Below are 226,852 nucleotides of genomic sequence, written 5' to 3' on the forward strand. Positions count from 1 at the left end.
CGTAATCCATCGAAAAGGGGGCGGCGACCGGTGGAAAATCGGCGCCGATCTCGGTGCCCGAAAGACCCTCTTCCGAGATGAACGAGACGCGCATGAAGAACTTGCCGGTATCGAGATCGTCGAACTGTGAGCTGTCGATGATGTTGCAGCCCTTGTCGGCCAGATAACTCGAAATCGCCGCCACGATGCCGCGCGTCGACTTGCAGGATACGGTGAGTACGACGTTTTTCATGCTGTCTTTTCCTTCACGAGATCAGGTGCCGAGGATGCGATCACGCCGAGCTTGTCAGCCCGGCGTGTCGGCGGTCTTCGAAGACATCGGTCGGCCGCTCAGATGTCGAGCGTGCTGTCGCGTTCCCACTGGGTGAAATGCGAGCAGTAGGCATTCCATTCCCGATGCTTGAGCTTCAGGTAGGCGGAGGAAAATTCTGCCCCCATCGCCTGCTTCAGGCCCTCGTCGGCATCGTAGGCGCGTAGCGCATCGAGCAGGTTGAGGGGCAGGCGCGGCGCGTCCTTCACCAGATGCCCCTCGGCATACATGTCGATATCGTAGTGGCGGCCGGGGTCTGCCTGACTGCGGATGCCGTTAAGGCCGGCGGCGATGATGATCGCCTGCAGCAGGTAGGGATTAACAGCCCCGTCCGGCAGGCGCAGCTCGAAACGTCCCGGTCCCGGCACGCGCACCATGTGGGTGCGGTTGTTGCCGGTCCAGGTCACGGTGTTCGGCGACCAGGTGGCGCCCGATGTGGTGCGCGGCGCGTTGATGCGCTTGTAGGAATTGACCGTCGGATTGGTGACCGCGGCAAGCGCAGAGGCATGTTTCATGATGCCGCCGAGGAACGTCTTACCCTGAGCCGAGAGCCCAAAGGCCATTTCCTTGTCGGCGAAGGCGTTGACCTTGCCATCGATGTCCCAAACCGAGATGTGGGCGTGGCAGCCATTTCCGGTCAGGCCCTTGAAGGGCTTCGGCATGAAGGTGGCGCGAAGGCCATGCTTTTCGGCGACCGACTTGACCATGAACTTGAAGAAGGAGTGCTTGTCTGCGGTCTGAAGCGCGTCGTCATATTCCCAGTTCATCTCGAACTGGCCGTTGGCATCCTCGTGGTCGTTCTGATAGGGCTTCCAGCCGAGCTCGAGCATGTAGTCGCAGATCTCGGCGATCACATCGTAGCGACGCATCACGGCCTGCTGATCGTAGCAGGGCTTTTCGGCGGTATCGAACTGGTCCGAAATCACCGAACCATCCGCAGAGATCAGAAAGAACTCGGGCTCCACACCGGTTTTTACCCGCAGCCCTTCTTTCGCAGCCTCAGCAACCAGCCTTTTCAAGAGCACACGTGGTGCCTGTTCGACAGGCTGATCGTCCATCACGCAGTCGGCTGCGACCCATGCGACGTCTTTCTTCCATGGGAGCTGGATGACGGAGGACGCATCGGGAACCGCGAACAGGTCGGGATGGGCCGGCGTCAGATCGAGCCAGGTTGCAAAGCCCGCGAAGCCGGCGCCGTCTTTCTGCATATCGGCAATGGCTTGCGCCGGGACCAGCTTGGCGCGTTGGCCGCCGAACAGGTCGGTGTAGCTGATCATGAAATATTTGATGCCTTTTTCGGAGGCGTATTGCGAGAGGTCCAGTGTCACGTTTGTCCCCTTGTATTGATCTTAGACACTTGATGATGAAGCCGGTCGCATCCTCCCAAACGCGCCCGGCCGGTGTTTTTTAGAAACCGGTCTTGCCGGGGATCCAGTTGGTGCCGGCGAGCGGCACTTGCGCCATGGCCGATGCCTCGATCGTCAATGCAACGAGGTCTTCCGGCTCGAGGTTATGCAGGTGGTTCTTGCCGCAGGCACGCGCGATCGTCTGCGCCTCGAGCGTCATGACCTTGAGATAGTTGGCAAGGCGGCGACCGGCCGCAATCGGGTCGAGGCGTTTTGCGAGCTCCGGATCCTGGGTGGTGATGCCGGCCGGATCCTTCCCTTCATGCCAGTCGTCATAGGCGCCGGCCGTCGTGCCGAGCTTTTGATATTCCTCTTCCCAGTGCGGATCATTATCGCCGATGGCGACGAGTGCCGCCGTGCCGATGGCGACCGCGTCGGCGCCGAGCGCCAGCGCCTTGGCGACGTCGGCGCCGGAACGGATGCCGCCCGAAACGATCAGCTGCACCTTGCGATGCATGCCGAGATCCTGCAGCGCCTGGACGGCCGGACGAATACAGGCGAGTGTCGGCATGCCGACATTCTCGATGAAGACGTCCTGCGTCGCCGCCGTGCCGCCCTGCATACCGTCGAGCACGACGACGTCGGCACCCGCCTTCACGGCAAGGGCGGTGTCGTAATAGGGACGCGCGCCACCGACCTTGACGTAGATCGGCTTTTCCCAATCGGTGATTTCGCGCAGCTCCATGATCTTGATTTCCAGATCATCGGGGCCGGTCCAGTCGGGATGGCGGCAGGCCGAGCGCTGGTCGATGCCCTTCGGCAGGTTGCGCATATTGGCAACGCGGTCGGAGATCTTCTGGCCGAGCAACATGCCCCCGCCGCCGGGTTTGGCGCCCTGGCCGACTACGACTTCGATGGCATCGGCGCGGCGCAGGTCTTTCGGGTTCATACCGTAGCGGGAGGGCAGATATTGGTAGACCAGCGTCTGCGAATGGCCGCGTTCCTCATCGGTCATGCCACCGTCGCCTGTCGTGGTCGAGGTGCCGGCGATGGTCGCACCGCGACCGAGCGCTTCCTTGGCATTGCCGGACAGCGCGCCGAAGCTCATGCCCGCAATGGTGATCGGCGTCTTGAGCGTGATCGGCTTCTTAGCGAAACGTGAGCCGAGGACGACTGTCGTGTCGCACTTTTCCCGATAACCTTCGAGCGGATAGCGCGAGATCGAGGCGCCGAGAAACAGCAGATCGTCGAAATGCGGAACCTTGCGCTTGGTGCCGGCACCGCGAATGTCATAGATACCGGTCGCCGCCGCGCGGCGGATTTCTGCAAGCGTATAGTCATCGAACGTCGCGGACTTGCGTGGCGGGGTATAAGGATTGTGATAGCTCATGGGTGTCCCTCGCTTCAGTACGCGTCGGCGTTGTCGATGTTGAAATTGTAGAGCTTGCGAGCCGAGCCGTAGCGCTTGAACTCTTCGGGCCTGACGTCAGTCACGCCTGCTTTGTCGAGCAACTCGGCAAGCTTTTCCAGATGCTCCGGCCTCATCTCTTTCTCGATGCAGTCGGAGCCGAGGCTCTTGACCTCGCCGCGGACAAAAAGCTTGGCTTCGTAGAGCGAATCCCCCAGCGCATCGCCGGCGTCGCCGAGCACGACGAGATGGCCGGACTGTCCCATGAAGGCCGACATGTGGCCGATGCTGCCGTGAACGACGATGTCGATGCCCTTCATCGAAATGCCGCAGCGCGACGCCGCATTGCCCTTGATGACGAGCAGGCCGCCGCGGCCGGTGGCACCGGCATACTGGCTGGCGTCGCCCTCGATGACGACAGTGCCCGACATCATGTTTTCGGCAACGCCCGGACCGGCCGAGCCATGAACCGTGACCCTGCCGCCGTCATTCATGCCGGCGCAGTAATAGCCAACCGATCCCTTAACGGCGACCGTGACGGGGCTGTCGATACCAACGGCAACGGAATGACTGCCGCGCGGGTTGATGACTTCGAATTCAGTGTCGTTGGCACCCTTGGAAAGGGCGTGCAGCGCGCTGTTCAGTTCGCGAAGAGGGGTGTTGGAAAGATCGAATGTCGGCATTGCATCCTCGTTGGTCCGGGAGACGGTTTGAGCCGCTCCTGCATTCAGGCGCCCCTCAGGCGGCCTTGTCGTGATCCCAGAAGTAAACGGTGGCCGGCTCCGGCTCCCAGACACGGGCGTTCTCGATGCCGGGAAGGTTGACCAGCGCGCGGTATTCCGAGCCGAAGGCGACATACTGGTCGGTCTCGGCCATGACGGCGGGCTTGCAAGCGATCGGGTCGCGCACCACCCCGAAGCCGGACTTGGTGCCGACGACGAAGGTGAAGAAGCCGTCGAGATCATCGAGCGCGCCGGTCAATGCCTGGCCGAGATCCTTGCCTTTGGCCATTTCGGCCGTCAGATAGGCGGCGGCGACTTCGGAATCGTTCTGCGTCTCGAAGGTCATGCCTTCACGAACCAGTTCGCGGCGCAGGTTGTTGTGGTTGGACAGCGAGCCGTTGTGCACCAGGCACTGGTCGGCGCCGGTCGAGAACGGATGGGCGCCGAGCGTGGTGACCGCGGATTCCGTCGCCATGCGGGTATGGCCAATGCCGTGGGTGCCGCTCATGGCGCGGACATCGAACCGCTTCACGACATCTTTCGGAAGACCGATTTCCTTGTAAATCTCGACGCTTTCGCCCGATCCCATCAGACGGACCGTCGGGCGGATCTCTTCGAGCGCCTTGCGCACGGTTCCAAGCTTGGAGGCATCAAGCTCGATGACCGCATGTGTGCTCTTGATCGACAAGTCGGCTTTGATGCCGGCCTTCGCAAGGTCACCGGCGAGGCCTTCGAAGTCCACGCTGGGATTGGCGGACTGGATGGTAATTTTCGCTTTTCCCTCGGTCGAGCCGCCATAGATTGCGATGCCGGCTGAGTCCGGTCCGCGATCCGTCATGGTGATCAGCATATCCGAGAGCAGATTTCCCAGCTGAGGTTCAAGGCTCTTGTCCTTGAGGAACAATCCAACAATGCCGCACATAGCGTGTGCCTCCGTTCATGGTAAGAAAGGACTAGCAGGACTATTTGTCGACTTCAACTAGGAAGAATAAATTTTTCTTTTAAGGCAAGTCAGCTTCTGGAGTTCTGCTGTGGATAGCTGATGATCGAGAGGTATTTGCTCGGCAGTTCCACCAGTTGTTCCGGCCCATGCGGCGCATCGGCATCGAAGAACAGGCTGTCGCCCGGCTGCATCTGGAAAAGCTGATCGCCATGGCGGTAGATGACCTCGCCTTCGAGCATGTAGAGAAATTCCATGCCCTCGTGCTGGAAGGTTGGGAAGGTGTCGGAATCGGCCGTCAGGGTGATGAGATAGGGTTCGACGATGACGCCGCTGGTATTATTGTCGATATGGCCGAGCAGATTATATTGATGGCCGGCGCGCGTGCCGCGCCGTTCGAGCTCGATGCCCTGCCCCGCCTTGACGAAGACGGCATTGCGCGGTTCCTCAAAGCGGCGGAAAAAGGCGGTCATCGGCACGCCCAGCGCCCGCGACAGCGATTGCAGCGTCGTCAGCGACGGCGAGATGTTGCCGTTCTCGATCTTCGACAGCATGCCGAGCGAAATGCCGGTCGCGGCCGCCAGATCGGTGACCGTGATGCCGAGTTTCTTGCGGTAGGCGCGCACCTCATGGCCGATCGCCATTTCGAGGTTGTTTTCCTTCGGCTCGCGAACAGCGTGTGGATCCTGGGAAAAGGGAGCGCGTTCGCTCTGCGCCTGTTCCAGTTGCTTCGCCGCTTCAAGCTTGGATTTCATGCTGCCGCCTTCGCGTTGTTAAGAGGCAACCCTATCGCCCTAGTGAAATTTTCTCAACCGTGAAGAAAACCTATTCGCGCCGCGCCTCACGCGGCGCGATGCCGTAGACTGTGCGGAACATCCGGGAAAAGTGGCTAAGACTGGAAAAGCCGGTGGCGACAGCGATCTCCGAGACGGAAAGCGGGCTCTGCTTCAGCAGGCGATGGGCATGCTGCAGCCTGATCCTATGATACTGATCGAGGAAGCTGGTCTTAAGATGGGCGGAAAAGAGCCGGTCGAGATGGCGGACGGTGACGCCGGCGATGCGCGCCATGGCGGCGCGGTCGAGCGGCATCTCGATCGTCTCCTCCATCCGTTCGAGAACGCTGAGCAGACCGGGATGGTGGACGCCGTAGCGTTCGGCGAGCGACGCGCGCTGGGGGGCGGCGGGCTCGTTGACCTCTGTGTGAAGATACCAGTCGCTGACGCGGCGGGCAAAATCCGGTCCCATGCGCTCGGCGATCAGCACATGCATCATGTCGAGCGGCGCGATACCGCCGCCGCAGGTGATCCGGTTGCCGTCGATCATGAAGCGCGCCTGGCGCGGCGACAGATCGGGAAAAGCCTCGAGAAGGGCGGCCGCATGTTCCCAGTGGATGGTAAAATCGCGGCCGGCCAGCAGTCCGGCCGCGGCCATCAGATAGGGCCCGCCCGAAATGCCGCCGATCCTCACACCTTCGCGCGATAACTGCCGCAGACAGGCAAGCACGCCGGGATAACGCCAGTCGCGCGGCAAGCCGCCGGCGCAGACGAAGGCCGTGCCGAGGCCGGAACCCCTGGCCGGAAGCGGTTCTGCGGGCACGCTGACGCCCGAGGAGGAGCGCGCCGGCTCCCCGTCCGGCGAAAAGATCGACAGGCGATAGATTTCGCGCCCGGCCAGAAGGTTTGCCGCCCGCAACGGCTCGGTCGCCGAGGCATAGGACATCAGCGCGAATCCGGGGATCAGGATGAAGCCGATCTCCTGGACATTTTTACTATCGGTGGAGGACATGTCTCTTTTCTAACCATTCATGTCCTTATTGCGCAAGTCGATCGTGCTCTTTCTGGCATCATGCAGCGGTTCTTATCGGATTGACCCATGCGCTATTCCGCTCTTTCGATCTTTCTCAACGGCCTTCGCGGCAACAAAAGCTGGGCGCCCGCGTGGCGCGATCCGGCGCCGAAGCCGCATTACGACGTCATCATCGTCGGCGGCGGCGGTCACGGCCTTGCCACCGCCTATTATCTTGCCAAGGAATTCGGCATCACCAATGTCGCCGTCCTTGAAAAGGGGTATCTCGGCTCCGGCAACGTCGGCAGGAACACGACGATCATTCGCTCGAACTACCTGCTGCCCGGCAACAATCCCTTCTACGAACTGTCGATGAAGCTGTGGGAAGGCTTGGAGCAGGACTTCAACTTCAACGCCATGGTCTCGCAGCGCGGCGTCCTCAACCTCTTCCATTCCGACGCGCAGCGGGATGCCTATACGCGCCGCGGCAACGCCATGCGGCTGCACGGCGTCGATGCCGAGCTTCTCGACCGACAGGCGGTGCGCAAAAAACTGCCCTTCCTCGATTTCGACAATGCCCGTTTCCCCCTGATGGGCGCTTTGTACCAACCGCGCGGCGGCACGGTACGCCACGATGCGGTCGCCTGGGGTTATGCGCGCGGCGCCGACAGCCGCGGCGTCGATATTATCACCCAGTGCGAGGTGACCGGCATCCGCAGCGAAAACGGTAAGGTTACCGGCGTCGAGACCAGCAGGGGCTTCATCGGCTGCGGCAAGTTGGCGCTGGCGGCGGCCGGCAATTCCACCGTCGTCGCCGACATGGCCGGCCTTCGCCTGCCGATCGAAAGCCATGTGCTGCAGGCCTTCGTCTCCGAAGGGCTGAAACCCTTCATAGACAATGTCGTCACCTTCGGCGCCGGCCATTTCTACGTCTCCCAGTCGGACAAGGGCGGGCTCGTCTTCGGCGGCGATATCGACGGTTATAATTCCTATGCCCAGCGCGGCAATCTGGCCTCGGTCGAGCATGTCGCCGAAGCCGGGCTGGCGATGATCCCTTCCCTGTCGCGGGTGCGTTACCTGCGCTCATGGGGCGGGGTGATGGACATGAGCATGGATGGCTCGCCGATCATCGACCGCACCCATATCGACAATCTCTATCTCAATGCCGGCTGGTGTTACGGCGGCTTCAAGGCGACGCCCGCCTCCGGCTTCTGCTACGCCCATCTGATCGCCCGCAACACGCCGCATCAGACGGCCCGCGCCTTCCGGCTCGACCGGTTCGCCCGCGGCTATCCGATCGACGAAAAGGGCGTCGGCGCCCAGCCCAATCTGCACTGAGGACATTTGACGATGGCAAGCCTGATTTCATGTCCCCATTGCGGCGCCCGGCCCAAGGAGGAATTCTCGATCCGCGGCGATGCCGGCCTTATCAGACCGGCGCCGGATGCCGGCGTGGAGGCCTGGTTCGACTATGTCTATCTGCGCGACAATCCGCGTGGCAGCCACAGCGAATACTGGCACCATTCCTCTGGATGCCGCCGCTGGCTGATCGTCGAACGTGATACCGTCACCCATGTGGTTCATGGCGTCAGGGATGCCGCGCTTTCGAAGCTTGGCGGGGACCTGGCATGACGAGCTTCCGTCTTTCCTCCGGCGGGCGCATCGACCGCGCCACGACACTCGGCTTCACTTTCGACGGCAAGGCGCTCGCAGGCCATCCGGGTGATACGCTCGCCTCGGCGCTGCTTGCCAACGGCATCCAACTCGTCGGCCGCAGTTTCAAATACCACCGCCCGCGCGGTATCCTGACGGCCGGGGCTGCCGAACCGAACGCGCTGGTCACGACAGGCAGCGGCGGCCGAACCGAGCCCAATACGCGCGCGACGATGATCGAGCTTCACCAGGGGCTGGCGGCCAAGAGCCAGAACCGCTGGCCCTCGCTCGGTTTCGATGTCGGCGCCGTCAACGGGCTGCTCTCGCCCTTCCTCAGCGCCGGCTTCTACTACAAGACCTTCATGTGGCCGGCGGCGCTGTGGGAAAAGCTCTACGAGCCGGTGATCCGCAAAGCGGCGGGCCTCGGCAGAGCCTCCTATGAGGCCGATCCCGATGCCTACGAGAAATGCTGGGCGCATTGCGATCTGCTGGTGATCGGCGCCGGTGCTGCCGGCCTTGCCGCGGCACTCACCGCCGGCCGCGCCGGCGCCCGCGTCATCCTCGCCGACGAAGGGCCCGAACTCGGCGGCAGCCTGCTTTCCGATAGCGGCACGATCGAGGGCAAGCCGGCAGACATGCTTCTCGGCGAGCTGCTGGCAGAGCTGGAAGGGCTTTCGAATGTGCGCCGCCTGCCGCGCATGACCGTGTTCGGCTGGTACGACGATAATGTTTTCGGCGCCGTCGAACGGGTGCAGAAGCATGTGGCGATGCCCGATCCGGACCGTCCGGTCGAACGCTTGTGGCGCATCGTCGCCCGCCAGGCGATCCTGGCGACAGGCGCCGAGGAGCGGCCCCTGGTCTTCGGCGGCAACGATATTCCCGGCGTGATGATGGCCGGCGCCATGCGCAGCTATCTCAACCGGCAGGCAGTGGCCCCAGGCAAAAGCACGGTAATCTTCACCACCGACGATTCTGGTTACCGCACCGCCGCCGACCTTGAAGCCGCCGCCCTTCAGGTCGCGGCGATCGTCGACAGCCGCGCCGATGCGGGCAAGGGCTGGCAGGGCCGCGCCGAGGTGCTGAAGGGCGCCCGGGTGATCGACGCGTTTGGTGGCCAGCGCCTCAACGGCGTCAGCGTCGAAACCGCAAACGGCACCCGCCGCATCGACGCCGATGCGCTTGCCATGTCGGGCGGCTGGAGCCCGATCATCCATCTTGCCTGCCATCGCGGCGGCAAGCCGCAATGGTCGGACGAGACCGCGGCGTTTCTGGCGCCGGCCGGACAGGACGGTCTTGCCGTTGCCGGCTCGGCTGCCGGTCTTGCCGAAACCGCGGCCTGCCTCGGTGATGGCGCCGCAAAGGCAGCTGCCGCGTTGAAGGCGATTGGCTTCACAGCGGCGGAACCGGCCTTTGCCGTAGCTTCCGAGACGGTTGCCCCGGCAAAGCCGCTCTGGTCGGTCAAGGGTTCGAAGGGCAAGGCTTTCGTCGATTATCAGAACGACGTGCATCTCAAGGATCTCGGCCTTGCCGTGCGCGAAGGCTACGGCCATGTCGAGCTCGCCAAGCGTTATACGACGAGCGGCATGGCGACCGACCAGGGCAAGCTTTCCCACATCAACGCCATCGGCATCCTGGCCGAGGCGCGCGGCGTGTCGCCGGCCGAGGTGGGAACGACAACCTTCCGGCCCTTCTATACGCCGGTCTCCTTCGGTGCTTTGACCGGGACATCGCGCGGCAAACATTTCCAGCCGGGGCGCAAATCGCCGCTGCATGGCTGGGCTGAGAAGAACGGCGCGGTCTTCGTCGAAACCGGCCTCTGGTACCGTTCCTCCTGGTTCCCGCGCGCCGGCGAAACGACATGGCGCGACAGCGTCGATCGCGAAGTGCTGAACATCCGGAGGAATGCCGGCCTCTGCGACGTCTCGACCCTCGGCAAGATCGAAATCTTCGGCCGCGATGCCGCGGCCTTCCTCGACCGCATCTATTGCAACGGCTTCGCCAAGCTTGCTCTGGGCAAGGCGCGTTATGGCATCATGCTACGCGAGGACGGCTTCATCTATGACGACGGCACCACCAGCCGCTTCAGCGACGAGCATTTCTTCATGACGACGACGACGGCGCTTGCCGCCGGCGTGCTCACCCATCTCGAATTTTGCGCCCAGACGCTATGGCCGGAACTCGACGTCTGCTTCGCCTCGTCGACCGATCAATGGGCGCAGATGGCCGTTGCCGGGCCGAAGTCGCGCGCCATCCTTTCGGAGATCGTCGACGAGGATCTATCGGATGCGGCCTTCCCGTTCATGAGCGCCCGAAAGGTTTCGCTGTTCGGCGGCCGCCTCGAAGGCCGGCTCTTCCGCATCTCCTTCTCGGGCGAACTCGCCTACGAGCTTGCGGTGCCGGCCGGTTACGGCGAGGACGTTGCCGACGCGATCATGGCGGCGGGCGAGAAACACGGCATCTGCGCCTATGGCACCGAAGCGCTCGGCGTTCTGCGCATCGAGAAAGGCCATGTCACCCATGCCGAGATCAACGGCACGGTCACACCAGGCGATCTTGGCTTCGGCCGCATGGTGTCATCGACCAAGCCGGATTTCATCGGCAAGGCGATGCTCGCCCGCGAAGGCCTGCAGGACCCGGAACGGCCGCGCCTCGTCGGCGTCAAGCCGCTCAATCCGGCAAGCGGCTTTCGCACCGGCTCGCATATCCTTGTCGAGGCTGATGCAGCGACGCTCGAAAACGACCAGGGCTACGTCACATCAAGCGCATTCTCGCCGACGCTCGGCCATACGATCGGCCTGGCTCTGGTCAGGCGCGGGCCGGAGCGCATCGGTGAAAAGGTGACGGTCTGGAACGGCCTGCGCAACGAATATACCGATGCGGTGCTCTGCCATCCTGTCTTCGTCAATCCTGAAAACGAGAAGCTCCATGCTTGATCTTCCTCAGCACAGACCGGTTCTCGCCGGGGCAGCATATGCCGGTATCTCAGCGGCAGACATCCGGCTGGAAGCCTTGCCGGAAGGCCATCTGCTACACGTACTGGGCACGATCGAGCCGGCGGCACTTGCCGCCGAACTGGTCAAAGCCGGCTTTGCAAACAGTTCGATCCGCAAGGCCGGCTTCCGGCAATGGTTCGTCGCCGGCGACGAGCCGCTTACGCCCGCCGGTCTCGATACTCTTACGGCAGCGCTTGCCGGAAAAGCCTTCGTCATGGACCAAAGCCACGGACGTGTCCGCATCGGCGTTTCCGGCCGGTCTTCGCGGCTGCTTCTTGCAAAGGGCACCGCCGTCGATCTCGATCCTGCCATCTTCCCGGAAGGTCGTTCGGCGATGGCGATGGTCGGTCATCTCTCGGTGCAGATCGCCCGCACCGGCGATGACAGCTTCGAGCTGACGGTTCTGCGCAGCTTCGCCGAAAGTCTCTGGGACGAACTCACCCATATGGCGGCGAGTGCCGAAAAGGATGGCGGCGTATAAGGGCCGTCCTTCCCGCCAATACCGAGCGCATTGCATCTCTCTCCAGATGTCCGCGCAGCCCTGACCGCCGGCAGATTGACATGGCAATACCGGGTTCTTATGTTACATGTAACGCGGCAATGGAGTTCGTCATGGCAACGCCGGTCAACGAAAGAGTTCAAAAGCGCCGCGAGGCTTTGCGGGCCGCTGGACTGCGTCCCGTGCAAATATGGGTTCCGGATACCCGTCGCCCTGGTTTTGCCGACGAATGCCATCGTCAGTCCGTTCAGACAGCTCTTGCCGATGCAGGCGATCGCGATTTGCAGGATTTCCTCGATGCCGCTCTCGCCGACATGGACCATGATGGTGAAGCGTGAGGCGCGGTGACATCGTAACCGTTGCCATCACCGGCGATTTCGGCAAACCGCGTCCGGCGCTCATCATCCAGGCGGATCAGTTTGACGCAACCGGCACGGTTACCGTGCTGCCGATTTCCGGCACCCTCATCGACGCGCCGCTCATTCGGCCGACAATCGAGCCGACAGCGCTCAGCGGTTTGCGCAAAGCCTCGCAGGTGAAGGTGGACAAAAGCATGTCGGTGAAACGGGAACGAATTGGGCCGATAATCGGTCGCCTGGAAGACGATGCTCTCTTGGCAGTCACAAGATCGCTCGCCGTGTTTTTGGGTATCGCCTAACCGTAAATCCTAACTCGCTTTCCACCAGGCGGCGTCCGCCGATGGACTTCAAGCCGTTTCCCGCGCGGCGGCACCTATCCATTCGGGGCGTTCTGCGCCTTGCAGCTCTTCGATCGCATCGGCGGCAAAGCTCGGCACGACACCGGTCCACAGCAATGCGCCGTCGGGATTGGAATGGCCGTCGCCCTCGAGCTTGTAGATGCTCTCGACGATATATTGGCCGTCATTGTTCAGGCCCTTGATCTCGGAAATCTCGATCACCCGGCGTCTCCCGGTGCGCTTGAAACGGGCGATCTGCACGACGACGTCGACCGCCGAGGCGATCTGGGCGCGCAGCGGCCGGAGCGGCATGTCGATATCCGACATCAGCGCCAGCGTCTCCAGCCGGTGCAGGGAGTCGTAGGGCGTGTTCGCGTGAACCGTCGAAAGGCTGCCGCTATGGCCTGATGTCATCGCCTGGATCATATCCAGCGCCTCGCCGCCGCGGCACTCGCCGACGATGACGCGGTCGGGCCGCATGCGCAGCGATGAGCGGAACAGGTCGCGGATGCTGGCGCCGCCGCGGCCGAAACGGTCGGGCTTGGTGACTTCGAGATAGACGACGTGTTCCTTGCGGATCTGCAATTCGGACGTGTCTTCGATGACGATGATGCGCTCGTGGTCGGCAAAGGCCTCCGACAGCGCGTTCAGCATCGTCGTTTTGCCGGTGCCGGTGCCGCCGGAAATGATGACGTTCTTCTGCAGCCCGACGGCCGCCTGCAGCAGCGATAGCGACCCCTCGGTCAGGCTGCCCTGGGTGACGAGGTCGCGGATGCTGCGATGTTCTTTCAAAAAGCGGCGAATGGAGATGCAGAGCCCGGTGCGGGACGCGGGCGGCTGAATCATCTGCACGCGCGAGCCATCCGGCAAACGCGCTTCGACGCTCGGCTCCTCCGGCGTCAGTCGCTTGCCGGAGAATTGCGCGATGCTGCGCGCAGCCGATTCCAGGTCCTCGCGGCTGGCAAAACGCGTATCGGCGCGTTCGAGCTTGCCGCGCCTTTCGACGAAGATGTTGGATGTCCCATTGATCAGGATTTCGGAAACGCTCGGATCATCGAGCAGGAAGCGGATCGGGCCCAAGAGCTTGTCCAGTGCCCGGGTCAGGACCTGGAAGGTCGCCTGTTCGGCGGCGTCGTCGGAAACGGCCTTCATCAGAGCGGCATCCCCACAAGAACCGTGCTCATGCCGAACAATGTCGCCATCATCTGGACCGCGGTCGGAAAGAACATCATCAGTGGAATGAGGACCAATGCAAGTATCAAGATGCTGCTCATCGTTTCCATCGTTTTCTCTCCGGATCGACTAGCGGATCATACCCGCCATTGCAGGAAAGCTTAATCCAGATCGTCAAGCAACGCCATGGCCGCGTCGCGCTGAGACAGCCCAGATGACCCCTGCAGGCGCCTTCTTCTATCACCTTGAAAGAATTGACCAATTATGGAGCAGTAGACAAGTCGCCACAAGATCGTCGCAGACTTCCCTTCTTGAGGTAAAACTGCAGCGTATTCAATCGGTTAGTTGCGAAATCCCGGCGTCAACTCCGTTTTCCCACGCCATGCCTCCAAGGCAATTGGAACCCTTCGTTTCGTTTGCTTGACGGAGGGCTGGCCTTGGGCGCACTCTTGGGTCTTAATGGTGTTGCTCAACAAGCGTTGGCCGCCGGGGAAGAAAAGCTGAAGCAGAACATATCATTGGAACGAGCAACGTGCTCGTTCGGATCGATACCGTATGCTTGGTAATCTTCTCTCAGGTCTTCGATCCGAAACAACCCTAGGAACGAGGAATACGCAGATGTTTGGAAAACTCAAGACACTCGCAATTGCACTTCACCAGGACGAGCGCGGCGACATGGCCCAGATCGTTCTCGCCGTCGCCCTGATCGTCATTCCGCTGATGCTGATCCTGCTCGCATTCGGCAAACAGATCGGCGAATGGTTCAACGAAAAGAACACGGCGCTCTCGGATGCCGAGAGAATTCCCGAGCCGGGTCAATAAGTGGGCCGGGATCATGGATACGACCTATGATCTGACCCTGATGCCTGCGGCGGCGGCTCTTGCCGTCGCCTGCGCCACGACCGCGGCGGTGCTCGATCACCGCCAGGGTCACATCCCGAACGCCGTGACCTATCCCTGCTTGCTTGCCGGCTTCATGCTGGCGGCAGTCAGCGGCGGTCTGGCCGGGATCGGCCTTGCCTTCGCCGGCCTCATTGCGGCCGGCATGATCTTCATCATCGCCTTCGCAGCCGGAAGCTGCGGCGGCGGCGATGTCAAGCTGATGGCGGCGCTCGGCGCCATTCTCGGCCTCTGGCCGGCCATCGACGTGACGCTTGCATCGCTGATGGTCGGCGGCGTGATCGCCGTCTTCTCGATGGCGCGGCGTGTTCAGTGGAGCGTGCTGGCCAGGACCGTCGGATTGTTCGCCCTGCTTCTGCCTGCCGGTTTCCGCGATGCCGCTTCGGTGCTGAAGCCACGCGAGACACATCATACCGTCCGCTTCGGCGTTGCTGCCGCTCTCGGACTTCTCTGGTGCCTTTTCATGCCTGATTTCACCCCTCTTTCACTCGTGAGGTAACGGCAATGCGCGCTGAACTCGAACGCCCCATCTTCGACGGTGCCTTCTGGAGTTCGATCCTGCACTCACGGACCTTCTGGATCCCTGAGGATCACGGCGCGCTCTTCGGGACCTTTGCGATTGCGATGATTTTGCTTGCCTCGATGCTGCTGCTGCCGCGGCTTTCCGCCCGCCGGCGCCGGATATCGGAGCTGCACGGCGATATCTCCGGCAGCACGACGATGATGGATTTCGTGCTCGTCACCCCGGTCTTCGTCTTCTTCATGTTCGTGGTGTTCCAATTCGCGATCCTGGCCAAAAACCACCTCTTCACCCATTATGCCGCTTATGCGGCGGCCCGCAGTGCCCGGGTCTATTTCTGCCCGGCCCTGCCGATCACCCTCCGGAGCTTCATCGACGCCAAGACCTGCGATGACGACGCTGCCCCGGGGAAGGCCGATCTTGCCGCCCGCCTGGCATTGATCCCGGCCGCCCCCTACGACCAGCTGAAATGTGTCGGCGCCTGTCAGCCGCCGGAAGAGGCGCTGAAAAGCCTTGCCGATGCCTCCGGCCTTTCGAAGAACTGGCGCGCAATGCGCAACCAGGCTCGCTACATGTTCGACCCGCAGAACGTCACGGTGACCGTCGACCGCGCGCCTATGGCGCTCTATGCCGCCATCAACCGCTCGCCGCATGTGCCGGTGACCGCCAGGGTCGAAGCGCGCTTCCTGCTGCTCGAATATGCCGGCTGGGTCTTTGCCCGCGGCCAGAGGAAAGACGGCCGCTACTACACGATCTCGACGGCGGAGGTGAACCTGCTATGACGCCGACCCTGATCAAACGCCTGCACCGCGACGAACGCGGCTTCCTGTCGCCGATCATCCTCTACATGACGATCGCGCTCGCCCTGATGATCGTATGGATCCTGAATACGGGACAGTTGATCTACGACAAGCAGCGCACCCAGGACACGGCAGACGCTGCCGCTATGGTCCATGCCGACTGGGAAGCGCGCTATCTCAACATCATGGCGATGAACAACGTCGCCTCCTCGCAGGCAACCGTGGTCATGGCGACCTCGGTCGCCTTCCAGCTCACCTCGGCGGAACTGGCGCTGCGCTCGGGCGTCATTTTGGCGAAACTCGCCGAATACTCTTTCACGGACGGCTTCGGACCGGCGTCGCTTCTGCCGCCGCTTCCGCCGATGCCCTATTGCCCCGGCTGGGAAAAGGTCCCGATCGTCGGCGGCATCATCTACGGCGCTTGCCTGGCTTTCCAGGGGTTCCGGGCGACGGAGGCCAGTCTTGCGATTGCATACACGGTAAAAGCACAGATCGATTATGATCCCTGGGGCCTGATCGTGAAGTCTAGCGACATCATCGACGCGATGAACGACCTCAATGACTACCTGGTCGAGAGCTTTCCGCAGCGGGTCGGCAATGAGGCCCTGCATCTGGTGCGCCTGAACAAGTCGGATCATGTCGTCTTCCATCCGCCGTGCGTATCCTGCGACCAGGCCGGAGAAGGTGCGGGCGGTAACCTGCCGGTCGATCGCGATGGCATCAATCCCGCCTCGGCCTATGCTGAAATGTGCCTTGCGATGAGCAGGGGTACGGAGGGACAGGACCCGTTTCTGATGCGTGGCGAGTATGCCAACCGCGGCTTCCCCAACGGCAAGGGCCCGCTGACCGCGGGCGGAGTCGACGGCAGCCATATTCGCGACTTTGTCAACCACAAGAGTGGCATCGACAATGCACTGGTGAACTTCTACATCTTTTACGAAGCCTTCGGCCCGGCCTACCTGAGCAAGGTCCCGTTCAAGGCAATCGTCGAACAATTCGCCGGTGATCTCAGCTGGCTGGAAGAAGCAGCCCTCGATGTCAGCTTCTGGCTGGCGGACAAGGTCTTCGGTGTCGGGTTCGGCATCGTGAACCCCTTCCAGCTGCCGATCGACGTGCCGCCGCGCTATTCGGACTCACAGACAAAAGATGAGAACGATTTCACCCGCAAGTTCGACATGATCTGGAACCAGGTCTGCGGCCCGGCGGGTGGCGCGATCTCCGTGGCGGGTGTTGACCTGCCGGTCATCTCCTTCCCCAAGCCTTACTGGCTGAAGGGACGCATACCCTTCAACTTCACGCCGTTTGGCGGCGAACAACTCGACGACTACCAGACACTGGCGATCGTTTCACGCGCGCCGCGCGCCCGGCTGCAGATCCGCATCTTCAAGGACAAGACGGCATCCGCCTATGCCTTGGCGCAGAGCTGGGTCCACAACTATACGGCCTTCGATCTCTACACCCAAGACTGGCTGGCATCGCTTGCGCCTGCCACGCTTGCCGACGATACCGGCGAGGTTTCGAACACCATCAAGCAGAGCCCGGCCGCCGATAGTTTCACCGGCCTGACCCGCGTCTTCGACAAGGGAGGAGCCAATGCCTGGGCTGCCGTCAACACACACTGAACATGCCGGCGGCGCGCCGGCCGGCGGCCTGCTGATGCGGCTGCATCGCGACAGGCGCGGCCTGGCCTCGATCGAATTCGTGCTCGCAGCACCGGTCATCCTGCTGATCGTGATCTTCATGATCCACGCAAACCGGATTTCCACCAAGAAGGTGGGAACCATGCTTGCCATGCGCAACGCCGCTTTCGCCGAGGCGAATGGGCTGGACTGCACGTCGGATTTCTCCAACGTCTTTCCAATCCCGTCCCTGCCGGCGCTGCCCGGAAGTGACGCCATGAGCTGCTCGCGCACGCCCTCGCATGAAGGCGACGGCGACCCTCAGCGCACCTTTGTCTGGGACGACGTCCAGAACACGCTGAAGAGCGACGGTCGCGATTTCGGCGATATGGTCGGCGACCTCGCCAATGAGAAGCCGCAGCTGGTCACCGCGACGGCCGACCGGGTCTACAAGTTCAGGGATTCCGACGACCTCGATACGATCAGGAGCATCCGCTGGAAGGATGCGTTCACGGTGGACGACGCAACGCTGTTTGCCTCGCACAACAACAATACGACGCGCCGAGGCTATGACCCGACACTGCGCCGGGAAATCCGCGATGTGGCCGACGATTCCGGCGATCTCTTCGACGGCGTCTTTCCGGGAGCGAAATAGGATGAGACAGGGAGCGCGCATCTCCATCCGTTTCGCCGGCCATCTCACTGGTTTGGCGCTCGTCATCGGGCTCGCTGCCATGGTCGTGGCCAAACCAGGCCATGCGGAGGTCTACAAGGATTTCCGGGCGACGCTGAATTCGATGCTGGCCGGCATTCTCGGCGCACCGGAACGTTCGCCGCGCGATCTCGTCATCAACGGCCAGCCGCTCGAATTCACGCCCTATCAGAGCGATCGCAGCATTTCCGAAATCACCGACGAATGGCTGCGGGTGCTGGCCGTCAATACCCGGCCTGCCCTGCCGAAAAGCAACGACAGCCAAGAACTGACCGCGGTCATTGCCGCCAACATGCTGATCGTCCCGAAGACCAGCCGCATCCGAGACGATCTCGCCGTGGTGGTTCGGTTCTTCGACGGCGACGGCGAGGCAGCCCTCGATTATCTCAGACGGCAGGACCCGGCAAATCCCTCGGCGAGAGCACCGATCCCCGGCGTCTCGATCATGATCCGCCGGCCCGCCGATGCGCCGGTGACAGAGGTGCTGATGAGCCGCTTCGAGGACGTCGCTTCGTCCCTGCCGGCCTTCGCGGCTTCGGCCGATGTCAGCAAGCTGCCGCCGTCGCTGCGTCCGCCGGCCGGCGTCGAGGTGCTGAGCGATATCGGCGACCGCGACAAGGGCCACACGTCGCGCACGGTCGTGTCGAAAGGCCGGCTATCGGCCGTACGCTGGGCCGATGCGCGCGCCGAGCTGCTGGCCCGTGACGGCTTCACCATCGAGGCGCCGCCGGCTGAGCGCGGCGGGGTCACCGCCCTTTATGGCCGGCGCGGCAGCGTCGAGGCCAATGTTCTCTACACCAGCAGCAAGACCGACGGCCGGACCGTCGAGGTCATTCAAATCAGGCAACCCTTCCTCGAAGGAACAACACCATGAACTGGAAGCTCATCGCGGCTGTCATCGTCGGGCTCATCACCGGCGTTCTGCTCTACTTCTGGACCGAGAGCGTCAAGAACGAGCAGGTAGCCTATGCCTTCATGCGGCTCCAGCCCGACAGGAAGGTGACGCGAGGTCAAGCGATCACGCCCGACATGCTCGCCGAACCGGTCATGCTGCCGGAAAGCTTCGGGGCGCTCGCCAAGCTCGCGGTTCCCGCGGCCAGCGCTTACCAGGAATGGCTGAAGGACAGGACGGCCGCCGCCGACATTCCCGCCGGCTCGGTGCTGCTGTTCCAGTATTTCGACGATAATGACGGCGGACGCCTGACGACGATGATCGCGCCCGGCAAGCGGGCGCTCACCCTTCCCGTCAATGCGGCCGCAGCCGTCGGCCACTTCGTCGAGCCGGGCAGCTATGTCGATATCCTCGGCACGGTCGATGAACCGGTCGAACCCGTCGCACCTGCCGCTGCAGCCCAGCCGGGAACCCCCGGCCAGGCGCCTGCCGCGCCCGGACAAGCCCCGACTGTGGCCGGACAGCCGCAGGCTCCGGCCCAGCCGCAGTCGCCGGCCGAGCAGATGCTGAAGAACTATCTCAACCAATATCCAGGGGCCGACGAGAATGACGTCAACGCCTACCGCAAACAGGCGCAAGACTATAAACTCGGCATGAGCTCGCGCACCCGCGTCGTCACCCGCACCTTCCTGCAGAATGTCAAAGTGCTGGCCGTCGGCGCGGCGACGACGGCGGAAGGTGCCATTACCAAGGCCAACAGCACGTACAATAACGTGACCGTCGAAGTGACACCGTCGGAAGCCGAAATGCTGATTTTTGCCATGGGCCAGTCGAACGGCAGTCTGAACCTCGTGCTGCGCAATCCCGCCGACAATACCGTCGAGGAACTGCCGAGCATCAACTGGACGCGTATGTGACCGTCGCGGAGGAGTGAGCCATGCTGTTGAAGATTTCCTATGAGGATGGCAGCGGCCGGGAGGTGATCCCGCTTTCTTCGAATGAGACCTATTTCGTCGGCGAAAGCAGCACGCTGACGCTGCCGGCCGGCGCCGGGGTCGTGCGGCTGCGCGGCAGCCACGTCTCTTCGCCGCAATTCGTGCTGCGCAAGTCCGGTCAGGGCTGGTCGGTGCAGCATCACGGCCGCAATCCGACGCGTGTCGACGACCAGCCGCTTCGGGCCGGCACGCCGGTTGCGATCTCGGCCGGCATGTCGATCTGGGTGCCGAACGTCACGATCGAACTCGTCGAGCCGACCGCGGCCGCCGAAGTCGTGACGCAGTTTCCGGACCAGGAGCGGGTGCTGGCGCTGCAGATGGAAGTCCATGAGCGATTGCTAAAAGACACGCAATATGACCGGCTGGTGAAATCCTCCGATTTCGGCCGCGAGGACACGCGAAACCGCATCCGCGAACGGCTCGACATGTTCATCAAGGAGGCGCTCGACAGTGCGCCGCAGGATCTGGTCATCCTCGTCATCAAGAACGCCGTCTATCGGTGGCTGGCAAAACGCATTGCCCGCACCGGGCGGCGCGATGCTTCGTCGAATGCCGCAAGCCTATCGCGCGAGGAGCAGGACAATCGCCGGCTGTTCGACGTCGGCAAGGCGCTGATCTCGGCGCTGCAGCTGAAGCTGAATTTCGAATCCACCCGCGCCGACTTCGCCCAGCTCGACACGCGGTTCAGCGCCGCCTTCCAGTCCCGCCAGGCCCTCTTCAACGCCGGCGACCGCTACGAGATCGCCCATATGCATCTGCGCTCCAATATCGAGGAGCTGATGTACCGCTGGGGGACGATCTCGGAGCTGATGGATCTCGACGTCATCTCGGAAATCATGGTGACGCGTTATGACGAGATCTATGTCGAAAAATTCGGCCTGCTGGAACGGTATCCCTTCGCCTTTGCCAATGAGCGGCAGTTGATGAAGGTGATCGAGCGCATCGCCGTCGATTCCAACCGCTCGATCAACGAGAGCGAGGCGATGGCCGACTTCCGCATGCCGGATGGATCGCGCGTCAACGCCGTGATCCCGCCGCTGGCGGTCAAGGGCGCCTGCCTGACCATCCGCAAGTTCGGCGGCAAGTCGCGTCTCGATATCAGCAAGCTGGTTACCGCCGGCGCGCTCAGCGAGCCGATGCGCGCCTTTCTTGAGGCGGCCGTCCGCTCGCGCAAGAACATCGTCGTCTCCGGCGGCACCGGCTCCGGCAAGACGACGCTGTTGAACAGCCTGTCGCAGTTCATCCCGATCGGCGAACGCGTCGTTGCCGTCGAGGACACGTCGGAACTGCAGCTCGACGGCATCCATGTGGTCTATCTGCAATCGCGGCCGAAGACGGCGGAATCCGAAACCAGCGTTACCATCCGCGACCTGGTGCGCAACGCGCTGCGCATGCGCCCCGACCGCATCATCGTCGGCGAGTGCCGGGGTGCCGAGGCGATCGACATGCTGCAGGCGATGAACACCGGCCATGCCGGCTCGATGACGACGGCGCATGCCAATACGCCGCAGGACATGATGACCCGGCTTGAGGTGATGGTGCTGCAGGGTCAGAGCTCGCTGCCGGTCATGGCGATCCGCCAGCAGATCGTCGCCGCCGTCGAACTCGTCGTCCAGCTCAACCGTCTGGCGAATGGCCGGCGTGCGGTGACCGAGATTTCCGAGGTGATCGGCATCGATCCGGATACCGGTCTGGTCATCGTCGAGCCGATCTTCCATCTGGTCGGCCGCGCCGGCGGCCAGGCGGTGCATGCCTTTACAGGCTACCTGCCGAGCTTCGTCGCCGAACTCGTCGAGTTCGGGGAAGACGGCGAAATCGAAAAACTCGATATGTTCGTTTAGAGCGGTTCAGGTTTTGCGGAAGCGCAGAACCGCTCTAAGCTTTTGTTTTTACGCAATTCCCGGCAAAAGGGCTTTGCGGTTTGCCTGGGAAAACCGCTTCGCACTTTTCCTGGAATTGCTCTGAGGGGGAAGCAATGTATATCAGCATTCTGCAGATTTTTACGGTCGCCCTTGGCGCGGTGACGGCGGGGCTGCTCGTCTGGGGCGCGCCGGTGCACTGGCCGGCGCCGCTGCTGCGCGCCACCGAACGTGATATTGCGCTGGCCAGCGAGGCAGCACAGGTCTTTGGGCGTGATGCCGTTCCGCCGTATACGATGATCCTTGCCTACGCCATCACGGCGATCGTCGTCTTCATCGTCGTCTCGCTGATCTTCGGGCCGATCTTCGGCATCGTCGTTGCCATCCCGGTCGCCTTGTTCCTGCCTAAGGCGGTGATCCGCCACTTCCTGCACCGGCGCTGGCTGCAGATCGAATCGCAGCTTCCCTATGCCGTCGACCAGATCGTCTCGGCGGTGCGCACCGGCAAGCCGCTCGCCGTGGCCGTCAATGCGGTGGCCGATACCGGCCAGATGCCGGCCTCGCGCGAATTCGAGCGCATCGCCCGCGAACAGAAGCTCGGCATCGGCCTGGTCGAGGCGCTCGACCGCCACGCCCGCACCGTGCCGAGCCTGCACTTCAAGATGGTCGATGCGGCCCTCGGTCTGTTTGCCCGCCAAGGCGGCGATATTTCCGAGCCGCTGACCGAAATGTCGAAATCCTTCAAGGAAATCTGGAAGCTCGATCAGAAGATCACCACCTCGTCGTCGCAGGCGCGCATGAATTTCCGCGTCGTCAACGGCGGCGCGCTGTTCATGATCCTGATGATCTTCTTCGGGCAGCCTGAATTGATCGACAAGGTGTTCGGCAACGCCATCGGCATCGTCATCGCGATCGTCGGCGCCATTCTCTATGCCACCGGCTTCTTCTGGATGCGCTCGATGATGAAGGTGTCGGTCTGATGTCTCAAATTCCTCTCGCCCCGATTGCGGTGGTTTTTGCCGGCATTACCGCGGCCCTCTTCGTCTGGTGGATCGGCGATCTGCTCGGCAGCATCCAGGTGGTGCGCCGATCCCGCGGCGGCGATGGCCCGCCGCCGAATATCGTCGACAGCATCGGCATGCGCACGCCGGTCGAATTCGTGCTGCTGCACTTCGAGCCGCTGCTGGAAGATTACGGCGTCCAGCTCGAGCAGAAGCTGATCTATGGCGGCCGGCCGTTCGGCGGCGTCACCGGGCGGGAATATATCGCGCTTCTCGTTGTCCTCAGCCTCTTCGGCTTCGTCCTGCTCGGCGTGCTGTTCGGCATTGCCAGCGGCAGCATCATCGGCGGCCTGGTCGCCGGTCTGATCCTCGGGCTGATCCCCGCCATCTATTTCTGGGTGGTCGCCGACGACAAGATGCAGGATCGCAAGGAACGCATTTCGCGCGAATTTCCCTATTTCCTCGATCTCGTCGTCATGACGCAGCAGGCGCAGGCGACCCTGCCGGAAAGCCTGCGGCTTTATGCCGAGGCGGCACCCGGCACGGTGATGAGCGAAGAGATCGATCAGACGCTGAAGGACGTGGCGCTCGGCACCGGCATGGTCGAGGCGCTGCAGCGCCTGGAGCGGCGCATGACTGCCGAGGAGGTCATCCGCGTCATCCGTGCGGTGATCCAGGGCGAGGTCGAGGGCAGCAACCGCGTCGAGCTTCTGCGCGAACATGCGCGCGACCTGCGCTTCCGCCGCTGGGAAAAGGCCGACAGGGCCAGTGAAAAGCTGAAAGCCAAGATCGTCATGCCGGCGATGATGATCGTCGTGTCGATCCTGCTTCTGGTGCTGGCGCCGGCAATTGTCGAGATGATGTCGAGTGGGATGTTCTGATCATGGCCTTTTCCTTCTTTCGCGGAAACAAACCCAGCCTTCTGCAGACCGGACCCGGCGGCCAGAGCCGCAGCCATGTGCTCGACCGGCCTGAGATGTCGATCGGCCGGGCTTCGAATGCCGATATCGTCGTCGACGATCCGTTTCTGGCGCCGATCCATGCGCGCATCGAAAAACAGAACGACGGCGGCTTCATCATTCGCCGCATGGGGCTGAACCCGATTATGCTGCGCGGCGAAGCCCTCTTGCAGACTGCCTCGCTGAAGACAGGCGACAGCTTCCGCCTCGGCAAGGATGTCGAATTCCAGTTTCTGGAGAAGGCGCCGGCCAAGGAGGCGCCGAAGAAGGAGGCATCCAAGACTGGTGACGACAAGCCGAAGAAGCCGCTGCTCAAGCAGCCGGCTTTCCTCGCCGGCATGGGTGTCGTCTATCTCGCCATCGTCGGCATCATCGGCTACGTGATCCTGTCCGATAGCGGCAGCACCGAGGGCGGACCGACCGCCGAGCGTATCAACGCCGAGGCCGCCCGCATCCCGACCTGCATCAAGAACGCCCGGCGCATGCGCCAGGTCTCCGAACCAAGCTTCAACGGCGCCGTCGGCGGCCGTGTCGGCCGCGATGGCGATGCAACCTATGCTGCCCTTTCGCTGGCGGCCGAACCGTCGGACGACGCGGCGCTGGCAAAGGCCGCCGAGCCGATCGTCGAGGCCTACAAACGCACCGCAATTGCCGCCCTTGCCTCGGAAACCCGCGGCAACAAAACGCTGGCGCTGAGCCTCTACCAGCAGACCTATGATCTCGTGCCCGACATTAACTGCTCGGCGGCGCGTTTTGCGCTGCAGCGGCGAGCGGCCGTGAAGCCGCCTGCCAAGCGTTGATCGCAGGTCCGGAATTGCGTGAAAACAAAGAGATAGAACGCGAAACCGCTACGCATTTTTGCTGGAATTGCTCTTTGTTCGGGACGTTGGACGTAAGAGAGTTCAGGCTGACGCGACGAGGTCGGAAGCGAAGGCGCGATAGCTATGGAGCGGGCGTCCCAGCAGTTGAGTGAGACGCTCGACATCGCCCGCTTCCGGCACCATGCCGTCGCTGACATAGCGTTCGGCCATCAGCCTCATCTCGTAGGCCATCCATTTCGGCATGAAGGTGGCGAGATTCTGCTCGAACGCCGTGGGGTCGTCGCCGCCATAGATGACCGGGCGACCCAGGACCTCCGACCAGATGGCGGCGAGGTCCGAGCCGGTCAGCGTATTCGGGCCAACCAGGTTGATGGTCTCGACCGGCAGCTTGCCGGGTGCTCGATCCCGCCGGATCAGCTCGATCGCCGCGACCTCGGCGATGTCTCGGGTGTCGACCATGGCCACCCCCTTGCTGCCAATCGGCATCGGATAGACGCCATGATTGAAGATGACGTCTTTGATCATGAGCTCATTGTCGATGAAGTAGGCCGGACGCAAGATAGTGGCGCTAAAACCCATCGCTTCGATCATCCGTTCGGCACCCGACTTCACCGCGAAGTGGGGCACGTTCACGAACCGCTCGCTATGGATGACGGACAGGTAGACGACACGCTCGACGCCTGACTCGCGCGCAATGTTGAGAGCGATGAGCGCTTGCGTAAATTCGTCGCCCGCCACCGCGTTCAGAAGGAAGAGCGTTCTGATGCCGTCGAAGGCGGCGCGCAATGCGTCGATGTCGAGCATGTCGCCCTGCACGACCTCCACGTCGGCCGGGAGGTTGGCCTTTGAGGGATCGCGGACGAGAACGCGAACCGAGGCTTTGCGCTTGAGAAGTTGGCTGACAACCTGGCGGCCCACGCGGCCGGTTGCGCCTGTAACAAGGATAGTCATGTGATTTCTCCGGGGTAGTCATTGTTGACAACCCGAATATGGATGGCTCACAGATGATCCAATAGACGCTGAATCTGGACGCCGCGTCTCATGGATGGAACAGATGGATTTGCTTGCCCTCGCCGATTTCGTCACCGTCGCCCGCCACGGCGGCTTCGGCCGCGCCGCACGCGCTGCCGGCCGTCCCAAAGCCACGCTCTCGCGCCGGGTAGCGGAACTCGAAGCCAGCCTCGGGCTCCGGCTATTCGAGCGCGGTGCGCGTATGCTCAAGCTGACGGAGGAGGGGCGAGCGCTTCATGAGAGGGCTGGCGCGCTGCTGACGGAACTCGACGAAACGGCCGCAGCCATCGCATTCGGCGGCAACAGCCCGCGGGGCAGGTTGCGGATCAGTGCACCATTGCTGTTTTCCCAGACGGCGATGGGCAAACTGGCCGCGGGATTCGCCCTTAGATATCCGGAGGTCCGCCTGGAGATCACGACAGAGGACCGAGCCGTCGACATGGTGGAGGAAGGATACGACGTGGTGATCCGTGTCAATCCAGACCCGGATGAGAGCCTTGTCGGACGGGTTTTCCTGCGTGATGGACTGGTGATTGTAGCAAGCCCGAGCGTTCCGCACCCGGCGAAGGGGGCAGTGGTGCCCGTGGTCGTCCGCGGCTCGCTGGATCAAGGCGGGTCCTGGACGATGATGACGCCGACCGGGCAATCCAAGATTGTCGTTGATCCAGTTCTTTGCCTATCTTCGCTGACCATGGTCCGAGATGCCGTCCGGATGGGCATCGGCGCGGCGCGTCTTCCTGTATCCCTGGTCAGCCGTGATCTTGCTGCCGGCACACTGGTCCGTTGGGGAGATGTCGATGGGCCTGAAACGCGGCTCTGGGCTCTCTATCCATCGCGACGGCTACTCAGCGCGCGTGTGTCCGCCTTCCTCGACTATTTGAAAGTGGCCTTTCCCATGGGTACGGCGGAAGAGCTGGCAGCCTATGTCGAGGGATAGGTTCTGATCTCTCGAAGCGACCGAGTGCATGAAAAGGTTAGCTCTCTCTTGTGTGTGAGCAACATCATGACCATCGACCGCCCGAACGAGACATCGCACCCTTCGCGTCTCGTTGAAGGGGATGACGAGCCGATAGACGACGCGCTTTCGCAACGCCTCGGTCAGGATTGTCGTCATCCCCGCTCGGATCAGCCTGCAGCGTTCGGCACCGGCGTGTTGAGCAGTTGCTGTTCCCACAGGAATGCGATCCCGCTACCGCCGGCATGCTGGGTAATCACCTCGGTCAAGGCGGCGGCCTGGTCGGTCCGGGCCCAGTCGCGCTGCCATTCGGACGCCAGTGCCATCCACGTCATCATGTTTGCGCCAGCCGCGATCATGCGCTGGATGGCGACCTCATGGGCTTCGACCGATACAGCGCCGGACGCGTCGGTGATGACAGTCACATCCCAGCCTTCGCCGAGGGCCTGGATCGTCGGCATCGCGACGCAGACCTCGGTCCACAGACCGGCAATGATCAGCTGCTTGCGGCCGGTCGCCTTGACCGCGTCCACCACTTTGCGATCCTCCCAGGTATTGATGAACGTCCGGTCGATCACCTCCTGACCAGGAAACACATCCGTGATCTGGGGGAAGAGGAGACCGCCTCGCGCGGCGATCACCGTGGTCAGGATTGTCGGAACACCGAAGGCCTTGGCGGCCTTCGCCAGCCCCGTCGTATTGTTGATCACCATCTGCGGCTCGTGGCTGTTCACATTCGCGAGCTGGTAAGGCTGGTGATCGATCAGAACGAGGACCGAATCCTCGGGACGAAGAAGCGAAGCAAGGCCATTGCGAAAAGTCATGAATACATCCTCTGCTGCCGTTGTGTGGGAGGTTGGTATGCCGGGTGACACGCGCCAGCAGCGGCGCTGCCTCCGAAACGGACACTGTCATTCCCATTTGCGATACGGTAGTGCTCTCTCGTGCCAAGCTGTGTTGCGAAATGGGGAACGCCGAAGTGGATATTGAAGAGCTCAGGACATTCGTGGAAGTTGCGGATGCGGGTGGCGTTACATCAGCCGCGCGCCGGCTCGGCATCTCCAAGTCAATCGTCAGCCGGCGGCTCGTCCGGCTTGAAGCGGATCTCGGCGTCCAGCTTCTTGCACGAACCACCCGCGGCGCGGCGCTCACCGAGGCCGGGATCACGTTTCGGGACTATGCGGCCAGGGTCTGCGCCGAGATCGACGCGGCCAGGGAGACGATCCTGCCCGCCGGTGACCTTTGCGGCCGCCTGAGAGTTGCACTGCCGCTTTCCTTCGGCCCGACCCACTTCGCGCCCGTGCTCGCGGACATGGCGCGACGCCACCCCCAGCTTCACATCGACACCTCCTACAGCGATCGCTTCGTCGATCTCATTGCAGAGGGTTTCGATTGTGCGATCCGGGTTGGTTTCCTTCCGGACTCCAACCTGATCGCAAAGCGCGTCGGACCGATTTATGGCAAGCTCGTCGCGAGCCCGGACTATATCAAAGGCAATGGTTCACCTGCGAGGCCGGAGGACCTCGCCGCCCATCAGGCCCTCATGCAGGGAACGGAAACCTGGCAATTCATGGATGGCGACAGGATCGTCACGGTTCATCCGCGGGGGCGATTCAAGGCGGACAACGCCACGGCACTTGCCGCCGCCGCATTGGCAGGGCTCGGCATCGCCTGGATCCCCGACGGCATCACCCATCAATACGTGGCCTCCGGCGCGCTGGTTCCGGTCATGACACGCTATCCTCCGCCTCCGGCAGGCATCTACGTCATCCGCCCGCCGGGCCAGCATCCCGCCCGCAAGGTACGGGTCCTCTCCGAAATGCTGATCGAGTGTTTCGAACAGGCCCCGCAGCCAGCGGGCTTCGATCGCTAACCCCCGAAGGGCGCGGAGGCCGGGCACGGTCTCATCCGATGTCAGGGCTTGGCGAGGTTCGCCAGCGCCTCGGGCGAGTATGCGCGCAGCGATCCCTCAATGACCGCTTGTGTGACGGGTTTCGGATGCTGCCGGCCCGAAGCAGACCTGACGCGTGCCAAAGGGACGCTCCTCAGAATGCGTGGAATTTCTGGCATCCGCCCGCCGACCCTGCCATAAATTGATTTCATCGAGGGAGGCACCATGATGCAGAAGAAAGCGCCGGACTTCAGCCTTGAGGGCAAGGTGACTTTGGTGACGGGAGCGAGCCGTGGCATCGGTCGAGCTTGCGCGCTTGCCTGTGCCGCAGCAGGCTCCGATATTGTTTTGGGGGTCCGCGATGTCGCAGCGTCGGCAGGCCTGGTGGCCGAACTGGAGGGGACGGGACGAAAAGTCATCACTGTTGAACTGGACATTCCCAACAAGGCCCATATCGCACAAGCCGTCGATGCAGCGCTTGCTACATTCGGTCGGGTCGACGTGCTCATCAACAATGTCGGCGTGGCTCCCGGCAATCTCGCGGAACTCGTCGAGGAGAAGGACCTTGACGAGATCCTCGATGTCAACATTAAGGGCACCTTTCTGATGACGCAGGCAGTGGGGCGTCACATGATCAAGCGCAATGGGGGCCGGATCATCAACATCAGCTCACAGGCCGGCACCGTGGCGCTGCGCGGCGAGGCAATCTATTGCATGAGCAAGGCGGCAATCAATCACCTCACGCGCTGCCTTGCAGCCGAATGGGCAGCCTATAATGTCACCGTGAACACCGTATCGCCGACGTTCATCCACACGGATGGTACAGCAGCTTTTCTATCCGATGCCGACAATCGCAAAGCGACGCTCGGTCACATTCCACTCGGCCGGATCGGTGAAACCGATGATGTGGTGGGTGCCGTCGTCTTCCTGGCATCGCCGGCTTCGAGCCTGATCACCGGTGCCAACCTGCTGGTGGACGGTGGATGGTCCGTCGCATGAGGCCGAGGCTGCTGCACGCCTCGGACAATCTGACATAGAGGTGGCTCATCGCGTCCCGCTGGCCATGCTGACTAGGCTCCGGCTGGTACAAGAATCATCGATCGAACTTTTTCGAGTGGATGAAAAGCCGTTCGTCCACCCCATGAGATGAAGACGCCAGTCCTACCCTGAAAAGCCAGGGCGTTTGTGTAATAGCAGTCGTTGGTCAGGATGTCGTAGCGGGCCGTCGCGTAGCGAAATGCGAAGAATGTGCTGCCATAACCCACACCGATCGACATGATGATGCCGAGCGGCAAGGCGAGCAGCGGTAACCTGCGCTGCCGGACATCCGCCAGCCAGAGGCCCGCTGCCGCGAGAATACCTGGGATGACCGACATGGCGATGAAGACGAGGTCAGGTGAAGCGGGTGCTCCGAAGTCGTCGTCTACGTAAAGCGCCCGGCCAAACTCCATCACCACAGGCATGAAGCGCGCAAAGGCGATTGAGAGGATCAGAACACAGATAATGCGAACACGCACGGGTCCGCTCCCAAGCTAAACCGACCTTCGACAATTGCGGCAATCATACGATCAACTGGCTCCGCTGCCATGGGCTTGCACGCCTGAGTTAATTTCGAAGTTAATAATCCATCTATCGGGTTGTGGGGCTGTTAGGCGATATCCCGAAACTTAGCGACATCTCGCGCCGGCCAGCGCCGGTTGGAAGAAGGCGGATCGCCGAACTCTATCGCATGCCTAAACTCCTTCAGCGATAAGTTGTCTTTTAAGGAGTGTGCCTTACTGTCCTCGTATCGGAGGAGTGGATCATGACGATGATAGTTTCGGCTCTTATCGGGGTGGCATTAGGCATCGCCTTATTGGCAGCGGTTTTTCTCTTTGCTTTTCGTCGCAAGGTCACCAACAAGTCGACCACGAAATCGGCCGATAACTACGACGTGTTTGATAAGGACCCGAGCTTCTACAGCTCCTATGACGTATCCGATAAATAAACCGGGCGACTCCACGTGGCCTATTTTCGCGCCATTCTACTTCAAGAACAATTCAAGCAAAGTGGGACTGGAACACCGGTTACTGTAGACTGCGAGCGCGAGCTTATACGCGTCCGCTAAGTAGCGACCGTTGGCGTCCCGAGTGTCGCTAGCCAAACCGTTCCACCAGGAAATCGATCACCGTCCGCAACATCGCTGTCGGCCGGCGGTTCGGCGGATAGACGAGGGACATCGGAACGGGCTTGTAGGACCATTCCGGCAGCACCTGCTCAAGCCGTCCTTCGACGATATCAGCGGCGAGCAGCAGTTCCGGCTGAAGCACAATTCCCGCGCCGCTGAGCGCTGCCATGCGAAGTGCTGCCCCCTGGTTGGTGGAGAATTTTCCGGAAATCAACACGTCACGCATTTCGCCTCCCGGCCCGACCAGGTGCCAGCGATCCTGCATGCGCCAATAGGAGTGGCCGAGGCAGAGATGGTTCGTCAGAGCCTCAGGCGAGGCCGGCCGGCCATGGCGGGCGAGATAATCCGGCGCGGCAGCGAGAATCCGCCGGTAGGGCGTGAGCGGGCGGGCGACCAGGCTGTCGTCGGATAACGGTCCGATGTGGATGCCGAGCTCGAACCCCTCGCCGACGAGGTCATGGACATTGTTGTCGAGCGACAGCTCGATGCTGACGTCGGGATAGGCGTTCTGGTAATCGATCAGCGCCGGCACCAGGATCTGCGTCCCGAAGCTGACCGGTGCCACCAACCGAAGCCGGCCGCGCGGCGCCGATTGCAGCTCGCTCGCCGAAGCCTCGGCCAGCGCCACTTCGGAAAGCGCGCGTTTGCAGCGCTCGTAATAGAGCTGGCCAACCTCTGTGAGCTGATGGCGTCGGGTGGTGCGATGGATCAGCTTCGCCCCGAGCCGGGTCTCGATGGTCTTGATGTGCTTGGCGACCATGGCAGGCGACACTTGCGCGATCTCCGCGGCGGCCGCGAAACTGCCGTTGTCGATGACCCTGACAAACATCGCCATGCCGGCCAGCTTGTCCATGATTGCCTACCTGTTGGTTTCGAATGACGATACCGGCAGCTTATTTATCAACCTCAGCATTTGCAAGATAGTGGTCACGCCCGAGCCAAGGCGACTGATATAACCAACATGACCAAGGAGAAAACATGCCTATTCTTCATCTGCAGATGCATCCCGGCCGCACTGACGATCAGAAACGCGCCTTCGCCCGGGAAGCGACGAAGGCCGCCGTCGAGACGCTGGCATGCCCGCCGGAATCGGTGGAAATCCTCATAACGGAGATCGCCAAGGATTCCTGGGCGGTAGGCGGCAAGCTGAAATCCGAGGCCTGAGAGACGTCCCGCAGCATCGAAGGCTCGAGCTGCGGGACGCCGCCATGCTGTTGGACAGGGAGCCGGCACGCGGCTCCCGTGTTGACCGCGTCGAGCGACCGGTTGACTTACTGGCTGCTGCGAATCCACCGCCCGCAAGCTGGGGGCACCTGGCTTCGCCCGGACTTAGGCTTTCCGCGCATTTGAGCCATGGCGGAGTCTGCCTGAAAGCAGACATCGTCGACGAACACGCTGTAGGTCGCAGATGCACCAGAGAACTTGATCTCAGCCGAGATCGCCCTGGGCAGAAGTTCCCCTGTCTCTGTCTTCCTGCTATCGTGGAGATGGGGGACGGCTCTATGAGCGAGAATCGCAAGCTGGCCGCAATTCTGGCCGCGGACGTAGTTGGATACAGCCGGCTCGCCAGCGAGGACGAAGATCGCACCCTGGCAAGGTTGCGGGCACTGCGCAGCGACCTGATCGATCCAACCATCGCAGTGCACAACGGCCGTGTCATCAAGCGCACTGGTGACGGAGCGCTGGTCGAATTCCGCAGCGTTGTCGATGCCGTGCGCTGCGCCATCGAGGTGCAGAACGGCATGGTCGAGCGCAACGCCGGCGTTCAGCAGGATCGGCGCATCGAGTTCCGGATCGGCATCCATCTGGGGGACGTAGTAGAGGAATTCGATGGCGACCTGATGGGCGACGGCGTCAACATCGCCTCGCGTCTCGAGGGTATCGCGGCCCCCGGCGCTATTTGCCTGTCCGAGGACGCCTATCGCCAGGTCAGGGCGAGACTCGATCTCTCCGTCAGCGATCTCGGCAACACGCAACTCAAGAACATTGCCGAGCCGATCCGGATCTATTCGCTCCAGGTCGGCACCGCCGCGGAGGTAAAGCCAGGAGTGACCGCCGCCGTTGCTCCTGCGCCGGCCGCATTGCCGTTGGACCTCTCGATTGCCGTGCTGCCATTCGTCAACATGAGCGGCGATGCCGAGCAGGAGTACTTCGCTGACGGCATCTCCGAAGATATCATCACAGCTCTATCGAAGCTGTCGCAGCTGTTTGTCATCGCTCGCAACTCGTCGTTTACCTTCAAGGGCCGGAACGTGAACGTGCAGGAAGTGGGCGACAGCCTCAAGGTGCGCTACGTGCTGGAAGGAAGCGTCCGCAAATCAGGCAACAAGGTGAGGATCACCGCGCAGCTGATTGATGCCACTACCGGCGGGCATCAGTGGGCGGAGCGTTTCGATCGCGACCTGACCGATATCTTCGCAGTGCAGGATGACGTCACGCAGCAGATCGTCGGCGCTCTGGAACTCAAGCTGACGGCCGGGGACCAGCAGCGGCTCGCGACCGAGCAAACTCAAAATCTGGAAGCCTATGACTGCTTCCTGCGGGGCCGTGAACACATGTGGCGGCTGACGAGAGAGCAGAACATTCAGGGCCGGCAATTGCTGCAGCGCGCCGTCGATCTGGACCCGAAATTCGCCCCGGCGCACGCCTTCCTCGCCGTCACGCACGGGCTGGCCTACGTTAACCAGTGGAGCCGATCGCCGTCGAAATCGCTGGAACAGGCGACCGAGGCTGCGACGCTGGCGGTGGCGCTCGACGATCGGTATCCGTACGCACATTGGGCGCTGGCCGTCGTCAACTTGTACCTGCGACGACTTGACGTGGCCATCCGCGAGGCTGAACGCGCGATCGCGCTTGCTCCCAATCTTGTCGAGGGCCACGAGAGCCTCGGAAACGCGCTGCACTATGCGGGCAGATCCGACGAGGCCCTCGTCTGCTTCGAGCGGGCGATGGCCCTGAATCCATATTATCCAGACATTTTTCTGCACTTCCACGCGCAGGCGATGTTCCAGTTGGGCAGGTACGAGGAGGCCGTTGTCTTCCTGAAGCGACGACTAGTCCGCAATCCAGCCACCGACATCTCACGTGTGTTGCTGGCGGCGAGCTATGGTCACTTGGGCTGCTTGGCGGAGGCGCGGGGGCAGTGGGAGGAAGTGTTCCGGATCAATCCCGATTATTCCCTGGAGCACAGGCGCAAAGTGCTGCCCTACAAGAACCCTGCCGATTTCGAGCGCATTGTGGACGGACTGCGCAAAGCTGGCCTCACCGAGTGATTGCATTCCATCGCCGGCAGTCGTCCCACAGCTTCCGTACGGCTCTAGAGCACGCCGCCTTGTATCTGGTTCGCCTCAGATTGTGCGAACGAACATCGAGAAAACATGCATATTCTTCACCTGCAGATGCACCCCGGCCGAACCGACGATCAGAAACGCGCCTTCGCCCGCGAAGCGACCAAGGCCGCCGTCGAAACGCTGGCATGCCCGCCAGCGACACCAGAAAGTCGTCTCGAAAACAGGCTTGCGAATCAGATAAGTGTGTGCTTATGTGTTGGCATGATCGAGAATGACTTTTTCCGAGCTCTGGCAGACCCGACCCGCCGCGCGATTTTCGAGAAGCTGGCGGCGGGGAGCATGAACGCCAGCGCCTTGCGTGAAGGCATGGAGATCAGCCAGCCGGCAATGTCGCAACACCTTGCAGTTCTGCGGAGTGCAAAGCTCGTGAGGGAACAACGACAGGGGCGTTTCGTGAATTACGAAGTCGATCCCGATGGGTTGGCTCTCATCGCCCAGTGGCTCGCAAAATACCGCGCCTATTGGCCGGAGCGTATCGCAGCACTCAAAGTCTTGCTGAAGGACATGGATCAATGAACGAAGGGAAGACCAAGGAGCAGGATAGCAGCGTCGAGCAGGAATTTGACTTGAGCGATCCGCCGCAAAAGGTCTGGCGCGCTGTCACCGTTCCCGAATTTCGGGAAAGGTGGTTGCCAAAGGAGGCATTGGCCGATCCCGATGCGATCGCCGTCACCCCCGGCCAAGAAGTCCGCTACAAGCTGCGCGACGACAGCCCACCATTCCTTGAAAGCACCGTGACGTTCACGATCACACCGAACGCGACGGGCGGAACCTGCCTTCGGATCGTCCACGAACTGACGGATGCAAGATTCGACCGAATGGCGAGGACGGCCGTAAACAGCAACAGCCCGCCCCTCATGCTCGCCGCCTGACGCGGCGAGCCTCACCCTAAAACTCTGGAAGTTTGGAGGTCGCCGATGCGCGAAGCGATGCAGCTCGTCCCTATGGTCATAGAACAGTCCAGCCGGGGGGAACGATCATTCGATATTTATTCCCGGCTTCTTCGTGAGCGGATTATCTTTCTCAATGGCGAGGTGAACGACACCGTTTCGGCCCTCGTCTGCGCGCAGCTGCTGTTTCTGGAAGCAGAAAACCCCAAAAAGCCCATCAACCTCTATATCAATTCGCCGGGCGGCGTCGTGACCAGCGGCCTCGCCATGTATGACACCATGCGCTACATCCGCGCACCGGTTCACACGCTCTGCATGGGTACGGCCCGCTCTATGGGATCGTTTCTACTGATGGCGGGCGAGCCGGGCGAGCGGGCCACCCTACCAAATGCAAGCATCCTGATCCACCAGCCATCAGGCGGCTTTCAGGGGCAGGCGTCGGATATGCAAATTCACGCCGAGGAAATCCTGAAAACAAAGCAGCGTATGACACGGCTCTACGCGGAACATTGCGGGCGCTCCTATGAGGATTTTGAACGCGCCATGGACCGCGACCGCTTCATGACGCCGCAAGAAGCATTGGAATGGGGCTTGATCGACAAGATCATGCAGGTCCGCGAAGCCCCGGCCGATCAGTAAGGGATATGGCCCCGTTGTCGCAAAAATCCCGATTAACGCGACACTTGTTTTCCTGTCTTTTGCAACGCCGCAGAATAGACAGTTTCGCGATGCCAGCAATGATCGCTTGTGGCGCAAACCTGCGTCAGCTTCTCGAAATTGGGACTATCTTTGCGCCTTCGACGGCAGGTCCGGTCGTCGCGCTGCCACGCCCTGCGGGACGAGACAGAGAGCCGCGATGCCCGCCTCTTCGGCCGCACGCAGAAGCGCTTCCCGGAATTGTCCCGGGGCAATTTTCCCGCTGATTGCGTCGACGCAGGCTTTCACGGCAGCGACATATTCCTCGCCGTCATCGAAAGGCCAGTCGTTCATCAGGAGACGTGCCGCGTCACCCAGCGTCCATACGATCTTGCGAGACGCCGGACCCCGCAAAGCAAAACCGACCGGCGTGAATGCTGCTGATGTATTCCAGCACATTGTCCTCGACCCCTCAAGGCGGGGATACTGCAGTCCCCACCTCTAATATACGCACATTTTATGAAAGTTGGAATTGAAATTTGGTGAAGAGTACCGCTTGAGCGCGAGGCTGCCGAATGAAGAAAAAAGGCGCTCTGCGACCTATTTTCAAGCGCTGCGTCGACACGTGTTGCACCGATGGAGGCATGCGGGATTTTTTCCTTTTCGATCTCGACGCTCCGGTTCACTCACCGTAATTCCGCAGTCACCCTGAAAATGCCGCCGGCCGAAGCGTCCGAGCAGACGACGAAGGTCGAGCCCTCCTGCGCCATGAAGGCGACATTGCCGCCGGCCTCGCAGGGGGTGGCGCTCCATTGCAGGATGATGTCGCCATTGTCGGGCAGTTTTTCCGTCGCGAGCTTCGTCGCACTGGCCATCCACTCGGTTGCCGACGGCAGGTGAACGGGCGTGTTCAGCTGCTTCGACAACCAGGCAGTATAGGTCTGAGCCACGGCAAGCGGCACGTCGTCGGCCGGCTGCTGCGGATTGTCGCTGTATGCCTGCGCTGAGGCGGGATCGGAATTGGCGGTGTAATATGCCGCCATCTCGGCGCGAGTGACGGCCTTCGCCTGCATGCAGAAGGATTTTTCGACTTTGACGGCGCCATTGGCAACGCCGAGCATGCCGCCAAGCTCTTTCATCGAAGCGGTCATCAGCCGCACATTGTCGAGCGAATAGCTTCCCGCCGGCACAGTCTCGAAGGCCAGGGTCGGCGAAACCGGGCAGAAGCCGCGCGCCGACAGCGCCTCGAGATCGGCAAGGATCGGTTTGTAGGCGACCACCGCTATTTTATAGGCCTCGGCGCTATATCGGCCATCGGCCTCGCTGATCTTCGGCGCGAGTGATGCAAGCGTCGGATCGGCTGCACCGGCGCGCGTCGTGATCGAGGCGTTGAGATCGGCGACCTTTTGCTTTAGCGCCGTCGCCTCGTCCTTCGACGCCATGACGTCGGCGATGATGGCGGCAAGGAGTTTGGCGGCGTCGCCATAGCCTGATGTCGCCGCCGGCATCTGCCATTGTTCAGCCTTGGCCTTTGCCTCGGTCATCAACCCGCTCGCCTTGGCGACATCCGGACTATCGCCGGCGCCGATGCGATTGACCGTCTCGCGCTTCGCCGCCGCGTCTTTTTCGGCCGCCGTCAGCGCCGTGAGTGCCTTGGCGAGATCGTTAAAACCGGTCTTCGATGCGTCGTAGCCGTCGACGGCCGCATGCATTTGCTTGGCCGTAGCGCTGTCGGCAGCAGCCTTCATCTTGGCATCGGCGTCGGCAAAAGCCGGCGCCTTGTCGCCGCCGGCAGTCGAAGCGGCGGCTTTCGCCTTTTCGGCGTTCTCCTTTGAGATGGCGATCAGCGCATTGCCGAGATTGATCGCGGCAGACTGGTAGCCCGGAAGGGCCTTTTCGTAGTCTTCATCCTTCAGCAGGGCATCGGCAGAGGTCAGTGCCGAGGCGCCGGTGTCATAGGAGAGCTTCGCCTGGTCACTGGCCGGCCGCTCCGGCGCCTTGGCGGCGATCGCCTGCTGTTTGCGGCTTTCGGCCTCCTTCTTCCAGACGCCGACATCGGCAACGAGTTTCGGATCCGGGCGCAGCAGCTTCGGAATAGTGACGACGCCGACGCCGATGCAGATCAACAGCAGGGCTGCGATCATGGAGATTTTGACAGGCGTCCACTTTTTCGGTTTCGGCGCCTCCTGTTGCTGCTGCATGCCGCCGCGCGGATCCCACGACATCGGCTGGATGCCGGTCGTCACCCTTGTGTATTCGCCGAGCGCATCGGCGCCGGTGCGCGGCCGCTGGGCCGGGTCGCGGCTCAGCATCCGCTCGATCAGGCTTGCCAGACCCTCGGGAAAGCCGGGGATCAGCACGTCGAGGCGGGGAAAGATGTTGGAAGGATCGAGATGGATGTTCTTCCAACTCTGCTCGCGCTGGTGTTCGTCTTCCCAGACCATGACGCTATCGAAGACGCTGTTATAGGTCTGTCGCGGCAGGAAAAGCTTGTAGGCGATCATGCCCATTGCGTAGATGTCGAGAGCTGATGAGGCGGAGAAGGTGCCGCTGGCATAGATCTCCGGCGCGCCGAATTCGGGCACATAGGGCGGGATGATGTGCTCGCCGATCTTCGAGATCAGGTGCAGGTTGCCGATCCGGACCGACAGGCCGGAATAATCCTCCGAGACGTAGATGCACTGGTCCGTCAGCGCGTTGTGGGCATAACCGGCGCCGTGCAGCGTCGCCAGGCCTTCGAGGATGTGGCGGCCGATCTCGGCGGCGCGCTCGTAGGCCACCATTTCGGTTTCGTCGAGATATTGGTGCAGCGTCTTCGACGGCCGTTTCTCGACGATATAAAAATTGTCGTCTTCCGGCGACGGCGGGATGAGGTCCTCGATTTCGACGAAGCGGCGGGCGGTCAGCGATTTGGCCTCGTTGATGGAGGTCCAGACCCGCTCGAAACGCGCCTTGTCCAATTTTAACGCCACATCGGGGGCGACGATAAAGACCGCATGGTCCATCCGCTTGTCCTGGGCGGGATAGACGATGAACTCGTTCTCATAGACCGGCTCGCCGATCGTGTAGCGGGCGATCAGATCACTTCTCATGCACGTGTCCCCCTGCAATCATTGGCATTTCTATTCGCCGGCCATGCTCTGACTCTTTCATGCAGAACAGGATTCAGATTTCAGGCCAATCGGCCTTCAATCATCCTGTTCCAGAAGCGGATCGCCGATCAGGCCGGCGGCCAGCAGCAGGCCGCTTTTCGTATCGCGAAGTGCGAAGGCAAAACGGGCATCGGCGACGACGCGAACGAGCTTGGGATCGATGCTGCGTTCTGTGATCGCTGCCGTGGCTGCCGCCGCCTCCGTGCCGTTTTCGTCAACCTTGATCATCGTCTTCTGAAGAACGCGCGACAAGCGAATGTTTTCCTTGGTGAAACCCGGGAAGGTGGCATGCTTGGCCTTTTCGGGCGTCAGTCCCATCGCATTCAGTATCGGCATCAAATCACGCCCGTCGTTCAGGGAAAAGCGGGGCAGGAAGATTTCACCCTTGGCCGCTTCGAATTTTTCGCCCTGCAGCCAGGAGGTAAGCGCCTTCAGGTCGGCGCCGGCGACACCTTTGCCGGAGCGCGCCGCCACCACGACCATGCTGTAGCTTTCGCCGGCATAAGCAAGGTCGACGGCGGCAAATTTATCGTCGAAGCGGAATTTCTGCCCATCGCCGGCAAGATGCATCATCGGCACCGAAATCGTCGAACCGTCCGGCCGCTGAAAGGGGCTCGCCGGGCTTTCCCGCTCGAAAGAGGTCTTCCAACGCGCCTTGAAGGACAGCGCGCCGAGGCTGACGAAACCGCCGCCGGGCGGCGCGTCGAGCATGACGGGAATGGCGCCGCGCGTCGTCTCTTTGACCCAGAGGTTGATGTGCTCGACCGATGCCGGTCCGTCGAGATCCTCGATCGAGGGCTTGATGCGGTGGGTGGCGAGCATCGAGAGCGCGTCGGGGACGAGCACCAGCTTATCGTCGAAGACGATCGCAACAGCCGTCGCCAAAGACGCATCCGCGGCGGCCGGCTTCTCCTGTGACATCGCGTCAAGCACCGTCTCCGGCCCCTTCACCTCGCTGCCGAAGCCGAGGCCTTTGGCGATTGCGGCCTTGCCTTCGGCGGAGGCGCCGAGGCTGGCAAGGCCGAGGGCTGCTGCAAGGCTTGCCGGCGACACCATGATATTAGCCGCACCCTCCTTTGCCAGCGTGCGGTCGATCAGCTCGGCGGCGAGCCCGGCCTGGGCGGCGAGCATCGATTTGCCGTCGCCGGAGTTGTCGGCATGGGCGGCTGAGGCGAGCGTCAGCAGGGAAGCGGCAAGACCCGCCAGCAGCGTGGATTTCGGCATGCTTCCCTCCTCTTCAGCGGATGCGATAGAATTTGGAATCGAACGACCATTTGCCTTGGCCGCCAGTCTCGTCGTCGCCGACGATCCTCAGGCTGCGGGCGAGGTCGTAGACATAGTTGAAGGCGGCGCGCTGGCCGACCAGCGGGGTCGGCACATCCGGCAGGTCGAGCACTTCGATCGGCTTGTCGCTGAGGATGGCGACGACCATGCCGACGCCGGAAGGTCCCTCCACCACATATTCGAAGCCGGTATAGGGATTGCGCGCATCGGGCACGACGACCGGCCGGGCCGGATCGAGCCGGTTGTCGCCGCTCTTGGCTGATGGTTTCAGCCCCATCGAGCGCTTGTTCGGGTAAAGCTGCGTCAGCTTGCCGGAGGCATCGATATCGACCAGGATCAGATAGCCGGACTTCTTGGTCGACACCCGCATCGACACCTTGTCGCCGATGCCGACCGAGGTGCCAGGCAACACGTCGACGGCAACGCCGGCCTCATTGTCGCTTTTCAGCGTGTTCTCGACGGCGGCGAGCGGGGTTTTTGCCTCCTCGCCGGTGATGACATCGCGGCCGAGCGCATCCGGCTGGCCATAAAACTGTGGGACCGGCGTGAAGCGGCAATCGTCGGCATGGGTTCGGCAATATTCGTCGGATTTGCGCCGGACATAATCAAGCAGGGCGGCATTGCTGACATTCGGCTTGTCGGCGGCGCGCGCCACGCCATCCTCAACGCCTTCGATGAAGCGGCGGGTGAAGACGCCGCCCGGCGGCTTGGCCTCGCGGTCGACGAGCGCCCATTGGCCTGAATTGACCGCCGACCAGACCATGGCGTTTTCGCCGCCGAACGAGAATTTCGCTTCCGTGCCGGACTTGTTCGGCGGTTCGAGCGCAGCCAGCGCCGGACCGAGGCAACGGACGTTGCCGCCGCTTGGCGCCGCCACCGCGCTGCGGCTGCCCGGCCCGACATGGCAGGCATCGATCAGCAGCGTGACGCGGCGGTCCTTGAGGCTGTTCAGCCGTGCGGCGATTTCGGTTTCGCGGATCTGATTGGTGACCGTTACCTTGCCGGCCTCGCGCACCAGCTTGGCGTCGGCTGCAACAAGCGTCGGGCTGGTCGTCGCCTCGGCGCCCATTTCCTCGGAACCTTGCCCACTGAAATAAAGGAAGACCCGGCTTCCAGGTGTCGACTGGCGCACCAGCCAGTCGTCGATTTCGGCAAGGATCGCCTCGCGGCTGGCCTTGCGGTTGGTCAGCGTGTGGATCTGTTCCGGGCGGTAGGCGAGCGTCTTCACGAGGAAGAGCTGCATCGACTTCACATCGCTGGCAGAACCGGTCAGTTTCGCCTCGCGCATCTCATAATCGTCGATGCCGATCAGCAGCACGCGGTCGCCGGGAGAGCTTTCGATCGCGGGCGCCTGAGCAACGGGTGTTTGGGCAGCAGGCGTCTGGACCACAGGCGGCTGGACGGCGGGTGTCTGGACTGCAGGCGGCTGGGCGGCGGGTTCGCCGGTGGGGGCGTCTGGCGTTTCGGTCGTGGCGGCAGGCGCGCTATCGCCGGCGGGAGGGGTGGTGATGGCGAGGTTGGCGAGTTTCTGGCCGGACTGTCTCAGCTTCGTCCCAGCGCCGGCGCTGGTGGTGGTCGAGGCGACCTGATCGCCGGCGGCTGAAGCTTCGACATTCGGCACATCGCCCTCGGTCTTGGCGGCGATCCAGTCGCGGAAGGCGGCGACGCGGGTATAGACGCCGTAATGTTTAGCCTCGGCGCAGCCGGCACCCCAGCTGACGATGCCGAGCTGGATCCAGCTCTTGTCGGGGCGCTGCGCAACCAGCGGGCCGCCGCTGTCGCCCTGGCAGGCATCCTTGCCGCCTTCGGCATAACCGGCGCAGACATTGCGCTCGTCGATCGGGTTCATCCGCATCGAGCTGTCGCGATAGGCGGCGCGGCAATCCTCGCGCGGAACGATCGGCAGCTCGACTTCCTGCAGCTCGGTCGGCAGGTATTTGTCGTCCCAGCCGTGATCGGCCTTGGTATAACCCCAGCCTGTGACGACAGCCATGTGACCGGCGGCCTCGACCTCGTCATCCCCCGCCGAGGCGAGGACTGCAGGCCTGGAGACGGCGGGTTCGGCAAGCTTGATCAGGGCGATGTCGTTGGCAAAGACCTTGCGGTCGAAATCCTCATGGATGACCACGTCTTCGACGGCAAGGCCGGGTTTATCCGGTCCGTCGACGGATATGACCTTGTCGATCTTCGACTTGCCCTCGACGATCAACAGGTCGCGGGCGAACAGATCCTGCTTGCCGGAGCGGCCGCTGGTGACGCAATGGGCGGCGGTCAAGATCCAGCGCGGCGCAATCAGCGAGCCGCCGCAATGGCCGCCGAAGCGACCGCGCTGTTCGGGATCGGGCGCCAGGATCTTGACCTGCCAGGGCCATTCGCCCTTCTTCGCAGCCTGGCCGCCGATGACACGGCCGCCATCCTCGCCGGCGAAATCGGTATCCTGCTGGCCCAGCGCAGGCGCAGCCAGGAGCAGCATGACGGAGGCAATAGTCAGGACCTTGCTGATCGACGCGCTCATAGCTTGGCTCCGGCGGAGGTATAGAGGACCGTAAATCCGAGGCGGGCGCCCTCGGGCAGGAATTCGCCGAGCCGCCTGGCGATGTTGCCGGCGGTGCGGCGCCTGTCGTTCTGTTTCAGGAACTCGACGAGCTCGGGCATTGGCTTTTCCGAGGTGACGGCAACCAAGAGATCGGTGCCGAACGGGGCGACGACGGAAAGATCGAGATCGAAGCTCGCCGGCATCTGCGCATCGCCATCCTTCTCGCCGGGATAGAGGAACTGCACGGTGCCATCGCCGGTGACGTCGAAGAGCACCAGCTTGCGGCCCGCTAGATCGGAAATCGCGACGCCGACACGCTCGCCCTCGCGATGGACGGTGTCGGACGGGGTGACGCGCACGGTCTGCGGATTAACCTCCGACAGCCGCTTCAGCGTGTCGAGCGCGGCCATCCGGTCGACGACGAAAGGCATGTCGCCGGCACCGATGCCGGAGGCGACGACATCGCCGCCGGCAATCGCCTCGCGCTTTTCCGGATCGAAGACAATGTCGGCATTCGCACCCTCTGTCAGCTTGAACGGCGTGATGGCCGGTCCAATGCCCTGCAGCACCGGTGCGGCGCCGAGGGCGGCAACGCCGATCGGCGCGGGCTCGGCGGGCGGCGGAGTGCTTGATTTCGCTACTTCTGTCGTCGTTCCCGCCCCTTCGTAATGGTAGACCACCGCGCGGTCGAGATCGGTTCCCGGCGGGCTTTCGGTAAAAATGTTCTGTCGCTGATCGGTGAACTGATAGACCGACTGGCGCACATATTCGAAGAGTTCGCGGCGGCTGACGGCGCCGTCGCCGTTGCGGTCGGCCGCCCCTTCGAAGGCGCGGGCGGTGGCATAACTCAGCGCGCCGCGTTTCTGCGGAATGCCGGGAATGGATATCTCCGGCGATTTGGTGTTGTCGTCGACGGCGGCGAGGAAGGTCAGCCGTTTGAAATCGAAGCCGGTGGAAAGCGCATCCGCCGTCGTCGAGATCGGCGCGAGATCGTCCTCCTCGATCGTATAGGACGGCGCCTGGCGCCAGGTGATCGCGGCGCCGCGCGGATCGACATCGCGGGTCAGGCCGCCGGCATGGCAGGTATCGGCGATGAAGACGACATCGGCGCCCTTGGCCTCGAGGTTGCGGATCAGCACCTTGAATTCGTCGCCGAAGATGCGTTCGCGCGATCCCGGCAGCCGGGTATCGAAGCCGGCGAGCACATAGACCTCGTCGCGGCCGCTCGGCTTCGAGCCCTTGACGCGCTCCGGCTCGCTCGACCCGTGGCCGGCGATGCCGAGCACGACGAGATCGCCGGCCCCTGCCCGCTCGGTGACGGCTTCGATCGCATGGAAGATGCCCTCGCGGTCGGCCTCGCCGTTCTTCAGCAGCGTCATGTCCTCGACGCCGACCGAGCGCAGCGAAAGCGAAAGATCCTCGGCATCGGCGACGGCGCCATGCAGCGGTGGAACGTTGCGGTAGAGGTCGATGCCGATCAGCACGGCTCGGACGGCGCCGCGATCGGGCGCTTCGATCGTCCTTGCCAGGCTGTTGGTGGCCGCCAGGCTGAGGAGGGCAAATGCGGCGGCCATGGAAACGGATGCGGACATGGCCAAACTCCCCTCGCCCCGGCTATTCGCGGCGCCATTCGACGCGGCGGTTCAGCGCATCGACATCGTCTTCGGTGAGGTTTGCGGTTGCCGTCACATCCACCGGCTCGGAGGCGCCACGGCCTTCAGCGTCGATCGAAGCGTCGATGCCGTGGCTCTTGAGGAAATCGGCGACGGCTTGGGCACGGCGCTCGGACAGCTTCTGATTATAATCGTCACCGCCGCGCCGGTCGGTGTGGCCGATCAGGATGACGCGGCCGGGCTTCTGCTCCTTCAGGGCTTCGAGCAATTCCTGGGCGGCCTCGGTGCCGATCGAGGTGAAGCTCGACTTGTTGAAGTCGAAGGTGATCGGCACGGGAATGGAGACCGGCACGATGCCGCGGACATTCTCGGAATAGATGCCGCCGAGCACACCGCTGCGGTGATCCTTCTCGGCCGGCACGAAGCTGCCTTGGGGATTGTCGCTCGTCGGGTTGGCGGCAAGGATGCGGGCCTGGGCGGCACGCTGGATCAGATCGGAGATCGTGTCTGCCGGCGGCGCCTTCGGCGTGCGGGTCTCGTTCTTGATGATCTCGATCGCCTGCTGGTAATCGGCGGCGGCATCGGCGAAGCGGCGGGCGGAGAAATAGATCTCGCCGAGCGTGGCGGAGGCCTGCCAGAGCACCTGCGGGCTATCGGCGGCGACAAGCAGCGGTTCGTAATCGGTGACCGGCTGGTTGGCGGCCATCATTTCCTGGGCAGCGGCAAGCCTGAGGGCTGCAACGCGGCGCTGGGCATTCACCTGGAACTGGCCGCAATCGGCGCTGACGGCGATCGTATCGGCCTCAGTCGCGGCGGCTGTGATATCCTTGGCGGCAACGGCGGTGTTGAGCTTGTCGAGAAGCGCGGTGCAGGCAGGCGTATCGGCGTTCGCGACCTCGATCTCTTCGCCGGCCTGGCTGGGTTCGGCCGAGCGGCCGAGGTTCAGCTGCGGCATCTTGATGCTGAAACCGCCGGGAAGCTTGAACTGCGGCATCTTGAGCTGCGGCATCGGCAGTTTCGGCATCGTGGTCTGCGACGATTGGGCCGGCTGCTTATACTGCTTTGGCTGTGTGTATTGGGTCGGCCGGGTGGACGAGGTGGTGTCGGCGGGGCCGATCAATTGCAGCTCATCGGCGGCAAGCTCCTGGCCGGGCGCCAGATTGGTGACGATCTTGTATTTCTTCGGCGGCTGTTGTGCGGCCTGCTCGACCGGCTTCGGCGCCACAGGCTTTGGGGCAGCCTTCGGTTTTTCCACCACCGTTTCCGGCTTCTTGGCGACTTCCTGTTTGATCACCGGCTTCGGTTTCGGTGCAACGGGCGGCTTTGCCGCCTGTTCGACCGGTGCGGGTTTTGCTGCGGGGGCAGCTGCAACAGGTGGTGCGGCAGGGGTCGGCAGCGCCGCCGGGCTGTCGACCGTCGTCAGCATCAGCGTCTTGCTGCTGATCTTGGTGCCGAGGCTGCGGGCTTCTTCAAGGCTGCGCGAAACGGCATCCATGCCGCCGTCAACCGAGCGGAACATGCCGCTGCCGCTGCCGCCGAGATCGGCGAAGATGTTCAGCGGCTTGGAAGAATAGAAGACCTTGATCTGCTCCTGTCCCACAGGGCCGGACACCTGCAGCCGGGCGCCGCTGGCCGGATCCGGCACCTGCACGCGCTTGCCGGCCCCGACTAGGGCGTCGGTCTGATACTTGTTGGGAAAAAGCTTTACGACGGAGCCGTTCGGCGAGACGTTCAGCACCGTGACATAGCTATTCTCGGTCGATTGAATGAACAGGCCGACAACTTCGCCGATGGCGTATTTGGCCTCGGCGCGATCGAAGGTGATGCTGACAGGCCCGGTCTGTGCCGGCGCTTCGGTCAGTGTGCGTTCGTTCTGCGCCTCGACGGCGGGAACCACCGAAAAGAACGAAAGAAAGGTGGCGGCGGCCAGGATGGCTTTGCGGTTGAGCATTGGAAAACCTCCTCTTCGAACAATCTCACACTGTGTTGAAGATGAGAATAGCACCGACCGGCGAAATTGGGATGGCTTTGCCTGTCTTGCTTGAGGGAGGGTTACAAATTATTTGGAACCTGCAAGAAACCGTCCCGAAAAAGCCGTGAGCAAGACTCGGGATCGGCAATATTCGCCGTCCGATGTCGTCTTTTCCACTTCGGAATTGCGCTTAGTTCTTGGGTTTCTGTCCAGCTGATTTCAAAATCGAGATCAGGTCGCTCATGCCCTCGGGCGAGGAATTGTAGAGCCAGAGAATATCCGGATTGTCGACCGTCAATTCCTTGCCGGGCACCGAGCCCATGTCGCGCCCTGGCGAGGTCGCATCCGGCAGCTTGGTTTGACCGGGTGTCAGCCCCTTCTCGCGTTCGTGCTCGGCAATGATCGCGGTCGCCGCGGCAAAGGCCTTTCCGTCATGCTGGCGGAGTGCCGCAAGCGAAGGGTTGCGCGCCGCCAGCGCATCCTCGGCCGGGCCGGCATGGGCGAGTTCAGGCATCTGCAGCACTATGAGGAGGCCGATCGACAGGGTTATGAGCCGGAATTTCGTCATCGTCGTCACATCCGTCTTATGGGCGCCACTGCGCGCGACCAGTGCTTGGATAACTGGCATCCCGACAATAGGCAGAGGCCGGAAAGATGGCAACGGCGCTCAGTGCCAATCGATTGGGAGGGGTGAAATTGGCTGGCTAGAGGATCTTCAACTGCTGCAGGCCGAGGCGGAGATCCCGCAGCATCTCGCCGAAGATCTCCTCGATCTGTCCTGTGGACCAGACGACCATGGTGCCGTAGGGCGAGCGCTTGCGCTGCATGAAGCCGGCCGTCTCGAAATCGATCAGCGTCTTGCGGCAGGTCTCGCTCGACATCACCGCCACCAGAAAACGGGCGAGATTGGACTGGTCGATCGCGCCTGGTTTATCGGCCCAGTTCTGGATCAGCCGCGGCTTGGTGTCGGCGGTGAACATCGAGGCGAGCGCCCGATCCTGCGACAGCCCGAGCCGCTGAAGCTTGGCCGGATCGCGGGTGAGCGACACCACGTAATCATTGTGCAGATCGGCGAAGCGCTCGATATCTTCAGCCGTGTTGATGCCGAACACTTTCATCGAATAGAGGAACTCGGCCATCAGATAGGTCGGCTCGGAGCGCAGCTGCGCCAGATGTTTGTCGTCGGTGCTTTGCGAGGCCGCGCAGACGCGATCGGAGAAGCCTATCCGGGCGGCGCGCACCTGCTCCAGCAAGCTTATGTCGAGCGCCAGTTCGTCACCATTCCATTCCAGCATAAGCATTTCCCGCCGGCAAATCTTCGAGACGATGATCTTGTACTATCGCCGGCGCCGATCTCCAAATCGTTTGGAAAGCAACAGCTTGCTGACGAGGCGCATCTATCTTACCATTTCGAAGACTTGACGGTCACAGAGGGCCGAGCCGGCCTGACATCGTCCTGTTCGGGGGTCGAGGACATGCGTAGTTTTGGGTCGCATATTCTGATTGCCGCGGCACTTGCGGTCGCTTCGCCGGTTTTTGCCAAAGACCCGGTTTTAGCCAAAGACCCAGTTTTTGCCAAAGACACTGTGATGATCGAGCTTCGCAGCGGCGACGGCGGCCGCTCGGTCGGCATCATTTCCGCCAGCGAAGAAGTCGAGGCATCCGGTCCGGCGGCGATCACCGTCGGCGACGACGGCACCATCTATATTCTCGACCAGAATAACGGCCGCGTGCTCGCTGTCGACGCCGAACGCTCGCAGGCTGAGCCCGAAATCCTGCCTTTGCCGGAAAATGCGACGCCCGAAGATCTCGCCGTCGTCCACAACGAACTCTACCTCTGGTCGGACGGCGTCGTGCCGCTCGAGCGCTCCACCGAGGCCGACGGAAGGTCGCAGACGCTGCGCGCCGTCGATGGCGGCGATGCCGACGATTACACCCGTTCGGTCTTCGCCTCGATGGGCTCGGTGCCGCCGGGTCCGCTGAACAGCATAGTCGACGAGATCGGCCGCAGCACCAGCCGGCCCGAGGCCCGCCCGCCGGTCATTCAATATGTGCCGAGCCGCGGGCTTGGCGATATCGTTGCCGAGGTCTCGGCTGCAAACGACAAGGCCGAAATCCTGCTGCGGCGCAGCAGCTCGGAGGAGAATTTCCTGTCGCTGCCGCTGACCTCGGAGACAAGGATCGGCACCGTCGAACTTCTCGACATCGACACGACGGGCAGGCCCTATGCGCTGGTCGAACTGGTGCCGGCCGACCGGCCGGAGCGCACCGGCATGCTGGTGGTGCGCTTCACGCCGAACGGGGCGATGGACCGGGTCTACGACCTGCCGATCGACCCCGGTACGGTGTTTTCGAGACGCTTCGTGGCGATCGGCCCGCGCGGCGATGTGCTCTATTTAAGATCGCAGGAAAGCCGGGCGCAGGTGCTGCGGCTCGACGGCCGCGACCCTGGCGGCAAGCTTGCCGTCGCCCGGCCGGCAAAGCAGCCGAATGCCGGCAAGCCGGGCAAGGGGCCGAAGGTGGCGATCGTGCCGAAGTCTCGCAGCGACGTCATCGAGCGGGCGATCGGCTTCGAGACGCTGAACTGGCTGGTCACATCGACCGCCTATGGCAAGGATCCAGGCCCCGGCTGCATCAACATGAACCGGCTGCGCCGGCCGATCTATCTGATCGGCAAGCAGGGACAGACGGTCAAGGGCGTTCCCTATTGCTGGGGCTGCAAGACGCGGCTCGAGGATTTTATGGACGGCGTCGAGAAGGGCCAGACCGCCGGCAATGTCTGCACCAAGAGCGCGCCGCAATCCAACATCCTCGGCGTCGATTGCTCCGGCTTCGTCAGCGACGCCTGGGGCCTGAAGATGCATGTCTCGACGCGTGCCATTCCCGATATCACCAAGCGCGTCTCCGACCCCTGGTCGATGCGGCCGGGCGACGCGTTGAACAAGCCCGGCTCGCATGTGCTGCTGTTCATGCGCTTCACCGACGACCGCAAGGTTGAGGTGATGGAGGCGTCGCCAAACGCCTGCAAGGGCCGCGTCTGCCGCAACACCTATTCGCTCGGCAGCCTGTTGATGCGCGGCTACCAACCGGTGCGCTTCAAGGGGCTGGATGGGTGAAAGGCCTCATGCCGGCTGTAACAGGACGGGAAAAGCGATCGTCCCGTCGCGACCATTTGAGCGGCCACCTCCTCGATTTCTTCAGTGGCACCGAGAGAACTGCTTCAAATTCTAATTCTTGACGATGGATACAGTGCCGGCTGTTCGATTCTCATCAAGGCGGCGATCGATCGATTGATTCGTCTGCGGTTTTGCTCCCATCTGCGATTTCGGGCTTTGGGCATTTTTCGACGCGGAAATGATGTGGGTGTCCTTCCAGATCCGGTCTCTTGCGCCGCCGGTAGGCCTACCACCAGCTTTGATTCGCCAGCCCACACATTATCTTCTCCAGCTGCGCGATCTCGGTCGCGGAAACTTCGTGGGACCTGTCGGGCAGGATGTCGCAATGCAGCCGAGCGCGCGCCCGTGCCAGTGCCTCCGCCGTATGGGCGAAGGCATCGACGGGGATCCATGGATCCTTGTCGGAGCCCGTCAGATAGACCGGCAGCCTGTCGAGGTCGGCGAAGGGGCGGTCGCATGTCTGCGTGCCGACGCGGCAACCGGTCAGGGCTGCCATTGCGCCATGCCAGGGCCCGTGCTGCATGGCATATTCCAGCGCCAGGCAGGCGCCTTGGCTGAAGCCGCCGATAACGAGCGGCTTCGGATGGGCCTGGCCGTTCGACAGTCCTTGGACCAGATCCCTGATATAGCCGATGGACTGCTCCAGCTGCTTGCGGGTCCAGTCCGTCAGCACGTCGGTGGCGCGGGCGTCGTACCAGCTGTTGGCGCGCGCGCGGGGCAGAAGGTAGGCGATGCCCTTCGTCCTCAGCCTGGAAATCACCTGCTCCTGCATGTCCTCGGGCGACTGGGTTCGCCCATGGATGAAGACGCAGTGAACCAAGGCCTCCTCGGGTGGCACGCCGAGGAGGAGCGGTGCGTCGTGGTGCGACATCGGCATTGGCTCAAAAATTCGCCGGTTCTAGTCCGGCGATCAGTTCCTGCTTGCGGCCTTCGAACCACGGCGGGAAAACCAGCGTGGTGCCGATCTGGTCGGCGGGTTCGTCGAGTGCCCAGCCACCCTCGACGGACCATGCGATTTCGAACAGCGCGCCGCCCGGCGAACGGACATAGCAAGACTTGAAATAATTGCGGTCCTTCTGGTCCGACACGTCGGTGAAGCCCAGGCCTTCGATATGCGCCTTGAGCTTGAGCTGGTTTTCCTCGTTGCCGGTGTTGAGTGCGAGATGGTGGATCGTTCCACCCGCCAGCGTCCAAGTGCCCTGGGGGCCGTTCGACTCGTGCAGCACTTCGACCATGCTGGTCGGTCCGCCGGGATTCGGCACCGAGAACATCAGGCCTTCGTCGCTGTCTGCTTCCTTCGTCATCGACATTCCGACGCCGAGGAAGTCATCCATCGCGGTGCGGTCGAAAACGGCGATCGCCGCGCCGTAGATGCCCTTGATGCCATGCACCGCAACAACGCCCTGTGCCTCGTTGACGATCGAGGCGCGGTTGTCCGCAGGGCTCTCGACCAGTTCGTGCGGAATGCCGCAGGGATGCTTGAAGGCAACGCGGGTGATGCCGAAGCGCGAAATCTTGGCTGCCTCGACGCCCTTGCCGTTCAGCCGGTCGATCCAGTAGCCGGCGGAGCCGACGGGAATGGCCATCTGGATGATCTTGGACTGATTGGTGCCACGCCGGCCGAAAACACCGGGTTTCCGGAACGGGAAGGTGGTGATGATGGTGGAGGCATCGCCGTTCCGAGAGCCGTAATAGAGGTGGTAGACGGGGATCGTGCCGTCAAATAGCACGGTGCGCTTGACCGAATGGAGGCCGAGCACTTTGGTGTAGAAGTCGTAATCTTCCTGCGCACCGTCGGTGCAAAGCGTCAGATGATGATATCCGCTGATAAGGGCCATGTTTTCCTCCTCCGGAAACGGTCTCCAATTCCGGACGCGGGTCCTCCCCCGCGTTCATCCGGAGCCACGGTTGCCGGCAGAGCGAGCCGCGCGTCGTGATCGTCACAACTATAGCCGATGCAATCGCCTGTTGATTGACATTATTCATAGGAGTTATAGCAAATTGCTATGAAGATCGTCGAAGCTCATCTCGTCCAGCTGGCCGCCGTTATCGAAACCGGTGGCGTGACCGAAGCCGCCGCGACGCTCGGCATGACACAGTCGGCGGTGTCACGCACCATCTCCATCCTGGAAAAGCGCATCGGCGAGCCGCTTTTCGTCTCTGGCCGCCGGCCGATGCAGCCCACCCCGCTCGGCGAGCAACTGGGCCAGCAGGGCAAGTCGATCCTGGCATCGTCGCGCAAGGCGATGGAGATCATCCGCAGCTTCAAGTCGGGATCGTCCGGCCGGGTGCGCATCGGCGGCGTGCCCTTCTTCATGGATGCCGTCGTCTCGCCGATGATCGCCTCGTTCCAGCGCGGCGAGCCGGGTATCATGGTGCACCAGTCCTATGGCAATTATCCCGACCTCGTCGCCGAACTGGATTCTGGCCAGATCGATCTCGCGGTCACGCCGACCGGGTCGGTCGACATGCGAGCCGATCTTCATTTTGAGTCGATCCTGCCGGCACGCAACGTGCTCGCCTGCGGCGCCGGCCATCCGCTGGTACGCAAGCGCAGCGTCGCGACGGAGGATATCGTCAACTACCCCTGGGTCGCACCGCTGCCAGGCTCGCCTCTGGTGCTCGACCTGCACAATATCCTGCTGACCCTCGGGCTCGAGGAAGTCGGCCTGCGCTATGCCGGCGGCTCGCTATTCAGCGTCGTGAACTATCTTGCCGGCACCGACGCGCTGGCGATCCTGCCGCATTCCGTGGCCTATGCCTTTCGCGGCGAAAACAAGATCACTATCATTCCGCTCGACATTCCGCAGCCCGAAAGGGTGCTGGGGATCATGACCCGCAAGAAGCCCTATTCGAACCCCGCCGGCCGCAAGTTCCTGGGCCATCTCAGGCGGGAGTTCTCCGAACTACGCCGTGCGGTCGAGAAGCATGAAAAGACGATTCACTGGGTCCAGGGACCGTTCATGGGCGAGCGCGAGCGCAAGACCGCCACGGAATAGGATTCGCGCGCAAAAACAAGGACGCGGCGACCGCGTCCTCCTACGATGCCCTATGTCTAAAGCTATCAAGCCTTGCAGCGGGACAGCACGAAATCGTGCGTCACATCCCAGAAGTCGTCGGCGAATTCATAGGTCCTGGCACGCCCGGGATCATGCACCTTATCAAACTTGGCGAGCAGGCTTTCCTTGACCCCGAAGACCGCGTCCGAATGGATATAGGGATCGTCGGGGTCGAAGATATGCGTCGTCAGCGTCTCGAAGCCACCGGCGCTGACGATGTAATGAAGATGCGCCGGACGATAGGGGTGGCGGCCGAGATTGCCGAGCAACTGGCCGACAGGGCCATCGTCCGGGATCGGGTAGTATTTCGGCTTCACGGCACGGAACCAGTAATGTCCGTCCGGCCCAGTTCGGAAAATGCCGCGCAGGTTAAACTCGGGCTGGATACCCTTCTGCTGCACGTCGTAGAAACCCTCGTCATTGGCCTGCCAGACATCGATCACGGCATTGGCGATCGGCCTGCCTTCCGTGTCGAGGATGCGGCCCTCGATCACCATGTCCTCGCCCTTGCTGTCGAGGCAGATATTGGCACCCATCGGCAATTCCGGCGCATCGGCCACGTGGAAGGGGCCGAGCACCGTGCTCTCGGAGGCGCCCGAGGGTTTTCTGTTGTTGATCGCGTCGACCAGCATCGAAACACCAAGCACGTCGGACAGCAGGATGAACTCCTGCCGCCATTCGTTGCACATCTGGCCGGTGCGGGTGAGGAACAGGATGGCCTGCATCCATTCGTCCTGCGTCGGCTCCAGTTCCTTCACCGTCTCGTGCAGCTTGCGGGTGATGACTTCCATCACTTGCTTCAGCCGCTCGTCCTTGGCGCCGGCATTGCGGCCGGTCACGACCTCGACCGAGTTCTCCTCGGTGAAATAGCCCTTCTCATGCGCTTCCATGTTCGCCTCACCGGTCCAGGATTGTTTTCAACACGCGGCGCAGTTCGCCGGCGGGATCGGCCGCCAGGCCTTCCGAACGCCAGGCGACGTGGTGGTCGGGCCGCACCAGGATGACGCCGGCATCGCCGACTTCGCGGGCGCGGGCCCAATCGCCATAGTGATCCTGCCATTGTTGCCGAGGCCCGATGATATGGGTGGCGATCGGCAGATTGAGTTCGGCGGACAAGGCCTCAGCCGCATCAACCCAGCCGCGGCCGCCGATGCCGGTCAGGATGGTGAACCTGCCATGGCCACAGAGATCGAGCGTCGAGGCTTTCTTGTTGCCGTCGCCGAACAGCCAGGCATGCGGCAGACGCGCGCCGGGCCAGGTCGTCTGCTCGAAATGCAGTTCGTTGTCCTGCGTGAAGGCGGGCTCGGGCTGGTCCTCAACTGCGACTGCCGCTGACTTGTAACGATGATTCATCTCGACGCCGTGGGCGTCGAATTCGTAGACCTTGAAGGCGATCGCCTCGCGCAGAGCAGCCCGCTGGGTCTCGGCCGCGGGCGTGTCGTCGCAGCGACGGTCCATATTCTCCTGCATCTTCACCGGATCGATGGAATCGAGCAGGCCGAGCGCGCCGAAGATCGGGCCGAATTCTTCGATCGACTGGTTGGCACGGGTGACGATCTGCTTGGCGACAGGCGCGCGCTCCTCGGTATAGGTCTCGAGCAGGCCGGGGCCGGCCTGGCCCCTGACGACCATGGCGAGCTTCCAGGCGAGGTTGAAGCCGTCCTGGATCGAGGTGTTGGAGCCGAGCCCGTTCGACGGCGGATGGCGGTGGATCGCGTCACCTATGCAGAAGACCCGGCCCTTGTGGGCGCGCGCGGCATAACAATTGTTGACCGTCCAGGTCGAGACCGAGGTGACTTCGATGTCGATATCGGGATCGCCGATCAGGTCGCGGGCCACGCCCTCGGCAAAGGCATTGTCGACATCGGGCACGCCCTGGGTGATATCGTAACCCCAGTTGATCAGCCACTCGTTCCACGGCCGGATCATGCGGACGAGACCCATGCCGATGCCGCCGACATTCGAGCCCGGCTGCAGCACCCAATAGAGCACCGAGGGACGGTGGGCCACATAGCGCGTAAGATCGGCCTTAAACACGATGTTCATCGAGCCGGCGACGCCCATCTTGCCCTCGAACGGCAGGCCGATATGCTGCGCCACCAGCGAGTTGCCGCCATCGGCTCCAACAAGATATTTCGAGCGGATGGTGAAGTCCTTGCCGGTCAGCCGGTCGCGGCAGGTCGCCGTCACGCCATCGGCATCCTGCACGTGGCTGACATATTCCGTCGACATCCTGGCCTGCGTGCCACGCGAGCAGGCGGTCTTGAACAAAAGCGGCTCCATGAAGGTCTGCGGCAAGTCGTTCATCTCTGTCGGCGAAGACAGCAGATGCTCCGCCTTGGACTTCGGATGGTTACCCCAGGTCTTAAGCCGGCCCAGCTCCTCGCCGGCAATGGACGTGCAGAACACGTTCTCGCCCATGATCTCCTGCGGGCTGCAATGGAGATAGGCCTCGGCCTCGACCTCGCGGCCGAGGTCGCGCAACACCTCCATGGCCCGTTGGTTGGTGATGTGGGCACGCGGCGTGTTGGCGAGCCAGCGATAGCGGTTGATCGCCATGTTCTCGACGCCATAGGTGGCGAGCAGCGCCGCAGTGGCCGAGCCCGCCGGGCCGGTTCCAATGATCAATACGTCGGTTTCGATGTCAGCCATCAGGCACTCCCTCGTTCGTCTTTGTTTTTGGGCTGGTCCGCCAGGATGCGGCGGACGGGAAAGAGCTGGATTCCGGTGCGGTCGGTGAATAGGCCCCACAGGCCGCGCGGCGCAAACAGCATGATCAGAATGCCGATCAGGCCGAGGATCAGCAGATACCAGGAGCCGTAGTCGGCAAGCAGGTTCTGCAGGATGTAGAAGACGATCACCCCGACGATCGGCCCTTCGATCGTGCCGATGCCGCCGATCACGACGATGAAGATCACGTAAGCCGTCCAGTCCGGTACCGAGAAGGCGGCGTCCGGCGAGATGCGCGCCTTCTGCACGTAGATCAGCGCACCGGTGAGGCCGGTCGCCAGCGCTGCGACCAGATAGACGAAGGATTTGGTCCAGAGCGGGTCGACGCCGACGGAGCGCGCCGCCTCGCGGTTGTCGCGTACGGCAGCGAGGCCAAGTCCCCGCTTGGATCGCAGCAGCTTGTAGATCGAGCCGATGGTAACCACCGCCAGGAGCAGCGCCAGCCAGTAGCAGACGATGTCGGTCGCCTGCGGCCCACGCATGCCCAGCAGATCGGCGACGAAGCGGACGCCGAACATATCACGCGCAGCACCCGAGGGCAGCGAGGTGCCGGTGCCGCCGCCCAGTGCCTTCCACTGTGCGAGCGAGAGCCGCACGATCTCGGCGATCACCCAGGTGCCGATCGCGAAATAGGCTCCGTGCAGGCGGAACACGAAGAAGGCGGTCGGTACGGAGAGCGCGAGCGCCGCAAGCCCTCCGAGCACGATGGCCGCCATCGGATCCATTCCAAGCAGGCTGACGCCGCCGAACATCGCATAAGCGCCGAAGCCGACGAAAGCTTGCTGGCCGACGGAGACGAGGCCGGCATACCCCGCGAGCAGGTTCCAGCACTGCGCCAGCACCAGCATGGTCAGGATGGAGAACAGGCCCTGGATCACGGCACGCGGCGCGAAGAGCGGCGTTGCGGAGGCGAGAGCCACCACCGCGAGGATCAGCAGGATGGAAACCAAGGAACCGTGCGTGCGCGTCGAGACGGACCAGGATGTGGAAACGTTGCCTGCCATCTCAGTCCACCGCCCGAGGGAAGAGGCCGCGGGGCCGGACGATCAACACCAGCAGGAAGGCGACATGCCCGGCGAGAATCTGCCATTCCGGATTGACCGCCGCACCCACCGTCTGCGCCACGCCGATGATGATGCCACCGGCCAGCGTACCCCAGAACGACCCCAGCCCGCCGATGATCACGGCCTCGAAGGCATAGATCAACCGCGCCGGCCCCATGGTCGGATCGAAATTCGCACGAGTGCCAAGATAGAGCGCGGCGATTGTCACGACCATCATCGCGATGCCGGTTGCGGTCGCGAAAATCCGTTCGGCCCGGATGCCCATCAGACCAGCAGTGGCGCTGTCGTCGGATGTGGCGCGGAAGGCGCGGCCGAGCGAGGTGCGATAGAACAGCAGGTTGAGCGCCACGATGACGCCAACGGCGGAAAGGAAGGTGAGCAGCGGCATCGTGCCGATGCTGATCGGCCCGACCTGCAACGAGGCCGTTTCCAGCGCGCCCGCCGAGATGCGACGGCTGTCGGCCGAAAAGCCTTGGAGAAGCCCGTTCTGGATGACGATCGAAAAGCCGAAAGTCACCAGCAGCGGCGGCAGAATATCGTCGCCAAGTGTGCGGTTGAGTACGAGGAATTGCAGCGCCCAGCCGAGTGCGAACATCACGGGCAGCGCCACCAAGGCGGCAAGGAATGGATTGAGCCCAAGCGCAGAGACCAGCAACAGCACCAGGAAAGCGGCCAGCACGATCAGATCACCATGCGCGAGATTTACCAGCCGCATGATGCCGAAGACGAGGCTCAGTCCCGCCGCGAAGAGCGCGTACAGGCCGCCGAGCAGAATGCCCTGGATGATCGTGTCGAGCCAGCTCATCGCGCATGCGCTCCGAAATAGGCCGCGTGGATATCCTCGCGGCTGAGTGTTGCCGGCGTGCCCGTCAGCGTCACCCGTCCCTCCATCATGCAATAGACCCGGTCGGCCACCTTCAGAGCCTGGCCGATATCCTGCTCGACAATGACGATTGCCGCGCCGGTCGCTCGGATCTTGGGAAAGGCCGCATAGATGTCCTTGACCACGACGGGCGCGAGGCCAAGGCTCACCTCGTCACAGAGCAGGACCCGCGGATTGGACATCAGTCCCCGGCCGATCGCCACCATTTGCTGCTGGCCGCCCGAAAGCGCCATGCCGGGCTTGTGCCGCCGCTCCTTCAGCACGGGAAAGAGCTCGTAGATTGCATCCAGTGTCCAAGTGCCGTCGCCGCTGCGGCCGTATTTGCCGATCAGCAAATTCTCCTCGACCGACAGCGAGGGAAAGAGGCGCCTGCCTTCCGGCACCATGGCTATGCCGAGCCGCACGACGTCGGGCGCGGACAGCGCGCCGATCTCGGCGCCGGCAAAGCGGATATGGTTTGGCGCATTGCGGATCAGCCCGGAGATCGAGCGCAGTAGCGTCGACTTGCCGGCGCCATTGGCGCCGATCACGGCCACCGTCTCGCCTTCGTTCAGCATCATGTCGACACCGAACAGCGCCTGGAAGTCGCCATAGAAGGCCGTCAGGCCGTGTGTCTCGAGCACCGCCATTAGACCTCGATCCCGAGATAGATTTCGCGTACCTCTTTCGAAGCCATGATGGTGTCGGGATCGCCGATGCCTATCACCCGACCGAAATGCAGCACGACGAGCCGGCTGACCACGGAAGTCAGAGCATGCAGCACATGTTCGACCCAGATGATCGACACGCCACGGCCGTGGATCTCCCGAATCGTCTCGACGAGCTCCTGACATTCTCCTTCCGTCAGGCCGCCGGCGATCTCGTCGAGTAGCAGGATCTTGGGGTCGGTGGCTAGCGCCCGGGCGAGTTCGAGTCGCTTGCGCTGCAGCAGCCCAAGCGTCCCCGCCGGCTGGTTCGCCTTCGGGTAAAGCCCGATCTTGACGAGAATGTCGACGCATCGATCGCTGACTTCGCGCTCGGTCTTGCGTGAGCCGAAGGCCGCTGCGACCAGCAGGTTCTCGAAGACCGTCAGCTTTTCGAACGGCTGCGGGATCTGGAATGTCCGGCCGATGCCGGCAAGACATCGCGCCATCGGCGGCTGCCGCGTCACGTCGACGCCATCAAGCCGGATGCTGCCTGCGTCGACACGAATGTTGCCTGTTATCAGGTTGAAGAGGGTAGATTTGCCGGCTCCGTTCGGCCCGATCACTCCGAGCGCCTCGCCACTTTCCAGCGCAAACGAAACCTGGTCGGCGACTTTCAGGGCGCCGAAGCTTTTCGATAGCTGGTCGAGCACGAGTAAGGGCATCAGGGTCTCGGGTTTCAGGCTTCCGTTGCACTGGCGGCCGGGGCTGAGCGCCGGGCCGATCGCGCGGTAGGTCCACCGCCTGGGCGTTGGCTCAGGCGATGGCTTCCATCTTGCCGCCCATCGGGATATTCGGCGCCGTCTGGTTGTCGACGATGATGAGGTCGTAGCCGCCGCCGTCCTTTAGGCGCCACTGGCCGCCGACAAGCGGAGTCTTGGCGATGTTCTTGGTCGCGAAAGGCGGTACGTTTGCGCCGTCCCAGGCGACCCTGCCGACGATCGTCTCGAGGTTCGTGGCGGCGATGGCCGAAATCACGGCCGCGCTGTCGTTCGGATCGGCCCGCTTCATCACGTCAGCCGCCACTTCGAACAGCGCATGGATGAAGCCGATTGGCTGGGTCCAGGGACGACTTGTCGCCGCTGTGAAGCCGTCCGCAAGATCCTTGGAGCTCTGGCCGGTCAGCGATGACTTGAACGGATGACTTGCCGACCACCAGACTTCGCTCGAGAGGTTGTGGCCGTTCTTGCCGAGCGCCTCGACCGCCTGAGGGAACAGGATAGCCTTGCCGATGGAGGCGACCTTCGGCTTGAAGCCCTGCTGCTGCGCCTGGTTCCAGAAAGTGGTGAAGTCCGGCGGGATCATCACGCCGGTGATGATCTCGTCGCCATCCGACTTGAAGGCGTTGATCTGCGCGGAAAAATCGTCAGTCAGGTTCTGGTAGCGGCCGGGGTCGTTGAGCGTATAGCCGAGCTTGTCCAGGACCGGCGGGAAGCCAACCTGCTTGTCACCCCAGGCATTGCCGTCGCCGTCATTGGGGAATAGGCCACCGACCTTCTTGTTGGTCGTCACCTGGCCCCACATGTTGGTATAGACGGCGATGACGTCTTCAAGGCCCCAGAAGAAGTGGAAGGCGCTGTTGAACGGTTTCCACGACGACGGGTCACCCGGATTGGCCTGCTGGCCGATGAACCAGGGCTGCCACGGCGCCATGGTCGAGATGCAGGGCACTTCCTCGGCCTCGCAGGTCGTCGCCACCGGGTTGGTCGTCTCGGGCGTCGATGCGACCAGCACCGCATGCACCTCGTCGGTGACGATCAGTTCCTTAGCGACTTCGGCGGCGCGGTTCGGGTTGGACTGGCTGTCCTTTACCACGACTTCGTAGTTCAGTCCGGCGGCTTTGGTCGCCGCCATGAAGCCGTCAATGATGAACTTGTCGGCTTCGGCGAAGGCGGCCAGCGGGCCGCTCTGCGGGCTGACATAGCCAAGCTTGATGGGGGCACCCTGTGCGATGGCCGGCATGCTCAGCCCCGAGGTCGCCGCCACTGCTCCAGTTGCGGCCGCAGATTTCAGCAAATCACGTCTCGTAAACATATGCCTTCCTCCTCCCAAAAGAATTCAATATGGCGGACGGTGTCCGCTCCATGCGTCCTGCAAGAGCGCGCGGATCAATCCATGATCGATCGGCCGCGGGTTCGAGTAGGGACTTCTGGTGGCGATCTCGGCCGCGCGGTCCAGATCAGCCTCGCTGAGGCCGAAATCCCTGAGCGCCTTCGGCGAGCCGATTGATTTCGCGAAGTCGTAAAGCGCCTGCCCGGGCGTGCCGCCACCGAAAATGTCCGAGATCGGCTTCATCAGTTCCGGCACGGCTGATGCATTGAAGCCGATCGTGTGCGGCAGCATGATCGCATGCGTCTCCGCATGCGGCGTGTCGAAACTGCCGCCCAATGTGTGACAGATCTTGTGATGTAGCGACATCGAGGTCTGGCCGAGCACAGTGCCGCAAAGCCACGCGCCGTAAAGTGCTTTCTCGCGGGCTGAACTGTCACGCGGGCTTTCGATAATAGCAGGCAGCGCTTCCTTGAGCGCCCGCATCCCGTCGATGGCCATCATTGACGTGATCGGGTTGCGGTCCGGCGCATAGAGCCCTTCGGCGGCGTGCGCGATGGCGTTCAGGCCGCTGGTGATGCTCATGCCGACGGGCAAGCCGAGTGTTAGCTCCGGGTCGTAGATGACGACCTCGGGTGTGATTTTCGGGCTGCGCACGGTGGTCTTGACGCCGTTCTCCGTCTGGCCAAGGATCGGCGTCACTTCGGAACCGGCATACGTCGTCGGCACGACGATTTGCTGGATATCGGTGCGATAGGCAATCGCCTTGCCGAGCCCGGTGGTCGAACCGCCGCCGAGCGATACGATGCAATCCGCGGCGGCCTCGGCCGCGCGCGCGACGGCGCGCTCGGTAACCTCGACCGGCGTATGCATGGCCGCATCGGTGAACGTGCCGACCGAGAGCGAACCCAGCCGCGTCGACAGGGCCTGCGCATCCGCCGCCTGATGCGACGTCGAGAGCACCAGCGCGCGCCGGCAATTTAGCGCCTCGACCCATTTGCCCACATCCGCGCTCGCTCCGTTGCCGAAGACAATGCGTGCAGGACTTCCCTGGTAGCTGAACGACAGCGTCATGTCGCGCCACGTCCTTTCTTCGCCCTCACCATGACGAAGGTAAAGTCGAGTGTTGAACTCTCGCCTTTGCCTGATGGCTTGAACTCGCCGATCAGCTCTTCCTTGACGCCAAACAGGGCATCACGGGCGAGGTTTGCATCGCCGCCGTCATAGACATGCGTGCTGATCGTCTCGAAGCCATCCGCCTTGATCAGGAAGTGCAGATGTGCGGGGCGCCGGAGTGGAAAGCCAAGGCCGCCAAGCATCTGGCCAACCGGCCCGTCGCAGGGCACGGCATAGCCGCCCGGCCGGACTGTCTTGTAGCGGAAATCGCCTTTGGTGTCGGCTGTGAACACGCCGCGAAGATTGAATTCGGGTTGTTGGTCCGGTTGCTGGTTCTCGTAGTAGCCTTCATTGTTGGCTTGCCAGGTCTCGATCGTGGCACCCGCGACGGGCTGCCCATCGAGATCCTGTACATGGCCGGCCACCGCCAGAACGGGGCCGACGCCGTCGAGCGAGATATTGGAGTCGAGCGCTAATCGGGGTGCGTCGGCACGATAGAACGGCCCGCGCACCGTATTGGGCGTTGCGCTCTTCGGCCGGCGGGTATTGATCTCCTCGATGAGCGCGGTGACCCCCAAAAGGTCCGAAAGCAGCACCCATTCCTGCCGCCGTCCATCACTGGCGTGACCAACCTCGGTGAGGAATTCCACCGTCCGTCGCCAGTCGGCATGGGTCGGACGCGTCTCGCGGATGAGCTCGTGCAGGTGTTCTATGAAGGATACCATGAAAGCTTGCAGAGGCCCCTCCGCATGCTTGTCGAGCCGCTCGGCCACAAGCTGCGCAGAATTGCGCTCGCTGAACGTTATATCTGGCATGACTCCTCCCATGACGATAACTTAGCAGCCCGGAACTGAATGCTTGATAATTTTTTTCGTGATTTGTATGCGTATTTGTTATGAAGATCGACGAGCGACATCTGGTGCAACTTGCGGCGGTCGTCCAGGCAGGAGGCGTGACCGAAGGTGCGACGCTGCTGGGGCTTAGCCAGCCGGGAGTGTCGCGCACGCTTGCTATGCTGGAAAAGCGGCTCGGCGAGCCATTGTTCATCAAAGGCCGAAGGCCACTGCAGCCGACGCCGCTCGGCCGGGCCCTGGCAGACCACGGCCAGGCCATGCTCATGGCGTCGCGCAAGGCGTCCGCGTTGGTCGAAGGCTTCCGGCACGGCCGGACAGGGCTCGTGCGCGTTGGCGGCACGCCGTTCTTCATGGACGCGCTCATCGCAGGCATGATCGCCGGTTTCCAGAACGATTTTCCCGAAGTCCGTATCGAACAGAGTTATGACTATCTTCCCGAGTTGCGCGCGGCGATCGTCGCCGACCGCATCGACCTCGCCATCTGCCCGATCGATATGCTCGACGAGGGATCGGGGATGCGTTTCCAGGAATTGCTGCCGGGCCGGAACGTCGTGGCCTGCCGACTTACCCATCCGCTTTTGCTCAAGCGCAAGCTGACCGGGTCCGATTTGCTTGAGTATCCCTGGATAGCGCCGCCGCCCGGCAGTCCGCTGCTTGCCGACCTGCGCAGCCTCGTTCTCTCGCTCGGCGCAACGGAGACCAAGATCCGCTATGCTGGCGGGTCGCTGACCAGCGCGATCAACTACATGAAGGAGAGTGACGCGCTCACCATCCTGCCGCACAGCGTGGTTTTCGCCTATCGCAACGACAAGGCGATCACCGCCCTGCCGGTCAACATCCCGCATCCGGAACGCGCGCTCGGCTTGCTCAGGCGCACAGGAGACGTGGGCGCACCGGCTATCGAGGCGTTCTCGACGCATATTCGCAAAAGTTTTGAGAATCTGAGGCATCTGATCAAGCGCCACGAACAGTCCGTGATCTGGGGGATGTGAATTCGTGGCTGGCGGCGGGTGCCGCCACGCCGAATGTCAGAATGTCGCCGAATCGTCCGGCCACAGCATGACCGGTGCCGCGACGGTGTCGACCACCGGACCGAGGCCGTGCCAGGCACGGTTGGCGTAGACCAGGGCCTCGGCCTGCCGCGTGGCATGTGCACCGGGCGAGACCGATGTCAGCTCAGCCGTGACCAGACATGCCCCCCGCGTCTCCAGCCGACCTCTAAGTTCGGCCCGGAACCAGAGCTCGACCTGAGGATAATAGGGCTCGCCGCCTTCGAGCCGAGCCCATTGAACATCTGGCCCGAAGCGATCGCCGCCCGATGTCGCGCAGAGCCGGGCGAGCTGCATGTCGGCGCGGCGAACGAAGTGGACGACCACCGATGCCGCCCGCTCCACCACTTTCGCACTCGACGAGGATGCCGAGAGCGAAAAGGCGACCATGGGCGGCACCGCGCTGATCGAGATCAGTGAGCTCACCGTCAGCGCCACCGGACCTTCCCCCGCATCGGCCGTGATGATCGCCACGCCCGACGGGTGATGCCGGAACGCTGCCATGAAGGCTTCGGTGATGCCTTGGCCACCGCCAGCGGCACCCGTTTCGGCCGCCGCCACCTTGCCCGGCATGCCTCTCGCGGCCGCGCTCATTTCTTCTCGATCAGGTCGTAGAACTGCCAGACGCGATCGCTCCATACGCCGGCAATGTCGCGGCCGGCGGCGGCGACGATGTTGGGATTGATCGTGAAATGGTTCGCCGCCGTCAGCATCTCGCGATAGATCCGCTGCATCACGCCGTAACGCAACGAAGCGCCGCCGAGCGCGCGGTAGACGAAATGGCAGGCATCGACGCCGCCCTCATGCACTTCGGACTTGGCGAGATGCACAAGGCTTATCTGGCGGGTCGTCATGCGGTTGCCGGCTTCGATCGAGGCCTCCACGTCGCGCCAGACCTCGAACAGGAGGGCGCGGGCGGCGCGGACTCGGGCCTCCGCGCGGCCGAAATCGAACCAGAACTTATCGCTCTCGCCCAGCATGCCGGCACGGCCAGTCTTGGTCTTGGCATATTTGGCAGCTTCGTCAAGCATGCGACGTGCCGCACCGATCGCCCACCCGGAATGGCCTATGGCAGCGAGGCCGACGACGCCGAGGCTGAAGAATTCCTTCATACGCTGCGGCTCGGCGGTCAGAATCGGGAACACCATGTCGTCAGGAATGAAGACATCGTTGGCGGCATAGTCGATGCTGCCCGTCGCCTGTAGGCCGAGTGAATTCCAGTTCCCGAGCAACTCGTGCTCTCCGACTGGCGCATGGGCGCAGAGCACGATCACGTTGCCCTTCTCGTCCTTCGCCGGGTGACCGTTTCCATCGTCGAGCAGCGCTGCCGTATGGGTATAGGTAGCGTGGTAGATGCCGCTGGCATAGGCCCACTTGCCGTTCAGCCGATAACCGCCATCAACCTTCTTCAGCATGCCCGTCGGCGTGCCCTGGCCGGAAAACCGGTTATCGGTCTTGCCGTCGAACAGGCGGCCGATCGCCGTATCGGGCAGGAAGGCCGCCGACATCGCGCCGATGCAGGTGTGCACCATCGAGATCCAGCCGGCCGCGCCGCTGTGATAGGTGATGGCTTCAATGAGCTGAAGTCCCTGGGTCGGCGACAGCTGCGCACCACCGATATCCTCGCCGGCGAAGACATGGCTCATCCTCAGCGGCTTGAGCGCCTCGAAGGTCTCCTCGTTGAGGCGGCCGAGCTTTTCATTGTCCTCGGAATTCTTGTCGAGGATCGGGCCGACCTTGTCGACATGGGCCAGGAGGGACGCGAAGTCCGTCTTCGTGCCCCAGTAGCCTGATGCGTGCTTGATTAGTGCATTCATGACAATTCCTCCTTGATAGACCTGATCATAAAGCCCGCCTGACGGCGCCGCTCATTTGGTTTCACCCGGCGAGGAAGTCGCCGATGGCAGTGACGGTGCGCGGATCTTCCTGCATAGCGAAATGGCCGACCTCCTTGATGATCAGCGTCAGCGCATTGGGAATGCTCTTTTCCCAGATCGGCGCCTGCGAGGCCGGCAGCATGCGGTCCTTGTCGCCCCAGACGATAAGTGTCTCATTCGGAATCCGGCTCAACCAACGGCCGAGATTGGGGTGACCGAAACCATGCCCCTTGAGAATGTTGCCGAGCGCCGGGCCTTCCTTTTCGCGTGCCGCGACGAAATCCTCGACCGAGGGGCATTCCGAACCGCCGGGGAAATAGCGCGCCGCGACTTCGACATTGTGGGCCAGATATCCAGGCAATTCCTGCGGCGGGACCGCGCCAAGATCGGTGCCGGGATGGTCCGTGTGATTGAGGCCGGCCGGGGCGTTCAGCACCAGCTTGCCAAACTGCTCGCCAGAGACGGCGGCGATTTCGGCCGCCATCCAGCCACCCATGGAATGTCCGACCAGATGCGGCCGGTCGAGGCCGAGCGCTTTGACGAGATGGAGGTTATGGACCACCATGTCCTGCATGCCGGCAATATGCGGCGCCTCGCCGCTCTCGCCGAATCCGGGATGGAAGGGAAGGTAAACGCGGAACCGATCCGCCAGCCCGCGCGCCCATTCATGGCCCTCGAGCGTGGCCGCGCCATGCAACGCTAGCACCGCGGGGCCGCGACCGATCGCCTTCACCACCGTTCGGACGCCGTCGATATCCTGGGTCAGAGTTTCAAATTCCATTGAATATCCTCCTCATACAATCAATCTGTCAGGCCGCGTCGGCGGCGATCAGCACCTTGCACTGCGTCGTCCGGCGCTTGAGTGCCTCGAAGGTCTCGGGCACTTCGCCGAAACCGATCCGGTCGGTGATCAACGCTTGCGGGCGATAGCGGCCCGGCTCGAGTGCCGCGAGCGCGGTCTCGAACTCGGTCATGTTGAAGAACACCGCGAAGATGAGCTGGATTTCCTTCGACAGCGCCGCGAACGGATCCCAGTCGTCACCGCCGACGCAGAGGCCGACGCCGACCACGGTTCCGTGGACCCGGACCAGTTTGCAAGCGAAATCGATCAGGCCGCGTTTGCCCACGCATTCGAAGACAATGTCGGGCTCGCCGCTGCTCTTGCTCCGGAACTCCTCCGCGAGACCGGGACCAGACAGGGCAAAACCAGTCGCGCCGATGGCCGCCGCGCGCGCTTCCTGATGTCGGTTGATATCGGCGACGATGACCTCGCGCGCACCATGCCGGCGCGCCCAGAAGGCGACGAGCAGGCCGATCGGCCCCGCGCCAAGGATCAGCACGCGGTCGCCGGGTTTCAGGCCGGACCGCATGACGCAATGAAGCGCCACGGCGACCGGCTCGGCCAGCGCGCCCTCTGATATCGGCAGGTCGTCGGGAAGTATGCGGCACTGGCGCGCCGCCACGGTGGTGAATTCGGCATAGCCGCCGCCGATCAGCCGCATCTCGGCGCACCAGGCCGGCTCGCCACGCTTGCAGCTGTCGCAATGGCCGCAACCACGCATCGGCGTCACGGCCACCCGGTCGCCCGGCCTGAGCGTGGCGACGGCGCTGCCGCAGCTTACGACCTCGCCGGCAAATTCATGGCCGAGTACGTCATATTGCTTGAGGCCGAAGGTTTTGGGGTCCTCGGTCATGTGGAGATCGGAGCCGCAGATGCCGCAGGCGGCGATCTTGAGCAGGACCTCATCATCAGCCGGCTCCGGCACCGGGCGTTCGCCGACTGTTAAAGGCAGTCCGACACTATCGAAAAGCACAGCCTTCATGTCCGGTCCTCCATCAGGCGCCGTCGTGTTGGGAACCAGGGGGCGTCGACGACCTTGCAGATCAGGCCCCAGATGCCGCCGCGGGCGAAGAGCGCCATGAACAGGGTCATAAGGCCGAGGACCACGAGATAGGTCGCGCCATATTCGCCGAACCAACGCTCGGCGAAGAAGTAGATCAGCGCGCCGATCAGCACGCCTTCCAGCGATCCCAGCCCGCCGACCATGACGATGAAAATTGCGATATTGGCCCAGTTAGGATCATAGGCTGAGGGTGGTGTTATGCGCAGTTGGGCCATGAAATAGATGGCGCCCGCAAGGCCCGTACCGACGGCTGCAGCCACCCAGATCAGGAAGCGCAACCGGCTGACATTGACGCCCTGGCTTGCTGCGGCGACAGGATTGTCGCGCATGGCGATCAAGGCCAAGCCGTAACGCGAGCGCAGCAGTAGGTAGCTGCCGCCGACCGTCATCAGCAGCATCAGCGCGCAGAGCAGGGATACACCCACGGCGCGTTCGGTCGGGGAATAGGTGGTCATGACGCGCAGGCTCATTCCAGCGCCGGCATTGACGTAGCCGAATACGGAGGTCGCCAGCCGCACCACCTCGGCCACGACCCAGGTGCCGATCGCGAAATAGGGTCCGTCGAGCCGGTGCAGCAGGCCATAGGTGGGGATGGCGAGCAACGCCGGCGCGATCATCGCCAGCACAACGGCAACAAAGGGATTGATGCCCCAGAGCTGGGCCATCACGAACATCATGTAGGCGGCGACGCCGACAAAGACTTGTTGGCCGACCGACACCAGGCCGGCATACCCTCCCAGCAGGTTCCACATCTGCGCCACGGCGATGTAGCAGCACAGCTCCACCACGTCTCGGATCAGGCCCTGGCTGGCCCAAAGCGGCATCGAGGCAACGGCAAAGAGCACTACGATGCCGAGGCCCATTGCGATGATGCCCGACATGGTCTGGCGCTGGACCCGGACCGGCGGAAGATCCATGGCATCGGTCGGGCCTGGAGCGGGAGCGGTTGCGATCGCTTGGGTCACGGTCTCAATCCTTTCCGAGAAGGCCCTGCGGCCGCAACGCGAGAATGAGCAGGAAGACGAGATGGCCGGCCAGGATGCCGAAGCCGGGATCGATGCGGAAACCGAACGACTGGCTGATGCCGAGCACCATGGCACCGATGAAGGCACCCCAGATCGAGCCCATGCCGCCGATGATCACCGCTTCGAAGGCGTAGATCAGTTGGAAGGCGCCATCGGCGGGCGACACCGTTGAGCGCATCGACTGAAACACGGCGGCAAAGCCAAGTATGGCGACCGCCAGCGCGGTGGCGCCGGCATAAACGTTTTTTGGGTTGACGCCGGTCATTGCCGCTGCCTCGACATCGGCCGACGCTGCGCGCAACGAACGGCCGAAGCGGGTATATTGCATCGTCGTTGCCAACCCCGCCGTCAGTATGGTCGCGGTGATCAGCACGATAACGGGCAGCACGCCGACGAAGAGCGGCCCGAGTTGGAAGGAGGCCTGGGCAATGCCGCCGCTCGGCAGCGAGCGGGTGTCCGCCGACCACACCTGCAACATCGCATTCTGCAGCGCGGTCGACAGGCCGAAGGTCGCGATCAGCGACGGCAGCGGGTCTGCGCCGACCACCCGATCGAGTATGAGCCGCTGCAGGATTAGGCCGATGATGCCGCCGAGCGCCACCAGCACCACCAGCACCGCCCACGGGCCGAGCCCGAAGGTCGAGGCGAGGCTGATCCCGATCAATGCCAGCAGGATCATCAGGTCGCCATGCGTGATGTTTACCACGCGCATAACGCCGAACATCAGCGCCATGCCGAGCGCATATTGCGCATAGAGGCCGCCGAGCAGAATGCCCTGGACCAGTCCGTCAAGCCACTGCATGGGATGCTCCGAAATAGGCTTCGCCGATCTCCTCGCGGGACATGTCCGCCGACCGGCCGGTCAGGGTCACGCGGCCCTCCAGCATGCAGTAGAGCCGGTCGGAGGCCGATTTGGCGAGACCGACGTCCTGCTCGACCAGCACGACGGCGGTGCCATTCCTCGAGATCGCGGGGATGGATTGATAGATTTCCTTGACGACCTTCGGCGCCAGGCCAAGACTGATCTCGTCGCAAAGCAGCAAGCGAGGTTGGTTGAGTAGCGCACGCCCGATGGCGACCATCTGCTGCTGACCGCCGGACAGGGATTGCACAGGCACTGCCTGCTTTTCCTTGAGGATCGGAAACAGCGCGTAGACGCGCTCGATCGTCCAGACCTCGCCATGTCCCGGGGCGGCATGGTCGATCGCCACGCGCAGATTGTCGAGGACGGACATCCCGGCGAAGAGCCGGCGACCCTCTGGCACGATCGCCACGCCATCGGCCACCATGCTATGCGGCTTGCTGCCACCAACCGGGCGGCCGTCGAGACACACCATGTCGGGTGCCACTTTGATGAGGCCCATGATCGATTTCAGCAGGGTGGATTTGCCGGCGCCGTTTGCGCCGATCAGGGCCACGATCTCTCCCTCGGCGATTTCGAGATCCACGCCGTAGAGCGCCTGGAAATCACGATAGCGGGCCTTGAGCTGGTGCGTGGACAGAAGCGTTTTGGTCATGCCTCGATCCCCATGTAGACACGTCGTACTTCGGGGTTCTTGATGACCTCGTCTGGCAGGCCCTCAGCGATTTTCTCGCCGAAATTCAGCACCATGATCCGGTCTGCCACCGCTAGTAGCGCATGCAGCACATGCTCGATCCAGACGATCGTCACGCCACGGTCGCGGATGCGTCGGATCAGTTGCACCAGCGCCTTGCCCTCCTCGTCGGTCAACCCGCCGGCGATTTCGTCGAGCAGCAGCAAACTCGGACTCGACGCCAGCGCGCGGGCCAGCTCCAGCCGCTTGCGGTCAAGCAGCGTCAGCGAGCCCGCCGAGCGGTTGGCCTTGTCGGAAAGCTCGCAGTCGCCGAGAATCCGGGCACAGAGTGCATAGCTCTGGGCCTCGCTGCGGCCGCCGCCAAATGTCGCCGCGACGAGCAGATTTTCGAATGTCGACATGCCGACATAGGGGCGTGGGATCTGATATGTGCGGCCGATGCCGATCTTGCAGCGCACATGAGGCGGCTGGCCGACGAGGCGCTGTCCGGCGAACACGAGCTCGCCGGCATCGTTCCTAAGGTCACCGCTGATCAGATTGAAAAGCGTGGTCTTTCCCGCCCCGTTGGGGCCGAGGATGCCCAGCACCTCGCCACGCCGGACATCGAAGCTGATGTCCTGCAGGACGCGCAAGGCGCCGAAGGATTTGCTCAATCCTCTCGCTTCTAGCAATACGCCGTCCAATAGCATCCTCCGCTCCCGGTTGGAGCAGGCGTAGAAACACGCCCGCCCCTCCGGTTTTCATGCATTCGGCCTGGTCTTGCAGGTCGCCGGGCGACCTCGTTGGTCAATGTGGCCCGCCCGACGTGTCCAGGCTTAGCTCGCCCAGGGGATCACCTTTATTTTCTGTTCGGGTTCGAACAGTTTGTTGACGGTGTTGTCGACGATCTTCAGGTCATAGGGCCATTTCTCACCCTTGACCCACTGGCCGCCGAAGATCGGCGTCGTCGAGACGTTCTTGTGCGGGCCGCTGGAGAAATCGACCTTGCCGATCAGCGTGTCGAGTTTCGTTGCCACCATGGCATCACGGTTGGCGGTGCGGTCGAGGGGGTTGGACGAGCGTTTGAGAATATCGATCGCGACTTCCCAGATCGCATGGCTGTAGCCGAGCGGCTGCGTCCACTGCTTCTTGGTTTCGCTCTCCCATTGGTCGGCGATGTCGCGGCTCACTTGTCCGGTCAACGTCGATTTGAAGGGGAAGGCAGGCGTCCACCACACTTCCGACGACATGCCGTCGCCGAGCGGGCCGAGTGCCTGCACGCCGCCCGGGAAAAGGAGTGCCGCCGCGACGGTGACGGCCTTGGGCTTGTATCCTTGCTGGGCGCACTGGTTGATGAAGGTCTTGAGGTCGTCAGGATAGGTGATGCCGCCGACGATCTCGCATCCGGCAGCCTTGAAGGCGGCGATTTGTGCGGAATAGTCGTTGGTGCGCGGCTGGAAAAAGCCCGGGACGGTGATCTCGAAGCCGGCCTTCTTGGTCGGCACTGGCAGACCGTAATCGTTGTTACCCCAGGTCTCGCCGTCCGCATTCTGCGGAAACAGCAAGCCTACCTTGCGGTTGGTGTCTAGCGTATTCCACAGGCCAACGAAGGTGTTGAGCGCCTCATCGAGGCCCCAGAAGAAATGATAGGTCCAGTTGAACGGCGCCTTCTGGCCGCCGCGCGGGAAGATCACCGCCTGCCACGGCGCGCCGGTCGAAAGGCACGGGCACTCGTTGAGTTCCGCCTGGTCGGCCGAGGGGCTGACGGTGTCAGTGGTCGATGCGGGCAGCAGCAGATGCACGCCATCGTTCAGGATGAGGTCGCCAGCGACTTCGGCCGCGCGGTTCGGATCGGACTGGCTGTCACGGATCAGGATTTCGACATCGAACTTGCCGGCTGCCGTCTCCAGGCCATCCTTGAGCAGGGCCTTGACTTTGTCCGCCGCCCAGCCGTCGGTTTCGCCGAACAGCGCAAGCGGACCGGTCGCCGGGGTTACGAAGCCGAGTTTGATCGTGCCGGCCGATTGCGCGCGGGCAATCATGGGTGCTCCGAGCGCCGATGCGGCCAAGCCGGCACCGATGCCCTTCAGCACGGTCCGGCGTGATGGTCTTATGATTCTCGTATTCAGGTCCACCTTCGGCTCCTCCCTTTGGTGATTTGTCGTTTGCATGCGCATTGGTGACAGCCGGCCGTTCCTCCCTGGCCGGCTGTCACATCACTTGATGCGGTTCATCGCGCCGCCATCGATGACGATCTGGCTGCCCGTGACGTAAGACGAGCATGGCGATGCCAGATAGAGTGCAAGGCCCTTGACGTCCTCCGTGTCGCCGATCCGCCCGATCAGCGATTGCTCCTCGAAAGCCTTGCGGTCCGCGGGAATCTTTAGCCGGCCGCCGGCGATGTTGGTCATGAAGGGGCCAGGCGATATGCAATTGACGAGGATACCGAACATGCCCAGTTCCATTGCCATCTGGCGGACGAAATGGTCGACGCCCGCCTTGGCGGGCATATAGGACGTGCCGACGATCGCCTCGTTGATCTGTGCCGCGATCGAGGACGTGACGATGATCCTGCCGCCGCCCGATTTCTTCATGTGCCGGGCAGAATTCTTGACTGTCGTATAGACCGATGTGAGGTTGACCTCGATGCCACGATCCCATTGTGCGTCGTCCAGCGCGTCGATAGCGCCTTCTGGAATGCGTCCGCCTTCGGTCGACAGGAAGCCCGGGCCGGGGTCGATGCCGGCATTGGCGAAGACCACGTCGATCCGCCCATGCCGTTCGGCCACGGTGTCGAAAGCGTCGCTCATTCGGGGTCTGTCGGAAACGTCGACGACCTGCCCCCAGACGTCACCGCCATTGGCCTTGATTTCGGCAACTACCGTTTCCAGCGTTGCCGCGTTCAGGTCGAATATGCAGACGCGCGCGCCATTGTCCGCCATGACCTCCGCGTATGCACGGCCGATGCCGCTGGCACCGCCGGTGACAATCACCGACTTGCCACGAACGTCGAACATTTCTCGCAATGTCGCCATTCTGTCTCCTCCCACTTCGAGAAGGCTAACAGCGAACGACCCGTGCTTTAATAATTCTTTTCAAGTTTAATATGTCTATGTGTTATGGAAGCTAGGGGTCTGGAGCCAGGTTTACTGCGATCTACGGCGGGTTATCGGCTGAGAAAAGCAATGAGCCTTTGTCGGCTCCCGCGAAGAGCCAATTGCGTCTTCCAACGCCTGTTGGGCGCAGTGCCCGTTCAGCCGCGTTGTTGTCAATCGCAGCCCGGCCCTCTTCCAGGAACAGGCAGAACGGAACCTTGCCTTGCATGCGGGACTGGCTCCCCATCATCTGTTCAGGAAAACGCGAGGACGGCCGGACCAATCATCTAACAATTAGTGCGAATTGAACATGCAAGGGGCAGAGCTCGCCGATCTCCCCCTGGCCTACGTCCTTTGCGCGTCTTTCAGACACGCGGCGCCGCAGGCGCCAGCCGCCGCTTGGCCATCGCCAAAAGCCGATGCGCCGCGACGTTCTCGGCATAGTCCCGATAGGCGGGATCTCGGCTCAGCATGCGCTCTTCGGCGCGGGCGCGCAGCAAATAGATAAGACTGATGATCGCCAGCATGCCAGCCCGCGCAAGTCCTTCGGCCAGGCCACTGGCGATGAAGCTCGGAAACGCAAACAGCCACCAGGCGATGTTCTTCGAGACATAGGCCGGATGTTTGATGAAGCGGTAGGGGCCTGATGTGATGATGCCGCGATGGGTCAGGTTGGAAAATCGCGGTCCGAAGGCGACGGTCGCCCAGACGTAGATAACCGTGCAGAACAGCGTCGCGACGCTCCAGAGGATGAAGACCACCGACCCCTCCTGGATAATGCTCTCCCAACCCGGTCCGTCGCCATAAGGCACGAAGGCATGCGAAATCACCGGGAAGAACGGCTCATAGCAGATCAGGCAGACGAGCCAGCCGAGCGCCGTCGTCTCCGTCGCCCGGACATGCCATCCGAAAAGCTTGAAGGTGGCGATGTAGCCGCCGGCCGCCAGGATGACGTCGAGAAGCAAGACGAGCCGCAGCAAGCCTTCGAACCAGGCGGCTGAAAGTGAGGGAAACAGCCAGGCCGGCTTTTCGGCAAGATCGGAAAGTGCGGCTATGCCGCTTGAAAACATCAGCACGAGGAAGAAGCATTTGATCGCGAGCAGCCGCAATGCGAACAGCACGTCTTCTTCGCGAAAATCCTGCATCAGCACCGCACGGCCGACCTGGTTGAGATAATCGTCGGGCTCCTCGGCGACGAGATCGGTGACCGCGACGTAAAGAATGGTGGCGCCGACAAGAGCGATGGAGATGGGGATGGCCGTATGGCCGGCCTCGATGAACCATCGAACCGCCGACGACTGCGTGAAAAACGGAAAGATGGAACAGGCGATGACGACCGCACCCAAAAGCGCGGCGAGTCCGACAATCTTGGTTCCGATGCGCCGCCAGGAAGCGGCGGGAGCCTCATGCCGCCTCTCTCGCAATGCCCAGGCCCGGCGCGCAGCCGGTGTGCCGTCGACGACGATCCACGCCAGGAGAAGACAGAGGACCGAAAGCGCCATCGCCTTGCCAGGATCAAGCCGCAGATAGGTCGCGAGCGCAATGCCGACGAGAACGCCGGCAAGGGTCGCAGCTTGAGTGACCAGGGGACTCCTGGTGAGGGTATCCCTGTCCTCCGATATCGGCACGCGCTCGGCTTTCTCGATCACATTGCCGGCTGGACGGAGCGTTTCCGCGCCGCCTTCACCGCCTGCGCCAACGCTGCTTCAACTGTGAACGGTGACCGCTCTTCCGGCACTGAGATCATCGCAAGGTCGAGCTTGTCATAATCGACCATGTAATAGCCCGATCCGGTAGCGATGACCGCATCGGGTCTGATCGTCAACAGGTCCTGCGCCATCGTGCCGATGAACATCGGCCCGCCCCAGATGTAACGGAAAGCATAGATTGGAATACCTTCAGCCGAAGTGCCAAGGCGGCGGATATCGGTCTTCAGGCGGCGATCAGACCACGAGGTACCCGAGGAGCTCGATGAACTGCTTGAACTGGAAGAGCTGCTGGAACCAGAGCCGCCGCCCATGCCGCCGCCAGAGCTGGAATTCCCACTGGAACTGTTCTCGGAGCGGGCGAAAGCCGGTTGATTGCTATTTACGGCCACTTTTCTAACGGCGGGCGTGGTTTTCCTGCCAGGCGTAACGTTCCTGGCGGGCTCCTCACTGGCGAATAGCGTCTTGGCGCCAGGGTCGAAGATGCAACTCTGCAAGATTGCGCCTGAACCTGCAAGGAAGGTCGAGCAAAGCAGAACACGGATGATGAGCTTTCTTGTCATGTAGGGCGCCCCCGGATCGCCGTTTAGAAGAGATCGTACCTCGGATTTCGCTTTACCCATGTCGCCTTGGCGAGCTGAACGAGCCTGTCATCGAGCGATTTGGTTTTTGGAAGCGCCTTTTGTTCCTGAGCGGTCAGCTCGGCGGCAAAGGTCTCCTCCACTTTCTTCTTGGCGGCATTCGGCAAGGCCTTGAGCGCCGCCTTTGCCTGGTTCTTCGGATCGCCACTGCCTGGCATGTTGACGGCGGTCGCCAGCGCGAAATAACGGGCCGCCGTTACCAGGTGGTCAGCGTCCGCAGCGTCTTCCTTCGCCAGTATCGCGCGGTCGAGTGCACCCCAATAGTCGCCACGTTCGGCGCCCATCTCCAGCCACTTCGCAGCTTCCGCCTTGTCCGCGGCAACGCCGATGCCGTCGCGGTACATGCGCCCGAGATTAGTCGGGGCATAGGGTTGACCGCCCTCTGAAGCCCGCGTGAAAAGGTCGAGCGCTTTCGGGAGATCCTCCGGGGCGCCTTTTCCGAAACGGTAGACGAGCGCAAGATTGTTCAGCGAATAGATGTCGTTGCGCTGGACGCCGGCTTCGTAGAAGCGGATGCCGCGCTCCGGATCAGCCGGAACGTTGACGCCGTTCAGGAAGATATAGCCGAGCTCGTTCATCGCGTAGGTATGGCCGAGATCGGCGGCCTGCAGCATCAAGCGTAATCCCAGCTGCTGATCGGCCTTGGTGCCGCGGCCGTAGTAGAGGGCCTTGCCGTAGCTGTGCAGGGCAAAGGGATCGCCCTTGGCCGCACCAGCCTTGGCGATCTCGCTTGCCTTGGTTGCATCGCGCGGAACGGAGGCGCCGGACTCGTAAAGGCTCGACAATTCGTAGATTGCCCGGACATGCCCGGCATCCATCGCCTGCTTGATCGTTGCGAAAGCCGTCTTGGTGTCGCGGTTGGCAAGCTGGGCGCGGCCGAGCTGGTAGACGAAGCGGGCCACCTCGGGATAGGCCTTTATCGCCTCGGTGCAGGCCGGCAGGGCATCATCGGGGTCGATTTCGTTCGGCAGCTTGCCTGCGGTCACGCCCTGCAGGTCGAGGGGTGCGGCGGCTGCGGTGTCGCAGGCGTCGAGCACCGGCTTGAAGGTGACGGTGGCGGGCGGCAGATCGTCGTTGGCGGCCTGCAGCGTCAGGGCGAAAGGCTGATTCTCCGTGCCGATCTGCGGCTCGTAGGAAAGGCCCGGAATATCGGCTGCCTCAAGCACATGGCCGAGCCCGATTACCCGGTCTCCGGCGCGCAGCGTGCCCTTGTCGGGTAGGGCTGCGACCTTGAAGGTCATTTCCGCCGCCGATGCCGGCACGACCGGCAGGCTGGCCGCGACGGGGCCGACGCCGATCGTCGTGCCGACGTCGCGCGACAGGGTCTTCAGATAGGCGTCGGCATCGGCAAGCCGCACCTCTTTTTGCTGTTCGAGCTGGGCGAGTTTGGCGCCGGCATCCGCCGAGACGGTGATCGCGACGACGCCCTGCGTCGCCTGGCCATAGGGATCACTCACGGTGTAACCGATCAGGCCGACGGTTCCGGCGGTAACACCTGAGGAATCATAGGTCAGCGCCGTCAGCGCCGCGGCGGGCATCTTGGCGCCCTGCTCGACCGGCTTGCCGTCGAAGGTGAGTTTGCCGGTCTGGGGAAGTTGGGTCAGGGTGACGAGCAGCGTCGAGCCGGTTTCGTCATGCGGCGGGGCGATCGGCAGCTTGGTGGCGGCAGCACCTTCCGGCACGCTCACCTGCTGCATCGACTCGACGCTTGGCGGCGGCGGCGCCGGAATGAAATAGAAGCTGTCCATCAGCGAGGAGTTTTCCCAGGGGACCTGCTTGCCGCCGGTCATGGCGATGACGTCGCGGCGCACATCGGTCAGCACCTGGCGGATTTCCTTATTGGGTTCGCTGGCGCGTTTGATGAAGGATTCGGAATAGGGGCTCAGCGCCCCGGTGCCATCGAGCGCCACCTGGCCGGGTTCCGTGGAAAAGGCGATCAGACTGCCGAGATCGCTGTCGATGCGCGCAAGCCCGCGGGTGGCGCCGACCGGTTCCAGTTTTTCCGCCATCCAGAATTTCTGAGCGTTGAACGGATTGTTGCGACAGGCATCGAGGAAGATCAACTGCACCCGCGAATTCTGCTTGAGATGGTTCAGGATGAGGTCGAGCGGCATGGTCTGCGTCTCGACGTCATAGGGCGTTTCCAAGGTCGCATCGACCGGCACGATGAAATTCTGCCCGCCCACCTGGATGCCGTGGCCCGAATAATAGATCAGGCCGGCATCGGCATTGCTGGTCGAACGCAGGAAGCGGCGCACCGTATCCTCGAGCCCGATGCGATCGACATTGATGCCGATCGTCACGTCGAAACCGGCCGCCCGCAACGTGGCTGCGACCTCTTCGACATCATTGGCGGGGTTGGGAAGCGAAGGCAGCGTCTTATAGACCGAATTGCCGATGACGAGGGCGACGCGGCGGCCGCTCTCTTGCGTGATGGCGGCATGCGCGACGCCGATCGACAGCAGTATTGCCGCCACGGTCAGCAGATAAGCGCATAGTCTCCAGGCATTGTGGAACTTGGGCATGGCTCGATCGCAAACATTCTATTGTTTAAGTTCAATAAAATTTGCTGGCCTGCTGGTGCTAGGCCCCCTCCGCATTCACCGTTTGAAAATATTCCTCACTGCTAAAAAAAGCAAGCTTCGCCCGCCTCCAAGTGAATTGGAGCAGTCCTCTCATATTGGAAGCCCATTATCGGCAGGAAAGACTGTCGAAATCAGGAATTTTATCCTGCCACCGGCAGCGGATACGTCAGCACCGGCGAAGTTTCCTTAGCTTCGAAACGTATAGTTGCTGATCGAGGCTGGTTTCATCTCGATGGAGAAGCCCGGCAAGGTCGGCGGCATGTAGGCCGCGCTCTCGATCCGGCAGGGGTCGAGGAAGTGTTCGTGCAGGTGATCGACATATTCGATGACGCGGCCTTCCTTGGTGCCGGATACCGCGATGTAGTCGATCATCGACAGGTGTTGCACATATTCGCAGAGGCCGACGCCGCCGGCATGCGGCCAGACCGGCAGGCCGAACTTGGCGGCGATCAGCAGCACGGAGAGAACCTCGTTCAGCCCGCCCATGCGGCAGGAATCGATCTGGACGATGTCGATTGCGCCTTCGGCGATGAACTGCTTGAACATGATGCGGTTCTGGCACATCTCGCCGGTCGCGACCTTCACCGGCGCGATCGCCTGGCGGATCTTGCGGTGGCCGGCAATATCATCGGGGCTTGTCGGTTCCTCGATGAAGAAGGGCTTGGCCGGGGCAAGCGCCTTGACCCAGTCGATCGCCTGGCCGACATCCCAAACCTGGTTGGCGTCGATCATCAAGTAACGATCGGGACCGATCACCTCGCGGGTGATCCTCAAGCGGCGGATATCGTCGTCCAGGTCGCGGCCGACCTTCATCTTGATATGGTTGAAGCCGGCGTCGATCGCCTCCTTGCAGAGGCGGCGCAGCTTTTCGTCCTCATAACCCAACCAGCCCGCCGAGGTCGTATAACAGGCGTAGCCCTCTTTTTCGAGGATGGCGATACGTTCGGCCTTGCCTGCCTCGGCGCGCTTGAGGATCTCGACGGCCTCCTCACGCGTCAGCACGTCGGTGAGATAGCGGTAATCGACGATATCGGCGATCTCCTCAGGCGACATCTCGGCGACGAGCCGCCAGACGGGCTTTCCCGCCTGTTTGGCAAGCAGATCCCAGACGGCGTTGACGACGGCGCCGGTTGCCAGATGAATGGCGCCCTTTTCCGGGCCGATCCAGCGCAACTGGCTATCGCTGGTCAGATGTCGCCAGAATTTTCCGGGATGGGCGAGCACGTCGCCGAGGTCGGCGCCGACCACGAGATGGCGCATCGCTTCGATCGCCATGCAGCAAATATCGTTGCCGCGGCCGATGGTGAAGGTCAGGCCATGGCCGGCAAGATCAGACGCATCGGTGTCGAGAATGACATAGGCGGCCGAATAATCCGGATCGGGGTTCATCGCATCCGACCCATCCAGGCTTTGCGAGGTGGGAAAGCGGAGATCGAAGACACGAAGGTCGGTGATGCGGGTCATGATTGTTCTCCCAATTGCAATAGCCGGATCGGCCGGCAAGGCTGCCGGCCGCAACATCAGCTGATGTCAGATCGTCCAGCCGCCGTCGATGGCGATTGCCTGGCCTGACGTGTAGGTGGCGCCGGCGAGATAGACGGCGAGATCGGCGATCTCCTCCGGCGAGCCGAGGCGGCCCATGGGCTGGCGGGCAATGAAGGCGGCGCGGGCTGCGTCATAATCGCCCTGGGCGCGCATGCGGTCCTGCAGCGACGGGCTTTCCACCGTGCCGGGGCAGATGGCGTTACAGCGGATGCCCTCGGCGACATAATCGGCGGCAACGGATTTGGTAAGCCCGATGACCGCCGCCTTGGTGACGCCATAAGCGAAGCGGTTCGGGACGCCCTTGATGCTCGAGGCGACGGAGGCCATGTTGATGATCGACCCGTCCTTGCGTTCGCGCATGCCGGGCAGCACGGCGCGGATGGTGCGGATCATTGCCTTGACGTTGAGGTCGAGCGCAAATTCGAAATCGGAATCCTTCATCTCGAGGATCGAGCCGGCGTGAACGAAGCCGGCGCAGTTGAACAGCACGTCGACCGCGCCGATCTCGGCAACGACAGCCTTGACCGCATCCTCATCGAGCACGTTCAACTGATGGGTGGAAACCCCGGTTTCCGCAGCTAACGTCGCCAGCGCCTCGGTATTGATGTCGGTCGCGTGGACCTTGGCGCCGATCGCGGCAAAGGCTGCCGCCGTCGCCCGGCCGATGCCCTGGCCGGCGGCGGTGATGAGCACGGTCTTGCCGGAAAGTCTGTTTGTCATGTCACGGGCCTTTTCTGGAAGTGTCTACGCTGGACGATGGAATGCAGTTTGTGTTGACGAGGACTAAAGCGCGTCGCATCAAACTTGGTTCATGCGACGCGGTTTAGTCCTTTGTTTTTATGCATGTCGTTACCCCGGAACCGCTGCACACTTCCGGGCGACATGCATTAGGGCATACGCCTTTTCCCACTTTGCGCGCTCTGACCGCCCTCCGGCAAGATAGTGCTGGCAGCCTGCCACCTGGTTTGGTTTCCGAAGCGTGCGATATCTCACGTGATACCGAGCTGCGTCTTCAGTGATGATTTGTCTGTTTATAGACAAACAGACGATCAGCCAAGGGTCAAGCGTAAACTTTTCCTTTTCCGACCGTGGTTCTGCGTATATGCAGATTGATATTCACAGGAGGAAGGAATGGAGACCGACGAGTCAGACCGCTACCGCGCTCCTGCGCTCGATAAGGGCCTCGATATCCTGGAATTGCTCGCCAGCGTCGACAGCGGCCTCACCCAGGCGGAAATTGCCAAGCGGCTCGACCGCAGTCCCAATGAATTCTACCGCATGCTCGACCGCCTGGTGCGCCGCGGTTACGTCACCCGGCTGGATGGCGACCGTTATTCGCTGACGCTGAAGCTTTTCGGTCTTGCGCAACTGCACACGCCGGTGCGCCGGCTTGCTTCCTACGCCACACCGCTGATGCGCGATCTCGCCCATCGCACGCGCCAGGCCAATCACCTTGCCGTCTTCGATCGCGGCGCGGCTGTCGTCATTGCCCAGCAGGAGGCGCCGGACTACTGGGGATTCTCGATCCGCATCGGCGCCCATATCAGCCTGTTCGACACCGGTTCGGGGCATGTGCTGCTCGCCTTCCGCAGTGAGGAGGAGCGGGAGATGATGATCTCGGAACATGTGCGCAGTCGCGCCGACATCGAGCTCGGCGCCGATTTCTACGATCGTCTCGACCAGATCCGCGAGCGCGGCTACGAGATGATGGCGAGCGCCCAGACATCCGGCGTCTACAATCTCTCCGCGCCCGTTCTCGGGCCGGATGGGCGCTGCATCGCCGCCCTCACCTGCCCCTTCATTGCGCTTGTCAATGCACCCACGGCTCCCGATATCACCCAGGCGATCATGCAGGTGCAAAAGACCGCCAACCAGCTTTCGCTGCTTGCCGGCGCCGACGTCGCAAGCCCCGCCTGACGGGCGATAATTTTTATTTGAACAATCCATTCACCGGGGATAGCTTGCGGTACAGCCTGCCTTGGAGGAGAAAAGCGTGCTCATCGACACCCATCTGCACATCATCGATCGCTCAGCACTGCCCTATCCCTGGCTTTCCCAGGTGCCCGATCTCGATCATGATTTTCTCTATGAGACCTATGCGGCCGAGGCGCGGCGCTGCGGCATCACCACGGCGCTGCACATGGAGGTCGACGTTGATCCCGCCGCGATGCAGGGCGAGACAGACCACATCGCCGGTATCGCCAGAAAGGAAGGCAGCCTGATTGCCGGCGCCATCGTCTCCTGCCGGCCGGAAGAGGAAGGCTTTGCCGCCTATCTCGAGCGGCAAAAGGCCGATTCCTTCGTCAAGGGGTTCCGCCGCGTGCTGCATGTCGTGCCCGACGACGTGTCGGAAGGCGCCCTGTTTCGCGAAAATATCCGCCGCCTTGGCGGCAGCGGCCAGACCTTCGACCTCTGCACATTGCCGCACCAGGCAGGCCGCGTGAGCGCCCTCGTCGATCTCGCGCCGGATGTGCAGTTCGTGCTCGACCATTGCGGCGTGCCGGATATCCGCTCCGATGCCTTCGAGCCATGGAAAGTCGGCCTATCGGAGATTGCCCGGCGGCCAAACGTCGTCTGCAAGGTGTCCGGCGTCGTTGCCTATGCCGATGCCAAGACATGGACGGCGCAAACTCTGCGGCCTTATATCGAACATGTGATTGCAAGTTTCGGCTGGGATCGTGTCGTCTGGGGCAGCGACTGGCCGGTCTGCACGCTCGGCGGCGGCCTCTCTACCTGGGTCGCGGCGACCCACGCCGTGCTTTCCGGCAGCAGCGAGACGGAGCGGTCCAAGCTGCTTTCCGCCAATGCACAGCGTCTCTGGTCGCTTTGACGTCACGAAATCACGTGATGTGCTGTGCCTTATAAAAGTGCTACTTTGGCATGTCTTTTGCTTGTGTAAGGACGAAGCGACGCAGTGTTTCGGTTTGGGACGACTTACCACCAAGCAATTGCTAGCTTTAGCCATCTCAGGTAAAAGTTGTCAGACACGGATTTGGCGAATACTTCTAATCCGATGTCCTCAGGAGGGAAAAAATGAAAGAAGAACCGCATTCCGTCGATGTTCACGTCGGAAAGACCATCCGTATCCAGCGTCTGCTAAGGAAAGTTTCTCAGACGGAACTGGGCGATCGGGTTGGTGTAACGTTCCAGCAGATCCAGAAATACGAAAAGGGTTCCAACCGCGTTTCCGCCAGCATGCTGGTTGAAATCGCCGGCGCGCTGAAGGTCGATGTCAGGACGTTTTTCGACGACCTGTCGGCCCCCGATACGGCCAACGACAACCCGGCTCCGAGCGAAGAATTCATTATTTCGCGCGAAGGCGTGCTTCTCAATGCGGCGTTCTTTTCGATCAAGAACGAAGCTCTTCGCAAGAAGATCCTGAAGCTCGTTCAGGCGATTGCCAACACCGAACAGCTGGATAGCGAAGCGGCCGAATAGGCCGTTGTCCTTAAGCCGATCCGCATAAGGGTCAGTGGCGATCGATCAGGATCAGATTCTCGCTGGCGTCCTTCATTGCGATCTTGGCTTTGCTGCCGAGCAGCTTTTCGAGATTGACGTCTAGCTCCCTGTCGGGATCTATGCCGTCCCAATCGATGACGACCTGCAGCAGCGCCATGTTCGTCAGGTGCATCAGATTCCGCAGCTGAAGCTTTTCAGCCTCCTCCTTGGCTGCCGACAGCAGCCGGAAGATCCTTGCGTATTCGCTGCCTGTAGCTTCGTTGCGTTGTTCAAACATCGTTCCCGCCCCTTTGGCCGTGAAACCCTACGATTCCATCACCACTGCATCTTTCTGCCGTTACCGTTATTCAAGCGTTACAGGAACCGCATTGCGCGTGACTTCGGCGTGCAGCAGCTCCCAATGCGAGGTCGCGGCAAAGCGCCAGTCACGGTTAACGGGCAGGAATTCGTCCCGGCGCAGCCAATCCAGCACCAGCCGGGCGTCGCTGCGCTTGCGCTCGACGCGATTCTGGCGGACAGCGGCGAGGATCTGGTCGCGGCGCGGCTTGCGGAAATGGCACTCGTCGACGACCTTGGCATAGGTGCGTTCGGAAAAATGTAGGAAACGGCCGGCAAGCAGCAGTTTCTTGCGCTCGCCCGACGAGATCTCGCCATTGGCAAGAAGCGCATCGATCGTCGGCTCGAAATCGACCCAGGGCACCGAGAGCGGCAGCCAACCCAGCGCCTGCGGTGCATGCACCAGCGCGACGGCTTCGTCGTCGAGCAGCCGCCCGGCCTCGTAATCTTCGAAGATCGAGCCAAGCCCGACCATGCCGAAGGGCGCGCATTCGGCCGCCCGCAACGCGCCCATGCTGGCGCCGCCGGCAACGGCGACATCATGTTCGAGCGCGAACAGAATTTCCTTGTGCCAGACCGAGGGCAGATCGCCGAAATAACCGTCGACGAGGCCGATCGCGGTGGCGCCGTCGTGAACGGCCTTGAGGATATCGCCGCAGGCGGCCGGCGGCCGGAAATCGATGCGAGGAGACATGGCTCTCGCCGCGGCAAGATCGCTGCCAAGGCTGGGGCCTACGAACAGCACCTTCATGGCTGGGCTCCTCTCATGGTGTTGACTGCCCGCATGCCGAGCTGGATGTACTGGCCCGAGATATCGACCTCCAGGCCGGGCACGATCACCCTGACGACCGAGACCGGCAGGGTCCGATGCGCAAACGGCACGACGATGATCTGTTCGATGCCGCTTGCCGCCAGCCGCTCGACAATCTCGCCGATGGTTTCCTGGATCGTCGCAGCGCGGCAATGACGGGCCTGGAACGCGCGCATCCGGCCGTCGCCCTCGCAGAGCTCGACCACCTGCTGCATCGCCGCACTCTGGTCGAGCCGCTGATAGATGCGCGGCGAGAAATCGTCACGGCTGCCGGCAATCGCGGTCAACCGGCTCTGCGCCGCTTCGGTGATGGCGCGCAGCGCCGCGCGCGCGGGGTCGGGGTGGCAGCCGCAGCCGCCGCAGACATGCGCCCAGCGCGCGTCGACACGGTCGGAAAGATTGCCTGGCATGATGACGGCCAGAAAAGCGGGAATGCCGATATCCGTGGTCATGTCGAGCAGCAGCAGCCGCATGCCGGCGCGGGTGATCCGATCGGTCATGATGTCGATGACCGCATCGCCGAAGGAGGCGGGATCGATGCGGCTTTCCTTCAGTTGCTGCGGCGATTTCAGCTGGGTTAAGGCCCAGGCGTCACGTTCCACCAGCTCGCAAAGTCCATGCAGGACCGCTTCGGACGGTGTGTTGCCGGAGGCAAGTCCATCGCTCGACTGCTCGAAGCCCGGCGGCCTTTCGCCGCAATGGTCGAGGCCGACGAGCCACCAGGGCACGTAGACAGTGCTGCCGGAAAGGATGTCGAGCCCGGAGCACCAGGGAATGAGACCGTTGCCGATCTCGTCTGGCGCGCAACGGGCGACATTGTCGAGATCGATCATGGCGGCATGTTCCGCCCGCATGCTTGCGGTCGTCGCCAGCGTCACATCGGCGGGTGGGATTTCGGCGATCCGCGTCTCGATCGCTTCCATGGCGGCCGAGGTCATGGCGGCCTCGTTGTCGATACCCTTGCCCTGGAAGACCGAGAGCGTATGGCTGTTCGGCCGCGTCGCGAAGGCGACCGGGATGTTCAAGACGTCCAGAGCGGTCAGCAGGCCGACGCGCGTGATGCCGAATTCGCGCAGATGCGGCCTGATGGCTGCAAGTGTCTGAGCAGGCGTGACGGCGCGGTCATGATAATCGCTGACGCCGGCCGATGATCGTTTGAGGTCACCGGCAAGCGTTTCGAGAGCATTTCCGTTTTTCTTCGAATCAAGAAAATGTTCTATCTTTTTGTTTTCACGCAATTCCGGACGCAAAACCGCTTCACACTTTTGCTGGAATTGCTCTAGATCGGCGAAAGCGGACATACCGGTCTCGTCCTTAACGGAACCTCAGCGCATGCGTCAGGCTCTCGAGCGCATTGGCGGAAACGTTGAGTTCATCTTGTTTCATCGCTGCTCTGGCAGCTGCAGAGAAGCGCAGGGACTGTGTCTGAACTGCGGTGGTTTCAGCATTCGTCTTCATGTTCCATCTCCAATTGGTCGGGCAGCTCGCTGCCGTTAACCATTGGAGAGAAACATTGCCCGCGTCATTTAAGCGTTACAGGCTTCGTTAAAAGGCGATGCAATCAGGGAAGACCGGCGAGTTGCAGGCCTTTTATCAGCGGTTCGGTGAAGGCGGGATCGCGATCGGGGACGAAATGACGGATGTCCTCGCTGCGAAAATCGGGGAAGTTTTCCAGCACCGTCCGGGCATAGTTCTCGGCCTTGCCCTTGTCGCCCGCCATCGCATGCGAGGCGGCAAGCAGTCTCGCCGTCGCCTGTTTGGTCTTCACCGGTTCCAGCGCCTCGATCGCCTTTTCATACTCTTCGCGCATGAAGTGGATGCCGCCGAGGTTCCAGTAATAATAGTCCGGCGGCAGTGGATTGAGCTTGAAGGCCGCGCGGCTGAGCTCCAGCGCCCGGTCGAAATCGCCGTCATGGGAAAGCGCGTCGGCAAAATCGGCGAGGATGTCGGCATCGTTGGGATTGAGATCCTGGGCCTGCTGGAAATATTCCAGACTTTCGTCGAAGCGGCGGCGATAAAGCGCCACAAAGCCAAGCTCGCGGTAGGCCCGGCCGCTGTTCGGGTCGGACTGCTGCGCAAGGCGGGCGGCACCGTTGGCCTCATCGAGCAGTTCCTTGTCGCGCATGCCGCGGATCAGCCATTCCATGCCGAGTGCGCGTGACACGCCGGCATGGGCGGCCGAGAAATGCTCATAACGATTGAGCGAGGATTTGAACCATTTGCGCGCCTGGCGCAGATGCTGCAGGTCGGTATGGGCGATCAGCCGCTTGCCTTCGAGATAGAGACGATAGGCAGAGGCCGGCGCCTCGCCAATTGGCATCGCCAATTCGTGGCGCTCGATCGTGTCGGCGAGCGAGGAGACGATCCGCCGCGTCAGATGGGTGAAGGACTCGCTGATCTTCTGCATGACCAGCGGCAGTTCGATGGCCCAGATCACCTCCGACGTCGTCGTCCGGGTCAGCCGGCAAGTCGCAAAGACATCCTCGTCGCGGCCCTGAATGGTGACGTAGACCGCATAGTCGAAGCTGAGGTCGAGCGGGCCGGGCACGGCACGCGCGGGATCGATCGAGCGGCTGAGGATCTCCAGGCTCGTATGCGCCGCAATCACCTTGAAGCCGCGCTGCTGGCTGAGGCCGATGGTGACGTCTTCGAGAAGCGCCCTGCCGACGCGCTCCATCAGCGGATCGGTGAAGATGCTTTCCGGCGGCAGGATGATGATGCGCGGCTGGCCAAGCAGATCGGCAAACATTCCCGGCGCCGATGGGCGCTCCGGCACTGCCGCTTGTGCTGCCGGGATCAGGCCGAGTTCGCGGGCGAGCGCTGTGGTGCTTTCCTCCGGCTCGGTGTCGAAGTCGTCCTTCAGCTGGCTCTTGCACTTCAGATAGGCCTGGCGGGCCGCAGCCGGATCGTTCATCCTGACATGGGTGCGCATCAAGGCGCGATAGGCCGTCTCACTGGCAGGATCGAGTTCCAGCAGGCGCTTGGCAAGTGCGACCTGCTCCTCGTCCGACCTGTCTTCCGACGTCTCGATCAGCCGGGTGAGATGGGCGGAGCGCAATTCGTCGATACGCTGGCGCTCAAAGGTCAGCCAGTCCTCGGCGCCCTGCGTCGGCGATTTGGCGCCTTCCAGCAATTCGCCGTTCAGCATATCGCTGTCTTCGGGGGCGAGCGGCGCTTTCTGCTTCAGGAGATGAACGTCGACCTCCCAGCCGTCCGCAAGCCCGATATGGGTTCGGGTTGCGGCAAGCAGCGGCGGAAGGTCGGCGGGAATGCTCTGTTCGATACGCGACAGCAGCTGGCGCAGGCTGCCGGCACGCTTTTCCGGCAGTTCCGATTGCCAGAGCTGTCGCCTGACGGTTTCGCGGTCCAGTTCGAGATTGGCTTCGGCGGCGAGCATGGCGAGGAGAAAATAAGACTTCTCCGGCAAGGGGAGTTCCCTCCCCGCTGCCAGCAGCCTCGGTCTTCCGAGCAGGCACAGCCTGTTCGTCGACATCTGTCCGGATGTCCGTTGCATCCCGGTTCTCACCCCTGAAAGCCAAGGCGCGCAAACGCAGCCGCCGCAGAAATGATGTTAGAACTATAAGAGCGCCGCGCATAGCGGTAAAAGAAGAAGTTTCAGCGAATATTTGCATTTTCACGTGTCGCTCGCCGAGAAGATGCTTTGCCGATATTTTCCATGAGAGACGATTCGCGTGCCGATGCGGCACTGTCACCAAATATATTTCAATATGGAGTCGGCCTGCCACTGATTTTGTAAGGCGCTTGTTCGGCCCCTTTGACACCGAAGCGCTGTCGATAGTCACCGGGAGAAAGACCTGTAATTTTGCCGAAAACTTTACGAAAAGCGCTCGGATCGTTGTAACCGACCTCCCACGCGATCTTTTCGACAGGCAGCTTGCCGAACTGCAGAAGCTCGCGTGCCTTGCCGACGCGAAGCCGCTGGATGTAATCCCCCGTTGTGAGTCCCGTCGCTTTTTGGAAGCGACGAATGAACGTCCGCCGCTCAAGTCCTGCTTGAGCGGACAAAGCGGCAAGACTCATCTCCTTGCCATCATGCGCCTGAAGCCAATGTTGAACCTTCAAAATAGCCAGGTCTCCGTGATCGAGCCTGGGTGAAAAGGCGCTGTAGTTCCTTTGCTCGCGCCCCGGGGGGTCAATCACAAATGCGCGCGCTGTGCTGATCATGATGGATGGGCCGAGAAAACGGTCGACAAGTCTGAGGGTCAGGTCGATCCATGACATGGCGCCGCCTGCCGTTATCAAATCACCGTCATCGATGATGAGCCGATCAGTATCGACGACAACTTTCGGGAACCGCAATCGGAATTCCTCTTCATAAGCCCAATGCGTGGTTGCGGTTCGACCGGTCAGCAATCCGGTCTCTGCAAGTAGGAAGGCCCCTTTGCACACTGAGGCAAGGCAGGTGCCTTGCGCGTGAAGCGCATGCAGCCATTTGGAATATTCACTCGCAGTCTCTTTCGAAGCAAGCTCTCCTAAACCGGGTGGGATAACGAGGACGCTCGGGGCGTTCTCTTTCCCGGGCGAGGTGTCGAAAATGCACGTTGGAATGCTGTCGTTCGGCTCTTTTTGCCAATGCGTGATCCTTAGCGAAGGCATTTTGCCATCGGTTTGCAGTCTGGTTTGTCTCTCAGCGTAAGTCAGGAGGTCGGTCATGCCCAGGACTGCCGCCGCCTGCGAGCCTGGATAGACCAGGATACCGATTTCTGTCGGAAACTGTCTCATGGCAATATCACCCCGAACTTTGTCGATATCGCCACTCCTATCACAAGGGAGAAGCGGATATCCAGGGCACCTGACGAATTGAAAAGGAACAATCACATGAGCAAGCGTGCAATCATCGCCATCGACCTTCAGAAGGATTATCTGTCATCGGGAAGACACGCTCTTGTCGGAATTGATCAGGCAACTGCCAATGCAGTCAAAGTGTTAGACGCCGCACGCGCATCCGGGGACAGGGTGATCCATATACGCCACGAAGGCAGAGCCGATGCTCCGTTTTTTGCGAGGGGCACAACGGGTGTCGATTTCATACCAGCCGTTGAACCAAAGAGCGGTGAAATCGTCATCACAAAGCACTATCCGAACTCATTCCGGGAAACGGACCTGAAGCAGCAGCTGGACGCAGAAGGTATCCAGGAGGTCGTGCTGGTCGGCGCGATGAGCCATATGTGCATCGATGCCACCAGCCGTGCGTCTGTTGATTACGGCTATGACACCATCATCGTCCATGACGCCTGCGCCACCCGTGATCTCAGTTTTGATGGCCAGCTCATCTCGGCCGCGCAGGTTCATGCCGCATATATGGGCGCGCTTGCTGCTGGCTACGGTAAGGTCCTTGCCGTGAGCGAACTCCTGTCAGCTTAATGTGCGTCGACGAAGGACATCGGCGCTGACGATCGCGTTGTCGAGAGTGCTGCCCGCGTCCGCCCCGATGCGGCCATGCTCTTGCAACCGCGAGGTAGATGGCGCCCGAAAGACCTGACACGGATCAAGGCACTCGATAGTTTACACCTTCAACCGAAAGTGGGACTGCGGCTGCAGCTGGACAAAGCCGCCGATCGTCTCTGCTTTATCGAAGGTGGCAAACCGCCTCGATGTTGTAGCCGTCAGGGTCGAGGACGAAGGCAGCATAGTAATCTGCATGATAATGCGGGCGCAGTCCGGGCGGACCATTGTCCGTCCCCCCGGCGGACAGAGAGGCATTGTAAAAAGCGTCCACCACAGCACGACTTTCTGCAGCGAAGGCGATATGGACGCGGGGATGATGCAGTTCGACTCGGGAAATCCAGAAATCACCGCCCGGATCCAAGCTGCGGCCAAAACCTTCTGCTACACCGAAGCCGGCAGCAACACCCAGATCTTTGAGCAACCTGTAGCCGAGCGGCATAAGAGCGGCGGTGTAAAATACTTGGGAGCGCGCGAAATCGCTCACGGTGATTCCGGTGTGATCGATCACGTAAACCTCCGATTTGCGAAACGTTCTTTGTTTGTTCTATATCGGCATCCGATTTCGCGCAACTGCTATTTATGGTGTCATGATCGTCAGTTCACCGCCGCCCCGACGAAATCGAGCCCGATATCCAGTACCGGCGCGCTGTGCGTCAGCCAGCCGACGGAGATGAGGTCGACGCCGGAAGCCGCGATTGCGGCAGCCGTTGCCGGCGTGACCCGGCCGGAGGCCTCGGTGATCGCCCGGCCGGCGACGATGCCGACGGCGTCGCGCAGTTGAGCGGGCGTCATATTGTCGAGCAGAACGGCGTCGACGCCAGTCTCCATAGCTTCGCGCAGCTGGTCGAGAGTGTCTACTTCGACCTCGATCTTCACCAGATGGCCGACGCCGGCTCGCGCCCGGCGGATCGCCTCGGTGACGCCGCCGGCAATGGCGACGTGATTGTCCTTTATGAGCACCGCGTCATAGAGCGCGAAACGGTGGTTCATGCCGCCGCCGGCCCGCACCGCATGTTTCTCCAGCGCCCGGAGCCCCGGCGTCGTCTTGCGCGTGCAGGCGACGGAGGCTTTGGTGTCGCGGATGGCGCCGGCAATCTCTGCCGTCACCGTCGCAATGCCGGAGAGATGGCCGAGGAAATTCAGCGCAGTGCGCTCAGCCGTCAGCAGGCCGCGTGAGGGACCTTCGATGGTGGCGATCACGTCGCCCGGCTTGACCGCATCGCCGTCCTGGAGCTGGCGGCGCATGACGATCTCCGGATCGACGAGAGTGAAAGCGAGTTCGGCCGCATCGAGACCGGCGATTACGCCCGGCTGGCGGGCGGCCATCACCACCGTCGAGCGATGATCGTGGGGGATGACCGACGCCGAGGTGATGTCGCCGGCAAGACCGAGATCTTCGAGCAGGGCCGCCCGGACCAAGGGTTCGACGATCAGGCGCTGAAGCGGAACGAGGCTCATCTCAGGCACTCCTGGCAAGGGCATAGGGCGGGGTCGCACGGGCGATCCCCAGCGCTTGGGAAAGGCGCATGCGGCACCGGTCGGCAGCGCCGAGCTTCAGCGGAAAATCGGTGCGGGCATGGGCGCCGCGCGATTCCATCCGCAGGCTGGCAAAGACGGCGATCAGCAGCGCGACGGTTCCAGGATCGGCGGCAGGGCCGTCGCCTTCGGCAAGCGGCAGCAAGGCGGCGATCGCGCCCTCAACGGCGCCGGCATTGCGCAGCACGCCGAGATGGCGCGAGACGATCGGCCGGACGAGCGATGCATCGGCCGGCACCGGCAGCTCCTCGGCGAGGACGGTGCTGGTCCCCCGTGCCGGCAATCCCGATATGTCGCGCGCTGCCCGCATGCCCATCACCGCCGCCTCCAGCAGCGAATTGCTGGCGAGCCGGTTGGCGCCGTGCAGGCCGGTCGAGGCCGCCTCTCCGGCGACCCAGAGACCGGACACCGAACTGCGGCCATTGGCGTCGGTGGCAACGCCGCCCATGTGATAGTGAACGGCCGGGCGCACCGGAATGAGGTCTTTCGCCGGATCGATGCCGGCCTCGCCGCAAAGGGTCGAGATGACGGGAAAGCGTGCGGCAAACCGGCTGCCGAGCGCATCGCGGGCGTCGAGGAAGACTTTGCCGCCGCGGGCGATTTCGGCGCTGATGGCGCGCGCCACCACGTCGCGCGGCGCAAGCTCGGCGCCTGATATGCGGACCATGAACCGATCTCCGCGTTCGTTGACGAGCACGGCCCCCTCGCCGCGCACCGCCTCGCTGACGAGCGCCAAGGGCCTGCGGCTGGAATTGAGCGCCGTCGGATGGAACTGGACGAATTCCATATCGGCGAGTTCAGCACCTGCCCTGGCCGCCAGCGCGATGCCCTGGCCGAAATTGCCCATCGGATTGGTGGTCGCGTCGTAAAGCCCACCGATGCCACCAGTGGCGAGCACCACCTTCGACGTCGGCAGGATGACCGCCCCCCTCGCGGTCGCGCAGAGCAGGCCGGCCACCTGCTCGCCGTCCATCAATATCCGCCGCGCCTCGAAGCCTTCGAGCACGGTGATGGCAGGCGTCTGCATCACCGCCCGCACCAGCGCGGCGACGATCGCCGCACCCGAGCCGTCGCATTCGACATGGACGATGCGGCGGCGGCTATGGGCGGCCTCCAGCCCAAGCGAGAGTTCGCCGGCGGCATTCCTGTCGAAACGCACCCCGGCTTGTTCCAGCGCGGCGATCGCTGCCGGCGCCTCGACAATAATGCCGGCGGCCACGGCCGGATCGCAGAGCCCGTCGCCGGCGACAAGCGTGTCGGCAAGGTGCAGCGCCGCGCTGTCGTCGGCGCCCATGCTGGCGGCGATGCCGCCCTGTGCCCAGGCGCTCGACGTTTCCGCGCCAAGGGCGGCACGGGTGACGATGACGGAAGGTTCAGGCGCCAGCGTCAATGCGGTCATCAGCCCGGCAAGGCCACTGCCGACGATCACCGTGCGTCCGGCAAGATGGTCGAAAACCTCGGTCATATCGCCAGCATCCTCTCGACGGCGCGGCGCGCGGCCACCGCAATCGCCGGATCGACCGTCACCTCGTGGCGGTTTTCCTCAAGGGCGGCGCGGATATTGCCAAGCGTGATCCGCTTCATATGCGGGCAGAGATTGCAGGGGCGAATGAACTCGACGTCGGGATGATGCACGGCGACATTGTCGCTCATCGAGCATTCGGTGAGCAGCACGACGCGGGCCGGCTTTCGGCTGCCGACATAGTCCGACATCACCGCGGTCGAGCCGGCGAAATCCGCTTCGGCCACGACCTCGGGCGGGCATTCGGGATGGGCGAGCACCGTCACGCCGGGATGGTTTTCGCGCAGCTGGCGCACGTCTTCTGCAGTGAAGAGTTCATGCACCTCGCAATGGCCGTGCCAGGCGATGATCTCGACGTCAGTCTCGCGGGCGACGTTGCGCGCCAGATATTCGTCCGGGATCATCAGCACCTTCGGCACGCCGAGCGATTCCACCACCTGTTTGGCATTGCCCGAGGTGCAGCAGATGTCGGAGGCGGCCTTCACCGCGGCCGAGGTGTTGACATAGGTGATGATGGGCACGCCGGGATGGGCCTGGCGCAAGAGGGCGATATCCTCTGGCGTGATCGAATCCGCCAGCGAGCAGCCGGCGCCGAGATCCGGGATCAGCACGGTTTTCTCGGGGTTCAGCAGCTTGGCGGTCTCGGCCATGAAATGCACGCCGGCCAGCACGATCACGTCGGCATCGACCTCGATCGCCTTGCGGGCGAGCGCCAGGCTGTCGCCGACGATATCCGCCACACCGTGGAAGATCTCCGGGGTCTGATAATTGTGCGCCAGAATGACGGCGTTGCGGCGGCGCTTCAGCTCGAGGATGGCGTCGACGTCGTTTTCGAAGGTCATCCATTCGGCTTTGGGAATGACGCGGCTGACGCGCTGGTAGAGCGAGGATGCGGAAACAGGGTGGTTCATGACCGGCTCCTAATTATGCTCTAGCTGAGCATATCATAGGCAAATAGATATTCTCACGATGAGCATATGTCAATTGCGGGAGAGCGGTAATTTCGTTCCGGCCAGCGCGCGTTCTTCGAGCACCGTGTGGTGGAAGCGGAAGAGCTTGGCCGGCCGGCCGCCGGTTTCGCTTTCCGTGCCGCCGGTTTCCTCGACCAGTTCCTGCTGTTCGATCAGGCGGCGGAAATTCTGCTTGTGCAGCGTCAGACCCGCCAAGGCCTCGATGGTGCGCTGCAGCTGCAAGAGGGTAAAGCTGTCCGGCATCAGTTCGAAGACAACGGGGCGGTATTTGATCTTGGCGCGCAGCCTGGCGATCCCGGTCGCTAGAATGCGGCGGTGATCGGCAAACATCGCCCGGCCGAGATTGGCTTCGCCAGCACATCCGGCTTCGGAAACGAGCCCGGCTTCATAGAGCAATTCGTAGCGCTGCAAGGCGAGATCCTCATTCCAGCCGCCGCCGTCGAGGCCGAAGGTGAAATCGGCCCGGCGATGGCGATGGTCGCGCCGGGCCGGATCGGCATCGGCCCAGATCTTTAGACGCGCCATGATCTCGTCAAGCACGACTGGGCGGCCCTGCCGATGGTCTTCCCAGGGGAAGTATTCGTACCAGCCATGCCATCCCGGCCGGCCGGCATCCGACTGTTCGTTGACGAGGCCGAGATAGCTGATCGAGATCGTCCGCCCGCCCGGGATGTCGTTGTTGCGGTCGCGGTCGGCGAAGGTATAGAGCTGTTCGAGATAGCCGACGGGATGCTCGGTCTGCTCCTGCACCCATTCGCGCAGGCCCGATTGCAAGGTGCGATGGCCCATTTCGAAAGGGCCTGATGGCAGCGCATTGCCGGAGCGGATGGTCATCACGCGCGGCTCGTCCCCCGTCACCGCGACGAGCACCGCAATCAATTCCGCATGCGCAAAGCCGATCGTCACAGGGGACCGAATACTCCGTTCCGAATGGGTCATTCCTGACACAGGCCGGGACGGAAGCCAATGGAGCGGAAGCGAAGGCAACGATCAGATCGGCATTGCCCTCAGCTATTTCCCGTCTCGCCGGCCAGCCCATCCAGGAAAATCTTCAGCTCTGTTTCGTCGATGCCGACGAGATGGCGTTTCTCCGGATAGGCGCCGGTCCGGACATCCTCGGCGAATTCGGTGAAGGCGGCGATGCGTTCGCGCTGCAGCCGGTCGTGTTCGGCGGCGAAGTCGCGATAGATCTTGGCATGGCGCGGATAGTGGTCGCGATTGGCGCCGAGCACGTCGTCGGCGAAGAGATATTGCGCGTCGCAGCCGCTGCCGGCGCCCATGGAGATCATCAGCATCGAGGTGTTGCTGCTGATGGCGGCAGCGACGTCGCCCGGCACGACTTCGATTTCGGCGGCGAAGGCGCCGGCCTCTTCCAGCGCCTTGGTCTGCCGCCAGATCTCGGCCGCAGTTGCCGCCGTCTTGCCGACGGCGCGGAAACCGCCGGTCCAGGTCGCCTTCGACGGGATCAGCCCGAGATGGCCGCAGACCGGGATGCCCTCGTCGCGCATGCGTCGGATCGTCTGCAGGCTTGCAGCGCAATAGACCGCATCGCCGCCGGCCTTCAGCGCCGTAAAGGCGGCGCGCAGATAATCTTCAGCCGAGACAAGATCGCCATATTCGAGCCCCGGAATGGCAAAGGGGGTGGGAGCGATTTCGCGAAAGACCGGGCCGAGCAGCGAAGGCGGTACGGAGACGATGTCGATCCCCGCCTTTTCGGCAGCTTCCGCCTCCTCCAGCGAGGTGACGCGCAGCATGGTGAGCTGGCGCTTGCCCTTTTCGGCAAGCAGATCGGCGACCGTCGCGCGCTTATGTTTCTTCATCGTCAATTCCTTTGAAAATATCGGGAGGCTCATGCGGCCAAGAGGGATTTCAGTTTGATGTTGCTGGCTGCGAGCGCTGCCGGATCCGGATGAGCGCGCGCCGCGATCAGCATTTCGGCGAGGCGGATATCGCGGGCCACCGCATTGCCGGGCCCGATGCCGCTTGCGGCGATCAATCGTCCGTCGGCGTCGAGATGGAAGAGAATGAAGGCGCCTGCGCCGAGCTCGCGGCGCTGCTGCGTGGCAGCGCCTTCGGCAAGGCCTGATATCTGCAGCGTCATGTCATATTGGTCCGACCAGAACCACGGCACCGATGAAACGGCTTCATTGAGCCCGAGCATGTTGGCCGCTGCCAATGTGCCCTGCTCCTGGGCATTGCGCCAGGATTCAAGCCGCACCCGCCGGCCGCCATAGATCGACAGCGGAAAGGAGCAGCAGTCACCGGCCGCAAAGACGTCAGGGGCCGATGTCTGGAGGTAGGTGTCGACGGCAATGCCGTTTTCGATCGTGAGCCCTGCCTTTTCGGCGATCTCCACATTCGGCCGCGCGCCGATGCCGACAAGGGCGAGGTCGGCTTCGATCACGTCGCCGCTCGACAATCTGATCACGGCTTTTCCGCCTTCGTCGGTCAGCGCCGCGATCGAGAGGCCGCAGCGGATATCGACGCCCTTGGCGCGGTGGCGCTCGGTGATGAGATGGGCGATCTCCTCCGGCACGCCGCGCTTCAGCACACGTTCCAGCCCCTCGATGACGGTGACGTCGGCACCGAGCAGCCGCGCCGTCGCCGCAAGTTCCAGCCCGATGAAGCCGCCGCCGATGATGGCGATATGCCGCCCCGGCTTCATCACATCACGCAGCGCCGCCGCATCATGATGGGTTCGCAGCGAGCGAATATGCGGGCTACCCTCCGGCGCGCCGGGGAACGAACGCGCGGCTGCGCCGGTCGCCAGCAGAAGCTTGTCGTAGGAGAGCGTCATCCCGTCCGAAAGCGTCACGCTCTTGGATGCCGTGTCGAGATCCCTCGCCTCCAGGCCGGTTAGCAGCCCGATGCCGTTCTCCGAGTATTTTTCCACCGCGGCGATGAATTTCGGATCGGTGGCATCGGCAGAACCCGCCTTCGAAAGCGGCGGCCGTTCATAGGGATGGAGGGGTTCGGCGCCGACCAGCGTTATCTCGCCGTCAAAATCTTTTTCCCGCAAGGCAAAGGCAGCGCGCGCACCGCATTCGCCGGCTCCCAGGATGACGAAATGAGCCACGCCGGCCTCCCTCAGAGCGAGATGAAGACGGCACCGTCTTCGATCTTGACCGGATAGGTCTTGAGATTGACGCAGACCGGTGCGCCCTTGGCTTCGCCCGTCTTGTAGTTGAAGCGGCCATTATGTTTCGGACATTCGATGATCTCGTCCATCACCAAGCCGTCGGCGAGGTGAATATGTTCATGCGTGCAAAGCCCGTCGGTCGCGAAGAATTCGTCGTCCGGGCTGCGATAGACCGCAAAGGTGCGCCCGCCATGATCGAATCGGATGACATCCTCTTCGTCGATCTCGTCCTTGCCGCAGACCTCGATCCAATTTCCGCTCATTATGTCCTCCCTTAATCGTGATTATTGCGCGGCCGGGGCCAGCTCGTTGTGGAATTCCTCGCGATAGGGCCGTGCGGTCGTCGGCAGTTCGCGCTTCAGGAAATAATCCTCGTTGCGCAGCTGGCGCAGGAAGGCCGGGATCATCTCGCGGTAGCCGGACCAGATCGACGGGTTCGGCGCCGGCAGGTCATGCTTGATCATCGCGTGCAGTTGGGGCAGCGCGTGATAGGGCACCATCGGAAACATGTGATGTTCGACATGGTAGTTCATGTTCCAGTAGATGAAGCGGCTTATCGGGTTCATATAGACCGTGCGGCTGTTCAGCCGATGGTCGATGACGTTGTCCGCAAGGCCGCCATGCTGCAGCAGGCCGGTCAGCACATGGTGCCAGGCGCCGTAAAGGCGCGGCAAGCCGACCAATATCAACGGCAGGATCGAACCCATGGCGATGGCAGCCGCGATCGTGGCGAGATAGATCGCCAGCCAGATGCGGGCGATGCGGATCGCCTTCGGCTGCTCCATCTCGGGAATGAAGGTCTTTTCCGCGGCGCTGACGACGCCGCAGGCATTGCGCAGCATGTCGACCAGCGCATGCCAGACGTCGAGAATGCCGAAGAAATTGAGGGTGACCCGGAAGAGATCGGGCGGCCGCATGACGGCGATTTCGGGATCGCGGCCGACGATGACCGTATCGGTGTGATGGCGCGTGTGGCTCCAGCGCCAGGTCACCGGATTGCGCATGATCATGAAGCAGGCGATCTGGTAGACGGCATCGTTCATCCAGCGCGTCTTGAAGGCGGTGCCGTGACCGCATTCGTGCCAGCGGCTGTCGGCAGCCGAGCCGTAGAGCACGCCATAGGCGAGGAAGAAGGGCAGCGCGACCCATGACCCCCAGAAATAGACGCCGAGCCCGGCAAGAACCGCCATGCTGCCGAGCCAGATGACCGTGTCACGGATCGCCGGCGCATCGGAGCGCTGCATCAGCGCCTTCATCTCCTTGCGCGCAACGTCGGTGTGATACCATTCGGCCGCTGCCAGCCCTGTCTCGACGGCGGTGCGGCCGCTTTCGCCGAGCAGGTCGTAGTCACGTTTCCTTGTCTGGGTCGCCATCATCCGCCTCCCGTTATGCTGTTGCCGGCGAGGATAGGTTGACTTTGGGAGGCACTCAATGCAGGTTTGATGCAATCTATCAAAAGCCATCAAGAGTGGCTTGCATAAATGATTGAATCCATCAGGACCGCCGATGCGCCGCCCGACAATATCCGATCTTGCCCGCGCCTCCGGCGTCAGCGTCGCCACCGTCGACCGGGTTCTCAACGCCCGTCACCGCGTGCGGGAGGAAACGGCGCGGCGGGTCTATGACGCGGCGCAGTCGATCGGCTATCACGCCGTCGGCCTGATCCGGCAGCGCGTCTTCGAAGATCTGCCGCAATACAAGCTCGCTTTCCTGCTGCAGAAACCAACGCAGTCCTTCTACCAGAGCTTCGTGCGCGAGATCGAAACCGCAGCGCGTATGGTGACCAGCGCCCGCATCCAAACGCAGATCGACTTTCCCTCGGCTGCGACACCGGCGGCGATCGTCGAGAAGCTGAAGGCACTCGGCGCCCGCAACCAGGCCGTTGCGCTCGTCGCGCCCGACTACCCGGCGGTGACGACCGCCATCGAGGAGTTGAAGGACAAAGGAGTCCCGGTCTTCTCGCTGCTCTCCGACTTCGCCTCAGGCGTACGCAATGCCTATGTCGGGGTCAACAACCGCAAGGTCGGCCGCACCGCTGCCTGGGTGATTGCCAAAACAGCCGGAGCGCCCGGCAAGGTCGCTTGTTTCGTCGGCAGCCACCGCTTTCACGGCCATGAGCTGCGGGAAATCGGTTTTCGCTCCTATTTTCGTGAAAACGCACCGGAATTCGACGTCATCGATACGCTGATCAACCTCGACACGCCCGAGATCACGCATGAGGCGACGCTGACGCTGCTGCAGAAACATCCCAATCTCGTCGGCCTTTATGTCTGTGGCGGCGGCATGGAGGGCGCGATCTCGGCGATCCGTGAAGAAAGTCTCGGCGGCAAGATCGTCCTCGTCGTCAATGAGCTGACGCCAGACAGCAAAGCGGGGCTTGCCGACGATATCGTCGCCATGGCGATCGGCACGCCCCTGCCCGCGCTTTGCAAAGAGCTGATGGTGCTGATGACGAGCGCGATCGAAAACAGCGAAACGGCTGTTCCCGGACAGTTCTTCCTGCCCTTCGATATTCATATCTCAGAGAACATTTGAGAAATGATGGAATTCTATCATCTCGGCTGAAATTCTTTCAGAAATGAAAGCCGACGGCGGCGAAGACCGATGGATTGCCACGCGAATTCCGATAGAGATTCGCCGACCCAATCACAGGACTGCTCCGCTCATGCTGCGGAGACGAGGAGGATATATCCGTCATGACTTCGATCCGCTTTGCGCTCAACCATATGGCCGCGCCGTCGCTTGCGATCGACGAATTTTTCGCGCTGGCCAAATCGCTCGGCATCGACTCGGTCGAAATCCGCAACGACCTTTCCGGCAATGCCATTCTCGACGGCACCAGGCCCGAAGCGATCAGGCAAGCGGCCGCCCGCCATGGGCTGACGATCATCTCGATCAACGCCCTGCAGCGTTTCAACGAGTGGAATGCAACCCGCGCTGGGGAAGCGCAGGAACTGATCGATTATGCCAGCGCCTGCGGCGCCAAGGCGCTCGTGCTGGTTCCGAAGAACGACGGCACCGGCCGTGCACACGGTGAACGGCAGGCCAATCTGCGCCAGTCTCTGACGGCGCTGAAGCCGATGCTTGATAAGGCCGGCATTATCGGTCTCGTTGAGCCGCTCGGCTTTGAGATCTGCTCGCTGCGCTCGAAGAGCGAGGCGGCAGAGGCGATCAAGGAGCTCGGCGCGCAATCGACCTTCAAGCTCGTCCACGACACCTTCCACCATCACCTTGCCGGCGAAGCAGCGACCTTCCCGGAGCTTTCCGGCCTCGTGCACATCTCCGGCGTTAGTGACCCTGCCGTTTCCGTTTCCGTTGCCGATATGCGCGATTCCCATCGCGTGCTCGTCGACGGCGACGACCGGCTCGACAATGCCGGGCAGATCAAGGCGCTGCTGCAGGCGGGTTATGAGGGTCCGTTCTCCTTCGAGCCCTTCGCAGCCGAAGTGCATGCGGTCAAGGACCCGGCCGGCGCGCTTCGCGCCAGCATGGATTATCTGACCGCGCGGGTTTGGGACCGGAGCAAAGCGTCCTGATCCCGCCAACGGCGTCAGGACTATGCAGCCGCTATTCCCGGCCTCTGAACCGGCGCTGATAGGCCGGATCATAGAGCGAACTCTCGCGAAAATCCTCCGCGGCGAGCGAAGGGCCGACGAAGATGATCGCCGTGCGCTCGATCGGTTCGGCCGCAACCTTTGCCTCGATATCGGAAAGCCTGCCGCGCAGGATGCGCTCGTCCGGCCAAGAGGCCTTGACGACGATCGCCACCGGGCAGTCGACACCGTAAAGCGGCGTCAATTCCTCCACCACCTGCTTCAGCGCATGGATTGCCAGATGGATCGCCAGCGTCGCTCCGGTTGCGCCGAATTTCGCCAGTGTTTCGTCGTTCGGCATCGGCGAGGCGCGACCGGAAACGCGGGTGAGCACCAGGCTTTGAGCCACTGATGGGATTGTCAGCTCGCGCCCGAGCGCCGAGGCGGCCGCCGCAAAGGCCGGAACACCAGGCGTCATCGTATAGGCGATGCCGTGTTTTTGCAGCCGGCGTACCTGCTCGGCCACCGCACTCCAGACCGAGAGATCGCCGGAATGCAGCCGGGCGACGTCCTGTCCGGCCGCAGCGGCGCGCAGATATTCCGCCTCGATCTCGTCGAGTGACATCGGCGCGGTATCGACGATACGCGCATCCGGCGGGCAATATTGCAGCAGTTCCGGCGAGACGATCGAACCGGCATAGAGACAGACCGGGCATCGAGCGATGAGGTCGCGGCCACGCACCGTGATCAGATCCGCAGCACCCGGCCCCGCGCCGATGAAATGCACCGTCATCCCGTTATCCTTTCGTCCAGCGCCACTGCGTCACCGGCATCGCCGGCCGCCAGCCGCTCATGCTGCCGATGGCCTCGGCGCGCGATATTTCGATCCGTGTGAGCGAGCCGCCGCGGTTGGCATATTCGGTAAGCAGCACGGCTTCCATCTCCAGCGTCACCGCATTGGCAACGAGCCGGCCTCCCGGCTTCAGCGCGGCAATCGCGGCATCGACAACACCCGGCTCGCTGCCGCCGCCGCCGAGGAAGATTACATCCGGTTCCGGCAGGCTCGTCAGTACATCGGGCGCCGTGCCTTCGACGACGGCGAGATGCGGTACGCCGAAGGTGGAGGCGTTGCGGGCAATCCGTGCGGCCCGCTCCGGCGATTGTTCGATGGCGATTGCCTTCAGCGACGGATCGGCCAGCATCCACTCGATGCCGATCGATCCCGAGCCGGCGCCGATATCCCAGAGCAGTTCGCCGTGACGCGGCGCCAGCGCCGACAGCGTCACCGCCCGGATTTCGCGTTTGGTGATCTGCCCGTCATGCTCGAACAGCGCGTCCTCGATTCCTGCGGCACAAGGCAGAATGCGCGCCCCCTCTCCTGCCGCGATTTCGAGTGCGCAGACGTTCAGCGGGTCGACGTCGGTGAGATCGAAATCGGCTGCCATGGTGCTTCTCTGCCGTTCCCGATCACCGCCAAGCGCCTCGAGTACGGTAAGCCGCGACTGACCGAAACCCACGGCGGCAAGCAGGGCAGCCAGATCGCCCGGCCCGTCCTCGTCCGAGGTCAGCGCGATGATGCGCCGCCCGGGGTGCAGATGCGACCGGATCAGGTTGATCGGCCTACCATGCAGCGAAATCGTCACGACGTCCTGCAGCGGCCAGCCGAGACGCGACGCGGCTAGGCTGAAGGCCGACGGCGCCGGGATGGTGCGCATCTCTTCCGTCGCGACATGGCGGGAGAGCGTTGCGCCGACGCCGTAGAGAAACGGGTCGCCGGAGGCAAGCACGACGACCGGCGTTCCACGCCTTTGAAGGACGGCATCGATTGAGCGCTCGAACGGGCTCTGCCAGGAAAACTTTTCGCCCGATATCAGCGATGCAGCAAGCGCAAGGTGGCGCGCGCCACCGAAGACGGCAGGGGCGGTCGCGATCAGGCTTCTCGCCTCTTCACCGAGCCCTGCTAGACCATCTTCGCCGATGCCGATAATAGTCAGCCAACGCGGGCCGCAACGAGGAGAGACATCAGACATGGGAAGACCTCGCATTCTGATCCTCGGCGGCACCAGCGAGGCGCGTCTGCTCGCCGGAAGCCTGGCGGCACGGGGAAATTGCGATGTTCTTCTGTCGCTGGCCGGCCGCACCGAAAAACCGGCCGCGCAGCCGGTTCCGGTTCGCATCGGCGGTTTCGGCGGTGCTGCGGCGCTCGCCGATTTTCTGAAGGCCGGCGGATATGATCTGCTGATCGACGCCACGCATCCTTTCGCCGAGCGCATTTCCGCCAATGCCGCCTTTGCCGCCGAGACCAGCGGCATAACCACAATCGCTCTGCGCCGTCCCGAATGGCAACGCCAGCCGGGCGATCGCTGGCGCGAGGTGCAGAGCATCCCGGCTGCCATCGAAGCGCTCGGCCCCTCCCCCCGCCATGTCTTTCTGGCGACCGGCCGGCAGGGTGCGCATCACGCGGAGGCGGCGGCGCAGCATTTCTATCTCATCCGCAGCGTTGATCCTGTCGAACGGCCGCTTGCGCTCGCGAATGTCGACTATCTCCTCGATCGCGGCCCGTTCACGCTGGAAGGCGAAAGCGCTTTGCTGAAGCAGCACCACATCGACGCCATCATTGCCAAGAACAGCGGCGGGGCCGCGACCTATGCGAAGATTGAGGCAGCCCGCCTGCTCGGCATCGAGGTAATGATGGTGGCACGCGCCTCGGCGTCCACAGTCAAGACGGTCGACACTGTCGAGGCGGCGCTGGCGACGATCGATCACCTCGTTCCCCCCGCCATAAAACGCGGCGTATAGACAAGGTCCAGCCTGCCGGGCCGCGTGACGATCCGCGTCTCGGCAGAGCCGATGATGATGCAGGTCGCCATATCGGCCATCGACGCATCGGCCTGCGACAGCTGCTGTACGGCAATGTGCTCGTCCGGCCGCCCGGCCGCGCGCCCGAAAATAACCGGCGTCGTTGCGGGCAGATGGTCGCGCAGCAGCTTGAAGGCTTCGCCGAGCTGCCAAGGCCGCGCCCGGCTGATCGGATTATAGAGGGCGATGACGAAACCGGCCTTGGCTGCCAATTCAAGGCGGTTTTCTATTATATTCCAAGGCTTTAGATTGTCAGACAGCGATATGGCGCAGAAGTCGTGGCCAAGCGGCGCCCCGGCTCTTGCCGCCACGGCCAGCATCGCCGTGATGCCGGGTAGGATGGTGAGATCGACCGCCCGCCATGCTCCCGGGCCGTTCTCGATCGCCTCGCAGACGGCAGCAGCCATGGCAAAGACGCCGGGGTCGCCGCCGGAGACGACGCAAACCATGGCGCCGTCTGCCGCCATCGAAAGTGCGGCCCCTGCCCTGCCCAGCTCCTCGCGATTGTCCGAGGCATGCCGCAGCTGATCGTCGCGGAGCTGCAGCCTGTCGAGATAGGGTCCGTAACCGAAGAAATCCGTCGCCGCTTCGACAGCGGCCAGCGCTTCCGGCGTCATCTGCTCGGGATTACCGGGGCCGGTGCCGATCACGAAAAGCCTGCCGCTCATCGGCTCTTCTCCCAGCCCGGCACCAGCACCAGCGAAAAATACGGCGCGTCGCCGTCGGTCCGGTCGGCAAGCTTTTCCATCGCCGCATTCGCCATGGTGCCGCGCTCGACATAGACGGCTTCGGCAAGCCGGCCGGCCGCCGCCAAGGCCCGGCGGATCTTCGGCAGATTGCGGCCGACCTTCATGATGACGGCGGCTTGCGTATCGGCGAGACGGCGCGTCAGCTCGGTCTCCGCCATCGTACCGGGCAGTACGGAAAGCACATCGTCACCTTGGACGATGGGCATGCCCGCCAGGGACCAGCAACCCGACATGGCGCTGATGCCGGGGATGACCTCGGTCGGGTAGCGCTGGGAAAGCCGGATATGCAGATGCATATAGGAGCCGTAAAACAGCGGATCGCCCTCGCTGAGCACGGCGACGGTCAGCCCGGCATCGAGATGGCCGGCGACGGCTTCGGCAGACCGGTCGTAGAATTCGGTGATCAGGCTGTGGTAGCGTTCGTCGTTCTTGTCGATCTCGGTGGTGACGGGATAGTAAAGCGGTAGCAGCGTCACGCCGGATTTCAGCAGTGGTTCGACGATCGCCTTGCCGTTGCCCCCCCTGCCCTGCTTGGCGAAATAGGCAATCACGTCAGCGCTTTCGATGGCGCGTACGGCCTTGAGGGTCAGAAGCTCGGGGTCGCCGGGACCCGTGCCGACGCCGATAAGACGGCCGCTTGTGGTCATAGGCCCGGCCTCGCCAATGCATTGATGGCGGCTGCCGTCATGGCGCTGCCACCGAGCCGGCCGCGCACGATGGCAAAGGGTACGCCGTAGGAATTCTCCGCCAGCGCATCCTTCGATTCCGCCGCGCCGACAAAGCCGACAGGCATGCCGAGAATTGCTGCGGGTTTCGGAGCGCCGTCGCGCAGGAGTTCGAGCAGATGAAACAGCGCGGTCGGGGCATTGCCGATCGCCACGACGCTTCCGCCGAGCCGATCGAGCCAGAGATGCATGGCGGCGGCCGATCGCGTATTGCCGGTCTCGCGCGCAAGTTCCGGGGTGGCGGGATCGCGCAGCGTGCAGATCACCTCGTTCAGCGCCGGCAACCGCGCCCGGGTCACGCCCTGGGATACCATTTCCGCGTCGCAGAAGATCGGCGCCCCGCCCTTCAGCGCGTCGCGCGCGGCACTGACGAGATCGGCGGAGAACAGGAAATGTTCGGCCGCCTCGACCAGCCCGCAGGCATGGATCATGCGCACGGCAATTTCGGCCTGATCTTCGGTGAAGCGCGAAAGATCGGCTTCGGCGCGGATGATCGCAAAGGAACGCTCGTAGATCGCGTCGCCGCTGCGGGTATAATCGTAGTCTGGCATTCCTATTCCTGTCGCAGCGCCTTCGAAACACCGGTTGCGCCAAGCCGTGTAAGGCAGGCAGCAGCCGATTCGCCAGCGCCTCTGTTGTCTTCGATGGACCGGGCGAGCCTCTCTATAGCGAAATCGATCCGACCGCCAGCGATCCGTTCGTCCGGCCGATCCGCCGCCAACCCGTTGAGGATCAGGTCGTAACCTGCCGCCGAACCTGTCAGGGTCAGCGCCGGCCGCGCATGAGCGCAACCCTTGGCACAGCCGGACAGATGCAGCGTCAGCGAACCGTCGAAGAGGGCGGGTGCTGCGGCAAGGATGCGGCGCGCCAGACTTCTGGTCTCGTAGAAGGCGGAGCCGCAGGCGCCGGCCCCGGCGCAGGCGGCGATGTGCTCGCTGTTGTCGCCGGGCTGCGCGCTGAAACCATGGCCGGCTGCGGCGATCTGCATAGCCGGCACTGTATCTGCCGGCAGGCCAAGGATGAAGAAACCGCGACCGGGCGTCAGCCGGATGGCCGTTGCACCATAGGCGTCGGCGAGATCGAGCAGAGCGATCAGATCCGACGCTCGCATCTGTCCGAATTCCGACCGGACGCCGAGCACGATTTTGCCGTCCGCAAGCCGATGCGGGCCTGGAAACGGTATGCTTGCCGCCCGCGACGGAATGAAGCGGATGTTATCCATGGCCGGAAAACGCGCCCGCAGAAGCGCCGGGTCGATATTCCGTGCCCGGCCGCCGCCCTGCCCGAGGGCCAGCAGGCTCAGAACCTCACCGACGGCTGATACCGCCGTCTCGGCTGGACCGATTGCCACCGGCATTGCCGTCTCACCATCGCCATTGATCGCGACAAGCCAATCTGCGTCGGATTGCGCGACGATGCGGATATCGGCGGAAAGTGCCGACAGCCCGAAGGCTCCGCCGTCGACGACGATCGACAGCTTCGGCGCGAGCCGCGGCGAGGTGATGAGATCGTGGAGCGTGCTGCGCAAGGCCATTTCCATTGCTGCCGGGTCGTTTTTCTCTTCCGGGTCGATACCATGCAGCGGCGAGATCTCGATCGCCGGCCCGTCCGGCACGGTGATCCCGGCGGCATCGATATCGGCAGCAAGCTGTCCGACGGTCTCGGCCAGCAGCCCGCGAATCTGCAGATTGCCGCGCGCGGTGATCTCGAGGATGCCGTTTCCATGTGCCGCGGCCGAGCGAGCAAGTCCGGCGAATTGCGCCAACGTCAGCGCGCCGCCGGCCGGCCGCAGCCGCACCAGCAGGCCGTCGCCGGTCGGCATAGGCGCTGCCAGGGCGGGGCAGGCGCCGCGCCTGCGCATCGCCACCGCCGGGCGGCCGTGCAGATCCGCTTTACCTGTTCTGTCGATCGCCGTTTCGGCCTCAATGCTCATTCCTGATCCTCTGACCATTTCTTACATGATCGCAGCCGGCGCGGCAAAACATGTGGAAAAGGTCCGGCCAGCTATTCCTCGAAATCCCGTCCTTTGCGCAGCAGATAGATATCCATGATCCAGCCGTGCCTTTGCCTGGCCTCGGCGCGGAGCGCCAGAATCTCCGTGGCGATATCCCCAAGCCGTCCCGATCTGACGATCTCGTCCTTGGTGCCGAGATAGGCGCCCCAGAAGATTTCGGCGTCGGGTTCGTCGATCTTTGCAAAAGCCTGTTCGCCGTCGAGCATGACGATCGTGCTGTCGGTCAAAAGCCCGTCATGCGCCAGCCTGCGCCCAGTGGTGATCTCGATCGGCTTGCCGACAAGGTTGACCGGAATTTTGTGGCTGGCCGCCAAGGCCTGAATGCTGGTGATGCCGGGAATAACGCTGTAATCGAAATCCAGGCCGGTTTCCTGCCGCACGCGTTCGATGATGCGGATCGTGCTGTCGTAGAGGCTGGGATCACCCCAGACGAGAAAAGCGCCGCCGCCGTCTTCCGGCAGGCCGGAGATCAGTTCCCTATAGATGCGGGCGATCTCACCGTGCCAGGCATCGACGCTTTGCGGATAGGTTCTGTCTGCCGTCTGCCTCCGCGGCACGGCGAATTCGCAAATCCTGGTGTCTGGCCGCGTGATATATCGTTCGCAGATCTCGCGGCGGATCTCAGCAAGCTCTTCCTTGCCAGTCCCTTTGACCGGCAAGAAGACCACATCGGCGGCGTTCATCGCGTTGATCGCCTGTATGGTGACGTGCTCCGGATTGCCTGTGCCGATGCCGATGATATGGATGTGCTTCAAGCCGATAGTCCCCATGAGTCCCGGCGGTCTTGCCGAAAAAGCCGGTGCTCCGCAAGGGCGATGGCAGAGAGTTGGCCGCGGCCAACCGGGCCGAAACGGCTTCTCCGCCCCTATTGTTGCCGCAAATTGCGAATCGTGTCACCTTCAATACGCTTTTTGACGCTATGTTGACGAAAAAGCGCATCGAAAAGGATTGAGTGTTTTGGACAACATTAGCGTATCGACGACAGATGTGCGGATCGAGCGGCATGCGAACCAGCTTTCGCGGCAACTGAAGCTGTTGCGCGAAAAGCTGTTTCCGCCGCTGTCGCAAAAAACGCTGCGCACATTTTCTTCCGGCGAGGCCGCCCAGATGATCGGTGTCTCCGACGGCTATCTTCGCCAGCTTTCGCTGGATGGCAAGGGGCCGCAGCCGGAACTTTCCCAGAATGGCCGGCGTTCCTATACGCTTGGCCAGATCAATGAATTGCGCCATTATATGGCAAAGCTGAAGCCGAAGGATGCGCTGTCCTACCTTCCCTGGCGGCGCCCCGGCGAGAAGCTGCAGACGGTTGCCGTCACCAATTTCAAGGGCGGCTCGGCCAAGACCACGACCACGCTTTATCTGGCCCAGTATCTGGCGCTGGCGGGTTATCGGGTGCTGGCCATCGATCTCGATCCGCAGGCCTCACTCTCTTCGATGCTCGGCGTCCAGCCCGAATTCGATCTTTCCGATGGTGATACGCTTTATGGCGCAATTCGCTACGATGCCGATCGCAAGCCGCTGAAGGACATTGTCCGCAAGACGTATTTCGATGGTCTCGATCTGGTGCCGGGCAATCTTGAATTGATGGAATTCGAGCATGAGACGCCGCGGGCGCTCAGTGATCGCCAGCGGCCGGGCGAACTGTTCTTCCGCCGCGTCGGCATGGCGATTGCCGAGGTCGAGGCCGATTACGATGTCGTGGTGATCGACTGCCCGCCGCAGCTCGGTTACCTGACGCTCGGCGCCGTCTGTGCCGCCACGTCGCTGCTTATCACCATCCATCCGCAGATGGTTGACGTCGCCTCCATGTCGCAATTCCTGCTGATGACCTCGGATCTGCTCTCCGTCGTGCGCAAGGCGGGCGGCGATCTGCAACACGATTTCATCAAATATGTCGTGACCCGTCACGAACCCTTCGATGCCCCGCAGTCGCAGATCGTCGCGCTGCTGCGCAGCCTGTTCAGCGATGACGTGTTGACGGCGACAATTCTCAAATCGACGGCGATCGCCGATGCCGGCCTGACCAAGCAGACGCTCTTCGAGATCGAGAAGGGGCAGGTGCGCCGCTCGACCTATGATCGGGCGCTGGAATCGGTCAATGCCGCCAACGGCGAAGTTCTCGCCGGTATTCACAAAGCCTGGGGCCGCACATGAGCAGACGCGATCGCCTGAAAGGTCTTTTCGACGATACGGCGCAGGAGTTGGCCGCGGCCAACTACGAAGAGACGTCTTTGCGCGGATCGGCCGGGCCGGTTCGGACGATGGCCTTGACGCTTGGACGCATGGAGGAAGAGAGCAGGGCGATGCAGGAGGCCTTGCTCTCCGGCGAACGCATCGTCGAGCTCGATCCAGATCTGATCGATTCCTCCTTCGTCCGCGATCGCCTCGCCGATCATCCACTCGATATCGAGGACGAGCTGGTGCAGTCGATTGCCGAGAACGGTCAGGAAGTGCCGGTTCTTGTGCGCCGCCATCCCGATGACGACGAGCGCTATCAGATCGCTTACGGTCACCGCCGCCTGCAGGCCGTCAAGCTGCTGGGGCGCAAGGTGCAGGCGATCGTCCGTAAGCTCGACGATACCGATGTCGTCATCGCCCAAGGCATCGAGAATTCAGCGCGCCGGAACCTTTCCTATATCGAGCGGGCTGTCTTTGCCCTCAATCTCGAACTCAAGGGGTTCGAGCGTCCCGTCATCATGAAGGCACTGTCGACCGACAAGACCGAGCTGTCGAAGCTGATCTCCGTCGCCAAAGCGATCCCGGCCGACATCGTCAGGTCGGTCGGAGCCGCACCCGGTATCGGGCGTCGTAAATGGATGGCGCTTGCCCAGGACTGGAACGGAATGACAGCCGCGCGGCTTGCCAAGCTCATCGGTTCGCAACGGTTCACGGCTGAGGAAAGCGACCGTCGCTTCGAGCTTTTGGTTGCCGAGCTCGCCAGGAAAGAGGCGAAGCCCGAACCCACGGAATATGACTGGAAGCCGAAGAGCGGCGGCAAGATTGCCGGCCGAATCAAGAGCGCCGGCAATTCCTTTACGATTGCGTTGAAAACCGGCGATGCGCCGGATTTCGGCGCTTACATTTCACGTCGTCTCGATGAGCTTTACGAAGCCTATCGGGCCGGCAAGTTGCAAGCAGGAGAGTAGGCCGCAAAAGAAAAAGCCTCCGAACGTTGCCGTCGCGGAAGCCTTTCTCATATCTGGACAATCTGAGAATCGCACTTCCTCGAATCGCTGTCAAGCATCTTCGGCATCCTTTTGGGTGGCAGATTTCTTTTGCCTTGAGAAAAGGTGAGGGACATGGAGCCTCAATATGTATCGACGCCCTTTGGGCGGCGATCGATGACGCTTGGCATGCTGGCAAGCCAGGAAAATGCCAGTAAGGTCGATCCGGACGCATCGGTCGATAAGTGGAAGATCTTTCGCGCGCTCTGCGAAGCAAAGGACATGGTCGGCGTATCGGACCGTGCGCTCGCTGTTCTCAACGCGCTGTTGACCTTTTATCCGAAGAACGAGATTGCCGAGGCCAACGGTTTCGTCGTCTTTCCGTCGAACGAGCAGTTGTCGCTGCGCACGCATGGCATGGCCGGCACGACGCTGCGGCGGAACTTGGCGATGCTGGTGGAGGCCGGCCTGATTATCCGGCGGGATAGCCCGAACGGTAAACGTTTTGCCCGTCGTAACGGTCAGGGCGGGCTTGGAGAGGCCTTCGGCTTCAGCCTGGCACCGCTCCTGGTGCGCGCTGGCGAGATCGAGGCGCAGGCGGCTCAGGTGCTTGCCGGCAAGCTCGAATGGAAGCGCCTGCGGGAGCGTCTGACACTTTGCCGGCGTGACATCGCCAAACTCATCGAGATCGCGCTGGAAGAAGAAATTGCCGGCGAATGGATCGAGATGCAGAAGCATTTCAATCTTCTCTCGGCAAGCCTGCCGCGGCGCCCGTCGTCCGCCGAGATGGAGAGCCTGCTGACTGATCTCGAAGCCTTCCGCGAAATGATCATCAAGACGCTGGAATTGAAGACGAAATCACATAAACCAGACGCCAATGATGGCCAAAACGGTCGGCACATACATAATTCAAACCCACACTCTCTATCTGAACTTGAACCAGGCTTCGAACCGAAGCAGGGCGCAAAACCGGAGGAAGAACCGCAGCCGTGGCGGGAGACGCCAAAGTCCTTCCCGCTTGCCATGGTGCTGCAGGCCTGCCCGGAGATCGTCGCTTATGGGCCAGGCGGTGGGATCGGCAGTTGGCGGGATCTGATGGCGGCTGCCGTCATCGTCCGCTCGACGCTCGGCGTCAGCCCCAGCGCCTATCAGCTGGCTTGCGAGGTCATGGGACCGGAGAACGCCGCGACGGTGATCGCCTGCATCCTGGAAAGAGGCGGGCATATCAACTCGGCCGGCGGCTATCTGCGAGACCTGACGCGGCGGGCAGAGCGCGGCGAATTCTCGCTTGGGCCGATGCTGATGGCGCTCATGCGGGCAAGTGGTCCGGCAGCAAGGAAAACCGGATGAGCGGGGCTGAAAACGTTTCGCGCCAGGTGCAACAGCTAGAAGGGAATGCTGCCGGTCGCCCAGGCAAACTCGACCGCTTCCTCCTGGCCTTTTGTTGAAAAGCGCCGTTAACCATGTCATAGATGGCGGAAGGAAACATAGGTTTTGCTTCCATTTGTGAAAAACCGTAAAGCTTAACAATGCGCTACGATATCGACGGTGTGATGCTTCAAACCCTGCTTCCGTCCCTTGCTGCGGCGGAGGACGCCGTGGCACGCTTGGACGAGCGGGTGTTGCGCGCGCCGGTCGGTGAGGGCTTTGCCGAACGCAGCCATTTCTTCGATGCTGCCGGCGCGCTCTGGGTGGCCGGCGAACTCGTGCATGTCGAGGATCTGGTTTTGCACGATGCGCATATGGATAGCCGGGCACCCAGCCACGAACTGACGATCGCTCACTCGGTGCTGCGGGCACGTCGGCGCATCTGGACCGGCGAGCCGACCTGGGCGCTGGGAGCTTCGGGACTTGCGACGCTAACCGCGACGCTCGGGGAAGGGGAGGGGAAAGTGCCGGAGGTAAACAGCCTCGCCGTTACGCTCGAGACCGAAGAAGAGGGCGGCGATGAGGACGGGCCGCTCGCGGCCGAGATGGCGGAGATCGATGCGCTTCTTGCCCGCTCGCAGAAGCTGCTCGATATCCATACCGGCAAAGCCCCGGCAAGCGAAACGGCCGCGGTTGCCCCGGCAAGGCGCAATGACGATCCTCTCGGCTTGCTGGGTGATGACGAATGGGACGAGGAACAGCGGCTTGCGGAGTGGCGGAGCGTACAGCCATTGGCCGAAAGTTTGCCGCCGGTTCTCGGCGCCGTCATCCTTTTCGAAGCCTGGGAAAGGATCGAGCCGTTGCGACGTCAGCACTGGCTCGGCGGTCTTCTGGTCGCAAGCCATCTGCGCGCCCGCGGCAAGGTCACCTCGCATCTCTTCTCTTTTTACGGTGGGCTGAAGCTGGTGCGCCATGAACGTCGCCGGGCGCGCGACCGGGCCACACGGCTGCAGGCCTTCCTGGAGGCGATGCATCTCGGTGCTGCGGCCGGACTCAAGGAACTCGACCGGTTGTCGCTCGCCCGTACACAGATGGAACTGCGCTTTCGCGGCCGCCGTTCGAACAGCAGCCTGCCGGACCTTGCCGATTTCATCCTGTCGCGGCCGATGGTCTCGGCGGCGATGGTTGCCCGCCATTTGCGCATCACGCCGCGCGGCGCTCTGAACCTCGTCAACGAGATTGGCATTCGTGAAATCACCGGCCGCGGCCGCTACCGCGCGTGGGGCATCATCTGAAAATAAGAGCGGCCGGGGATGACCCGGCCGCTCCAATTCTTTACTTATGCCTATCGCCCGGAACCGCTGCACACTTCCGGGCGATAGGCATTTAGGTGAACACCCGGCCTGCCATCCTGTCACAGAGTGCAGACCGGGCGCTCTTGCGCTTCCTTTGCCCCCAGAAGCGCGGTCCCTATTCCCGCTCGCCCGTGAAGTTGAGCAGAAGCTGGAAGATGTTGACGAAGTTCAGGTAGAGCGAGAGTGCGCCGAAGACGGCGAGCTTCTGGTTCGATTCCTGATCGAAGTTTTCCGAATATTGTTCCTTGATGTTCTGCGTGTCGTAGGCGGTGAGGCCGACGAAGACGACGATGCCGATCACCGAGATGGCGAACTGCAGCGCGCTCGAACCCAGGAAGATATTGACGACGCTGGCGATGATAACGCCGAACAGGCCCATCATCAGGAACGAGCCCATGCGCGATAGGTCACGCTTGGTCGCATAGCCGTAAAGGCTGGTGGCGCCGAACATCGTGGCGGTGATGAAGAAGGTCCGCGCGATGCTCATCCCGGTGAACACCAGGAAGACCGAGGCAAGCGACAGGCCCATCACGGCGCAGAAGGCCCAGAAGGTGATCTGCGCGGTGCTGGCCGACATCGTCTGGATGCGGAACGAGAAAAAGAATACGAAGGCGAGCGGTGCCAGCATCACCACCCACTTCAGCGGCGAGCCGAAGATCGGCACGTAGAGGGCCGGCGTCGAGCCGACGACGAAGGCGACGAGGCCGGTTATGACCAGGCCAAGAGCCATGTAATTGTAGACGCGCAGCATGTGCTGGCGCAGGCCTTCGTCGAAGACGGCCTGGGTGCCGGCCACGGCGCCGTAGCGGGGATTGATCGGGTTCATGCTGATCTCCTCGGTTTGAACTAATAGAGCGAGCGGGCGAGCCGTTCGGCCGCCTGGTCGAGATTGAGACCGCTTTCGTCGGCGATCAGCGCATAGGCGACCTCGCCGATCTGCCAATAGGCGGCTTCCGCTTTTTCCAATGCGAGATGGCCGACCGGCTTGACCTCGAAGGCGCCCGGACGGACGGCGAAAAGCGACAGCCGCTTTCCCTCCGGCACCTCGATCGCCATCTCGACGCTGGGGCCGAATTCGGACGGGAAGATCTGCACGTCGGCGACCTTCCAGTCCTTCGGCAGTTCAGGCATCACGATCGCGGTGGCGGCGCGAATATCGTCAGCGCTATAGGTGGCCGGCGTCTGCGGCGGCATCGACTGGCGCAATGCGGCGGTCTGATAGGCGCGGACGGCATCCTCGACATAGGCAGGCGCCGGGACGGAGGCCGATACCTCGGTTGCCGAAAAAGCGCCGAAGGAATTGTGCGCCACCCAGCCGGCGGTAATCAGGATACCGACAGCGGCAATGCGCTGCATGGAATGGAAGATACGGCCATAGGAAAGGCCACGTTCCAGCCGGCGGGCGGCGTCGCGGGTCTCGGGGCGGCTGAAGGCACTTTCGCCGGCAAGCGCCAAGCGCAGCTCGCCCTTCACGCTGAGGTCGGCCATGACCTTGGCGGCAATCGCCGGGTGGTCGGAAAGATACGATTCTACCTGGATGCGGCGGGCGACATCGAGCTCGCCATCCACATAGGCGTCGAGATCGGCATCGAGGATCGGATCAATTGCTTTCATTGCCGTCCCCTCCGATAATTCTCAGATGCGAAACACGCGGCGTCTTCTCCTCGAATTCGCGCAATTGCGCGCGGGCGCGGGAGATGCGCGACATCAGCGTCCCCACAGGAATGCCGAGCGCATTGGCGGCTTCCTGGTAGGACAGGTCTTCGATCGCAACGAGATGCAGGGCCTCGCGCTGTTCCTCCGGCAGGCCGAAGAAGGCGTTGCGCACCTGCCGCAGGCGCACGGCATGTTCCTGGCCGGCCGGCAGCGACTGCTCGGCTTCGACAGCCGCCTCGTCGTGGCGGCGCGTCAGCGACCGGTTCTGGCGCAGACGGTCGATATGAGCGTTGTGCAGGATGGAGAGCAGCCAGGTGCGAAGATTGCCGCCGCTGCGGAAGCTCTTCTTCTTCTCCAGTGCCCGCACCAGCGCATCATGCACCAGATCCTCCGCCTCGTCCGAATTGCGCACCAGCGAGCGTGCGTAGCGCCTGAGCGCTGCAAGCTGTCCGATGACGTCGAAGGGGCGTTCTTTGCGTTCCATGATTGAGTATACGTCAGTGCGGCAGATCTTATTCCCGGCGAGAATAAAAAAATCATGCCGGTCGAGAATACCGTCTTCAATTAGCCTCTCCAGCGGACCGGCGCCCGAAATCCGCGGTTGTTTATGACAATTACATGACAGATCATGACGCCGCTGATTTGAAGGGGAAATTCAAGAATGAAGGAAAAGAAGCGGGTCTACGAAGCTCTCGTAGACGGCGCCATGGAAGGGCTGACGGATCAGGCGCTTTATGATTTCGTCAAGGCGCGTTGTCCAAAGGCCACCAGCAGGAAGATCGTCCGGGCCTCGCTTCTCGCCCTGACCGATCCTCATCTCAGGGACCGCAATATTCTCGACGTGATCTATGCGCTTGCGATCAAACATCGGCTGGATGACGGCGTGCTGGATGACGGCGAAGACGAGGAGCCCGACGAGCGGGCTCAATCGGCGCAGGCGGCCAACCAGAACATGCCGCAGCTTTCCTGAAGCGCGCCGGCCGCCCTCCTGAAATGTCAGCCCCCGTCCGAAAGCCCTTCGAGGATCGGACAGTCCGGCCGGTCATTGCCATGGCAGGCATGCACGAGGTGTTCCAGCGTGCGGCGCAATTCCGAGAGATCGCGGATTTTGCGGTCGATCTCGGCAAGCTTGCTCTCAGCGATGTCCTTGACGTCGGCACTCGCCCGGCTTTTGTCCTCGTAGAGCGCCAGTAATTGCCGGCACTCGTCGACGGAAAAGCCGAGGCCGCGCGAGCGCTGCAGGAAGCGCAGCTTGTGAACGTCGGTCGCGGCATAATCGCGGTAGCCGTTTCCGCCCCTTTCAGGGCGGATAAGGCCGATATCCTCGTAGTAGCGGATGGTCTTCGAAGGCAGGCCGGAGCGTTCCGATGCTTCGCCGATATTCATCGCCATCTCCTATAATTTTGCAAAACGCAGTCTCAGCGCATTTGAAATCACCGAGACGGACGAGAGGCTCATCGCCGCCGCCGCGATCATCGGCGACAGCAGCAACCCGAAGATCGGGTAGAGCACGCCGGCTGCGACCGGCACGCCGAGCGCATTATAGCCGAAGGCGAAGCCGAGATTCTGGCGGATGTTGCGCATCGTCGCCTCCGCCAGCCGCCGCGCCCTGACGATGCCGGTGAGATCGCCCCTTACCAGGGTGATGCCGGCGCTTTCCATCGCAACGTCCGCGCCGGTGCCCATGGCGATGCCGACATCGGCGGCAGCAAGCGCCGGCGCGTCGTTGACGCCGTCTCCGGCCATGGCGATGACCGCGCCTTTTGCACGCAGCTCGTCGATCAGCGCGCTTTTGCCCTCCGGCAACAGGTCGGCGCGGACCTCGTCGATGCCGAGGCTTTTTGCCACCGCACGCGCCGTGCGCTCGTTGTCTCCCGTCGCCATGATGATCTTCAGGCCGCTGTCATGCAGCGCCTTGATGGCGGCTGATGTCGTCGGCTTGATCCGGTCGGCAACGGCGACGAGACCGGCAAGCGCGCCATCCAATACCACGAACATCACCGTCTTGCCCTCGCCGCGCAGGGCTTCGGTCTTCTCGGCAAGCGCCGACGGATCGATGCCGAGATCGGCGAGCATCGCCGCATTGCCGAGCGCTATGTTTGTGTCGCCGGCGAGGCCCTGAACACCTTTGCCGGTCTTCGCCTCGAAACCGGTGATCTCGACGAAGGCGACACCGCGCTCTTCGGCGCCGGAAACGATCGCGTCGGCCAGCGGATGTTCGGAGCCGCGCTCCAGGCTTGCCGCCAGCGACAGCAGCCGGGTTTCCTCGATTCCGCCGAAAGCGACGATGTCGGTAAGCTTCGGCTTTCCCTCGGTCAGTGTACCGGTCTTGTCGACGATCAGCGTATCGACCTTGGAAAAACGCTCCAGCGCTTCGGCGTCCTTGATCAGCACGCCTTCCCCAGCGCCGCGTCCTGTGGCGATCATGATCGACATCGGCGTCGCAAGACCGAGCGCGCAGGGGCAGGCGATGATCAGAACGGCGACGGCGGCAAGCAGGCCATTCGCCAAGCTTGGCTCCGGACCGATCGCTGCCCAGACGATAAAGGCAAGGATGGCCGCGGCAACGACCGCCGGCACGAACAAGGCCGACACCCGGTCGACCGCACCCTGGATCGGCGCCCGCGAGCGTTGCGCCTTGGCGACCATGTCGACGATGCGCGACAACACCATGTCGGCGCCGACCTTCTCGGCCGACATGACGAGAGAGCCGTTCTTGTTGATCGTGCCGCCAGTCAGCGCATCGCCCGTCGATTTCTCGATGGGCAAGGGTTCGCCTGAGATCATCGATTCGTCGACGGTCGACTGGCCCTCGAGGACGGAACCGTCCACCGGAACCCGCTCGCCGGGGCGCACCCGCAGCCGGTCGCCGGTCTGGATTTGCTCGACCGGCACGTCGCTCTCGCCGCCATCGGCATCGATACGCCGCGCCGTCTTCGGCGCAAGGTCGAGCAAAGCGCGGATGGCCGAGCCGGTGCGTTCGCGTGCTTTCAGTTCCAGCACCTGGCCGACGAAAACCAGGGCGACGATGACGGCCGCCGCCTCGAAATAGACGGGCACAGCCGCGCCATGGCCACGAAAGCTCATCGGGAAAATGCCGGGCGCAAGCGTGGCGACGAGGCTGTAGACATAGGCGGTGCCGACGCCGAGACCGATCAGCGTCCACATGTTCGGGCTGCGGTTGACGAGCGAGGCCCATGCGCGGCGGAAGAAGGGGAGGGCCGCCCAAAGCACGACCGGCGTTGCCAGCAGCAGTTCGACATAGGTCGCCTGCGGTTCGCCGATCATTTCCCGGAGCTGCAGGCCGAGCATCGGACCCATGCCGAGGGCGAGCAGCGGCACGGCCAGGATGGCGCTGACCCAAAGCCGTCTGACGAAATCGACAAGTTCCGGACTTGGACCTTCGTCGGCCGGAGGAATGCCTGCCGGCTCCAGCGCCATGCCGCATTTCGGGCAGTCGCCGGGGCGATCGCTGATGACCTCCGGATGCATCGGGCAGGTATAGAGCGTGCCTTTCGGTGCCGGCTTTGCCGGAGGGCGTTTGCCGTCGCGATAGACTGGGGGATCGGCGTCGAACTTTGTCTGGCAGCCGGCCGAGCAGAAGTAGTATTTCTCACCCTCGACTTTCAGAAAATGTTTTGCCGTCGAACGATCGACGTCCATGCCGCAAACCGGATCTTTCGCGGTCAGGTAATCCTGCGGCGCAGCTGCAAACTTCGTCCGGCAGCCTTCGGAGCAGAAATGATAGAGGCGGCCCGCATGATCAAGCGAGGGTTTGCCGGCCTCTGGATCGACGGTCATACCACAGACGGCGTCACGAACCGGCGCGGGGGTAGTCGGGCTATGGCCGCAACAGCTGTGATCGCCGTTATGGGCGTTGCCGTGATGATGGTCGTGATCGTGTTTGATATTCATTGCCATCTCCTATGCCCGAGGGGCAGTTGGAGAGGCTTATCCACCTTCCAGCGACTGGAAGGTCAAGCGCTAATTTTGACGGAGATGATTTTTGTCTGCAGCCCGATCCTCAGATCGGGCTGATCAACCCGACCGGCTGGCTGCCGAGCAGGGCGGCGACCGAGATGCTGCCGCCGGGTTCGATCGTCTTTCCGGTCACCAGATCCGCCTTCAGCCCGTGAAGAGGGGAGGGGACGGCGATCGCCGTATCCTCCCAAAATTCCGGGCCGGCAAACAGCACGCCCGGGTCGAGCCAGCCGAACATCAGCCGGGGTGCGGCGACGATGGCAAAATCACTGGCATGCACCCGGGCAAAAGCCAGCACATGATCGCGCCGGCTGCCCGTCACCTTCAGCGGCAGATAGTCGCCTCTTATAAAGAGGTCCGGATGCCGCTGGCGCAGCTGCAGGCCGATCCCGACGATGCGCTGCTTTAACGCCGCCGCCTGTAGCTTGGCGATCGGTCCGGCTTCATCAAGCCAGGCGGTCAGCCGTGCATGATCGACCAGGCGTCGGTTGTCGGGATCGACAAGACTGAAATCGAAGCCTTCCGTGCCCTGGTAGATGTCGGGAATGCCCGGCGCCGTCAGCTTGAGCAGCGTCTGCGACAGGCTGTTGAGGTAGCCGGCTGCGATGAAGGGCTGCAGCACCCTTTCGAAATCCTCAAGGAAGGCGTCATTCTCGGGCGACACCAGCGCCGCTGCATAGGTCGTCACCGCTTCTTCGTAAGCGGAATCCTGTTCCACCCAATCAGTGTGGAGTTTCGCCTCGCGCACTGCCTTGACCGCGTAATCGGTCAAGCGCTGACGAAGCTCTTCCATCTGTCCTCTGTCGAAATCTTCCGGCCAGATGCCGGCCAGCGCCTGATAGAGCATCCATTCGATATTCGGCTCCGGCGCTACGCCATCCGGCAGGTCCTTCAGCCACGGCCGGTTCATCTCACGCCAGCGCGCCAGCGCCTGCACGAACACATCCGCGCCCTCGCTCAGCGCATAGAGCCTTGCGCGCGCATCCTCGCCGCGTTTGGTATCGTGGGTGGCGGTTGCCGACAGCCCGTGCGGCTGCAGCCGCGCCCGCTCGGCCATGCGACGATGGAATCCGTCCGGACCGTCGGGCGCCTTGCCGGGTTCGCTGCCGACCTCGTTGGCGGCAAGCAACCTGTTATAGCGGTAAAATAGCGTATCCTCCGTCGCCTTCGCCATCACAGGCCCGCTCAACTGCTGGAAGCGGATACGGAATTCGTGGGCTGGATCACCGTCGACCTTGCCTTCGAGAAGCTTCAGCACATGGTCGAGGGCGCGACGATCATCGAGCTCTGCTATGGCTTGCGATGCGGTCGCGGCAAGGACGGCTGAATCCTGCCAGGCGAGCGGGCCGCCATCGCCATAGGTGCGGTAGACGGGAAAGGCGATCAGCAGTTCGCTGAGCGCCTTGGCGATCTCGTCTCTGTTTATCTCGGGGAAGACCCCTGCCGCGATCGATACCAGCCTGCCGGTCTCGCCGGCGAAATTGCGCTCGACCATCTGTCGCTTGGCAAGCCGCCGGCCCTCCTCGAGATCGCCTGTCTCTCGGGCGACGCCACGATAGGCATCGTCCAATCTGCGCAGGCCGCCGCCGTCGACGAAGAGTTCGCTCAGCGCCGCGATGAATTCATATCCGGTGGTGCCCGCCACCGGCCAGCTTTCCGGCAGGACCTCGCCAGCCCCAAGGATCTTTTCCACGACGATATAGGTATCGGGCCCGACCGCTTCCCGCAGCCGGTCGAGATAGGCCTTGGGTTCGGCGAGCCCGTCGACATGGTCGATGCGCAGCCCCTGCACCTTGCCGTGGCGCACCAGCTCGATCGTCAGGCAATGCATGTCCTCGAACACCGGGGGATTTTCGACGCGGGTACCGACCAGTCCGGTGACCTCGAAAAAACGGCGATAGCTCAGATGCCGTGCCGCTTCATGCCAATGGGTGAGCCGCCAGTGCTGTCCCTCATGCAGGCTTTTAAGGAAATCGCGGTCGGACGAGACGTCGTCGAGTTTTTGCCGGAGGATCGCCCGATCGCCGCCTTCGAAGAGGATGTCGCGCATCGCCCGGGCGAGGTTCTCGCCGGAGGTGACCTCCGCAGCCTCTGCCATTCTCGTTGCCACCGGATCGTCGAGCCGGTTTGCGATCGCGCCGTAACAGCTGGGGTTGAGCGGCAACAGCGTCTCGAAATAACCGAAGGCGAAGGTGCCATGCGTTTCGTCCAGCGTAATGCGCAGCTCGCCATCAGCGAGCGCGCGCTCGAAATCCTGGCCGAGCTGCGGCAGGGTCAGCGGCTCGCTCCAGTCGATGTCGAAGTGGCCCGCATAGGCGCTTTGATGGCCGAATGCCAGTACGTCGCGCCACCAGCCGTTTTCCGGCGAAGCGGCCATGTGGTTCGGGACGATGTCGAGGATCAGTCCCATGCCGGCCGAAGCGAGGCTCTCCGTCAGCCGGTCGAACCCCGCGCGGCCGCCGAGCGCCGGGTCGATCTCGTTGGCGTCGGTGACGTCATAACCGTGGGCGGAGCCGCTGACGGCGGTGAAGATTGGCGAGGCGTAGAGATGGCTGATGCCGAGCGTCTTGAGATAGGGAACGAGGTCGCAGACGCGATCGAAGGTCATGCCGTTGCGGAATTGTATCCGGTAGGTCGCGGTCGGAAGTGTCATGAGGCCGTCTGACGTTGGAGGGAGACCCTTTCCAACGGTTGTAGTCGGGTTTTGGTTCCCTCAGTCGATGAAAACGCCCACACTTGCGGCGCGTCCGGCCGAGTCGATGACGGTCAATTTCGAGTAGCCGCCGCCATCGGGCAGCCATTGCTGGGTGCGCCGGCGGGAGAGGTCGGGCAGCGGCCTGCCATTGGCAAGCCAGCGGAAGGGCGCGCGGCCGCCCTGCAGCTTCAGCATGAGCGGCGACAGCGCGCCGGCGCCGGCGCCGAGATCGATATGGGCGCCCTCGGGCGGATAGACGATCTGAGGGGCGGCCTCGCGGCCGGAGGCGACCAGCAGGCCACTGGCATTGAACGCGAAACGCCGCTGGCTGATCGGCAGTTCGGACCGGGCGATGCGCACCGCCCCGGCCGGCGGGCGGGGCAAGGGCGTCGTCGCGATGCCGGATTTGGCGAAACCCTCAAACAGGATGGGTGCTGCGGTGCCATAGCCGGTCAGTCCCGGCACGGCGCTGTTATCCGGCCGTCCGACCCAGACGCCGAGCACATAACGCCCGTCATAGCCGACCGACCAGGCGTCGCGATAACCGTAACTGGTGCCGGTCTTGTAGGCGATGCCGCGCTGCGGTGCGCCGGCGGGGGGAATGACGCCGGAGAGAATATCGGCGACGTTCCAGACCGCGACCGGCTCCAACAGCGGTTCGCCGTCGAGCTTGCCCGGTGCGCCGGTGACACCGTCGCCGAGCCTTGCCGGCTGGCCGCGATTGGCGAGCGCGGTATAGAGCTGCACCAGATCTTTCAGCGTGAGACCGACGCCGCCAAGACCGATCGCCAGTCCCGGCGTCTCGTTCGGCGGCAGGGCCGGGCGCACCTCGGCGCGGCGGAAGCGGACCAGCAGCCGCGACGGCCCGACGGCGTCGAGCAGCTTGACGGCCGGCACATTCAAGGAGAGTTGCAAGGCCTCGCGCACGGTGACGTCGCCCTGATAGCTCATGTCGAAATTGCGTGGCCGGTAGCCGAAGAAATCAGCCGGCCGGTCCTCGATGATCGTCTCCTGGGAGACGAGGCCCTGCTCGAAGGCGAGCCCATAGATGAAGGGCTTCAGCGTCGAGCCCGGCGAGCGGTTGACGCGCGTCATGTCGATCCAGCCGGAGCGGCTGGCGTCGAAATAATCGGCCGAGCCGACCTCGCCGACGATCGCGCCCGTCTGGGCATCGGCCATCACCATGGCCAGCGACAGTTTTGGCCCGAGCTTCATCGCCGCTGCCCGGGCGACCGATTCCAGCCCCTGCTGCACCTGTTTCTTCAGCGTCGTCTGGTGCTTGAGGACTGCCGGCTCCTTGCGCAGTGCTGCTTCGGCGACATGGGCGGCCAGCGCCGGCAATTGCATGCGTCGCATGGGGACAGCGACACCCTCGGCTCGCTCCGCCTCGCCGTCGCCGACGGCCTCAGCCACGGCGACACGCTCAAGCACACGCTTGCGCGCCTCTTGCGACGCCTTCAGATTGCGGTCCGGCCGGCGCCGTTCGGGCAATTGCGGCAGGGCGACGAGCAGGGCTGCCTCGGCGACCGTCAGGCGGCGCGGCTCCTTGCCGAAATAGGCAAGACTTGCGGCGCGCACGCCTTCCAGATTGCCGCCGTAAGGCGCATGCGTCAGATAAAGATCGAGGATCTGTTCCTTCGACAGCCGCCGCTCGATCTGCACGGCACGCGCGAGCTGCAGCAGTTTTGCCGAAAGCGAGCGTCCCGCCCGCGGCTCGATCAGCCGCGCCACCTGCATCGAAAGCGTCGAGGCGCCGGAAACGATGCGGCCGTTGCGGACGAATTGCGTGGCTGCCCGCCCGAGCGCCCAGGCATCGACGCCATTGTGATCGTAGAAACGCTGATCCTCATAGGCAATCAGCATGCGCAGGAACTGTGGATCGACGTCGGCAACCGTCGTCTTCAGCCGCCAGCGGCCTTCCGTCGTTGCAAAGGCGCGCAGCAACTGGCCGTCGGCATCGAGCACCTCGGCGGAAACCACGTCCGCTCTATCCAACGGCGGCGGAAAAGCCTTGTCGGCGGCGTCGAGCGCAAGAAGAGCCGCGCCGGCAAGAAGGATGCCGGCGACGGACCCGATCGCAAACTTGTGCCACAGCCTCATTCTTGTGCTGCCACGACCTCCATCTTGCCGGTCGCCGTGCGGGCCGAAAGCTCCGGCCGGTACATGTCCTCGACGCTTGCGGCCGGATGGTCGTAGATGCCGGGGGTGACGGCGCGCACGACATAGGCGACGTTGAATTCGCGCTCGTCGCCCTGAGCGCGGTTGAAGGCGGCGACGAAACGGTCGTAGCGGAATTCGGTATGGGCGGCGGAAATTTCGCCGATCCAGTCGAAATTCGTCATCTGGGCGCTGTCGACGAGGTTTGGATTGTCGATCTCGAAGCCGGCCGGCAGAAGATCGGTGACGACGATGCGCGACGGCCAGTCGTTGCTTTCGCGTACATGGATGACGACGACATAGCGTTCGTTCTGCTGGGCTTCGCTGACATTCGCCTCCTCGCCGTCGAGCGTGTAATAGCTGCGCTCGATGAGGAAGCCGTCGCCGCCGGCCGGCAACGGCACGGTCGGTGCGGCAACGGTGGTAACAACCGCCGATACCGGGTCGTTCGTCTGGTTGGTCAAGGTCAGCGGATGATCGGTGAGCGCATCGCCGGTCATCCGGGCCATATAGGCGCCGGTGTGGGCGGCGCCGTTGACGTCGACCTTCAACCCGTCGTCACCGCCCTGGATGGCGCGTGCGGCAAGCAGCATCCAGGCCTCTTCCTGGGTGCTCTTGTATTTGCTGCGCTGCCATTCCTTGGCGACGGCCTTGGCGAGTTCCGGGACGACAGGCGGCACCGGCCGGCTTTCGGCAGCGAGCGCCAGGATCGCCGCGCCATCGCGCAGGATCGTGCCGTAGTCGGTGCGCGACAGGTTCACGCGTGAGACCATCGACTGCTCGGACATTTGCAGCGCGTCGAGGAAGATGTTCTTCGAGCGCTGGGCATCGCCATAGAGCGCCAGTGCGGCGGCGATATGCGCCTTGGCGAGCGGCGTCGGGAAGTCGTTGATCATCGTATCGGCGTAGTAGCGCAGATCGCTGATCGCCGCCTTCTTGTTGCGGGCAAGGACATAGATGGCATAGGCGATCTGATCGCCCTGGCCCTTGATGTCGGTGGTGTAGGACAGGGTGTTCTGCAGGTTTTCCAGCGCCTGCACGAAGGCCCTTTCCGGCACGTCATATTTCATTTCGCGGGCCCGCGTCAGGAAGTCGGTGACGTAGGAATCGAGCCAGACATCGCCCGAATCCGGTCCCCAGAGGCCGAAGCTGCCGGCCGAGGCCTGGTAGGAGAGCACGCGGTAGATCGCATCCTGGACGCGCTTGTGCACGTCGTCGTCATTTTCGATGCCGGCCTGCTTCGCCACTTCGGCGAGGTAGAGCAGCGGCAGCGCCCGACTGATGGTCTGCTCGGCGCAGCCCAAGGGATAGCGGTCGAGCGTCATCAGCAGTGCCGGGATGTCGAAGGCGGCCGAACGGGTGACGTTGACGCTGATCGAAGCACCCGGCAGGACGCTGTCGGCAAGCAGGTTCTTATCGACGGTGAGCTTTGCTCCGGGCTTCAGCGCCAGCACCCTGCGTTCGGTGATCGGCAGGGATGACGGGCGCACCGGCACGTCGACGGTCTGGTCGAGCGAAAGGCCGGAGGCGTCGGAGAGGTTGATCGAGACGCTGCCGGCGCCCGGCTGTTTGCCGATGAGCGAAAGCGTCAGCGCGGACTTGGCGCCGGCCTCCAGCCGGATCGTCTGGTCGGCAGAGGCTTGGTCGATGCCGACCGCATCATTGCCGGTCAGCTGCAGCTTGTAGTCGCCGGCCGGCGCATCGGTATTGGCGATGTCGAGGCGCAGATTGGCCTTGTCGCCGGGGGCGAGGAATTTCGGCAAGCTCGCGGTGACGACGACCGGATCGCGGATGATGACGTCCTTGACGCCGTGCCCGACACCGGTCTTCGACCAGGCAACCGCCATGACGCGCGCCGTGCCGTTGAATTGCGGAATGTCGAAGGAGATATTGGCCTTGCCTTCGGCGTCGAGCTTCACCGGCCCGGAGAAGAAGGCGACGAGCTTCTGTGTCGGCGGGCTTGCCTGCAGCGCAATGGCACCGCCGTCGCCACCGGTCCTGAGCTTGCCGGTCGCACCCAGCGAGCCGTCGATCAGCCGGCCATAGAGGTCGCGGATTTCAAGGCCGAGCTGCCGCTGGCCGAAATACCAGTCTTCCGGGTTCGGCGGCTCGTAACGTGTCAGGTTGAGAATGCCGACATCGACGGCGGCAACCGTGACATAGGCATCCTCGTTGGCGCCGGCACCGGCCACCTGCAGGCCGATGTTCAACGGTCCGCGCGGCAGCATCTTTTCCGGCGTGTCGAGCTTGACTTGCAGCGCCCGCTGTTCGGGATCGACCTTCAGCCATTTGATGCCGATCGAACGCATCGGCATGTGGCTGTCCTGGGCGTCGCCGGGGCGGAAGAGCGTCGCGGTCACATAAGCGCCGGCACCCCAGTCTGCGGTGACGGGGATGTCGACCTCGCCGCCGGTCTCGCCCATCGTCGCATTTTGCACGGCAACCAGCTTTTCGGTTCCGGCCATGACCATCAGCTCGCCGCCATAGCGCGAGGTGATTTTCAGCTTGGCGGTGTCGCCGACCTTGTAGCTGTCCTTGTCGAGGGCGATTTCCAGCCCATCCGGTGTTTCGGTCGAGGTCGAGGCCACGAACCAGCCGGCGTCGAATTCGACGCTGGAGGTCGGGCCGTCGGCATCCGGGCTTTCCACTTCGAGGCGATAGCGGCCCAATTTCACCGGCACGGAGATCTTGCCGCCGTCCGTCGTCGCGTCGACGCTGCCATTGGCGATCTGCTCGGCGGTGTAGACCGGCTCGTATTTCCATGCCGTCCCCTCGCGATACCATTGGTACTCGCGGTTGAGGCTGTAGAATTTCCAGCGCAGGCCCTTGGTCTCCTGCTTCTGTCCCTCGGCATTGACGCCGATCACCGTGAAGTTGGCGATGGCGTTCTCAGGCAGATCGTCGGAAAATTCCGGCTTGATGCCGATCGAAGCGCCCTGATTCTTCACCGGAATGGTCAGCGAACGCTCGATGGCGCGGCCGCCGGCCTCCTGCATGCTGATATAGACGGTGGCGTTGAGCAGTTGCGTCGTTGCCGGCAGCTCGCTGACGGTGAGATCGGTCGAGGCTTCGCCGTTCTCGTCGAGTTCCGGCAGGCCGTCGATCGGCAGGCGCGAATCCTCGCTCGCCTCCTCGTCGGCGAGGCCGAAGAGGAAGCCCTTATAGGCGGCGCTCTCGCGCGTCGGCTTGACGACGACATTGCCCTCGAGCGTCAGGCCGGCGGCCGGGGCGCCATAGAGATATTTGCCGAAAACATTAATCTTCGCGGGCATATCCGGGCCGATTTCCTTGGCCTCGGTCTTGATCTCCAGGTCGGTGCGATCCGGCACGAAATCGTCGACCAGGAAACTCTTGCTGGCGATCGCACTGCCCTTGGGATCGGTGTAGATGTTCATCGTCCAGGTGCCGCGCATGGCGTTTTCCTGGGTCGGGAAATCGACGCTGTAACCGCCGAGATTGCTGGTCTGGCTGACGATCCGCCGGTCTTCGACACCGTCGGGGCGGCTGAAGATGAAAGTCAGCGGCAGGTTCTCGATGGCGTTGCCATCGGTGTCGCGGGCGAGCGCCTGTGCATGCACCGTTTCGCCGGCGCGATAGATGCCGCGTTCGGTAAAGGTCAAGACGTCGATCGCGCCGGGTGCGGCGCGGCCGGTCACGCCGCGGTCGGAGAGATCGAAGCCGGCCCGCGTCATGTCGAGGAAAACGTAGTCCGACGTGCCGTTCCTGGCGGTAATGACGGCGGGTGTCAGCGCCGCCGTGCCGCGGATCAGGCCGGCGGTGAAGGTGGCGCGGCCGTTTTCGTCGGTCTTGGCGGTGCCGAGCACTTCATTGTTCTTGGCAAGCAGCTGCAGCTCGACGCCTGATATCGGCTTTGCCGAGGCAAGCGAACGGGTGAAGATGTTGAGCCCGTCCGTGCCGGCATAGGTGGTGATGCCGATATCGGAGACGAGGAACCATTGCGTCGCCTGCGAGTCCCACTCCTGCGCCGGGCCATTCGGCCCCGTTGCGGTCATCACGTAGACTCCGGGCTTGCGCTCGGGCAGCGCCTCATCGACGGGGAAGCTGGTGACGATGTCCTTGTTGAGCTCGTCGGCGATCTCGATCGAACCCTGCCAGACGAGTTCGCCGTTCTGATCCTGGATGTTCTGGGCGCTGTAGCCGTCGAGCTGGGTCAGGAATTGCGAGTTGGTCAACAGCGGCGCGATGGCGCGATCGCCGATGCGGTAGAGTTTGAGGTTGGCAGACGTCATGTTGACCGAGACGATCGGAATGCCGCGGCGCGCCGTCGAGGGCAGCACGAAGCTGTCGCCGGTGAAACGCACTATCTGGCTGCGGTCTTTGATATAGACGTCGATGCTGACGGGCGCTTCGAGCGCCTCGTCGACGGATGACGGCAGGCCGGTGCGGAAACCGAGCTTGTAGGTTTCGCCATGCGTCAGCCCCTCGACGCAGATCTGCTTGTCCTTGGTTTCCAGGGCCTTGGGCGCCGCACCGTTCAGCGTCACGAAGGGCGTATAGTCGGTGGTCTTGATGAGAGCTTCGGAGAAGGTGACGCAGGCGCGCGGCGTGGCGCTGTCGGCGTCGACCGTGTGTTCGGTGATGCGGAAGCCTTGCGTCGCCTTCAGCTGCAGGTAGGCCGCCTGCACATCCTCGGAGGCAACCAGCGCCAGGCTCGCCTTGTAGGCGTCGAGCGCCGGGCGGTAATTGGCGTTTCGGTCCAGGGCGTCGGCGAGGACGGCGAGCGCCTCGGCGCGCTTGGGCTTGGTGCGCGTCAGCTCGTAGCCGTTCAGCGCGTCGAGCACGGCCTGACCGCTCGTGCCGCTCTCGGCGCTGCCGAGCGAAGCTGCGGCGCGGGCCGTTTCGAGCCAGAGATCGGCGTCGTCAGGGGTGATCGACAGCGCGCCATGGAAGGACTTCAGCGCGTCGGCCAGATTGTTGGCGGTGAGGTCTATGCGGGCATTGGCCGTCAGGCTGTCGGCGCCCTGGCCCTGCTGGTCGTCGGCAAGCGCCAGATTGTCCTTGAAGTCGTGGGCCTGCTGGATGAGGTCGTTCGACAGGAAGGTCAGGCGCGGCGCAGCACCGAGATCCTGCTCCTTCTGGCCGGTCGTCTCGACGATCTTGCCGGCGATGGCGCCGGGGAAGGCGTTCATCGTCTTGAAATCGGATTTCAGGAAGCACCATTTCACCTTGGGATTGTAGGTGAAGGCCTTGCAGCTCTTGTCGCCGATGCACGAGGTCTTGCACTGATCGAGTGAGACGTTCTGCTCGGTGCGAAGATCGAAGCCGAAGAAATCGGCGTCCTTGATCGTCTGGATGTCGCGCTTGGTCTCCGCAGCGGCGGCGGGAAAACTGACGGCGATCGTGGAAAAAAATGCGATTGTCGCGAAAGCAAAGAACGAGCGCACGGACATAGGTTCCCCCCGGAAATGCAGGCTCTGACCGGCGGGCACTCTCCTCACTCCTCGCGAGATTGTCAACTCAGGTTGCATGCTGTTTCATCTTCACACAGGCGCTTTCGTCTGCCTGTCACATCGGCGTGAGTGATCGGGTTGTGATTTGCGCCTTTTGCAAGGATGAGCAAGGATTTGGGCCATCGCAGGAGGTAGCGCCATGTCCATATTTTCTCACCGCAGGAGCCTTGCCGGGCTCCTAGCCGCCACCATTGTCTCGCTCGGTGCGTGTGCCGCAAGTGCGGCTGAAGATGCCGTCGTCATTCCGCCGCCGGCCGTTGACGAGGCTGCCCGGCCGGGCACCGAGAGCGCGATTTTCGCCGGCGGTTGTTTCTGGGGTGTCCAGGGCGTCTTCCAGCACGTCAAGGGCGTCCAGAGCGCCGTCTCCGGCTATGCCGGCGGTGAGGCTGGGACGGCCCAGTACGAGACCGTCAGCACCGGCTCGACAGGTCACGCCGAAGCCGTCGAGGTGAAGTTCGATCCGAAACAAGTGAGCTACGGCAAATTGCTGCAGATCTTCTTCTCGGTGGCGCACAACCCGACGCAGCTGAATTTCCAGGGCCCGGATCAGGGAACGCAGTATCGTTCGGCGCTATTCGTCGCCGACCCCGAGCAGCGCAAGGTCGCCGAGCGCTATATCACTCAGCTCGACAAGGCGCATGTCTTCGCCCAGCCGATCGTCACCAGGGTCTCCGACACCACCGGCTTTTATTCCGCCGAGGCCTATCATCAGGATTTTCTGACGCTCAATCCGACCTACCCCTATATCGTCTACAACGACCTGCCGAAAATCGAGAATCTGAAGTCGCTGTTTCCCGCCGATTACCGCAGCCAGCCGGTCCTCGTCAGGAAGGCCAAGGGGTGATTAACCCTCAGGGGATGATGTCGATAGGCGTGTGATTGGGAACGCGGGCCCAGATATCGCGCATCTCCGCATTGGTGACGGCAATACAGCCATCCGTCCAATCCCATAGCTGATGGGCTTCCTGGAACAGGCCCCAGCCTTGGGAAGCCCGTGGATCATGATATTGCCGCCGGGCGGAAAGCCGTTGGATCCGGCGTTGCGTCGGTCATCCGGGTTCGGATAGGAAATGTGGAGGCTGAGATGCGCCATGGACTTGGGATTTCGCCAGTCGATCTCATAGCGCCCTTCCGGCGTTTTTTCGTCACCTTCCTGTTGCTTGGGACCGGCATCGGCAGCCTGCCCCAGTGAAATCCGATATGTCGAGATCGGAACATCCCCTTTGAGAAGGACCATGCGGCGTTCGGATTTATAAACACGGATGAGGTCGGCCTGTTGCGCGAGCGGCGCATCCGGAGGTGGCGAGCCCGAGCCGATCCTGGCCATCAATTTGGTATAGGCGAAAAGGCTGACCACGACCGTGGCCAAGACGATAAGTTTGGTTTTCAACGTGAGCCTCGATCTTCATGCCAACGGAATAATCATATCGTGTCATCGTGCCTTCATCCAGAAGGTGCGCGCTTGAGATTGAGCACAATTTAGCGCCCGTTTTTGCTTCGCCGGCTTTCTTGTTAAGAATCTATCAACGTTAACAATATCTTAAATATCAAAAATCGCGTTCCACCGCGGAACATATCTTCAAGTTGGCCGTTTCAGCAGGGAGTTTCGTGCAGGGACAGCTGCCGGAGCGGATACCTCTTCCGAAGTATATGCGTAACAAGGGGACGTATCATGGCCACCAATGTCGTGCGGCGCTGGCAACGAGATGATCTCATGAGACAGAGAGTATTGATCGTCGAAGATGAATTCCTCATCGCCCTGGATCTCGGGGCGACGGTGGAAGATATGGGTATGCAGGTCGCAGGTCTTGCGAGTGATCGCGAACAGGCGCTGCGGCTGGCGCCGCTTGCCGATATCGCCTTCGTCGACGTCAATCTCGCCGACGGCCAGACCGGGCCCGAGATCGGCCGGCGGCTGGCAGAAGAACACGGCATTGCCGTCGTGTTCATGACCGGCAATCCCGAAGTTGTCGCTAATGGCGTCAAGGGCGCGGTCGGCGTGGTGCAGAAGCCGGTCATGCCTTCTGTCGTCCAGCAGCTGGTGAAATATCTTGCCGCGCGCCGCGTCGGCATGTTTGCGGTCGTGCCCTCGCAGATGACCGTCTTCGCCTGATTGAAAGGGCCTGATCGGGAGGCCTTATCCGCCCGCTATGGCCGCAAGCTGCGGCGGGCGACCGACCTTATCAGCCGCCGGCCCGCCATAGGCCTTGAGAAAGGTACGGACGGCATTGCGCGCCGCCTTATCAAGCTCTTCATCGGTGGGCGTTCCACCGAAAAGCGTCATCATCTGCAGGTCAGCATTGGCGAGCGCCACGAACTGCCGGGCGGCGACGTCGAAATCGTCGATGACGAGCGCGCCCTTATGAGCGACCCGCGCAAGAAGCGCGGAAAGGGCAGTGGTCAGCTTGCCCGGTCCCTGCTGGCGCCAGCTTTCGAACAGGTGCGGATATCGCTCACCCTCCGTCTGCACCAGCTTGCGCAGGAATTTTCCGTCGTGATTGCAGATGCAGTTCTTGTTGAGGCGCACGGCGAAGGCCGTCAGCCCGTCCTCCAGATTGTCGGCGTTCTCGGGAAAGCTCGCCAGCACCGAGAAGAGCATGGCGTTGGCGCGGTTCATGACGTCCTCGACGACGGCGACGAACAGCGTTTCCTTCTCGCGGTAGTGATTGTAGATCGTCTGGCGAGAGACACAGGCGACGGCGGCAATCTCGTCGATGCTGGCGCCGGCAAAACCCTGGCGGCAGAAGACGTCGGCGGCGGCATCGAGGATCGACATGCGCTTTGCGCATTGTCCGCGCTGCGTATGCCCCCCCATCCGGACTGCCGGTGTCATGCGATCTTTCATGAAGGCGAAGATAAGACGTCTTGACGATTTAGACAATGGCGTCTAGTTTACAGCCGTGTCCAAATTTGTTGACACTATTGGTTCCGTTGCTGAAGATATGAGCTCCCAACTTCGTCTTCGCGCGAACGATCATCATTGAACCCCAGAACATGATGCCGAAAAGTGTGAGGAGTTTTCGGGCGCCATCCTGTTCTAAGAGCACTGCGGCGGAGCGACGATTCGATGCTTCCGCTGCGCTTTTATGAAAGATCACCATTATGACGGCTTCCTTCTTTCGCATTGCTCTCATTCTTGGCCTTCTCTCGGCCATCGGCCCCTTCGCCATTGACATGTATCTGCCTGCGCTGCCGTCCATCGGCCAGGACTTGCATGCGGATAACAACGTCACCCAGCTGACGCTTCTCGCCTTCTTCATCTCCTTTGCGCTTGCCCAGCTCGTCTACGGTCCGCTGTCGGATATGTGGGGCCGCAAGCTGCCGCTTTATCTCGGCATCGGCGTTTTCGCGGTCGCCTCGATCGGCTGCGCACTGGCGACCGATATCGAAACGCTGATCGCCTTCCGTTTCGTCCAGGGCATCGGCGGTGCTGCCGGCATGGTCATTCCGCGCGCCATCGTCCGCGACATGCATACCGGCGTGCAGGCCGCACGCCTGATGTCGCTGCTGATGCTGGTCTTCTCGATCTCGCCGATCCTGGCGCCGCTGACGGGCAGCGCCGTCATCGAATTCTACGGCTGGCGCGGGGTGTTCTGGGCGGTGATGATCGCCGCCTTCATCGGCCTCGTCCTGCTTGCCACCCAGCTTGACGAAACCCGCCCTGCCAAGGAGCGCAGCGGCAGCGGCCTCAAGAGCGCCATGGCGGCCTACCGGCTGCTGCTGGCCGACCGCAATTTCCTGACGCTGACCTTCATCGGCGGTCTCGGCATTTCGAGCTTTCTCGTCTATCTCGCCAACTCGCCCTTCGTGCTGATCCAGCACTACGGGCTAACGCCGACCGAATACAGCTTCGCCTTCTCGATCAACGCCGTGTCCTTCTTCGCGGTGTCGCAGGCGACCGGCTGGCTCGGCGAGCGTTTCGGCCTGGTGCGCGTCATGCGGATTGCGGTCAGCGCCTTTGCGCTAGCCATGGTTGTCATGGCGGTGGTGATGGCTTCAGGCTTCAACCAGCTGCCCGTCATGGCGACCTTCCTGTTCATCGGCTACGGCTTCCTCGGCCTCGTCATCCCGACCAGCGCCGTTCTTGCTCTCGAGGATCACGGCGCGATTGCCGGCACCGCCTCGTCGCTGATGGGCACGCTGCATTTCGTCATTGCCGCCGTCGCCATGGTGATATCGAGCCTTTTCTTCGACGGCACGGCCGTTCCGATGGCTGCCGGCATTGCGCTCTGCGCCTTCTTAGCCTTCGCGCTGACCCAGGCAACGATCGGCCGCCGCGCCGCCGTCGCCGCTGCCGAATAGTCAAGCACAGGCCGCACCCATCCCCCGGGTGCGGCCACCAATCAGGGTTGCGATACCGCAGAAAATACCTCGCGCGATTGAATATTGGCGGCCAGCACTATTTACGCCATGACGCAACATGATCATTCCGGAGGATACGCATGGTCGATGAGAAGCGGCTGATCTCGAAAATCACCTGGAAGCTGATGCCGTTTCTCGGCATCCTTTATCTCATCGCCTATATCGACCGGCAGAATGTCAGCTTTGCCAAACTGCAGATGGTCGATGCCTTGGGGATGAGCGAATATGCCTACGGCCTCGGCGCTTCGCTGTTCTTCATCGGCTATTTTCTCTTCGAGGTGCCGAGCAACCTCTTCCTCGAAAGGCTCGGCGCCCGTGTCTGGTTCGCCCGCATCCTGGTGTCCTGGGGCCTCGTCACCGTCGCGCTCGCCTTCACGCAGAACGCGACGATGTTCTATATCCTGCGCTTCCTGCTCGGCGTCTGCGAAGCCGGCTTCTTTCCAGGCGTGCTCTATCTGCTGACGCTATGGTTCCCCTCTGCCTATCGCGGCCGGATGGTCGGGCTGTTCATGATCTTCAGCGCCATCGCCAATGCCGTCGGCGCACCGCTCGGCGGCGTGCTGCTCGATCTCGATGGTCTTTACGGCCTTGCCGGCTGGGAGTGGGTCTTCCTGGCGACCGGTATTCCAGCCGTCATCGCCGGCATCGTCACCTTCTTCTATCTTCCCGGCCGGCCTGAAAACGCAAGTTTCCTGACTGGCGAGGAGAAGGACTGGCTTGAACGGAGGCTCGCATCGGAAAATGCCGGCATGGGCGAAAATGCCGGAAACGGCTTCAAGGCGCTGATCGACCCGCGCGTCCTGCTGATGGCGCTTTGCTATATCGCCTTTCCGCTCTCGGCCTATGGCCTGAGCTATTGGCTGCCGACCATCGTCCAGGCCTTCGGCGTCAGCAACACGGTGAACGGTTTCCTCAACATCATTCCCTGGCTGCTGGTTGCGGTCGCGCTCTATGCCGTTCCCACGATGGCCGACAAGGCCCAATCGAAGACGCCCTATATCGTCGTTCCGGCCTTGATCGGCGCCGCCTGCCTGCTGCTGTCGGCGCTGATCCCGAACCACGCCTTGCAATTCGCCTTCCTCTGCGTCGCCGCCGCCGGCATCTTCGCGCCGCAGCCGGTGTTCTGGAGCCTGCCCTCGCGTTTCCTCAAAGGGGCGGGTGCCGCTGCGGGGCTTGCCGCCATCAATTCGGTCGGAAATCTCGGCGGTTTCGTCGCCCAGAACGTCGTGCCCTGGATCAAGGAGGCGAGCGGCAGCACGACTGCGCCGATGTTCTTCCTCGCCGCCTGCCTTGCTGTCGGCGCTCTGCTGGTCTTCTTCGTCACGCGGCAACTGTCGAGCCGGGAGCCTCCGGCGGCGCCGAGCCGGGTGTGAGGGGAACTCAGCCCGTCAGCGTGAACGCGTCGCTTTCGCCAGGAACGAGTTCCAGCGGCCAGATCCGGCTGCGGGCTCCCTGCGGATAATGATCGGCATAGGCCGGCATGGTGGCAAGCAGGGTTTCGCCGAGCTGGGCGCCGAGATCGCGCAGCGACATGCGGAAGGAGGTCAGTGACGGCTGCAGGAAATGCGTGCGCGGCTCCTCGCGGAAACCGACGACGGCGAGGTCTCGGCCGGGAACGATGCCGGCCTCGGCAAGCCGCCGGTAAAGCCCGATCGCCATCAGTTCGTGGATCAGGATGATCGCCGTCGGCCGTTCTTCGATCATCAGCAGTTCGTGGCCGGCCTGATAACCGCCCTGTTCGCTCGACTTGACACGGATAACGAGGGCCGGGTCGAAGGCAATACCGTGGCGTTTCAGCGCCTGGCGGTAACTCTCGAGGAAGATATAGCCGAGATTGATGTCGGAGGAGGGGGCCGCCACCGCGATCCGCCGGTGGCCTTTTGCGACCAGCCGGTCGACGCCGCGCGCCGCCACGCCTTCGAAATCGAGATCCATCCAGGTATAGCTGCCGCCGGACGCGCTGCGGCCGAGCGCCACAAACGGGATTCGGACCTTTTCCAACAGCTCAATGCGTCGGTCGGTGCGTCGGGTCGCCGAGATGATCATCGCATCGACCAGGCGGCGCGCCACCATTCGCTTCAGATATTCGTGCGGATCCTCGTCATCGGGGCAGGGCAGCATGACCAGATCGAGCTTGTGACGGGAAAAGACGCTCTGCAGCCCGTCGGTGACGCCCAGGAAGAAGTCGTCGCTGTTTTCGACTGTCTCGCGGCTGACCTCGAGCATCAGCCCGATGACGTTGGTCATGCCCTGGCGGAGGCTGCGGCCCGATTGGTTGGCGACGTAACCAAGCTCCTCGGCGGCGGCGAGCACGCGCCGGCGCGTTTCTTCGTTGACGTCGGGCTTGCCGTTCAGCGCACGGGACACCGTCCCGATCGAAATGTCGAGATGCTCGGCGAGCTGGCGAATTCCCTTCATCTTTGTCGATCTTCCTCTCTGAAAGCGCCACGCGTCAGTGGCCCTTCTTGCCACAGGACAGCGCCTGCGAAAAGCCGTGGGTAGAGGTTACGGCTGGAAGCTCCGGCGCATGACCAGTTCGGGATGACTCGCTTGAGCGAAGTTCAGACTGTGCGTTGGTACCGCCCTTCGGTGAAGGCTGCCCCTCCTAACCCTCTCCCCGTAAAAAACAGGCAGAGGGGACGTGCCCCGCGAGAGGTTAGTGGGGACGGAGAGGTCGCTGCACATACCCTTCGCCCCGTTGACGGGGAGAAGGTGGCGGCAGCCGGATGAGGGGCCGATTCTTGGGATGTCGCTGATATAAACCAAAACCGAGGCTGCGAAACACAACCTCGGCTGAGGGGTCGAGCGGCGATGACGAGGTCAAAGCCGCTGCAAATGCTCAGGCCTATTCGCAGACCCGGACGGTTTCGGCGTGGTAGCCGCCGTCATAGCGGTTGCGCACGTCCCGGTCCTCATACCAGCATCTCGGCTGGGGTTCGACATAACGGGGGCTCTCGACATAACGAGGGCCTTCATCAACGTAGCGAGGGCCACCGCCATTGACGAGTGCGCCGCCGATAAGGCCGCCGACGACACCTGCGGCAACGCCGCCGGCGATGATGCGGCCGGTATTGTCGTGATGATGGTGGTCACGCGCGGCAGCAGGCTGAATAGCCGATCCAACAAGGGCCGTCGCGATCAACAGGCTGCTAATGATTCTCTTCATGTCATTCTCCTCAGTGGCACTCGTCCCCCGATAAAAGAGAAATGCGGCAGCAAATCGTTTGTTCGATCAAACTTTGCGACAGGCGTTAATTCATGTCATTTTCTCAGCGGGGTCGCCATGGGGGTCGCGGTCAGGTCGCCGACTGCGTCGCCGTCGTCTCCTCCAGCACGTCTTCGGGAATATCGTCGAAAGACGAGTAGTTGAGGTTATAGAGCTTGGAATAGAGCTTGCCGTTTTTCATCAGCTGGCGGTGGTTGCCGCTCTCGATAATTTCGCCGTTCTGCAGCACGATGATGCGGTCGGCCTCGCGGATCGTCGCCAAGCGATGGGCGATGACGAGGCCGGTGCGATTTTCGAGCAGCTTCACCAGCGCCTTCTGAATCAGCATCTCGGTATAGCTGTCGATGTTGGCGGTTGCCTCGTCGAGCACGAGGATCTTCGCATCTGCCACCAATGCGCGGGCAAAGCTCAAAAGCTGGCGCTGGCCGAGCGAAAGATTGCCGCCGCGCTCGCCGAGAATGCTGTCGTAGCCATCGGCCAGGCGCATGACGAATTCATGCGCGCCGACGGCCTTTGCCGCCTCGATCACCTGTTCGCGTGTCGCTTCCGCCTTGTGGTAGCGGATGTTTTCGAAGACGGTACCGGTGAAGAGAAAAGGCTCCTGCAGCACCATGGCGATCTGTGCCCCGAGCGAATCCTGCGTCAGGTCACGCACATCGTGGCCGCCGACTAGCACCTGGCCTTGCTGCACATCGTAAAAGCGGTGGATCAGCGACATGCAGCTGGATTTGCCGGACCCGGTCGGCCCGACCAGCGCCACCGTCTCGCCGGGATTGACCTTGAAACTTACATGTTTCAGCACTGGATGTTTCGGATTGTAGCCGAAGACGACGTCGTTGAATTCGACCGAGCCGTCCATGTCGCGCGATAGCGCTTTGGCATTCGGCGCGTCCTTGATGTCGACCGGCACATCGAGCACTTCGGTCAGCCGCTGGCCGGAGGCCATGGCGCGCTGCATCACCGAATATTGCAGCGTCAGCGAACGGATCGGGTCGAAGAAGCGCTGGATGTAAAACAGGAAGGCGACGAGAACGCCGACATCGAGCGCCTGGTTGAGAACGCGGGCGCCGCCGACGACGATGACCAGCGCCATCGCCACGCCGGTCAGGCTATCGACGATCGGCACCATCACCTGCGCATAACGTGCCGCCGTCAGATGCGTCCGCAAGTTCGCATGCGCCTTGTCGTCATAAAGCGTGAAGTTGACGCCCTGCCGGTCCATGCTCTGGACGGCGCGCACGCCGTGGATGGCTTCGGCAAGGGCACCGTTGGCAACCGAATTGGTCTCGTGCGCGGCCATGAAGGATTTGCGGGCGAGCGGCAGCCAGAACAAGCGGACGATGAACAGCACCGGCAGCACCGAGAGCGTCAGCAGCCCCAGCTTGAAATCGAGATAAAGCATGACGACGACGATGCCGAAGAGCAGCACGATGTCGCCGACCGAGAGAACCGAGGTTTCGAGGAATTCCTGCATCGAGTTGACGTCGCCCTGCAGGCGCGACATCAGCCGGCCCACCTCGGTCTTGTCCATGAAGGAGAGCGAGACGCGCTGGAGATGCGAAAACATCGCCCGGCGGATATCGAAGAGCACGTCTTCCGCCACGCCACCGACCAGAGTCTCCTGCGCGTAGCTTGCCGCATAGTTGATTGATATGGCGATGGCGAAAGCGGCGATCGACCAGACCAGTGCCGAAGAGTTGCCGCCCGGCGACATGCCGTGGTCGATGGCATAACGGATGATCAGCGGGATCAGCAGCTGCATCATCGTGAAGGTCAGGACGGCAACGACCGACCAGAGGACCTGGCGGCGATAGGGACGAACGAAAACCCAGATGCGCTTGACGATATTGCCGTCGAAGGCCTTGCCGAACATCTCCTCCTCGACGCGATGCGAACCGACCACCGCCCGCGGCGGGCGGCGCCCATCCTCGCGAACGTCGGGACGCTCGGTTTCCAGTTCCTCGGCCATCTCGTTCCTCCTGCGGCCATTACATGGGATGGCCCGCAATATTCACTGCTTGTTTGCTCTTCCCCCAGCGGGGGAGAGGCGAGTTAGGCGCTCAGCACCTCGTCGCCTGGCCGAACCTGCAGGTCGTAGAGCGCCTTGTAGCGGCCGCCGAGCGACAGCAGCGCCTGATGTGTTCCGCGCTCGACGATCTGGCCGTCTTCGACGAACAGTATCTGGTCGGCATGCATCAGCGAGCTGAGGCGATGGGCGACGATGATCGTCACCCGGTCGGCGGCATAGCGGCGCATGGCGCTGCGGATGCGCTGCTCGGTGGCCGCGTCGATTGCCGCCGTCGAATCGTCGAACACCATCACCGCCGGCTTCAGCATCAGCGCCCGGGCGATCGAAAGACGCTGCCGCTGGCCGCCGGACAGTGAAACGCCGCGCTCGCCGACGACGGTGTCGTAACCGGTGGGCAGGCCGAGCACGTAATTATGCAGCTGGGCGCTTTCACTGGCGCGTTCGATGCGACCTTCCTTTGCCCAGGGGTCGCCATAGGCGATGTTGTTTTCGATCGTCGTCGTGAACAGGAAGGAATCCTGCTGCACGACGGCAACCGCCCGGCGCAGCGATTGCAGCGTTGCCTTGCGGATGTCCTGGCCATCAATGGTGATCTTGCCGCCGCTAACGTCGTAGAAGCGGGGAATGAGATGGGCGATCGTCGACTTGCCGCTGCCGGGAGGGCCGACGATGCCGATCGTCTGGCCGCGTCTGGCTTCGAAGGAGACATCGTGGAGCACGGTGCGCTTTTCCGAACCGGGATAGGCGAAGCTGACATTCTCGAAGCGCAGCACGCCGTCGGTCACCGCCAATTCCTTGGCATCCGGCGCGTCCTTGATCGCGATGTCGAGGTCGAGCAGGCTGAAGAGGCGCGAGCCGCAGGTGGAGGCGCGGGCAAAGGCATTGACCATCAGGCCGAGCTGGCGCACCGGCATCTGCAAAATGGTCATGAAGGTCAGGAAGGAGGCGAGCGTGCCGACGGTGATCTCGCCCGACGTCACCTTGCCGCCGCCGACGAAGAGCACCAGGCCCATCGCCAGGAAGAAGGAGAAGGTCATGGCGCTGGTATTGAGGACGCGGATGCCGACGCGCTGATGCGCGAGCGCCAGAGCATTCTTCGAGGCCGCCTCGAATTTCGACAGCTCATGATCCTGTGCGGCAAAGGCGCGCACGACGCGGATGCCGCCGAGATTCTCCTCCATGATGCGGGTCAGCACCGAAAGCCGCTCCTGCAGATCGAGCCAGGTGGCCCGCAGCCTGAGCTGCGTCGCCGAAGAGCGCCAGCCGACGAAGGGCACGAAAGAGAGCGCCAGGAGGCCGAGCACGATATCGGTCGACAGCAGCATATAGGCGCCGATGCCGATCAGGATCGACAGCAGGATCATTCGGACGAGCGCCGTGGAAAAATACATCCGCACGCCTTCGAGATCGAGCAGGCCGATGGTGATCAGATCGCCGGAATGCACCGTGTCGTGAAAGCTGAAAGACAGCCGCTGGATCTTCTCATAGCAGGCCAGCCGCAACTCGTAGCCGATGTGATGGCCGACGGCTTCGCTGTAATAGTTCTGGACCATGGTGAAGAGGCCGCGCAACACGCTGGCGCCGAGCAGGAGCAGCGCCGTGGTCAAAAGCGCGTCCTGCGCCGCCTGGCCCGCCGCGCCGCCGCTCATCGCCATCTGTGTGTGGTCGACCGCCTGGCCGAGAAGGCGGGGGATCATCAGCTGGAAGGTGGAAGCGACCAGCGTGGCGCCGATCGCAAAGCCCGATTGCCAGGGGTGGCGGAAGGCCATCATGGTGATACGCACCAATGTGAAGAGGCCTCGGCCCCAGCCTGCCGCAGTTGCAAGCGCCATCGAAGCCGAAGGCTTCGTCGCGCGTGTTAACGCATCGCTGCTCACTGTATTTTTTCCAATAGATGTGTGGTCGGACGCTGGCCCGAAAAGACGGCAAATCCATGAAGGGATTGATTGCGCCTTCACTTTTGCCGATTCCATTTGGGGGTTCAAGTAAAGAATTCACCAACTGGTTATTTTTACGTGAGGTCTCCTCGCGAGCTGGCGGGAACAATCGCATTGTGGGTTGGTTGCAGCAGGCAAACCCTGTCAGGCAATCATTACCGGAGAGAGACCATGCCGCTGAAAGCCCTCGCTCTTAACGCCACACTGAAGACCAGCGATGCCAAGGAGGCGTCCTCGACCGACCGGATGATCGCTCTCATCGACAAGGCGTTGTCGACCTATGACGTCAAGACCGAAGTGCTCCGGCTTGCCGATTTCAACGTCAAGCCGGGCGTCACATCGGATGAAGGCGCAGGCGATGACTGGCCTGATATTCGCACCAAGGTGCTCGCCGCCGATATCCTGCTGATGGCGACGCCGATCTGGCTCGGTCAGCCCTCCAGCGTCTGCAAGCGGGCGCTGGAGCGTATGGACGCCTTCCTCGATGAGACCGACGATCAGGGCCGCATGGTTTCCTATGGCAGGGTCGCGGCCGTCGCCGTCGTCGGCAATGAGGACGGCGCCCATCATGTGTCGGCCGAGCTTTTCCAGGCGCTGAACGATGTCGGCTTCACCATTCCGGCCAGCGCCGTCGCCTATTGGGTCGGCGAGGCGTTGGGTTCCACCAATTTCGTCGACCTCGACAAGGTTCCGAAGGTGGTGACGACAGCCGTCGACACGCTGGCGCGCAATACCGCGCATCTGGCCGGCCTGCTGAAGGCGAAGCAATATCCGGGCGAGGGTGACTGAAGCGCGCCGCATCGACGTTCTAAACCAAGTTATCTTTCAATGGCTTGAATTGCCGTGGCAATAAACCTCTTGCCATATGCGCCATTTCGCGCTTTCATACACTACTAGTTTAATAGACTATAGGCGAGCGTGATTGGTCCGCTTGTGCATTTCCGGGGCTTCCGGCTCGGACCTCGATCCTGCGGCAGCTGTCGTGAATGGCCGCATGAACCTCATTAACGCATGATCCGCTGTTTTATGCGTTGAAACCTCGATCGACCCACGGTGCGGATGAAACCGCAAAGGAGTTGCGATGACGGTTCAGGGACTTTTTTCGGCGCGCGCCAATGCGGCGGCGCTGATATCGGCGGTGCCGCGTATTGCCATCGTGGGGCGCGGCTTTTCCGGGATGATGACGGCGATCGCGCTGATGAAGACGCTGCGCGCGCCCTTCCACCTGCAACTGTTCGATCCGAATTCGTCGGTCAGCGGCGGGCAGGCGCTGGCGTCAGTGCGCGCCTCGACGATCCTCAACACCCGCGTGCGCGATCTCTCGGTGTCTGTCGGCGACAGTGACGATTTCAACGATTGGCTCTGCAGCAATGCCGCCTTTCGCGCCGCCGTGCCGGCCGCCATTCCCGGTTTCCGGCAGATCTTCGTGCCGAAGGAAATCTTCAGCGATTATGTCTACCAGCGGTTTTCGGAAGCGCTCGCCGCGCGCCGAGACATTACCGTCCAGGTCTGCAACGATCCGGTGGTGGCGATCCGCAGGAGCCACGGCAACCGTTTCCTGCTCGAAAGCGCCAATCCCGCCAATCCGCTGTTCGATACCGTGATGCTGGCCACCGGCTACGGCCTGAACGATCAGGATACCGGCGGTGAGGAGGTTTCGCCGGTCAGGGCCCAGCGCCTCGTGGCACGGCCACATGCGGTGTTGTTCGGCAGCGGCATTCGCGTCGTCGACCAGCTGCTGCAGCTGCGCGATGCCGGTTATGCCGGCCAGGTGACGATCATTTCCCGCCGCGGTTTCCTGCCCCAGAGCCATACGCCGAATTCCGCCGATCCGCTGTTCCCGGCCGAAGCGCTGCCAGAGAGCCTGCCGGAGATCGTGCGCTTCATCCGCCAGGCCTGTCGCGAGGCTGAAGAAGAGGGCCGAAGCTGGCAATCGGTGATGAACGGCCTCAGGAAACATGCCCGCTCGCTCTGGCGCTCGCTGCCGGCACGCGACAAACATCAGTTCAACCGGCACCTCCGGGCAATCTACGACAGCCACCGCAACCGCCTGCCGGAAGCCATGCACCTGCGCCTGAAACGCGAGCTGGCCGAAGGCCGCACGGTGCTGCGCCGCGGGCGGGCCGGTCGCCGGGGCCTGAGCGGCCTGTTCTTCACGCCGGCCGGTTCCTCTGCCGAAGAGGTCATCCATGCCGAGCGCATCATCGATTGCCGCTGTCAGGCGCCGGATCTTTCGGCGCCGCTGATTGAGAGCCTGTTTTCCGCCGGCCTCGCCATGCCCGACGAACTTTCGCTCGGGCTGGCGGTCAATGCGCGCGGCGAGCCATTCCTGGAGGACGGTTCGACCGTCGCCGGGCTCTTTGCCGTCGGCCCGCTCGGCCTCGGCAGCCTGCCCGACATCGATCTGGTGCCGGAGATCGTCTCGCAGGCTTATGCCGCTGCCGAACGGGTCGGCGAGCGGTTCTACCCACAGGTTAAGGCCGTCTGAAAATTGAGGCTGCTTCGGAACCATCCGTCTGCGTTTGCGTTATAAAGCGCTGGTGACTCAGAGGGGCCGATGGAAGTGCTGAATCGACATGATACGTCTCTTGACGACGAGGGGCGCTTTCGTCTTCTGGTCGATGCCATCACCGACTACGCCATCTATATGCTCAGCCCCGAAGGCATCGTCACCAGCTGGAATACCGGCGCTCAGCGCTTCAAAGGTTACAAGCCGTCCGAAATCCTCGGCGAGCATTTTTCCCGTTTCTATCTGGAAGAGGACCGCGCCGCGGGAGTTCCGGAGCGGGCGCTCGCAACCGCCAAGGAACACGGCCGGTTCGAGGGGGAAGGCTGGCGCCAGCGCAAGGATGGAAGCCGCTTCTGGGCGCATGTGATCATCGACCCGATCCGCCGTCCCTCCGACGAACTCATCGGCTATGCCAAGATCACCCGGGACCTGACCGAACGCAGAGCCGCCGAAAACGCGATCCGCCAGAGCGAGGAACAGTTCCGCCGGCTCGTCCAGGGCGTCTCGGACTATGCGATCTACATGCTCGATCCCGACGGTAATGTCAGCAGTTGGAATTTCGGCGCCGAGCGGATCAAGGGTTATCGCCCGAAAGAAATCATCGGCCGGCATTTCTCGACCTTCTATACCCCCGAGGACCGCGCCGCCGGCATGCCGGAGATGGCGCTCGGCATCGCGCGCGCCGAAGGTCGGTTCGAGAGGGAAGGCTGGCGCGTCCGCAAGGACGGCACCCGTTTCTGGGCCAGCGTTGTCGTCGACGCCATCCGGGATGATGAAGGCGGTGTGATCGGTTTTGCCAAGATCACCCGCGATATCACCGAAAAGATGGAAACCCAGCGCGCGCTGGAGCAGGCCCGCGAAGAGCTTTTCCAGTCGCAGAAGATGGAGGCGATCGGCCAATTGACCGGCGGTATTGCCCATGATTTCAACAATCTGCTGATGGCTGTGCTCGGCAGTCTCGAAATCCTGAAGAAGCGCATGCCGCAGGATCTGTCGCTGACATCGCTTGTTGATAATGCGATGCAGGGTGCCCAGCGCGGCGCGGCATTGACGCAGCGCATGCTTGCTTTTTCCCGCCGGCAGGAACTGCACATGGAGCCGATCGACGTCTCCGGCCTGATGCGCGGCATGATGGACATGCTGAGCCGTTCGCTCGGCCCGCTTACCAGGATCGAGACCTCTTTCCCCGTCAGGCTGCCGACGATCCTGACCGATCCGAACCAGCTGGAGATGGCGATCCTCAACCTCGTCGTCAACGCCCGCGACGCCATGCCGTCCGGCGGCCGGATCGTGCTTCGCGCGTCCGAGGAATCCGCGCCATCAGGCAAGGCTCCGCTGCCGCCTGGCCGCTATATAAGAATAGCGGTGATCGATGAAGGCGAGGGCATGGATGCAAAGACGGTGGAGCAGGCAACGACGCCGTTCTTCACCACCAAGGGCGTCGGCAAGGGTACCGGTCTCGGGCTTTCCATGGTGCAGGGCCTTGCGTCCCAGTCCGGCGGCCGCCTCATGCTGAAGAGCAGTCTTGGCGAAGGCACCACGGCTGAATTGTGGTTCCCGGTCGTCACTGTCGAGCGGACAGCCGAGGTCGCTTTAGGCCTGCCGCAACGCGCTGAAAATGCGTCGCGCCGGCTGCGCATCGTCGCCGTCGATGACGATGGTCTGGTGCTGATGAATACGACGCTGATGCTGGAGGATCTCGGTCACACCGTGTTCGAGGCCATGGCCGGCCCCGATGCGCTTGAGATCCTGCGCAGGCAGCCGGTCGATCTGGTGATTTGCGACCATGCCATGCCGCGCATGACGGGGGCTGAACTCGCCGAGGCGATCCGCGAGGAATGGCCTGAGATGCCGATCATTCTCGCAACCGGTTACGCCGAACTCCCCGAAGGAACCGGCATCGCCAATCTGCCCCGCCTGGGCAAGCCCTTCTCGCAGACCCAGCTCGCCGATGCGATCAGCCGGGTTGCTTCTTAGAGCAATTCCAGGAAAAGTGTGAAGCGGTTTTCCGCCCGGAATTGCGCAAAAACAAAAAGCGTGATCGGCGGCGCTACGCGCTACGCGTCTCGTCGCCATTATCTTGGATGACGGCGCGGTCGGCCCCGACCGTGGCTGAAGTTGCGCCGCTGAGGAGGCGCTTTTCGGTCTCTTGCAGGTCAAGGATCGCGCGTTCGATCCGCTCAGCCGAAGAATCGCGTGCGGTTACGCGCCACCGGTGCTGCTGCCACAAGCCGACGAGCAGGCGTCGGCTCGGGACTTCGATCGTCTCATGAAAGAACCACGCTCCCCCCACCGCAACGAACAGCGCTACCGCGATGAGCGCCGGTTCCGGCATCACAGTCTCAAAAGTCCGATGCACCAGGAACATTATGGGGACGTGGAAAAGATAGAGGGAGAAGCTGATCGTCCCCAGAAACCTTATCGGTGCAGCTGCCAGGACATTTGATGCGATGGGAGGTTGTCGTGCGACGAGTGCCACGATGACGGCCGCGGCGACCGCACTTTGCAGGCTCCAGAATTCGGGCGAAAAACCAGGCGCGAGATGCCTGTAAGCGAAGAACACCGCCAGAAGGAACAGCGTGAAAATTCCCGTGAGGGCGGAAGGCGTCCATCGATCCCAGTAAGAATGCATCGCCCCGGCAAGTGCGCCGAAAAGAAAGTACGGGAGCTTGGAAACGAGCATGATTCCAGGCCCTGGCAATTCAAGCAGGCCATCCACGACGATGACCACTGCGAAGCCGACGATCACGCCGCTATAGCGGTGCGGCCGGGCTAAGCAAAGCCATAGGATTGGGAAGAGCAGATAGAATTGAATTTCGGGTGGAATCGACCAGAAAACGCCACTCGAGCCCAGCAGAAACACATGGCGCACAAAGTCCATCCCGCCCATGATCGGCTGAACGAAGTCCAGATTTGGTATGCCAGATAACATCGCCACGAGCAGAACGGCAGCCAGATAAACCGGATAGATGCGGGCAAAGCGGCTCACCAGAAAATCCAGGACGTTTTCTTTGGTCACCGGCCGGGAACCGTAGAGATGGGCCATCAGAAAGCCGCTGAGGGCAAAGAACAAGCCGACGGCTTCGCTGCCCATGGTCGTTACATGCACGGATGCACCCGGAAAGATAAGTCCGACATGGGCTTGAACGACCAGCAGCGCGGCGACACCGCGCAGGCCATCGAGACTGGGAATGTAATCCGGCCGGTTCATGGGCAGCTTTTATATGTTCTGTTCTCGTAAGAACTATCGGACATCACTTTACACGGTATTAATCCGGTTGCGCTCAGGCCACCGGGCGCAACCGCTGCCGGAGCTCGTACCGCAAGCGACAGTGAGCCCGGGCTACTCCCGGCGGCCTCTGCCGGTCTCGCCGCGAAGGATGAACACCAGCAAGGCCAGCACCATCGCCGCCAGCCCGTACCAGGTGATCGCATAGACGAGATGGTTATTGGGGAAATGGATGATCGTCAGGCCGCCGACAGGCAGGCCGCCCGGATTGGCGGCGGCATCCGCATCGATGAAATAGGGCGCGACCGCACTGAGACCGCGCTTTTGCGCGATCGCCGCGACATCGCGGGAATACCATCGGTCGGCGGCGAGGTCATTGGATTGCAGCAGCGATCCCTTCGGCTCGCTCATCCGCATCAGCCCGGTGATCTCAACGATGCCCGACAATTCGCCGTCGCGGCGCGTGGCCGGATCGCGCCGGTCTGTCGGAACGAAGCCGCGATTGACGAGAACGGCGGTGCCGTCGGCAAGCGTTAGCGGCGTCATCACCCAATAGCCGGGGCCGAGCGCCGTCGACGCATAGACCAGCGTCTCCTTGTCGTTCGCCAGCGTCCCAGCTGCGCTCACCCGCCGATATTCGTCATCGGCGGCATTGACCTTGGCCCAGTCGGCTTGGGTCGGGGCGGGCAGGGGGGCGGCATGCACACGCTGATCGACCTGGGCGATGAGATCACGCTTCCAGGCGAGCCGCTGCACCTGCCAGGTGCCGAGGGCTGCGAGACCTGCGGCAAGCAGCACCAGGCAGACGGCGAAGATCGCGCGTTTTGCCGGCGAAGGCGGTCGTTCCGATTTTTCCGAGGGAGCCTTGTTCATCGGCCGGGTCGATGCCGGCGGCGCTGCCGCCGGCCTTTCCTGCCGATCACGGCATGTTCTTCATCATCTCGGGGCTCATCGGCATCATGTTGGCGTTGAGATGATGCATGACCCAGAGCGAACCGGAGAGCGCGATGGCGACGATGATGATGGTGAAGATCAGCGCCATCATCGTCCAGCCGCCCTCGCTACGAGGGTTCATGTGCAGGAAGAAGACCATATGCACGACGATCTGGATGGCGGCGAGGCCCATCACCAGCACCGCCGTCACCGCCGGGCTATCGAACACGCCTGACATGACCAGCCAGAAGGGAATGGCGGTGAGGATGACGGACAGCACGAAGCCCGTCATGTAGCTCCGGAAGGTGCCGTGGCCGGCCTGATGGCCGTGGCTGTGGCCGTGATGCGCCTCGTGCGCGTCCTCGTGTGCGGGTACTTGCGAACTCATCCGAGGACTCCCAGCAGATAGACGAAGGAAAAGACGCCGATCCAGACGACGTCGAGGAAGTGCCAGAACATCGAAAGGCACATCAGGCGGCGGCGGTTGGCCTCGACCAGCCCGTGCATCGACACTTGCACCATCAGCGTGATCAGCCAGATGATGCCGAAGGTGACGTGCAGGCCGTGCGTGCCGACCAGGGTGAAGAAGGAGGAGAGGAAGGCGCTGCGCGTCGGCCCGGCGCCTTCATGGATCAGGTGGATGAATTCATAGAGCTCGAGCCCGATGAAGGCGGCGCCGAACAGGCCGGTGACGGCGAGCCAGAAAAGCGTTTCCGCCTTGGCGTTGCGCTCCATCTGCAGCATGGCGAAGCCGTAGGTGATCGACGAGAGCAGCAGCATCGAGGTGTTGAGGGCAACGATCGGCAGATCGAAGAGATCGGCCGGCGACGGACCGGCGGCATAGTTGCGGCCGAGCACGCCGTGCGTGGCAAACAGCACCGCGAAGATCAGGCAGTCGCTCATCAGGTAGAGCCAGAAGCCGAGATTGGTGCTGTTTTCCGGATGATGGTCTTCCGTCAGGTAGAATTCAGGCTTTTCGGCCGTGTCGATGATCTGATCGCTCATGGTCATTACACCTGCTCGGCAAGCAGCGCGGTGCGCTTGCCTTCTGTTTCGGTCACCTCGTCGGCGGAGATGTGGAAGTCGCGCCGGTAGTTGAAGGTATGACCGATCGCCACGACCAGCAGACCGACGAAGGAGACGACGACCAGCCACCACATGTACCAGATCAGGCCGAAGGCGAGGGCGACGCTGATGCCTGAGAGGATGGCGCCGATGCCGGTGTTCTTCGGCATGTGGATCGGCCGGAAGCCTTCCAGCGGACGCCCATAACCACGGTTCTTCATGTCGTACCAGCTGTCATGGTCGTGGACGACGGGCGTGAAGGCGAAGTTGTAATCCGGCGGCGGCGAAGAGGTCGACCATTCCAATGTACGGCCATCCCACGGATCGCCGCTGTCGTCGCGCAATTCCTCGCGTTTCATGAAGCTGACGACGATCTGGATCAGGAAGGCGGCAATCCCAAGCGCGATCAGGCCGACGCCGAAGGCCGCGATGATGAACCAGATCTGCAGCGACGGGTCGTCGAACTGGTTCATGCGGCGGGTAACGCCCATCAGGCCGAGCACGTAGAGCGGCATGAAGGCGAACCAGAAGCCGATCTGCCAGAACCAGAAGCTCATCTTGCCCCAGAAGGGATCGAGCTTGAAGCCGAAGGCTTTCGGGAACCAGTAGTTCACGCCAGCGAACATGCCGAAGAGAACGCCGCCGATGATGACGTTGTGGAAGTGGGCGATGAGGAACAGCGAATTGTGCAGCACGAAGTCGGCCGGCGGCACGGCGAGCATGACGCCGGTCATGCCGCCGATGACGAAGGTCACCATGAAGCCGACCGTCCACAGCATAGGCACCTCAAAGCGGATGCGGCCGCGGTACATGGTGAACAGCCAGTTGAAGATCTTCGCCCCGGTCGGGATCGAGATGATCATCGTGGTGATGCCGAAGAAGGAATTGACGCTGGCGCCCGAGCCCATCGTGAAGAAGTGGTGCAGCCAGACGATGTAGGACAGGATCATGATCACGCAAGTCGCGTAGACCATCGAGGCGTAACCGAAGAGGCGCTTGCCGGAGAAGGTGGCGACGACCTCCGAGAAGATGCCGAAGGCCGGCAGCACCAGAATGTAGACCTCCGGATGGCCCCAGATCCAGATGAGGTTGATATACATCATCGGATTGCCGCCGAGGTCGTTGGTGAAGAAGTTCGTCCCCGCATAGCGGTCGAGCGACAGCAAAGCGAGCGTTGCCGTCAGGATCGGGAAGGAGGCGACGATCAGCACGTTGGTGCAGAGCGCCGTCCAGGTGAAGACCGGCATCTTCATGAAGGTCATGCCCGGCGCGCGCATCTTGACGATGGTGGCGATCAGGTTGATGCCCGACAGCGTCGTCCCGACGCCGGCCACCTGCAGGCCCCAGATATAATAGTCGACGCCGACCCCCGGACTGTAGGCGGCGCCCGAGAGCGGCGGGTAGGCGAGCCAGCCGGTCTGGGCGAATTCGCCGATGAACAGCGACAGCATGATGATGATCGCGCCGGCGGTGGTCATCCAGAAGGAGAAATTGTTCAAGAAGGGGAAGGAGACGTCGCGCGCGCCGATCTGCAACGGCACCACGAAGTTCATCAGGCCGGTGACGAAGGGCATCGCCACGAAGAAGATCATGATGACGCCGTGGGCGGTGAACACCTGGTCGTAATGGTGCGGCGGCAGATAACCCTCCGAACCATTGAAGGCGATCGCCTGCTGCACGCGCATCAGGATCGCGTCGGAAAAACCGCGCAGCAGCATGATGACCGCCAGGATCACATACATGATGCCGATCTTCTTGTGATCGACACTGCAGATCCAGTCGTTCCAGAGCGGACCCCAGAACTTGAAATAGGTGATGAGGCCAAGCACCGCGATGGCGCCGATGACGACGCCGATGAAGGTCACGACCAGGATCGGCTCGTGATAGGGGATGGCATCGAGGGTCAACCGGCCGAAGACGAACTTCAGGAGGTCAGGATTGGAAAACATGGAACAACCCGTTCATTATGTCTTGCGACGCAAAGCGCCAGGTTAATTGTTGTTGTTGAGCTGCGCCGGCGCAGGATCGGCGCCATTGCTCATGCCCGGCATGGAATGGCCGTCATGCTGCATGTCCATGCCGGGCATGTCGTGCTGCATGCTGTTGCCGTCGCTGGTGTTGACCGGTTCGCTGCGCGCCGGAGCGCCCGTTGCCGGCACGGTGGCCGCAGGCGCGACGATGCCTTCGTCGGCATGGCGATTGTCGTATTGCAGCTTGTCGCGGTTTTCCGCACTTTCCTTGCCGCCGCCGCCCTTCATGTCGATGTGCATCATCTCGTTCATGCACATCTTGCCCGGCTTGGCGCACATGTTGAGGATGGCGTTGTAGAGATCGGCATCGGCGCCGGCATAATAACGCACCGGTTCCTTCTCGCTCGGCTTCTCGAGCTTCAGATAGGCGTCGCGGTTAAGCATCGTGCCCTGCTGCTTGACGTTAGCCACCCAGGCATCGAAGCCTTCGCGGTTGAGACCGTGGAACTTGAAGCGCATATGCGAGAAGCCTGAGCCGCTGTAATTGGCAGAGAAGCCCTCATACTCGCCTTCCTTGTTGATAACGGCGTGCAGCTTCGTCTCCATGCCCGGCATGGCGTAGATCTGGCCGGCAAGGGCGGGAATGTAGAAGGAGTTCATAACCGAGGAGGCGGTGATTTTGAAACTGATCGGCATATCCACCGGGGCAGCGAGCTCGTTGACCGTCGCAATGCCGAGCTCGGGATAGAAGAACAGCCACTTCCAGTCGAGCGCCACGACCTCGACGGTTAGCGGTTTGGTATCGGCCGGAATGGCGCGCTCCGCATCGAGGCGGTCGAGTGGCCGGTAGGGGTCGAGCTTATGGGTGGAAATCCAGGTGACGGCGCCGAGCGCAATGATGATCGCCAGCGGCGCTGCCCAGATGATGATTTCGAGGCGGGTCGAATGGTGCCATTCCGGCGCATAAGTCGCAGCCGTATTGGAGTGGCGGTAGCGCCAGGCGAAGAGCAGCGTCAGGAAGATCACCGGTATGATGATCAAAAGCATCAGCACCGTCGAGATGATGATGAGATCGCGCTGTTGCACGGCGATGTCGCCGGAGGGCGCCATGACTACCATGTTGCATCCTGCCAGAAAAAACAGCGGCAAGACGGATAGAAGGCGGGAAAACTTCGTGAGTTTTTGCACGTCTCTAAGCTCTTGTTGTTTCGTTTGTTCCGCGACTAAAGCACTGAACCCGATCGCGACATGAGGTGTTTGGTCGCAGTGCAGCAAGCATGCCGCGCTGCGGCGTAAATCATGCTGCTCTATAGCTTCGAAATCCTGATGAAATCCAGAAGGATTTTTTCGCCAGCCCATGTTTCAGCTCCAATATATCCGCAAGAACCGGCCGGGCCAGCGTTTGCAGGAGAAATATCACCGTCCCGATCACGCAGTTTTTTTCATCCAGGCTTCATTTGAGCCGTGATGATGAACTATTTCAGTCTTACGGACTTGATAAGCCTGCGGGTTTGATCAAGATCACGCGTGGGGCGCCTGCCGGAAGCGCCTTAACGAGGAGGCGTTTATGGCAACAACATCGCATTACGGACCGTCATCGTCGTCGCTGGAACGCGACGCGCGGCGCATTCACGACGACAAACCGGTTTCGCCAGGCAGCATCGCCGTCGGCGTGGTCATTGGCCGCATGTCGGAATTCTTCGATTTCTTCGTCTACGGTCTCGCCTCCGTGCTGGTGTTTCCACAGCTCGTCTTCCCCTTCGCGCCGGACAGGCTGACGGGCACCCTCTATTCCTTCGCCATTTTTTCGCTCGCCTTCCTCGCCCGCCCCGTCGGATCCGTCGTCTTCATGACCATCGACCGGATGTACGGGCGCGGCACCAAGCTGACGGTCGCGCTCTTCCTGCTCGGCGGCTCTACGGCTTCGATCGCCTTCCTGCCGGGGTACGACGAGATCGGCGTCTGGTCGATCGCGCTGCTGGCGCTTTTCCGTCTCGGCCAGGGTTTTGCGCTTGGCGGCGCCTGGGACGGGCTTGCCTCGCTGCTCGCGCTCAATGCGCCGGCCAATCACCGCGGCTGGTATGCGATGATCCCGCAGCTCGGCGCGCCGATCGGCTTTGCGCTGGCAAGCACGCTGTTCGGTTATTTCGTCGCCAATCTTTCCAGTGAGGATTTCCTCTCCTGGGGCTGGCGTTATCCGTTCTTCGTCGCCTTCGCGATCAATGTCGTGGCGCTCTTTGCGCGTCTGCGGCTGGTGATGACCAAGGAATTCGGCACGCTGCTGGAGCAGCACGAGCTGGAGGCAGCACCAATCTTCGACGTGCTGCGCGTTCACGGCCGCGATATCTTGATCGGCGCCTTCGTGCCGCTCGCCAGTTTCGCCATGTTCCACCTCGTCACCATCTTCCCGCTCGGCTGGATGAGCCTTTACGGCAACCAGCCGATCGGCGCCTTCATGGTGGTGCAGGTGGTCGGCGCCATGGTCGGCATCGTCACGATCATCGCCTCGGGCCTGATTGCCGATCGCATCGGCCGGCGCGCCCAGCTTGCCATCTGCGCTGTCTTGATCGCCGTCTTCAGCTTCGTCGGGCCGATCCTGATCGCCTCCGGCAACAGCGGCCACGATGCCTTCGTCATCATCGGCTTCGGCGTGCTTGGCCTGTCCTTCGGCCAGGCGACCGGCTCGATCTCGTCGCGCTTCGGCCGCGGCTATCGCTACACCGGCGCCGCCTTCACCTCGGACCTTGCCTGGCTGATCGGCGCCGGTTTCGCGCCGCTGGTGGCGCTCAGCCTCTCCAGCCGCTTCGGCTTGACCTTCGTCGGCTACTATCTGCTGTCCGGCGCCATCTGCACGCTTGCCGCACTTGCCTTCAGCAGGGCGCTGGAACAGCGCGAATAGGCGGGCCTGAAGACACGGCCTGCATGGGAAACCGTGCAGGCTCGGTTTGCTGATAAATTTCAAACTTCGCTGTTCACTCGTCGTCATCCTCGGCCTTGTGCCGAGGATGTGCTACATATGAACCGGCTGCAGATGCTAGGGACAAGCCCGAGAAAGAGAGGTGGCCGGCTTTGTCAGTCGTCCGAGCATCCACGGGAATCATGCAGGCCGCGTTTTCGAATTGCGCAATTTCAATTATTGAATGCATTGCAATCTATAATTAAATGCATATCCTTATCGGCCTGAAAGAGGATATGCCATGGCTGCGGAAACCATCGATCATTCGACCCTTTCCCGCCTTGTCGACGCAGGAGCGGTCGATGGCGCGCATGTGGTCGGCAAAACCGGCGGTTGGTCCGTCGTTATCCGCTACGGCAAGGCAGAGCGCCCGCTCGCGGCTCAACGCAGCCGGCAGGTGCGTGTGTTCAAGCGCATGGACACCTTGGTCTCCTATCTCAAGGATGTCGGCATCTCGCAGTTCGATGTCGATGCGGCCGATTACGCCCCTCAGACGGCGTCGCGGCCGGATCGGGCCGCGGCTCTGCGTCGGACCCATGAGGCGGCCGAATACGACAAGTGGTTCCGCGAACAGGTCGAGGAAGCGATCCGGGAAGCCGATGATCCGAACGCCGTCTGGATTAGTGCGCAGGACGCCGAAGAGCGAATGGACAAGCTTCGGGCCGAACTGCTGGCGCAGCTGGAATCCGGAGATAAGGCTTGATCGTCAAATGGCTGCAGCAGGCTCTCCTGGATCGGGAAGGCCAGATTCGGCACATCTTCGCTCAAAATCCGCAGGCTGCAATTGCGTTGGATGATGTTATCCGACATCAGGCCAAAATGCTCGCCGATCACCCCGAAGCAGGACGCGGCGGCCGTCTCGATGGAACGCGGGAATTGGTCATCCCGCGCACTGCATTTCTGCTGATCTATCGCATCGACAGAAAAGTCCAGAGGGTGGAAATACTGCGCCTTCTTCATGGCGCCCAGCAATGGCCGCCGAAAGGCTGAATGCGCATTTTACTGCGCCATCTGCGGCTGCTTTGCCGCGCGGGCCGCGGTCAATTCCGCCGTCGTGTGGTTCAGGCGGTCGGCGAGAACGCGCATGATTTCCACGGCCATTTCGGGGAAGTCGCTGAGCAGCTTCAGGAAGTGCTCCTTGCTGATGCGCAGCACTTCGAGCGGGGAGGTGGCGCGCACCGTTGCCGTGCGCGAGACATCGCAGAGGATGGCGATTTCGCCGACGATGGAATTGAGCTCGACATCGGCAACCTTGATCTCGCCGGCCGGTGAGGAGACGATGATGTCGGCGGTGCCGGAAAGAATCACATAGGCGGCGTCGCCGACATCGCCCTGATGGAAGAGGTTCTGACCGGCCTTGTAGGTCATGCGGTCGGAGGTGAAGGCCAAAAGCTTGAGCTTTGCTGGCGCAATCCTCGAAAAGATCGGCACCCGTCGCAGCATTTCGACTTCGTCTCTCAACAGCATGAGCGTTTCAATCCCCTGACGCCGGGTTCTTCGAACCAGATGTCTTCAATTCCGGGCGTCCCATCGGGAACACCTACCATCGCCGCCCCTATAGAATATTACGATAACAGTTCCTTGAACATCCCGTTTTTCTCGGAAAGTTCCGGATAGTTTCCGGCTTCCGCCAGTCCGCCGCGGTCGAAGAGCAGGATCCGGTCGAACACCTCTGCCATCCGGGCATTGGAAAGCACCCAGATGATTGCCGGCCGCTGGCCTTCTTCGTGAAGGTCTTCGACGATGTTGCGGGTGATCTGATCCTGAACGCGCTGGTCTAGCGCCGATAGCGGCCGATTGAAGATGAAATAGTCCGAGCGTTTCAACAGCGCGCGGGCAAGGTTCAGCTTCTGCCGCTGCACCATAGTCAGCCGCTTGCCGCCGGAGCCGACGTCGAATTCGAGGCCGATCGACAGTACATCGTCATAAAGGTCGAGCGCGTCGAAGAGCTCGCCCATGATGCCGCGGATGCGATCGGAGGCGTCGGCCTGCTGATAGGCGATGCGGCCGAAGAGCACATTGTCCATCAGGCTTGCAGACGGGGTGAAACGCTCGGCGTCGTAGCGCTCGATCAGCTCGGCGAGATCGGCCGGAATATGCTCGTGAAACTGCTTGCGGGCGTTGACGATCTTGCCCATCAGCTCGTCCGTCAGCAAGCCGAAGCGGTGGCGCGGCTCGATATAGGCAAAACTCAGCCGGATGATGGCCGAACGTTCCTCGGGCGTCGCGTCTTCGAAGCGGCGGCTTTGCAGTTTCTGCAGCAGCGCCTGATAGGTCGGAATGTCATCCGCCGTCATGAAGGTCAGCTGCTGGAAGAACGGATGGTCCGGCGGCAGATCATGGAAGAGTTCCACCGCATTCTCGGCGATCTCCAGGCCCATGGCATAGAGATCGGTGCTGAGGCCGGTTTCGCGGAACAGCTGCTGGAAATAGGGATGCGCGGCCAGCCTGCGATTGGTCATCAGCGGCCGCTTCATCGTGCCGAAGAGCAGGTTCTCGCCAACCGTCGCCTGGCCGTTATAGGCGTCGAAATCGAAAGGCACGACGATCGTGTCGAGCCCTTCGTCGCGCAGCCGGTCCCGGAGCGAGGCACGCAGTGCGACGACGTGATCGCTGACGGCCACATGCACGTCGGTGTTGACGGTCGATCGCAGCGCCAGATCCAGAATGTCCTGCGAGATCATCACGGCGTCGAGCACCGGGCGGATCGCTTTCAAAAGGTCTTCCGGCCCGCTGGCGCCGGCTGCCTTATAGTCCACCCAGTCGCTGTTGAGGTCGAGCGTCGGATTGCCGGCCTTCACCGCCTCGATGGAATGCCATTTGTATTCCAGCGCTTCCTGCTCGTCGTAGACCGGATCGGTCATCGGCGCGTGCTTGAGGCCGTAGAGCAGATTGCTGGCAAGCGTGCCATGGAAGAAGAAGGTGTCGGCCGAGGCGTAGGAGATGCGCCGGCCGGTGATCGATTCCGGCATAGCCAACAGGTCCTGCCCGTCGATGGTGATGCGGCCGGAATCCGGCCAGACCATGCGTCCGAGCGCTTCGGCGAAGGCTTCCGCGCCGCTGCCGTTCGGGCCGACGATCGCAACTGTCTCGTTCGGCTTGATCTCGACGGAGACGTGGTCGACCAGGCGGGCGCCGCTGTCATCGGAGAGTGAGAGGTTGGTGACGACGAACGCATGCGTCAGCGGACCCACCGGGGCAGTGGCGAGCTCCTGGATGCGGCTGTCGATCAGCGGCTCGACATTGAACTGCTCATAGACCTGCTGGTACTTCACCTGCACGTCCTGGCGCATCTGGTCCCAGTCGATCAGTTCCTTCAGCGGCCCGGGCAGGTCCTTATAGGCTGATATGACGGCGACGAGCTGGCCGATATCGAGCCTGCCCTGCAGCGCCAGGTAGCCGCCGATCGCGTAGAACAGGAAAGGCGTGACCTGGGCGAGGAAGTTGTTGATGAACTTCACCAGGAACTTCCACTGGTAAAGGTCGTAGCGGATCGAAAAGATCCGGCCAAGCCGCGAGGCGATGTCGGCGCGTTCGAGGTTGGAGGTGTCGTTGCCGTGGATCGTGCCAATGCCGTCGACGATTTCGCCGACGCGGCCGGAAAGCTCGCGTGCCGTCAGCTGCCGCTGGCGGCCGAGCTCCAGCAGCCGCTTGCGCATGCGAGGGATGATGATGGCCTGGACGCCGACGATGCCGGCGGCGATCATGCCGAGCCAGAAATTCTGGACGATGATGAAGGCGAGTGCGGTGATCGCCTGGCCGCCGAGAAGGGCAGGCGAGACGAAGGCATCGCCGGTGAAACCGCCCATCGGCTCCACCTCGTCCTTGATCATGGTGGCGATCTCGGCGGATTTTACCCGCTTGAAATGAATGGGCGGAAAACGCAGCACCCGGTCGACCAGCTCGAAGCGGATACGGCGCAGCATGCGCTCGCCAAGCCGGCCCTTATAGGTGTTGATATAGAACTTGAAGAGGCCGTTCAGCACCACCAGCGCCAGGAACACCAGGCTAAGGGCCATCAGCATCTGGAAGCGGTTGAGCTGCAAGCCTTGAAAGAACTCGACATGGCCGATCAGCGGGATGTCGTAGGCAATGTGCATGAAGGTCTGCCGTGCGCCCGGACCTTCGAAGCCGTCACCCTGGATCGGTCCGTTGACGATCTGCTTCGGCAGGTCGAAGGACAGGAAGTAGGGCACCATCGAGGCGGCGACGACAGCCAGAATCCACAGCTGCTGCAGCCGCGTGTTTTTCCAGATGTAGCGGGCGAGGCTTTTTTCCATGGCTAACCGTCAGCTTGCTGGGAAATTCCGGGGGCCGGGATGGGGAGGAATGTTGAGAACAGGACCATGCAGCCGGACCGCCGATATCGCAATGAAAACAAGGCGAAGCGACCGGCTGCAGAAACGCCGATTCTCGCCGGAACATTGCTTATATCACAGGAATTTTGGATTAGGCGAGCGATTCGGCCAGCATGGAGCGAATGATGCCAGCGGTTTTCTCGGCGCCGTCGAGATCGAGCAATACCGGCTCGCGGCGCGCCGTGGCGAGCGCCTTTTCGACGGCCTCTTTCACATGGCCAGCCGTCAGTCCGGTTTCCGGCAGGATATCGGCCAGATCAAGCGCCTGCAGCCGCTCGGCGCGCACCGTCTGTTCGGTCTCGCCGCCGACAACGAAGGGGATGAGGATCGCCCGGCATTCGGTGCGCAGGAGGTCGCCGACCGTGTTATAGCCGGCCTGCGAGATCGAAACCTTGGCGCCGCGCAGTAGCGAGGGAAAATCCTTGCGGAAGCGCACCAGCGTCACATTCGCAGGCGCGTCCTGCGACAGCGCGGCGAAATCGGCTTCCGGCAGGTTGGGACCCGATATCAGCAGCCAGCGGAGATCGGCGGGCAGCATCGCCGCCGCCTCTTTCGCCGCACCGATCAGCGCGGCGCCGACCGCGCCGCCGCCCGCCGATGCGATGATATCGAATATCTCGGTCGGTTCCGGCGCCGGCGGCGCTGCGACGAGGCCGGTATAACGCAGCCTGTCGGCGATCTCCCCTGTCAGCGGGAACGTGTCTTCGAGCCTGACGAAGCTCGGATCGCCGTGGACCAGCACGGCATCGAAATGCGCTTTGACCAGGGCGGCGGTTTCCGCGTCGCGGCCGGCCTTGCGGTTTTCCTGCAGGATGTCGCGCACCGAGCTCAAGAGTTTCGGTCGGGGCTCGGCCTTGTCGATTGCGGCAAGCAAAGGCAGCAGTTCGAAGCGCATCTGCCGGCGGCCGAAGGGAAAGGCTTCGATGATGACGACATCGGGCCTTGCTGCATGAAAGGCGTCAAGTAGCAGATCGCGGCGGGCATGGAGGAAATCCTCGCCCGCTGGCCGGCCATCGGCATCGGCGAGACCGGAGAAACCGGCATTGCTGGCAACGACCGCCGGCAAGGCCACGGTCTTCACACCCTCGCCCGGAAAACCCGGAACCGGCAGGCCGCCGGTGATGACGGTGACGTCGAAACCATCCTTGGCAAGCGCAATGGCGATGCGGCTGGCGCGGGCTATGTGGCCGATGCCGAGCAGGTGCTGGACGTAGAAGAAGATGCGCGGTGCCGTCATGACGCCTTCTGCCATTCGGCCTCGAACAGGCCGGTGAGCTGTCTGATGCTGGAGTGATAGTCGAAATCTTCGCGCACCCGCTTTTCGGCGGCGTCGCCGAGGCGCTTGCGCAGGGCCGGGTCGCGGATTGCCGCCTCCAGCGCTTTGGCAAGCAGCGCCGGATCCTCTGGCGGCACCACCAGGCCGTTTTCACCGTCCGTCAGCAGCTCCGGCACGCCGGATACGTCGGTCGAGAGGCAGGCGAGCCGCTGGCTCGCGGCTTCCACAAGCACGTTCGGCAGGCCGTCGCGGTCGCCGTTGGCGGCGATCCGGCAGGCAAGCGCGAAGAGGTCGGCGCGGCGATAATGATCGAGCACGTCTTCCTGCGCCATGGCGCCCTTCCAGACGATGCGGTCGGCAAGGCCGAGTTCGGCTGCCAGCGCCTTCAGCCTCGCAAGCTCCTCGCCGCCGCCGATATGCTCCATGCGCCAGTGGAGGTCGGCGGGCAACAGGGCCAGCGCGCGCAGCAGCACGTCGTAGCCCTTCTTTTCGACGGCGCGGCCGACGCTAAGGATGAAGGCGGGATCGGCGGGGTCGCTGCCGGTCCTGTCCGAACGCTCGCCGGCAAAATGGCCGAAACGGGCAAGATCGAGCCCGTGGTAACTTAGGTGCACCGCATCCTTGCGGGACGTCAGTGCGCGCATGTGCTCATAGCCCGTCCTGGTGCAGGTGACGGCCCAGCGGGCACTGCCGAGTTTCTCGTGCAACTCCCAGTCGGGTGACGTCCATATGTCCTTGGCATGCGCCGAACAGGTCCAGGGCGTGCCGGTGAGGATGCTCGCATATTCCGTCACCGAAGCCGGTGTGTGGATGAAATGGGCATGCAGCCATTGCCCGCCGTCCGGCCATTCTCGTCCCAGCACCAGTGCCTGGCCAAGACGGCGGAAGCGGTTGCGGGAGAGGTCGCGCGTGAGGTCGGCGAGGAAGCGTTTGATCAGCGCCTTGAAGCCCGGTTTGGAAAAACCGGCGACCAGGCCCTTCAGCACGCGGATCGGCTCTTCATGCAGATATTCCGGCAGGTAGACGACCCGCGCCCTGATCTCGTCATGCACGGGATGGCGCTTCTTGTCGGTCGGCCGGCGCATCGAAATCAGCGTGAGGTCGAAGCCGGCCTTTTCGAGGCCGAGCAGCTCCTGGGCGATGAAGGTTTCCGAAAGGCGGGGATAGCCTTTCAGCACGACGAGGATCTTGCGGCGTGGCGGCAAGGCTGTTCCCTATTCCGCGCCGACGAGGGAAAGGTGGCTGCCGCGGCCGTCGATCCATCGGCCGACGGTCTGCGAGATGTGGTCCAGCCCCTCGAGATGCATATTGCTGCCGCTCTTTGATGGCGGCAGCCGGGAGGGAAGACGCTTCAGAGCCTCGGCCATGATGGTCGGATCGACCGATTGTTCCGGCAGCAGCATGTCGACGAGTCCGAGCTCGCTTGCCCGCTGGGCGCGCAGCAACTGTTCCTCGCGCGGCTTGACGCGCGGCACAATGAGGGCCGGCTTGTCGAAGGAGAGGATCTCGCAATAGGTGTTGTAGCCGCCCATCGCGACGACGCCGGTGGCGCCGTCGATCAGCTCTTCCATGTGATTGTCGAACTCGATCACCTCGATATACGGGATGGCTTCGCCCTTCTGCACCAGCTTGGCGCGCTCGGCGGCCGGCATATAGGGTCCGAGCACGACGAGCGCCTTCTGCGTCAGCGTCGGATCGGCCTCGTAGGCGTTCATGACGTCGTGGACGAGATCGGAGCCGTCGCCGCCGCCGCCTGTGGTGACCAGGAGGTAATTGTCCTTGCGGGCGTTGACCGAGGTCTTGCCCTTGGAGACGCTGCGCTGCAGAAAACCGACGAAATCCATCTTCCGGCGCAGGCTGGCCGGCACGTCGAGACCAACAAGCGGATCGTAGAAATCAGGCGGGCCATAGACCCAGACGCTGTCGTAATATTGGTCGATCTTCTGCATGATGCCGTTCCTCTTCCACTCGGCGTCGAGCAGATGCGGCGCGTCCATGACTTCGCGCAGGCCGAGCACCAGCACGGTGCCGCGGGCCTTGAGATAGGCCAGAGTATCCTCGACCTCCCCTTTCAGTCCCATCGGCTCCTTGTCGACGATGAAAATATCGGGCTGGAAGGTCTCGGCCGTATGGCGGATGCTCGATTCGCGCATTTTCAGCGTCTCGTGCAGGTCGATATGGCTGGCGAGCGACGTATATTCGCCGTTGCGGAGCTTGATGACGCTCGGGATCTTCACGAAGTCGACGCGGGCGCGGTAATCGAAGGCGCCGGCGATCGTCGCCCCTGAAATGATCAGGATGTTGAGGCCGCGATAATCCTCGACCAGCGCATGGGCGATGGCGCGACAGCGGCGCAGGTGGCCGAGACCGAAGGTGTCGTGGCTGTACATGAGGATGCGCGCATCTTCGAGTCGTCTGGACATGGGCATCCCTTCTGGGCTGAGCAACATGGTTAGTACCCCCACCGTCCGGAGGCCAGGAGATGGGGGCGGTGCCGTGAGGCGCCGCGGAACTTCCTGCTATTTGTAGGGATCTGCCGCATCACGCAAGCCGTCTCCCAGAAAGTTGAACGCCAAAATGACAAGAACAACAGGAATGATCGGATAGAGCAACCAAGGATAAAAGGCGATGACGCTGACGCTTTTTGCCTCGGTCAGCAGAATACCCCAGCTGGTGATCGGCGGGCGAAGACCGAGGCCCAAGAAGGAGAGTGCGGTCTCGCCGAGGATCATGCCGGGGATTGAAATCGTCGCCGAGGCAATGAGATGCGACATGAAACCCGGCACCAGATGCCGGCCGATGATGCGCGGCGTGCTGGCGCCCATCAGCTGTGCCGCCTGGACGTAGTCCTCCTCGCGCAACGCCAGCAGCTTGGAGCGCACCGCGCGGGCAAGCCCCGTCCAGTCGATGATGCCGAGGATGACGGTGATGCCGAAATAGATGACGATCGGGCTCCAGGTCACCGGCATGATCGCCGCCAGCGCCATCCACAGCGGCAGGCTCGGCAGCGATTGCAGCACTTCGATCAGGCGCTGGACGATGAGATCGAAAATGCCGCCGCGATAACCGGCAAGGCCGCCGATGACGATGCCGAGCACGAAGCTGATCGAAATGCCGATCAGACCGATCGTCAGCGATATCCGTGCGCCGTAGAGAATGCGCGACAGCACGTCACGGCCGAGCCGGTCAGTGCCGAGCAGGAACATCTGCCCGCCGATTGCCGGGCAGACCAGATGATAGTTCGAGGCGGCAATTCCCCAGAATTTATAGGCATCGCCGCGGCAGAAGAAACGGATCGGCTGCACGTCGTTCGTCTTGTCGGCATAGACGCGGTGCAGAGTGTCGAGATCGAGCGTCATGCTGCGGCCGTAGACGAACGGACCGACGAGGCTGCCCTTGTCGAAGAAATGGATGCTTTGCGGCGGCGCATGGATGAAATCGACGTTGCGCGTGTGCAGACCGTAGGGCGCCAGGAATTCGACGATCAGGATCATCAGGTAGACGAGGGCGAGAAAGATGCCGGAGATCAAGGCCAGCTTGTGCTGCTTGAACTTCCACCACATCAGCTGCTTTTGCGAGGCGAGATGGATGCGCGATTGCGCCGCCGTCATGGTCTCGGTCGCCAAGGGGTCGAAAGGCGCGGTCGAGACATAATGCGGAAGCGGCGCGCCGGGTGCGGGAAGGGGCGGCATTATTTGGTGCTCCTGCCTTGCAGACGGATGCGGGGATCGAGAAAGCCGAGGGCGATGTCGGAGATCAAAACGCCGATGACGTTGAGGAAGGCCAAAAACATCAGGAACGAGCCGGCGAGATACATGTCCTGGCTCTGCAGCGCCTTGATGAGCATCGGTCCCGTCGTCTCCAGCGACAGGACGATTGCAACGATCTCGGCGCCCGAGATGATCGACGGCAGGATCGAGCCGATGTCGGCGACGAAGAAGTTGAGCGCCATGCGCAGCGGATATTTGAGCAGCGCCCGCATCGGATGCAGACCCTTGGCGCGCGCTGTCGTCACATATTGCTTCTGCATCTCGTCGAGCAGGTTGGCGCGCAAGCGGCGGATCATGCCGGCGGTGCCGGCCGTGCCGACGATGATGACGGGGATCCAGAGATGGGAGAGGATCGACCGCGCCTTCTCCCAGCTCATCGGCGCCGAGATATATTGCTGGTCCATCAGATGGCCGATCGAGATGCCGAACCAGATATTGGCGAAATACATCAGGATCAGCGCCAGCATGAAGTTCGGTATGGCGATGCCGAGCAGGCCGAAGAAGGTCAGCCCGTAATCGCTCCAGCTATACTGGTGCGTGGCCGAATAGATGCCGATTGGAAAGGCGATCAGCCAGGTAAGCAGGATAGTGGTGAAGGAGACGAGGATCGTCAGCCACAGGCGCTCGCCGACGACGTCGGAGACCGGCAGCTGGTATTCGAAGGAATAGCCGAAATCGCCGTGCAGCATGCCGCCGACCCAGTAGAAATAGCGCACGATCTCCGGCTTGTCGAAGCCGTATTGCTGGCGCATCTCCTCGATTTCCTGGAGGTTGGCGGTCTCGCCGGAGGCGCGCAGTTCGGCGATCTGGCTTTCGAAGAAGTCGCCCGGCGGCAGCTCGATGATGGTGAAAACCAGCGCTGAAATGACGAAGAGCGTCGGCACCATGGCGGCGATGCGCCAGAGAATGTATCTGAGCACGCCTCAGGCCTCCTTGTACCAGAATGTATCCGGCATGTAGATGCCGAGATAGGAGGTGGGATCGAAGCCGTAGAGGGCTTTCTCCGGCAGGTTCTGCAGCTTGGCGGCGCAAAGGACCGGCTGCAGCGTGCTGTTGATCAGCCCGATCGAGAACACCTGCTGCGTATAGAGCGACAGCATCTTGTGCCAGATCACCTGGCGCTCCTCGAATTTCGCCGTCGAGCCCCATTGGCCGAGCAGGTCGACCAGTTCGGCTGCTTCCGGCAAGTCCGGTGCGGCGCCCTCCTGGCCGGCGGAGAGGTAATGCATGCCCCAGAGCGGCCATTGCAGCTGATCGTCGAGCGTCGGCGCCAGCCCTGAGGGCGACATGTCGGCCGTCGGCACGCCATTGTCGAGCCCGTACCAGATCGACATCATGATCGAGCCGCTCATGGCACGGTTGCGGAAGACGTCGCGCTGCGAGGTGCGGGTATAGAGCGCAAGGCCGATATTGGCCCAGTGATCGTGGACCAGCTCCAGCACGTCGGTATCGAGATTGCTCTCGCCGGCGGTTTCGACGGTGATCTCGGCGCGCCGCCCGTCCGGCAACAGCCGGATGCCGTCATCGCCGCGCTGGGTCAGGCCGAGCTCATCGAGCAGGCGGTTGGCCTCGTCGACATCGAACTTCACGAAGGCATCGGCATATTCCTGTTTGAACAGCGGACTGTCGGGTAGGACGGTATCGGCACTCGGCGTGCCGAGGCCGTAGAAGGCGACCATGTTGATCTCGTGCCGGTCGATCGCCAGCGACAAGGCGCGGCGCAGGCGCACGTCGCGGAAAAGGCCGCGCCACACCTCGTCGGCGCAGTTGAGGTTCGGCAACAGCGTGATGCGCGAGCCGCGCGCCACCTTCCAGAGATTGACCTTCACCGGGAAGCGCTTCTCGGCCTCCTTCAGGAAGGTGTAGTCGTTGAAATCGATGCCGGTCGCCTGCAGGTCGGCCTCGCCGGCACCCGCCTTGGCGGCGATGATCGACGAGGAGGAGACGTTGAGAATGAACCGGTCGAGATAGGGAAGCTGCCTGCCGGTCTCGTCGACGCGGTGGAAGAACGGATTGCGATCGAAGACGAATTGTTCGGCCGGCAGCGGCGTCGTATTGCGCCAGGGATCGAGCGTCGGCAGGTTGGGATTCTCAGGCCGGTAGGAGCGGGCCATCTTGATGTGCAGGTCCTGCCACTTCTTGACGCGGTTGGCCTGCATCATCTGGTCCATCTTCGCCTGGTCAGGCTGGAACTTCTTATGGAACTGCTTGAGATAATGCGCAGGCCCGACGATGACCAGCGGGATGGGGCCGGCCAGCGTCGGCAGGAACATCGGGTTGGGTTTATCCCAGGTGTAGCGCACCGTCAGCGGATCGAGCATCTCGAAGCGCGGCAGGCTGCCATGAGGGCGAAGCTCCAGCGCACCGCCGCCGGGCGTCAGCTTGTCGTTCAGGATGACGTCTTCCCACCAGTAGCGGAAATCGTCGGCCGTGAACGGCTGGCCGTCTGACCATTTATGGCCCTCGCGCAGCGTGAAGGTGAAGACGGTGTCGTCCTCCGAGCGGAAATCGGCGAGGATATCCGGCTGGAACTGCAGGTGCTTGTTGTAGCCGACCATGCGGGCATAGCCGTAGATCGTCATGAAGCGGATGTCGCGCTGGCTGCCGATGATGGTGCGCACCGTGCCGCCGTAGCTGCCGGGTGCAAGCCCCATTTCCTTCAGGTTGACGATGCGAGGGCGAGCGGGAATGCGCTCGGCCATCGGCGGCAGGCTGCCGGATGTGAGCTGGTCCTTGAGGAATTCCGGCTCGCCGGCCTGTTGCGCCCGAAGCACCGCCGGCGCGATCGCTGCGCCGACAAGGCCGCCCAGAAAAATGCGACGCGTCACCATCCGCGCAACTCCTTGGCATCGGCGCCTTTGCGGGCGCGCACCAGATGGCCGTCGCCGAGATCGGCATAGGCAAGCTCGGAGGCGTCGTCATGCGCGGCGGTGAAGGTCGCGCCCCAGTTCTGCTTGTCGGCAGCGCCGTTTTCCCGGAGCGCCTTGAAATCGAGCGGCCGGTCGAGATCGGGGAAGGGGACGGCGGCGAGCAGCGATTTCGTATAGGGGTGCACCGGGTCGCGCAGGATGATCTCGCGCGGCGCGATCTCGACGATGCGGCCCTTGCACATCACCGCGATGCGGTCGGCCATGTAATCGACGACAGCGAGATTATGCGAGATGAAGAGATAGGTCAGCCCCAGCTCTTTTTGCAGATCCTTCAGCAGATTGAGGATCTGCGCCTGGACGGAAACGTCGAGAGCCGAGACCGGCTCGTCGAGGATGACGAGCTTCGGGCCGAGCGCCAGGGCGCGGGCGATGCCGATGCGCTGGCGCTGGCCGCCCGAAAAACTATGCGGGTAGCGGCTGAGATAACGCTTGTCGAGGCCGATCGCCGCCATCAAGCCTTCGACCTTGCGCTTGCGCTCGTCACTGTCGCCGCGGTCGTGGATCTCCAGCGGTTCGCTGAGGATGTTGCGCACCGTCATGCGCGGCGAGAGCGAGGAGACCGGATCCTGGAACACCATCTGGATCTTGGTGCGCATATCCTGCAACGCTTCGCCGCGCACCGAAAGCACGTCGATTACGTCCTTGCCGTCGTTGAACACCACCGCGCCGCTGTCGGGTGTGATGGCGCGCATCAGGATCTTGCTGAGCGTCGTCTTGCCGCAACCGGATTCGCCGACCAGGCCGAGGCATTCACCGCGGCGGATGTCGAAGCTGACGTCGTCGACGGCGTGCACGACGGCGGCTTCGTGCTTGCCGAGGAAACTGCGCTTGCGCGTCTTATAGGTTTTCGAGAGGTTGGCGACCGAAAGCAGTGTGCCCGGCGCCTCCGCCTGCAACGGCTTCTTCTTGCCGACGAGGGTCTCGAGATTGACCGGCACGTCGCGCAGCGCCTTCAGCCGCTCGCCGGGTTTCATGTCGAAATGCGGAACGGCGGCCATCAGCGCCTTGAGATAGGGATGCTGCGGATTGCGGAAGATTGCCTCTACCGGCCCGGCCTCCATGATCTCGCCGTGATAGATGACGACCACCTCGTCGGCCATATTGGCGACGATGCCGAGATCGTGGGTGATGAGCAGCATCGCCATGCCGAGCTTGGCCTGCAGATCGCGCAGCAGCTCGAGGATCTGCGCCTGGATCGTCACGTCGAGCGCCGTTGTTGGCTCGTCTGCGATCAGCAGCGCCGGCTTGCAGATCAGCGCCATGGCGATCATCGCGCGCTGGCGCATGCCGCCGGACAGTTCGAACGGATACATGTCGTAGGTGCGGTGGGGATTGGAAAAGCCGACGAGGCCGAGCATTTCCTCGGTCTTCTCCCGTGCTTCCTGCTTGTCGGCTTCGGTATGGATCAGCAGCGCTTCGCCGATCTGGTTGCCGACGGTGTGCAGCGGCGAGAGCGAGGTCATCGGCTCCTGGAAAATCGTCGCCATGCGCCGGCCGCGCAGGTCGCGCATTTCCTCGCTGTCGCGCGAGAGCGACAGAATATCGGTCGCGGTGCCGTCGAGCGGATCGGTGAAGAGGATGCGGCCGGAGGCGCTGGCCGGGTTGGGCAGAATGCCCATGACCGACTGGCTGATCACCGATTTGCCGGAGCCGGATTCGCCGACGAGAGCGGTGACCTTGCCCGGAAGGATGCGAAGATTGGCTTCCTTTACGACGCGCAGCCGGTCGCCGAAAACCGAGAAGGAAACGTCGAGATTTTCAATACGCAACAAATCGGCTGCAGACGCCATACCAATGAAATTCCCCAGTCTTCTATGTTCCCGTTGAGGCAACACTATCGTACCGCAAACGGGGTGTCTAGCAGATGACAATCAAGGGAAAACTGCCACGTCCCGCCGAAGTTCCCCAGGCGGGATGCGCAGATTTATGGCAGGAGTTTCGTGGCTTTACTGGATGAACTTCTCCATGGTTGTGCGCTCGACTTGTTTCTTCGCGTCACGGTGCAGGAGAATGACCTGCTCGGCTTCTGAAAGTCCGTTCTGGACGGCCTCGCGGAAGCTCTCGTCGACGTTGATCTCGGGGGTGGGCGCACGCGGCTGCAGCACCGTCACCTTCTGGCGGATGCCGCGCAGCTTTTCTTCGCCGAGCGTCGTCCATTCGCCGCCGCAATAACCGGCGAAGGCCTGGCTGGCGACGACCTCGCGGCCGTATTTCTTCGTCAGGATCTGCAGGCGCTGCACCTCGTTGACCGCCGAGCCGAAGGCCGAGAAGGTCAGCCGATCCTTGAGGCCGACATTGCCGAACATGACGTTGCCGACGTGCAGGCCGATGCCGTAGCCGACCTTGCTGAGGCCTTTCTGCTCGCGATCCCTGTTGAGTTCGGCAACCCGCGCCTGCGCTTGATGGACGGCGGAAAGTGCTGCCTCGCAGGCGATTTTCGACGGGTCCTTGTGGCGCCCGCAGGGGTAGACGGCGAGGAAGCCGTCGCCGAGGAAACTCAGTATCTCGCCGCCATTGCGGTTGAACGGCGCGGCGATCGCGTCGAAGAACTGGTTCAGCGTGTCGATATAGGCCTGGCGGCCTTCCTTTTCGGCATACACCGTGGATTCGCGCATGTCGCCCATGACCAGGGCGGCGCGGATCGTCTCGCCGTCGCCGCGGCGGATCTGGCCGTTCAGCACCCGCTTACCGGCATCGCCGCCGAGATAGGTGGTCAGCATGTTGTTGGCGAGCTTGCCGAGCACGGCCATCTTGGCGGCGACGGCCAGATGGTTCTGCATTCTCAGCAGCGCATCGATCATGTCGTCGGAAAAGCCGTTATGGTGGTCGGTCGACCAGGAGCCCATCATGCCCTGCACCGAACCGTCGCCGAAGGGCTGCACGAAGGCCAGGTAATCGGTGATAGCGTCCTTGCGCAGGTCCTCGAAGATCGGGAATTCGGCCGGCCCTTCCTGCATCAGCCGGCGGCGGATGTGCTGCAGATTGTTGTCGAGCAGGTAATAATAAGGGCTCTGCAGGAAGCGGTCCGGCTTCTGCCCGGCCGGCATGCGGAAGCCCTCGATGGTGACGCCACTGGCGCGCCGCCAGGTGAAGCTCAGCGCGTCGTAGAGCGGATGCAGCATCGAAAAGGTCAGATGCACGCGCGCAATCGGCAGGCCGGCGGAGGCGAGCCGTTCGCAGAAACCGCGCACAATGTTTTCCAGTTCGTCTCCGGCCAGCGAAGAGTTCGTCAGCCATTCGGCGACCCGGTCCAACAGGATGGAGGAGACGCTGGATTCGATCGTGCTCATTCTCGGTATGATCCTCATAAGCCACGCCATCCTCAAGAGCCAAAAATCCCCCGGCCGGCACATTTTCATGCGCAGGTCACAAGGAAATCAGGATGTACGAGCGGTATTATTTGTCAACGATCTGCCGAGAGCCCGGCAGCGGCACCCCTTTGCTCCCTATCGGGGGATCGGAGGGGCGGTCCTTTCACGGCGGTTCATTATCAAAAGTCAAAATAGGGATGCTGCAAATGCGAAACAATGGGATCGGCATTTTTTGTGCCCTGAAGTTGCAGCAAAGGATGGCGGCGGGGCATTTTGGCCACACCCCGGCTAAGGGGTTTTCAAATATGTCGGCGAGACCTGCCCCTCATCCGCCTGCCGAGCCGCGACCTCTCCGTTCCCACCCACCTCGCGCAGGGCACGTCCCCTCTCCCCGTTTTTACGGGGAGAGGGCTAGGGTGAGGGGAAGCCACTGCATCGACAGGACGGCATGCCGCCGGGAAAAGAGGAACATCCGCCCCCGGGTTTAATTCACCGCAATCATGCATTAGATCAGCTTCCTGAATTTCCCCGTTTGAAAGATCCCGCCTTGGCTCTCTCCACCTTCGATACGCTTTTGCAGAAGATCGACACCCGCGCGGCGCGTGCCGGCATCATCGGGCTCGGTTATGTCGGCCTGCCGCTGGCGATGGCGGTGGCGCGCAGCGGCTTTGCGGTCACCGGCTTCGACATCGATCCCTCCAAGATGGTGGCGCTCGATGCCCGCCGCTCCTATATCGACGCGGTCAGCGACGCAGCGCTTGCCACCGAGATCAAAGCAGGACGCTTCGAGGCGACGACCGATTTCGCCGGGCTTGCCGCCTGCGACGTCATCATCATCTGCGTGCCGACGCCGCTGACCAAACACCGCGATCCCGACCTTTCCTTCGTCGAGGCGACGTCGCGCTCGATCGCCGCGCAGCTGCGCCCCGGCCAGCTCGTCGTGCTGGAATCGACCACCTATCCCGGCACGACCGATGATATCGTCAAGGTCATTCTCGAAGGCACCGGGCTGAAGTCCGGTTCGGACTTCTTCGTCGGCTTCTCGCCGGAGCGGGAGGATCCCGGCAACCAGAATTATCATACCGCCACCATCCCGAAGGTCGTCGCCGGCGACGGCACTGAGGCGCTGTCCTTGATGAAGGCCTTCTACGGTGCGGCGGTCTCGACCGTCGTTCCGGTCTCCTCGAACGCGACGGCCGAGGCGGTGAAGCTTACCGAAAACATCTTCCGCTCGGTCAACATCGCCCTCGTCAACGAGCTGAAGACCGTCTATGCGGCGATGGGCATCGATGTCTGGGAAGTGATCGACGCGGCCAAGACCAAGCCCTTCGGCTATATGCCCTTCTATCCCGGCCCCGGCCTCGGCGGCCATTGCATCCCGATCGATCCCTTCTACCTCACCTGGAAATCGCGCGAATACGAGCTGCCCACCCGCTTCATCGAGCTCGCCGGCGAGATCAATTCGGCAATGCCGCGTTATGTCGTCGGCAAGCTTGCCGAAGCCCTCGACATCCGCGCCGGCAAGGCGCTGAGCCGCAGCAAGGTGCTGGTGATCGGGCTCGCCTACAAGAAGAACGTTGCCGATATCCGCGAGAGCCCATCGCTGCGGCTGATCGAGATCATTGAGGAACGCGGCGGACGGGCCGATTATCACGATCCCTTCGTCACCGAGATCCCGCCGACACGCGAATACCAGGCGCTGAAGGGCCGCCAATCGGTGGCGCTGACGCCGGAAGCGGTCGCCGGTTACGATGCGGTGCTGGTCGCGACCGACCATGACAGCGTGGATTATGCGACGCTCGCAAAAAGTGCTGCGCTGATCATCGACACGCGCAACGTCTTCAACCGGCTCGGGCTTTCTGCCGGTCACATCATCAAGGCGTGACGGCCACAGCTAAGAAGGGAGGCTCGATGGCACCCGTCGGCATTGCCTACGATGACGGCGACAAGGAAACTACCCGAACCGGTCGTTGCCGTTCCCGCTAAGTCGTTGCGTAAACCAGGATGAGATCAGCCCGTCGCCGTCAAAGCGGCGGGTTGCCTTTCTTCGGTGCGCGTCTCAGATGACGGGCGGCGTTGCAGAAAGCGACTTGCCGGTCATCCGGCTGGCGGCCACCGCATAACCGCCTGATGCACCGTCGATGAAATGCATGTGGTCGCGCGAAATCGGCGTCGGCACGAAGCAGGTCATCAGCGCCGAGGCCTGCCGATGCAGGCCGTAGCGGGCAATGCCCCTGGCCCGCGCCGCTTCCAGCAACGTCTCGATCCGTTTCAGATGTTCGGCATCGACGTCGACCGTCATCTTCAGCCCGTCGTCGAACTTGCGGAAATCGGAATTGCCGGCGACGTCGCTTTTGTAGCGGCGCGCGTCGAAGCGGCCGAGCGGAATGCCGAGCCTGTAGAACAATACGGTAACGGCGAGCTGCAGGAAGATGAAGAGCTTCTGCCGCAACCGCCGACCGGCCGGCGCGGTGGCCTTGGCCTCGCGATTGATGCCGTGCAGCGAAAAGGCGAAGTTTGGGCCGCCGGCCGGCACCGGATGGCTATCGCGGTTCTGTTCGGTGGTGATGGCGACGATACCGTTGACGAGCTCGCGGAATTCTTCGCCCGGGCGGCCTTCGCCGGGAACCGCGATGATCGAGACGATCTCGCCGTTTTGCGCATCGATCGGGCTCCAGCGGCAGGAGAGGCCGGTGAGATCTGGGCGGGTTTCCGGGGCGGCGCGGTCGACGGCGTAACGGCCGAGCTTCATCTGTCTTTCCGCCCAGCTGGTGCCACCGCCCCAGAACATCGCATAGGTGACGTGCGGGCTTGCCGAGTAACGTGCGACGCGGACGTCGAGACCCTCGGCGCGGGTGTCGGCGACGGGAACGATGGCGATGCGCAGCATCAGGCTGAGATCTTCCTCGACCCAGACCTGCACCGCGGCAAGGGCATCGCGCGCCGCCTGCTCCAGCGAACCCGGAAGCGCGATCAGCGCACCGTCGCCGCCGAAGACGAAGGGATAATCGCCCTTGCCGACGGCATTCAACACCGCCGAAATGACGCTGGCGCCCGCCATGTTGACGTCCTTGTAACGGCCGCCGGCGATTGCCTGCGTCGAGCCGACGATGTCGGCGAGCGCCAGCACCCATCCGTCCGGCAGCGGCCGATAATTGGCGGCATCGGTCACGCCCTCGAAGACGCTGAACAGCGGCACGGAGGCAAAGAATTCTTCGTCGGTCACGGTTTTCATGTCATCCAGCTTAGCACAGACCCATGTTGCCACTGCAACGCCATTTCCCATTTACGGCAATCGACTTGGCAAGGTTTCATGTGTTAGCACCCGAGCACGATTTTTCATGACGGATACGGATTAGATGAGCCGCCTCGACAGCTTCATTCGCCGGTTGACGGCCCAACGCGACATTTTGAACGCGATCATCGATCTGGTCGGCGAAACAGAGGGTCCGGTGCTGGAATTCGGCCTCGGCAATGGCCGCACCTATGATCACCTGCGCGAGAATTTCCCCGGCCGCCGCATCGTCGCCTTCGACTGGGAGGTCCGCTCCTATTCAGCCTCGACACCCGCGGCGGAAGATATGGTGACCGGCAATATCCGCGAATCCGGCCAGGCCTTCCTCGGCATCGGCGCGGCCCTTGCCCATGCCGACATCGGCACCGGCCATGACGAGATCGACGCGGTGACGCTGACCTGGCTGCCGCAGCTGATGGCCGGCGTCATCGCCCCAAACGGCATCGCCGTCAGCGGCCTGCCGCTGGAGCATGCCGAACTGGCGGCGCTGCCGCTGCCGGAGGGAATCAAGGAAGGGCGGTATTTTCTTTATCGGAGGACATAAGCCGTGGTAGCGGCGACTGTGGCGACCGAGGTTTCAACAGAAGCGAGGCGTTGCCACGATTCTCTTCTCAGCCGCAGGGAAAAGGTGCCGGCAGGCGGATGAGGGGGCTACGCGGCACGGGGAGGCGTGTAAACCACCACATTATACGATCGAATTCCCCGGGCAACTAAGTTAAAAAATCTTTCCGCCCAAGCATCGCGTTTGGATGCTGACGCGATGCAGCTGCCTCATTGCAATTTATGCGTTTGAATTGTAGCTGTTTTTCGTCGGGCTGTAGGTCCGAGCCGAAAGGTGAGCGATCACCAGACTCGCCGCTAGCACAGATGGGGCATCGAAGTGGGGTTTACTGAAGCTGCCGGCACGGTTCTGGTGCAGAAATATGCAACTTTCTCCGGCAGGGCGTCCCGCGCCGAATATTGGTGGTATGTCTTATTCTATGTTCTAGTGCTGCTTGCGATGGGCATCCTGTGCAGTTTGGTCGCCGGCTTTTCCGACTTCCGGGACGGAGTTCCGCCACCGCTCGGCCTTCTCTTCTTCCTCGGCGGATTGATTTGGCTGGCGATGTTTTTGCCAGCGATAGCAGTTCAAGTTCGCCGCTTCCATGATCGCAACATTTCCGGCTGGTGGTATCTCGCGCTGTGCGTTGCTAATTTCGTTCCCTACATGGGTCTCATTGCAGTTATTGCGATCCTGGTGATCAACGTGCTTCCGGGCACCGAAGGTCCGAACAAGTTCGGACGCGATCCGCTGCGTCCTGAAGCGCGCGCAGAAGTCTTTGCCTAACAGCATGGGCATCCGCAGCCTGCTGGTAGCTCCGTTTCTGCGGTTAGTTTCCACATGAGTTAGCGCCTGTTTTGAAGCAACCGGCTTATTGCAATTTCTGCGTTTGAATTGTAGCTGTTTTATCCGAAAAACGACTATTAAGCAGGACGTTGATAAGACTGTAGGCGCCTTGCTTGCAGCAGGCACAATGAGAGCGTTTCAAATGGGGTTTACTGAAGCTGTTCGGACTGTTCTGACGCAGAAATACGCAACCTTTTCCGGCAGGGCCCCCCGGTCGGAATATTGGTGGTTTCAGCTGTTCTATGCGTTGTTGGCTCTCGCAATAGTAATTTTGGCCTTCGCGGCAGGCGCTTTTTCCGGTCAGCAGGGCGGAACATCTTCACTGGTGGTCGTCCTTATGATTATTGGCGGATTGTTGGCGCTTGCCCTCGTTTTGCCCATCCTATCCCTTCAGGTTCGCCGCTTCCATGATCGCAACATTTCCGGTTGGTGGTATCTCGCGGTGATCGTCTTGGGCATGGTTCCCTATGTCGGTACTGTTACGGGGCTCGCGATTACCATTATTTCCGTGATGAAGGGCACCGAAGGTCCGAACAAGTTCGGTCCGGATCCGTTGCGTCCTGAAGCGCGAGCAGAGGTCTTTGCCTAGAGCATGACCATCCGCAACGCCGGCCTGCTGGTGGCTTTGATCCTGGCCACCTCGGCTCCCTTTCCGCCTGCGCAAGCGCAGGACAGCAGCAGTCCGCAGGCCGAGGGCGATGCTCATCAAAGGAGCGCCGCCGGAGCCGAATATGCCTCGCAGTGCTTGCAGAACGGATTGCGCTGTACGCTGGTCTATGGCGACGCCTCCGCAAAAGGCGCACCGGCATCGAATACGACGACATCGCCACCGCAACGCAAGCCGTTGTTTGTCCCGCGGGAGTCGGTCGTCAGCGGTCCTCTGGCGGTTGCCGTCGTGCTTGTCGGTCTCATCGCGGTCATCGGCTTGTGGATCCGCTTCGGAAATGGCGGTGTCTTGCTCTCCTCTGCTCCTCGCGAAATGAAGCGGCAGGGGGAGGCGCCGGAAAGCTGGCGCACATCGGCCGCGGAGGCTGAGGAGAAGCCGAGCGATTTCCTGCAGCGCATTGCGGCCATGGCGGATCGACGGCAGGCGCTTGTCCTGCTGCTCAGGCATTGCCTGCTGCACGCGGCGGATATTACCGGAACCCGTCTTTTCCGTGCCGATACGGAACGCGCCGTTTTCGCCCGCCTGCCGAAAAATATGCCCGACCGCGAGCGGCTTGCAAATTTCCTGACTGCGGTGGAACTCGTTCATTACGGCGGTCGAAGCGTTGCGGAAAACCATTTCAGCACCCTTCTCGCCGCGGCGCGCGACCTTCTGTCGATCGGTAGATTGACCCATGCGTAAGTCGGCCCCCGTTTTAATCCTGGTTATGGTGCTTGTGCTGGTAGCGCTGGCACTCTTCTGGCTGCCGCGGGGCAGCGATTTCGACCGCTCGCCGCTCGGCAACAAGGGATTGGAATTGTGGCTGCAGGCCAAGGGAATCCCTGTCATCCGATCCGACCCGCATGTCGCCCGAGCGAGTTCGGAAATCTCGCTGCGCATCGTTCCCCTGTCGATACGCCGAGGCGAGACTGTTGCCCCTCAGGCGGGCGAAGAAACGGATGAGGCGGGTCCGGAAAGCTCAGTCCAGGAATCAAGTCGCTACGCGCTGCCGACGCTGATCATTTTGCCGAAATGGCGTGGCAGCGTGTCGACCGATGGTGTCGCCAGCGCAGCGGGACTGGTTGATCTCGCCGACATCCGCGGCGAACTCGACAGGATCGGTTATTCAGATTTGGGTCTCGATCGCAGCGGGAAGGGACTTGAAGAGGCACATCCGCGCCTCAAGCCGGACCAGCCAATCAGCATTGCCTTGTATCGAGCGCAAACCTTCGATCTGGCGAGCCTGCCGTCCTCGTGCAGGGAGCTTGCGGGCACGCTGACCGGTGCGCTGCTCATCCATTGCGAGAACTATCATCACGCTTATCTTCTGTCGGATCCCGACCTGTTGAACAATCATGGGATGGCCCTGGCCGATAACGCCTCCTTCGCCGCGTCGCTCGTCGCGCTGCTGCGCGGCGCCGGCGAGACGCGGCCGGTCTATCTGGATACGGTCGGCCTGCCTCTGGACAGCGAGAAACCGGTGGACGAGGGCAAGTCCTATGAGCGCTCTGCCTCCGATCTCAAGCGGTTTTTCGCCTATCCGCTGTCGGTCATCTGGGGAACACTGCTCGTCGTCGCAGCGATCTGCTTCTGGCGCGGCGCGTATCGCTTCGGGCCGCCTTTGCGTGAGGCATCTGCAAACATCGAGCTGTCGAAGACCGCTGCGATCGAAGCTACGGCGCGGCTGCTTCGTTTGTCGGGCAATGACGGGCGGATGGCCGGCCAGTTCGTGCTGCATCTGCTGGCCGATAAAGCGCAGCTGCTCTTCGGCTCTGGAGCCGGCAATCAGGCAGGTATTACGCGGCTGTTTCAACGTCTGGCGCGCAGCGACAAGGCAGGGGCGCACGCCTTGCACGCTACAGCCGAGGCGCTGATCGAACGCGGACATGTGATGACGCGGGCGGACCTCCACCGCCATCTCGAGATATTCAGAAAATTGCTAGGGAGCATTGAGCTTGGATCTAGGTGAATTTCGCAATCTTATCGCCACGGTTCGTGGCGAAATCGGCAAAGTGGTGCAGGGGCAGGATGCGATCATCGATCTCGTCCTGATCTCGATCTTTGCCGGCGGCCACTGTCTCGTCGAGGGCCCTCCCGGTACGGCCAAAACCCTGCTTGCGCGCTCGGTTTCCGCCGCTATGGCACTGGTCTATCGTCGCATCCAGTTCACGCCCGACCTGATGCCCGGTGATGTCCTGGGTGTTAATCTCTTCAACTTCCAGACCAATCAGTTCCACCTGACCAAGGGTCCGGTCTTTACCGATATCCTTCTCGCCGACGAGATCAATCGCGCTCCGCCGAAGACGCAATCCGCGCTCCTCCAGGCGATGAACGAGCGGATGGTCACGCTCGACGGAACCGATTATTCCCTGGGACCGGATTTCTTCGTGCTTGCCACCCAGAACCCGATCGAGCAGCAGGGCACCTATCCCCTGCCCGAAGCCCAGCTCGACCGCTTCCTGTTCAAGCTCGTCGTCGAATTTCCCGACCGAGATACGGAAATTGCCATCCTTTCCAAACACGCCAAGCAGGCGCTGCAATCGGATATGCGCAATGCCGGCATCCGCCCGCTCGTCACCAGTGCGACGCTCGCCGAGGGACGGGCGCTGATCGATGCGATCCATCTGGACAGCACGATCCTGACCTATGTCGTCGACCTGGTGCGCGCCACGCGCTCCGATGCCGATATTCTCTACGGCGCATCGACGCGCGCCGCCGACGCTCTGGCCTCGGCCGTGCGTGTGCGTGCGGCATTCGAGGGCCGGGATTACGGCTTGCCGGATGATGTTCAAGCATTGCTGGTGCCGGCGCTTCGCCACCGCATCATTCTCTCGCCTTCGGCGGAAATCGACGGCCGCACACCGGACGAGGTGCTCCGCAACATCATGAACCGCGTGGATGCGCCCCGTTAAATGCGGCCATCCCGGTATCTGATCGCACTTGTTCTGATTTTGGCGGCGGTGACGGTTTTCGTCAGCGTGTGGTGGCGCGATATGGGCTACCTGTTACTCGGCCTTTGGGTCGCGCTTGCGGCGTTGACGGCAGGCGATCTGGTCATGTCGGCCTTGTCGGGCCGGATGACGGTGGAATTCGATCTCCCACCGCAAGGTTTTGTCGGCCACACCGCCACGTTTATGGCCACTATCCGGCCGCGGAAGGGCGCAGTGCCTGACGATACCGAGATCCGGCTCGATTGCGCTCCCCAGCTTGTCGTCGGCGAAAGCAGATTGGCGAGCGCCTTGTCAGTCTCTGGAGAGAAATCTGCCGGGGCCTCTTTGGATCTTCACCTGACACGACGGGGACGATACGCAGTCCATGACCTGTGGCTGAAGTGGCCGTCGCGGCTGAAGCTGCTCGAGATGATCGCGCGCATGCCGGTGGGAAAAGAGATCGCCGTTCTGCCCGACATATCGCCGGTGCTGTCGGGTGCGATAAGGACGCAGATCCTGCCGCTGGAAGCCGGTCAGAAAGATCTGCGGCTGCGTGGCGAAGGATCGGAGTTCCATCAGCTGCGTGAATTTGTAAGCGGCATGGATCCGCGCAGCATCGATTGGAAGCGGTCCGCCCGGATGCGCAATCTAGTGGTGCGCGAGATGCGGGCCGAACGAAACCACCAGATCATCTTGTGCATCGATTCCGGACGGCTCATGGCCGAACAGCTCGGCGGCTTCACCAAGCTCGATCGCGCCATCAACGCGGCATTGGCAATGTGCTGGGCCGGTGGCCTTGCCGGCGATCTCGTGGGTTTCTACAGTTTCGACAGCCGCCCGCGCCTGTTCGTGCCGGCCTTGCCTGGAAGAGCAGCCTTTCCGCGACTGCAGACGATGTGCGCCGAGCTGCGTTATGAAACCCAGGAGAGCAACCATACGCTGGGATTAACGCATCTGTCGGGGCGCCTGAAACGACGTTCGCTGATCGTGATATTCTCCGATTTCGTCGACAGTATCACGGCGGAGCTGATGATCGAGAACATTCAGGTGCTCGCCCGGCATCATTTCATTGTCTACGTCGCCTTGCGCGATCCGATGCTGGCAAAGCTGGTGGAACCCGAGGAGGTGACGCTGGACGCTATCGCCCGCTCCGTCGCAGCGCGCCAGATCCTTCAGGAGAGGCGCACGGTGATGGAAAAGCTGGCGCGTCTCGGCGTACTCTGCCTCGACAGCACACCGGAGGCACTGACCTCGGATCTTATTGCGCGTTACGTCGAAATCAAATCCCGTGAGATGATATGATGGATATCGGTATCGGCGACAGGAGAGATACGGGCGGCAAGGTCAACGTCGGCGCCATCCAGACCGATATGCTTCGCTCGGCGCGCTTCCGGGTGGAGCGCGAAATGCACTGGCGTCAGCTGGACGACCTCGTGACGCGGGCCGAGAAAGGTGGCGCAGCCGCCCTCGGTTATGATGAGGTCCGCAATCTTACCGCCGGCTACAGGCAGGCGATGAACTCGCTGAGCGTGGCCCGCGACATTTCCCTCGATCGTGCGCTGATCGCCTATCTGGAGAGCCTCTGCGCCCGGGCCTATCTGGTGGTCTATGCGCCGCAGGAAAGCCTCGGCGGCCTGTTCACCCGCCTGCTGGTGCAGGGCATTCCGCAGGCGGTGCGCCGATCGGCTTTGCCTCTGTTCATCGGTTTCCTGGCGCTCGTTCTGGGGGCGCTTGCGGGCTATAAGCTCTGCACCAGCGACCCCAGCTGGTTCTATACTTTGGTGCCGCCGGGACTGGCCGACCAGCGCACCCCGGATGCATCGGCCGATTATCTCCGCTCGACGATCTATGGCGGTGAAGGGCATGACAGCGACCGGCTCTCCGCCTTTTCCGCATTTCTCTTTTCCCACAACACCACCATCGTCGTGCTGATTTTCACACTCGGCATTTTCGTGTCGGTGCCGAGCTTCATCCTGACCTTTTACAATGGCCTGATCCTGGGCGCGTTCTTCGCGATGTTTGCGCGCAAGGGCTTGGGATACGACGTCTTCGGCTGGCTCTCGATCCACGGCGTAACCGAGCTTGCGGCGATCGCCATTGCTTGCGCGGGGGGAGCAAGGCTCGGACTTGCCGTTCTTCTGCCGGGGGCACGAACCCGCCGGGAGGCGTTGCGCCACCAGGGACGTGACGCCGTCAAGCTCGCGATTCTTGCGGCGCTGATGCTGATCGTGGCCGCCTTCATCGAAGGTTTCCTTCGCCAGCTGATACAGGATCCGATCTGGCGCCTCACCATCGGCTGGGGGATGGGCCTCTTCTGGGTGGGCTGGCTGCTGTTTGGCGGCCGCGACAGCAAAGTTTCGCGTGAGTCTGTGCGATGAACCAGTCAGTTCAGGACGGCAACCGCGTCGAACAGTTCATCCCGCCGGAGGGTGTTCCGATCAGTTTCGCGATCGGCTCTATCGGCAGCCGCCTCGGCGCGCAAATCCTCGACATCATCTTCACCGGTATCCTCATCGTCATCTGCTCCTTCGTTATCGCCTTCACAGGGATACTGCCTTCGAACGTCGAGATGATGCTGATCATCTTGCTGGGTTTCTTGGTGCGGACCCCCTATTACATTTTATCGGAGCTGATCTGGAACGGACGCACACTCGGGAAAAAGATAACCGGCATCCGCGTCATCAACGCCAACGGACGACGGCTGACGCCCCATCAGGTTACCGCGCGCAACCTGATGAAAGAGGTGGAGATCTTCGCTCCCATGACCCTTTTGGCATCGATTGCCACCAAGTCGGGATTGGAAAACGCTTTAACGTGCGCCTGGCTTCTGGTGGTCGTGATCGTTCCGCTCGCCAACCGGCGCCGGCAACGGCTCGGCGACATCATCGCCGGCACGCTGGTGGTCGACAATCCGCGCTCGGTGCTGCTGTCCGACCTCGCACTGTCTGCGATTGCCGCCGCCGACTCGCAGCCGGCATTCGAATTTTCACCCGAGCATCTCGATATCTACGGCAAATATGAGCTGCAGACGCTGGAAGATGTGCTCCGCGACACGACGAAGAGCCGCAACAGCGTGGAGATCGCTCAGATCGTCCGCACCATTACCCGAAGGATCCAGTATCCCGAGACCGTGAAGCCCGGCCAGGAACGGTTCTTTCTCAACGAATTCTACCGCGCCCAGCGCGAGCATCTGGAGAGCCTGAAGCTTTTCGGAACGCTGCGCGAAAACAAGTACCATGAGCATACGAGGACAGAGGCGAAGAGGCTGGTTTGAAGCGGCTTCGCCATGCAAGGAAAGCCGTTATGTCCTCTGCTGCGGAACATAACCCTCATGAGGCGCAGGAATAGGACGTCGCTGAGCGCGAGGTCAGTTTTGCTTCGAAGTCGGCGGCGATTTCTTCCAGGGTTACGCTGCCCAACCGCCGCAGGAGCAGGGCCTCCGCCTCCTTCATCGCATCTCGGAGGACGGTATTCACCGCCTGTTCCATAAGGCATTTCGGCCGATCATCGGCGGGGCCGATAGCGAAGAGATGTGGCTCGCCGAGCGCGTTGTAGACATTAAGCAGCGTGATTTCCGACAACGGACGCAGCAGCGTCCAGCCGCCGCCGTGGCCCTTTTCGGAGCGGACATAGCCCTGTTCGCGAAGGCCGGCCATGGTGCGGCGGACGACGACGGGATTCGTGTTGAGCATCTTCGCAATCATGTCGGAGGTCGCCGACTGCTCATGCCGGTCCATATGGATCAGCAGGTGCAGTGGAAGCAAAAGGGCAGGACGACTTCACCAACCTGTCGTCGGGACAGGCACTCGCCTGACGCAGCATCTGCCATCGGGCGAGTTGATCAGGGCGCTGTTCGAAGACGCGCAGGCTGTCTTTGGGGCGCGCTCAACGAGTTCGTAAGTTGTGGATTTCGCGGCAGACAGTCCTCCTCCGGTCGACAAATGTGACGCGCGTTGGTGACCTGATGCCATTGTCGAATCACGCCCTCGATAGCGTGTCGGCCGTGCGCGACCTTTGCCGCCTGGAACCCGGTGGCTTGGTTGCGCATTCAATCTCTTAGCTCTGAGGATATCGCCCATGCTGCGGAGAATTACGATCTGGGCAATCATTGCCGGTGTCTCGCTGGTGCCGCATGCCGCCTTTGCAGGTGTTGCCCAGATCTTGCCTGTAACAGGCTCTGACGTCTCACTGTCCTTTTCCTATCAGATCGATTTGTCCCGCTCTGTCTTCGAGCTGCGCGATGAACGGAACCATCTGGTCGCCTGCGCAGGCGCCAAGGAAGGCCCTGCTCAAGGAGAGGTCATTGTTTCTACTCGCGACAGGCTGCGGCCAGGCAATTATACGCTCAGGTGGAGCACACCGACGACTGATGGCGATACCGAAGAGGGCTTCGTTTCCATTGAAGTTGGCCAATGAAATCGCCGTAGAGCTACCATGCTCGTGCCCGAATTTATGGGCGATACGAGAGCTTGAAGGACGACGGTGCCAGCGAAGACCGCTGCGATCCATTCTTCGAGAACTTTGGAGGGCTCTGGCGGCGAGGAACTATCATCGATCAGCCGGTTTTCGGACCTTGTCGTGAAGGAGAACCTCACCTAGTTGAGGATAACGCGCCGATCAATGCCGCTTCCAGAGTTCATGATGATCCTAACGCTGTCCGGCGTCAAAAAATCCTATTCGACCGCCGAAGGCCCGATTGAGATACTGAGGGGCGTCGATCTGGACGTAGCGGCTGCCGAAAGCGTCGCCCTGACGGGAGAGTCCGGCAGTGGCAAAAGTACGCTGCTGCATCTGGCGGGAGGGCTGGACCATGCAGATGGTGGCTCCGTCGTCATGAACGGCCGAGATCTTAAGCAATTCAGTGAAAACGAACGCGCACATTACCGCAGGACCAAGGTCGGACTCATCTTCCAACAGTTCAATCTCATTCCGTCACTGGCTGTCGCGGCCAATATCTCATTCCACGCCAAACTCGCGAACCGGTACGACCGCGCTTGGGAAAAAGAGTTGGTCGATAGATTGGGGCTGGGCGATTACACCGCAAGATACCCCGAGCAGCTTTCTGGAGGGCAACAGCAGCGCGTCGCAATCGGACGAACCTTGGCCGCTCGACCGCCACTCATTCTCGCCGACGAACCAACGGGCAATCTAGATGAGCAGTCCGGGGATGTCGTCCTTGACCTGATGGTCAGTCTGGCGCGGACAGCGGGATCGGCTCTCCTGCTTGTCACTCACTCTGCGAGGCTTGCAGAGCGTCTGGACCGAACAGTGGTCCTTCGCGGCGGGAAGATTGTCGGATGAAGGTTGTCGCGTTCGCAGCGCTTCTTTCTCATTGGCGCCGAAAACCGCTTCAGTTGCTCACCCTGGTAATGGGAATTGCGCTCGCTACGGCTCTTTGGTCTGGTGTCCAGGCAATCAACGCCGAGGCCAGGGCAAGTTACGCACGGGCGTCATCCGTTTTGGAGCAGGGCAGTCTTCGACAGATCGTCGCCAACAACGGTGGCGGTATCACGACCGAAATCTATGGAAACCTGCGTCGAGCGGGTTTGCAGGTTTCGCCGGTCATTGAGGGAATTTACCGTCTTGGAACCACGCGAATAAGGCTGGTTGGCATCGAACCTCTGACGATGCCAAGGGACACTCCGGGTGCGGCGATCGTCAGCGGCTCGGATCTCTCGGGCTTCTTTTCAGCCGGCGGACAGCTTCTGGTATCGAGCGCGACCGCCGAACGGCTGCGCGGGGGCCCGGACATGCCTGTCAAAGTCGACGACAATGTCCCCGATGGCGCCGCCTTCGTCGATATATCCGTCGCCGACAGGTTGCTCGAAAAGTACGGGAGGATTGACCGCCTGGTGGTCGCTGCCAATCAAGAGCTCAAAGCCCAAGCTCTCGACCGGATTGCACCCGGACTGACGATTCGCGAACCGGCTGACCAGCCAGACGTTGCCCGCATTACCGATAGTTTCCATCTCAACCTGACTGCTTTCGGCTTTCTCTCATTCGTCGTTGGGCTTTTCATCGTTTATTCGGCCACAGGCCTGACCTTCGAGCAGCGTCGTGGCACCTTCCGAACGCTGCGGTCCCTTGGTATCTCTCTTCGGGCGCTGTCCCTCATGCTTGTGGCCGAACTCTCGGTGCTCGCGCTGGTATCGGGTTTGATCGGCGTCATCCTTGGATACATGATCGCTTCGCTGCTAATGCCGGGTGTGGCTGCCACGCTCCGGGGCTTGTATGGTGCCAATGTATCGGGTTCGCTTTCCATTCGGCCGGAGTGGTGGTTGGCGGGACTGGCGATTGCCCTTGGCGGAACCGCTGTCTCGTCAGCGCAGAGCCTTTGGCGGGTTTGGAAGCTGCCGATCTTGGCTGCCGCTCAACCGCGGGCGTGGGCAAGAGAGTCGGCCAGATCACTGGCTTATCAGGCCGGAGCTGGCGGAGTTTTGCTTGTCCTGGCCGTCGTCGTTGCGATCACGGCATCCGGCCTCGTGGCGGGCTTTGCGGTGCTGGGCTGCCTGCTGCTCGGAACAGCTCTTATGTTACCTGGACTTCTTGCCCTCATCCTGACCGCATCTCATCGATTGGCAGGAAGCGCCCTGGTAGAATGGTTCTGGGCAGACACCCGCATGCAACTCCCTGGCTTGTCGCTGGCTTTGATTGCTCTGCTGCTCGCATTGTCGGCGAACATCGGCGTCGGCACGATGGTTGCCAGTTTCCGGTTGACGTTTATCGGGTGGCTGGATCAACGCCTGGCCGCAGAACTTTACGTGACTGCCAAGGATGAGGATCAAGCTGCCCGGCTACGGGCGTGGCTTCCGCAGCGCGCGACAGCAGTCCTTCCAATCTGGAGCGTCGACGGTGAAGTCTTCGGTGAGCAGATCCAGATTTTCGGCGTTGCGGATGATCCCACCTATCGTGAGCATTGGCCCTTGATTGCTTCAGACAAGGAGGTCTGGGAAAAGGTCGCCGCGGGGCAGGGCGCTCTGATCAATGAGCAGATGTGGCGTCGCGGCGAAGCTAAGATCGGCCAGCCATTGGTGATGCCTGGTGGCTGGAGCGCGACTGTCGTCGGCGTGTATTCGGACTATGGCAATCCAAATGGTCAAGTGATCGTGGGGATCAATGGCCTGGTCGATCACTATCCCGATGTACCCAAACTTCGTTACGGCGTCCGAGTGCCTCCCGAGCGAGCCTCGGATCTTAAGCGTCAGCTGGTAGAAGATTTCGGTCTGCCGGATACCGCGATCGTTGACCAGGCCTCCCTCAAGCGACAATCGAGAGCCATCTTCGACCAGACATTCAAGGTGACGGGTGCGCTGAACGTCCTCACGCTAGCTGTGGCAGGATTTGCCATGTTCTCAAGTCTTTTGACGCTGTCAGGTATTCGGCTTCCTCAGCTCGCGCCGTTATGGGCAATGGGCGTGCGGCGACGAAACTTGGCGCTCTATGAAGTGGCGCGAACACTTGCGCTCTGGCTTGCAACATTTCTGGCGGCGATCCCGGTTGGTCTCGCCCTGGCCTGGGTGCTGCTGGCGATTGTGAACGTCGAGGCCTTTGGATGGCGGTTGCCAATGATGGTGTTTCCAATGGACTGGCTTCGGCTGGGAGCAATCGCCCTCCTGGCATCATTGCTGTCGGTGTTGGTTCCCGTTCGGCGTCTGGCCTCGGTCAATCCGGTCGATCTGTTGAGGATCTTTGCCAATGAACGTTAGAATGCAGGCAGTTGTCCTGATGGCTGTTGTTATGAGCTGCGCAAGCGCACATGCCTTCGCACAGGGCTTTGCCGGGCTGGGGTCAGATGCGCAGGGATTTGCGATCCCGAAACATGGCGGCACTCTCTCGTTTCCCGCCGATCACGGCGCTCATCCTGATTACCGGATTGAATGGTGGTATGTGACTGCCAACCTCACAGGCGAGGATAAAAAGCAGTACGGCGCGCAATGGACGCTCTTCCGATCCGCACTGGCCCCGGGAAACAAAGAAGGCTTCGCGGATCCGCAGGTCTGGATCGGACATGCGGCTATCACCACTCAAACCCACCAGTATGTCGCGGAGCGCTTTGGCCGGGGAGGAGTTGGACAAGCGGGCGTTGAGTCAATGCCGTTTCGGGCGTGGATCGACGACTGGCAGACGACAGCTGCTGATGGAGCAGGCTCGCTTGCTCTTGGCAACCTTTCGCTCTCCGCAAACGGCCCGGATTTCAGCTATGGCTTGCACCTCAAGGCTGACGGCCCGCTGGTGCTGCAGGGCGACAACGGCTTTTCCGTGAAGTCGGCTGACGGGCAGGCGAGTTATTACTACTCGCAGCCTTTCTATGAGGTCTCAGGCGCTATTTCGATCTCCGGGGCGCCGGTTGATGTCACGGGTGAGGCTTGGCTGGATCGAGAGTGGTCGTCGCAGCCGCTTGCGTCCAATCAGACAGGCTGGGACTGGTTCTCACTGCATATGGAATCCGGCGATAAGCTGATGGCTTTTCGCCTGCGTGACAACATGGACGGGTTCATCTCCGCAAACTGGATATCCGCGGATGGGCAAACCACACCTCTGTCGCAAGACGACGTTCAGTTGGAGCCAACACGAGAGGCAACGGTCAATGGGCACCAGATGCCGGTAGAGTGGCGTATCCGCGTGCCGGGTAAGTCACTCGATATCACGACCAAACCGTTGAACGACCAGTCCTGGATGGCGACTTCGACGCCTTATTGGGAAGGGCCGGTAAACTTCACGGGCACCACGTCAGGTGTCGGATATCTCGAAATGACCGGGTATTAAGCACTCACCTCTCTCATCGTTGACGAGATTTTTCCGGTTAGCTGTCTTCGCCAGGCGAGCGACCGTCCGCTCGCCTCCGACTTGCACTCTTTCAGTGCTCCACGTCGTGCAGGAAGTCACGTGGTCGGCAGAAACAGCACGTTGTACTGATCGTAATCGCCCGGCAGGTCGCAAACCTTCATCTCTTGCTCGCGGTCCTCGAAGATGACGACGCAATCCTCATAGAAGCCGGACAGCATCGTTGTGAAGGCTTTGGTTCCCTCCGCTCCGTAGAAGAGCGGGGTGAACTCCATATAGAGCGGCACCCGGCGGGCAAGCAGTGGCTGCATTGAGCGGCAGGCGACCGGTTCGTAACCCTCGATATCCATCCAAACGAGGCCAATTTCGGCTGGGTCGATCGAAAGGCCGGCGAGGATCTCGGGAACCGGTTTCACCGGCACGATGATCTTCTTGTCCGTCGAGCTTTGGCGGATGGCGCTGCTCTTGCCGTGATTGTTGCGGTTGAGAAAAAAGTCGATCTCGCCTTCACTCTCGCCGGCGGCGCAGTTGACGAGGCGGACCTTTTCCTCCAGCCGGTTCTGGCGGATGTTGAGGGCAAGCAGCGGGAAATTGCGCGGATCGGGCTCGATGCTGACGATATGGGCGTAAGTGCCGCTCAAGGCAAAGTAGACGGTCTGGGTGCCGATATTGCCGCCGATCTCGAGCAGCGTCGCATCCTTTCGCAAGAGGCCGCGCTCGCGCAGGATGACGATCAGCCGGTCGACGGCGTCGCGCTCGAAATGGCCCTTCCGGAAGACCTTGCGGCCGATATAGTCCGACGGCGAAAAAGTCATCAGATGGTCGCCGGCATCGACCGTCATCGAGACGACGCGCGGGCCGATAGTCTCGATCAGCAGGCGGCGGCCGAAGCGGGTGTCGAAGAGGCGCGAGGCGGCGGCATTGCGCGCCTTGCGCAGTCGGCGGCTCCAATATTTGGCGGTGAGCCACGGTTTGCCGGGCATCAGTCTCTTCCTTCGAGCGGTTCTGCCGCTTTCTCTCTCGGAATGACGTAGACTTTCAAGGGCAGAGCCCGGCCGCGCACGCTGATTTCACGGCTTTCGATGCCGGCGAGATCGGCGCCGGAGAGGGCCGCCACCGGTTCGGAGATGACGATCGCCGCTTCGAACTCCTTGGCAGCACTTTCCAGCCGGCTCGCCACATTGACGGTATCGCCGATCGCCGTCAGGCTGCGCACCCGGCCATAGCCCATCGTGCCGACGACGGCCGGGCCGGTGTGAATGCCGATCGCGATGCGCAGCGGCAGCGCCAGTTCGTCGGCGAGCTCTGCGGCGAGTTTCTCGATCTCGGCGACGATCGCCGCGGCAGCGCTGAGCGCCTGGCGGCAAGCTTCCTCCGGCGCGGTGTTGAGGCCGAAGAGCGCCATGGCGCCATCGCCGATGAACTTGTCGAGGCGCCCGCCCGCCTGCTCCACCGCCTTGCCGATGATGGCGAAATAACGGTTCAGCAGGAAGACGACGTCGAAGGGCAGGCGCGTTTCCGTCAGCGTGGTGAAATGGCGGATATCGACGAAGAGCACGGCGATCTCGCGTTCGCGGCCGGGGCTCGTCTCCTGGCTGTTGGCGGGAAGGGCCGCTTCGAGCGCCGGCACGAGCAGCGGCGCCACCGCGACATCGCGGTTCGGGCGAAGCTGGCAGGCGAGCCGCACATCCGGGCCGGCATTGATACGCCTCAGCGTCGTCTGTTCCATCTTGTCGGGGACCGGCAGGTTCCCGTAATCGCCGAGGATCTGCACGCGGCAGGTGGAGCACTGGCCCTTGCCGCCGCAGACGGAATAATGCGGCAGGCCGCCGAGCCGGCTTGCTTCCAGCACCGAGAAGCCGCGCGGCACCCGGATCACCTCGCCGCCCGGATAATGCACGGCCACCTGGTCGAGGCGCTCCTTCAGCTTGCGCCGGGCGCGGGCGGCGACGACGATCAGCAGCGAGGCCGAGAAAGCGCCGTAGAGGCCGGCGCGGATCGTCGAGACCTGACGGATAACCTCCGGGTTCGAGGCGTAACGGGTGTTGACGGTCGCTTTGTAGGGGCTGTTGGCAATCGCCTGCTGATAGGAGGGGTCGGCGAGCGTCCGGCCCATTTCGACGAAGCCGAGCAGCGAGAGCACGGGCACGAGGATCGCCAGCGCCAGCAGCAGCGGCGCGAAACTCGGGTACCAGGGGCGGTAGCGCAGCCAGAAATGCAGGCCGATGCAGCCATGGATCCAGACTGCGACGACACCGAGCGCCTGCCGCAGACCATTCCCCGGAGCCCTGATCCACAGCGACCCGACGACCGTCTCGTAATCATCGATATAGCCATAGAGCTCATGGGCGATGCGCGTGCCGATGACGTGATCGATGAGCAGCAGCGGGATCAGAAGGCCGAGCACAATCTGCGCCATTTCGCCCTTTGGCATCACCAGGCTGCGGCGCATATAGATGGCGCGCAGCACCAGCGCGATGTGGATCAGAACCGACGAATAGAAGATGGTCGTCCCGACGGGATTGCGCCAGATCGCCATGAACAGGCGGGCGGCTTTATCGGCGGCGGAGACTGAAATCAAACCGATCGCATGGTTCGACAAATGCAGCAGGACGAAAATGAACATGACGAGGCCGGAACCAAGTCTCGCCCTTCTGATCGTACGCTCCGAAAAAATCCCTGTGGCCGAGACCGTCGTCATGCATTCCCGTTCTTGTCGATGCAACCGCAGGCCCATAGAAATTGAGAAAGAGGCGGAATTGCTTCCATCGCCATCACATTCCATATGCTTATGCGCAAGTTTTAGAGAAATGGACAATAGCGGAGTTTCGCCACCGGGCATGCCGGTTGGAAACAGTGTGTCCTTACGTGAGGGTTGTGCATGCGGGTGGCTTTCTACGCGCCGATGAAATCGCCGAACCATCCGGTGCCGTCAGGCGACCGGCTGATGGCGCGGCTGTTGATCCGGGCGCTGGAGCACGCCGGCCATGAAGTCGAGATCATTTCAGAATTCCGCACCTATGCCGCGACACCCGAGGCGGCAGCGGCGCTCGAACCGGCGATCCGTACCGAACTGCAGCGGCTGCGGGAAAAATGGACTTCGGCGCCGCGACCCGAGCTGTGGTTCTGCTACCACCCCTATTACAAATCGCCCGACCCGTTCGGGCCGGTGATTTCAGCCGAATTGGTCATCCCCTATGTCACCGTCGAAGCCTCCTATGCGGGCAAACGCGACAGGACCGGCTGGGCAGGCGTGCAGAAGTCAGTCGGCGAGGCGATCCTGCAGGCAGCAGTCAATATCAGCTTCACCGCGCGTGACCGGGCCGGGCTTTCGGCCGCCTTTCCGCAGGCGCGTCTTGCCGGTCTCCAACCCTTCATCGACACGGGGCTGTTCGAGAGGGTCTCACCGGCGCCCGATCCGCTGCGGCTGATGGTGGTGGCGATGATGCGTGCGGGTGACAAGATGGAGAGTTATACGATGCTTGCAAAAGCGCTGCTGCTGATCGAAGACCGGCCGTGGACGCTTGCAGTCATCGGCGATGGGCCGATGCGCCACGCGGTTCAGGCGCTGTTTGCCGGTTTTTCCACGGACCGCATCGAATGGCTGGGCGAGCGGGACGCGGCCGATATCGCCGAATTGCTTGGACGCGGCGGTATCTATGTCTGGCCCGGCTGCGGCGAGGCCTATGGTCTTGCCTATCTGGAAGCCCAGGCCGCCGGCCTGCCGGTCGTGGCGCAGGAAACGGCGGGGGTGCCTGATGTGGTCGAGGCCGGGGTGACCGGCCTGCTGACGCCGGATGGCGACCTCGCCGCCTATGCCGCGGCCATCGCTGCCCTGCTCGACGACGGGGAGAGGCGCGACGCCGTGGGGAAGGCGGCGCGGCGCTTCGTGCTCGGGCAACGCTCGCTGGCGAGGGCGGCTGAGATATTGGACGGAATTTTGCAGGACAATGCTGCAACAGGAGTAAGGCGATGACCGACAAGACGATCTGGGAGCCGCTGCGCCGCGAGCTTGACCGCTGGCAAGCCGCCGGCCGCGTAGCCCGCTTCTGGCTGCGGGATGACGATGCCGTCGAGCCGACGCTGGCGTTGGAGATGCAGCTGGCGCTGACGGGCGAGAGCGCGGTGCCGCTGACGCTTGCCGTCATTCCCGGCCTGACCGGCGGGGCATTGGCCGCGCGGCTGGCGGGGGAAGCAGGCGTCACTGTCGCCGTGCATGGCTGGTCGCATACGAACCATGCGAGGCCGGAGGGCAAGAAGCAGGAACTCGGCGGCGATCGGCCGGCAGACGTCGTGCTCGGCGAATTGGGCGAAGGGCTGCGGTTGCTGCAGCGGCTCCATCCCACCCGTTTCCTGCCGGTGCTGGTGCCGCCGTGGAACCGGATCGATGCCGCCCTCATCCCGGCATTGCCCGCGCTTGGGTTTACGGCACTTTCGGTTTATGGGCGGGCACAGCAGGACGGCCCGGTGCCGCTTCTCAACACCCATGTCGACATCATCGATTGGCACGGCACGCGCGGCGGACGCAGCGAGGCGGAATTGGTGGCCGAGCTGGTGGCCGAGCTTGACGACCGGTTTGCCGGCAGCGACGAGCCGATCGGCGTGCTCACCCACCATCTGGTGCACGACGCGGCCGCATGGAACTTTCTGTCAGCCTTATTCGCGGCGACAGGCCGACATCCTGCCGTCCACTGGTCGGCGGCATCGGCGCTTCTCAAGCGGTGAGAGTCTCGACGCCTGCGACGATGATCCGGCGATGCCGGACGAGGCTGGCCATCGGAAGGCCTCCGATGGCCCCGCTCATCTACGGTCTTCCTCGAACTGCTCGGCGCCCTCCACCGGCCGCAGCCACGGTTCGCGGCGCTTGATCCAGAGTTCGTAGCCGGGCACCAGGGGCGTCGGGGCTTCGGACAGAATGCCGAGCTTGATTTCTGCCTCCTCGTCATCGACGGAAAATAGCCGCGAACCACAGCCGCTGCAGAAATGCCGGCCTTGGAATTCGCCGGTTTCCCCAGAATGCTCAAACTGGCCGGCGGGCCAGATCCCGTAGAAGGTAAAGGCCGAACCGCTTTCCTTCCTGCAGTCCATGCAATGACAGATTCCAACGCGAATGGGTTCGCCGCCAACAGAGATGTGCACCTGCCCGCAAAGGCACTTTCCGGAAAGGTTGGTCATAGGGATATCCGCTTCATCGATCTTGCGATGCCGAGGAAACGGTCAGGACCGGCATCTGTTCCGTTAGCGCGAAAACGGCCTGCAGCGCGCTGGGGGCAGGACAAGAGCAGTTCAAAATCCGGCGCTAAGATCGAACGTATTGTGAACATCACGCAGCCCGGAGGATTCTGCCTAGCGGCAATGGCCTGAAGTAGATGCCGGTGAGGTTATATGCGCCCAACTGAGCGGCGAGACGTGTTTGAGCAGATCGTCGGGGATGTTCGGCCCTGCTGGCGCAGATGGGCTGTCGCCCGGCTGAGATAGACGGCGTTCCAGTGGACGATGGGCGCTGACGACCAGATTTGAGGGCCGAGGCGCAGAATGCCTGGCTGCCGAAGGACCGGTCACGGATTTCGCCACGCTTGTGGAAGGCGCGTTTGAGTTTGTGGGCGGCATCGCAGCAAGTTTTTCGCGCCGCTACCGGCCGTCAAAGACGTCCGGATGGTGGGATTATCGTCAAATCAGCACTCGCTGTCTTTGGTTGATAAAGCCGCGTGTCACCAGGAACAGTTCCGACCTTTATATCGGCAGGGGAAGTCCAAAACCGGTCTGCCCGCGCCTTCGCGATCGAGCTACCCGTTACCCAAGAGGATTTGATCGCGCATAGGCCCCGGGCGATGTTCCCACGTGCCGGCTAAATGCCACGCTAAACGCGCTTGCCGAGCCATAGCCAACGCGTTGTGCAATCTCTGCGGTTGCAACATCACTGCGAAGGAGTTGCTTTGCCAGTGCCATCCGCCAGCCAGTTGCGTATTCCATGGGGGCTACACCAACCTCTCTCCGGAACCGCTCAAAGAAAGTTGAACGTGACATGGCTGAATCCTGCGCCAGCGCTTCCACGGTTATACTGCGACCTGGATGTTCGTGAATCCGGCGCAATGTGGGCGCCAGCTGCGGATCGGCCATGCCGCGCAAGAGGCCCGGTGGCGCAGCCGCACCGCTCGTTGAGCGTAACGCCTCAATCAACATCACCTCCAACAACCGGCGAAGCACCATTTCTCGGGCAGTCCGGTCGTGTCGCGTTTCGTCGTTTATCATCCGGACCAGCATGGTTAGGCGGTCTTCACCGCGGACATGAATGACCTCCGGCAATAGCGAGACGAGAAGAGCCTTGTCATCCGAGCCGAAAGCACAATGTCCAACCATTGCCTTGATCTCGGCCGGCGCATCAGGGTCTCCCAACCGGAATACACCCGGACTAGTCTCAAGACGCTGCGCAAGCGCTCCGCGATGCGGTGGTTCCAAGCTGCTCATTGTGAACGAGAAGACTTCCGGAACCAGCACGAAGTCACCGGCCGTCAGCAGCATCGGCTCACCACCAGTGATGGTCATCCGACAACACCCTTCGACCACGGCGCAATAGAAGGGGCTTCCGAGCTCAGTGCGCTCGACGAGCCAGCGGCCGCCGCCTGTCACCAATTTGGATATCGACGGGATTGGCTTCAGCAGGGAAACGACTTCTGCAATTGGGTCGGTCATGAATTGGACTTGTGCTAAATGAATTCGGACAAACGAATATAGATAGTCCGGTACAAGTAGTCCATCTCTTGGCAGCGTAATCGTCAGGAGACAGACACATGCCAAAGATCCTCGTCACCGGTTGCTCTTCCGGATTCGGGCTCGCCATCGCGCACACCTTCCTGCAGGCTGGATGGGACGTGGCCGCGACCATGCGCACCCCGCGGACCGACCTGCTACCGGATACTGAAAGCCTTAGAGTGATTGCGTTGGATGTTACCAATGCGGAAAGCATCATAAGGGCTGTCGAAACCGCCGGGCCGATCGATGCTCTGGTCAACAATGCCGGTGTTGGCATGCTGAACGTGCTGGAAGGCGCTGAGATGTCGAATGTCCGCGACCTCTTCGAAACAAATGTCTTCGGCGCGATCGCACTGACCAAAGCGGTCCTTCCGCAGATGCGGGTACGAGGTGCGGGCGTCATCGTGAATGTCAGTTCCAGCGTCACCATCAAGCCGCTGCCTGCACTATCCATTTATAGCGCCAGTAAGGCGGCTTTGAACGCTTTCACCGAAAGCCTTGCCCTTGAGGCCGCGCTCTTCGGCGTGCGCACGCGGCTGGTGCTGCCCGGCTCGGCTCCGACGACCGCCTTCGGGAAGAATGCAGTGGCACGCATGGGAATGGAGATCCCCCAACCTTACAGCGCATTCGTTCACGACTATCTCACGGCCTTGCGCACGGGGACCGAGGTGACGACGCCGGAAGATGTGGCCCAGGCCGTCTGGCGTGCCGTAACGGAGCCGGACGCGCCGATGCGGAGCCCTGCCGGGGCGGATGCGCAGACCTGGTTCCGCGAGACAGGTCATCCTGTGGCGTGAAGGCGACTACTCGGAAACCCAAGCTCAGGATATTCGACCATGAACAATCTGATCAATCTCGCCAGCCACATTCCCACGCCTGATGCCACTCTCACTGTAGCCTACACCCCAATCCGTTTGCCAATGGAAGGCCGCCAGCCGCTTGAACTGCGTTTAACCGCACCTGCAACGGGCAGCCACCTGCCCATCGTGCTCGTGTCGCACGGTTTCGGCCCCTCAAATTACCTTCCATCGAAGGACGGCTACGCTCCATTGGCTCAGTTTTGGGCGGAACGCGGTTTCGCTGTCATTCAGCCAACGCATGCAAGCTCGCGCGTCGGCGGTTTGCCTGCAGGCGCACCTGGCGCGCCTTTCTTCTGGCGCGAGCGCGTGGAGGAGCTGAAGGCGGTCATCGAGCAATTGGTTGAGGTGGAACATCAGGCGCCCGCTGTCTCCGGGCGGCTGGATCATTCCCGAATCGCGGCGGCCGGTCATTCCTTTGGCGGCCACACCGTTGGGCTTCTGTTGGGCGCGCGCGTGGACGGTGAGGATTTTTCCGATCCTCGAATTTCGGCGGGAATTCTGCTGGCTGCTCCTGGGCGCGGCGGAAAGGACATGACCGAGGAGAACGCAAGCCGGTTTCCCTTCTTCGATGTGGATTTTTCCAGTCTGACAACCCTCAGCCTTGTTGTCTGTGGTGATCAGGATGATCCGCATTTCACCCCGCGCGGTCCCGAATGGCATGCGGATGCTTTTCAGGATGGCCCGGGCGCGGAGGCACTGTTGATGTTGCGCGAGGTTGGACACGGGCTTGGCGGGATTGCCGGCCTTGACGCGCGCGAGACCGAAACCGAGGCTCCAGATGTACTGGAAGCCACGAAACGTTTGACCCTCGCCTGGCTTCAGACGGCACTTGCAGTCGATGAACATGCGTGGGTTGGCGCGTGCGGCGCGCTTGAGGGTCTTGCGGCTCCGATTGGGCACGTCACGCGCCGTACACACTAAGCCACATCCGGCGCCCCGGCTGCTAGCAAGTCACCTTCTGGCTGCTGAAGCGGAAGGGGTGTTCTTGCGCACCTAGATCACCACGATCTGGTTGTCGCGGGCGGCAAAGGATTCAGGGAATGCGGCCTGCGCCTGCGTTTCCATCTGCGCCAGCTGTTCGTCGGTGCGGGAGGGGGCGTGGTGGAACAGGGCGAAACGTTTGGCGCCGGCTATCTTTGCAAGCTCGGTGCCATGCTCCCAGGTCGAATGGCCGAAGCCCTTGAAACGCTGCATCTCGTCTTCATTGTAGGTGCAGTCGTAGACGACGAGATCGGCACCCTTCATCATCTCCAGCGAGACCGGGTCGTAAGCGCCTGGAATATGCTCGATATCATAGATCAGTGCGACCGAACGGCCCTGCCATTCGATGCGGTAGCCGATGGCGCCGCCCGGGTGGTTGAGCATGAAGGTCTTGATCTCGATGCCCTCGTGAGGCGTCAGCACCTGTCCGGAATGGAAATCTCGGAAGTTCATCGTCGCCTGACAGATGTCGGTCTTGACCGGAAACCAGGGCGGGCTGATGAACTGCTCGACCATTTCCCGCGTGCTCATCTTGCCGTCGAGATGGCCGGACCAGATGTTGACGTTGATCGAGGGATAATAGATCGCCTTGAAAAACGGCAGGCCGATGATGTGGTCGTAATGGCAATGGCTGAAGAACAGATCGACGTCGCTGACGCCGTCGGCGAGCAATGACAGCCCCGCCTCGCGCAGGCCGGAGCCCGCGTCGAAGATCATCCGATGTTTTCCGCAGCGAATTTCGATGCAGGACGTATTACCGCCGTAGCGGTCGAACTCGGGGCCCGATACGGGAATACTGCCCCGGACGCCCCAAAATTTTACCTGAAACAGTTCTGTCGTCATCGTTCTTCAAACCGGCCTTCCCGCATCGCCATCGTAATCATAGTTTATCCCGATGCGAAGCAGTAGAATTCCACGGGTTTGCCTGTGCCCCTCTCATTCTCCTAACCGCTAGCGGAAGAAGGAGTAGATTTTCCTAAGCAATCGGCTTTTGCGCCGGAAAGCAAGCCAGTATGGTTGGTTTTCGGTAAACGGGCTGCTGGGCGGGGACATTTTCCCGTAAGTCATGCCTATTAGATGGTTGCGCACGATTGAAAAAACAATTGCTGTCACCTCGCGCCAGAATTCAGCCTGCCAGCATCACGAATTCCACGCCCGAGAAATCAAGCACCCCGCGCAATGGAAGCTGTTTTTGCCAGTCGTCCCGCGCTCATCGCCCGGTTGAGCGGGCACTACCGAATGAATTGGAGAACTGAGCATTGGCGCAACCCAACCCCGCCAAGGTCCGCTTTCAATTTGTAACGCAACGCCCGCGGGATGATGGTTGCGGCGTTTTTGTCTTGCAGATGCTCACCGGCAGACCCTACGGCCAACTTGCCGGCATGATCGATTGGGGAGCACAGACCAATCATTACACCACGTGGAAAGAACTAAGCTGTGTCCTAAGCGAGTTGGGGTGGCGTATTGGCGAGGTACGCAAGGTGGAGAGCTGGAGTGACGTCATCGGGGTGGCGCTCGTCCATGTCGAAGGAGACCACTTTATCCTGTATGACGCTGATAACGGCATTTTCTATGACCCAGGCCAATGGGAAGGTCCCGATCTCGATACCCAGCTTGTTCCCCTGAGCTATCTTCCTGTGCATTTGCCAGAAAGTGCATAAACCGCCGACAATTGTTGGATCATCCAGCGGGCGTTGATTTCTGCCGCCGCAATTCCTGAGGCTGGACACGACAGGCATCTCCGCCGAGGTCGGTGTGACTCGCATCTGTGACCGAATAGAGAGCGCAAGCCTGACCAAACTAAAGGGGTATGTGGATCCGCGCACATTCAGTGTCCGCGGAAACCTCCATCGTATGAGAAAATTGGGTTCGGTATTGCGTGAATGCTTCCTTGCTTGGCATTGCCGAAAAGCGATATATCAGATGATATGAGAAATATAAGAGACTCGTGATGCTCCAGCCTGTTGTAAACGAGACCATCGCCGAGAGCAGCTACCGGCGCATTCGGGCCGACATCATTTTCGGGCGGCTGGCGCCCGGGCAAAAATTGAGACTGGAAAGCCTGAAGGAGGCCTACGATACCAGCATCAGTACGCTCAGAGAGGTGCTGAACCGGCTCTCCTCCGAGGGTCTGGTCGTTGCCGAGGGACAGAAGGGGTTTGAAGTTTCTCCGGTATCCGTCTCCGACCTCAAGGAGACGGCGGCAATGCGGCTTCTGCTCGAGACGCATGCCTTGGAGCAGTCATTCGCGCATGGAGACGTGGAATGGGAGGCGCCGCTGGTATCGGCCCACTACAAACTGGCGCGGATGGAGCAGGTGATGGCAACCGGCGACACCAGCAGGGCCGAGGACTGGAAGCGCTATGATTGGGAATTCCACCAGGCCTTGATTTCCGCATGCGGGTCGAAACTGCTGATGCAGACCCACTCGGGGATCTTCGACAAATATCTAAGGTATCAGATGGTCGCTTTGTCCTACCGGGGTGACGTCGCCGCCGATGAACACCAGCAGCTTCTGGATGCGGCCCTGCGACGGGATGCAGAGACGGCCAAGCGAGTGCTTGCGTTTCATATCCAGGGCGGGGTGGAACATGCGCTGGCCAAAGGGACATTGAAATAACAACGGAGGTCTTTTCAAGATTTAAGGCCATCACACTTCTCGGCGAAACCAGGAAAAGCCATGCTCAAGCAAGTCCACGACCCGGCTGAAACAGTAAGCGATGTCGTCTTCCGGCAGATCCGCGAGGATATCATATCAGGCATATTGGCGCCGGGGGCCAAGATCAAACTGGAGCAGGCAAAGGAGCGCTACTCGATCGGCATTTCGTCGCTGCGCGAAATTCTGAGCCGCCTGACCACGGAGAACCTCGTCGTCGCCGAGGGGCAGCGTGGTTTTGAAGTGAGCCCTGCTTCGCGGCGGGAGTTGCTGGAGCTTGCCGACCTGAGGATCGTTCTTGAAACGCATGCGATCGGCCCTGCATTCGCAGCCGGAAATCTCGAATGGGAAGGGCGCATCGTCGCTGCCCATCACCGGCTGGCTGCCGCTGAGCGCAAGCTGCTGGCGGGCGACGTCTCGCGCACGGTCGACTGGGTCCGATACGATTGGGAGTTCCATCAGGCGATCGTCTCGGCCTGCAATTCAGCGACGCTGATGGCGACATTGTCGTCGGTGTTCGACCGCTTCCTTCGTTACCATATGCTGGCCGAAAGCTTTCGCGGAAAGCCTGTTGTCGATGACCACAGGCTTTTGTTCGAACTGTCCATTCAACGTGACGTCGCCGGCGCGACCGAGGTGGTCAGACGGCATGTACAAAGCGGCGTAGAGCAGGTGCTGAAGAGCGGCCGCATTCTCTGATTTAATAAGCGTCTTTCGGAATTCCTTCCGGACGCATCTGCCTTTTCAGCGCGGCGATCCGGAAAATTGCATTTGGCGCGCCATATCCGCGATAGCCGCGGCGCTCGACGATCTCGAAAAAGAAACCCTCGCCATAGGTTCCGCTATAGAGCTGGAAATATTCGCCATGCTCGTCTCGGTCATAGAGGATGTTCTCTGCTTTCAGCCGCTCGGTCATGACAGGATCGAGCCCGAAGCGGGCTTCGACGTCGTCGTAATAGTTCGGCGAAATGTGCAGGGACCTGAAGCCGCAGCCACGAAGTTTTTCGGCGGTTGCAAAGATGTCGTCGGTTGAAAATGCCAGATGCTGGATGCCGGACCCGAACTTCTCCGCAATGAAATGTCCGGCCAGGGTGCGGCGATTTTCGGCTCCGTTCATGGTAATGCGCAACTCGCCCGACTGGTTCTCGACGACTTGGCTGCGCACCACCCCGGCTGGATCGATGATGTCGACCATCGGGGTCTTATGGGTCTCGAAGATCGACGTGTAGAACAGAAGCCAGGTGAGCATTTCATCATAGCCGACCGTCTGGGCGACGTGATCGACGCGAAAAAGGCCGCCGTCCGCCGTCTGGGCGTCGTCGGTGACCGGCCGAAAGTCGATTTCGGAAAAGCGCCCCAAGGCGCTCTTGTCGTCGATCAGATAGACGATGCCGCCGCCCACACCCCGAATGGCCGGCAGTTCAAGCTCGCCCGCCGCGACCGGCTGGCTGAATGCCTCCGCATCCAGGGCAAGGGCGCGCGCATACGCCTTTGCGGCATCGTCGACGACCAAGGCGATCGCATAGGCAAACGTGCCATGAACGGCGTAGGCCGCATTGGCGAATCCCGCCTGATCGACATTGACGAGGATCCGGATCTCGCCCTGCTCGAACAGAGAGACTTTCTTGGTGCGGTGGACGGCAGTCTGCTTGAACCCGAGGGTGCGCAGCAAAGCCACCAGCTCGACTTCATCTTGTTCGTCCGTGGCAAACTCCACGAAGCCGACACCTTTCACGGCAGCCCTTTGCGGCATCGCCGCCCCGGTCATGCTGTCGGCGCCGAGATGGCGCCGCACCTGGTCGCCGAGATAGATCAGTGAGCGGTGGCCGTCGGCGGCGATTGCCCGCGACAGGCCGCCTCGAAACTGGTCGTTGAAAATCTCCAGCGAGAAATACCCGTCATAACCTGTGGCAGCGACGGCTTCGGTGAACGCCGTGACGGGAAGATCGCCTTCTCCAGGCATATTTCGGAAGTGACGGCTCCAATAGAGCAGGTCCATGTCGATCAGCGGCGCATCGGCAAGCTGGACGATAAAGATCTTCTCTTTGGGAAGCGAGCGGATGGAATTGACGTCGATCTTGCGCGACAAGGTGTGGAAGCTGTCGAGGATGAGGCCGACATTCGGATGATCGGCGCGTCGCACGATTTCCCAGGCGTCGCGGTGGTCGCTGATATGGCGACCCCAGGCGAGCGCCTCGTAGCCCACTCTCAGTCCACGCCGGGCGGCACGCTCGCCGAGTTCCCGGAAATCCTCAGCCGCACGGTCGATGCCGCCGATGGCCGCCGGCGAGACGTTCGAGCAGACCAGCACCAAATCTGTTCCAAGCTGCTGCATCACGTCGAACTTCCGTTCGGCGCGATCGAAGGTGCGGCTTCGCAGCGGCTCCGGCATGCCCTCGAAATCTCGAAACGGCTGAAACAGCGTGATCTCCAGGCCATGGTCGCGCACGAGTTTTCCGACATCGGCCGGGCTTCCGTCGAATGCCAGGAAATCATTTTCGAAAATCTCGACGCCGTCGAAGCCCGCTCGGGCGATTGCCTCGAGCTTTTCCGGCAGTTCGCCGCTGATCGTCACAGTCGCAATCGAGGTCTTCATATCAAAGCCCTTTCGGCATCCACCGCCAGCCGCGAAAACTCGCTCTCACCTATTATTGCAAATCTCGTGAGGAATTAAAATAGATAGAGGCATTATAAAATCTCATATGATTTTGAAAAACTCTGTTGATTTAGCCGTCCGTCTCTGGCAATCATTCCTCCCACAGTCAAAAGGTGAGGTGGCTGTCCGGTCGAATGACCGTCAAAGAGGAGGAAACATAATGTTCAAGTCTATGCTGACGCGCCGAAACGCCATGCTCGGAGCCGCAGCCTTTGTGGCTGCCGTCACCTTGGCGCAACCGGCCGCCGCGATTACGCCTGATGAAATCAAGGCTCGCGGTAAGATCATCGTCGGAATTCAGGGTGACAACCCGCCTTGGGGTTTTGTGACCAGCGGCGGCAAACAGGACGGCCTCGACGCCGACATCGCGACGCTGTTTGCCAAGGAATTGGGTGTTACCGTCGAGTTCGTGCCGCTTGAAGTCAACAACCGCATTCCGGCCCTCACGGCCGGCCGCGTCGACGTTCTGTTTGCAACCATGGCGATGCTGCCGGATCGCGCAAAGGCCGTGCAGTTCAGCAAGCCCTATGTGGCCAATGCCATCGTTCTGATCGGTCCCAAATCGGCAGAGATCAAGACGAATGCCGACATGGCCAAATTCAGCGTCGGCGTCGCCAAGGGTGCAGCGCAGGACACGCAGGTGACGAAGAACGCGCCTGAGGGCACGACGATCCGGCGCTATGACGGAGACGCTGCGAGCGTCCAATCCCTCGTTTCCGGCCAGGTCGATACGCTGGGCGGCAACATCTTCTATATGGACCGCGTCGAGAAGGCCCGTCCGGGCGAATTCGAAAACAAGCTTGAATTCCAGAAACTCTACAACGGCGCTTGCACGCGTCTCGGCGAGAAGGAAATCAACGCGGCGCTGAACACCTTCATCGACAAGATCAAGGCAAACGGCGAGCTCAAGACCGTCTACGACAAGTGGATGAAGGTCCCGGTCCCGCAATTCCCGGAAACGCTGGAAGGCATTCCGTTTGCGGTGAACTGAGCCAACGCTAAAGGCGGGACGAGGCCCGGGCCTTCCGGCTGATGATAAGGCCCGCTAACCACTCCTCCGTCATGCTCGGGCTCGTCCCGAGCATCTTCGGCGGCAGATCCTCGGCACAAGGTCGAGGATGACGTCCAGAGAGAAGTGAAGTCCTTATTTAGGACGGCGGGCATGCCCTGCCCATCAACGCAACCGCCATGCCCAAGGCCCCGAGGTGCGCGACATGACCAGAACCATCTTTGTGCTCAACGGACCGAACCTGAACCTGCTGGGTGAGCGCGAGCCTGCCATCTACGGGTCGACGACGCTGGCAGATATCAAGGACAAGTGCCTCGCAAAGGCTGGGAGTCTCGGCTTTGCCATCGACTTCCGCCAGACCAATTTCGAGGGCGAGTTGGTCGAAAGCGTGCACCAGGCCCGCAAAGGGGCCTGCGGTATCATCATCAATCCGGCCGGCTATACCTTCACCTCAATCGCGCTTCTCGATGCGCTGAAGATGTTCGATCCGCCGAAGATCGAGCTGCACATCTCGAATGTTCATGCGCGCGAAAGCATCTACCACAATTCGCTGATCTCGCGCGTCGCCACGGCGATCATGATCGGCTTTGGCGCCCGCGGTTATGAGCTCGCGATAGGAGCTATGGCCGACATGGCGGGAGCAGCGAAGGCATGAATTATAAGTTGGATTTCACCCCGGTTATCGATGGGCTGCCAAGTCTGCTGCTCGGCTGTCTCGGGACATTCCTGCTTGCCATTTGTGGAATGCTGCTGGCGATCGTCATCGGAATTGGCGGAGTTGCCCTGCGCGATTCTCCGCTGAAGCCGGTGCGGTGGCTGGTCATCGCCTTCGTCGAGTTGATCCGCAACACGCCGTTCCTGGTCCAGATCTTTTTCATCTACTTCGCGCTTCCGCTCACCGGCATCAGGCTGGATCCAACGCCGACGGCGATCATCGCGCTCGGCATCAATGGTGGCGCCTATGCAATCGAGATCATTCGCGGCGGCGTCCAGTCGATCCCGAAGGGGCAGATGGAAGCCGGCCTGGCGCTTGGCCTGCACAAGGCGCAGGTCTTCCGGCTGATCATCCTCAAGCCGGCGTTGCGGGCGATCTACCCGTCTCTGACCAGCCAGTTCGTGCTGTTGACACTGACCACCAGCATTGCCTCGGCGATCTCGGCCTACGAGCTGACCTCCGTTTCCCAGCGGATCGAATCGGAGAGCTTTCGGAGCTTCGAAGTCTACTTCACCGTCACGGTTTTCTATTTCGTGATTTCCTGGCTGATGATGCGCCTGTTTGCGCTGTTTTCGGCCCGCTACTTCAAATATCCCGTCAAGTAGGAGGAATTCCATGGGTCACGATGAGTTCGTCTTCCTCCTGATCGGCCTGAAATGGACCGTCGTCCTCTCCGCAGTCGGCTTTGTCTGCGGCTGCATTGCCGGGCTCGGTGTCGCTCTCGCCCGCGTCTCGGGCATCCCGCTGTTGGAACGCCTGACCGCCGGCTACATCGCCGTCTTCCAGGGAACGCCGCTTCTGATGCAGCTTTTCGTGACCTATTACGGTCTCGCTCTGGTCGGGCTGATGCTCGATGCCTGGGTGGCCGTCGCCATCGGACTGACGCTTCATGCCAGCGCCTATCTCGGCGAGATCTGGCGCGGATCGATCGAGGCGGTTCCGCGCGGCCAGACGGAAGCGGCGAAGGCTTTGAGCCTTCGTTATATCTCCCGCATGAAGGATGTCATCCTGCCGCAGGCGCTGCGCATCTCGCTGCCTGCCACGGTCGGCTTCCTCGTGCAGTTGATCAAAGGCACCTCTCTTGCCTCGATCGTCGGCTTCACCGAGCTGACCCGCGCCGGCAACATCATCTCCAATCAGATCTTCCAACCGCTGACGGTCTTCGGCGTCGTCGGCATCCTGTACTTCCTGATGTGCTGCCCGTTGACGATTCTCGGGGCGCGTCTCGAGCGAAGGTTCGCCGCCTCCGCGCGCTGATCCGCGTCCCCTGTTCCTCGATGCGGCCCTGCCCGCCAATCCCGGAGTTCTACCGATGACCAGTCCCATTCCCGCCCAGGCCGCAGAAACCATGATCTCCATGGCGCAGGTGGAAAAGTGGTACGGCTCGTTTCAAGCCCTTCACGATATCAACATGACGGTCCGCAGCGGCGAGAGGATCGTCCTGTGCGGGCCTTCCGGCAGCGGCAAGTCGACGCTCATTCGCTGTATCAACCATCTCGAGACCTACCAGAAAGGTGAAATCCGGGTTGGCGGCATCGTTCTGAGTGACCAGGCCAAGACCGTCGATGCGATCCGCCGGGAGGTCGGCATGGTCTTCCAGCAGTTCAATCTGTTTCCGCACCTGACCGTGCTGCAGAACTGCATGCTGGCGCCGATGAAGGCGATCGGCGTCGGCAGGGCGGAAGCCGAGGAACGGGCACGCGGGCTGCTTGAGCGGGTCAAGATCCTGGAGCAGGCCGACAAATACCCGGTCCAGCTCTCAGGCGGCCAGCAGCAGCGCGTCGCCATTGCCCGCGCGCTTTGCATGCGGCCGAAAGTGATGCTGTTCGACGAGCCGACGTCGGCGCTCGACCCGGAGATGGTCAAGGAGGTGCTGGATACGATGATCGCATTGGCCGACGAGGGCATGACGATGATCTGTGTCACCCATGAGATGGGCTTTGCCCGCCAGGTCGCCGACCGGGTGATCTTCATGGCCAGCGGCGCGATCGTCGAGGAAGCCCCGCCCGCCGAATTCTTCACTAACCCGCGGCACGAGCGCACCCGGAAATTTCTCGGAGAAATCCTGCGGAAGTAGGGGGCAGGGCCGATACCTCGCCAAATTCTGGGAGCCGATCATGAAGCCATTGAAGATTGCAGTCATGGGAGCCGGCCTGATCGGCAGACGCCATGCCGAGCGCATCATATCCGAGCCCGGAACGCTTCTCTCCGCCGTGATCGATCCGTCTTCGGCCGGTCACGACTTTGCCCGCAATGCCGGCGCCCGATGGTATGCGAACTTCCGGGATATCAGTGAGGAAGACAGGCCTTACGGCGTCATCGTGGCAACACCGAACCAGCTCCACGTCGAGAACGCTATGGAGATCATCGCCGCTGGCATCCCGGTTCTGGTCGAAAAACCGATCGCCGACGATGTCGATGCCGCCGCGGCGCTGGTTGCGGCCGGCGAGAAGGCCGGGATCCCGATCCTGGTCGGCCATCACCGGCGTTACAACCCGATGATCCAGGCGGCCAAACAAATCGTCGACGGCGGCCGGCTTGGCCGGATCATCGCGGTGCATGGCACCTTCTGGGTCGCCAAGCCCGACGACTATTTCGACATCTCCTGGCGGCGGGAAGCCGGCGCCGGCCCAATCTTCGTCAACCTGATCCATGATGTCGACCTCTTCCGATTTCTGTTCGGCGAGGTCGAAGCCGTGCAGGCGATGGAATCGCACGCCGTGCGCCACCACGCCGTCGAGGATACGGCCGTTGTCTCGTTGCGGTTTGCAAACGGCGTTCTCGCCACGCTTAACGGCAGCGATGCGGTGGCGGCGCCCTGGAGCTGGGAGGCGACCACCGGCGAGAACCCGGCATTTCCACGCTACAGCAGCCATTGTTACCAGATCGGCGGCACCAAGGGTTCGCTCGCAATTCCCGATCTGACGCTTTGGACAGCGACGTCGAAGCCGAATTGGCTGGAGCCGCTTGCCGAGGAGCGCGTACCCTTTGAAGCAGCCGATCCGCTTTGCCGTCAGCTCCGCCATTTTTGCGATGTGATACGTGGCGATGCCGCGCCCCTCGTAAGCGGGCGCGAGGGACTCGCCACCCTCAGGGTCGTCGAAGCGATCAAGAGATCGGCGTGCTCGGGGCAGATGGTCCGCCTCTCTGACGCCGTTGCCTCTGCCGATCCCCAGAAAGTCTAGCCACATGATCACCGGCACGACCAAACTCATCGCTCACCTCGGTTATCCCACCGAGTCGTTCAAGGCGCCTCTGATCTACAATCCGTATTTCGAAAAGACCGGCATCGATGCGGTCGTCGTGCCGATGGGCTGCCGGCCGGAGGACTATCCGGCGTTCCTGAAGCTTGTCTTCCGGCTCTCCAATATCCACGGTGCGCTGATCACGATGCCGCACAAGATTGCGACGATGGCACTGCTCGACGAAGCCTCGACCAACGCCAAAGTCGCGGGCTCGTGTAATGCGGTGCGTCTCGATGCCGATGGCAGGCTGATTGGTGACATGTTCGATGGCGAGGGCTTCGTGCGGGGCGTTCTGCGCAAAGGCAGAAAGGTCGACGGCGCCCATGCGCTCGTCGTCGGCGCCGGCGGCGTCGGCTCGGCGATCGCGGCGTCGCTGGCGCAGGCAGGTGTGGGCCATCTCGCAATCTTCGACGCCAGCGAGACAGCCGCGACCGCGCTGCTCGGCCGGTTGAAGACATATTATCCGCATCTGCACGTCACGACCGGCTCTCTCGATCCGGCAGGGTTCGATATCGTCGTGAACGCGACACCGCTTGGAATGCGGCGGGGTGACCCTCTGCCGATCGATGTCGACCGCATCTCCCCATCGACCTTCGTCGGCGAGGTGGTGCTGAGCAAGGAGATCACCCCGTTGCTGGAGGCAGCACGGGCTCGGGGCTGCGCCTTTCAAGTCGGCACGGATATGCTGTTCGAACAAATCCCCGCCTATCTCGAATTCTTCGAATTCCCAACAACGACGGCCGACAATCTGCGGGCCATAGCCAGGCTCGTTTGATGCTCGTTTCGCCTGAGGTAAAAGATCGCGACGGGCTTTAGACCACCCCAAGCCGCCTGATATTCCCCACTAACTCCCCCGCCAGCCGCAAGCTGGCGGCGGTTGCCATCGCCATTTGCGGCAGCAGCAGCCATTCGAGCGTCCAGGCGGCGCCGGAGCGTTCCTGTTCATGGACGAGGGATTGGTGAATGCCCGACAGCGCCGTGGCGTTGAAGCGGGCAAGCGAGACCAGCACCTCGGCGGCAACGGGGTTCTGTTTGTGGGCCATCGCCGACGAAGTGCCGCCGCCTGATATTTCTATCTCCTGGCCTGACTGGGCGAGCAGGGCGATATCCTGGCCGATTTTGCCGAGGCTGCCCGAGATCGACGCAAACAGGCCGGCAATATCGGCGATCGGCAGACGGCCGCTCTGCCATTGCGTGGTGTCGGTGAGGCCGAGTTCCTGGGCGAGCGAGGCACGGACGGTTGCGGCGTGCGGCCCGAGCTTGTCGAGCGTGCCGGCGGCCCCACCGAGCTGGACGGGAAAACTCTGCTCGGTCAGGCGGTCGCGATAGGTCGTCAGCGGCGCGCGCCACGCAGTGAGACGGTCGGAGACGCTGATCGGGATCGCCGCCTGCATGCGGGTATGACCCATCAGCCGGTTGCGGCCGAACTGGCGATCGAGCCCATCGAGCTCTGCGACGATGGCGGAAAGCCGGCCGGCAAACAGGAAGACGACGGCCTTCAGCCGGATCATCAGACTGGTGTCGATGACATCCTGGCTGGTGGCGCCGAGATGCAGGCTTTTCGCCGCTTCCTCGCCGACGTCGGTGCGCAGCTGCTTGATGAGCTCGGGAACGACGACGCCATCGCGTGCCGTGGCCGCTCGCAAACGGGGCAGGTCGGGAGAAAAGCCGGCGCAGATTTCGGCGATCCGCCTTGCGGCTTCGGCAGGGATGAGGCCATGGGTGGCTTCGGCCCTCGCCAGCGCGGCCTCGAAGGCGAGCATGGCGCGAATGTCGGCCTCGGCGGAGAAGTAGGGCGCGATTTCATCGTCGCCGAGCAGGCCGGAGAGGAAGGGATGGTCGAAGGGCGATGCGGTCATGAATTGCTCGTTTGTGATGGAGGCCCCTCATCCGGCTGCCGCCACCTTCTCCCCGAGGGGAGAAGGGGTTTTGAGGCATTGTCCCGTCTCCTCTCGGGAAAGGGTAAGGTGAGGGGACGCTACTTGCACTAGGCCCTATCGGCAAGTTACTTGCCGGCTCTTAAATATCCAGAAACACCGTTTCCTTCGGACCCTGCAGATGGATGTCGAAATGGCAGGTCGCGCCGTCGCGGATGGCGACCATGGTTGCGACACGCTCGCGATGTTCGATGCGCTGAAGCAGCGGGTCGGCGCCGTTGGCCTCCGTCTCCTCCGGAAAATACACGCGGGTGTGCAGGCCGATATTGATGCCGCGGGCGACGATCCAAACTGTGATGTGCGGCGCCATCTTGCGGCTGTCCTTGAACGGGACGCGGCCCGGCTTGATGGTTTCGAAGCTGTAGACGCCATCCGCGGCGCGGGTCGGGCAGCGGCCCCAGCCGGTGAAATTGGGATCGGCTGTGCCGCGCATTTCCGACGGGCTGTTGTAAAGGCCGGCGCTGTCGGCCTGCCAGATTTCGACGACGGCATCGCGCACCAGCGCGCCGGCGCCGTCGAAGATGCGGCCGGTCACGGTGATGCGTTCGCCGAGCGTCTTGTCGTTGATCATCTCGGTGCCGAGATCGGTATCGTAGACGCCCGCTATGTCGCAGAAATTCGGTGTCAGGCCGATATGGACATAGGGACCTGCCGTCTGCGACGGAGTTTCCTTGAGATAGCCGAGCTGCTGCATGGTCAGTTGCCCTCCAGCCTGTTTTCGAACATCGTCGAGCGGCGGCCGCGCAGCACGATATCGAATTTATAGGCGCGTGAATCCATCGGGATGGTGTTGCCCCAGTCGAGCGGCGCGATCAGCTGCTCGATCGCCGCCTTGTCGGGGATCGTGCCGACGATCGGACATTTCCAGATCATCGGATCGCCTTCGAAATACATCTGGGTGATCAGGCGCTGGGCAAAGCCGTGGCCGAAGATCGAAAAGTGGATATGGGCGGGGCGCCAGTCGTTGACGCCGTTCGGCCAGGGATAGGCGCCGGGGCGGACGGTGCGGAAATGGTAGCGGCCTTCCTCGTCGGTGATCGTGCGGCCGCAGCCGCCGAAATTCGGGTCGATCGCCGCGAGATAGGATTCCTTCTTGTGGCGATAGCGGCCGCCGGCATTGGCCTGCCAGAACTCGACCAGTGCACCGGCAACCGGTTTTGCTCGCTCGTCGAGCACACGACCATGGACGATGATGCGCTCGCCGATGGCGCTTTCACCGGGGCGCGCATAGTTCAGGATCAGGTCGTTGTCGAGATCGCCGATGATCGAATGGCCGAAGACCGGGCCTGTCGTTTCGGAGATCGTGCCGTCGAGCGAGAGCAGCGCACGCTGCGGCGCGCGCAGCACGGATGTTTTATAGCCGGGGGTCAGCGCCGGCGCATGCCAGGCGCGGTCGCGGGCGAAGAAGGCGCCGGTCTCGGGCTTGCGGTTCGGTAATTCGGACATCTCTCCCCCTCAGGCCGCCTTTTCGGCGTCCATCTGTTCAAAGGCCTGCTTGGCAATCTTGATCGCGTGATTGGCGGCGGGAACGCCGGCATAGATCGCCACATGCAGCAGCGCTTCGCAGACATCCTCGCGGGTGGCGCCGGTATTGGCGGTGGCGCGCACATGCATGGCGACCTCGTCATCCTGGCCGAGCGCCGCCAGCAGCGCGATGGTGACGATCGAGCGCTCGCGCTTGGTCAGCCCCGGGCGCGACCAGACATGACCCCAGGCGGCTTCGGTGATCAGTTCCTGGAAGGGCCGGTCGAATTCGGTCGCCGCGGCTGTGGCGCGATCGACATGGGCGTCCCCAAGCACGGCGCGGCGGGTCGCCATGCCCTGCCGGTGGCGCTCCGAGGAGGAGGCGGTTTCGTTCATCGGTTGGTTTCTCCAGGCGGAAGAGATGTCAGGAAGGCGCGGATGATCGCCGTCAGCGCTTCCGGCTGCTCGACGCAGGGAATATGGGCGCAATCGGCGATCACCTCGTATCGGGCGCCTGGGATCAGCTTCGCGGTCGAAAACACGAGATCGGGCGGTGTCGAGCCGTCCTGGTCGCCGACGATACAGATGGTCGGGACAGTGATCTTCTTTGCCGCCTCGGTGAAATCGGCATCGCGGATCGCTTCGCAGGCGGCGATATAACCCTCGACCGGCTGGCGCGTCAGCATGTTGCAGTAACCGGCATAGGCGGTGCGTTCGGGCCGACGGAAGGCTGGCGTGAACCAGCGCTCCATAATGGCGTCGACAATGCTGGCGATGCCGTTTTGCTCGACCGCGGCGATGCGGGCGTTCCAGCTTTCCGAGGTGCCGATCTTATGGGCGGTGTCGCAGAGGATCAGCGCGCGGACCAGATCCGGCCGGCGCTGATAGAGCGACTGGGCGACGAGGCCGCCGACGGAGAGGCCTAAAATAACCGCATCCTTGACGGAAAGCAGATCGAGCAGCCCGGCGAGATCCGTTGCATGATCCTCGATCGAAGCGGGGAGCTGGCCGACATCGGAAAGCCCGTGGCCGCGCTTGTCGTAAAGCACGATGGCGTAGTCGCCGGCAAGCCGCACCACGACGTCGCGCCAGATACGGAAATCCGTTCCGAGCGAATTGACAAAGACGATCACCGGCCGGTCGGCCGGCGCACCGATCACCTGATAATGGATCGTCACGTCGTTGATGCGGGCAAATTGCACGTCACTCTCCTCCTGAATAGTAAAATTGAATGGTTGATCCGGTTAAGTAAAATGATATTTTTCTGCTTTTCAATAACCATGGAGTTATGTGAGCGATGATCGACAGCCGCGTCAAGTTTCGCCATCTGCAGACCTTTGTCGAGGTGGCGCGGCAGAAAAGCGTCATGAAGGCGGCTGAATTGCTGCATGTCAGCCAGCCGGCGGTCACCAAGACGATCCGCGAGCTGGAACAAGCGCTGGGCGTTGCCGTCTTCGAGCGCGATGGCCGCGGCATCAAGATCACCCGTTATGGCGAAGTCTTCCTCCGCCATGCCGGGGCGGCGCTGACGGCGCTGCGCCAGGGTCTCGATTCCGTCGCGCAGGAGCAGTTTGCCGATGCACCGCCGATCCGGATCGGCGCCCTGCCGACGGTGTCGTCGCGCATCATGCCGCGGGCGATGGAACTCTTCCTCAAGGAGAGGACCTGGAGCCGGGTGAAGATCGTCACCGGCGAGAACGCGGTGCTGCTGGAGCAGCTTCGCGTCGGCGATCTCGATGTCGTCGTCGGACGTTTGGCGGGGGCGGAGAAGATGGCGGGCTTTTCCTTCGAACATCTCTACTCCGAGCAGGTGGTGTTTGCCGTGCGCGCCGGCCATCCGCTGCTGAGCGGCCGGCAATCGCCCTTCTCAGGTTTCGGCGATTACACGGTACTGATGCCGACGCGGGGTTCGATTATCCGGCCGGTGGTCGAAAATTTCCTCATCGCCAACGGCGTCTCCAGCCTGCCGAACCAGATCGAGACGGTCTCGGATGCCTTCGGCCGCGCCTTCCTTCGCTCAAGCGATGCGATCTGGATCATTTCCAACGGCGTGGTGGCCGACGATGTCGCCGACGGACGACTGGCGCTTCTGCCGGTCGATACCGGCGAGACCAAGGGGCCGGTCGGGCTGACGATGCGCGCCGATTCCGCGCCGTCCGTGCCGCAATCGATCCTGATGCAGACGATCCGCGAGGCGGCAGGAGAGGTTTCCTGACATAATGGAGGTGGGCCAATGGAGGATCAAAAGAAGAACCTCGGCAGGCGGGCGACGGAAGCGACGGTGAAATTCGTCGCCGTGCTCGCGGTGATGATCTTCGTCGCTGCAGGTTCGCTGTCCTATTGGCAGGGCTGGCTGTTCTTTCTCAATTTTTCCGCCTGGATCGTTGCGACGACAGCCTATTTTCTGAAATATGACCGCGCCTTGCTGGAACAGCGGCTGCATGTCGGGCCGGCTGCGGAGCGGGAGCCGGCACAGAAGCGTATTCAGCTTTTCAACGGCATCGTGCTGATTGCGCTCTTAATCGGCTCGGCACTCGATTATCGGTTCGGCGGGTCGGCCGTTCCGGCGTCGGTTGTGATTTTCGGCAACATCCTGGTCGCAGCCGGCTTTTACGGCTGCTTCCTGGTCCTGCGGCAGAACAACTTCGCCTCGGCGACGGTCGAGATCCGCAGGGATCAGCGGGTCATTTCGAGCGGGCTCTACAGCATCATGCGTCATCCGATGTATGCGGCGGCGCTTGTGCTCTTCGTTGGCATACCGCTGTCGCTCGGCTCGTATTGGGGCTTGCTTGCCATCCCTCCTGCCTTAGGCGGACTCGTCGCGCGGCTGCTGGACGAGGAGAAGCATCTGGTAAGAGACCTGCCGGGTTATGCCGAATACCGCCGCAAGGTCCGCTACCGGCTACTGCCGGGATTATGGTGACGCCCGAACCGGTAGTCGGAATGACAACCTCTTGAAATCTGGTTGATGTACGCCCAGATTTGGACTATGTCTAATTCAAGACAGGAGGCTTCTATGCGGCATGCGCGACGCACCGAGCAACGAGAAGGCCAGGGGCCGCAGCGGCTGGAAACCGACCGCTTTGCCCCTGTAAATCGCAAAAGGCTCAGCGCTCCGGCGCTACGAACCTTTCTGGCGATCGCCGATCTCTGGGGGTTGAGCGAAGAGCAGCGCCTGCTAATGCTTGGTTATCCCTCCCGCTCGACCTACCACAATTGGGCCAAGCAGGCCCGCGAGCACGGCGCTTTCACGCTCGATGTCGATACGCTGACGCGGATCTCCGCCGTGCTCGGCATCCATCAGGCGCTCGGCGTGCTGTTTGCCGACGAACGCGCCGGCATCGCCTGGCTGCGTACGCCGCATCAGGCGCCGGTTTTCGGCGGGCATCGGCCGCTTGAGATCGTCACCAACGGAACCCAGGACGGGTTGATGACCGTACGCCGGTTTCTCGATGGCGCGCGCGGCGGTCTCTATATGCAGCCGAATGTGCTCGACGAGGCATTCACGCCTTACGAAGATACGGACATCGTCTTCCGGTGAGCGATCGTTTTGCCGAGGCGCCGCGTCCGTCCTGCCGGTTGATCCCGTCGCAATTTCCGCCCATCGGGCTTTTTGAGACGGTGGCGCGGGCGGCTGATCTCGACGCGGTGATGGAACTCGTCGGCTGGACCAACGACCGTCTCGTCGCCGACCGCATCCGCAGGCTTCCCGAGGATGAATGGGTCTACGGGACGCCGAACGCCAGTATCGTGATGGCGGCATTCCTGCATGTCGCGCCGGGAGGAATGCGTTTCAACGGCCCGGATCTCGGCGCCTGGTATGCCGCCGACCATCTCCGCACGGCCGCCGCCGAGGTCGGCCATCATCTCCGGCGCGAAACTGTCGCGCGCGGTGTCGCGACGATGGCCCGCACCTATCGAAGCTACGCCGCTACCCTCATTGGCGACTATCTCGACATTCGCGGCGAACAGGCGCTGCGGCCCCATGTCTATGACGGCACGAGTTATGCTGCGTCGCAGGTGTTGGGCGAAGAGGTGCGTTCGAGCGGCGGCGCCGGTATCCTCTATGACAGCGTCCGGCTGAGAGGCGGGGTGAATATCGCCGCGCACCGGCCGCGCAACATCCGCGACGTGGTGCAGGCCGATCACTTCGAAATCACCGTCTCCGCCACCGACCGGAGCATCGATGTCAGGAAGCTGGCACCCTAGACGACGAGGCGCTCGGCCCAGGCCTTGGCCGTCTTCGCCATCGTGGCGAGGTGATCGGCAGCGGAGAAGCCGGAGACTGTCTTGCGCGGCTTGAGGTCGTGGTCGCCGTCTTCGAGCCAGAAGAGCTCGATCCTGCTTGAGAGATCGTAGCCCGGCACCTCGTCGCGTGTGCCGAATTCATCGCGCGTCCCCTGGCAGATCAGCGCGGGCGTCGCCAGCCCCGTGAGATGGCCGGTGCGCAGCTTTTCCGGCTGGCCGGGCGGATGAAAGGGATAGCCGAGGCAAAGCAACCCGGCGATCTTTTGCTGACGATAGAGGTCGTCTGCCACCATGCTGGCAACCCGGCCGCCCATCGACTTGCCGCCGATGATCAGCGGGCCGCTGGTCGCGAGCTCGGCAATGGCCGCCTCATATTCGGGATTGAGCGTTTCGGCGCGCGGCGGCGGCTTGCGGCCTCCGGTGCGGCGGGCGGCCATATAGGCGAATTCGAAACGGGCGACGCGGAAGCCGACGGCGGCCAGCGCCTCTGCCGCGGATGTCATCGATGCGGAATCCATCGGCGCGCCGGCGCCATGCGCCAGAAGGATGGTGAAGCGCGCATCCTGCGGCCCCTGCAGCAGAAATCTGTCCAGCATCGGCAATCCTCCATTCCGTCATCGGAACCATGTCGGCGGCCGTGACTTTGTCCTTAAAAGGAGACAGACAATGTCGACGAATGACGAAAACGTAAAGCCCGAGCAGCGGCGACCCAAGGATGTCGGCGCCGTTCCCGAAAAGCCGGAGCCCGCCGACGCAGAATCGCTGGCGCCACCGACAGTGCAGCCGGCTGGAGCGAGCGATAAAAGCGAACGGCCGGTGGTCAATCCCGTGACCGGAGTGGCCTTCTAACGGCTGACTCTATTGCCGTGCGGGACAGTCCCTTGAAACCCAGGCCCAAAGGGTCCATATACCGCTCCTGCCTGAAAAACGGATGCGTATGGTATCGACGCCGTCGAGCCGTTCGCTGTCCGACAGGATAAGGGCGCTCCCCGCAAGGGTCGAGCGCCCTTTTTGCTTTTCAGACATCGCGCGGACCGAGGCTTTTGTTTCGCTGTGGTGGCGATAGTGAGGACCTGCCACCATACTCTATATAGCACTTCGGAATCCCGAAATTGGTTGCCGGATTGAAATCATTGCGTATTCTTTGCGACGACACCGCGCGAAAACCCCGCGGATTCGGAATCCCGAAGCGGCGAATTTCGGGATTCCGAAGTGGGATTTTTTCCGTCCTGCCGTTTTTTCGCGGCGGCACTGTCGATTTTCGCATCCGCCGTTCGTCATTCTCACGATGTGCTGCAGCACGTCCCTTGCGCGTCCGAAACGATGCGTGGCAACAGAAGGAGGATATCGTCATGGATAATCAGCATCTGGTACCCGCCGCCGTGCTTGCGGCAAAGAACGGCGTCCGGTTTCCCAATGAGAGCGAGGTTTATCGCAGCGCCCGCGATGCGCTGCTGGCCGAAGAGATCGAATTGCGCCGGCACATCGAGCGTGTGGCGGTACAGCGCCGAGCGCTGCCCCCGGGCGGCGAGGTGACGAAGGATTACCGTTTCGAAGGCGCTAACGGGCCGATATCCTTTACCGAACTCTTCGCCGACAAGGACACGCTGATCGTCTACAGCTATATGTTCGGCCCGGAGCGCGAGCGCCCATGCCCGATGTGCACCTCGCTGCTCTCGGCCTGGGACGGCGAGGTGCCTGACATCCAGCAGCGCGCTGCGCTGGCGGTCGTCGCGCTGTCGCCGATCGGCAAGCTGCTTGCCTTCAAGACGGAACGCGGCTGGCACCATCTGCCGCTCTATTCCGACCCGACGGGAGATTACAGCCGCGACTATCACGCCATCGGCAGAGGCGGGGGCGATGACGCCGCCTTCAACGTCTTCACCCGGCGCGACGGCAGCATCCGCCATTTCTGGAGCGGGGAGATGGGCGGGGTGACCGCCGATCCGGGCGAAGATCCGCGCGGCGCGCCCGACCTGATGCCGCTCTGGACCGTGCTCGATTGCACGCCCGAAGGCCGGGCGCCGGACTGGTATCCGAAGCTGTCTTATTAGGGCAGGCGTCCCAGGCCCTCAGCCGGTGGAGCGGTTTCTCGACGCCTCGGCCCATTCGAGGTTGGCGACCGCAGCTTCCGGCAGCGGCGGCGGGTCGATGTCGTAGATATAGCCGGTGAGCATGTCGGCGGCGCGTTCCGTCGCCTTGATCTTCGCCTCGGTTTCCGCCACCGCCTTGGAGATCGCCTCGATGCGGGCGCGGAACATGTGGGCGAGCACATCGCGGCCGGAGTGTTTGCCGAGCCGCTCCAGATGCAGTCCGATGCGCGAGGCATGGCGCTCCAGCTCGCTCTTGCTGAACCGCGCCTTGCGCAGCTCTTCGGAGAGACTGTCCTGCATGACCGCGACGGGATCGAAGCTCCCAGGCGCGCGCTCGTCGAGCACCGCGTCGGTGACCAGCTTCTCGATCATCACAAGCGCCTGCAGCTCGGCGGCATCGGCGAATTCGACGTCGTAGCCGGTATCGTCGTACACTTTGCGGCGGACCGGATCGAGAAGCAGCCCATAGGCTTTCTGCAGATTATCGAAGGCTTGCGAATCACCACCCGAATCGGGGTGGGCGACCTTCGCCAGGCGCCGATAGGCAGCCTTCAGCTGCGCTTCGTTCGCATCGCGTTCAACGCCGAGAATATCGTATGGATCCGTCACGCCTGCTCCCTTGCCACCCAGCACGTCGTGGGCGGTCTAGGTCTTCTTCTGCATCAGAAGGGCGAAGTTTAGACCGAAAGCAGGAAAGACGTCCATGGCCTGAGATTGGAATGGTCGATGCGGATGTGTCGAAAAATCGAGGATTGTCCAATTGCTTCAAAATCTTGGGCTAAGATCAGCGTGTGGCGATCATGGCAAGATAACATTTGGCTTCGCCGTCGATTTCCAACGCGGTCCCGACCGCGTCGTTGATCAGCAGCGCATCGCCGGCCGCAAGCGCGCCGGTCTCGCCGTCCCGCCGGAATGACAGCGTGCCGCGATGGCAGAGCAGCAGGCATGTCGACGACGGCAGCGGCAGGGTCTTGCCGCCAGCGATGTCGAGCCGGATCAGCGTATGGGTAAACCCGTTGCGGCGGGTCATGACGTTGAGATCGGTGATGGCGCCGTCCTCGAGCCTGGCGGCGACGGGGATATCGGCCGGGAAGGCAAGCGGATCGTCTGCCGTCGTCAGTAGCGCCGGCGTCCGGCCTTCGATATCGAGCACCATGCCGTTGCCGTCGAGGATCGCCAGCGTGCGGTCGATGCCGGGAAAGATCGAAAACGGGCCGTCTGTCGCGACGGTCGCCATGCTGACGCGCCAGTCGAAACCGCCAAGGCCAGCATCTTCGGGCGAAACGGCGATCTCCACCGTTTCGCCGCCGCCGTTCTTCCACGGCATGCGCTTGTGATCGCCGGCGCGCAGGATCCTCACCGGGCTCAGTTCCCGAGAATGCCGGGCAGGCGCAGGCCCTTTTCCCTGGCGCAGTCGAGAGCGATGTCATAGCCGGCATCGGCGTGGCGCATGACGCCGGTCGCCGGGTCGTTCCAGAGCACGCGCTCCAGCCGCCTTGCCGCGTCGTCCGTACCATCGGCGCAGATGACCATGCCGGAATGCTGCGAGAAGCCCATGCCGACGCCGCCGCCGTGGTGCAGCGACACCCAGGTGGCGCCCGACGCCGTGTTGAGCAGGGCGTTGAGTAGCGGCCAGTCGGAAACGGCGTCGGAGCCGTCCTTCATGGCCTCCGTCTCCCGGTTCGGCGAGGCGACGGAACCCGAATCCAGGTGGTCGCGGCCGATGACGATCGGGGCGGAGAGTTCGCCTGATCTCACCATCTCGTTGAAGGCGAGGCCAAGCTTGTGGCGGTCGCCGAGGCCTACCCAGCAGATGCGCGCCGGCAGGCCCTGGAAGGCGATGCGCTCCCTGGCCATATCCAGCCAATTGTGCAGGTGCTTGTTGTCGGGCAGCAATTCTTTCACCTTGGCATCGGTCTTGTAGATATCCTCCGGGTCGCCGGAAAGGGCTGCCCAGCGGAAGGGGCCGATGCCGCGGCAAAACAGCGGGCGGATATAGGCCGGCACGAAGCCGGGGAAGGCGAAGGCGTTTTCGAGGCCTTCGTCCTTGGCGACCTGGCGGATATTGTTGCCGTAATCGAGCGTCGGAATACCGGCATTCCAGAAGGCGATCATCGCTTCGACATGCTCGCGCATCGAGGCGCGCGCCGCTTTTTCCACTGCTTTCGGATCGCTTTCGCGCTTGGCCTTCCACTCGGCCATCGTCCAGCCCTTCGGCAGGTAGCCGTTGATCGGGTCGTGCGCCGAGGTCTGGTCGGTGACCATGTCGGGGCGGATGCCGCGGCGGACCATTTCCGGCAGGATTTCGGCGGCATTGCCGAGCAGGCCGACGGATTTGGCTTCACCGGCCTTGGTCCAGCGGTCGATCATCTCGAGCGCTTCGTCGAGCGTCTCGGCCTTGGCGTCGACATAGCGGGTGCGCAGCCGGAAATCGATCGAGTCTGGATTGCATTCGATGGCGAGGCAGCAGGCGCCGGCCATCACCGCGGCGAGCGGCTGGGCGCCGCCCATGCCGCCGAGGCCGCCGGTCAGGATCCATTTGCCCTTGAGATTGCCGCCATAATGCTGACGGCCGGCCTCGACGAAGGTCTCGTAGGTGCCCTGGACGATGCCCTGCGTGCCGATATAGATCCACGAGCCGGCCGTCATCTGGCCGTACATGGCAAGGCCTTTCTTATCCAGCTCATTGAAATGGTCCCAGGTCGCCCAATGCGGCACCAGGTTGGAATTGGCGATCAGCACCCGCGGCGCATCCTTGTGGGTGCGGAAGACGCCGACCGGCTTGCCGGATTGGACGAGCAGCGTTTCTTCTTCGGTCAGCGTCTTCAGCGTCGCGACGATGCGGTCGAAATCCTCCCAGGTGCGGGTGGCGCGGCCGATGCCGCCGTAAACGACGAGTTCGTTCGGGTTCTCGGCGACATCAGGATCAAGATTGTTCATCAACATGCGCAGCGGCGCTTCGGTCATCCAGCTCTTGGCATTGAGATCATTGCCGCGGGGCGCGCGGATTTCGCGGATATTGTGGCGTGGGTTGGTCATGGCGGTTCCCCTGTCGAGTGATCGTTATCGTTTCAGGTCTGGCGCAATTTGTTCGATGCGCACCAGAATGTTTTTGAGATGGACGCGAAGTCGGTCTGCCCTCGCGGTGTCGTAGGCAAAGGGCGGTGTCTCGGTCTGCAGATGCGTCGACTGCGCAAGCTCCATCTGGATCGCGTGCACGCCGGTCTCGGGCCGGCCGTAATGGCGGGTCGTCCAGCCACCCTTGAAGCGACCGTTGAGCACGCTGTCATAACCTTCTGCGGCTTCGACGACGGTCAGCGTCGCTTGCTCGATGGCGCCGTCGCAGGTTTTGCCCATATCGGTGCCGATATTGAAATCCGGCAGCTTGCCTTCGAACAGGAAGGGAATGTGAGAGCGGATCGAGTGGCAGTCGTAAAGGATCGCCACGCCATGGCTTGCCCTGACGCGCTCGATCTCGGCGGCAAGTGCCGCGTGATAGGGCGCATGAAAATCCCGCAGCCGCGCCGCGATATCGGCTTCGTCAGGCGCCTGCCCATCCTTCCAGATCGGCTGACCGTCGAAGTCCGTTTCCGGGATGAGGCCGGTGGTGTTCTGGCCGGGATAAAGGCTGACGCCCTGCGGATCGCGGTTGGCGTCGATCACGTAGCGGTGGAAGGTGGCGCGCACGGTCGTGACATTGTCGAGCAGGCCGTCATAGAGCTGGTGGATGTGCCAGTCGGTATCGGCCAGAATCCTGCCATTGTCGTTGAGACGGTCGGCAATCTCCGCCGGCACGTCGGTGCCGGTGTGGGGAAAGGCGAGGATTATGGGGGAGGTGCCCTGACGGATTTCGTATGGTGCGGTCATCTCAACCCTCCAAAACCGGCAAGATGCCAGATGAAACCGAGGCGTTCAGTGCGCCGGTCGCCACCAGCTCGGCGGCGGCGGCGAGGTCGTTGGCCATGTAGCGGTCGGTATCGAGGGTCGGAACCTTGCTGCGGATCGCGGTGATCGCCTTGGCGAGTTCCGGGCTTGTCGACAGCGGCGCGCGCAGTTCGACGCCTTGGGCGGCGGTCAGCGCCTCGATGCCGATGATGGCGAACAGGTTCTCGGTCATCCCGAGCAGGCGGCGGGCGCCGTGGCAGGCCATCGAGACATGGTCTTCCTGGTTGGCTGAGGTCGGGGTCGAATCGACCGAGGCCGGATGCGACATCTGCTTGTTCTCCGACATCAGCGCCGCCGAGGTGACCTCGGCGATCATCAGGCCGGAATTCAGGCCCGGCTTCTTGGCGAGGAAGGCCGGCAGGCCGTAGGAAAGGGTGGGATCGACCAGCAGGGCGATGCGGCGCTGCGAAATCGCGCCGATCTCGCAGACGGCAAGCGCGATCTGGTCGGCGGCAAAGGCGACGGGTTCGGCGTGGAAATTGCCGCCGGAGACGACGGAATTGTCCGACAGCACCAGCGGATTGTCTGTGACCGCATTGGCCTCGATCTCCAGCGTGCGGGCAACCGAGCGCAGCAGGTCAAGGCAGGCGCCATCGACCTGGGGTTGGCAGCGGATGCAATAGGGATCCTGCACACGCTCGTCGCCCTCGATATGGCTCTGGCGGATGACGGATTGTTCGAGCAGGGCGCGAAGTGCTGATGCCGTGTCGATCTGGCCCTTGTGGCCGCGCAAGGTGTGAATATCCGGATGGAAGGGCGCCGAAGAGCCCATGGCGGCGTCGGTCGACATGGCGCCGGTGATCAGCGCCGACTGCGCGGCGCGGTGGGCGCGGAAGAGACCGGCAAGCGCCAAGGCCGTCGAGGTCTGGGTGCCGTTGATCAGCGCCAGGCCCTCCTTGGCGGCGAGCACCACCGGTTTGAGACCTGCCCTTTCGAGGGCTTCAGCGCCCGAAAGACGTTCGCCGGCGAAGAAGGCTTCGGCTTCGCCCATCATCACCGCGGCCATATGGGCGAGCGGTGCAAGATCGCCGGAGGCGCCGACCGAGCCTTTTTCCGGGATCAGCGGAATGACGCCCTTTTCCAGCATGCCCTCGATCAGCCGCACCAGCTCCAGCCGTACGCCGGAGGCGCCGCGCCCGAGCGAGACCAGTTTCAGCGCCATGATCAACCGGACGATATTTTCAGGCAGCGGCGCGCCGACGCCACAGCAATGCGACAGGATGAGATTGCGCTGCAAGGTTGCGACGTCGGCGCTGTCGATCTTGATCGAGGCGAGTTTGCCGAAGCCGGTATTGATGCCGTAGACCGGCGCATTGCCGGCGGCGATCTCGGCGATCCGGGCGGCGGCCTTGGCGATGCCGGCATCGAAGGCGGGATCGAGCCTTGCCGGCTCGCCGGTCCAATAGATGATTTCCAAATCCCTGAGGGAGACGGAGCCCGGGTGGAGCGTGATGGTCATCGACCGTTCCTTTCGCCCTTGAAGACGCGTGTGTGAAGCGGGTTGAAGCCGATGCGGTAGACGAGCTCGGCGAGGCTCTCAATATTCCAGACGGCAAAATCGGCTGATTTGCCGGGCTCGAGCGTTCCGGTCTCGCCGATGAGGCCGAGCGCGCGCGCACCTTCGCGAGTGGCGCCGGCGATGCATTCTTCGACGGTGAGGCCGAAAAGCGTCGCCGACATGTTCATGGTCAGCAGCATCGAGGTGAGCGGCGAGGTGCCGGGATTGCAATCGGTGGCAATCGCAATCGGCACGCCGGCCTGGCGTAGCGCCTCCACCGGTGGCTTCTGCTTCTCGTGGATGGCGTAGAAGGCGCCGGGCAGAAGCACGGCCACGGTGCCGGCAGCGGCCATCGCGGCAACACCTTCTTCGTCGAGATATTCCAGATGATCGGCCGAAAGCGCGCCATATGACGCGGCGAGCCGGGCGCCGCCGAGATTGGAAAGTTGCTCGGCATGCAGCTTGACCGGCAGGCCAAGCGCCTTCGCCTTGTCGAAGACGCGGGCGATCTCGGCTCTGGAAAAGGCAATGCCCTCGCAGAAGCCGTCGACCGCATCGGCAAGGCCGAGATTATACATGTCGTCGAGGCCGGGCAGCACGACATCATCGAGATAATCGCCGTTGCGGCCCTTGTATTCCACCGGCGTCGCATGGGCGCCGAGATAGCTGGTGGCGACGCGGACCGGTCTCAGATGGCCGAGCAGACGGGCGCTCTGCAACATCTTCACTTCGCCGGTCCGGTTCAGCCCGTAGCCGGATTTGATCTCGATCGTCGTCACGCCTTCGGCAAGCAGCGTATCGAGCCGCGGCAGCGCCGCGCTGACGAGTTCCTCGACCGACAGCGCATTGGTCGCTTTGACCGAGGAGACGATGCCACCGCCGGCACGCGCAATTTCCTCATAGGTGGCGCCTTGAAGGCGCATCTCGAACTCGCGGGCTCGGTTGCCGCCGTGGACGATATGGGTGTGGCAGTCTACGAGGCCGGGCGTGACCCAGCGGCCTTCGAGATCGACGATGTCGGAGCGTTCGATGGCGGAAGCCGGCAACTCGCTTTCGGCACCGGCAAAGGTGATGCGGCCGTTTTCGGTGAGCACGGCGCCCTTTTCGACGATACCGAGCCCGTCCTTTTCAGGCGCAAGCGTGGCCAGGCGCGCATTGCGCCACAGCACTGGCCGGACGTCTGGGGATGAGGCTTCCTCTGAAAAATTGTTCCCGGTCATCAGCTTTGCGCCTTTCCTTATGTCGAAACATGTATATACATAATAAGCAGGTGACAAGAGAAATTTTGCGCGCTTTTCTGGAAAAGAAAGAGCAGCGGCGCGGTAAGAGGAGAGGGACGGCCATGACCACACTTCACGCAGGCACGGCACTGACGCCGAAAGGCTGGCAGAAGGACGTGCGGCTGACGCTCGAAGCCGGTCGCATTGCCCGGGTCGAGATCGGGGTTTCGCCTCAGCCCGGCGATGAACGCCACGCTCTTATCGTTCCGGCCATGGGAAATCTGCACAGCCATGCCTTCCAGCGGGCGATGGCCGGCCTTGCCGAGGTACGCGGCCCGGCCAATGACAGCTTTTGGAGCTGGCGCACCGTCATGTACAAGTTCGCGCTGGCAATGACCCCTGAACATGTCGAGGCGGTCGCCGCCAAGCTCTATGCGGAAATGCTGGAGGCGGGCTTTTCCCGGGTCGGCGAATTCCATTATCTCCACCATGACAGGGATGGCGGCATTTACGCCAATATCGCCGAGCTTGCCGAACGCATTGGTGCTGCCAGCGAAGAGACCGGCCTCGGCCTGACCTTGCTGCCGGTCTTCTACGCTCATTCCGGCTTCGGCGGCGCTCAGCCGATCGACGGCCAGCGGCGTTTCATCAATTCGCTGGAAAGCTTCGAAAGGCTGATGGAGGGATGCCGGGCGGTAACCAGCCGGCTCGACGGCGCGGAACTCGGGCTGGCGCCGCACAGCCTGCGCGCCGCAACGCCTGAGGAATTGGCGAAGCTTGTGCCGATGGCGGGCGACGGCCCCATCCATATCCATGTCGCCGAGCAGGTCAAGGAGGTCGAGGATTGCATCGCCTGGTCGGGCGCGCGGCCGGTGGAATGGCTGCTCGATCATGCGCCTGTGGATGAGCGCTGGTGCTTGATCCACGCGACGCACATGACCGACGACGAAACGCGGCGGATGGCGAAAAGCAGGGCGATTGCCGGCCTCTGCCCGATCACCGAAGCCAATCTCGGCGACGGCGCCTTTGCCGCGCCACTCTTCCTCGAAGAGGGCGGGCGTTACGGCATCGGTTCGGATTCCAATGTGCTGATCTCGGTGCCGGAAGAACTGCGCCAGCTCGAATATTCGCAGCGCCTGGCTCTGCGCGCCCGCAATGTCGTTGCAGCACCCGGCGGATCGACGGCACTTTGCCTGTTCACCCAGGCGCTTGCCGGCGGCGGTGCCGCTTTGAAGGCGCCCGCAGGTCTTGTTGAAGGCCATCACGCCGATCTCGTTTCGCTCGATACTGCGGCCGTTTCCTATCTCTCCGGCGACCAGATTCTCGATCACTGGCTGTTTGCCGGCGGTATTTCCGTCGATTGCGTCTGGGCGCGCGGCCGCAAGCAGGTGGAGGGCGGGCGCCATCTCAAACGTGACGCCATCGACCGGCGTTTCCTGGCCGCGATGGGTGAATTGCTGGCTGCCTGAAAAAGCGCTTTTCATGAGCAAGCATTCGAATTAGAGCGGGGGATCAATCGGAACGTGGCGATGAATCAAAGCAGGGATCCCACCTTGCATCAGCGCATCCTTGGCGACATCGAGGGCCGTATCGTCTCGGGCGAATGGCCGCCGGGGCATCGCATTCCCTTCGAAGTGGATCTCGCCACCCAATATGACGTCTCGCGGATGACGGTGAACAAGGTGCTGACTCAGCTCGCCAAGGCCGGTCTCATCGAGCGCCGCAAGAAATCCGGCAGCTTCGTCACCCAGCCGCAGGCGCAATCGGCCGTCCTCGAAATCCACGACATCAAGGCCGAGGTGCAGTCGCTGAACCTGCCCTATTCCTATGCGGTTTCGAAGAAGACCAGCCGCAAGGCGAAGGTGGAAGACAGCCGCCGGCTGGAACTGCCGGTCGCCTCTTCGGTCGTCGAGGTGGTCTGCATCCACAATGCCGGCGCGCGGCCCTTCTGCCTGGAGGAGCGGTTGATCAGTCTGGCGACCGTACCGGAAGCCGCCGATGCCGATTTCCTGATGATGGCGCCGGGGCCCTGGTTGCTCAACCAGGTGCCGTGGAGCACGGCCGAACACCGGATCCACGCCGTCTCGGCCAATGCCGAAGTGGCCGCGGTCCTCGACATCGCGCGCAATACCGCCTGTCTCGTCGTCGAACGCCGCACCTGGAGCGGCGCCGGCCCGGTGACGCATGTGCGCTTCACCTATCCGGGCGATCGTCACGCGCTGGTGGCGCGTTTCACCCCGGCATCACAGTAATTCCATGTTCCATATACAACATGGCGAGTGTTCTCATTCCTCGAACATCTTGCCGCTGCGCGCTTCGAGCCGGTAGCGATAGCCCGGATAGACAAGGCGGGCGGTCGACACCACCTGCTTTGCCGACCATGTGCGTCGACGGATCGTCAAGCACGGTTCGGTCTTCAGGATGGTCAGGAGCTTGCATTCCCAGGCCTGCGGCATCGCCGCCTCGACGACGTGCTCGGAGCCGCTAAGCGGGGCTGCGGCGGTCAGATAGGCATTCGGCGTCAGCGTCGTGAAATCCTGGCCGAGATATTCGGGAGCAGCCTCCGGATGGACGAAACGGTCCTCGATCTGCACCGGAACGCCGTTTTCGCTGTGGACGATCAGCGAGTGGAAGACCGCCGCGCCGATCGCAAGCTCCAATGCGTCGGCGATCTCCGGAGAGGCTGTTTCCTGGGCGAGAACGATGACCGAAGCCTCGTGGACATGGCCGCGTTCGGCGATTTCCTCGGCGATGTTGCGCACCTCGAACAGCGCCGAATAGCCCTTGCGCTCGGCGACGAAGGAACCGACCCCCTGGATGCGGACGAGTTCGCCTTCATTGGCAAGTTCGCGCAGCGCCCGGTTGGCGGTCATCTTGCTGACGCCGAGCTCGACCACCAGCTCGTTTTCCGATGGCACCCGGTATTTCGGCGGCCATTCGCCGCTGTGGATGCGGTCGAGGATCACCTGCTTGACGCCGGCATAAAGCGGCGTGCTATCATTTTCCGCCAACTCGCGCTTCATCTCGCCGGAACGCTTCATTGCCTATTCCTTTTGCACGAATGGAATTCGCCACCTAAATCGACTTTCCTCTTGCATATCACAAAATATCTCATATGGTACCATATACAACCTCCCAATCGGTCCGAAACATTAAAAGGACAGGAAAGGGCAAGCCGACGAAGATCGGCCGTGGTGCCGCAAGGTCTGTTTCAACTCCAGAGGAGAATTCATCAATGAAATTCAGCGCAATCCTATTTTGCGGCGTGGCGGCTTTTTCCGCCTTCGCTGCGCCCGCCTTTTCCAAGGACTGGACGAAGGCGACCATCACGCTTGAAGGCGCCTATGCGCCGTGGAACCTCACCAATGCCGACGGCACGCTCGGGGGCTTCGAGCCGGAGCTTGCCAAAGTGCTCTGCGAACGCGCCAAGATCGAATGCACGCTGGTCGCTTCCGACTGGGACGGTATGATCCCGGCGCTCAATGCCGGTAAGTTCGACGTCATCATGGATGCGCTGTCGATCACCGAAGAGCGCAAGCAGGTCATCGACTTCACCATTCCCTATGCTGCCACACCTGCCGCATTCGCCACCGCCAAGGACAGCCCGCTGGCCAAGGCTGCCGGCACCGGCGCCACGATCAAGATGACGCCCGGCCAGACTGGCGTGAAGGAGATCGATGCGCTGAAGGCCGCTTTCAAGGGCAAGACGATCGGCATTCAGGCGGCGACCGTCTACGCCAAGTTCGTCTATGACAATTTCGGCGACATTGCCGAGATCCGCGAATACAAGACCGGCGCCGACCGTGATCTCGACCTGCAGAACGGCCGCATCGACCTCGGCTTTGACGACGCCGTCTATTTCGCCAACGCCTTCCAGAGCGCCAATGGCGCACTCGACTTCACCGGTCCGGAGATCGTCGGTTCGATCTGGGGCGAGGGCGAAGGCCTCGGCGTCCGCAAGGCTGACACCGACCTACGCGACAAGTTCAGCGAGGCGATCAAGTCCGCGCTCGCCGACGGCACCGTCAAGAACCTCTCGATGAAGTGGTTCAAGGTCGACGTCAGCCCGCAGCAATAAGCGTTTCGGCCTTGCGGCCGCAAACGCCTGTCTCCGGCTTTATCGCCGGAGACAGCATGCTATTGTCAATCCGCAAAACACTGCCACGGACGGGGAACGGACGCTATGGCAAGCTTGGAACTGCTCGGCTTCGGCTCGACCGGATGGGGCGCGTTGCTCATTGCCGCTACCTTGATGACGCTGGCTGTCACGGCGACGGCGCTGGCAATCGGCGCGGTACTGGGCGCAATCGTCGCGGCGGCGAAACTCTCCAGCAATCTTGCCCTCGTCACCCTCGGCAACATCTATACGACCGTGTTTCGCGGCGTGCCCGAGCTGCTGATCATCTATCTCATCTATTTCGGCGGCTCCTCGGCCGTCACCTCGATCGGCAAGGCGATGGGTTACGAGGGTTTCCTCGGCCTGCCCTCCTTCATCGCTGGCGCGCTTGCCGTCGGCATCATCTCCGGCTCCTATCAGGCGGAGGTGTTTCGCGGCGCTTTCCACGCCATTTCCAAAGGCGAACTTGAGGCGGCCTCGGCAATCGGCATGCATCGCGGCATGCGGCTGCGCCGTATCATCATGCCGCAGGTGTTTCGCCTCGCCATTCCCGGCCTCGGCAATGTCTGGCAGCTCAGCCTCAAGGATTCCGCACTGATTTCCGTCACCGGCCTTGCCGAACTGATGCGCACCAGCCAGGTCGCGGCGGGCTCGACCCGGCAATATTTCCTGTTCTTCATCGCCGGCGGCTGCCTCTATCTGATCCTGACCAGCCTTTCCGACCGGATCTTCAACGGTGCGGAACGCCGCGCCAACCGCAGCATGCCGGCAGCCGCCATGGGCCAGACGTAAGGAGGCGATGATGGATTTCACCTTTCTAGCTTCGACCATGGTCACCCTGCTCAAGGCGGTGCCGACGACGCTGATCCTGTTTTCGCTGTCGATCTTCTTTGGCGGCCTGCTGGCGCTCGTCATCGTCTCGATGCGGGTCAGCGGCAACCCGCTGCTTTCGGGGTTCGCCAAGGGTTATATCTTCATCTTCCGCGGCTCGCCGCTGCTGATCCAGATGTTCCTGGTGTTTTACGGCCTCGGCCAGTTCGGCGTCATCCGCTATTCCTTCCTGTGGCCGTTCCTGCGCGAGCCGATGGTCTGCGCCGTGCTGTCGCTGGCGCTCTGCACCGCCGGCTACACGGCGGAGATTTTTCGCGGCGGCATCCGCGCCGTTTCGCCGAAGGAGATCGAGGCGGCCCGCTCGATCGGCATGTCCGGCCCCCTGCTGGTGCGCCGCATCCTGGCGCCGATTGCCTTCCGCCATGCGCTGCCGGCCTATTCCACCGAGATCGTGCTGATGATGAAGTCGACGGCGCTCGCAAGCCTCGTCACCGTCTGGGAGGTCACCGGTGTGGCCCAGCGGCTGATCTCGCAGACCTACCGGACGATGGAGGTCTTTCTCTGCGCGGCGATCATCTATCTCGTTTTGAACTTCATCATCCTGCAGGGCATGGCCCTGCTCGAATATTCGCTGTCCCGACACCGCCGCGCGGCCCCGCAGGCGCTGAAAGCGTAAGCGGTCTTTGAACCGATTGGAGCAACCATGCCAGGCGTCACCCGACTTTCGGTCCGCAATATCCGCAAGAGCTTCGGCACGCACGAGGTGCTGCGCGGCATTTCCCTCAATGCTGAGGACGGCGATGTGATTTCGCTGCTCGGCGCCTCAGGCTCCGGCAAATCGACCTTTCTGCGCTGCATCAACATGCTCGAAACCGCAAGCGATGGCGAGATCTGGGTCGATGGCGAGCACATCGAGATGGTGCACAAAAACGGGCGCAGCAAACCGGCGAGCCAGAAGCAGGTGGACCACATCCGCTCCGAACTCGGTATGGTGTTCCAGTCCTTCAATCTCTGGTCCCATATGACGATCCTGCAGAACGTCATTGAAGGGCCGATCCATGTGCTCAAACGACCACGTGCCGACTGCATCGCCGAGGCCGAAGCGCTGCTCGAAAAGGTCGGCATCGCAGACAAGCGCCATGCCTATCCCGCCCATCTCTCCGGCGGCCAGCAGCAGCGCGCCGCGATCGCCCGCGCGCTGGCGATGAAGCCGAAGGTGATGCTCTTCGACGAGCCGACCTCGGCCCTTGATCCGGAACTCGTCGGCGAGGTGCTGCGCGTCATGCGCGCGCTTGCCGAGGAAGGCATGACCATGCTCGTCGTCACCCATGAGATGAGCTTTGCCCGCAATGTTTCCAACCGCGTCGTCTTCATGCGCGAAGGGCTGATCGAAAGCAGCGGCAAGCCGGACGACATGTTCACCGGCGGCGCCACACCCGCCTTCCGCCAGTTCATCGGCCATTTCGGAAGCGGTCAATGACCAAAACCATCGAGACCCTGCTGACCTGGTGCGATGTTGCCCGCGTCGGGGCAGGGGAGGCGCTGGCACTATCGCCCGCCGCCTGGGCGCGCGTCGAGCAGGCAAGCCGCATCGTCGCCGCAATCGTCGAGACCGGCATGCGTGCCTACGGCGTCAACACCGGCGTCGGGGCGCTGGCGGATACGGTGGTCGATCGGGTCTCGCAGAGCCTTTTGTCGCGCAGCATCGTGCTCAGCCATGCGTGCGGCGTGGGGCCGTTGCTGGGCGGTCGCGAAGTGCGGGCCATCATCGCCGCTCAGATTGCCAATTTCGCCCACGGCCATTCCGGCGTACGGCGTGATGTCGTCGAGCACCTCACAGCCATGCTGGAGCATGACTGCATTCCCGACGTGCCGTCCAAGGGCTCCGCCGGTTATCTCGTCCACAATGCCCATATTGCGCTTGTTCTGATCGGCGAAGGCAGCGCCACGCTTGCCGGCCGGCGCATGAGCGGCCGCGAGGCGCTGGCGGCGATCGGCCTTCAGCCGCTGGTGCTCGGTGCCAAGGAGGGCTTGAGCCTCGTCAACGGCACGGCCTGCGCCACGGGGCTGACCGCCACAGCACTTTCTCGCGCCGAACGGCTGCTCGACTGGGC

211 protein-coding genes and 4 pseudogenes (1 of these 215 cut by a window edge) are annotated in these 226,852 nt (G+C 62.3%); 93 read left to right on the forward strand and 122 right to left on the reverse strand.

From position 1 onward, the window contains the following. From HJB84_RS06700 to HJB84_RS06730, 7 genes are all read right to left on the reverse strand, one after another. On the reverse strand, window positions 1-232 hold a 232-nt coding region (locus tag HJB84_RS06700; RefSeq protein WP_221115552.1), incomplete at its 3' end, for an ACT domain-containing protein. A gap of 98 nt (window positions 233-330) precedes the next feature. Further along, window positions 331-1,638: a type III glutamate--ammonia ligase gene (gene glnT, locus HJB84_RS06705; RefSeq protein WP_207585328.1), complete on the reverse strand. Its 1,308-nt coding sequence runs from the start codon at window positions 1,636-1,638 to the stop codon at window positions 331-333. A 79-nt stretch (window positions 1,639-1,717) separates the two neighbouring features. After that, window positions 1,718-3,046 carry an FMN-binding glutamate synthase family protein gene (locus tag HJB84_RS06710; RefSeq protein ID WP_164015812.1) on the reverse strand — a complete coding sequence of 443 codons (1,329 nt, stop codon included), beginning with the start codon at window positions 3,044-3,046 and terminating at the stop codon, window positions 1,718-1,720. Between the two features lie 14 nt (window positions 3,047-3,060). Next, window positions 3,061-3,747 carry a GXGXG domain-containing protein gene (locus HJB84_RS06715; protein WP_207585329.1) on the reverse strand — a complete coding sequence of 229 codons (687 nt, stop codon included), beginning with the start codon at window positions 3,745-3,747 and terminating at the stop codon, window positions 3,061-3,063. 55 nt (window positions 3,748-3,802) lie between these two features. Then, a complete protein-coding gene (locus tag HJB84_RS06720; protein ID WP_221115553.1) occupies window positions 3,803-4,708 on the reverse strand; it encodes a glutamine amidotransferase family protein in 906 nt (301 codons plus the stop codon). An 89-nt stretch (window positions 4,709-4,797) separates the two neighbouring features. Then, window positions 4,798-5,481 (reverse strand): helix-turn-helix domain-containing protein, encoded by a 684-nt coding sequence (locus tag HJB84_RS06725; RefSeq protein ID WP_207585331.1) that lies wholly within the window; start codon window positions 5,479-5,481, stop codon window positions 4,798-4,800. 70 nt (window positions 5,482-5,551) lie between these two features. Beyond that, window positions 5,552-6,511, reverse strand: coding sequence for a GlxA family transcriptional regulator (locus HJB84_RS06730; RefSeq protein WP_207585332.1), 960 nt, complete (start codon window positions 6,509-6,511; stop codon window positions 5,552-5,554). 87 nt (window positions 6,512-6,598) lie between these two features. Between HJB84_RS06730 and HJB84_RS06735 the strand changes: the two genes are divergently transcribed. The 6 genes from HJB84_RS06735 to HJB84_RS06760 all read left to right on the forward strand — a co-directional run bounded on the left by HJB84_RS06735 (window position 6,599) and on the right by HJB84_RS06760 (window position 12,314). Then, window positions 6,599-7,849 (forward strand): sarcosine oxidase subunit beta family protein, encoded by a 1,251-nt coding sequence (locus HJB84_RS06735; protein ID WP_207585333.1) that lies wholly within the window; start codon window positions 6,599-6,601, stop codon window positions 7,847-7,849. 12 nt (window positions 7,850-7,861) lie between these two features. After that, the gene (locus HJB84_RS06740) at window positions 7,862-8,143 is read left to right on the forward strand and encodes a sarcosine oxidase subunit delta (RefSeq protein WP_207585334.1); all 282 of its coding nucleotides are present in this window, start codon (window positions 7,862-7,864) and stop codon (window positions 8,141-8,143) included. Continuing rightward, window positions 8,140-11,097, forward strand: a complete 2,958-nt coding sequence (locus HJB84_RS06745) for a sarcosine oxidase subunit alpha family protein (RefSeq protein WP_221115554.1) — start codon at window positions 8,140-8,142, stop codon at window positions 11,095-11,097. Before HJB84_RS06740 ends, HJB84_RS06745 begins: the two co-directional genes overlap by 4 nt. Beyond that, entirely contained in the window at window positions 11,090-11,638 is a 549-nt protein-coding gene (locus HJB84_RS06750; protein ID WP_221115555.1) for a sarcosine oxidase subunit gamma family protein, read from the forward strand. Before HJB84_RS06745 ends, HJB84_RS06750 begins: the two co-directional genes overlap by 8 nt. 131 nt (window positions 11,639-11,769) lie before the next feature. Further along, entirely contained in the window at window positions 11,770-11,994 is a 225-nt protein-coding gene (locus tag HJB84_RS06755; protein ID WP_207585337.1) for an antitoxin MazE family protein, read from the forward strand. Further along, window positions 11,991-12,314 (forward strand): type II toxin-antitoxin system PemK/MazF family toxin, encoded by a 324-nt coding sequence (locus HJB84_RS06760; RefSeq protein ID WP_207585338.1) that lies wholly within the window; start codon window positions 11,991-11,993, stop codon window positions 12,312-12,314. The genes HJB84_RS06755 and HJB84_RS06760 overlap by 4 nt, the downstream gene beginning before the upstream one ends. Window positions 12,315-12,362: 48 nt before the next feature. Here HJB84_RS06760 and HJB84_RS06765 read toward each other — a convergent pair whose 3' ends face one another. Next, the gene (locus HJB84_RS06765) at window positions 12,363-13,652 is read right to left on the reverse strand and encodes a CpaF family protein (protein ID WP_246762889.1); all 1,290 of its coding nucleotides are present in this window, start codon (window positions 13,650-13,652) and stop codon (window positions 12,363-12,365) included. 492 nt (window positions 13,653-14,144) lie between these two features. On the opposite strand from HJB84_RS06765, the gene HJB84_RS06770 reads away from it, so the two are divergent. The 11 genes from HJB84_RS06770 (at window position 14,145) to HJB84_RS06820 (ending at window position 24,583) form a co-directional block, all read left to right on the forward strand. Then, window positions 14,145-14,348, forward strand: a complete 204-nt coding sequence (locus tag HJB84_RS06770) for a hypothetical protein (RefSeq protein WP_007628054.1) — start codon at window positions 14,145-14,147, stop codon at window positions 14,346-14,348. Window positions 14,349-14,361: 13 nt separating this feature from the next. Further along, window positions 14,362-14,925: a prepilin peptidase gene (locus tag HJB84_RS06775; protein WP_207585339.1), complete on the forward strand. Its 564-nt coding sequence runs from the start codon at window positions 14,362-14,364 to the stop codon at window positions 14,923-14,925. Window positions 14,926-14,930: 5 nt separating this feature from the next. Then, window positions 14,931-15,728 (forward strand): TadE/TadG family type IV pilus assembly protein, encoded by a 798-nt coding sequence (locus tag HJB84_RS06780; RefSeq protein WP_207585340.1) that lies wholly within the window; start codon window positions 14,931-14,933, stop codon window positions 15,726-15,728. Beyond that, on the forward strand, window positions 15,725-17,368 hold the full coding sequence (locus tag HJB84_RS06785; RefSeq protein WP_221115556.1) for a pilus assembly protein TadG-related protein: 1,644 nt from the start codon (window positions 15,725-15,727) through the stop codon (window positions 17,366-17,368). Before HJB84_RS06780 ends, HJB84_RS06785 begins: the two co-directional genes overlap by 4 nt. Then, window positions 17,340-18,020, forward strand: a complete 681-nt coding sequence (locus HJB84_RS06790) for a TadE/TadG family type IV pilus assembly protein (protein ID WP_221115557.1) — start codon at window positions 17,340-17,342, stop codon at window positions 18,018-18,020. The genes HJB84_RS06785 and HJB84_RS06790 overlap by 29 nt, the downstream gene beginning before the upstream one ends. Window position 18,021: 1 nt before the next feature. Then, window positions 18,022-18,951 carry a hypothetical protein gene (locus HJB84_RS06795; protein WP_221115558.1) on the forward strand — a complete coding sequence of 310 codons (930 nt, stop codon included), beginning with the start codon at window positions 18,022-18,024 and terminating at the stop codon, window positions 18,949-18,951. Continuing rightward, a complete protein-coding gene (locus tag HJB84_RS06800; protein ID WP_207585344.1) occupies window positions 18,948-19,886 on the forward strand; it encodes a Flp pilus assembly protein CpaB in 939 nt (312 codons plus the stop codon). The genes HJB84_RS06795 and HJB84_RS06800 overlap by 4 nt, the downstream gene beginning before the upstream one ends. A 20-nt stretch (window positions 19,887-19,906) precedes the next feature. Beyond that, window positions 19,907-21,805, forward strand: coding sequence for an ATPase, T2SS/T4P/T4SS family (locus HJB84_RS06805; RefSeq protein ID WP_207585345.1), 1,899 nt, complete (start codon window positions 19,907-19,909; stop codon window positions 21,803-21,805). Window positions 21,806-21,939: 134 nt separating this feature from the next. After that, complete coding sequence (locus HJB84_RS06810; RefSeq protein WP_221115559.1) at window positions 21,940-22,803, forward strand: type II secretion system F family protein; 864 nt, start codon at window positions 21,940-21,942, stop codon at window positions 22,801-22,803. Continuing rightward, window positions 22,803-23,705 (forward strand): type II secretion system F family protein, encoded by a 903-nt coding sequence (locus tag HJB84_RS06815; protein ID WP_207585347.1) that lies wholly within the window; start codon window positions 22,803-22,805, stop codon window positions 23,703-23,705. Before HJB84_RS06810 ends, HJB84_RS06815 begins: the two co-directional genes overlap by 1 nt. Window positions 23,706-23,707: 2 nt before the next feature. Beyond that, entirely contained in the window at window positions 23,708-24,583 is an 876-nt protein-coding gene (locus HJB84_RS06820; RefSeq protein ID WP_207585348.1) for an FHA domain-containing protein, read from the forward strand. A gap of 102 nt (window positions 24,584-24,685) precedes the next feature. Here the strand turns inward: HJB84_RS06820 and HJB84_RS06825 are convergent, their stop codons facing one another. Continuing rightward, window positions 24,686-25,555: an SDR family oxidoreductase gene (locus HJB84_RS06825; protein WP_207585349.1), complete on the reverse strand. Its 870-nt coding sequence runs from the start codon at window positions 25,553-25,555 to the stop codon at window positions 24,686-24,688. A gap of 103 nt (window positions 25,556-25,658) precedes the next feature. Between HJB84_RS06825 and HJB84_RS06830 the strand changes: the two genes are divergently transcribed. After that, window positions 25,659-26,552 carry a LysR family transcriptional regulator gene (locus HJB84_RS06830; protein ID WP_207585350.1) on the forward strand — a complete coding sequence of 298 codons (894 nt, stop codon included), beginning with the start codon at window positions 25,659-25,661 and terminating at the stop codon, window positions 26,550-26,552. A 188-nt stretch (window positions 26,553-26,740) separates the two neighbouring features. Here HJB84_RS06830 and HJB84_RS06835 read toward each other — a convergent pair whose 3' ends face one another. Further along, window positions 26,741-27,394, reverse strand: a complete 654-nt coding sequence (locus HJB84_RS06835) for a hydrolase (protein ID WP_207585351.1) — start codon at window positions 27,392-27,394, stop codon at window positions 26,741-26,743. A gap of 155 nt (window positions 27,395-27,549) precedes the next feature. Here HJB84_RS06835 and HJB84_RS06840 point away from each other — a divergent pair, with 155 nt between their 5' ends. After that, complete coding sequence (locus tag HJB84_RS06840) at window positions 27,550-28,443, forward strand: LysR family transcriptional regulator (RefSeq protein WP_207585352.1); 894 nt, start codon at window positions 27,550-27,552, stop codon at window positions 28,441-28,443. Window positions 28,444-28,689: 246 nt separating this feature from the next. After that, entirely contained in the window at window positions 28,690-29,460 is a 771-nt protein-coding gene (locus HJB84_RS06845; RefSeq protein WP_221115714.1) for an SDR family NAD(P)-dependent oxidoreductase, read from the forward strand. A gap of 71 nt (window positions 29,461-29,531) precedes the next feature. On the opposite strand, the gene HJB84_RS06850 is transcribed toward HJB84_RS06845, so the two are convergent. Then, complete coding sequence (locus HJB84_RS06850) at window positions 29,532-29,978, reverse strand: hypothetical protein (protein WP_207585353.1); 447 nt, start codon at window positions 29,976-29,978, stop codon at window positions 29,532-29,534. A 287-nt stretch (window positions 29,979-30,265) separates the two neighbouring features. Between HJB84_RS06850 and HJB84_RS06855 the strand changes: the two genes are divergently transcribed. Continuing rightward, window positions 30,266-30,448, forward strand: coding sequence for a hypothetical protein (locus tag HJB84_RS06855; RefSeq protein WP_207585354.1), 183 nt, complete (start codon window positions 30,266-30,268; stop codon window positions 30,446-30,448). A 148-nt stretch (window positions 30,449-30,596) separates the two neighbouring features. Here HJB84_RS06855 and HJB84_RS06860 read toward each other — a convergent pair whose 3' ends face one another. Beyond that, window positions 30,597-31,481, reverse strand: a complete 885-nt coding sequence (locus tag HJB84_RS06860; RefSeq protein WP_207585355.1) for a LysR family transcriptional regulator — start codon at window positions 31,479-31,481, stop codon at window positions 30,597-30,599. Window positions 31,482-31,606: 125 nt separating this feature from the next. Between HJB84_RS06860 and HJB84_RS06865 the strand changes: the two genes are divergently transcribed. The 6 genes and pseudogenes from HJB84_RS06865 to HJB84_RS06885 all read left to right on the forward strand — a co-directional run bounded on the left by HJB84_RS06865 (window position 31,607) and on the right by HJB84_RS06885 (window position 35,507). Then, window positions 31,607-31,792 carry a 4-oxalocrotonate tautomerase gene (locus HJB84_RS06865; protein ID WP_003594927.1) on the forward strand — a complete coding sequence of 62 codons (186 nt, stop codon included), beginning with the start codon at window positions 31,607-31,609 and terminating at the stop codon, window positions 31,790-31,792. 338 nt (window positions 31,793-32,130) lie between these two features. Then, complete coding sequence (locus tag HJB84_RS06870) at window positions 32,131-33,900, forward strand: adenylate/guanylate cyclase domain-containing protein (protein WP_221115560.1); 1,770 nt, start codon at window positions 32,131-32,133, stop codon at window positions 33,898-33,900. 126 nt (window positions 33,901-34,026) lie between these two features. Continuing rightward, window positions 34,027-34,104, forward strand: a pseudogene (locus HJB84_RS33475) (4-oxalocrotonate tautomerase family protein); the annotation flags it as partial. 75 nt (window positions 34,105-34,179) lie between these two features. After that, window positions 34,180-34,494: a helix-turn-helix transcriptional regulator gene (locus HJB84_RS33480; protein WP_246762890.1), complete on the forward strand. Its 315-nt coding sequence runs from the start codon at window positions 34,180-34,182 to the stop codon at window positions 34,492-34,494. Continuing rightward, window positions 34,491-34,850 carry an SRPBCC domain-containing protein gene (locus HJB84_RS06880; RefSeq protein ID WP_207585358.1) on the forward strand — a complete coding sequence of 120 codons (360 nt, stop codon included), beginning with the start codon at window positions 34,491-34,493 and terminating at the stop codon, window positions 34,848-34,850. Before HJB84_RS33480 ends, HJB84_RS06880 begins: the two co-directional genes overlap by 4 nt. Before the next feature lie 45 nt (window positions 34,851-34,895). Beyond that, complete coding sequence (locus HJB84_RS06885; RefSeq protein ID WP_207585359.1) at window positions 34,896-35,507, forward strand: ATP-dependent Clp protease proteolytic subunit; 612 nt, start codon at window positions 34,896-34,898, stop codon at window positions 35,505-35,507. Between the two features lie 144 nt (window positions 35,508-35,651). On the opposite strand, the gene HJB84_RS06890 is transcribed toward HJB84_RS06885, so the two are convergent. From HJB84_RS06890 to HJB84_RS06925, 8 genes are all read right to left on the reverse strand, one after another. Continuing rightward, entirely contained in the window at window positions 35,652-35,963 is a 312-nt protein-coding gene (locus tag HJB84_RS06890) for a DUF982 domain-containing protein (protein WP_221115561.1), read from the reverse strand. Window positions 35,964-36,190: 227 nt separating this feature from the next. Next, window positions 36,191-38,596 (reverse strand): protein kinase domain-containing protein, encoded by a 2,406-nt coding sequence (locus tag HJB84_RS06895; protein WP_221115562.1) that lies wholly within the window; start codon window positions 38,594-38,596, stop codon window positions 36,191-36,193. A 96-nt stretch (window positions 38,597-38,692) separates the two neighbouring features. After that, on the reverse strand, window positions 38,693-39,880 hold the full coding sequence (locus HJB84_RS06900; protein ID WP_207585362.1) for a serpin family protein: 1,188 nt from the start codon (window positions 39,878-39,880) through the stop codon (window positions 38,693-38,695). Between the two features lie 13 nt (window positions 39,881-39,893). Next, window positions 39,894-42,455, reverse strand: coding sequence for a trypsin-like serine protease (locus HJB84_RS06905; RefSeq protein ID WP_221115563.1), 2,562 nt, complete (start codon window positions 42,453-42,455; stop codon window positions 39,894-39,896). Further along, a complete protein-coding gene (locus HJB84_RS06910; RefSeq protein WP_207585364.1) occupies window positions 42,452-44,068 on the reverse strand; it encodes a caspase family protein in 1,617 nt (538 codons plus the stop codon). The genes HJB84_RS06905 and HJB84_RS06910 overlap by 4 nt, the downstream gene beginning before the upstream one ends. A 22-nt stretch (window positions 44,069-44,090) precedes the next feature. Further along, on the reverse strand, window positions 44,091-46,040 hold the full coding sequence (locus HJB84_RS06915) for a DUF4384 domain-containing protein (protein WP_207585365.1): 1,950 nt from the start codon (window positions 46,038-46,040) through the stop codon (window positions 44,091-44,093). Window positions 46,041-46,251: 211 nt separating this feature from the next. After that, window positions 46,252-46,629 carry a hypothetical protein gene (locus HJB84_RS06920; protein ID WP_207585366.1) on the reverse strand — a complete coding sequence of 126 codons (378 nt, stop codon included), beginning with the start codon at window positions 46,627-46,629 and terminating at the stop codon, window positions 46,252-46,254. A gap of 136 nt (window positions 46,630-46,765) precedes the next feature. Beyond that, window positions 46,766-47,356, reverse strand: a complete 591-nt coding sequence (locus tag HJB84_RS06925; protein WP_207585367.1) for a hypothetical protein — start codon at window positions 47,354-47,356, stop codon at window positions 46,766-46,768. Window positions 47,357-47,536: 180 nt separating this feature from the next. On the opposite strand from HJB84_RS06925, the gene HJB84_RS06930 reads away from it, so the two are divergent. Further along, the gene (locus tag HJB84_RS06930) at window positions 47,537-49,177 is read left to right on the forward strand and encodes a hypothetical protein (RefSeq protein WP_207585368.1); all 1,641 of its coding nucleotides are present in this window, start codon (window positions 47,537-47,539) and stop codon (window positions 49,175-49,177) included. 286 nt (window positions 49,178-49,463) lie between these two features. Here HJB84_RS06930 and HJB84_RS06935 read toward each other — a convergent pair whose 3' ends face one another. Both HJB84_RS06935 and HJB84_RS06940 read right to left on the reverse strand, forming a co-directional pair. Continuing rightward, window positions 49,464-50,108, reverse strand: coding sequence for an alpha/beta hydrolase (locus tag HJB84_RS06935; protein WP_207585369.1), 645 nt, complete (start codon window positions 50,106-50,108; stop codon window positions 49,464-49,466). 10 nt (window positions 50,109-50,118) lie between these two features. Then, complete coding sequence (locus tag HJB84_RS06940; RefSeq protein WP_207585370.1) at window positions 50,119-51,075, reverse strand: VOC family protein; 957 nt, start codon at window positions 51,073-51,075, stop codon at window positions 50,119-50,121. Between the two features lie 168 nt (window positions 51,076-51,243). On the opposite strand from HJB84_RS06940, the gene HJB84_RS06945 reads away from it, so the two are divergent. Continuing rightward, window positions 51,244-52,236 (forward strand): LysR family transcriptional regulator, encoded by a 993-nt coding sequence (locus tag HJB84_RS06945; RefSeq protein WP_221115564.1) that lies wholly within the window; start codon window positions 51,244-51,246, stop codon window positions 52,234-52,236. 65 nt (window positions 52,237-52,301) lie between these two features. Here the strand turns inward: HJB84_RS06945 and HJB84_RS06950 are convergent, their stop codons facing one another. The 9 genes from HJB84_RS06950 to HJB84_RS06990 form a co-directional block, all read right to left on the reverse strand. Further along, complete coding sequence (locus tag HJB84_RS06950; protein WP_207585372.1) at window positions 52,302-53,186, reverse strand: intradiol ring-cleavage dioxygenase; 885 nt, start codon at window positions 53,184-53,186, stop codon at window positions 52,302-52,304. A gap of 7 nt (window positions 53,187-53,193) precedes the next feature. Further along, the gene (locus tag HJB84_RS06955) at window positions 53,194-54,948 is read right to left on the reverse strand and encodes an FAD-dependent monooxygenase (RefSeq protein ID WP_207585373.1); all 1,755 of its coding nucleotides are present in this window, start codon (window positions 54,946-54,948) and stop codon (window positions 53,194-53,196) included. Further along, the gene (locus HJB84_RS06960) at window positions 54,948-56,030 is read right to left on the reverse strand and encodes a branched-chain amino acid ABC transporter permease (RefSeq protein WP_221115565.1); all 1,083 of its coding nucleotides are present in this window, start codon (window positions 56,028-56,030) and stop codon (window positions 54,948-54,950) included. The genes HJB84_RS06955 and HJB84_RS06960 overlap by 1 nt, the downstream gene beginning before the upstream one ends. Before the next feature lies 1 nt (window position 56,031). Next, window positions 56,032-56,895: a branched-chain amino acid ABC transporter permease gene (locus tag HJB84_RS06965; protein WP_207585375.1), complete on the reverse strand. Its 864-nt coding sequence runs from the start codon at window positions 56,893-56,895 to the stop codon at window positions 56,032-56,034. Beyond that, window positions 56,892-57,602, reverse strand: coding sequence for an ABC transporter ATP-binding protein (locus HJB84_RS06970; RefSeq protein ID WP_207585376.1), 711 nt, complete (start codon window positions 57,600-57,602; stop codon window positions 56,892-56,894). The genes HJB84_RS06965 and HJB84_RS06970 overlap by 4 nt, the downstream gene beginning before the upstream one ends. Further along, window positions 57,602-58,321, reverse strand: coding sequence for an ABC transporter ATP-binding protein (locus tag HJB84_RS06975; RefSeq protein WP_221115566.1), 720 nt, complete (start codon window positions 58,319-58,321; stop codon window positions 57,602-57,604). The genes HJB84_RS06970 and HJB84_RS06975 overlap by 1 nt, the downstream gene beginning before the upstream one ends. Window positions 58,322-58,412: 91 nt before the next feature. Further along, window positions 58,413-59,690 carry an ABC transporter substrate-binding protein gene (locus HJB84_RS06980; RefSeq protein WP_221115567.1) on the reverse strand — a complete coding sequence of 426 codons (1,278 nt, stop codon included), beginning with the start codon at window positions 59,688-59,690 and terminating at the stop codon, window positions 58,413-58,415. Window positions 59,691-59,714: 24 nt separating this feature from the next. Beyond that, complete coding sequence (locus tag HJB84_RS06985; RefSeq protein WP_221115568.1) at window positions 59,715-60,779, reverse strand: maleylacetate reductase; 1,065 nt, start codon at window positions 60,777-60,779, stop codon at window positions 59,715-59,717. Then, the gene (locus HJB84_RS06990; protein ID WP_164012378.1) at window positions 60,776-61,636 is read right to left on the reverse strand and encodes a dioxygenase; all 861 of its coding nucleotides are present in this window, start codon (window positions 61,634-61,636) and stop codon (window positions 60,776-60,778) included. Before HJB84_RS06990 ends, HJB84_RS06985 begins: the two co-directional genes overlap by 4 nt. Window positions 61,637-61,716: 80 nt before the next feature. Between HJB84_RS06990 and HJB84_RS06995 the strand changes: the two genes are divergently transcribed. Beyond that, window positions 61,717-62,667, forward strand: coding sequence for a LysR family transcriptional regulator (locus HJB84_RS06995; RefSeq protein ID WP_207585380.1), 951 nt, complete (start codon window positions 61,717-61,719; stop codon window positions 62,665-62,667). A gap of 36 nt (window positions 62,668-62,703) precedes the next feature. On the opposite strand, the gene HJB84_RS07000 is transcribed toward HJB84_RS06995, so the two are convergent. From HJB84_RS07000 to HJB84_RS07075, 16 genes and pseudogenes are all read right to left on the reverse strand, one after another. After that, window positions 62,704-63,318, reverse strand: coding sequence for a flavin reductase family protein (locus tag HJB84_RS07000; protein WP_221115569.1), 615 nt, complete (start codon window positions 63,316-63,318; stop codon window positions 62,704-62,706). Next, window positions 63,315-64,541 carry an acyl-CoA dehydrogenase family protein gene (locus HJB84_RS07005; RefSeq protein ID WP_221115570.1) on the reverse strand — a complete coding sequence of 409 codons (1,227 nt, stop codon included), beginning with the start codon at window positions 64,539-64,541 and terminating at the stop codon, window positions 63,315-63,317. The genes HJB84_RS07000 and HJB84_RS07005 overlap by 4 nt, the downstream gene beginning before the upstream one ends. A gap of 61 nt (window positions 64,542-64,602) precedes the next feature. Next, window positions 64,603-65,382: an alpha/beta fold hydrolase gene (locus HJB84_RS07010; protein WP_207585383.1), complete on the reverse strand. Its 780-nt coding sequence runs from the start codon at window positions 65,380-65,382 to the stop codon at window positions 64,603-64,605. Between the two features lie 28 nt (window positions 65,383-65,410). Beyond that, window positions 65,411-66,424 carry a zinc-binding dehydrogenase gene (locus tag HJB84_RS07015; RefSeq protein WP_221115571.1) on the reverse strand — a complete coding sequence of 338 codons (1,014 nt, stop codon included), beginning with the start codon at window positions 66,422-66,424 and terminating at the stop codon, window positions 65,411-65,413. Continuing rightward, a complete protein-coding gene (locus HJB84_RS07020; RefSeq protein ID WP_311044990.1) occupies window positions 66,421-67,470 on the reverse strand; it encodes a branched-chain amino acid ABC transporter permease in 1,050 nt (349 codons plus the stop codon). The genes HJB84_RS07015 and HJB84_RS07020 overlap by 4 nt, the downstream gene beginning before the upstream one ends. A 4-nt stretch (window positions 67,471-67,474) precedes the next feature. Continuing rightward, on the reverse strand, window positions 67,475-68,332 hold the full coding sequence (locus HJB84_RS07025) for a branched-chain amino acid ABC transporter permease (RefSeq protein ID WP_221115572.1): 858 nt from the start codon (window positions 68,330-68,332) through the stop codon (window positions 67,475-67,477). Then, window positions 68,319-69,047, reverse strand: a complete 729-nt coding sequence (locus tag HJB84_RS07030) for an ABC transporter ATP-binding protein (protein WP_221115573.1) — start codon at window positions 69,045-69,047, stop codon at window positions 68,319-68,321. Before HJB84_RS07030 ends, HJB84_RS07025 begins: the two co-directional genes overlap by 14 nt. Then, the gene (locus tag HJB84_RS07035; RefSeq protein ID WP_207585387.1) at window positions 69,044-69,775 is read right to left on the reverse strand and encodes an ABC transporter ATP-binding protein; all 732 of its coding nucleotides are present in this window, start codon (window positions 69,773-69,775) and stop codon (window positions 69,044-69,046) included. The genes HJB84_RS07030 and HJB84_RS07035 overlap by 4 nt, the downstream gene beginning before the upstream one ends. A 126-nt stretch (window positions 69,776-69,901) precedes the next feature. Then, window positions 69,902-71,200 (reverse strand): ABC transporter substrate-binding protein, encoded by a 1,299-nt coding sequence (locus HJB84_RS07040; RefSeq protein ID WP_311044991.1) that lies wholly within the window; start codon window positions 71,198-71,200, stop codon window positions 69,902-69,904. An 81-nt stretch (window positions 71,201-71,281) separates the two neighbouring features. Further along, complete coding sequence (locus tag HJB84_RS07045) at window positions 71,282-72,100, reverse strand: SDR family NAD(P)-dependent oxidoreductase (protein WP_221115574.1); 819 nt, start codon at window positions 72,098-72,100, stop codon at window positions 71,282-71,284. 154 nt (window positions 72,101-72,254) lie between these two features. Continuing rightward, window positions 72,255-72,362: pseudogene (locus HJB84_RS07050) on the reverse strand (transposase); the annotation flags it as partial. Between the two features lie 163 nt (window positions 72,363-72,525). Continuing rightward, window positions 72,526-73,788: an isoprenylcysteine carboxylmethyltransferase family protein gene (locus HJB84_RS07055; protein WP_207585639.1), complete on the reverse strand. Its 1,263-nt coding sequence runs from the start codon at window positions 73,786-73,788 to the stop codon at window positions 72,526-72,528. A gap of 17 nt (window positions 73,789-73,805) precedes the next feature. Then, complete coding sequence (locus HJB84_RS33490) at window positions 73,806-74,429, reverse strand: tail fiber domain-containing protein (protein WP_246762884.1); 624 nt, start codon at window positions 74,427-74,429, stop codon at window positions 73,806-73,808. Window positions 74,430-74,452: 23 nt separating this feature from the next. Next, on the reverse strand, window positions 74,453-77,032 hold the full coding sequence (locus HJB84_RS07065) for a caspase family protein (RefSeq protein WP_221115575.1): 2,580 nt from the start codon (window positions 77,030-77,032) through the stop codon (window positions 74,453-74,455). Between the two features lie 246 nt (window positions 77,033-77,278). Further along, the gene (locus HJB84_RS07070; protein WP_221115576.1) at window positions 77,279-78,556 is read right to left on the reverse strand and encodes an L-fuconate dehydratase; all 1,278 of its coding nucleotides are present in this window, start codon (window positions 78,554-78,556) and stop codon (window positions 77,279-77,281) included. 66 nt (window positions 78,557-78,622) lie between these two features. Continuing rightward, window positions 78,623-79,357: an SDR family oxidoreductase gene (locus HJB84_RS07075; protein ID WP_164012404.1), complete on the reverse strand. Its 735-nt coding sequence runs from the start codon at window positions 79,355-79,357 to the stop codon at window positions 78,623-78,625. Window positions 79,358-79,768: 411 nt separating this feature from the next. Between HJB84_RS07075 and HJB84_RS07080 the strand changes: the two genes are divergently transcribed. The 3 genes from HJB84_RS07080 to HJB84_RS07090 all read left to right on the forward strand — a co-directional run bounded on the left by HJB84_RS07080 (window position 79,769) and on the right by HJB84_RS07090 (window position 82,075). Further along, window positions 79,769-80,554 (forward strand): IclR family transcriptional regulator, encoded by a 786-nt coding sequence (locus HJB84_RS07080; RefSeq protein ID WP_221115577.1) that lies wholly within the window; start codon window positions 79,769-79,771, stop codon window positions 80,552-80,554. A 76-nt stretch (window positions 80,555-80,630) separates the two neighbouring features. After that, window positions 80,631-81,467, forward strand: coding sequence for an amidohydrolase (locus HJB84_RS07085; protein WP_221115578.1), 837 nt, complete (start codon window positions 80,631-80,633; stop codon window positions 81,465-81,467). A gap of 203 nt (window positions 81,468-81,670) precedes the next feature. After that, complete coding sequence (locus HJB84_RS07090; protein WP_207585395.1) at window positions 81,671-82,075, forward strand: helix-turn-helix domain-containing protein; 405 nt, start codon at window positions 81,671-81,673, stop codon at window positions 82,073-82,075. Window positions 82,076-82,106: 31 nt separating this feature from the next. Here the strand turns inward: HJB84_RS07090 and HJB84_RS07095 are convergent, their stop codons facing one another. From HJB84_RS07095 to HJB84_RS07120, 6 genes are all read right to left on the reverse strand, one after another. Continuing rightward, complete coding sequence (locus HJB84_RS07095; protein WP_207585396.1) at window positions 82,107-82,373, reverse strand: hypothetical protein; 267 nt, start codon at window positions 82,371-82,373, stop codon at window positions 82,107-82,109. 66 nt (window positions 82,374-82,439) lie between these two features. Beyond that, entirely contained in the window at window positions 82,440-83,183 is a 744-nt protein-coding gene (locus tag HJB84_RS07100) for a TfuA-like protein (protein ID WP_207585397.1), read from the reverse strand. After that, complete coding sequence (locus HJB84_RS07105; RefSeq protein WP_259671040.1) at window positions 83,180-84,544, reverse strand: YcaO-like family protein; 1,365 nt, start codon at window positions 84,542-84,544, stop codon at window positions 83,180-83,182. The genes HJB84_RS07100 and HJB84_RS07105 overlap by 4 nt, the downstream gene beginning before the upstream one ends. 13 nt (window positions 84,545-84,557) lie before the next feature. Next, on the reverse strand, window positions 84,558-84,701 hold the full coding sequence (locus tag HJB84_RS07110; protein WP_165504814.1) for a hypothetical protein: 144 nt from the start codon (window positions 84,699-84,701) through the stop codon (window positions 84,558-84,560). A gap of 103 nt (window positions 84,702-84,804) precedes the next feature. Further along, the gene (locus HJB84_RS07115; RefSeq protein WP_221168293.1) at window positions 84,805-86,757 is read right to left on the reverse strand and encodes a tetratricopeptide repeat protein; all 1,953 of its coding nucleotides are present in this window, start codon (window positions 86,755-86,757) and stop codon (window positions 84,805-84,807) included. Between the two features lie 209 nt (window positions 86,758-86,966). Beyond that, entirely contained in the window at window positions 86,967-87,986 is a 1,020-nt protein-coding gene (locus HJB84_RS07120) for a GlxA family transcriptional regulator (protein ID WP_221115579.1), read from the reverse strand. Window positions 87,987-88,082: 96 nt separating this feature from the next. On the opposite strand from HJB84_RS07120, the gene HJB84_RS07125 reads away from it, so the two are divergent. Next, window positions 88,083-88,628, forward strand: a complete 546-nt coding sequence (locus HJB84_RS07125; protein WP_221115580.1) for a cysteine hydrolase family protein — start codon at window positions 88,083-88,085, stop codon at window positions 88,626-88,628. A 205-nt stretch (window positions 88,629-88,833) separates the two neighbouring features. Here HJB84_RS07125 and HJB84_RS07130 read toward each other — a convergent pair whose 3' ends face one another. From HJB84_RS07130 to HJB84_RS07170, 9 genes are all read right to left on the reverse strand, one after another. After that, on the reverse strand, window positions 88,834-89,220 hold the full coding sequence (locus HJB84_RS07130; RefSeq protein WP_207585401.1) for a VOC family protein: 387 nt from the start codon (window positions 89,218-89,220) through the stop codon (window positions 88,834-88,836). A gap of 86 nt (window positions 89,221-89,306) precedes the next feature. Next, on the reverse strand, window positions 89,307-90,194 hold the full coding sequence (nadC, locus tag HJB84_RS07135) for a carboxylating nicotinate-nucleotide diphosphorylase (protein WP_221115581.1): 888 nt from the start codon (window positions 90,192-90,194) through the stop codon (window positions 89,307-89,309). Then, window positions 90,172-91,713: an L-aspartate oxidase gene (locus tag HJB84_RS07140; RefSeq protein WP_221115582.1), complete on the reverse strand. Its 1,542-nt coding sequence runs from the start codon at window positions 91,711-91,713 to the stop codon at window positions 90,172-90,174. The genes nadC and HJB84_RS07140 overlap by 23 nt, the downstream gene beginning before the upstream one ends. Continuing rightward, on the reverse strand, window positions 91,710-92,681 hold the full coding sequence (gene nadA, locus HJB84_RS07145; protein ID WP_221115583.1) for a quinolinate synthase NadA: 972 nt from the start codon (window positions 92,679-92,681) through the stop codon (window positions 91,710-91,712). The genes HJB84_RS07140 and nadA overlap by 4 nt, the downstream gene beginning before the upstream one ends. Before the next feature lie 69 nt (window positions 92,682-92,750). After that, window positions 92,751-93,680, reverse strand: coding sequence for an NrtR DNA-binding winged helix domain-containing protein (locus HJB84_RS07150; RefSeq protein WP_221115584.1), 930 nt, complete (start codon window positions 93,678-93,680; stop codon window positions 92,751-92,753). 68 nt (window positions 93,681-93,748) lie between these two features. Further along, window positions 93,749-94,561: a 3-methyl-2-oxobutanoate hydroxymethyltransferase gene (locus HJB84_RS07155; protein ID WP_221115585.1), complete on the reverse strand. Its 813-nt coding sequence runs from the start codon at window positions 94,559-94,561 to the stop codon at window positions 93,749-93,751. Window positions 94,562-94,590: 29 nt separating this feature from the next. Then, window positions 94,591-95,817 carry an FAD-dependent oxidoreductase gene (locus HJB84_RS07160; RefSeq protein ID WP_221115586.1) on the reverse strand — a complete coding sequence of 409 codons (1,227 nt, stop codon included), beginning with the start codon at window positions 95,815-95,817 and terminating at the stop codon, window positions 94,591-94,593. 11 nt (window positions 95,818-95,828) lie between these two features. Continuing rightward, window positions 95,829-96,143, reverse strand: a complete 315-nt coding sequence (locus HJB84_RS07165; RefSeq protein ID WP_207585408.1) for a MocE family 2Fe-2S type ferredoxin — start codon at window positions 96,141-96,143, stop codon at window positions 95,829-95,831. A gap of 21 nt (window positions 96,144-96,164) precedes the next feature. After that, window positions 96,165-97,253 carry a fatty acid desaturase family protein gene (locus HJB84_RS07170; protein WP_221115587.1) on the reverse strand — a complete coding sequence of 363 codons (1,089 nt, stop codon included), beginning with the start codon at window positions 97,251-97,253 and terminating at the stop codon, window positions 96,165-96,167. A gap of 133 nt (window positions 97,254-97,386) precedes the next feature. Here HJB84_RS07170 and HJB84_RS07175 point away from each other — a divergent pair, with 133 nt between their 5' ends. Then, window positions 97,387-98,415 carry a LacI family DNA-binding transcriptional regulator gene (locus HJB84_RS07175; RefSeq protein ID WP_207585410.1) on the forward strand — a complete coding sequence of 343 codons (1,029 nt, stop codon included), beginning with the start codon at window positions 97,387-97,389 and terminating at the stop codon, window positions 98,413-98,415. Between the two features lie 161 nt (window positions 98,416-98,576). After that, a complete protein-coding gene (locus tag HJB84_RS07180) occupies window positions 98,577-99,416 on the forward strand; it encodes a TIM barrel protein (RefSeq protein WP_221115588.1) in 840 nt (279 codons plus the stop codon). A gap of 31 nt (window positions 99,417-99,447) precedes the next feature. On the opposite strand, the gene cobM is transcribed toward HJB84_RS07180, so the two are convergent. Together cobM and cbiE are read right to left on the reverse strand one after the other, a co-directional pair. Further along, window positions 99,448-100,206 carry a precorrin-4 C(11)-methyltransferase gene (gene cobM, locus HJB84_RS07185; RefSeq protein ID WP_207585412.1) on the reverse strand — a complete coding sequence of 253 codons (759 nt, stop codon included), beginning with the start codon at window positions 100,204-100,206 and terminating at the stop codon, window positions 99,448-99,450. Window positions 100,207-100,210: 4 nt separating this feature from the next. Beyond that, entirely contained in the window at window positions 100,211-101,443 is a 1,233-nt protein-coding gene (gene cbiE / locus HJB84_RS07190; protein ID WP_221115589.1) for a precorrin-6y C5,15-methyltransferase (decarboxylating) subunit CbiE, read from the reverse strand. Here cbiE and HJB84_RS07195 point away from each other — a divergent pair. Beyond that, window positions 101,442-102,212 carry a cobalt-precorrin-6A reductase gene (locus HJB84_RS07195; RefSeq protein ID WP_207585414.1) on the forward strand — a complete coding sequence of 257 codons (771 nt, stop codon included), beginning with the start codon at window positions 101,442-101,444 and terminating at the stop codon, window positions 102,210-102,212. The two genes, cbiE and HJB84_RS07195, sit on opposite strands and share 2 nt — an antisense overlap. On the opposite strand, the gene HJB84_RS07200 is transcribed toward HJB84_RS07195, so the two are convergent. From HJB84_RS07200 to cobF, 5 genes are all read right to left on the reverse strand, one after another. Then, on the reverse strand, window positions 102,176-102,940 hold the full coding sequence (locus HJB84_RS07200) for a precorrin-3B C(17)-methyltransferase (protein WP_221115590.1): 765 nt from the start codon (window positions 102,938-102,940) through the stop codon (window positions 102,176-102,178). The genes HJB84_RS07195 and HJB84_RS07200 overlap by 37 nt on opposite strands. After that, window positions 102,937-103,668 (reverse strand): precorrin-2 C(20)-methyltransferase, encoded by a 732-nt coding sequence (locus HJB84_RS07205; RefSeq protein WP_221115591.1) that lies wholly within the window; start codon window positions 103,666-103,668, stop codon window positions 102,937-102,939. The genes HJB84_RS07200 and HJB84_RS07205 overlap by 4 nt, the downstream gene beginning before the upstream one ends. Then, window positions 103,665-104,297 carry a precorrin-8X methylmutase gene (locus HJB84_RS07210; RefSeq protein ID WP_221115592.1) on the reverse strand — a complete coding sequence of 211 codons (633 nt, stop codon included), beginning with the start codon at window positions 104,295-104,297 and terminating at the stop codon, window positions 103,665-103,667. The genes HJB84_RS07205 and HJB84_RS07210 overlap by 4 nt, the downstream gene beginning before the upstream one ends. 2 nt (window positions 104,298-104,299) lie before the next feature. Then, window positions 104,300-105,679, reverse strand: a complete 1,380-nt coding sequence (gene cobG, locus HJB84_RS07215) for a precorrin-3B synthase (RefSeq protein ID WP_221115593.1) — start codon at window positions 105,677-105,679, stop codon at window positions 104,300-104,302. A 71-nt stretch (window positions 105,680-105,750) separates the two neighbouring features. Next, window positions 105,751-106,515 carry a precorrin-6A synthase (deacetylating) gene (cobF, locus tag HJB84_RS07220; protein ID WP_221115594.1) on the reverse strand — a complete coding sequence of 255 codons (765 nt, stop codon included), beginning with the start codon at window positions 106,513-106,515 and terminating at the stop codon, window positions 105,751-105,753. Window positions 106,516-106,717: 202 nt separating this feature from the next. On the opposite strand from cobF, the gene repA reads away from it, so the two are divergent. From repA to HJB84_RS07240, 4 genes are all read left to right on the forward strand, one after another. Next, a complete protein-coding gene (repA, locus tag HJB84_RS07225) occupies window positions 106,718-107,914 on the forward strand; it encodes a plasmid partitioning protein RepA (RefSeq protein ID WP_164012453.1) in 1,197 nt (398 codons plus the stop codon). Next, window positions 107,911-108,906, forward strand: coding sequence for a plasmid partitioning protein RepB (repB, locus tag HJB84_RS07230; protein WP_207585420.1), 996 nt, complete (start codon window positions 107,911-107,913; stop codon window positions 108,904-108,906). The genes repA and repB overlap by 4 nt, the downstream gene beginning before the upstream one ends. A gap of 153 nt (window positions 108,907-109,059) precedes the next feature. Continuing rightward, window positions 109,060-110,274 (forward strand): plasmid replication protein RepC, encoded by a 1,215-nt coding sequence (repC, locus tag HJB84_RS07235; protein ID WP_221115595.1) that lies wholly within the window; start codon window positions 109,060-109,062, stop codon window positions 110,272-110,274. A 179-nt stretch (window positions 110,275-110,453) separates the two neighbouring features. After that, window positions 110,454-111,587 (forward strand): RHE_PE00001 family protein, encoded by a 1,134-nt coding sequence (locus HJB84_RS07240; protein ID WP_207585422.1) that lies wholly within the window; start codon window positions 110,454-110,456, stop codon window positions 111,585-111,587. A gap of 175 nt (window positions 111,588-111,762) precedes the next feature. On the opposite strand, the gene HJB84_RS07245 is transcribed toward HJB84_RS07240, so the two are convergent. From HJB84_RS07245 to HJB84_RS07255, 3 genes are read right to left on the reverse strand one after another with little or no spacing between them, the layout of a single operon-like run. After that, window positions 111,763-112,473, reverse strand: coding sequence for a Bax inhibitor-1/YccA family protein (locus tag HJB84_RS07245; RefSeq protein WP_209891744.1), 711 nt, complete (start codon window positions 112,471-112,473; stop codon window positions 111,763-111,765). A 20-nt stretch (window positions 112,474-112,493) separates the two neighbouring features. Beyond that, window positions 112,494-113,261, reverse strand: coding sequence for an anti-sigma factor (locus tag HJB84_RS07250; protein WP_221115596.1), 768 nt, complete (start codon window positions 113,259-113,261; stop codon window positions 112,494-112,496). Beyond that, a complete protein-coding gene (locus tag HJB84_RS07255; protein WP_207585425.1) occupies window positions 113,248-113,787 on the reverse strand; it encodes a sigma-70 family RNA polymerase sigma factor in 540 nt (179 codons plus the stop codon). The genes HJB84_RS07250 and HJB84_RS07255 overlap by 14 nt, the downstream gene beginning before the upstream one ends. Before the next feature lie 177 nt (window positions 113,788-113,964). Here HJB84_RS07255 and HJB84_RS07260 point away from each other — a divergent pair, with 177 nt between their 5' ends. Continuing rightward, a complete protein-coding gene (locus HJB84_RS07260) occupies window positions 113,965-114,273 on the forward strand; it encodes a hypothetical protein (protein ID WP_207585426.1) in 309 nt (102 codons plus the stop codon). Window positions 114,274-114,299: 26 nt separating this feature from the next. Here HJB84_RS07260 and cueR read toward each other — a convergent pair whose 3' ends face one another. From cueR to HJB84_RS07285, 5 genes are all read right to left on the reverse strand, one after another. Next, window positions 114,300-114,689: a Cu(I)-responsive transcriptional regulator gene (cueR, locus tag HJB84_RS07265; protein ID WP_207585427.1), complete on the reverse strand. Its 390-nt coding sequence runs from the start codon at window positions 114,687-114,689 to the stop codon at window positions 114,300-114,302. A 9-nt stretch (window positions 114,690-114,698) separates the two neighbouring features. Next, window positions 114,699-117,218 carry a heavy metal translocating P-type ATPase gene (locus tag HJB84_RS07270; RefSeq protein WP_221115597.1) on the reverse strand — a complete coding sequence of 840 codons (2,520 nt, stop codon included), beginning with the start codon at window positions 117,216-117,218 and terminating at the stop codon, window positions 114,699-114,701. Between the two features lie 109 nt (window positions 117,219-117,327). Then, entirely contained in the window at window positions 117,328-119,937 is a 2,610-nt protein-coding gene (gene treY / locus HJB84_RS07275; protein WP_221115598.1) for a malto-oligosyltrehalose synthase, read from the reverse strand. Between the two features lie 60 nt (window positions 119,938-119,997). Then, window positions 119,998-122,079: a penicillin-binding protein 1C gene (gene pbpC / locus HJB84_RS07280; protein WP_221115599.1), complete on the reverse strand. Its 2,082-nt coding sequence runs from the start codon at window positions 122,077-122,079 to the stop codon at window positions 119,998-120,000. Then, window positions 122,076-127,547 (reverse strand): alpha-2-macroglobulin family protein, encoded by a 5,472-nt coding sequence (locus HJB84_RS07285; RefSeq protein WP_221115600.1) that lies wholly within the window; start codon window positions 127,545-127,547, stop codon window positions 122,076-122,078. The genes pbpC and HJB84_RS07285 overlap by 4 nt, the downstream gene beginning before the upstream one ends. Window positions 127,548-127,746: 199 nt before the next feature. Between HJB84_RS07285 and msrA the strand changes: the two genes are divergently transcribed. Then, window positions 127,747-128,451, forward strand: coding sequence for a peptide-methionine (S)-S-oxide reductase MsrA (gene msrA / locus HJB84_RS07290; RefSeq protein ID WP_207585431.1), 705 nt, complete (start codon window positions 127,747-127,749; stop codon window positions 128,449-128,451). Window positions 128,452-128,458: 7 nt separating this feature from the next. Here the strand turns inward: msrA and HJB84_RS07295 are convergent. Then, a pseudogene (locus HJB84_RS07295) lies at window positions 128,459-128,934 on the reverse strand (murein L,D-transpeptidase family protein). A gap of 345 nt (window positions 128,935-129,279) precedes the next feature. On the opposite strand from HJB84_RS07295, the gene HJB84_RS07300 reads away from it, so the two are divergent. Continuing rightward, the gene (locus HJB84_RS07300) at window positions 129,280-129,720 is read left to right on the forward strand and encodes a response regulator (protein ID WP_207585433.1); all 441 of its coding nucleotides are present in this window, start codon (window positions 129,280-129,282) and stop codon (window positions 129,718-129,720) included. A 24-nt stretch (window positions 129,721-129,744) separates the two neighbouring features. Here HJB84_RS07300 and HJB84_RS07305 read toward each other — a convergent pair whose 3' ends face one another. After that, window positions 129,745-130,488: a TetR/AcrR family transcriptional regulator gene (locus HJB84_RS07305; protein ID WP_221115601.1), complete on the reverse strand. Its 744-nt coding sequence runs from the start codon at window positions 130,486-130,488 to the stop codon at window positions 129,745-129,747. Next, window positions 130,481-130,708, reverse strand: a complete 228-nt coding sequence (locus tag HJB84_RS07310; protein ID WP_221115602.1) for a hypothetical protein — start codon at window positions 130,706-130,708, stop codon at window positions 130,481-130,483. Before HJB84_RS07310 ends, HJB84_RS07305 begins: the two co-directional genes overlap by 8 nt. A gap of 1 nt (window position 130,709) precedes the next feature. On the opposite strand from HJB84_RS07310, the gene HJB84_RS07315 reads away from it, so the two are divergent. Together HJB84_RS07315 and HJB84_RS07320 are read left to right on the forward strand one after the other, a co-directional pair. After that, window positions 130,710-131,909 carry a multidrug effflux MFS transporter gene (locus HJB84_RS07315; RefSeq protein WP_221115603.1) on the forward strand — a complete coding sequence of 400 codons (1,200 nt, stop codon included), beginning with the start codon at window positions 130,710-130,712 and terminating at the stop codon, window positions 131,907-131,909. A gap of 140 nt (window positions 131,910-132,049) precedes the next feature. Then, window positions 132,050-133,342 (forward strand): MFS transporter, encoded by a 1,293-nt coding sequence (locus tag HJB84_RS07320; RefSeq protein ID WP_207585436.1) that lies wholly within the window; start codon window positions 132,050-132,052, stop codon window positions 133,340-133,342. 7 nt (window positions 133,343-133,349) lie between these two features. Here HJB84_RS07320 and HJB84_RS07325 read toward each other — a convergent pair whose 3' ends face one another. The 4 genes from HJB84_RS07325 to HJB84_RS07340 all read right to left on the reverse strand — a co-directional run bounded on the left by HJB84_RS07325 (window position 133,350) and on the right by HJB84_RS07340 (window position 139,209). Continuing rightward, window positions 133,350-134,387, reverse strand: a complete 1,038-nt coding sequence (locus HJB84_RS07325; RefSeq protein ID WP_207585437.1) for a LacI family DNA-binding transcriptional regulator — start codon at window positions 134,385-134,387, stop codon at window positions 133,350-133,352. 427 nt (window positions 134,388-134,814) lie between these two features. Continuing rightward, complete coding sequence (locus tag HJB84_RS07330; protein WP_207585438.1) at window positions 134,815-135,135, reverse strand: hypothetical protein; 321 nt, start codon at window positions 135,133-135,135, stop codon at window positions 134,815-134,817. A gap of 130 nt (window positions 135,136-135,265) precedes the next feature. After that, the gene (locus HJB84_RS07335) at window positions 135,266-137,164 is read right to left on the reverse strand and encodes an ABC transporter ATP-binding protein (RefSeq protein WP_207585439.1); all 1,899 of its coding nucleotides are present in this window, start codon (window positions 137,162-137,164) and stop codon (window positions 135,266-135,268) included. Window positions 137,165-137,247: 83 nt separating this feature from the next. Then, window positions 137,248-139,209 (reverse strand): ABC transporter ATP-binding protein, encoded by a 1,962-nt coding sequence (locus HJB84_RS07340; protein WP_221115604.1) that lies wholly within the window; start codon window positions 139,207-139,209, stop codon window positions 137,248-137,250. A gap of 123 nt (window positions 139,210-139,332) precedes the next feature. Between HJB84_RS07340 and HJB84_RS07345 the strand changes: the two genes are divergently transcribed. The 3 genes from HJB84_RS07345 to HJB84_RS07355 all read left to right on the forward strand — a co-directional run bounded on the left by HJB84_RS07345 (window position 139,333) and on the right by HJB84_RS07355 (window position 143,647). Beyond that, complete coding sequence (locus HJB84_RS07345) at window positions 139,333-139,950, forward strand: flavodoxin family protein (protein ID WP_207585441.1); 618 nt, start codon at window positions 139,333-139,335, stop codon at window positions 139,948-139,950. Window positions 139,951-140,242: 292 nt separating this feature from the next. After that, window positions 140,243-141,649 carry an FAD/NAD(P)-binding protein gene (locus tag HJB84_RS07350; protein ID WP_221115605.1) on the forward strand — a complete coding sequence of 469 codons (1,407 nt, stop codon included), beginning with the start codon at window positions 140,243-140,245 and terminating at the stop codon, window positions 141,647-141,649. A gap of 69 nt (window positions 141,650-141,718) precedes the next feature. Beyond that, on the forward strand, window positions 141,719-143,647 hold the full coding sequence (locus HJB84_RS07355) for a PAS domain-containing sensor histidine kinase (RefSeq protein ID WP_221115606.1): 1,929 nt from the start codon (window positions 141,719-141,721) through the stop codon (window positions 143,645-143,647). 73 nt (window positions 143,648-143,720) lie between these two features. Here HJB84_RS07355 and HJB84_RS07360 read toward each other — a convergent pair whose 3' ends face one another. From HJB84_RS07360 to cyoA, 6 genes are all read right to left on the reverse strand, one after another. Continuing rightward, window positions 143,721-144,881, reverse strand: a complete 1,161-nt coding sequence (locus tag HJB84_RS07360) for an acyltransferase (RefSeq protein WP_221115607.1) — start codon at window positions 144,879-144,881, stop codon at window positions 143,721-143,723. A gap of 132 nt (window positions 144,882-145,013) precedes the next feature. Beyond that, on the reverse strand, window positions 145,014-145,772 hold the full coding sequence (locus tag HJB84_RS07365) for an SURF1 family protein (protein ID WP_221115608.1): 759 nt from the start codon (window positions 145,770-145,772) through the stop codon (window positions 145,014-145,016). A 46-nt stretch (window positions 145,773-145,818) separates the two neighbouring features. Further along, window positions 145,819-146,220, reverse strand: coding sequence for a cytochrome o ubiquinol oxidase subunit IV (cyoD, locus tag HJB84_RS07370; protein WP_207585446.1), 402 nt, complete (start codon window positions 146,218-146,220; stop codon window positions 145,819-145,821). Further along, on the reverse strand, window positions 146,217-146,837 hold the full coding sequence (gene cyoC / locus HJB84_RS07375) for a cytochrome o ubiquinol oxidase subunit III (protein WP_221115609.1): 621 nt from the start codon (window positions 146,835-146,837) through the stop codon (window positions 146,217-146,219). Before cyoC ends, cyoD begins: the two co-directional genes overlap by 4 nt. 5 nt (window positions 146,838-146,842) lie before the next feature. Beyond that, window positions 146,843-148,846: a cytochrome o ubiquinol oxidase subunit I gene (gene cyoB, locus HJB84_RS07380; protein ID WP_221115610.1), complete on the reverse strand. Its 2,004-nt coding sequence runs from the start codon at window positions 148,844-148,846 to the stop codon at window positions 146,843-146,845. Between the two features lie 42 nt (window positions 148,847-148,888). After that, window positions 148,889-150,055, reverse strand: coding sequence for a ubiquinol oxidase subunit II (gene cyoA, locus HJB84_RS07385; protein ID WP_221115611.1), 1,167 nt, complete (start codon window positions 150,053-150,055; stop codon window positions 148,889-148,891). Between the two features lie 379 nt (window positions 150,056-150,434). Here cyoA and HJB84_RS07390 point away from each other — a divergent pair, with 379 nt between their 5' ends. The 3 genes from HJB84_RS07390 to HJB84_RS07400 all read left to right on the forward strand — a co-directional run bounded on the left by HJB84_RS07390 (window position 150,435) and on the right by HJB84_RS07400 (window position 152,813). Further along, on the forward strand, window positions 150,435-151,766 hold the full coding sequence (locus HJB84_RS07390; protein WP_221115612.1) for an MFS transporter: 1,332 nt from the start codon (window positions 150,435-150,437) through the stop codon (window positions 151,764-151,766). A gap of 298 nt (window positions 151,767-152,064) precedes the next feature. Beyond that, window positions 152,065-152,526, forward strand: a complete 462-nt coding sequence (locus HJB84_RS07395; protein ID WP_207585451.1) for a hypothetical protein — start codon at window positions 152,065-152,067, stop codon at window positions 152,524-152,526. Next, window positions 152,523-152,813 carry a type II toxin-antitoxin system RelE/ParE family toxin gene (locus HJB84_RS07400; protein ID WP_221115613.1) on the forward strand — a complete coding sequence of 97 codons (291 nt, stop codon included), beginning with the start codon at window positions 152,523-152,525 and terminating at the stop codon, window positions 152,811-152,813. Before HJB84_RS07395 ends, HJB84_RS07400 begins: the two co-directional genes overlap by 4 nt. Before the next feature lie 9 nt (window positions 152,814-152,822). Here the strand turns inward: HJB84_RS07400 and HJB84_RS07405 are convergent, their stop codons facing one another. The 10 genes from HJB84_RS07405 to HJB84_RS07450 all read right to left on the reverse strand — a co-directional run bounded on the left by HJB84_RS07405 (window position 152,823) and on the right by HJB84_RS07450 (window position 167,447). Then, on the reverse strand, window positions 152,823-153,290 hold the full coding sequence (locus HJB84_RS07405) for a cyclic nucleotide-binding domain-containing protein (RefSeq protein ID WP_003563501.1): 468 nt from the start codon (window positions 153,288-153,290) through the stop codon (window positions 152,823-152,825). A 98-nt stretch (window positions 153,291-153,388) separates the two neighbouring features. Beyond that, complete coding sequence (locus HJB84_RS07410) at window positions 153,389-156,103, reverse strand: ABC transporter ATP-binding protein (protein WP_207585453.1); 2,715 nt, start codon at window positions 156,101-156,103, stop codon at window positions 153,389-153,391. A 169-nt stretch (window positions 156,104-156,272) separates the two neighbouring features. Next, window positions 156,273-157,433, reverse strand: a complete 1,161-nt coding sequence (locus HJB84_RS07415) for a glycosyltransferase family protein (RefSeq protein WP_259671041.1) — start codon at window positions 157,431-157,433, stop codon at window positions 156,273-156,275. Then, complete coding sequence (locus tag HJB84_RS07420; RefSeq protein WP_207585455.1) at window positions 157,415-158,662, reverse strand: glycosyltransferase; 1,248 nt, start codon at window positions 158,660-158,662, stop codon at window positions 157,415-157,417. The genes HJB84_RS07415 and HJB84_RS07420 overlap by 19 nt, the downstream gene beginning before the upstream one ends. Window positions 158,663-158,671: 9 nt before the next feature. After that, a complete protein-coding gene (locus HJB84_RS07425) occupies window positions 158,672-159,880 on the reverse strand; it encodes a glycosyltransferase family protein (RefSeq protein ID WP_207585456.1) in 1,209 nt (402 codons plus the stop codon). 96 nt (window positions 159,881-159,976) lie between these two features. Further along, on the reverse strand, window positions 159,977-161,149 hold the full coding sequence (locus HJB84_RS07430) for an ABC transporter permease (protein WP_221115614.1): 1,173 nt from the start codon (window positions 161,147-161,149) through the stop codon (window positions 159,977-159,979). Beyond that, window positions 161,149-162,147, reverse strand: a complete 999-nt coding sequence (locus HJB84_RS07435; RefSeq protein WP_007628233.1) for an ABC transporter permease — start codon at window positions 162,145-162,147, stop codon at window positions 161,149-161,151. The genes HJB84_RS07430 and HJB84_RS07435 overlap by 1 nt, the downstream gene beginning before the upstream one ends. A 3-nt stretch (window positions 162,148-162,150) precedes the next feature. Then, window positions 162,151-164,058, reverse strand: a complete 1,908-nt coding sequence (locus HJB84_RS07440) for an ABC transporter substrate-binding protein (protein ID WP_207585458.1) — start codon at window positions 164,056-164,058, stop codon at window positions 162,151-162,153. Further along, a complete protein-coding gene (locus tag HJB84_RS07445) occupies window positions 164,052-165,947 on the reverse strand; it encodes an ABC transporter ATP-binding protein (protein WP_207585459.1) in 1,896 nt (631 codons plus the stop codon). Before HJB84_RS07445 ends, HJB84_RS07440 begins: the two co-directional genes overlap by 7 nt. A 156-nt stretch (window positions 165,948-166,103) precedes the next feature. After that, on the reverse strand, window positions 166,104-167,447 hold the full coding sequence (locus HJB84_RS07450) for an adenylate/guanylate cyclase domain-containing protein (RefSeq protein WP_207585460.1): 1,344 nt from the start codon (window positions 167,445-167,447) through the stop codon (window positions 166,104-166,106). Window positions 167,448-168,015: 568 nt separating this feature from the next. Here HJB84_RS07450 and HJB84_RS07455 point away from each other — a divergent pair. After that, entirely contained in the window at window positions 168,016-169,353 is a 1,338-nt protein-coding gene (locus HJB84_RS07455) for a nucleotide sugar dehydrogenase (protein WP_221115615.1), read from the forward strand. A gap of 174 nt (window positions 169,354-169,527) precedes the next feature. Here HJB84_RS07455 and HJB84_RS07460 read toward each other — a convergent pair whose 3' ends face one another. Then, window positions 169,528-170,703: a DUF3095 domain-containing protein gene (locus tag HJB84_RS07460; RefSeq protein ID WP_221115616.1), complete on the reverse strand. Its 1,176-nt coding sequence runs from the start codon at window positions 170,701-170,703 to the stop codon at window positions 169,528-169,530. A 124-nt stretch (window positions 170,704-170,827) separates the two neighbouring features. Between HJB84_RS07460 and HJB84_RS07465 the strand changes: the two genes are divergently transcribed. From HJB84_RS07465 to HJB84_RS07505, 9 genes are all read left to right on the forward strand, one after another. After that, window positions 170,828-171,307, forward strand: a complete 480-nt coding sequence (locus HJB84_RS07465; protein WP_207585463.1) for a class I SAM-dependent methyltransferase — start codon at window positions 170,828-170,830, stop codon at window positions 171,305-171,307. 336 nt (window positions 171,308-171,643) lie between these two features. Further along, on the forward strand, window positions 171,644-172,090 hold the full coding sequence (locus tag HJB84_RS07470) for a DUF805 domain-containing protein (RefSeq protein ID WP_221115617.1): 447 nt from the start codon (window positions 171,644-171,646) through the stop codon (window positions 172,088-172,090). Window positions 172,091-172,292: 202 nt separating this feature from the next. Next, on the forward strand, window positions 172,293-172,739 hold the full coding sequence (locus HJB84_RS07475) for a DUF805 domain-containing protein (RefSeq protein WP_207585620.1): 447 nt from the start codon (window positions 172,293-172,295) through the stop codon (window positions 172,737-172,739). Between the two features lie 3 nt (window positions 172,740-172,742). Next, window positions 172,743-173,498, forward strand: coding sequence for a hypothetical protein (locus HJB84_RS07480; protein WP_207585464.1), 756 nt, complete (start codon window positions 172,743-172,745; stop codon window positions 173,496-173,498). Beyond that, complete coding sequence (locus tag HJB84_RS07485) at window positions 173,491-174,765, forward strand: hypothetical protein (protein WP_221115618.1); 1,275 nt, start codon at window positions 173,491-173,493, stop codon at window positions 174,763-174,765. Before HJB84_RS07480 ends, HJB84_RS07485 begins: the two co-directional genes overlap by 8 nt. Continuing rightward, window positions 174,752-175,708, forward strand: coding sequence for a MoxR family ATPase (locus HJB84_RS07490; protein ID WP_207585466.1), 957 nt, complete (start codon window positions 174,752-174,754; stop codon window positions 175,706-175,708). The genes HJB84_RS07485 and HJB84_RS07490 overlap by 14 nt, the downstream gene beginning before the upstream one ends. Then, window positions 175,709-177,028: a DUF58 domain-containing protein gene (locus HJB84_RS07495; protein WP_221115619.1), complete on the forward strand. Its 1,320-nt coding sequence runs from the start codon at window positions 175,709-175,711 to the stop codon at window positions 177,026-177,028. It begins immediately after the preceding gene. Beyond that, window positions 177,028-178,104: a stage II sporulation protein M gene (locus tag HJB84_RS07500; protein ID WP_207585468.1), complete on the forward strand. Its 1,077-nt coding sequence runs from the start codon at window positions 177,028-177,030 to the stop codon at window positions 178,102-178,104. Before HJB84_RS07495 ends, HJB84_RS07500 begins: the two co-directional genes overlap by 1 nt. Next, window positions 178,101-179,000: an RDD family protein gene (locus tag HJB84_RS07505; protein ID WP_221115620.1), complete on the forward strand. Its 900-nt coding sequence runs from the start codon at window positions 178,101-178,103 to the stop codon at window positions 178,998-179,000. The genes HJB84_RS07500 and HJB84_RS07505 overlap by 4 nt, the downstream gene beginning before the upstream one ends. Window positions 179,001-179,055: 55 nt before the next feature. On the opposite strand, the gene HJB84_RS07510 is transcribed toward HJB84_RS07505, so the two are convergent. Then, window positions 179,056-179,490, reverse strand: a complete 435-nt coding sequence (locus HJB84_RS07510; protein WP_259669607.1) for an Rrf2 family transcriptional regulator — start codon at window positions 179,488-179,490, stop codon at window positions 179,056-179,058. Window positions 179,491-179,803: 313 nt separating this feature from the next. Here HJB84_RS07510 and HJB84_RS07515 point away from each other — a divergent pair, with 313 nt between their 5' ends. From HJB84_RS07515 to HJB84_RS07530, 4 genes are all read left to right on the forward strand, one after another. Beyond that, a complete protein-coding gene (locus HJB84_RS07515) occupies window positions 179,804-180,142 on the forward strand; it encodes a copper resistance protein CopC (protein ID WP_221115621.1) in 339 nt (112 codons plus the stop codon). Between the two features lie 225 nt (window positions 180,143-180,367). Continuing rightward, window positions 180,368-181,027, forward strand: coding sequence for an ABC transporter ATP-binding protein (locus tag HJB84_RS07520; RefSeq protein ID WP_207585621.1), 660 nt, complete (start codon window positions 180,368-180,370; stop codon window positions 181,025-181,027). Continuing rightward, window positions 181,024-183,432, forward strand: a complete 2,409-nt coding sequence (locus tag HJB84_RS07525; protein ID WP_221115622.1) for an ABC transporter permease — start codon at window positions 181,024-181,026, stop codon at window positions 183,430-183,432. The genes HJB84_RS07520 and HJB84_RS07525 overlap by 4 nt, the downstream gene beginning before the upstream one ends. Continuing rightward, a complete protein-coding gene (locus HJB84_RS07530) occupies window positions 183,422-184,492 on the forward strand; it encodes a lipocalin-like domain-containing protein (protein WP_207585473.1) in 1,071 nt (356 codons plus the stop codon). The genes HJB84_RS07525 and HJB84_RS07530 overlap by 11 nt, the downstream gene beginning before the upstream one ends. 116 nt (window positions 184,493-184,608) lie before the next feature. Here the strand turns inward: HJB84_RS07530 and HJB84_RS07535 are convergent, their stop codons facing one another. After that, the gene (locus HJB84_RS07535; RefSeq protein ID WP_207585474.1) at window positions 184,609-185,493 is read right to left on the reverse strand and encodes an FkbM family methyltransferase; all 885 of its coding nucleotides are present in this window, start codon (window positions 185,491-185,493) and stop codon (window positions 184,609-184,611) included. After that, window positions 185,493-187,211 carry an adenylate/guanylate cyclase domain-containing protein gene (locus tag HJB84_RS07540; protein WP_207585475.1) on the reverse strand — a complete coding sequence of 573 codons (1,719 nt, stop codon included), beginning with the start codon at window positions 187,209-187,211 and terminating at the stop codon, window positions 185,493-185,495. Before HJB84_RS07540 ends, HJB84_RS07535 begins: the two co-directional genes overlap by 1 nt. Before the next feature lie 180 nt (window positions 187,212-187,391). On the opposite strand from HJB84_RS07540, the gene HJB84_RS07545 reads away from it, so the two are divergent. Together HJB84_RS07545 and HJB84_RS07550 are read left to right on the forward strand one after the other, a co-directional pair. Continuing rightward, window positions 187,392-188,486, forward strand: a complete 1,095-nt coding sequence (locus HJB84_RS07545; RefSeq protein ID WP_207585476.1) for a glycosyltransferase family 4 protein — start codon at window positions 187,392-187,394, stop codon at window positions 188,484-188,486. Beyond that, a complete protein-coding gene (locus tag HJB84_RS07550) occupies window positions 188,483-189,235 on the forward strand; it encodes a polysaccharide deacetylase family protein (protein ID WP_221115623.1) in 753 nt (250 codons plus the stop codon). Before HJB84_RS07545 ends, HJB84_RS07550 begins: the two co-directional genes overlap by 4 nt. Before the next feature lie 75 nt (window positions 189,236-189,310). Here HJB84_RS07550 and HJB84_RS07555 read toward each other — a convergent pair whose 3' ends face one another. The 3 genes and pseudogenes from HJB84_RS07555 to HJB84_RS07560 all read right to left on the reverse strand — a co-directional run bounded on the left by HJB84_RS07555 (window position 189,311) and on the right by HJB84_RS07560 (window position 191,203). Further along, on the reverse strand, window positions 189,311-189,685 hold the full coding sequence (locus tag HJB84_RS07555) for a GFA family protein (RefSeq protein WP_221115624.1): 375 nt from the start codon (window positions 189,683-189,685) through the stop codon (window positions 189,311-189,313). Between the two features lie 148 nt (window positions 189,686-189,833). Next, window positions 189,834-190,121 (reverse strand): annotated as a pseudogene (locus tag HJB84_RS33495) (Tn3 family transposase); the annotation flags it as partial. Between the two features lie 182 nt (window positions 190,122-190,303). Further along, a complete protein-coding gene (locus HJB84_RS07560; protein ID WP_207585479.1) occupies window positions 190,304-191,203 on the reverse strand; it encodes an AraC family transcriptional regulator in 900 nt (299 codons plus the stop codon). A 98-nt stretch (window positions 191,204-191,301) separates the two neighbouring features. On the opposite strand from HJB84_RS07560, the gene HJB84_RS07565 reads away from it, so the two are divergent. Then, window positions 191,302-192,060: an SDR family oxidoreductase gene (locus HJB84_RS07565; RefSeq protein ID WP_207585480.1), complete on the forward strand. Its 759-nt coding sequence runs from the start codon at window positions 191,302-191,304 to the stop codon at window positions 192,058-192,060. A 39-nt stretch (window positions 192,061-192,099) separates the two neighbouring features. Continuing rightward, entirely contained in the window at window positions 192,100-193,044 is a 945-nt protein-coding gene (locus tag HJB84_RS07570) for a dienelactone hydrolase (RefSeq protein ID WP_207585481.1), read from the forward strand. A gap of 72 nt (window positions 193,045-193,116) precedes the next feature. Here HJB84_RS07570 and HJB84_RS07575 read toward each other — a convergent pair whose 3' ends face one another. Continuing rightward, window positions 193,117-193,947: an MBL fold metallo-hydrolase gene (locus HJB84_RS07575; RefSeq protein ID WP_207585482.1), complete on the reverse strand. Its 831-nt coding sequence runs from the start codon at window positions 193,945-193,947 to the stop codon at window positions 193,117-193,119. Window positions 193,948-194,363: 416 nt separating this feature from the next. On the opposite strand from HJB84_RS07575, the gene HJB84_RS07580 reads away from it, so the two are divergent. From HJB84_RS07580 to HJB84_RS07590, 3 genes are all read left to right on the forward strand, one after another. Then, window positions 194,364-194,765 carry a hypothetical protein gene (locus tag HJB84_RS07580; protein WP_259671042.1) on the forward strand — a complete coding sequence of 134 codons (402 nt, stop codon included), beginning with the start codon at window positions 194,364-194,366 and terminating at the stop codon, window positions 194,763-194,765. A 290-nt stretch (window positions 194,766-195,055) separates the two neighbouring features. Then, window positions 195,056-195,724 (forward strand): GntR family transcriptional regulator, encoded by a 669-nt coding sequence (locus HJB84_RS07585; RefSeq protein WP_207585483.1) that lies wholly within the window; start codon window positions 195,056-195,058, stop codon window positions 195,722-195,724. 60 nt (window positions 195,725-195,784) lie between these two features. Further along, a complete protein-coding gene (locus tag HJB84_RS07590) occupies window positions 195,785-196,459 on the forward strand; it encodes a GntR family transcriptional regulator (RefSeq protein WP_221115625.1) in 675 nt (224 codons plus the stop codon). Between the two features lies 1 nt (window position 196,460). On the opposite strand, the gene HJB84_RS07595 is transcribed toward HJB84_RS07590, so the two are convergent. Beyond that, a complete protein-coding gene (locus HJB84_RS07595; protein ID WP_207585485.1) occupies window positions 196,461-198,356 on the reverse strand; it encodes a bifunctional sugar phosphate isomerase/epimerase/4-hydroxyphenylpyruvate dioxygenase family protein in 1,896 nt (631 codons plus the stop codon). Between the two features lie 220 nt (window positions 198,357-198,576). On the opposite strand from HJB84_RS07595, the gene HJB84_RS07600 reads away from it, so the two are divergent. The 7 genes from HJB84_RS07600 (at window position 198,577) to HJB84_RS07630 (ending at window position 204,160) form a co-directional block, all read left to right on the forward strand. Continuing rightward, window positions 198,577-199,407: a transporter substrate-binding domain-containing protein gene (locus HJB84_RS07600; protein ID WP_207585486.1), complete on the forward strand. Its 831-nt coding sequence runs from the start codon at window positions 198,577-198,579 to the stop codon at window positions 199,405-199,407. A 223-nt stretch (window positions 199,408-199,630) separates the two neighbouring features. Next, complete coding sequence (locus tag HJB84_RS07605; protein ID WP_221115626.1) at window positions 199,631-200,080, forward strand: type II 3-dehydroquinate dehydratase; 450 nt, start codon at window positions 199,631-199,633, stop codon at window positions 200,078-200,080. Then, complete coding sequence (locus HJB84_RS07610) at window positions 200,077-200,745, forward strand: amino acid ABC transporter permease (protein WP_207585488.1); 669 nt, start codon at window positions 200,077-200,079, stop codon at window positions 200,743-200,745. Before HJB84_RS07605 ends, HJB84_RS07610 begins: the two co-directional genes overlap by 4 nt. A 10-nt stretch (window positions 200,746-200,755) precedes the next feature. Then, window positions 200,756-201,397, forward strand: coding sequence for an amino acid ABC transporter permease (locus tag HJB84_RS07615; protein WP_207585489.1), 642 nt, complete (start codon window positions 200,756-200,758; stop codon window positions 201,395-201,397). A 55-nt stretch (window positions 201,398-201,452) separates the two neighbouring features. After that, complete coding sequence (locus HJB84_RS07620) at window positions 201,453-202,217, forward strand: amino acid ABC transporter ATP-binding protein (RefSeq protein WP_311044992.1); 765 nt, start codon at window positions 201,453-201,455, stop codon at window positions 202,215-202,217. A 40-nt stretch (window positions 202,218-202,257) separates the two neighbouring features. Further along, a complete protein-coding gene (locus HJB84_RS07625; protein ID WP_207585490.1) occupies window positions 202,258-203,325 on the forward strand; it encodes a Gfo/Idh/MocA family protein in 1,068 nt (355 codons plus the stop codon). 4 nt (window positions 203,326-203,329) lie between these two features. Beyond that, window positions 203,330-204,160 (forward strand): shikimate dehydrogenase, encoded by an 831-nt coding sequence (locus HJB84_RS07630; RefSeq protein ID WP_207585491.1) that lies wholly within the window; start codon window positions 203,330-203,332, stop codon window positions 204,158-204,160. Window positions 204,161-204,197: 37 nt separating this feature from the next. On the opposite strand, the gene HJB84_RS07635 is transcribed toward HJB84_RS07630, so the two are convergent. From HJB84_RS07635 to pcaD, 5 genes are all read right to left on the reverse strand, one after another. Further along, window positions 204,198-205,244, reverse strand: a complete 1,047-nt coding sequence (locus HJB84_RS07635) for a 3-carboxy-cis,cis-muconate cycloisomerase (protein WP_207585492.1) — start codon at window positions 205,242-205,244, stop codon at window positions 204,198-204,200. Between the two features lie 160 nt (window positions 205,245-205,404). Beyond that, window positions 205,405-206,016: a protocatechuate 3,4-dioxygenase subunit alpha gene (gene pcaG, locus HJB84_RS07640; protein WP_207585493.1), complete on the reverse strand. Its 612-nt coding sequence runs from the start codon at window positions 206,014-206,016 to the stop codon at window positions 205,405-205,407. Between the two features lie 2 nt (window positions 206,017-206,018). After that, complete coding sequence (gene pcaH / locus HJB84_RS07645; protein ID WP_207585494.1) at window positions 206,019-206,768, reverse strand: protocatechuate 3,4-dioxygenase subunit beta; 750 nt, start codon at window positions 206,766-206,768, stop codon at window positions 206,019-206,021. A 9-nt stretch (window positions 206,769-206,777) separates the two neighbouring features. Beyond that, window positions 206,778-207,182, reverse strand: a complete 405-nt coding sequence (gene pcaC / locus HJB84_RS07650; RefSeq protein ID WP_207585495.1) for a 4-carboxymuconolactone decarboxylase — start codon at window positions 207,180-207,182, stop codon at window positions 206,778-206,780. Next, window positions 207,179-207,988, reverse strand: a complete 810-nt coding sequence (pcaD, locus tag HJB84_RS07655; RefSeq protein ID WP_221115627.1) for a 3-oxoadipate enol-lactonase — start codon at window positions 207,986-207,988, stop codon at window positions 207,179-207,181. Before pcaD ends, pcaC begins: the two co-directional genes overlap by 4 nt. 95 nt (window positions 207,989-208,083) lie before the next feature. Between pcaD and pcaQ the strand changes: the two genes are divergently transcribed. The 4 genes from pcaQ (at window position 208,084) to HJB84_RS07675 (ending at window position 210,995) form a co-directional block, all read left to right on the forward strand. Next, a complete protein-coding gene (gene pcaQ, locus HJB84_RS07660; RefSeq protein WP_221115628.1) occupies window positions 208,084-209,001 on the forward strand; it encodes a pca operon transcription factor PcaQ in 918 nt (305 codons plus the stop codon). A gap of 18 nt (window positions 209,002-209,019) precedes the next feature. After that, window positions 209,020-209,709, forward strand: a complete 690-nt coding sequence (locus tag HJB84_RS07665) for an isoprenylcysteine carboxylmethyltransferase family protein (RefSeq protein WP_221115629.1) — start codon at window positions 209,020-209,022, stop codon at window positions 209,707-209,709. A gap of 93 nt (window positions 209,710-209,802) precedes the next feature. After that, window positions 209,803-210,327: an MbcA/ParS/Xre antitoxin family protein gene (locus HJB84_RS07670; RefSeq protein ID WP_207585499.1), complete on the forward strand. Its 525-nt coding sequence runs from the start codon at window positions 209,803-209,805 to the stop codon at window positions 210,325-210,327. Next, window positions 210,324-210,995: an RES family NAD+ phosphorylase gene (locus tag HJB84_RS07675; protein WP_207585500.1), complete on the forward strand. Its 672-nt coding sequence runs from the start codon at window positions 210,324-210,326 to the stop codon at window positions 210,993-210,995. The genes HJB84_RS07670 and HJB84_RS07675 overlap by 4 nt, the downstream gene beginning before the upstream one ends. Here HJB84_RS07675 and HJB84_RS07680 read toward each other — a convergent pair. Continuing rightward, complete coding sequence (locus HJB84_RS07680) at window positions 210,992-211,630, reverse strand: alpha/beta family hydrolase (RefSeq protein ID WP_221115630.1); 639 nt, start codon at window positions 211,628-211,630, stop codon at window positions 210,992-210,994. The genes HJB84_RS07675 and HJB84_RS07680 overlap by 4 nt on opposite strands. Window positions 211,631-211,700: 70 nt before the next feature. Here HJB84_RS07680 and HJB84_RS07685 point away from each other — a divergent pair, with 70 nt between their 5' ends. Together HJB84_RS07685 and HJB84_RS07690 are read left to right on the forward strand one after the other, a co-directional pair. Further along, on the forward strand, window positions 211,701-211,883 hold the full coding sequence (locus HJB84_RS07685) for a hypothetical protein (RefSeq protein WP_207585502.1): 183 nt from the start codon (window positions 211,701-211,703) through the stop codon (window positions 211,881-211,883). 503 nt (window positions 211,884-212,386) lie between these two features. Next, window positions 212,387-213,088 (forward strand): DUF899 family protein, encoded by a 702-nt coding sequence (locus HJB84_RS07690; protein ID WP_207585503.1) that lies wholly within the window; start codon window positions 212,387-212,389, stop codon window positions 213,086-213,088. A gap of 18 nt (window positions 213,089-213,106) precedes the next feature. On the opposite strand, the gene HJB84_RS07695 is transcribed toward HJB84_RS07690, so the two are convergent. From HJB84_RS07695 to hutI, 6 genes are all read right to left on the reverse strand, one after another. Then, a complete protein-coding gene (locus HJB84_RS07695) occupies window positions 213,107-213,736 on the reverse strand; it encodes a J domain-containing protein (protein ID WP_221115631.1) in 630 nt (209 codons plus the stop codon). Between the two features lie 175 nt (window positions 213,737-213,911). Further along, the gene (locus tag HJB84_RS07700) at window positions 213,912-214,487 is read right to left on the reverse strand and encodes a HutD family protein (protein ID WP_207585505.1); all 576 of its coding nucleotides are present in this window, start codon (window positions 214,485-214,487) and stop codon (window positions 213,912-213,914) included. 5 nt (window positions 214,488-214,492) lie between these two features. Beyond that, the gene (gene hutU / locus HJB84_RS07705) at window positions 214,493-216,166 is read right to left on the reverse strand and encodes a urocanate hydratase (RefSeq protein ID WP_221115632.1); all 1,674 of its coding nucleotides are present in this window, start codon (window positions 216,164-216,166) and stop codon (window positions 214,493-214,495) included. Window positions 216,167-216,190: 24 nt separating this feature from the next. Further along, entirely contained in the window at window positions 216,191-216,994 is an 804-nt protein-coding gene (gene hutG / locus HJB84_RS07710; protein WP_207585507.1) for an N-formylglutamate deformylase, read from the reverse strand. Window position 216,995: 1 nt separating this feature from the next. Continuing rightward, entirely contained in the window at window positions 216,996-218,531 is a 1,536-nt protein-coding gene (hutH, locus tag HJB84_RS07715; protein ID WP_207585508.1) for a histidine ammonia-lyase, read from the reverse strand. Further along, on the reverse strand, window positions 218,528-219,790 hold the full coding sequence (gene hutI, locus HJB84_RS07720; RefSeq protein ID WP_221115633.1) for an imidazolonepropionase: 1,263 nt from the start codon (window positions 219,788-219,790) through the stop codon (window positions 218,528-218,530). The genes hutH (HJB84_RS07715) and hutI overlap by 4 nt, the downstream gene beginning before the upstream one ends. 122 nt (window positions 219,791-219,912) lie before the next feature. Between hutI and HJB84_RS07725 the strand changes: the two genes are divergently transcribed. After that, window positions 219,913-221,259 (forward strand): formimidoylglutamate deiminase, encoded by a 1,347-nt coding sequence (locus tag HJB84_RS07725; protein WP_221115634.1) that lies wholly within the window; start codon window positions 219,913-219,915, stop codon window positions 221,257-221,259. Window positions 221,260-221,319: 60 nt separating this feature from the next. Next, complete coding sequence (hutC, locus tag HJB84_RS07730) at window positions 221,320-222,042, forward strand: histidine utilization repressor (RefSeq protein ID WP_207585511.1); 723 nt, start codon at window positions 221,320-221,322, stop codon at window positions 222,040-222,042. Window positions 222,043-222,075: 33 nt separating this feature from the next. Here hutC (HJB84_RS07730) and hutC (HJB84_RS07735) read toward each other — a convergent pair whose 3' ends face one another. Further along, window positions 222,076-222,831 carry a histidine utilization repressor gene (gene hutC, locus HJB84_RS07735; RefSeq protein WP_207585512.1) on the reverse strand — a complete coding sequence of 252 codons (756 nt, stop codon included), beginning with the start codon at window positions 222,829-222,831 and terminating at the stop codon, window positions 222,076-222,078. Window positions 222,832-223,025: 194 nt separating this feature from the next. On the opposite strand from hutC (HJB84_RS07735), the gene HJB84_RS07740 reads away from it, so the two are divergent. From HJB84_RS07740 to hutH (HJB84_RS07760), 5 genes are all read left to right on the forward strand, one after another. After that, a complete protein-coding gene (locus tag HJB84_RS07740) occupies window positions 223,026-223,868 on the forward strand; it encodes a transporter substrate-binding domain-containing protein (RefSeq protein WP_207585513.1) in 843 nt (280 codons plus the stop codon). Between the two features lie 105 nt (window positions 223,869-223,973). Beyond that, window positions 223,974-224,699, forward strand: coding sequence for an ABC transporter permease (locus tag HJB84_RS07745; protein ID WP_207585514.1), 726 nt, complete (start codon window positions 223,974-223,976; stop codon window positions 224,697-224,699). A gap of 10 nt (window positions 224,700-224,709) precedes the next feature. Continuing rightward, window positions 224,710-225,414, forward strand: a complete 705-nt coding sequence (locus HJB84_RS07750) for an ABC transporter permease (RefSeq protein ID WP_207585515.1) — start codon at window positions 224,710-224,712, stop codon at window positions 225,412-225,414. Window positions 225,415-225,441: 27 nt separating this feature from the next. After that, complete coding sequence (locus HJB84_RS07755) at window positions 225,442-226,218, forward strand: ABC transporter ATP-binding protein (RefSeq protein WP_207585516.1); 777 nt, start codon at window positions 225,442-225,444, stop codon at window positions 226,216-226,218. Continuing rightward, window positions 226,215-226,852: the 5' portion of a histidine ammonia-lyase gene (gene hutH / locus HJB84_RS07760; protein ID WP_207585517.1), read on the forward strand. 856 nt of this gene lie beyond the right edge of the window; 638 of the gene's 1,494 nt are visible here — the first part of the coding sequence; its start codon is at window positions 226,215-226,217; the stop codon falls past the right edge of the window. The genes HJB84_RS07755 and hutH (HJB84_RS07760) overlap by 4 nt, the downstream gene beginning before the upstream one ends.

Origin of the sequence: Rhizobium sp. NZLR1b (assembly GCF_019685155.1) — a bacterium.
Classification (GTDB): domain Bacteria; phylum Pseudomonadota; class Alphaproteobacteria; order Rhizobiales; family Rhizobiaceae; genus Rhizobium.

Bases quoted from the DNA above. Each gene is read 5' to 3' on its own strand.
- HJB84_RS06775 (WP_207585339.1), top strand. From the start codon at position 14,362: ATGGATACGACCTATGATCTGACCCTGATGCCTGCGGCGGCGGCTCTT.
- nadA (WP_221115583.1), bottom strand. From the start codon at position 92,681: ATGAACCACCCTGTTTCCGCATCCTCGCTCTACCAGCGCGTCAGCCGC.
- hutI (WP_221115633.1), bottom strand. From the start codon at position 219,790: ATGACCGGGAACAATTTTTCAGAGGAAGCCTCATCCCCAGACGTCCGG.
- HJB84_RS07570 (WP_207585481.1), top strand. From the start codon at position 192,100: ATGAACAATCTGATCAATCTCGCCAGCCACATTCCCACGCCTGATGCC.
- hutC (WP_207585511.1), top strand. From the start codon at position 221,320: ATGAATCAAAGCAGGGATCCCACCTTGCATCAGCGCATCCTTGGCGAC.
- HJB84_RS07390 (WP_221115612.1), top strand. From the start codon at position 150,435: ATGGCAACAACATCGCATTACGGACCGTCATCGTCGTCGCTGGAACGC.
- HJB84_RS06910 (WP_207585364.1), bottom strand. From the start codon at position 44,068: ATGTCCGCATCCGTTTCCATGGCCGCCGCATTTGCCCTCCTCAGCCTG.
- HJB84_RS06885 (WP_207585359.1), top strand. From the start codon at position 34,896: ATGCGCGAAGCGATGCAGCTCGTCCCTATGGTCATAGAACAGTCCAGC.
- HJB84_RS07595 (WP_207585485.1), bottom strand. From the start codon at position 198,356: ATGAAGACCTCGATTGCGACTGTGACGATCAGCGGCGAACTGCCGGAA.
- HJB84_RS06955 (WP_207585373.1), bottom strand. From the start codon at position 54,948: ATGGCTGACATCGAAACCGACGTATTGATCATTGGAACCGGCCCGGCG.
- HJB84_RS07030 (WP_221115573.1), bottom strand. From the start codon at position 69,047: ATGACCAAAACGCTTCTGTCCACGCACCAGCTCAAGGCCCGCTATCGT.
- HJB84_RS07550 (WP_221115623.1), top strand. From the start codon at position 188,483: ATGACCGACAAGACGATCTGGGAGCCGCTGCGCCGCGAGCTTGACCGC.
- HJB84_RS07180 (WP_221115588.1), top strand. From the start codon at position 98,577: ATGACTTCGATCCGCTTTGCGCTCAACCATATGGCCGCGCCGTCGCTT.
- pbpC (WP_221115599.1), bottom strand. From the start codon at position 122,079: ATGAGGCTGTGGCACAAGTTTGCGATCGGGTCCGTCGCCGGCATCCTT.
- HJB84_RS07545 (WP_207585476.1), top strand. From the start codon at position 187,392: ATGCGGGTGGCTTTCTACGCGCCGATGAAATCGCCGAACCATCCGGTG.
- HJB84_RS06865 (WP_003594927.1), top strand. From the start codon at position 31,607: ATGCCTATTCTTCATCTGCAGATGCATCCCGGCCGCACTGACGATCAG.
- pcaQ (WP_221115628.1), top strand. From the start codon at position 208,084: ATGATCGACAGCCGCGTCAAGTTTCGCCATCTGCAGACCTTTGTCGAG.
- HJB84_RS07015 (WP_221115571.1), bottom strand. From the start codon at position 66,424: ATGAAGGCTGTGCTTTTCGATAGTGTCGGACTGCCTTTAACAGTCGGC.
- HJB84_RS06745 (WP_221115554.1), top strand. From the start codon at position 8,140: ATGACGAGCTTCCGTCTTTCCTCCGGCGGGCGCATCGACCGCGCCACG.
- HJB84_RS06800 (WP_207585344.1), top strand. From the start codon at position 18,948: ATGAACTGGAAGCTCATCGCGGCTGTCATCGTCGGGCTCATCACCGGC.
- HJB84_RS07240 (WP_207585422.1), top strand. From the start codon at position 110,454: ATGCGCTACGATATCGACGGTGTGATGCTTCAAACCCTGCTTCCGTCC.
- HJB84_RS07355 (WP_221115606.1), top strand. From the start codon at position 141,719: ATGGAAGTGCTGAATCGACATGATACGTCTCTTGACGACGAGGGGCGC.
- HJB84_RS06985 (WP_221115568.1), bottom strand. From the start codon at position 60,779: ATGACGCTGTCGTTCAGCTACCAGGGAAGTCCTGCACGCATTGTCTTC.
- HJB84_RS07070 (WP_221115576.1), bottom strand. From the start codon at position 78,556: ATGACCCGCATCACCGACCTTCGTGTCTTCGATCTCCGCTTTCCCACC.
- HJB84_RS07365 (WP_221115608.1), bottom strand. From the start codon at position 145,772: ATGAACAAGGCTCCCTCGGAAAAATCGGAACGACCGCCTTCGCCGGCA.
- HJB84_RS06820 (WP_207585348.1), top strand. From the start codon at position 23,708: ATGGCCTTTTCCTTCTTTCGCGGAAACAAACCCAGCCTTCTGCAGACC.
- HJB84_RS07000 (WP_221115569.1), bottom strand. From the start codon at position 63,318: ATGAGCGCGGCCGCGAGAGGCATGCCGGGCAAGGTGGCGGCGGCCGAA.
- HJB84_RS06815 (WP_207585347.1), top strand. From the start codon at position 22,803: ATGTCTCAAATTCCTCTCGCCCCGATTGCGGTGGTTTTTGCCGGCATT.
- HJB84_RS06835 (WP_207585351.1), bottom strand. From the start codon at position 27,394: ATGACTTTTCGCAATGGCCTTGCTTCGCTTCTTCGTCCCGAGGATTCG.
- HJB84_RS07530 (WP_207585473.1), top strand. From the start codon at position 183,422: ATGAACGTTAGAATGCAGGCAGTTGTCCTGATGGCTGTTGTTATGAGC.
- HJB84_RS07755 (WP_207585516.1), top strand. From the start codon at position 225,442: ATGCCAGGCGTCACCCGACTTTCGGTCCGCAATATCCGCAAGAGCTTC.
- HJB84_RS06870 (WP_221115560.1), top strand. From the start codon at position 32,131: ATGAGCGAGAATCGCAAGCTGGCCGCAATTCTGGCCGCGGACGTAGTT.
- HJB84_RS06860 (WP_207585355.1), bottom strand. From the start codon at position 31,481: ATGGACAAGCTGGCCGGCATGGCGATGTTTGTCAGGGTCATCGACAAC.
- HJB84_RS07615 (WP_207585489.1), top strand. From the start codon at position 200,756: ATGGGTCACGATGAGTTCGTCTTCCTCCTGATCGGCCTGAAATGGACC.
- HJB84_RS07680 (WP_221115630.1), bottom strand. From the start codon at position 211,630: ATGCTGGACAGATTTCTGCTGCAGGGGCCGCAGGATGCGCGCTTCACC.
- HJB84_RS06960 (WP_221115565.1), bottom strand. From the start codon at position 56,030: ATGGCAGGCAACGTTTCCACATCCTGGTCCGTCTCGACGCGCACGCAC.
- cbiE (WP_221115589.1), bottom strand. From the start codon at position 101,443: ATGTCTGATGTCTCTCCTCGTTGCGGCCCGCGTTGGCTGACTATTATC.
- HJB84_RS07575 (WP_207585482.1), bottom strand. From the start codon at position 193,947: ATGACGACAGAACTGTTTCAGGTAAAATTTTGGGGCGTCCGGGGCAGT.
- HJB84_RS07515 (WP_221115621.1), top strand. From the start codon at position 179,804: ATGCTGCGGAGAATTACGATCTGGGCAATCATTGCCGGTGTCTCGCTG.
- HJB84_RS07500 (WP_207585468.1), top strand. From the start codon at position 177,028: ATGGATATCGGTATCGGCGACAGGAGAGATACGGGCGGCAAGGTCAAC.
- HJB84_RS07150 (WP_221115584.1), bottom strand. From the start codon at position 93,680: ATGACCCATTCGGAACGGAGTATTCGGTCCCCTGTGACGATCGGCTTT.
- HJB84_RS06735 (WP_207585333.1), top strand. From the start codon at position 6,599: ATGCGCTATTCCGCTCTTTCGATCTTTCTCAACGGCCTTCGCGGCAAC.
- HJB84_RS06730 (WP_207585332.1), bottom strand. From the start codon at position 6,511: ATGTCCTCCACCGATAGTAAAAATGTCCAGGAGATCGGCTTCATCCTG.
- HJB84_RS07670 (WP_207585499.1), top strand. From the start codon at position 209,803: ATGCGGCATGCGCGACGCACCGAGCAACGAGAAGGCCAGGGGCCGCAG.
- HJB84_RS07405 (WP_003563501.1), bottom strand. From the start codon at position 153,290: ATGCTGTTGAGAGACGAAGTCGAAATGCTGCGACGGGTGCCGATCTTT.
- HJB84_RS06855 (WP_207585354.1), top strand. From the start codon at position 30,266: ATGACGATGATAGTTTCGGCTCTTATCGGGGTGGCATTAGGCATCGCC.
- HJB84_RS07350 (WP_221115605.1), top strand. From the start codon at position 140,243: ATGACGGTTCAGGGACTTTTTTCGGCGCGCGCCAATGCGGCGGCGCTG.
- HJB84_RS07635 (WP_207585492.1), bottom strand. From the start codon at position 205,244: ATGACCGCATCGCCCTTCGACCATCCCTTCCTCTCCGGCCTGCTCGGC.
- HJB84_RS07175 (WP_207585410.1), top strand. From the start codon at position 97,387: ATGCGCCGCCCGACAATATCCGATCTTGCCCGCGCCTCCGGCGTCAGC.
- HJB84_RS06995 (WP_207585380.1), top strand. From the start codon at position 61,717: ATGAAGATCGACGAGCGACATCTGGTGCAACTTGCGGCGGTCGTCCAG.
- pcaC (WP_207585495.1), bottom strand. From the start codon at position 207,182: ATGAACGAAACCGCCTCCTCCTCGGAGCGCCACCGGCAGGGCATGGCG.
- cobM (WP_207585412.1), bottom strand. From the start codon at position 100,206: ATGACGGTGCATTTCATCGGCGCGGGGCCGGGTGCTGCGGATCTGATC.
- HJB84_RS07285 (WP_221115600.1), bottom strand. From the start codon at position 127,547: ATGTCCGTGCGCTCGTTCTTTGCTTTCGCGACAATCGCATTTTTTTCC.
- HJB84_RS07485 (WP_221115618.1), top strand. From the start codon at position 173,491: ATGCGTAAGTCGGCCCCCGTTTTAATCCTGGTTATGGTGCTTGTGCTG.
- HJB84_RS07140 (WP_221115582.1), bottom strand. From the start codon at position 91,713: ATGACCGAGGTTTTCGACCATCTTGCCGGACGCACGGTGATCGTCGGC.
- HJB84_RS06740 (WP_207585334.1), top strand. From the start codon at position 7,862: ATGGCAAGCCTGATTTCATGTCCCCATTGCGGCGCCCGGCCCAAGGAG.
- HJB84_RS06915 (WP_207585365.1), bottom strand. From the start codon at position 46,040: ATGCTCAACCGCAAAGCCATCCTGGCCGCCGCCACCTTTCTTTCGTTC.
- HJB84_RS06925 (WP_207585367.1), bottom strand. From the start codon at position 47,356: ATGCTGGAATGGAATGGTGACGAACTGGCGCTCGACATAAGCTTGCTG.
- HJB84_RS06905 (WP_221115563.1), bottom strand. From the start codon at position 42,455: ATGAGCGCGTCGATCAGCAAGGTCCTGACTATTGCCTCCGTCATGCTG.
- HJB84_RS07200 (WP_221115590.1), bottom strand. From the start codon at position 102,940: ATGAGCGGCAGGCTTTTCGTGATCGGCACCGGCCCCGGTAATCCCGAG.
- HJB84_RS06710 (WP_164015812.1), bottom strand. From the start codon at position 3,046: ATGAGCTATCACAATCCTTATACCCCGCCACGCAAGTCCGCGACGTTC.
- HJB84_RS07045 (WP_221115574.1), bottom strand. From the start codon at position 72,100: ATGGCGACATTGCGAGAAATGTTCGACGTTCGTGGCAAGTCGGTGATT.
- HJB84_RS07095 (WP_207585396.1), bottom strand. From the start codon at position 82,373: ATGTTTGAACAACGCAACGAAGCTACAGGCAGCGAATACGCAAGGATC.
- hutC (WP_207585512.1), bottom strand. From the start codon at position 222,831: ATGAAGCGTTCCGGCGAGATGAAGCGCGAGTTGGCGGAAAATGATAGC.
- HJB84_RS07395 (WP_207585451.1), top strand. From the start codon at position 152,065: ATGGCTGCGGAAACCATCGATCATTCGACCCTTTCCCGCCTTGTCGAC.
- HJB84_RS07445 (WP_207585459.1), bottom strand. From the start codon at position 165,947: ATGGCGTCTGCAGCCGATTTGTTGCGTATTGAAAATCTCGACGTTTCC.
- HJB84_RS07010 (WP_207585383.1), bottom strand. From the start codon at position 65,382: ATGGAATTTGAAACTCTGACCCAGGATATCGACGGCGTCCGAACGGTG.
- HJB84_RS07250 (WP_221115596.1), bottom strand. From the start codon at position 113,261: ATGAAAGCAATTGATCCGATCCTCGATGCCGATCTCGACGCCTATGTG.
- HJB84_RS07155 (WP_221115585.1), bottom strand. From the start codon at position 94,561: ATGAAGAAACATAAGCGCGCGACGGTCGCCGATCTGCTTGCCGAAAAG.
- HJB84_RS07005 (WP_221115570.1), bottom strand. From the start codon at position 64,541: ATGAATGCACTAATCAAGCACGCATCAGGCTACTGGGGCACGAAGACG.
- HJB84_RS07620 (WP_311044992.1), top strand. From the start codon at position 201,453: ATGACCAGTCCCATTCCCGCCCAGGCCGCAGAAACCATGATCTCCATG.
- HJB84_RS07300 (WP_207585433.1), top strand. From the start codon at position 129,280: ATGGCCACCAATGTCGTGCGGCGCTGGCAACGAGATGATCTCATGAGA.
- HJB84_RS07450 (WP_207585460.1), bottom strand. From the start codon at position 167,447: ATGAGCACGATCGAATCCAGCGTCTCCTCCATCCTGTTGGACCGGGTC.
- HJB84_RS07600 (WP_207585486.1), top strand. From the start codon at position 198,577: ATGTTCAAGTCTATGCTGACGCGCCGAAACGCCATGCTCGGAGCCGCA.
- HJB84_RS07430 (WP_221115614.1), bottom strand. From the start codon at position 161,149: ATGCCGCCCCTTCCCGCACCCGGCGCGCCGCTTCCGCATTATGTCTCG.
- HJB84_RS07125 (WP_221115580.1), top strand. From the start codon at position 88,083: ATGAGCAAGCGTGCAATCATCGCCATCGACCTTCAGAAGGATTATCTG.
- HJB84_RS07540 (WP_207585475.1), bottom strand. From the start codon at position 187,211: ATGACGACGGTCTCGGCCACAGGGATTTTTTCGGAGCGTACGATCAGA.
- HJB84_RS06770 (WP_007628054.1), top strand. From the start codon at position 14,145: ATGTTTGGAAAACTCAAGACACTCGCAATTGCACTTCACCAGGACGAG.
- repC (WP_221115595.1), top strand. From the start codon at position 109,060: ATGGAGCCTCAATATGTATCGACGCCCTTTGGGCGGCGATCGATGACG.
- HJB84_RS07345 (WP_207585441.1), top strand. From the start codon at position 139,333: ATGCCGCTGAAAGCCCTCGCTCTTAACGCCACACTGAAGACCAGCGAT.
- HJB84_RS07610 (WP_207585488.1), top strand. From the start codon at position 200,077: ATGAATTATAAGTTGGATTTCACCCCGGTTATCGATGGGCTGCCAAGT.
- HJB84_RS07425 (WP_207585456.1), bottom strand. From the start codon at position 159,880: ATGTCCAGACGACTCGAAGATGCGCGCATCCTCATGTACAGCCACGAC.
- msrA (WP_207585431.1), top strand. From the start codon at position 127,747: ATGTCCATATTTTCTCACCGCAGGAGCCTTGCCGGGCTCCTAGCCGCC.
- HJB84_RS07165 (WP_207585408.1), bottom strand. From the start codon at position 96,143: ATGAGCGGAAATTGGATCGAGGTCTGCGGCAAGGACGAGATCGACGAA.
- HJB84_RS06880 (WP_207585358.1), top strand. From the start codon at position 34,491: ATGAACGAAGGGAAGACCAAGGAGCAGGATAGCAGCGTCGAGCAGGAA.
- HJB84_RS07255 (WP_207585425.1), bottom strand. From the start codon at position 113,787: ATGGAACGCAAAGAACGCCCCTTCGACGTCATCGGACAGCTTGCAGCG.
- HJB84_RS06965 (WP_207585375.1), bottom strand. From the start codon at position 56,895: ATGAGCTGGCTCGACACGATCATCCAGGGCATTCTGCTCGGCGGCCTG.
- HJB84_RS06755 (WP_207585337.1), top strand. From the start codon at position 11,770: ATGGCAACGCCGGTCAACGAAAGAGTTCAAAAGCGCCGCGAGGCTTTG.
- HJB84_RS07460 (WP_221115616.1), bottom strand. From the start codon at position 170,703: ATGAAAACCGTGACCGACGAAGAATTCTTTGCCTCCGTGCCGCTGTTC.
- HJB84_RS06890 (WP_221115561.1), bottom strand. From the start codon at position 35,963: ATGTGCTGGAATACATCAGCAGCATTCACGCCGGTCGGTTTTGCTTTG.
- HJB84_RS06790 (WP_221115557.1), top strand. From the start codon at position 17,340: ATGCCTGGGCTGCCGTCAACACACACTGAACATGCCGGCGGCGCGCCG.
- HJB84_RS07205 (WP_221115591.1), bottom strand. From the start codon at position 103,668: ATGACCACAAGCGGCCGTCTTATCGGCGTCGGCACGGGTCCCGGCGAC.
- cueR (WP_207585427.1), bottom strand. From the start codon at position 114,689: ATGAATATCGGCGAAGCATCGGAACGCTCCGGCCTGCCTTCGAAGACC.
- HJB84_RS07195 (WP_207585414.1), top strand. From the start codon at position 101,442: ATGGGAAGACCTCGCATTCTGATCCTCGGCGGCACCAGCGAGGCGCGT.
- HJB84_RS07750 (WP_207585515.1), top strand. From the start codon at position 224,710: ATGGATTTCACCTTTCTAGCTTCGACCATGGTCACCCTGCTCAAGGCG.
- HJB84_RS07465 (WP_207585463.1), top strand. From the start codon at position 170,828: ATGAGCCGCCTCGACAGCTTCATTCGCCGGTTGACGGCCCAACGCGAC.
- HJB84_RS07120 (WP_221115579.1), bottom strand. From the start codon at position 87,986: ATGAGACAGTTTCCGACAGAAATCGGTATCCTGGTCTATCCAGGCTCG.
- HJB84_RS06830 (WP_207585350.1), top strand. From the start codon at position 25,659: ATGGATTTGCTTGCCCTCGCCGATTTCGTCACCGTCGCCCGCCACGGC.
- HJB84_RS07625 (WP_207585490.1), top strand. From the start codon at position 202,258: ATGAAGCCATTGAAGATTGCAGTCATGGGAGCCGGCCTGATCGGCAGA.
- HJB84_RS06900 (WP_207585362.1), bottom strand. From the start codon at position 39,880: ATGCCGAAATCCACGCTGCTGGCGGGTCTTGCCGCTTCCCTGCTGACG.
- hutH (WP_207585508.1), bottom strand. From the start codon at position 218,531: ATGACCATCACGCTCCACCCGGGCTCCGTCTCCCTCAGGGATTTGGAA.
- HJB84_RS07035 (WP_207585387.1), bottom strand. From the start codon at position 69,775: ATGCTATTGGACGGCGTATTGCTAGAAGCGAGAGGATTGAGCAAATCC.
- cyoC (WP_221115609.1), bottom strand. From the start codon at position 146,837: ATGAGCGATCAGATCATCGACACGGCCGAAAAGCCTGAATTCTACCTG.
- HJB84_RS07090 (WP_207585395.1), top strand. From the start codon at position 81,671: ATGAAAGAAGAACCGCATTCCGTCGATGTTCACGTCGGAAAGACCATC.
- HJB84_RS06825 (WP_207585349.1), bottom strand. From the start codon at position 25,555: ATGACTATCCTTGTTACAGGCGCAACCGGCCGCGTGGGCCGCCAGGTT.
- HJB84_RS07110 (WP_165504814.1), bottom strand. From the start codon at position 84,701: ATGAAGACGAATGCTGAAACCACCGCAGTTCAGACACAGTCCCTGCGC.
- HJB84_RS07555 (WP_221115624.1), bottom strand. From the start codon at position 189,685: ATGACCAACCTTTCCGGAAAGTGCCTTTGCGGGCAGGTGCACATCTCT.
- HJB84_RS07315 (WP_221115603.1), top strand. From the start codon at position 130,710: ATGACGGCTTCCTTCTTTCGCATTGCTCTCATTCTTGGCCTTCTCTCG.
- HJB84_RS07740 (WP_207585513.1), top strand. From the start codon at position 223,026: ATGAAATTCAGCGCAATCCTATTTTGCGGCGTGGCGGCTTTTTCCGCC.
- HJB84_RS07520 (WP_207585621.1), top strand. From the start codon at position 180,368: ATGATCCTAACGCTGTCCGGCGTCAAAAAATCCTATTCGACCGCCGAA.
- HJB84_RS07560 (WP_207585479.1), bottom strand. From the start codon at position 191,203: ATGACCGACCCAATTGCAGAAGTCGTTTCCCTGCTGAAGCCAATCCCG.
- HJB84_RS07690 (WP_207585503.1), top strand. From the start codon at position 212,387: ATGGATAATCAGCATCTGGTACCCGCCGCCGTGCTTGCGGCAAAGAAC.
- HJB84_RS07605 (WP_221115626.1), top strand. From the start codon at position 199,631: ATGACCAGAACCATCTTTGTGCTCAACGGACCGAACCTGAACCTGCTG.
- repB (WP_207585420.1), top strand. From the start codon at position 107,911: ATGAGCAGACGCGATCGCCTGAAAGGTCTTTTCGACGATACGGCGCAG.
- cyoD (WP_207585446.1), bottom strand. From the start codon at position 146,220: ATGAGTTCGCAAGTACCCGCACACGAGGACGCGCACGAGGCGCATCAC.
- cyoB (WP_221115610.1), bottom strand. From the start codon at position 148,846: ATGTTTTCCAATCCTGACCTCCTGAAGTTCGTCTTCGGCCGGTTGACC.
- HJB84_RS07535 (WP_207585474.1), bottom strand. From the start codon at position 185,493: ATGCCCGGCAAACCGTGGCTCACCGCCAAATATTGGAGCCGCCGACTG.
- HJB84_RS07725 (WP_221115634.1), top strand. From the start codon at position 219,913: ATGACCACACTTCACGCAGGCACGGCACTGACGCCGAAAGGCTGGCAG.
- HJB84_RS07210 (WP_221115592.1), bottom strand. From the start codon at position 104,297: ATGCCAGACTACGATTATACCCGCAGCGGCGACGCGATCTACGAGCGT.
- HJB84_RS07270 (WP_221115597.1), bottom strand. From the start codon at position 117,218: ATGAATATCAAACACGATCACGACCATCATCACGGCAACGCCCATAAC.
- HJB84_RS06780 (WP_207585340.1), top strand. From the start codon at position 14,931: ATGCGCGCTGAACTCGAACGCCCCATCTTCGACGGTGCCTTCTGGAGT.
- pcaG (WP_207585493.1), bottom strand. From the start codon at position 206,016: ATGCAGCAGCTCGGCTATCTCAAGGAAACTCCGTCGCAGACGGCAGGT.
- HJB84_RS06895 (WP_221115562.1), bottom strand. From the start codon at position 38,596: ATGAGAAGTGATCTGATCGCCCGCTACACGATCGGCGAGCCGGTCTAT.
- HJB84_RS07410 (WP_207585453.1), bottom strand. From the start codon at position 156,103: ATGGAAAAAAGCCTCGCCCGCTACATCTGGAAAAACACGCGGCTGCAG.
- HJB84_RS07170 (WP_221115587.1), bottom strand. From the start codon at position 97,253: ATGGCGACCCAGACAAGGAAACGTGACTACGACCTGCTCGGCGAAAGC.
- HJB84_RS07440 (WP_207585458.1), bottom strand. From the start codon at position 164,058: ATGGTGACGCGTCGCATTTTTCTGGGCGGCCTTGTCGGCGCAGCGATC.
- HJB84_RS06990 (WP_164012378.1), bottom strand. From the start codon at position 61,636: ATGCCAGATATAACGTTCAGCGAGCGCAATTCTGCGCAGCTTGTGGCC.
- HJB84_RS07360 (WP_221115607.1), bottom strand. From the start codon at position 144,881: ATGAACCGGCCGGATTACATTCCCAGTCTCGATGGCCTGCGCGGTGTC.
- HJB84_RS07320 (WP_207585436.1), top strand. From the start codon at position 132,050: ATGGTCGATGAGAAGCGGCTGATCTCGAAAATCACCTGGAAGCTGATG.
- HJB84_RS06785 (WP_221115556.1), top strand. From the start codon at position 15,725: ATGACGCCGACCCTGATCAAACGCCTGCACCGCGACGAACGCGGCTTC.
- HJB84_RS06725 (WP_207585331.1), bottom strand. From the start codon at position 5,481: ATGAAATCCAAGCTTGAAGCGGCGAAGCAACTGGAACAGGCGCAGAGC.
- HJB84_RS07415 (WP_259671041.1), bottom strand. From the start codon at position 157,433: ATGGCAGAAGGCGTCATGACGGCACCGCGCATCTTCTTCTACGTCCAG.
- HJB84_RS07115 (WP_221168293.1), bottom strand. From the start codon at position 86,757: ATGCAACGGACATCCGGACAGATGTCGACGAACAGGCTGTGCCTGCTC.
- HJB84_RS07590 (WP_221115625.1), top strand. From the start codon at position 195,785: ATGCTCAAGCAAGTCCACGACCCGGCTGAAACAGTAAGCGATGTCGTC.
- HJB84_RS07310 (WP_221115602.1), bottom strand. From the start codon at position 130,708: ATGGTGATCTTTCATAAAAGCGCAGCGGAAGCATCGAATCGTCGCTCC.
- HJB84_RS07075 (WP_164012404.1), bottom strand. From the start codon at position 79,357: ATGACAAACAGACTTTCCGGCAAGACCGTGCTCATCACCGCCGCCGGC.
- HJB84_RS07685 (WP_207585502.1), top strand. From the start codon at position 211,701: ATGTCGACGAATGACGAAAACGTAAAGCCCGAGCAGCGGCGACCCAAG.
- HJB84_RS06750 (WP_221115555.1), top strand. From the start codon at position 11,090: ATGCTTGATCTTCCTCAGCACAGACCGGTTCTCGCCGGGGCAGCATAT.
- HJB84_RS07525 (WP_221115622.1), top strand. From the start codon at position 181,024: ATGAAGGTTGTCGCGTTCGCAGCGCTTCTTTCTCATTGGCGCCGAAAA.
- HJB84_RS07080 (WP_221115577.1), top strand. From the start codon at position 79,769: ATGGAGACCGACGAGTCAGACCGCTACCGCGCTCCTGCGCTCGATAAG.
- HJB84_RS06945 (WP_221115564.1), top strand. From the start codon at position 51,244: ATGAAGATCGTCGAAGCTCATCTCGTCCAGCTGGCCGCCGTTATCGAA.
- HJB84_RS07330 (WP_207585438.1), bottom strand. From the start codon at position 135,135: ATGAAGAGAATCATTAGCAGCCTGTTGATCGCGACGGCCCTTGTTGGA.
- HJB84_RS07105 (WP_259671040.1), bottom strand. From the start codon at position 84,544: ATGTCCGCTTTCGCCGATCTAGAGCAATTCCAGCAAAAGTGTGAAGCG.
- HJB84_RS07100 (WP_207585397.1), bottom strand. From the start codon at position 83,183: ATGAAGGTGCTGTTCGTAGGCCCCAGCCTTGGCAGCGATCTTGCCGCG.
- HJB84_RS06795 (WP_221115558.1), top strand. From the start codon at position 18,022: ATGAGACAGGGAGCGCGCATCTCCATCCGTTTCGCCGGCCATCTCACT.
- HJB84_RS06720 (WP_221115553.1), bottom strand. From the start codon at position 4,708: ATGTGCGGCATTGTTGGATTGTTCCTCAAGGACAAGAGCCTTGAACCT.
- HJB84_RS07665 (WP_221115629.1), top strand. From the start codon at position 209,020: ATGGAGGATCAAAAGAAGAACCTCGGCAGGCGGGCGACGGAAGCGACG.
- treY (WP_221115598.1), bottom strand. From the start codon at position 119,937: ATGACACTTCCGACCGCGACCTACCGGATACAATTCCGCAACGGCATG.
- HJB84_RS07505 (WP_221115620.1), top strand. From the start codon at position 178,101: ATGAACCAGTCAGTTCAGGACGGCAACCGCGTCGAACAGTTCATCCCG.
- HJB84_RS07495 (WP_221115619.1), top strand. From the start codon at position 175,709: ATGCGGCCATCCCGGTATCTGATCGCACTTGTTCTGATTTTGGCGGCG.
- HJB84_RS33490 (WP_246762884.1), bottom strand. From the start codon at position 74,429: ATGACAAGAAAGCTCATCATCCGTGTTCTGCTTTGCTCGACCTTCCTT.
- HJB84_RS06920 (WP_207585366.1), bottom strand. From the start codon at position 46,629: ATGACGAAATTCCGGCTCATAACCCTGTCGATCGGCCTCCTCATAGTG.
- hutU (WP_221115632.1), bottom strand. From the start codon at position 216,166: ATGACCAACCCACGCCACAATATCCGCGAAATCCGCGCGCCCCGCGGC.
- HJB84_RS07065 (WP_221115575.1), bottom strand. From the start codon at position 77,032: ATGCCCAAGTTCCACAATGCCTGGAGACTATGCGCTTATCTGCTGACC.
- HJB84_RS06950 (WP_207585372.1), bottom strand. From the start codon at position 53,186: ATGGAAGCGCATGAGAAGGGCTATTTCACCGAGGAGAACTCGGTCGAG.
- HJB84_RS07245 (WP_209891744.1), bottom strand. From the start codon at position 112,473: ATGAACCCGATCAATCCCCGCTACGGCGCCGTGGCCGGCACCCAGGCC.
- pcaH (WP_207585494.1), bottom strand. From the start codon at position 206,768: ATGTCCGAATTACCGAACCGCAAGCCCGAGACCGGCGCCTTCTTCGCC.
- HJB84_RS07025 (WP_221115572.1), bottom strand. From the start codon at position 68,332: ATGCAGTGGCTTGACGGACTGGTCCAGGGCATTCTGCTCGGCGGCCTC.
- HJB84_RS07325 (WP_207585437.1), bottom strand. From the start codon at position 134,387: ATGAAGGGAATTCGCCAGCTCGCCGAGCATCTCGACATTTCGATCGGG.
- HJB84_RS33480 (WP_246762890.1), top strand. From the start codon at position 34,180: ATGATCGAGAATGACTTTTTCCGAGCTCTGGCAGACCCGACCCGCCGC.
- HJB84_RS06970 (WP_207585376.1), bottom strand. From the start codon at position 57,602: ATGGCGGTGCTCGAGACACACGGCCTGACGGCCTTCTATGGCGACTTC.
- HJB84_RS06930 (WP_207585368.1), top strand. From the start codon at position 47,537: ATGCGTAGTTTTGGGTCGCATATTCTGATTGCCGCGGCACTTGCGGTC.
- HJB84_RS07585 (WP_207585483.1), top strand. From the start codon at position 195,056: ATGCTCCAGCCTGTTGTAAACGAGACCATCGCCGAGAGCAGCTACCGG.
- HJB84_RS07630 (WP_207585491.1), top strand. From the start codon at position 203,330: ATGATCACCGGCACGACCAAACTCATCGCTCACCTCGGTTATCCCACC.
- HJB84_RS06980 (WP_221115567.1), bottom strand. From the start codon at position 59,690: ATGTTTACGAGACGTGATTTGCTGAAATCTGCGGCCGCAACTGGAGCA.
- HJB84_RS07745 (WP_207585514.1), top strand. From the start codon at position 223,974: ATGGCAAGCTTGGAACTGCTCGGCTTCGGCTCGACCGGATGGGGCGCG.
- HJB84_RS06975 (WP_221115566.1), bottom strand. From the start codon at position 58,321: ATGCCCTTACTCGTGCTCGACCAGCTATCGAAAAGCTTCGGCGCCCTG.
- HJB84_RS07480 (WP_207585464.1), top strand. From the start codon at position 172,743: ATGACCATCCGCAACGCCGGCCTGCTGGTGGCTTTGATCCTGGCCACC.
- HJB84_RS07565 (WP_207585480.1), top strand. From the start codon at position 191,302: ATGCCAAAGATCCTCGTCACCGGTTGCTCTTCCGGATTCGGGCTCGCC.
- hutG (WP_207585507.1), bottom strand. From the start codon at position 216,994: ATGACCGCACCATACGAAATCCGTCAGGGCACCTCCCCCATAATCCTC.
- HJB84_RS06810 (WP_221115559.1), top strand. From the start codon at position 21,940: ATGTATATCAGCATTCTGCAGATTTTTACGGTCGCCCTTGGCGCGGTG.
- HJB84_RS06940 (WP_207585370.1), bottom strand. From the start codon at position 51,075: ATGGCCCTTATCAGCGGATATCATCATCTGACGCTTTGCACCGACGGT.
- HJB84_RS06935 (WP_207585369.1), bottom strand. From the start codon at position 50,108: ATGTCGCACCACGACGCACCGCTCCTCCTCGGCGTGCCACCCGAGGAG.
- HJB84_RS07475 (WP_207585620.1), top strand. From the start codon at position 172,293: ATGGGGTTTACTGAAGCTGTTCGGACTGTTCTGACGCAGAAATACGCA.
- HJB84_RS06805 (WP_207585345.1), top strand. From the start codon at position 19,907: ATGCTGTTGAAGATTTCCTATGAGGATGGCAGCGGCCGGGAGGTGATC.
- cobG (WP_221115593.1), bottom strand. From the start codon at position 105,679: ATGAGCATTGAGGCCGAAACGGCGATCGACAGAACAGGTAAAGCGGAT.
- HJB84_RS06845 (WP_221115714.1), top strand. From the start codon at position 28,690: ATGCAGAAGAAAGCGCCGGACTTCAGCCTTGAGGGCAAGGTGACTTTG.
- HJB84_RS07335 (WP_207585439.1), bottom strand. From the start codon at position 137,164: ATGGCCGAGGAACTGGAAACCGAGCGTCCCGACGTTCGCGAGGATGGG.
- nadC (WP_221115581.1), bottom strand. From the start codon at position 90,194: ATGCCCTTGCCAGGAGTGCCTGAGATGAGCCTCGTTCCGCTTCAGCGC.
- HJB84_RS07260 (WP_207585426.1), top strand. From the start codon at position 113,965: ATGAAGGAAAAGAAGCGGGTCTACGAAGCTCTCGTAGACGGCGCCATG.
- HJB84_RS06715 (WP_207585329.1), bottom strand. From the start codon at position 3,747: ATGCCGACATTCGATCTTTCCAACACCCCTCTTCGCGAACTGAACAGC.